Source organism: Salisediminibacterium halotolerans, from assembly GCF_003814815.1.
In the GTDB taxonomy this organism is placed as follows: Bacteria; Bacillota; Bacilli; order Bacillales; family Salisediminibacteriaceae; genus Salisediminibacterium; species Salisediminibacterium halotolerans.
In genome coordinates this window covers 344883-549417 of sequence record NZ_RKQQ01000002.1, presented here as the reverse complement: position 1 = coordinate 549417, position 204535 = coordinate 344883, and the positions used below count along the sequence as shown (strand labels likewise).

The following is a 204535-nucleotide window of genomic DNA, read 5'->3' as shown; positions in this document are numbered from 1 at the left end:
GAGACGAAGATCCGGATTCGGCGGTCTCGGGCCGCCGAATACTAGCTGAGTCCTTGCCCGGGGCAAGCGGAGGGTAGTGGATTCATGGCTGACATAAAAATATAGTTTGTCTACAGTCTGAGGCCGGTACTTTTATGTACCGGCCCTTTTCGTTGTGATCGCTTAATCGTTAAAATAAATAAGTGATTAAAATGTAGAGACCTGCCAGGCCCCATAGCCACATGCCCGGTCAAACAGGCGGAACGAAACGCTTTTTGTTTGAGCCGGATGATGGTTGTTTAACACTTCATTGTCCTTCTGTTTGGCAAGACTTGTTTTGCTGATTCATTGTATTCCCTCCTGTAACGCCCATTATACCCATTGAGGTATTCAGGTGCAAGCGAATGCTTATTCAGCAATCTGAAAAAATTCCCTCTTTATCCCGGAGTTTTTCATATAATTCGCGCAGTGTACCGCGGTCATCAGCATAGTATCCGCCCTCACCGCGATCAATCTCATGACCGGTGACAAAAAAGGTTTTCATTCCCGCTGTGGAAGCTGCCAGATCTTCTTGGGCATCGTTGCCCGCCATGATGCACTCAACGGGGGCAAGATTAAGCGAGGAACTGACATCTTGATAATATTCAACATGCGGTTTTGTAAAATAACTGTTCTCGTAATATGTTATAAAATCAAAAGGTATGTCATCAATCCCCGCCCATGCCATTCGATGTTCGATTGCTCGTTTAGGAAAAAGCGGGTTTGTCGCAACGGCAATTTTATAACCTTGGTTTTTCGCTTCAAGCACGAGATCACGCGCCGAACGATCGGGTTTTGTGAGATACGAAAGTTTCGGAAATTCTTCTTCATAATACGCGTTTAAAGCCGGCCAAACCGTTTCTTTTTCCACTCCCGCAGCCGGAATAAATGTATCAATAAATACATCTTCATTCTTTTTTCGAGGATTTTTATTTTCAATCATCGCGTTTGTCCCCGCCCAAAGCGATTTAACAAAAACATCGGGATGAATGTACTTTGCCATACTTTTTGCGAGACTTTTCACATAAGTTTCCGCAAACTTCTCAGTATCCATCGGCAAAAGCGTGCCGTCCAAATCAAATAAAATTGCTTTGTTCATCTTCATAACGTCTCCTTTGCACGAGATTATAATATTTTTTTTCCGCTGATTGAACGGGCAACGTGAACACCTGAACTTGCAGCCCCGATCGTGCCTGCTCCCGGGTAAACCGTGTCTCCGCAAAGCCAGAGGCCGCTGCCGATCTCCCTGTGGCTGACTGCATTCCAAAGGGCATTTTCTCTCGTTTGCGGCAACCCGCCTACTGTTCCTGATTTTCTTAACACAAACCGTTCCCAAGCAACCGGCCCGCCGCTTTCGAAATGAACGGCTGCCTGATTGAATCCTGGGAATAACGTCTCCAGTTCTCTTTTTACCGCGGCAATAAATTTTGCCTTTTTATCGTCATAAGCGTATTGACTTTGCCAATTCTCAATTCGGATATGGCTGGAGACAGTAATTGTACGAAACCCCTCGGGTGCACGTTTCAAATCTTTATGTGCAGAAAGTGAAACAAAGAAGTGGTTTCCCTCTTCAGCAGGCTGTGCAGGATCGACAAGAACCTGGTAAAAAAGAGCCGAGTCCGGCGGGATGACGTTTTCTTTGACAGCCGCGTACATCGTCGCTGCCCCCCATTGCTTCTCAGGAACAGAATGGCGGATAAATTTTTTCGACAGCTTGTCACGGTGCGCAGACGGCAATAAATCAGCCGCATTATTTATACCGGTATTGAAAACGACGTTGTCTGCTTCCCAGTGTCGTCCCCGATGATCTTTAACGCTCCAGCGACGTTCTTTTCCGCGGGCAACCGCAACAACACGGCTTGGTTTTTTCACCGTCCCCCCGTTTATTTTAATGCTTTCTACGAGCTCTTCAGCCAAACGGTAAAGACCCCCTTCTACGTAATAAGCACCTTCGTGATACACGTTGAGCGCCGTCGCTCCTAAAAGCAAATGAACGTGTTCGTAAGTGGTTTGCATACTGTCTAAGAGCGTGCCGTTAATAAAATGGATGAATGAATCTGTATCAGCCAAACCGTGTTTATCGACCAATGTTTTCATCGTTTTATTAATATAAGGCGCAAGTTTCAGCGAACGGATGTTAAAACCGTTAAACAATGCCTGCCATTCATAAGCCGCACGCGGAAAAAGGACAGCATAATGACTCATGTATTTTCTAAGCGCCGATGCTATTTGCCATGCTTCATCAAAAAAAGCAGCAATACGCTGGAAAGTTTCCGGTTCCTTTTCGGCCCACATCGCTAAAAACTGTTCCCGGTTTGTAAAATAAGGAAAATCTTCGCCGCCGATCCGAACAGTCATTGCCTGTTTTAACGAGATAACCGAGAGATCTGCGCCTAAGTAATTTAATACACGCCGATGAATGCCGTTATCTTCAAAGCCGATCCCGAGTGTTGCGCCGACAGGAAAACGAAATTTTCCGCGCTGAAATTTCCCGGCACATCCTCCCCACTCGGCAGCAGCCTCTAATAACGTAACCTGGACTCCTTCTGTTTGCAGTAAAGCACCGGCATGTAATCCGGCCATTCCTGAACCAATAATTATCGTTTGATTTGTTGGCAACGTTGTCCACTTCCTTTTTTAATGAACCTGTAATCATCTGCATCCGGCCAATCCGTGCAAAAAGTGCACTTGCGTTAACGGCAAGTGCACTGAAGTCGCTATCCTTCCAATAATAAAGCTTCTGGGTTTTCGATCAGTTCTTTTACTTTCACTAAGAATCCGACAGCATCCTTCCCGTCAATAATCCGGTGATCGTACGATAAAGCAATATACATCATCGGACGGTTTTCAAAATTTTCATTGTCAATCGCAACTGGACGCATTTGTGTTTTATGCATGCCTAATATTCCGACCTGCGGGGCATTTAAAATCGGTGTGGACCATAGAGAACCGAATACTCCGCCGTTTGTAATTGTAAAGGAACCGCCCTGCAACTCTTCGATCGCTAATTTTTTATCATGTGCTTTTTGCGCCAAGCGGTTGACTTCATTCTCAATCCCCGCAAAATCAAGGCGATCTGCATCACGAACAACCGGTACGACAAGGCCGTCTTCTGTTGAAACAGCGATACTGACATCGTAGTATTTCTTCAAGATAATTTCATCTCCGTCAATCTCCGCATTGACATAAGGGTATTTTTTCAATGCGCCGACGACAGCCTTAGTAAAGAAAGACATAAAGCCGAGTTTTACGCCGTGATCTTCTTGGAATTTTTCTTTCCAGCGATTTCTTAAAGCCATTAAATTTGTCATATCAACTTCATTAAACGTCGTCAGCATGGCAGCTGTTTGCTGGGCATCAACGAGCCGATTCGCAATCGTTTTCCGCCGCCGCGACATACGAATGCGCTCAACCGGTTTAGCCGGATCGTCTCTGTCTTCTTCTTCCTCAGCTGCCGGCTTTTTCGCCGTCGCTTTCGCTGCACGCTCATCGATATCCTCTTTACGGATACGGCCTAACGGATCACGCGGTTCAATCTCGCTTAGAGCAATGCCTTTTTCCCGCGCATATTTACGTGCTGCCGGTGAAGCAACGCTTCGGTCCGCGGGGCTGTCTTTATCAGCTTGAGAGACAGGTGTTTCTTCTTGCTCAGGTGCTTTTTCAACTGATTGAGCTGGAGCATCTGCCGGTTCTTTATCGCGAGCTGCTTCTGTTTCACTGTCAGCGGCTTCTGGTCCGCTGCTTTCTTGAGCCGTTTCATCGAGCGAAGCAATGACATCGCCGACTTTTACTGTATCTCCCGGATGAAAGTGTTGCGTTTTTAAGACGCCGGATGATTCTGCCGGAACTTCCACATTCACTTTATCGGTTTCCAGCTCAACGAGGTCTTCCCCTTTTTCAACATAATCACCCGGCTGTTTCAACCATTCTGCGACGGTTCCTTCTGTAACGGATTCTGCCAATTCTGGTACTTTAATATCGATCATGTTTGACTTGCTCCCTTCGTCTTTATTCGTTTATCGCTTCACGCAGAATGCGGGCCTGATCTTTTTTATGGACTTTCGGATCACCTTCAGCGGGACTTGAACGGCGCCTGCGTCCGATAAACCTTAGCGGACGTTCTCCGGCAAGCCCTTCTAAATACGGGTAAATATAATTCCACGGCCCCATATTTTGCGGTTCTTCCTGGAGCCAGACAATTTCCGAAACATTTGGATACCGCTCCAAGATCGACTGGAGCTGTTTTTCTGGAAAAGGATACAGTTCTTCGATTTTAACGAGCTGGAGCCATTCCTTGTTTTCAGGCTGTTCAGAAATCTCAGCGTCCAATTCGACACCGATTTTTCCGGATAAAAGAACGAGGCGCTTAACCTTTTCCGGTTCTTTCCCGAGTTCAGCATTCGTCAAAACCGGTTCAAACGTGCCTTCAGCCAACTCGTTTGCTGAAGAGGCGACTTGTTCATTTCGCAGCAAACTCTTTGGAGCCATTACAACGAGCGGGCGCACCTCATCTGTGTTTAACGATTTTGCCTGTCTTCTGAGCAAATGAAAGTATTGGCTTGCTTTAGTTAAATTAGCGACGTGCCAATTGTTTTCGGCAGCCAGTGTTAAAAATCTTTCCAGCCGTGCACTTGAATGCTCCGGTCCTTGGCCTTCGTAACCGTGAGGCAACAGCAGCACCAACCCGGATTTTTGCCCCCATTTAGCTCGCCCGCTTGATATAAATTGATCAAGAATGACTTGTGCGCCATTGGCAAAATCTCCGTATTGGGCTTCCCATATCGTTAATGTTTCAGGCGCCTGTACGTTGTACCCATATTCAAAACCGAGACAGGCTGCTTCTGACAGCGGACTGTTATGAATCGCAAACGAGGCTTTGCCTGATTGAATCCCGTGTAAAGGTGAATATTTTTTATTCGTTTCATAATCATGAAGCACAAGATGCCTTTGTGAAAAAGTTCCGCGTTCGGAATCCTGTCCTGTTAATCGAATCGGTATCCCGTCAGAAAGAATGGTGGCAAACGCTAATGTTTCCGCCAAGCCCCAATCGATTGATCCATGTTCATCCAATGCATCTATTCGGCGGTTAAGGATTTTTTCTAATTTCGGGAAAATATAAAAACTATTCGGGAAATCCAGAAGCTCTTTGTTGATCTGTTTTAATTTGTTCAGCTCAACGGATGTTTCAATCCCTTCCAGACGGCTTTGAACCGGCTCAGGTGGAGCCATTTTTTCATCGATATAGTCACGTTTGCGTGATTTAATTTTTTCAAACTGACGGTCTAATTTGGCCAACAGCTCGGATCGCATTGTTTCAATACGTTCTTCTGTGATGATGCCTTTTTTCAGCAGTTTATCCGCGTACAGCTGAAAGACAGTCGGATGGTTCTGGACAATTTGATACATCGTCGGCTGCGTCGCCAGCGGTTCGTCCATTTCATTGTGACCGTAACGGCGATAACCGATCACATCGATGACGATATCTTTCGAAAACTTTTTGCGGTACAAATAGGCTAAATGTATCGCTCCGAGACAGGCCTCCGGATCATCAGCATTCACGTGAATAATCGGGATTTCATATCCTTTTGCTAAATCGCTGGCATAATTTGTCGACCTCGAGTCGTCACTGACTGTTGTAAAGCCGATCATGTTATTTGCGATGACGTGAATCGAACCGCCCGTCCGATATCCTTTGAGCTGACTCAGATTGAGCGTCTCAGCTACAACCCCTTGTCCCGGGAACGCTGCATCCCCGTGAATTAAAATCGGGACAGCTTTTTCATCTGACTGTTCCGGGTAGCCAAGCGACTCTCTGTCATCTTGTGAAGCGCGGGTGAGCCCTTCAACCACCGGGTTCACAAACTCTAAATGACTCGGATTATTCGCTAATGTAATTGTCGCATCGGTATGACTTTCTTTTATCTCTCGGTCAGCACCGAGGTGATATTTTACATCACCAGTCCAGCCGTAGTTTATGCCGACAGATCCTTCGGAAGGAACTAATTCTTTATTTGGCGCATCGTGAAATTCAGAAAAAATCAGTTCGTACGGTTTGCCGAGAACATGAGCGAGCACGTTCAGCCGGCCGCGGTGGGCCATGCCGATAAATAAATTTTCCGCTCCGTCTTCAACAGATTCACGGACAAGTTCATCAAGCATCGGGACAATGGCATCCAACCCTTCAATCGAAAAACGTTTTTGACCTTTAAAGGTTTTATGGATAAAATGTTCGAAACCTTCCGCCCGGTTTAATCGTTCAAGAATATCCGTTTGAATAGATTCTGTGATTTCTGGCATATATGCGCCGGATTCTACTTGTTGAAAAAGCCATTTCCTTTCTTCGATATCGTGGACTTGATTAAATTCAAATGCGAGCCGCTGGGTATATGTTCGCTTTAAATGATTGATCGCTTCCAGCCCGTCTTTAAGCCCGTCATGATAATAAGGGGAAAGTTCTTTCGGAGGAATCCTTCTGAGCTGATCTTCTGACAGCCGGAATTTTTCCAGTGTAAACAGATCATCTTGCTGTTGATCCATTTGAAACGGGGTAATATCAGCGAGCAAGTGTCCGTTGCGCCGGATTGATTCAGCCAATCTGAGCGCATTCATAGCTGATTCTACTGAAGTCAAAAGTGTTTCATCCGCCGGCGCAGATGCACTTTGCGGCTGGGATGCGCCGTCTTCATAATGACCCCAGCGGTCAAAAAATTCTTGCAGTTCCGGTTCTACGCTCTCCCGGTTTTCCGCAAAGAGCTCGTATTGTTCGAGCATGTAACCGAGGTTTGGACCGTGAAATTGCGACCATCCTTTAGATAATTTCAACTGCTTTTTAGCCATGTCTAGTTACCTCCATTGCCTTCTTTGCATTATCGATATGTTTTTTACTACTTATGTAGTGTAAAGCGCTTCCATGTGTATTTTATCACTATAGCTTACATTCTTAAAGAGAAGGTTTTTATAGCAGCGCAAAAAATCTTTCTGTGCATCACATTCCCGTGCATCAAAAAATCAATCATCTTTTTCAACATTCATCAAATAAGCACTGAACACAGCGCTATGTATCCAGTGCTTGCCAAAATCTTTCTAACCTGTTCATTGCCTCGACAAGTTCGTCCATGTGGTAAGCGTAGGACAAGCGGATGAATCCTTCACCGTATGACGAGAATGCATCGCCGGGCACGACAGCGAGTTCTTCTTCTTCTAAAAGCTTGACGGCAAAATCGTAAGAGGTCATTTCAGCTTTGCTGATATCCGGAAAAACATAAAAGGCTCCGTCAGGACGCACAGCTGGAATCCCGATTTCCTCAAGCCGCTTCAATACAAAATCGCGCCGTTTTTTATACTCTGTTTTCATCACCACCGGATCTTCACGGCCGTTTTTCAGCGCTTCTACCCCGGCCGACTGGGTAATTGAACTTGCACAGCTGACATTGTATTGGTGAACTTTCAAAATATGACCAGCCAGTTCGCGAGGCGCAAACAAAAAGCCTAACCGCCAGCCTGTCATTGAGTGCGATTTGCTTAACCCGTTAATTACAATCGTTTTTTCCCGCATACCCGGATGCGACGCAATCGACTGATGGGTTTGGCCGTAATTCAATTCTGAATAGATTTCATCGGCAACGACAAAAATCGGCTTATCAGTCAAGAAGCGCGCGAGGGCAGACTGCTGATCGTCTGTTAAGACGACTCCGGTCGGATTTGATGGATAAGGCAAAATAACAGCTTTTGTTGCATCAGTCATCTTTTGTTCAACCAGCTCCGGACTAAGTACAAAATCGTTGCCGCTCGTGTCAATTAAAACCGGCACCGCGCCGCACATCCGGATGATCGGCTCATAAGCCGGATAAACCGGCGCAGGAATAATCACTTCATCAAGCGGATTCAATATCGATCTGAGGGCAACGTCAAGGGCTTGTGATGCTCCGACGGTTGTAATGATTTCATCCTCTGCGTCGTATTCAAGCCCGTACCGCTCAAAAACAAATCGTGATGCTTCAGACCGCAATTCAAGTGTACCGGCGTTAGGCGTATACCTCGTCTCATTTTGTTCGATCGCCCTTACCGCTGCTTCTTTCACATGATCCGGTGTTGGAAAATCCGGCTGTCCCAATGTCAATTGAACAGCTTGCGGATATGCGGAAACACGGTTAAAAAATTGACGTATACCAGAAATTTGTAAATTAACTGCTTGTTGATTCATATATTTGCTCATATTTTCCGACATTATTGATACTCCTTTGCTAGTGAATCGATCAGTCTGTTAATTCCCAGGTGTAAAAAGGGCTAACCCTCCGGCCATCACGATCAAATGAATGAAATAAAGCAGGAGCGCTCCAGCAGCGACGCGCCATAAATGACGTTTCAACTGAAAATTCACACCGAGCGTTCTTTTAATAGGGGAAAGTGAAAAAAACACAATTACTGTTACAAAGAAAAAAATATAAATCGCTTCTACAGCTATTTGGTCGGCGGCAATTTCCCGGCTCAGCCCGGCCGGCTGGATCATCCAGACGTTAACGGCAAGACTGATGATTTTCGCGAAAATAAATTGCAAAAAAAGGGTGATTAGAAGCCACCAGCTCCAAGATTTTAACAGCAAAAGACCTGCACCAATAATATACAGTATAAAGAATAACGCATCAGAAATAAACAGCAGAACAAGACGGTCCGCCGCTCCCCAATAAATGGACAAATAAATAAAATATCCGAAATAGACGGTTGGAAATAAGATAAATAAAACGCCGGCGGCCTTAAGCAGCCACGGATAGGTAGATTGCGGCAATGGAACCATCCTTTCCTGGAAAAATCCCCATTATTCACTGAACAAATCGGTGCTGCTTCGGCCGAGAAGATAAGCTGCTATTGCAAAGGCTTCGGTTTGTTCCCGTACACGGTTCATTCCTTGCGGAGGCTGGCGCACTTGTAAATGGTAACCTTCTTTTAATTGTAATTGTCCGCTGTTGGCCCGGTTTAAAAACGATGAAAGTTCTTGCATGCCGGCTCGCCCGCTTTGCATGACTTCGTAAAAGGAAATAAAGCCGTGCATGACCCCTCGGTATCGCGTCGTTTGCACTGAATTTTCATAATCTGCCAGTCTTTTGGCATATGCTTCGCCCTCGTCTCGCAACGGATCAAATTCAGCCGTAATAACAAGCGCCGGCGGTAAATCGTATAATTCATCCGCGTTTAACGGAGATGTATAGGGGCTTGACCACATTGATTCATTCGGCGTATAAACGTCTCTCGCCCGGTACATGACGGAACGGGAAAGAAGAAAATATCCGCTGTCATAAGTTTCTCTTGATTCAAAAGTCATATCTAAAAAAGTTGTTAACGGATACAGCAAGGCTTGAGCTTGAATAGGAGGTCCATCACGGTCCCGTGACATCAATGCCATGATGGCAGCGATATTCCCCCCGGCGCTGTCTCCGGCAACTGAAAGCCGGTTTGAATCACCATTAAAACTTTCTGCATGATCATAGGCCCAATTTAACGCTGCGTAACTGTCTTCAACAGCAACAGGGTATTCATAATCAGGGGCTAACCGATAACTTGGCGCCAAAACGATGCTGTTCGTTCTTGAAGCTATTGAGCGGATAATATTGTCATGCGTATCGACATTTCCATACCCTTCCATAAATGCTCCGCCGTGGTAATACATGATAATCGGATACGGCCCCTCTCCTTGAGGGCGGTACATGCGCATCGGAATTTGCGCCTCTCCCTGAACAGGGACATAGATTTCTTCACGAAGCAGCGAAGGTCCGCTGCTTGAGCCTCCAGTAACAATGCGCGGCGGGGTGATATTTGTATCGAGCGGAACGAGATCATTATTTATCGCATGTAACACGACGGCTGTTTTCGCAGGAAGACGCCCTTCTTCGGTTGTTTGCCAAATAAAAATTGCGGCAGCAACAGCTATAATAAATATACCGGTCACTAAGGAGCCGACAAAAATAATTTGACGCATAAATGTTTTCATCCTTTTCACGGTCACAGCCCCCCGAGATACTTCTGTTACTTTTATTTTACCACGAAAAAAAAGATTGCGTTAAGCAATCCTTGATCGTCTAAAAACCGTAATAACCGGTGGCCACAAACCGATCTAATAGTGTTTTGATAAATCCTGACTCGCTTTGCGCCGATTCATCCGGAGACGGGCGGTTAAGCGAAGAAACGGTGTTGATCGGGGTATAAGACTTCAGCGGATAGCTGGTAATATGACCCTGTTCTTCGCCGTATACGAGCAATTCGCTATCTGAATTAATTTCCCAATCAAGATCTTCATTTTCTTTTTTTGCCACGACAAGCTCATCCGGGTCTTCGTAGCCTAAAATCGGCTGCTCGTCTGAAAAGTCAAGTACTGAAATGTCAAACATGTTATAACCGTATCGGAACAAATTTTTCGTATCTTCTTGAGCGATATCACCCGATGGCGCATTCAGGGTGACAGTAAGCAGCTCCCGATTATCATGCTCGGCAAATGTTGCCAGCGTTGCTCCGGATTTTCGCGTATAACCGTTTTTAACTCCTTTGATTTCATCATACTCCCTTACGAGATCATGATGATTGAACAAGTTCGTGTCCCACTCTTCACTTTCCCATTCAACCATTTCTGTCTCAGCAAGTTCACGAAAGGCATCATTTTCCATCGCATACTCACTGATTTTTGCCATATCTGCTGCTGTCGTATAATGATCTTCATCATAAAGCCCATGCGGATTTGTCATATGTGTATTTTCAACACCGACGTCTTCTTCTAAGTAACGGTTCATTTTGTCAGCGAATTGTTCCACTGAACCCGAGATATGCTCTGCTAATGCAATCGCTGTATCGTTGCCGGATGCAATCATAAGGCCTTCAATGAGCTGCCCCGCAGACATTTCTTCATCCTCAAGCAAATACACGCGGGAACCGTTGATGTTCGCAGCTTTATGACTGACTTCAACCGTTTCGTCGCTATCTGTATGTTCGATTGCCGCCAATGCGGTAACAATTTTTGTGATGCTCGCCGGATACATCTTTTCATCACTGTTATGTTCATGCAAGACTTGTTCAGCGTTGATATCATAAAGGATATGCGCTTCACTGTCTATATTCGGGATGCTCTCATCTTGATTTTTTTCTGCTTCGAATCCAGATAGAAGCGGACTGACAAACAAGATGCTTAAAGAGCCCCAAATGGAAAACTTAGGTACTAGTTCTTTCATCCCTTCTCCCTCCCGCCAGTATTGTACACTGTTTATATTTTAACCCGCAAGGGAAACCGGTTTACAATCTGGTTACAAAGCATGCGCTGAAAATTGACAAGACACCTGCCGCTTGGCACAATCTATAGGCAGAATGATTGGAAGAAAAGGAGGAGCTGAATTCAATGCAGCAATTAGCTGATATGTTAAACAAAATGGACGGAAAATCGTATAAATCGCTGAAATCGATTCAGGGGCACTACGACAACGAACTTCTCCGTCTCTCGGTTGATTATGTGCAAGGGGACCCGTTTGCCGCGCCTTCAAAATTGCGCGTTTTTATCCCGTTACACCGGACCGATTTTCATCTTGAACAATTTCAATCTCCTGAACGGCGCCGGGCATTTAAGCATTTTTTTGCCAAAACGTTTCATCAGGTGACGCATAAAACGGATAATCCGGTCAGCGGCACAGGAAAGAGCGGGATGATTTATATCGATGCGCCTGGTCAGGAAGTCCTTGACCGCACAGCAGTCAACATCAGTTCGGCAGGGATTGAATTTCGGCTGTCTTGCGGATTGCCGGCAAAAGGACGTTCTGTGCTCGGGAAAGGAGCAGCAAAGCTGTTAACGGAAATCATCCCTGATGTTGCAAAAAAAACAATCGTGACTTACAGCCGGGAAGCATTAAAACAAGCCTTGCTGCTAGCTGATGATCAAACGTTTATCCGCCGCGAAATAAAGGACCGATCGCTGATTTCATTTATCGCCGACGGTGCAGTTTTGCCGCGAGAAAGCGGCATCAGCAACAAACCTTTGCCCGAAAAAAACGTTGTGCCTTTTAAAAGTCCGGACAGTTACCGCACAACTCTGCAGCTGCCTTCCGGAAAGACGCTCAGCGGCATGGGCATCCCTAAAGGCATTTCACTCGTAATCGGCGGCGGATATCACGGAAAAAGCACATTGCTTCACGCGATTGAGCGGGGAGTTTATAATCATGAACCTGGCGACGGCCGTGAATTTGTTTTAAGTGACGAGTCGGCAGTAAAGATTCGTTCCGAAGACGGCAGAAGCGTCACAGATGTTAATATCTCTCCGTTTATAAACGACTTGCCCTTCGGTAAAGATACACTGGCCTTCTCTTCAGAGGATGCAAGCGGCAGCACTTCGCAAGCGGCAAATATTGTTGAGGCGATTGAAATGCGGACCCGCATGCTGTTAATTGACGAAGATACGAGTGCAACAAACTTTATGATCAGAGATGCCCGGATGCAAAAACTTGTCAAAAAAGACAAAGAGCCGATCACACCGTTTATCGACCGCGTTCGCGGCTTGTATGACACGCACGGCATATCCACTGTTCTTGTTTTAGGCGGTTCCGGTGATTATTTTGAAGCGGCTGATCATGTCATTATGATGGATGAATACGAGCCGGAAGATAAAACCGCGGAAGCAAAAGCGCTCACCAAACAATTTGCGACACAGCGTGTCTTTGAAGCGGACGGCGCCTTTACTGTTACCGAGCCGCGCGCCTTTTCAAAACAGCGAATAAAGAAATGGTTCGATCAAAAAGAAAAAGTTGAATCGAAAGGCCGGCAGTCGATCCGGATCGGCAAAACGAATATCTCTCTTTCGCATGTTGAACAGCTTGTTGATCCGAGTCAAACAGAGGCGATCGCCCGTATGATCAAACTTCTTGCTAAAAACAACAACACCCCGAAGACAATGATCAACGCGATTGATGACCTTTATGAACAAGTTGAAGAAAACGGACTGGACAGCCTCGGTGTATTCACAAATCAACACCCTGGCGACTTAGCTCTGCCGCGCAAATATGAACTGGCTGCTGCATTAAACCGGCTTCGCCCGTAATGAAAAAACACCTCAAGGCGTTCTTGAGGTGTTTTTTATTTATGACGTTAGATTTTTTCAAGCCATTTACCGTAGCCTTCTTGTTCCATCTCTTCTTTCGGAATAAATCGAATCGCCGCTGAATTAATACAATATCTAAGGCCTGTCGGTTTAGGTCCGTCCGGAAACACATGACCTAAGTGGGAATCGGCTTGTTTACTGCGAACTTCTGTCCTTCGCATTCCCATTGTCCGATCCGTTTTCTCCGTAACCGCATCGTCCGAAATTGTCCGCATAAAACTCGGCCAGCCGCAATCAGAATGAAATTTGTCTTTCGAGCTGAACAGCGCTTCGCCGGAGACGATATCAACATACAACCCGTCCTCAAAAAAGTCCCAAAGCGGATTTTCAAACGGCGGCTCGGTTCCGTCTTCTTGCGTTACTTTGTATTGCATCGGCGTCAAAATATTCTTCAGTTCTTTTTTGTTATTCACTGTTACCCCCCCAATAACGTTCAATAAAATCTTTTCGGCCGCTTCCTTTTTGATACATTTTATAATGAAACGGATTTTTTTTGTAATAGTCTTGATGATAAGTCTCCGCCGGATAAAAGACGGACGCCTCTCTGATTGGCGTTACAATCGGCTTGGAAAACTTGCCGCTTTCTTCAAGTTCATGCTTTGATTTTTCCGCCGCTTGGCGCTGGTCGTCATCATGGACAAAAATTGCTGTTGTATAAGATTCACCGCGGTCATGAAATTGACCGCCGGGGTCTGTCGGATCGATCTGCTGCCAAAAAAGCGTCAGCAGTTTTTCATACGGAAAAATCTCAGGATCATAGGTGATTTCAACAGCTTCCAAATGACCGGTGGTTTCTGAACAGACTTCTTTGTACGTCGGATTTTTCGTGTGTCCGCCAGTGTATCCTGAGACGACTTCATGTATGCCCGGCTGTTCATCAAACGGTTTGACCATACACCAAAAACAGCCGCCGGCAAAAGTAGCTTTTTTCAATTGTTTTTCCGACATTTGATCCACCTCTTTTACATGTTAACTTTTTACTGTTGTCATGATTATAACACAGCTAAAAGATTGGAAAGAAATAAACAGCTTGCATGTCAGCCGATATAGTGCTTTAGAATACGATCGACGCTTTTCCCGTACACTTCGCCGAACATATTTAAATGAACGAGCAAATAAAACAGCTGGTAAAGCGGTTCCCTTTCTTTCCAGTTGTATGCGAGCGGGAAATCAGCTTGATACGCGCTGTAAAATTCGGCAGAAAATCCGCCGAAAAGTTTTGAAAAAGCGATATCAAGTTCTCTGTCGCCGTATAAAACGGACGGATCAATAAAATACGGCTGTCCGCCGGGGCCGGCGAGCCAATTTCCGCCCCATAAATCACCATGCAAAAGCGACGGGTGCGGTTCAGCCGGAATCCAGCGGTCCATTTGCTCGCGAAGTTTCGTTAACCTTTCCGCTCGTTTAACCGGAAGGAGCCCCCGGTGTTTTGCAAGTTCTGCTTGCTTGCCGATCCTTCTGTCGCGGTAATACTCGAGCCAGGAAGAAAAAGCGCCGTTCGGCTGCGGCAGTTCGCCGATATACGTGTCAGACGTATAGCCGTAATAACTCGCCCCTGTTCGATGCAGTTTGGCGGTCTCATAACCAAGATCAGCCTGTCGCGCCGGTGTCTTATCTGTCTCTATCCATTCCAAAAGCAAACCGGCATACCCGGATGAATCCGAACGATACAGCCCGAGCGGTTTTGGCGCGTGTACACCGGCTTGATTGATTAATGCGTCTAAGCCTTGTTTTTCTGCTTCGAAAAAAGCTTCCGGCGCTTTTTTCTTCAACTTCAGAAAATAGCTGCACTCAGATGTATTTAACCGGTAGGCTTCGTTAATATCTCCGCCTCCTAACCGTTCATACGTTTCGAATTCTTCATCAATACCTATTTGCGCAAGCGCTTCTTCGATTATACGCATGATATCTCCTCCTTTTTGCTCGTCACAACGCGGGCGATTTGTTATACTGTCGGCGAAAAAGTATTTTGGAAAGGACGAATGATCATGACTCAAAAAATCTGTCCGGATTGCGGCGGCACACTTGTTTTGGATGCTTGGGAACAAGTTCACACGGAAATGAACGGCACGTACGAAATCGAGTCGAAACTGATCCGCAAATGTCTATTAAAATGCGGATATTACGAAGATGCTGAAGACGGAGAATCAAATTAACTTTACTGTTTCTCCGTTTTTTTGTGCGGTAAAAGCGAGCGGACATTAGCATCGGCAAATTTCGCAATTTTTTCATCGCTGTATCGTTTACGCAAGCCTTCAACCAGCTTTGGAAAACATCCCGGGTGTTCAAGTCCGAAAACATGCGATGAAATCCCGTCAAAATCAGAACCGAATGCGATATGATCTTCGCCTCCGCGCGCATAAATGTGATCGATATGCGCGATGACATCGTTTATTTCTGCCGCACGATTTTCTTCCGTTACAAACGGCGGGTTGAATACAATCCCGATCCATCCGCCTTTTTTTATCAGCGCATCAATCTGAAAATCATCGAGGTTGCGGCGGTGTCCGCAGACAGCGTAAGCATTCGAATGGGTCGCAACCGGGTAATCCGCCAGCTCTATTACATCCCAAAAAGCTTGATACGACAAATGGGAAACGTCCGTCAATACACGGTTTGCATTGTTAAGCTTTACGGCTTCTTTGCCGAGCCCCGTTAACCCGCCGCCCCGCGCCTCGCCTATTCCATCAGCGCAAAAATTGGCCTCGTTCCACGTTAACCCGACAGACATCACACCGAGCCGAAACAGCGTGCGCAGTTTCATTAAATCATTGCCGAAAGCTTCTGCTCCTTCAAGCGTTAAAACAGCGCCGATTTCATCATCTTTCAACGCGTCGATTTGCTCCCATGCGGTAATATGGACGATTCGTTCGTCAGCTTTGACGATTTTTTCATGAAACAAGTCTGCTTGTTCAAGCGCATATTGAAACATCATATCGGACGGCCAGTCCGGTTCGAGAAAGATCGCAAAAAATTGGACACGGACGTTTCCGGAAAAAAGACGCTGGAGCGTGACATCCAGCGCCTGATCGGCGTGAAACGAGCGTGACCGATCGTCTTGCAATTTCATTAACACATCGCAATGTAAATCAATCACGTTCATAAAGTACCTCTCCTGTCAAAATGTTATTCGGTCGGGCGGACCATCTTTTCTAAATCAACGTACTCGTCAAATTGTTCTTCGGTTAAATAACCGAGTTCAACAGCGGTTTCTTTCAGTGTTGAGTTGTTTTGAAAAGCTGTTTTAGCAATGTCGGCAGCTTTTTCATAGCCGATATACGGATTTAACGCCGTCACAAGCATGAGCGAATTTTTTACATGCTTTGCAATAATCTCTTCGTTCACTTCGATGCCGACCGCGCAATTATCGTTAAAGGAGTTCATCGCATCGCCGAGAAGACGGGTGGACTGCAAGAAATTGTATGCAATGACCGGCTTGAACACGTTTAATTCAAAATTGCCTTGACTCGCCGCAAAACCTACGGCTGCATCATTGCCCATAACTTGCGCGGCTACCATCGTTAATGCTTCGGATTGTGTCGGATTCACTTTGCCCGGCATAATCGAACTTCCCGGTTCGTTTGCCGGGATTGTTATTTCGCCGATTCCAGAGCGCGGACCGCTCGCAAGCCAGCGAACATCATTGGCAATTTTCATTAAGTCTGCAGCTAATGCTTTCATCGCTCCGTGAACATAGACCGTGTCATCATGACTTGTTAACGCATGGTATTTATTTTCCGAAGAATAAAATTCAATTCCTGTTATGCGGGAAATTTCTTCACAGCAAATTTGACCAAACGACGGATGAGCGTTAATCCCGGTGCCGACCGCAGTCCCGCCAATCGCCAGCTGGCGCAGCTGTTCGCTTGATTGTTCAATCATCTGCTCCGACTTTTTCAGCATGTGTTCCCATCCGCTGATTTCTTGCCCCAGTGTAATCGGCGTGGCATCTTGCAAGTGCGTGCGGCCGATTTTAATGACATCTTCGAAAGCCTCGGATTTGGCTCCGATGACATCCTTTAAACGTTTCAGCGCCGGGAGCAAGAGGTTTTGTACTTCTTTGAAAGAAGCAATATGCATCGCAGTCGGATACGTATCATTGGAGCTTTGCGAACGGTTAACGTCATCGTTCGGATGAATTCTTGTGTCCATTCCTTCAGCTTCAAAATGCTGATTGGCTCGGTGAGCGACGACCTCGTTCATATTCATATTTGATTGCGTTCCGCTTCCGGTTTGCCAGACAACTAACGGGAAATGTTCGTATGTATCGCCTTCCCGAATTTCTTGACAAACCCGCTGGATCATCGCGCCTTTTACTTCATCCAGATTATTTAACCGGACGTTAGCTGCTGCGGCTGCTTCTTTTAAAATCGCAAAAGCTTCAACAATTTCTTGCGGCATTTTTTCCGTGCCGATTTCAAAATTTTGCAGACTGCGCTGCGTTTGCGCCCCCCACCATTTTTCTTCCGGAACTTGAATGTTCCCGAGCGTATCTTTTTCTGTTCTAAAACCCATCTGATAACCTCCTAAGAAAAATTGTGCAACCCTTTACAATATTACCGTATGAACGGTAACAAAGGAAGGGCATATCCGGCGATAGCTTCGTTGATGACATAGATTATTAAGAGAATTAACCCGACAGTTATCGCCAGCTTGAAAATAACCCCGACAAATCTGAGCAAAACGAGCCCGATCGCGATAAATATTAATACAGCGAGAATACTTTCCACGTGACTTCATTCCTTTCCAAAACGATTAACTACACTGTATTTAAGTTCCCGTATACGATCTATTAAAAACCTCACACAAGTGTTTGAAATTTCCGAATTTTGCGTATATCATGAAAGCAAGGTTTAAATCACAGCAATATTAGAAACTATGGAGGTGTTGTACGTGTCAGAAATTTTACAACCGCAGCAATCCGATGCCCAGCTGAAAAATTACGATCAATTGAAGGAAACATTTCATTGGGATGATATTCACAGTGTGTTTTCTTGGTACGAAACAGGTAATGTTAACATGGCTTATGAATGTATCGACCGGCATGTTGATGACGGGCGCGGAGATCACCCCGCTTTGCGTTATGCAGATTCGTCCCGCGAGGAGACTTACACATTTGCCGATTTGAAAGGAGCAACCAATCAAGCTGCTCATATGTTTCGACGGCTCGAGGTAGCCAAAGGCGATCGTGTCTTTATTTTTATGCCCCGATCACCCGAACTGTATATTTCACTGTTAGGAGCGATTAAAGCCGGTGCTGTCGCCGGACCGCTTTTTGAAGCATTTATGAACGAAGCTGTTCGCAGCCGTTTGGAAGACAGTGAAGCTTCAACAATTGTAACAACGCCGGAACTGCTCGAGCGAATTCCGTATACCGATCTCCCGCACTTGAACAAAATTATTTTAGTCGGTGATCAAGTTCCGCAAGATGGACCTTTTTATTCGTATTTTAACGAAATGAAAGCGTCTCCAACGACTGGTGACGCAATTGAATGGGTCTCTTTGGAGGACGGCATGATTTTGCATTATACGTCCGGTTCAACCGGCAAACCAAAAGGTGTCTACCATGTCCATCATGCGATGATTCAACATTATCAAACCGCGAAATGGGTGCTTGACTTGGACGAAGACGATGTTTTTTGGTGTACCGCTGACCCCGGCTGGGTTACCGGCACATCTTACGGCATTTTCGGACCGTGGCTAAACGGCGTTACCAACATTGTCCGCGGCGGAAGATTTTCTCCGGACGATTGGTATCATACGATCGAAAAACAGCATGTAACCGTTTGGTATTCCGCCCCGACAGCTTTTCGCATGCTGATGGCAGCTCCTAAAGAAATTATCGAAAAATACGATCTCAGTTCGCTCCGGCATATTTTAAGCGTCGGTGAACCGTTAAATCCCGAAGTTGTCCGCTGGGGCTGGGAGGTATTCGGATTGCGCATTCACGACACGTGGTGGATGACCGAAACGGGAGCGATGCTTATTTGCAATTATCCCAGCGAGCCGATTAAACCGGGGTCGATGGGCAAACCGATTCCAGGCGTGCACGCTGCGATCATCGACGACCAGGGAAAGGAATTGCCTCCGAATGAGATGGGCAATCTTGCTGTACAAACCGGCTGGCCGGCACAAATGCGGAAAATTTGGAAGAACGAAACGAAGTTCAACGAATATTTCTCCATTCCCGGCTGGTATATTTCCGGCGACACCGCATTTCGGGATGAAGACGGGTACTTTTGGTTCCAAGGACGCAACGATGACGTGATCGTCACCGCCGGCGAGCGGGTCGGTCCGTTTGAAATTGAAAGCAAGCTTGTAGAACATCCGTCCGTTGCTGAAGCCGGCGTAATTGGGAAACCGGATGAAATGCGCGGCCACATCATCAAAGCATTTATTGCGGTGCGCGATGGCTACGAACATTCTGATGAATTAAAAGAGGAGATCCGCTCATATATTAAAAATGAGCTTTCAGCGCATTCCGTTCCGCGTGAAATTGAATTTAAAGAAACCTTGCCGAAAACGCGGAGCGGAAAAATTATGCGCCGGGTGCTTAAAGCTTGGGAGCTTGATGAGCCGGCCGGCGACTTATCGACAATGGACGACAACTGATCGTTCGCAAATTTACGTAAGGAAGATTCTTTCATGGAATCTTCCTTATTGTTTTATGCCTGAATCGATATTAATTTTCGTTCGGTCATTTCATCGATCGCATATTTCACCCCTTCACGTCCGTTGCCGCTGTCTTTCACTCCGCCGTAAGGTATATGATCAAGCCGGAACGAAGGTATTTCGTTAATTAACACGGATCCGGATTCGATCGACCTTGCTGCTTGCAAAGCTTCGTCAAGCCGGTTTGTAAAGACACCGGTCTGCAAACCATACTTCGAATCATTTACGAGGCTGACAGCCTCTTCCCACGTTTCAAATGTTTCAATGACAGCCACCGGTCCAAACACTTCTTCACAGCGGACATTCATACTCCTTTCGGTTTCTCTCAACAGTGTCAGCTGCAGGATACCGTCTTCAACTTCACCGCCTGTGATCAGTTTCGCCCCCTCTTTTACCGCTTGGTCAATCCATGCTTTAACCCGGTTTGTTTCTTGCGGGCTGATCAATTTGGAGAAATCAGCCGCTTCATCCAAAGGCGATCCGGGCGTGTAAGTTTCAACATTTTTTTTCATCGCCCGCTGCAGTTCGCGGGACTTCGATTTATGGACAAATATACGCTGAACGGAGATGCATAATTGACCTTGGTAAGCAAACGCTCCTGCTGTCAGTTTTTCCGCTGCCTGTTCGATATCGGCATCTTCGCCGATCACTGCTGCCGCATTTGAACCGAGTTCAAGCGTAACATTTTTCAACCCGGCTCTTGAACGGATATCGAGCCCGGTCTGTTTACTCCCGGTGAATGTAATCATGTTAACGCGTTCATCTTCCACCATTTTTCTTCCGACGATTTTTCCGTCTCCTGTAATGACGTTTAATATCCCTTCCGGCGCCCCGGCTTTGCTGAATAATTCAGCAATAAAAAATGCCGATAACGGCGTCTGTTCAGCCGGTTTTAAAACAACACAGTTGCCGGAAGCAATCGCAGGTCCGACTTTATGCGCAACGAGATTCATCGGAAAATTAAACGGCGTAATCGCGCCGACCGTGCCGACCGGTTCTCTTAATACAAACCCCGTTTTGTCTTCACCGCCGGGAGCGGCATCCATATTTATAAATTCCGTCGGCATTCTGCGCGCTTCTTCAGAGGAAAATCGGTAGGTCATAATTGTTCGGGCAACTTCTTTTCGCGCCGTTTTAATCGGCTTCGCTGCTTCCAAAGCGATCAGACGTGCACATGTTTCGCGATTTTCTTCAATCAAATTTGCGACCTTCAGCAATATGTCGGCCCGTTCATGAGCCGGTATGGAAGCGGCTGTTTTTTCCGCTTGGCACGCCGCATCGACAGCAGCCGCTGTTTCTTCCTCATCGGCATCAGGCACATCAGCGATCCACTCACCGGAATAAGGCGAATAAAGCGGCTTTGAATGTTTCGGTTCTTGCCAGTTTCCCGCCAAAAACAAAGAATATTTCATAACTTCCCCTCCAAACTAGTTAGTCTTCATTCATCGTACTAAAAAAAGCAGGTTCAGAACAGGTTTCACCTGCCTGAACACTGCTTTTATAATCAGTGATCTAACGAAACGGATGATTTTCCCTCGATCCTGAACTGTTCGCCGTGAATCACAGCATCGACCGCGACATCAGATTCATTTGTAACATCAATGTGTTTTTGATCGATTTGAACACGAAGTCGCGCATGACGAAAAACAATTTTAAACGAATACGATGTCCAGTTTCCGGGAATGAACGGATTAAGAATCAGCTGATCGTTTTTGATTTTCATGCCGCCGAAACCTTCCACGACTGACATCCAAGTACCGGCCATACTCGTAATATGACAACCGTCTTCCGTATCGTTATTATAATTATCCAAGTCAAGCCGCGCTGTCCGCAAGTACATTTCGTACGCTTTCTCTTTATAACCGAGCTCACAAGCTAAAATCGCATGGACACACGGGGAAAGCGACGATTCATGGACGGTCATCGGCTCGTAAAAATCAAAGTTTCGCTTTTTCGTATCCATGTCAAATTCATTATTTAAGAAGTATAACCCTTGCAATACATCCGCTTGCTTTATAAAACAGGAACGGAGAATTCGATCCCATGACCAGTTTTGGTTAATCGGCAGATGACGGTCATCCAGCTCCGCAACAGGCATCAGTTCTTTATCCAAAAACAAATCCTGCTGCAAAAATACGCCGCGCTGTTCATCGTACGGATAATACATACGGTGAATAATGTCAGCCCATTTAGAGGTTTCTTCTTCTTTAATAGCCAGTTTAGCAACCCATTTTTTATAAAGGTCCGGATCAGAATCTTTTAAATAATCGAGAACATTCAAGGTATATTCCAATGTCCACGCTGCAATGCGATTTGTATACCAGTTGTTGTGTACGTTGTTTTCATATTCATTCGGCCCTGTAACACCGATCATAACGTACCCTTTATGTTCGACGTAATGAACCCTGTCTTCCCAAAATCTTGAAATTTCAGTTAAAACTTCGATCCCGTATTCCCCGAGATACGATTTGTCTCCCGTATAATTGACATAGTTGTATATCGCATACGCGATGGCGCCGTTACGATGAATCTCTTCAAACGTGATTTCCCACTCATTGTGTGATTCTTCGCCGTTCATCGTTACCATCGGATAAAGAGCGCCCTTGGAAAACCCGAGTTTTGCTGCGTTTTCTTTTGCCTTTTCCAAATGATTATACCGGTAAATCAGTAAATTTCGCGGGATTCTCTGTTCGGAAGTCGCTAAGTAAAATGGCAAGCAATAGGCTTCAGTGTCCCAATACGTGCTGCCGCCGTATTTTTCACCTGTAAAGCCTTTCGGACCGATATTTAACCGCTCATCTTCGCCTGTGTACGTTTGATTGAGCTGAAAAATATTAAAACGGATCCCTTGCTGCGCAGAAACATCGCCTTCGATGACAATATCGCTGTCAAGCCACTTCTTCTCCCACTGCTGAGATTGTTCGGTTTTTAACTGTGTGAATCCTTTTTGAACAGCTTGATCCAATGAAAGTGCCGCGGCTTTTTCCAACTCGGAAATGTCATGGTCCCTGTTTGTTACATTAGCCGCATATTTATATACCGTCATCGGCGTGTTTTCATTCAGCTCAAGTTCAAACGTTACATCGGAATACTTCTCTGTTTCGTTGTTCACAACCGAACCGGTCTGGCGCTCGTCCCCTTGATAAATGTGGGTTTCTTGCATCGCACAGTAGTAAAAATCAAGTTTTTTGGTTTTTACGGTCACTGAAGTTCGCTCATCCTCAGCACTTACGTGAACTGGATCCCAAAACTTTTCGTCATAGTTTGCATCTTCATTTTTAATATCACCGTCAAGATAAGAACAGACTTGCACCGTTGCGGAAAAATTCACCGGCGTCAGCTTGTATTCAATCGCGCCGATTTCCTTGTTGACGATACTGACAAATCTTGTTGCTTCAACTTCGACCACTTTCCCCGCAGAAAGTTCCGCTGTGAATTTCCGCGTTAAATAGCCTTCTTTCATGTTCAGTTCCCGGTAAAATGATTTCACATCTGCTTTATTTAAATCCAATTCTTCGCCGTCAATCTTAAAGGACAGACCGATCCAGTTTGTAGCATTTAACACTTTTGCAAAATATTCAGGATAACCGTTTTTCCACCAGCCGACCCGGGTTTTGTCCGGATAATAGACACCGGCCATATAACTGCCTTGTAAACTTTCTCCTGAATAAGTCTCTTCAAAATTGGCCCGCTGCCCCATATGACCGTTCCCGATACTGAAAATGCTTTCTGAAATTTGATGATAGTTTTTGTCAAAAGAGTCTTCGATAATCGACCAAGGATGTTCTTTCAAATAAGGTTTCATCGTATCCCTCCTCAAAATTTTGCACAATTTGCGCAACCGTTTGCATTATAAAAAATTTTTATATGACTTTTTTCAAGCGATCGAGTGTTACTTCTTCGAGCGAGCTTACGTAATCATCTGCCCCGGACAATACAGCGGCATCACCGACTGCAACCGCATACATGCCGGCGTTTTTGGCAGCTTCGATACCGGACTGTGCATCCTCGAACACCACACAATGCGACGGGTCGATGTTTAATCGTCGCGCTCCTGTCAAGAAGACTTCCGGATCCGGTTTAGCCTTATTAATAACATTTCCATCAACAACAGTGTCAAATGCATCTTTAAGACCGATGCGCTCCAAAATAATCGGTGTGTTTTTGCTGGCAGAACCTATCGCGATTGGGATACCCGCTTCTTTCAGCTCGGCTAAAAAAGCTTTAATCCCGGGAAGTATTTCATTTTCAGTCATTTGCGAAATTGCTTCAACATATTCGCTGTTTTTTTGTGCAGCTAATTCAAGTTTCTCCTGTTCAGTTTTGCTTATTCCGCCGATCTCAAGCAAAATATTTAGTGAATCCATCCTGCTTACACCTTTAAGACGTTCATTATCTTTTTCTGTAAATGAAAAACCTAATTGATCTGCCAGACGCTGCCACGCTTGAAAATGATGTACTGCTGTGTCGACAATAACGCCGTCGAGATCAAAGATAACGCCTTGTATGTCTCCCATGCATTCAGTCCCCCTCCTCTAATGATCTATCATTTATTTTATCTCATTGCGCAACAAAAAGAAAGCGTTTTTACAAAGGAGAATTAAAATGCATAGTACGGTGAGATGAGCATATAAACGAGTACACCGGTGATGCTGACATACAACCAAATCGGCATTGTCCAGCGCGACCATCTTTTATGTTTTTCTCTGAAATCGTTAATACCTGTAAAAAAACTCGTTAACGCGAGCGGGACGATCACAGCTGCCAAAATGATGTGCGTGATTAAAATGAAATAGTAAACAGCTGCCCACATACCCGTTCCGCCATAAGACGTTGACTCTGCCATGAAATGAAATGTCACATAAGAAACAAGAAAAAGTGCGGTCGTGCTGAAGGCGGCGTATATAAACCGGCGATGGACAACAACGTTTTTCTGTAAAATCGCCGCTAAGGCGCCTAATAAAAAGAGAAAAGTAAAACTGTTAAGTACAGCGTTTAATAACGGCAGCTGAGTGATCCAAAACGGCAGTTCTCCTTGATAACCGGGTAAAAACGATAGCACCGTAATTAAAGCAATGATTAAAAACGTGATTATTACGATTGTTTTGCCGTAATGATGGTTGATCCGATACCATAAATTCATGATGCTGTGCTCCTCCCTATGTAATGAATGAATCCTCATTATACTGATTTGAATATAAAAAATAAAGAAAAGCCGATTAAAAAGAGCAGTCGGCTTTTCTTATTCATTCATCTCAGGCCATCTTTTCGATTCTTTCTTCTTCTTCAGCAACTTTCTCAATATCTTTAATATTTTTCATCAGTCTCAGCGAGATAATGAACGCCGCAGCAATAAGAACGGCAAACAAATAAAAGATCGCATCGTAGCTTCCAGTCATGCTTCGTACAACCGAAACAGTCATAGGACCGACAACCCCTGCCATCGACCAAGACGTCAACAGCAATCCGTGTATTGCTCCGAGTTGTTTCGTACCAAATAAATCGCCGATAAATGCCGGAAGCGATGCAAAGCCTCCGCCGTATATAGAAATAACTGCAAAAATTAAGATTTGGAAGAGTAAAATATTCGTAATTGTCGGTAAAATCATAAAGGCTGCTAATTGTATGCCGAAAAATATCGCAAACGTTCGGCCCCGTCCAATATAATCAGAGGCAGATGCCCAGACGATTCTTCCGCCGCCGTTAAATATTCCCATGATTCCGACCATACTGGCAGCAGCAATCGCCGACATGCCGACTTTTTCCTGTGCGAGCGGCGATGCGACGGAAATGATCATAATCCCGACGGAAATATTGATAAACATCATCGTCCAAAGCATCCAAAACCTTTTTGTTTTGACCGCTTCTTTTGAAGTCATTTGAGCCAAATCCCGTTTGATCTTCTTCTTTTCGGTTCCTTCGCTGTCTTTCATTGATTCCGGAAGCCAACCTTCCGGAGGTCGGGCGATGTACAGCGCGCCGGAAAACATCAAAACAAAAAAGATCGCTGCCAGCACATAAAAGGTTGCCGCTATGCCTAAAGAATTGATCAAACTGGCCGCTGCCGGGCTTGCTACCAGCGCTCCGGCCCCGAACCCTAATACAGCCATACCTGTCGCCAAACCGCGCCGGTCCGGAAACCATTTAACAAGTGTAGAAACTGGCGAAATATATCCCAGGCCAAGCCCCATGCCGCCGATCACACCGTAGCCAAGTAAAAATAACAGCAGTGAGTTAACTGACACCGCTAAACCTGAAATCACTAAACCGCTGGTAAATAAAACGGCTGCGGTCATCGCTGAGATCCGCGGGCCTTTTTTCTCTACGAACGGACCGAAAAATGCTGCCGAGATGCCGAGAAAGAAAATTGCGATTGTAAAAGCGAGAGAAACTTGTGTTTGTTCCCAACCTAACGTTTCATTCAATGGATTTTGAAATACACTGTAAGCATATGCAGAGCCAATAGACATATGAATAGCAATTGCCGAAAGTGCAATAAACCATCTGTTTTTAACGGCCATAATTTCCAACCACCTTCATTTTTTAATCTTATATTAAGTTTAGCTGAACATCCCGTTAAAAAAAACATTTTTGTGTATTCGTTCACAAAATAATCCAAAATCCGTTACGGTTTTGTGAATGAAGGTATAAAGCCGTTGATTATTCCGAATTACAGTTTGTCCGGAGCTGTTTCATTCATGTTTTCATTCCGTAAATTCTGTTCCAATTTATCGATCAATGCTTCAACGTCATCAACATTGTTTTTGGCAAAAAACTTTTTACGCCGTTCCTTTTTCAGCAGACAAAGCATCAGTTTCTTTTCTTTGATTGTTAATACCAATGTAATCGCTCCTTATCCATGCATAATCAGTGATGCAACAGTAAGTCTTTGCGTTTTTTTACACGCCTGTTCTTCACCAGAATAATATAAAGAGCAATGGCAGCGCCAAAAAACAGCATTGATGATACGTAAAAAACAGCTGTTATCCCAAAGCTTCCGGCAATCACTCCGCCCACCGCCGGACCAAGAACATTGCCGAGAAAACGGAAACTTTGATTGTAGCCGAGAACTTCGCCCTGTTCTTTCACAGGCACTGCTTGACGTATATATGCCGTTACACACGGAATGATCCCGCCAATAGCCAAGCCAAATAAAAACCGCAGTATAATTAACGGAATAATAGCAGGCACGAATGCTTGCGGAAGAAAAAATGTTCCGGCAAGCAGTAAACAAATCAATAAAATCTTCTCATGACCGATTCGATCGCCTTGCGTTCCCCAAAACCTCGTCGCTGTTAAATTTCCGAGACCGGTTGCCGAAAAAGCCAAACCGGCAAGAAAAGCAACGTTTTCAGTCGTTAACAATTCACCGACGTATAAAGCCAGCTGCGGCTGAATGCTAAAATTGGCTGTTTGGACAATTAAGGAGATCACCATGACGGTGATTAATAGCGGGTCTCTTGTGATCATCAGCAGCACTTCAGCCATTGATTTCTTCTTTTCATTCGCTTGCTCGCCAGATTCCGCTGTGACTTCTTTTATGCCGAAAATCACTAAAAAGGTTGCCAGTGTAATAACGGAAGCGGTTGATACAAATGTATACGTAAAACCGACACTGTCAGCGAGAGCCCCTCCGATTAACGGGCCGAATAAACCGCCGGATACTGTGCCCATCTGTAATGTCCCAAGCACTTTGCCGGCAACTTTTTTATCTGTCTGAGCAGAGATTAAAGCCATTGAAGTCGGGATGAAACCGGTAACAACCCCCATCAGCATCCGCAAAAAAAACAATTCCCATACGCTGCTGACAAAACTCATCAGAAAAATCGATAAAGCAATGCCGAATCCGGTAATAATTAAGATTTTTTTCCGGCCGAATTTGTCGCCAAACCGTCCCCAAAGCGGCGAAACAAAAAAGGCGACCAAGAATGTGATCCCGAAGATAAAGCCGCTCCATCGCTGCACGAAAGCGTCAGAATAACTTCCAAACGTCTCAATATATATCGACAAAAAAGGAAGCACCATTGTTGCGCTCGCTGAAACGAAGAAATTTGCAAACCACATAATCATTAAATTTCGTTTTTCCATTTTCATCAGTGACACTGTCTCCTATTATTTCGATAATCTAAATACCATTATAGCGTATTTTCAAGCAAATGAAAAAGGCAGCTGCCGCTGCCTTAGAGTGTTGACAAAGTCATGACATCGATAGATGTCATATTAAACGGAACGGATGACGACACATCGTCCGGCTTCTTTCACCTGAAGGTATCACTGCGACATCGGCTCAAAAAGACTTCGCCGTGTCTTACTAGTCCGCGGGCGAACGCCGAGCCGCTTCGGGCTTATGCCCTGCAGGGTCTCGCCTGTCTCGCTATCCCGCAGGATTAAGCCGGGATGCTGGGTCATCCTCCTTTTTTGAATGGAGTGTATTCATAAAAAAAGAAGCCATGCATCCACTCCTCCGACGCCTCCGGGAAAGCAACAGACGAAGATCCGTATTCAGCGGCCTCCGGCCGCCGAATACTAGCTGAGTCCTTGCCCGGGGAAAGCGGAGGTTAGTGGCTGCGTGGCTTACTTCAAAATAATAATTTGTCTACAATCTGAGGCAGCTTCCGCTGCCTTTATTCAGATAAATATTGAAATATTATTTGGTAAAGTCCGTAAAATGAAGCAAAAATACCAAGGACAAAAAAAGTATACAGAGCAAACAAATCATCTGTCATTATCTCTGTCCGATGCAATAAATGTTCGTCAGAAAAGAGCCCTGCCCCGCCGTAAAAAGCCATCGCTATTCCTGTCAGCAAAAACAGCCATCCAATAATTGAGACATTTCCGGCGGTTTTTTTTACTTCTTTTGCGTCTTCCTGCGATTGATGTTTCCGCTCGTTCATCGCGGGTTTGCGCCGCTCTGAGGTATCTTTTGTGAGTAAAAATACGATCGCCGCCGCAACTGATATGGAAATACCCATATATATCAATGAACGCGACACAAGGCTAATAAAAACTAAGAATAACGAGATGATGAGAAGCTTGTAACCCTTAGGACGATTCAACATTGGACGCATTACCTTCAGAATCAGATAAAAATTGCTGCAGCTCAGTCATTTTGTTTTGGCTCAAGTTATAGCCGTGATCATAAAGAGATTCCAATCTGCTTCGTTTCCGTTCCATCCTTGTCACCCCGCGCAGGTCATCCGGACGGAAGACAAAGGCTCTGCCCTCACGCTCAAGCTGGTGAATATAATCGATTGTATCGTTATAAATGCGATAACGGTTTTGAACGACGTTAATAAGACCCGGATAATCTTTATATTTTCGCTCGAAATACCACATTCCTTTAGAAGCCGCTTTTTTCCTGTAACCTTCGCTTTGGGTCAACACGATAACATGTTTGTCGTTGCCCTCCTCGACTGATTTCTGAATCGGCACCGGATCACTGATGCCTCCATCCAATAAGTATCGCCCGTTATGCTTAATCGGCGGGGCCAGCATCGGCAGTGAGGATGATGCTCGTAAGATTTTATTAAAATTGCCGACAATCTCGTTTTTCTCAAAATAAACGGTTTGTCCTGTCACACAGTCCGTTGTACCGACATGAAACCTTGTCGGTGAATAATAAAACTTGTCATAATCAAACGGCCTTTCCACATTCGGTATCCGATCAAAAATTAAATCCATGTTAAACAGTTCTCCCCGTTTCAACAAACGTTTAATTGAAATATAATCCGGATGATTGGAATAGCCGATCGTCACATCTTTATTTCTCTTTTCCTGTTTGGAAATAAACGATGCAGCATTGCAAGCGCCCGCTGATACGCCGACAACATACGGAAATTCCAGATTTTCTTTAAGAAAATATTCAAGAACTCCTCCTGAGAAAACGCCGCGCATTGCTCCGCCTTCTAACACCAAACCGACTGAAGATGTCATTTTTTCACCCCTTACATTATCTAACATTATTCTATCGAATAATTTAGTTTGTTACAAATTTAACATTTAGCAAACCCGCAATTGTTTGATAACTTTCAAAAATTCTACACTTTTTATGAGAAAACGCTTCCAAAATGCTGATACAATGTAACTAAGTGAATGATGAAAGGGTGATTTGAATGACAGAACGTCACGAAACAGCTACTACATGCGCCTATTGCGGAACGGGCTGCGGGCTGATTATTGAAACAGAGAATGATCAAATCGTAAGGGTGCGCGGTGATAAGTCTGCCCCTGTCAATAAAGGCCAAACGTGCATTAAAGGAGCGTTAGGTTATCATTACATCCATTCCGAAGACCGGCTGACGGTTCCTTTAATAAAAAAAGCGGGTGAATTTACAGAAGCTAGCTGGGAAGAAGCCCTTTCCTTTATCGCTGATAAACTTACAGGGATCAAACAACAATTCGGCCCGGATGCGTTCAGCATGTTTGCTTGCGCGCGCACAACAAATGAAGCCAATTTTGCCACGCAAAAATTCACTCGTGCTGTGATGGGATCCAATAATATAGACGGATGTAACAGGACTTGACATGCTCCGTCCGTCGCCGGTCTGGCGACTGTTTTTGGAAACGGGTTCCCGACAAGCTCGATTGATGACATTGACCGCGCGGATGTTTTGCTGCTCATGGGGTCAAATACTGCCGAAGCTCATCCGATTATCGCGAACCGGATGAAAAAAGCTGTTAAAAACGGCATGAAAATCATTGTCGTCGATCCGAGGAAAATATCGATGACGAAAGCAGCGGATCAACACTTACAAATTGCCGTCGGTTCAGATATCGCATTAATGAACGGCATGATCAAAATTATTATTGAAAACGGCTGGTATGATGAACGTTTTCTTACCCGATCGGCAATCAATTTCAACGATCTGAAAGCTCAGACCGCCGAGTATCCTCTAGAAAAGGTTGCGAAAATTACAGGGTTAGAAGAGAAGGATATTTTCGCTGCTGCCGAAACATTTGCGAAAGCTGACCGGGCGATGATCGCTTATACACTCGGAATTACCGAGCATCACTGCGGTGTGAATAATGTCTTTGATATTGCCAATCTCAGCCTTTTAACCGGTCATATCGGACGCGAAGGAACGGGGATCATGCCGCTTCGGGGACAAAATAACGTTCAAGGTGCTGGCGACATGGGCTGTTTGCCGAATATGCTGACAGGTGCTGTGCCTGTTTCTGACGATGCCTACCGAAACAAGATTGAGTCTTTATGGAATGTCACGCTTAATCCGAATCCCGGACGGACACAAACATCCGTCCTTGAGCAAATGGAAAGCGGGGCGATGAAAAGTTTATACGTGATCGGCGAGAACCCGCTGGTAGCGGACGTTCATAAAAATCATACAACTGAGTTATTTAAAAACCTGGATTTTCTCGTCGTTCAAGATTTATTTTTAACCGAAACAGCTGAGATCGCTGACGTCGTCTTACCTGCGAAAGGATGGGCCGAATCAGACGGCACCTACACGAACACCGACCGCAGAATTCAGCGCGTTCGACCTGCCGTCCCAGCCCCAGGCAAAGCATTAGACGATTGGGAAATTCTTTGCCGCTTAAGCACGAAGATGGGCTATCCGATGCATTATGCAGATGCCGGCGCGATCTGGGAAGAAGTTCGCATGATTGCAGATCACCTTTACGGCGGAATCAGCCATGCCCGTCTCGACAATCAAGGGAGCATACAGTACCCGTGTCCTCATGAAGATCATCCCGGGACAACCTTATTGCATACAGAATTTCATGATTCCCGAGGAAAAACAGCACCATTTACTCCGGTAACCTATACGGCCCCGGTTGAACTTCCGGACAGTGAGTATCCGTTGACGTTAACAACTGGACGCCGATACGAACCATACAACACAAACACACAGACACGATACTATCCTGATACAGTCAAACGTAAACAAACGGAAGAAACCGCTGATATTCACCCGCTGACAGCGGAAGAATTAGGAATTGAGGACGGAGAATATGTCTCTGTCGCTTCAAGAAGGGGCGAAGTCACCGTAAAAGCCCGTTTGACAGAAGAAGTCCAGACTGACCTTGTGTTTATGAGCTTTCACTGGCGTGAAGTGCCGACGAATGTGTTGACAATCGATGAATTTGACCCGATCTCAGGAACTGCTGAATACAAGGCGTGTGCGATACGGATTGACAAACTGAGGCAATAACTAAAGAAAAGGAGCCTTTTAAGGCTCCTTTTGTTATTCGTTATTAATCGTTATCAAAATAATACATCAATGCTAGTGCACCCGGCCCTGTATGCGTACTGACAATCGGAGTTGTTTCGACAATTGAGATATCCTCAAAACCGGAAATATCTGCAATCGCCGACTTAAGCTGTTCAGCCAGCGGCTCCGCATCGACTTGAGCAATGCCGATCCCTTTCACTGTCTTTCCGGCAGCTTCTTCTTGAAATTTATTTTTCATGAATTTGATCATTTGCATATGCGTTCGAACTTTCGATGCTGGTGTGTATACACCATCGTCCAGGGAAGCAATCGGCTTGATTTTCATTAACGAACCGAGAAAAGCCCTTCCTCTCCCGATACGTCCGCCTTTCACTAAATAGTCAAGCGTGTCCACCATGATATAAAGCGATGTATTCTCTTTAATATGATTGAGCCTGGCAACAATATTTTCCCTGTTTTCTCCTGAGTTTGCCAGCTGAGCTGCTTCGCGGACTTGAAAACCGAGCGCAACAGAAATGAATCCTGAATCGATGACTTGCACATCGGTTTCTGTCAGTTCCGCCGCCTGCACTGCAGATGCATGCGTGCCGCTCATACCGCTGGACATATGAATCGACAGCACTTTACTCCCGTCTTGGCCGGCTTCGTCATACACCTCTAAAAACTGCCCGACAGAAGGCTGTGAGCTTTGCGGGATTTCTTCATTTTCATTTAAAAATGCTGAAAATTGTTTTGAGGTAATATCCACTCCGTCTAAATAAGACTGGCCTTGCATTGTGACGGTGAGAGGAACTACAGAAATATTTAGTTCATTAATTTCTTCGCCTGTAAGATCTAGTGTAGAGTCTGTAACAATTTTTACGTTTTGCCCCATGGTTTCTCCTCCCCTCTTTACTTATTTATCATACTATAGTCTTCTTTTGATGTTAAGCATCATAAAAGGAGAAGAATTTTATCTCACCGATCGAATAAGATATGATAAAATAATCAATGCTGTTTTTTGCGAATTTAAGCTGAAAGGAGGCCAAATGAATGGAAAACGTCAATGATTCGCCTTTTATCGCCGTGGAAGGTCCGATCGGGGTCGGAAAAACTTCTCTTGCGACAAAATTGGCTGACTATTATCAATATCATTTATTAAAAGAAATTGTTGATGAAAACCCTTTTTTATCCAAATTTTATGAAGACATTGATGAATGGAGTTTTCAAACGGAAATGTTTTTTCTTTGCAATCGTTTTAAACAGCTCGAAGATACTTACGAACGATTTTTAACGAAAGGACATCCTGTCGTCAGTGATTATCATATATTTAAAAACCATTTGTTTGCGAAACAAACGTTGCAACAGCATCATTTTGATAAATACGACCGGATATACAACATCCTCACTGACGGCCTTCCTACGCCTAATGTCATTATATATTTGCATGCGAGTCTTGATACATTGATGAGCCGAATCAAAATGCGCGGCCGAGCAATGGAACAGTCGATCGACCCTGACTATTTACAGCGGCTGGCAAACGATTACCATCAATTTATGAAAGACCACCAAAGGGTCTATCCTAACGTACCAATCATTACAATAAACGGCGATGAACTCGATTTTATCCAGCGTGAAGAAGATTTCACCCGTATTGCTGACCAAATAGACGGTATATTAAATCAAAAACAAACCTTATTTTAATGGAATGTGGAGGCTTTTTAATGGAAGCTGTTAAACATGAACTCAGAACGGACTCTCTTTTCACTTTAGCCGGGACAGTCGGCGTAGGAAAATCGAGTTTAACCAACCGATTGGCTGAAGCGCTGGAAATGAAACCGGCCTTTGAAAAAGTAGAAGGCAACCCTTATTTGGAAGATTATTATGATGATTTCAAAAAATGGTCTTTCCATTTACAAATGTATTTTCTTGCGGAACGTTTCAAGCAGCAAAAGCATATGCACGAGCAAGGCATGGGATACGTTCAAGACCGAAGTATATACGAAGACGTCGGTATTTTCGCCCAGCTGCAATACGATCAAGGCAATATGACCGAACGCGATTTCAATACGTACCACTCATTGTTTGAGGCGATGGTCATGAATCCCTACTTTCCCAAACCGGATGTATTGATTTATATTGACGGGTCGTTCGAAAGTATTATGCGTCGCATTGAAGAACGCGGCCGGGAAATGGAAATACAGACGCCGAGGGATTTTTGGCTTGATCTTCACCAGCGTTATCAAATATGGATTAATCAATTTAATGAGTGTCCTGTGCTTCATCTTGATATTGATTACTATGATTGTTTTGATCCGGATTCAATCAAATCGATTGTCCGCGCTTTAGAAAAACTGCAGCATGACCCATCGCAACGACGGCTATATCTTTCATAACTTTATATTGAACAAAAGACCGCCGGTGATGCCGGCGGTCTTTTGTTCAGAACCGGGTTATTCAGCGGACGAATAAAACCGGACAGATTTCACATGATCATATTGATCATCCCCTACATATAAAGCATGAAGGAGAATAATCGCCTGAAGATACAAAGTCAGCGTCAAATGAATAAAAACCGGAAAACGGAATCCGCCAGACCAGCCGCCGTAAAAGATCAGCCAATGAACTGCGACGATTAAAAACAGCGGAAAGCCGAGCCAAAAAAGCAAAGAATTTTTCGTGCCGTTCCAACATGCAATCACCGGCAACGTGACTACCAATACGACAACTGCATGAAGCAGCATCGCAACAACAGGTGACATTTCGAAGGCGGCATTGCTGTACAGAATGATGTTTTCGTTATAATGCGGCTCTATAAAGGGGAAAAATAACACGCTCATTAAATAATAAGCCGAAAACATTAAAAGAAAAGCAACGAACATACGAATACTTAATGTTAATTTGTTTACAGACGCAGCATATTGTTTCAGTTTGTCTATCACATCGTTTTGCTGCGAAAACCCGGTCTTGAAGAAGAAAAAAATCAGCAGAGCTTTTACTCCTGACAAAACAAAGGTGTAATAAAACAAAAGCAATTGGTTCATGCCGGTCTGGAATACAACATGTCCGAGACTGTTAACCGCCCATAACAATAAAAACACGTATAAAAACAAGCTAACGGCTGTTTGAATCCGTTTGAGCGAAAGAAGTTCGAACAGTTTACTGATAAAATATACGGTCAATATAAAAGACAGAAAGATTCCTGCGGTTGGGACAGCGCTTTGACTAATGACCGGTTGGGGACCGCTGTAGAAAAAAGTAAAAACCAGATGAACTGATATACATACGGCGGCTGCGATTACGCTTTTTATCAGTCGCTCCTTCTCAATTAAGGGTCTGGTCAGCACTTTGCATCCTCCTTTTACAACTGTTTCCTCTTTTATTCTGAACGACATGCCTCAATGTTTGGCGGGATTATATTGAAAATATTGTGTCTTTTGTTCAAATGTCAAAAAATAGTCATAAAAAATGCCTCCGTATTTTAATACAGAGGCATTGTGCAGACGGAAATCGGTACGTTTATCATCCGGAAAGTTCTTTGTCCCGCTCTTTTTCGCGCTTCAGCTTTCTTCTGTAGACGAGGTATGACATATTGATACTAATTTCATATAAAAGCAGCAACGGCACGATCACGAGAATATCTGATACAAAATCCGGCGGTGAAATCAACACGCTGACAACAATTAAGACGAAGTACGCGTATTTCCGGTTTTGCTTCATCCCCTTTGGCGTGATGACCCCGATACTGGTTAAAAACATCACAACTAACGGCATTTCGAATAGTATGCTGAAAGGAATCGTCATTCTAAGTAAAAATTGAAAGTACTTATCCGCTGTAAACATCGTTTCAAACGTTCCCGCACCTAAATCGATGAGAAAGTTGAGTACGATCGGCATGACGATAAAATAACCGAATGCCAATCCGCCCACAAATAAGACAAAGGAAGCCGGTATATAAATAATCGTCGCTTTTCGTTCTTTATCTGTTAAAGCAGGACTGACAAACAGCCAAATTTGCAGAATCAATATCGGCACTGTCAACGCAAGAGCTAATACAGCAGCCAATGTAAAATAAATAATTATAATATCCAAAGGACCGAGAACAGCCAGGGTCATATCAAGATCTTGGGTAAACCAGTCATAAATATCTTGAACAAAAATGAATACTGCAATAAAAAACACTAAAAAACTTCCGGCTACAATCATCAGCCGTTTACGTAATTCATCTAAATGATCTAATAGGTTCATGCTTTCATCAGACATGTCTTTCGCTCCTTAAACACGAAAAAGATGCAAAGCGACGGTCACCTCACATCCTTTTACCGGTCGTATCAATTGCTGCAATCAGTCGGTTGATTTTTTATCTTCGGCCTTTTGTTCTTCAGATGACTGTTTTGAGTTGTCTTTATCATGTTCATCTTCCGTTAATTCTTTTGTCGAATTTTTAAATTCTTTTAACGTTTGCCCGACAGCTTTACCGATTTCTGGAAGCTTTTTCGGCCCGAAAATAATCAGCGCAATGACTAAGATTAAAATTAAGCCGGGGATCCCAATATTTGAAAACATAGTCTAACCTCCTCTGTCTGGTGCCTATTGCTATTATAAACGTTTACACAACCCCTGACTATAATAAGCGGGGATTCTCATACAAAGTTCATAATTTAATTGGTTTAATCTGCATCAGCAAGCAGGACCTCAATCGAAACACCGTCACCATAACCGATCGCATCCCCTGGCTCAACTTCATTATCCTGAGCGCGACCTTCGTCGGATCGCGATTCCTCACCGGCGCTTCGCTCTTCATCGGCAATGCTGCTTTGATTTTTTAAAACGAAATCCGTTTCTCTATCCGCAGAATTAAAATCCCGCGCCGGTTGAGATGAAACATTCAACGTTGAATCGTCCGTAACGAAAATATAGATGAAACTCCCCCAAACAGATACTGTTAAAACAAAGGCTGCTGTTAAAAGTACCGCTTTCATGTGTTCCTCCCCCCAACCCGTGCATTTCAATAATGATTAAAAGAAACTATCGTACCGTGAAATTATACCTAATTAGTGGCTGCCTGTCCAGATATCCCTTTCTCAATCATTGGAAAGTCATAGCCGACTTGTTTGAACAGCGGATAATAAGTCCGTTCAATAAATGTTATGCGTCCAAATTGATCGAGTAAAATGATACTTGAACACCTCGTTCCGTAGCGGTCGCCGGTGATATACGCCGGAGAAAGCATTTTTTCAAGCGAATAACCCACTCCGGTATTCGGGAGTTCATCATCAGCTGCCGGCTGACGGTTGCCGAGCGAATTAAATGCATACTCAATCAAACGCGGTCCCTTCAATGCGAATGAGTGTTTTATACGATCTTCCAAAAAAGCCGTTTTCGGCCACTGGTCAGTCAGAGCGCCGTTGCTGAAAGCAAATACGCCTGAGTGTATCGTTTTACCAGCTTCCGATTGATTCGTTATCAACGACATTTCACCGTCAACAGATCCGTATATTAAGTTGAACCCGTTAAATTGATCTTTTTCGTTATAAATATCTTGCACAGCTTTTTCTCTTTTTAATAAGGAGGGAATGATTTCTCCCCGTGTCCGCGCGTTCGGATTATGCACCATGCCGCGGACGTTTGTCACTGCAGCGATTTCGCCGTCCGGACGTATACCAAGCCACGTTCCCCCTGCTTCTAAGTCCTTGCCTGCAAGCATAAATGTTTCATTTAACGGCTGTTTATGCAGTTCTTTCGCCGGGCGGTGATAAAATTCATCGCGATTTGCCCAAAGCATAAAAGGATAGTCAGGATGAGCATCTTTAGCGATTCCAATTAAACACATACATTGCTCTCCTCTCAAAATCATTAACAGCCTAATCATAACAAACAGAATCGTATGCAAGAAATCTTACGCCTTAACTTGAGAAGAATGGAGGTTTGATTGTGATAAGATTCATGTCCTTGTATAATAGAAATTGACAGACACTGTTTCTCGAACTCGCACTGATGTTTATCAAATAGGAGGGATCCGCATGGCTAATCAAATAAATGATAGTGATCCGATTAAACAAGCAGAAGATTTATTATCTGAGGATGAATTACAGCGCGCAGCAGAAAAAGCGGAACAATTAAAAAGCGACAATAATATTGAGGAGATCATTGCCTCGATTGGTGAACTGGGAACAAAAGAGCAGGAAAAGGCCGGTGAAACCCTGGAAGCTTTAAAGAGACCGGTCAGTGATATGATGACTGACCAAAACGGGGAACTTCCCGAACAACTCGGCCGACTGAAAGAAGTCGTCTCTGATTTAGAACCGAACTATTTACAAGAAGGAAAGTTCAAACAGTTTCTTGCTAAATTAACACGAAAAAGTCCGATGGAAAAATATATCCGTAAATATGAAACAATCGAAACTGAAGTTGAAACAATTATCAATGCCCTGCTCCACGGAAAAGACCGGCTTCAAGAAGATACCGTTATGCTCTATCAGCTAAAAGATATTGCCCGCGAACGAATCAGCGGTCTGAACGAACAGATCGGCGTCGGCAAGCATTTAAATGAACTGCTAGAAAACGAAGTAAAAAAAGACGAGTGGCAGGATGATCCGAGTGAAATTCAAAAAGCTCAACAAAAAGTCCTCTCGCGAATAAAAAATATGCAGCAAGCCGTTCTTGTCCTGCAGCAATCACTTGCCTCCGTAGATATCATTGTTGAGAACAATGAAAAACTCGAAGAAGCGATTTTTAATGCAATTACGATGACGAAAAATATCATTACTGTAACCGCGTCGATTCAATTATCGCTCAGCAATCAGAAGAAAGTGATTGATGCCGTTCAAAACGTCAATCAAACAACGGAATCGATGCTTTTAAACAACGCAGAAATGCTGAAAACGAACACAGAAGAAACATTGCGGACACTTGAAGAACCCGCTGTTGCGATGGAATCTTTCCGCAAAGCCTACGAAGACGTTTATGCGGCGATTGAGATGACGGAAGCTTCAAATACCCGAATCATCGAATCAAGCAAAAAATTTATCAGTGAAATGGAGCAGCTCAATGAGCAGATGGACCAAAAACTGATTGGTTCGTCCGACAAGCGAGGTGAGTAACATGAGTTGGCGCGAGCGGCTTTGGGAACAAAAATGGCTTCACCCGCTGCTCCCGAGCTATTTAAAACCCCTTGATGAACCGGCAATAATGAACGAATTCACAAAAGAATTTGTTTACGAAGCTGAAGAGTTCATCTCAGATTTGGCTGCTCTTACCGAACTGCCGAGAATGAACAAAACGTTCAAACGCAGCTTACAGGGTTACTCTTATAAGATTAAAATCAAACCGAAGAAAATTCACGTGGAGATGTTTGATACAAATAAATCATCATCTTCCGTGAAAAAAAGAGTTTTTTTAACGACGTATCGAAAAACCGTAAAATCCGAACACGGTTCCGGAAAGATATTGGAATCAGTGATTTATTATCAGCTCAACAATAAGACGCACGTGCGCAATGTAAGAAAACATCCTTATTTTCAGTCGCTATTTCATCATATTCACAGGCTCGATGCTTCCTTAAACGGAGAGCACGTTCCCGAATTAACACAAAGCGCTTCATCGGCAGACGCCGCAAATAACGAACGGCAGCTGAACCCGTCAGAAAGCGAATCAAACCAAGCTGAATCGATTTTGGCATCAGCCAAACACACGTATAATAATTTCGCTCATCTCAGTGAGACGGCAGAAATTATCCTGACCGGCATCATGCACGAACTCGAGCGCTGTCTCGAGGAATTCGCGCTTTTAGACATTGAAGAAAAGCATCATATCAAACGGATGATTCAGCATGATTTGCCGAACTTGCTCCACACTTACCGGACGTTGTCTCCGGAGCAGAAACAGAAAACGTATGATAATATGATCCGCAACATGAGCAATATGCGCGGCTTTTTAAAACAGCAAGCTGATGATCTGCAAGGAACTCGCATCGACCGGATGAATCAGCTGATTCAGCTGAACGATTTACGTTACAGTGAGCCCCGTCGGGATCCCAAAAAACAATTGTTTGATTCACATGAAGTCTAATCCGGCTGACAAGCTCCCGTCTTGTTGGCCGGATTAGTTGTCAGTGCTTCATAAAAGCAGCGATTCATCACCTATTTTAAAGACGTTTGTTACAGCTGATTTTAAACTTAAGCTAATGAAGCGGCACTGCCTTGTTTCGCCTCGTTAAAACCTTCGACGGTTAAATCTGTCTGCCGTTTGACGTATTCTTTTAAATAAACGTAGTTTTCCTGCAATACGAGCACGAGTGCGATTAAATATTTTCGGTTTCGTTCAATCGTTTTTCGGCTCATAGAAATGTACGCCATTAATTTGTTGATCGGCAGTCTTTTTTTTGTGAACAATTCACCTTTAAGCTGGTCATCTTTAACGATTATTTCTGCAATATAAAGCATATTTTCCCGCGCATCAAAATGCTTCGGACATTCAGAGATGACATCATCGGCTTGAATGCCAAATCGTTTCAGCTTAGCAATAAAATGAACGAACTCTTCATGTCTGTTTAAATGATCTTCTTGTTCCTTAAACTGGGAACAGCAGGCATAAGCTTCAATTTGATTTTCTAAATGTTCCATATCATCTCGTTTGTAATCCAAGGACAGCGACATCTTCCTTCGCTGTTCAAAACGGATAAAATCAATCACCCGCCGGCGCATGACGATCCGGGCGAACGTCAAAAAACGTCCTCCTTTATGTGAATCATATTGATAGATCGCTTCGGAAAACCCGATAAGCGCTACACTGAACTCATCGTCTTTTCCTGCTTCTACATTTCGTTTGCATAATTGCGAGACACTCGTGCGGATAAAAGAAAGGTGTTCTTTAATAAATCGGTTTTCAGTTTCTTCACAAGCATTATTTTGAATGAATTCCACAATGGATTCGGTTGAACTGTTAAAAAGGTGCTCTTTCATAGTGTATTTTCCTCCGTGAAAATCGTATGGTTTTATTGTGATCACAAGTTTCTACCTTGATCATAACGTTTTTAGGCATACATTAAAGGGACTTTGTTCCCGCCGTCCGTTAACAATTTGATTGTATCGACTTTACAATCCGATGACGCTTTCATAAAATAAAGTTACAAAGCGTATAATCCAGGAGGGGGAAAACCAATGGAAACTGCGGTATATCAGCTTGACAGCCACACCTTTTTAATTGACGGCTATGATTTAAACATGGCGAAAAGAACAGGGTCTTACGTCCTGACCGACCCGGACAGCGACCGGTTTACAATCATCGAAACAGGACCATCTTTATCTGTTCCTTATATTGAATCCGGCTTAAAACAGCTTGGCTTGCATACCGATCAGCTTGATGCGCTTATTGTTACGCACGTCCACCTTGATCATGCCGGCGGTGCTGGATTGTTTGTCAAAGATAAGCCGCACGTCAATGTCGGCGTTCATCCGAAAGGCTTAAAACACCTTGATAATCCGGACAAACTTGTTAAAGGCGCAAGAGCTGTATACGGCGAAGAATTCGACCGGCTTTTTGAACCGGTGGTACCGATTGACAACAGCCAGCTGTTTGAAGCAGCTGACGGAAATTCAATCAGCGTTGGATCAAACCGCAAACTGACAGTTATTGAAACGCCTGGACATGCAGCGCACCATATCGCTCTCTTTGATTCACTGACACTGACGATGTTTACAGGCGACACACTCGGCATCCGTTATCCCGAACTTGAAGAGCAAGACGCACCTTGTTTCTTGCCGTCCACATCACCAAATCAATTTGATCCCGAACAAATGAAAGCTTCGCTCGCAAAAATAAAGACGTACCATCCAGAACGAATCGCCTTTGGCCATTTCGGTGTAACAGACCACTTGCAACGTGTTGAAGAAGAATTGACAAGGTGGTTGAAAATTTACACATCTTTAGGTAAAAACTGTTATCAAAACGGGATGACGCTGGAGAAGTTTACAGAAGAGCTTCAAGAGACCGTCATGGCTGAATTGGCAGGTTATCAAGTCAGCGGAAACACGAAACGCATGATTGCATTAGATATTCAAATCAGTGCGATGGGCGTATACGACTGGATTCGTAAAACAGCGGAATAATTCGATCTTGATGCATGAAGATTTAAAAACTTTTTGATAACTAGTATACTAAACGTTAAAATCAGTCATCTCTTTTACGAAAGAAGACATAAAGCGAGGTATCACTATGAACAGAGACAAAGCCAAAGCGCTCATCGGCTCAGATGTTAAATTTCATCAAACGGACGACGGAGCTTATGCAGCTGTGCTGGAAGATATCATTGCCGAACCGAACACACCATGGCGCGGCATTTTAACCGTAAAAGGGGTCATTTCTTATCCTGAATTAACCGGTTACGATGACTTCCCAAAATTGTCTTACAGCGAAAATGACCAGGTTGAAATTTCAGGAAAATGGATTGAACCTCTTGGCGAATTATTTACAATGTCTTTTGCCGAATCACATGCCCGTGCTTTAAAAGAACGGTGGGAACAGTATCGCGAAGCGAACGACGAACTCGATAAAACTCTCTTGTTTATTCAGCAAGAACTGAGAAAGTTAGCTTACGAAGATTTGATTTTTGAGGATTCTTACGTTTATTATCAACTCGTGAAAAAAGGACGAAAACTGTTTATTTATGATGAACTTAAACGTGAATCGCTCTCATTGGACGGCTGCCCTTTTGAATTTGAAGTTGATTACCAAGGTGAATGGCGGTCTGCTTTTTATTCGGAAGGATTTACATTTATTACGCATCACGGAGAAAAACTGCATCTGACGCATGGAGACACGTTAAGGTTAAATAAAGCGCAGTTTGATCCTTACCGAATATTAAAAAATGAGTTGACCGAACCTTCGCTTCAAGCTTTAGAACGGGGTCTTTCTAAGATGGGGATTGGTCATGAACATGCTGTCTACTGTCACAATTCACTTTTGCTGACGCTTCTTCAAGGAAAAAATACAAGCGAAATGTCGGGCGTCAATTTCATTTCCTATGCCGTTGATGACCGGCAGTTTGTTGTGCAGCATCATTACGAAAGGCAATCGGACGGACAAATCCCGGAAAAAGCTTACGACCGCTTTGAGTTCACAGCCGATGACGGTCATCGCATGATCACCACTTATGCAACCGCCTTATCAAACGATTAAACAAAACCGAAAAAAGTGCCGGCACGATCACTTTCATGTGATCGTGCCGGCATTTTTTATTCTTCTTTTTCGACTTCATGCGACGCATCCGGGTTCTCAAAGGAAAACCAGGCAAACGCAGCTGAGCGCTGCATTTTGGAAATATGCCGCAAATGAAATTGTTTACCCATGATACTGCTCAAAACGGAAACTTCCAATGTGTACAGGTCATTTAATTTCTGTAACAAGTTTTGTGTAGATTCAATCGTTTGCATACGACGGCGCGGAATCATCACTTCTGTTTTGGAAATGACGCGCGAACGTAAACAAAGCTGATGCGTTTCAACTGCGATGCCTGCAGATTTATATTGAATATACCCGGTTAATGCAGCTAAAGCAGGCAGGAGAAATGCGATCCACCCGTAGGTGAAGGACCAAGTTAAAACTCCTGCGACAATAAGAGCAGGAACAATTAATTTAATCATATACCTGCGCAAGCTTTCTTTCGGCAGGCGCTGATAACTCGGGGTATACGCATATTGCGGCAATGTTGCCGCCAGTATATCGTTTACTTCATGCCGCTTGCAAAGCGGTACTAATATCGTCGAGAATTCTTCTTCTTGCGTGCCTCCGCCGGCACTTTCCACATATACCGATACATAGTTAAAGAGCTGTCTCAATGGAGACTGTACAACTCTTACAGCTGTTATCCGGTTTGACTTGAGCGTCAGCTGCCTTTTTTCTAAAATCCCTCTTGAAATATGAATCTCATTTGTCCATTTACGCAACGTAAACTGCCCGTATTTTAGTGAAGTTGTTAATAGCGTAAACAGCCAAGCGATTACTAATACAGTAACAAGTAAAGAAGCGACGACCATAATGCTTGAACGGATAAACCATCCGACAATCCAATCGAGCATAAATACTGGGAGAACTTGCGGCGCTTGGGAAATAATCGCAGCTACAAACGTGGCAGCAATGCCGACACCGCTTGATGTCAACGCCATAATGATTAAACGTTTTAGCGTCAGTTTCCATTCATATTCCGGTTCAATTTGCTCCTCTTTCATATCGTCCCATGACAATATGCTTTCCGACTCCCCGCCGCGTGCCCAATCCGGGACATCTGCATCCACATCAGCGGAGTGTTTCTGGAACGCGTCACTTGTTTGCTGCGAGTTTTGCTCCTTGCCCTGCTGCATTGGCGGCGGCCAATGCAATAAGGCCTTATCTGTATCAGCTTGAGCCGATTTTGTTTCGGACCTGCGCAATTCCCGCTTAATTGTCACCGCGTTTTCACGTCGAAGAGCAATAATGCGAAATTCCGGCTCATTCCCTCCGCCGGCGGTTTCAATTTTCACTTCGACTAAACCGAACAAACGCTGAATCAGCTTTGCATTGATATCGATGCTTTGTACGCGTTCTTTACGAATATAGCGTTGCTTTTTAAACAAGAGGCCTTGGTGGACTTGCAGTTCATCCGGCAAGACAATGTATTCAAATTTCCACCAATTAATAAAACCATTCAATAATGTGAATAATAGTATGATAACAATAATCGCTGACACTAATTCAATATTCATACCGTCAGCTGTTGTGCCGAAAACAAAAATGATCACAAAAGATACAATCAATTGCCGCAGACTGTTCAAAAAATGAATAAATATCGCTATGGGATGCTGCCGTTTCCATTCATTCATCTGGATCAGCTTCCCTGGCCAACTGGGCGATTTGATCACGTAAACGGTCTGCATTTTCGATTTCTAATCCCGGAATTTCATGCGTTGTCGCAGCTGTCGAAATCGTAACACTCGCAAGCCCGTAGTAACGCAGAATCGGCCCCTGCCTTGTATCAACATGCTGCACGCGGACCATCGGTATAATGACACGGCGGACAACGAAAACACCGTGCATCAGCTCCACTTCATTCTCATACACTTTATAGCGCCAACGCTGCCATTGCAGTTTTTGAATGAGCAAAAAATCGAGCACACGGTATAACACAATTGCGCCAACCAGATTATACAAGCCCCATTCCGGCAATTCAGGCAGTACAAACATTAATGCCCAATAGGCTAGCGGAAGCAGCATAAAAAATAATGTTTCTATTAATGAACCTATTCGCCACACATTTAAAGTTTTTGCGGCTAAAGGGTGATCAGGGGTCGGTCTCATGTCGGACAGCTCCTTTACGACTCTTCGTCTACATATTCCAGTTCGACTCCTTGTTGTTTTAAATAGTCAAGGACGGCCTTATTCAATTCTTCATCTCGCAGCAATCCCAGTGAGGGAACGAGCTCTAATACAGTTAAATCGCCGTTTTCCGCGTCTTCAATCAGTTCCAATGCTTCCGTCAGTGATCTGTCTTCTAACGCAGCAATAAGTTTTTCCCGTGTCATCATAAACCCTCCTGTCTTTTTAATGAATCACCATTCTCATTTTAACTAATAATAAATCACCTGACCAGTTCTGTAAAAAAGAACCGGGCTTTCACCCGGTTTTTTCGGACTTACTTTTTATCAAACGCTTCCGTCATTTGTTTCCATACAGAACCTTTGGCTTCTTCGCCTTCTTGAATGCGCGCCAATGCCAATTTGGCTTGCAAAGCGACTTCAAATTCAGGATCCTCCGCTGTTTTTTCCAGCTCTTTAACAGCACTGTCATCCCCGAGTTCATAAAGAAACATCGCTGCACGCCAACGCACGAGTTTGTTTTTATCACTCAGCGCATCAATCATCGCCGGGATCCCTTTTTCACTGCCGATATCCGAAAAAGCATCGCCCGCTGTCCGCCGGACTGTTACCGATTTATCCTTCATCGCCTTTTCTAGATAAGGCAAAATCTGCTCATCTTCGATCATGCCAAAATAGACAACGGCCAAACGTCGTATCGATGCTTTTTCATCTTCGAGCGCCTTCTCCAATACGGGCAAATCTTCTAAGGTCGGATTTAAACGTTCTAAAAGCGAAAACCGCTCCCGCCAATCCTCTGCATCGAGCATCTCCGGGGTTACTTGAATCCACCGATCTTCTTGTGCTGTCTTTTCGCTTTCAGCCGTATGAGCTCTTTGAGCAAGACGTTCCAACCGCTCATCACTGTAACTTGCTTCCAATTCGGCGGCAACTTCTTCAGCAACTTCTTGCAAATCACCGTAGCGCGGACGCTGTTCAGACCATTTTCTCATCATCACGATATTATCATCAGGAAGGGCAGCTTGATTAACAGCAAGGGTAAAGGCCTCTCTTAACCCTTTGCGCACCTCTTCCGTTCCGTCGGTCACTTTCACTTGCATCGGGATATCTTTAAATACTTGAACTTGAACTTGTATTTCCCCGAAATGTTCATCAATCGTTTCTTCGGCGTGTTCGTCCGTTCGGTTTTCCTCACCGAATACTGCGCGTACTTTCGGCAAAATCACTTTCCAGTCAGCTTTTGGGTGGCGTTCAACCGCTAAAAAGTCGGCCACGTGATAAACCCCGGTGACACCTTCTATAGCAAAAATTTCTTGAATGAATTGCGGCGCATTATGAATGGTCTCTTTATGATAATTGTTTGCCTTTCCTTCAGACAGGGATTCAGTCAAAATAACTTTCATCGTATTTGGACTCGGCGTCGGTTCTATTGTACGAATTTGCAAAGTTTTTACCTCCTTGAAACGTTTAGTCACGAACTTGTCACATTTTATCTTATCACAGCTCCAGAGCAAACCCAATGACCATGCGCACTATGCAATATTAGAGAATTTTTGATAAAGTTGCAGTAACAATACGTAAGGAGGGGCTTTCATGAAAATAGCTTTGTTATCCGATATACATGGAAATGATACGGCGTTGGAAGCTGTGTTAGAAGATATTTCAAAACAGGGTGTCACACATACAGCGGTACTCGGCGATATCGCTTACCGAGGGCCGGATCCGAAAAAGTGTATCGAATATGTCCGGGAACTGCACGGAAAAGTCATCAAGGGCAACGCAGATGAATGGATTGTCCGCGGCGTTCAAGCAGGTGAGGTGCCGGAGCACGCGCTCGCGTTGATGCAAAAAGAACGCTTGTGGGCCTACAATCAGTTGCATGATGACGACATTGAATATTTAAACAACTTGCCGATGACGCTGGAAATACCGATCGCTAACGATACACAGCTGTTTGGCTTTCATGCCGTGCCCGATAATTTATTTGAAAACATATCTAACGAAGCGGGCAATCAAGCATTCTCCCGATTTACCGATGCCAATCCGCGCGCTGATTATTTTGTTTACGGGCATATTCACTTGCCGTTTTACCGATCAGTTAACGGGCAATCGATCATCAATCTCGGCAGCGTAGGACTGCCGTTTAACGGGGATACACGGGCTTCTTATGTCATCATTGAACGCGATCAAGACAACGTACATGTCCAATTCCGCCGCGTTTCTTACGATATCGATAAGGCTTGCGCCAAGCTGGATCAATCAGATTATCCGGAAGAAGCGAAAACATTGATCAAATCAATTTACCGAAACGCAGAAAAACCATCTTAAATAAATGGTTCAGACGAATCTAAACGGGATGACCTCCTCTGAGGTCATCCCGTTTTAGAGTGCAGACAAAGTCATGACATCGATCGATGTCATATTAAAAGGGACGGATCGCTGCGCATCGTCCCTGTTTCAAACAGCTCAGTGTCAATATTGTTCTGCAAAGCAAGAAAGCCATACAGCCGCTTCCTCCGACGCCTCCTTGCCCGGGGCAAGCGGAGGTTAACGGCTGCGTGGCTTACGTCAAAATAATCGTTTTAAGTTCTGTAAACTTTGACAAGCTGGTTGAAAATAGCTGTTGTTTATATACGATCATGCTTGCAGGACTTTCCCCAAAAGTTTCAGAACATCCTGAAACCCGGCTTTATCATTTAAATTGCCGATGATCTCACCTTCGGCATCGATAACGAATGTCGTCGGCGCTGACATACAGCGGTATTTGTCGTACCATTCTGAACCATTATCCGAGGCGATCGGCAGTGTATATCCGTGTTCAGCAATATATTTTTCAGCTTCTGTCTCATCAGATTCACGTCCGGGGACATGAATCATTAACACATCTACATCCGCTGTGTTCATTGCCTCATACAGCTGCTGCTTATTATACAAATCCCTTCGGCAATCCGGACACCAAGAAACCCAAAACGTTAACAGCAATGCTTTCCCCTCGTAATCAGACAAAGAAACAGTTTCTTCAGATCCCCATTTTTTCACTGTGAATGCCGGTGCTTTCATTATTACTCACTCCTTGCATACGAATTCATCAAAAAATTATAGACATTGGTTACCGATTCAAATGCCTGGATACGGCTGACAGCTTCGCCGCCTTCAAAACGAACTAAACACGGTACACTTTCGATTTTATAGTCTGAAACTAACTGTTTCATTAAATTTATATCCATCTCATATACCTCAACTTTATCCGCTGCGGCAGTCTCGGCCATTTCAATAAATTGACGGGCTAAATCACACGTGCCGCACAGCGGCGTATAAAAATATACAAGAACGCTTGAGGAAAAATAAATGATATCAGTCAATTCGTTACGGTCTGACATTTGTTTCATCGCCAACTCCCCTTTTACTACTCATCAATTTATCATATCACTGCCAAAATTAAAAAGGAAAGAAATACGGGATGACAATCAACATGATAATAAATATAACGAGTTGCAAAGGAACACCGGCTTTTATAAAATCTGCAAAAGAATATCCGCCTGCCGTCATAACCATAGCGTTTGGAGGAGAGGCGATCGGTGTTGCAAAAGCCATGCTTGTAGCGACTGATACAGCAATGACGAGCGGATACGGGCTAATCCCTGTCTCCATCGCTGTCACGATCGCAATCGGTGCAAACAATACAGCTGTCGCCGTGTTGCTGATCACTTGACTGAAAATCATCGAGCTCACATAAAAGGCTGCTAATAACGCCAATGGGCCATAAACGCCTAAACCGTCGATCAGCCAGGCGGAAAAAACCTCGACACCGCCAGTTTTTTCTAACGCAGTAGCCATTGGGAGCATTGCGCCAATCAATATCACACTTTCCCAATTTATACGTGAATACGCTTCATCAATGTTTCGTAAACAGCCGGAAAAAAGCATCAATAACGCTGCAATCAAAACTGCTGTTACCGGCGCTGTAATTTCAAATGTCATCAATAACAGCATACTTGTCAAAATGACCAAGGCATGGACCGCTTTCCCGTTCGCCTGGGCAACAGCAGCTTCTTCCGAGGTGTTTCCGACAACGACGAAATCGCGGACGAATTTATTTAATCTGTCCAGCTCCGTCCATTCTCCTTGAACGAGCAGTGCGTCGCCGAATTTCAATTTAATATGGCCGCAATTTTTCGTTAAGTAACGGTCTTTACGATGGATCGCAGCAACATTTAATCGATAAGTTTCACGAAAATCCAGTTCTTGCACGGTCCGCCCGATAAAATCGGAATCCGGAGTCAAAAGCATTTCCGCAACCCCGGTATTTTTGTCTACTAACCGTTCTTCAAGGTCTTCTGCTGTCATTTCACAAATCATTAGCTGGTAATCTTGTGCAAAAGCCCGCACCGCTTTTTCATTTCCTTCGACATGCAAAAGATCCCCCGATTGTATAACGGTTTTCGCGCTGGCTGTTTCCGGTTCATAACGGTTTTTTAACCCGCTCGCACTTTTGCTGCGTTCTAGAAGCAAAACGGTGATTCCATAGCGGTTCGGCAAACGGAGATCTTTAAGCGCACAGTTTTTCATCCGTGAATCATTGAGTATTTTCAAAGTAAAAACGCTGGCTGATAATCCGTATGTTTTTAACAATTCTGAAGGGGCCTGTCCCCTCCCGGCCTCGGACACAAACGTCTCTTTAGACGGAATCAGCTTGTTCCAAAATGTCGCAATGATGATGATTCCCACACTTAAAGCAACAACTCCGACAGGTGTAAAAGCAAAAAATCCGAGGCGTTCGTAACCGTACTCGGTCAACGTATTGCTGACAATTAAATTCGGCGGCGTGCCGATTAATGTTAATACCCCGCCTAGACTGCTTGCATAAGCGACAGGCATTAAAAACCGCGAAGGGCTGATATTCATTTGCAGGGAAACGTTCATGATCACCGGCATTAAGACAGCTACCGTTCCTGTGTTGCTCATAAAAGCGCTTAAAAAAGCGACAAGCCCCATAAATAAAATCAACAGCACACGCGGTTTTCCTTTTCCAATCCGAACAACCTTTCGCCCTGCCATTTCGGCCAGTCCGGTTCGAAAAATCCCTGCACCTACCACAAAAAGCCCTGCGATCATAATGACTAATGTATTTGAAAAACCGCTGAGCGCTTCTTCGGGTGATAAAATACCGGACAATAACAGCGCCGTCATCGACAGAAGCGCAACAAAATCAGCACGGTACTTCCCCCATATAAACAAAACAACAGTCAGAAAAAGAATCGTAAGTGTCAGCATTAAATCGAGTGCCATAAAATCCCCCCTTCTGTGTCACTGTTTTCGAAACAGGCTCCTGCCTCTATTATACTCGATTACAAGAAATGGGAACGACATGATTTGTGCGCATTTATTGAAAAAAACCGCCTTTAAAAGGCGGTTTCAGCTTGTAGACATATTAATATTTTGACGTAAGCCACGCAGCCACTAACCTCCGCTTGCCGCGGGCAACGCCTCAGCCTCCTCAGAAGCGAAATCGCTTCTTGCGGGGTCTTCTGCTCCTGCGGTTACTCGTCGCAAATACATTGGCAGTTGCTTTTCCCGCAGGCGTCGAGTTTGCTCCGGGCTCATAAAATTTCTCGATTTATAAGGAAGAATAAATATGCAGGAATCCAATCGATCATCTACTTTTTCAGCAGCCTCCTTGCTTTCCCGGAGGCGTCGGAGGAGTGGATGCATGGCTTCCTTTATTATGAATACACTCGATTCAAAGAAGGAGGATGACCCAGCATCCCGGCTTTTTCCCGCGGGAAAGCGAGACAGACGAGACCCTGCAGGGCGTCTGCCCGAAGCGGCTCGGCGCTCGCCCGCAGGAAATAAGCCGGACGATGCGTCGTCATCCGTTCCTTTTAACATGACATCTAATGATGTCATGACTTTGTCAACACTCTGAAACCGCCTTTAAAAGGCGGTTTCAAGTTGAAATTCAGCTAGGTGTTTATTTTACCGCAACCCATTTTTCAACGACTTGAGCTCCGAGTGTATTAGCAAAATGATTTAACGCCCATTCATGACCGGTTTCATCAAAACTGGCAACGGCATCTTTGTGAACAACGATATCAAACCCTTTGTTATAAGCATCCACTGCCGTATGCAAGACACAAATATCCGTGCATACTCCGGTTAAATGAAGTTCAGTAATGCCCCTTTCACGCAACTTTAATTCTAAATCAGTCCCGGCAAAAGCACTGTATCTCGTTTTGTCCATCCAATAGTAAAAAGACTGTTGATCTTGATCCAACCTGTTTACGAATTGTCCGAATTCGCCGTAAAGTTCTCTGCCGGATGTGCCGGTAAGGTTGTGCGGAGGAAATAACAACCGTTCAGGATGATACCGATCGTCTTGCTCGTGTTTATCTGCTGCTAAGACGATGTAGTCTTCCGTATCAATAAAAAGAGCCATCAATTCAGCCAAACGACCGTCAATCGCTTGTCCGGGTTCACCGCAAGATAAAACCCCGTTATCTGCCACAAAATCATTCGTATAATCGATCACTATAAGTGCTTTCACAGTCCATTACCCCCTTAAAATGATAAGCCGCAATTTACATCTCATCTTCGCGTTCAATCGACGTTATCCTCAAGTCGTTTGAGCGTCTTTCTATTGTATACCTGCGAGCTTCAACGTCTTCAGTCTGCTCATTAGAACCGTCAACCGTTATTCTCTCGTCCGCGCGAAAACGATAAACATCATCTTCTGCCGTTTCAATTTCAATATTTTTAAATTCTTCAAGCTTTTCAACTTTTTTGTTGCTTATAAGATCTTGATGTCGGCGTCTTTCCATGTGATAGACTTGGCTGTTTGGAACGAAGTAATTTTCCATTACTGAATAATGCTGATCAATTAAACTGTCTTCCCATTCTTCTTTATAAGATTTCATAAAACTGTGCAATTCTTCTTCGATTTCTTTGTTTTCCGCCGGCCTGAAGTTTTCACCATCGTTGCAGGCTACAGTGATGACCGCCAGCAATAATACATTGAATAAACAAAAAACTTTGATCAGAGCTTGCTTCACTTAATCGTCCCCGCCTTCCGGTGAGACAATCGACAACGTATATTCGATCGATTTATACCGTTCAATGAAGCGTTTTTTCTTCGTATCTGACTGAAAACATGCTACGGCAGCAACTTCGAAGTTTTCCGTCAGCTGATCGATTTGTTCACGATGCAAATATTGTGGTTTTTCATGATCTATCCATTCCGTCACAATCGGAACCCACGCTTCAAGAGCTTCTTTCACCTCATCGGCAAACGGCTTCACTTCCTTATGAAAATCTGCTTCGCTATTTGATTGACTGTATTGATTGAAATATTCGTACGTCTTCTTGTTTAACCGTTTTAAGTTCTCGGTTTGTTCTTGTAATGTTCGTTGTTTGTCTGTCATTTAATTCACCTCTTATAAAATTGTACCAAATCATCAGCGAGAAACCTATTCCTTATCTTTTTTTCATTGCCAAGCAGCTCAAATATAATAAAACTGTGCGATTTTTCGTATTTGTCACCCGTTTAAGATATGATAAGATAGATCGGTGACACCCTGTCACAGCAAAGCAGAAAGGAGCTGCAAATGGCTATTCGTTATCCGAACGGAAAAAAATATACTCCAAAGCGAATCCTTTCAGAAAATAATAACGTCAAACATAAAGACGAACGTTTTAGCAACAGAGGAATGACGCTTGAAGAAGACATCAACGAAACGAACGAATATTATCGCAGCCGCAAGATCGCTAATATTCATAAAAAACCTTTACCGCTGCAAATCGTTAATGTTCATTACCCGAAAAGAAGCGCTGCCGTCGTTACGGAAGCGTATTTTAAAAAACCGTCTACAACTGACTACAATGGTGTGTATAAAGGGTTTTATCTTGATTTTGAAGCAAAAGAAACAAAAAATAAAACAAGCTTTCCGTTTAAAAATTTCCATCAGCATCAAATAGACCACATGAAAGATATTGTTTCTCACGGCGGATGCTCGTTTATTTTGATGCGCTTTGCCAAAACAGAAGAAGTGTTTTTAGTTAAGGCGGAAGACTTCATCCCCTACTATGAAGACAAAACATCAAAACGGAAATCTTTGCCGAAAACGATAATCGAAGAAATCAGCTACCCTATTGCGGTAGGATATCACCCCAGGGTTGATTACCTGCGTGTGATCGACCGCATACTCAGGTTAAATTAAGAAAGGAAGATGAACAGATGGCAGACGAAAATTACTCACGGCAAGCCCGAAGAAAAACAAAAAAATCGCCGGAAAACGATAAAAAAACAAACTTGAAAAAAGGCGGGAAAGGTAAAAAACTGCTGACCGCACTAGCCGTTTTTTTGCTCGTGCTGTTCATTGCCGGCGCTGTAACTGTGGCATCGATTATTAGCGGAGCCCCGGAAATTGACAGAGATGATCTCGTCATGAGCCAAAATCCGGAGATTATGGACATCGATGACGAACTCGTCACCTCACTAGATACCGGAGAAAACCGCCGCTACGCTGACATCGATGAAATTCCGGATCTCGTTCAAGATGCGTTTATCTCGATTGAAGATGAACGGTTCTACGATCACTTCGGGGTTGATGTCCGTCGAATCGGCGGCGCTGTTATCGCCAATATCACCGGCGGTTTCGGAAGCGAAGGCGCTAGTACAATTACACAGCAGCTCGTCAAAAATCTCTATTTCGATTTTGATAAAACGATTACCCGTAAATTGCAAGAGCAATATTTAGCCGTCCGGCTTGAACAGCAATATACGAAGGATCAAATTCTTGAAATGTATTTAAATGCGATTTATTTTTCCGGCAGCCGCTACGGTGTTGTTGAAGCATCCGACTATTTTTTCAGTAAATCGCTTGATGAACTGACAATTGAAGATGCAGCACTGATCGCCGGCATTCCGCAAAGACCATCTGCTCACAATCCGTTTAATAACCCGGAAGCTGCAGAGAATCGCCGTAATACAGTTATTGACCGGATGGAGCGAAATGATGTCATTTCGGCGGAAGAAGCTGAAGAAGCCAAAGCTGTCGCTGTAGAAGATCAGCTCAACCAAGGCGGAAACAGCGAAGGTGAAGAATATCAAGCCTATTTGGATCAAGTGCTTGAAGAAGTTGAAGCCATTGACGGGATTGAATGGAATGATATTTATTCAAGCGGCCTGAAAATTTATACGAACCTTGACCAAGACTTGCAATCGTACGTGAATGAAGTGATGAACGAAGAGGTTGTTGACTTTCCTGACGAGTACTTTCAAGCAGGAATCACATTAATGGACACGACAAACGGCCGCGTCCATGCGCTTGGCGGGCAGCGCGGTGAATCAGAGGGCGCCCGTCAGTTGAACTGGGCGACCAATTCACAAGCCGGACAAGCCGGATCGACAGCGAAACCGATCTTCGCTTACGGTCCGGGTATAGACAATATGCAATGGCCGACGGCAAAAATTTTCGATGACAGCGAACATTATTATTCCAACAGCGACCAGCAAGTGCGCAACTTTGACCGGCAGCACCTCGGCGATATGACAATGCGGGAAGCCTTAAAAGATTCACGCAACGTCCCGGCGGTGCAAGCGATCCAAGAAGCAGGTCTCGATCATGCAGAAGAGTTCGGTGAAAACCTGCATGTTCCGATGGGCGATATCGGGGAATCTTACGCCCTCGGAGCGAACTATATGTCTTCGCTTGATATGGCTGGCGCCTACGGAGCATTTGGCAACAACGGCGAATACAACGAGCCGTTCACCGTTCGCGGCGTCGAATTCCGCGACGGCCAAACGATTGACTTAGAACCGGAACCGGAAGAGGCGATGAACGATTATACCGCTTATATGATTACCGATATGCTTCGCGATGTGTTAACAGATGGTACAGGAACGTCAGCGCAAATACCTGGAATCGACATTGCCGGTAAAACTGGGTCGACAAACTACACCGATGATCAGGTTGAGCAATACAATATACCAGCGAACCACATTAAAGACAGCTGGTTTGCCGGTTATTCGACGGATTTGACTGCGGCAGTCTGGACCGGTTACCCGAGTGTCGGCGATGGACAAATCAATATGAATGAACAAGAAAACGCGATTGCGAGATCGATTTTTCGCGAAATTATGGAATACGCCCATGAAGACCGCGATCCTGGTGAATTCACCCAGCCTGATTCCGTTGTTGAACTCGAGGTGGAAGAATCAACTGGCCTTTTGCCGGGCCCATTGACACCTGATGACGAAATCATTACCGAATTATTTGTCCGCGGCCATGAACCGGAAGATGAATCCGATGAGTTTGCTGAACTGTCCGGAATTTCGAACTTGTCTGCTTCATACAACGAAGACGAGGATCGTATCGATGTTTCCTGGGATTATGAAGGCGATGAAGAGGTTGAATTTGAAGTAGAAGTACAGGAACCTGACGCGGATGACTATCAGTCATTTGAAACAACATCCGGAACAGAATATCAATTCACCGGCCCTGCTCCCGGGGAAACATACAGTATCAGGGTAACCGCAGTTGCAGTTGAAGATGATGATATTGAAAGCGATTCGGCCACGGTTGAAGTGACGATCCCGGATGACGATGAAGATGATGATGAGGAAAATAACGAGGAAAACAACAACGAAGACAACAATGAAGAAAATAATAACAATAATAACGAGGAAAATAACGAAGAAAACGAAAATGACAATAACAACAATAATGCCAACGAGAATAATGAAGATGACAACAATGAAATGAATAACGAGCCGGAAAACAATAATGAAAACAATACACCGGCTGAAAATAACAACAACGGCAACAATACAGAAAATAACAATAACAACACGAACAACGATGCCAACAATGCTAATGAAGCTGAGAATACTGGAAACGAGCCGGCTGAGGCGCAAGAAAACAATGCGAATAATGCCCCGGCAGAAAACAATAATCCGGATGAAGGCAATGAAGGCGATAATTAAGCAAAATAAGACCGAACGGATTTTTTCCGTTCGGTCTTTTAAAGTGTAGACAAAGCCATGACATCGATCGATGTCCTATTAAAAGGAAGGGATGACGACGCATCGTCCGGCTTCTTTCACCTGAAAGTATCACTGCGACATCGGCTCAATAAGACTTCGCCGTGTCTTACCAGTCCGCGGGCGAGCGCCGAGCCGCTTCGGGCTTAGCCCTGCAGGGTCTCACCTGTCTCGCTTTCCCGCAGAATCAAGCCGGGATGCTGGGTCATCCTCCTTATTTCAAACAGGCCAGTGTCAATTTTGTTCTGCAAAGTAAGAAAGCCACGCAGCCGCTTCCTCCGACGCCTCCGGGAAAGCAAGAGACGAAGATCCGGATTCGGCGGTCTAAGACCGCCGAATCCTAGCTGAGTCCTTGCCCGGGGCAAGCGGAGGTTAGCGGCTGCGTGGCTTACGTCAAAATAATCTTTTGTCTACAACCTGAAAGACCGAACGGAAAAATCCGTTCGGTCTTTTTCATCGCTGCAGCTGTCAAGTGCTTCTTTATCCGGTCTTCTTTTTCAGTCTTTTCTTCCCCTCACGGCACATATCATTCAGCGGGCATTTTTCACACTGAGGATTTTGTGATTTACAGTGGTACCGGCCGAAAAAAATCAGCTGATGATGTGTTTTCGACCAGCGGTTACGCGGAATTTTTTTCATTAACGTTTTTTCCACTTCCAACACGGAGTCTTTCCAACGGCATAGTCCGAGCCGTTTACTAACCCGTTCGACATGTGTATCTACTGCAATCGCCGGTTCAGCAAATGCAACGGACGCGACGACATTTGCCGTTTTTCGCCCTACGCCGGCAAGCTTGACTAATTCTTCTTGGCTTCTCGGCACTTCCCCGTTATATTGATCAATAAGCGAACGGCACAGCTTTTGTATGTTTTTAGCTTTGCTCCGGTACAATCCTATTTTCCGAATATCGTTTTCCAATTCCTCGACCGGGACAGCGACATAATCTTCCGGCGTTTGGTATTTAGCGAATAAGCCGGGCGTTACTTTATTTACTAGCGCATCAGTTGCTTGAGCGGAAAGTACAACGGCAATCGTCAATTCAAGCGGATTATTATGAGTCAATTCGCAATCAGCATCAGGAAACATCTGATCGAGTGTTTCCAAGATCCGATTGATCTCTGCTTTATTCAGCATAACGGTCAGTCGCCACCTTCCAGCCAATTGTATCCCGGGTATGCGGGCTTTTGTTCATCAGTTTTTTCACTGGCATTCGTCTTTTTCGGTTGTTTTTCTTTGTAGCCGCGAACTTTTTCCCCGTGAATCTTCGCCTGCTCAACGGTTTTTACACCGTTTTTCTTCCAATCGAATAAGATCCGGTCAATATAGCGGAAATTCATTCTTGATGAGACGACTGCTTCACGGAGCGCTGCCTCAATCAGCACCGGATCGTGCTGATCATCATCAAGCCACATCGAAATCATTTCCATCTCCATTGGTGAAAGCGGCCGGCCGAACTCCTCTTCAAATCGCTTGTACAATTCGCCTTCCCGCTCTTTTTGCTGTTTTTCTTCCTGTTTAGCCGACTGTTCAAAATAAAGCATTGCTAATTTTTCATAAAGCGGCTGTATCGATACGCGTTCATTCATTTTTCCGTCAGATGCAGCTAAATCAATAATTTCAATAAACCTTTTAGCGGATAATTCCTGCAGCTGTTTCGTGCACGCTTCTTTTGTTGATGTCATTCGTGATTCAATATCCTCAGGTGTAGGAAAATCATGACCTTCTTGATGAAAACGGCGAATATGCAAGAGAATCAAAAATTGTTCATCGGTTAAACCGAGCCGTGTGTAATATTGAAAGAGCAGCCCGTTAATTGTAAAAGGTTCTTCGCCGAGCACGTGTGTCAAATCTTCTGGGTTCATCTGTTTTCCTCCCCTCTTCATGTTAAAAGAAGCCTCTCATAAAGAGAGGCGTAATGAACAGATTTATGGGTAAAGACGGTTCAGTAAACGAGGAAAAGGAATCGTTTCGCGGACATGTTCAATGCCGCAAATCCAAGCAACTGTCCGTTCAAGCCCAAGGCCAAAACCGGAGTGAGGCACAGTCCCGTACTTTCTTAAATCCAAATACCATTGGTAAGCATCATAAGATAATTGATGCTCATCATAGCGCTGTTTTAAAAGCTCCTCATCATCGATCCGTTGACTGCCGCCGATGATTTCTCCGTATCCTTCAGGAGCAATTAAATCCGCGCAAAGAACAACGTCATCCCGTTCCGGATGGGGTTTCATGTAGAAGGCTTTGATATCTTTCGGGTAGTTTGTAATGAATACCGGCTTGTTGTATGATTCAGCAATCGCTGTTTCATGCGGTGCGCCAAAATCTTCGCCCCAATCAATTTCATAGCCTTCCTTTTGCAAAAACGTAATGGCGTCATCGTACGTTATTCGCGGAAACGGCGCTTTAATATTTTCCAGTACGGAAATATCGCGCTCCAATGCAGTCAGTTCCAGCTTGCAATTCGATAATACAGATTGAACGACATAGCTCACGTAATTTTCCTGGAGCTCTAAGCTTTCCTCATGATCCATAAAAGCCATTTCCGGTTCGATCATCCAAAATTCAATCAGATGACGGCGGGTTTTTGATTTTTCCGCCCGAAAGGTCGGTCCGAATGAAAACACTTTGTTTAAAGCCATCGCTGCTGCTTCCATATACAATTGTCCGCTTTGCGATAAATAAGCATCTTCATCAAAATATTTTGTATGAAACAAATTCGTCGTCCCTTCCGCAGAGCTTCCTGTCAAAATCGGCGGATCGACTTTCACAAACCCGTTATTGTTAAAAAATTCGTACGTAGAACGTATGATTTCATTACGGATTTTCATAATTGCATGCTGTTTCTTCGATCGGAGCCAAAGATGACGGTGATCCATTAAAAATTCAGTTCCGTGTTCTTTCGGAGTAATTGGGTAATCGTTGGCTTCTTGAATAACGTCAATCTCTTGAACCGCCAACTCGTATCCGGTAGGCGAACGCTCATCAACCGTAATTGTCCCCGTCACATACATCGATGATTCCTGCGGAAGCTCTTTGGCAAGCCGAAACGTTTTTTCGCTCACTTCCGCTTTCACAACAACGCCCTGGATGAACCCGGTGCCGTCGCGAAGCTGTAAAAAGGCAATTTTTCCGCTTGAACGTTTATTTGCGAGCCATGCTCCGATTGTGACCGTTTGATTGGTATGTTTTCCTGCTTCTGCTATTGTCGTTTTCACGTCAAGTCCCTCCAAGCTGTTTTATTCGCTGTGTTTTTCGGTGAAGCGGCGAATCCGCTCCAAGGCAGATTCAAATTGCTCCAGGCTTGTGGCATAAGATAAGCGGATATTGTCAGGCGCACCGAAACCGCTGCCCGGGACGACAGCGACTTTTTCTTCTTCAAGGAGCGCCTTGACCCACTCATCAGTTGTTGCGTAAGGGCTGTTGTTCACAGCTTCTTTTACGTTTGGAAAAAGATAAAAAGCGCCTTGCGGTTTCACACACGAAAAGCCGGGGATATCATTAAGCTTTTGATAAACTTTATTCAACCTGTCCTCAAATGCATTGCGCATTTTTTCAACCGAACCGTCATCTTCCTCGTAAGCAGCCAATGCGCCGAATTGAGAAGCGGCCGCCGGATTGGACGTCGTATGGCTCGCCAAGTTGCTCATATATTTAATAATTTCTTTATTGCCGGCGGTAAAACCGATGCGCCAGCCGGTCATCGAATGGGACTTCGAAACGCCGTTAACAATCATCGTCTGATTTTTCAGTTCCGGTGAAATTTCCGCAATCGACACATGTTCTTTTCCGCCGTAAATCAATTTTTCATATATTTCGTCGGAGACGATCAAAATATTATGTTTTAAACAAACTTCTCCTAAAGCCGCCAATTCATCCTTTTCATACATGACGCCGGTCGGGTTGCTCGGCGAGTTAATAATAACGGCTTTCGTTTTAGCGGTAATACTCTTTTCAAGCTGCGCCGCTGTCAGTTTAAACTGCGAAGATTCCTTGCCTTCGACAAAAACCGGAACACCTCCGGAAATTTTCACCTGTTCCGGATAACTTACCCAATAAGGTGTCGGGATAATGACTTCATCTCCGTCTTCTAAGATCGTTTGAAAAAGCGAAGATAGAGAGTGCTTGGCTCCGCAAGTAACGATAATTTCGTCGTTAGCATAATCCAACCCCTGATCTTCTTTCAGTTTCTTCGCAATCGCCGATTTCAACTGAGGCATGCCGGCTGCCGGCGTGTATTTCGTATGTCCTTCTTTCATTGAGCGGTAACTTGCTTCGATAATATAATCCGGTGTATTAAAATCAGGTTCTCCCGCCCCTAAACCGATTACATCATGTCCTTCGGCGCGAAGCTCTTTCGCTTTTGCTGTGATTGCCAGCGTTGATGACGGGGTAATTGAAGCAACTTTGTCAGAAAATTTCATCCTTTAACCGCTCCTTTAAAATTTGATAAATCTTTACGGTGAAAATTGATAGTGCCGGATGTAGGCAGCATCTTCAAATGTAACATAATAATACGATTGGCGGCCGGAAGCGTCGATATAATTCACTTCGTAAACCGGGGTTTCACCAATCATCCCTAAGCGAATCCCGTTCAACCGCAAAATATCCAGTTCAGACTGAACTTCTTCTCGCAAGGCATCTTTTGAAATGCCTTCGTCATGATAACGCTCCGCAACAAAGCGTTCGTCATCTGACTCTTGATTATTATCCGCTTCATTTTCATCACGTTCTTCTTCATCGCTGTCTTCTAATTCTACCCATACATACAGACGCTCACCGTCATCATCCGCTGCATCAAAAACATGAAACGCACGGGTGCCGTGATAATAATCCATATCGAGGATTTCTGCTGCTGATGAATGTTCCAATGCCAGCGCCTCCGTAACATCGCTGTCTTCCGTTAGCGATGACGAGGCGCTGGCATAAAGCATATACAGAGCAGAGAGAGAAAGCAGTAAAAAAATCAAAAGCGCAGCTAAAATCCACGTTCGCATGCTGACATCCCTCACGTTTCATAAATGGAAAAACGCATTTTCCCGTCTTCTTCTTTGTCCATCGACAGACCGAACATGAGGTTACGGTCTTTGAGCGACTTATTCAACAAATCGACGATTTTATATAATTCATCGTGCTCGTTTACCGTAACCGTACCGATTTTTTTTATGCCGTCTTCGGCCAAAACCGTCACTCCTTTACACCCATTGTCAATCAGACTCCGTCAATATTTTACCATAACCTCATTGATTGTAACGCATTTAATCGAATTTTTTAACCGATTGATTTGCTTCGTAACGAATTTTTTCTTCATCTAAACTTGTCAATTCACGGTTATTCATCAGCTGTCTGCCCTTCACCCATACGTCGGTTACATCTGAGCCTTTAACGGCATAAACGAGGTGTGAAATCGTTCGTTCAACCGAAGACGGTGTTAAATGCGGAGCGTCGGGGTCTATGAGAATCAAATCGGCCTCACAGCCGCTTTCAATTCGGCCGGTATTATTGAAGCCTAAAACTTCTGCTCCCGTCTGTCCTGCCATTTTCAGCAAATCATAGGCTTTCGTTTCTTGCGGATTTTCGTGCATTCCCTTATGAATAAGCGCGGCCGAGCGAAGCTCTTCAAACATATCAAGCGTATTATTGCTCGCAGCCGAATCCGTTCCCAGCGCCGTCTTGACACCGGCTTCGGTCAACTTTCTTAACGGCGCGACCCCGCTGCCGAGTTTTAAATTGCTGATCGGGTTATGCGATACTGCAACGTCTTTTTCTTTTAGCAGATTAATTTCCCGATCAGATAAATGGACGCCGTGCGCGACTAGAGCAGGCACATCGAATAACCCGAGTTCGGCCAAATGAGAAGCCGGGTGTTTTTGATATTTCGCTTTATATTCGTCAATCTCCGTTCTCGTTTCCGCCAAATGCGTATGTACCGAAATGTTGTTCCGCTTGGCGATGTCAGCCGTCCGCCGTAAAAAATCCGGCGGACACGTATACGGCGCATGCGGTGCGAGCATAACCCGCACACGCCCCTCAGCTGCATTATGGTAAGTTTTGAACAGCTGTACTGATTCGTCGAGTTTTGCCTTTTGCTCCGTTTCTGATGCGCCGATCCCGATCATCCCGCGAGCAATGACTGCGCGCATCCCGGATTCTGCCGCTTTTTCGGCCATCTCGTCCATAAATAAGTGATACATATCTAAATACGCCGTTGTGCCCGATCGGATCATTTCTGTCAAAGCGAGGTCAGCTGACACATGGGCCAGCTCACGGTTTAATTTGGCTTCATTCGGCCACATCACCGTTTTCAGCCATTGATCAAGAGGGAGATCTTCCCCCAGCCCGCGCAACAATGTTGCACCGAGATGGGCATGCGTATTAACCAAGCCCGGCATAAGCCATTTTCCTTTAGCGTCGACTTTAACTGCTGCCTTTACAGCAATTGATTGATCGCCTTTCCCGGAAAAGACGCTGTGTATCCGTTCATTGTCAAAAAGCACCCCGCCTGTAAAAACCGCTTGATCCTCTGCCATCGTTATAACTCTCGCATTATAAATCAGAGTTAAACTCATGTTTACTCACTCCTGTTTGCTTCGGATAAAACCAGTCGCCCACCTCTTGTTCAATCTCATCCATCGGTTTATCTTGCATCGGAATACCCGGAAGCGATCCGGCAAAAAAGTGCCCGTAACGGGTTACTTTAATCCTTCTGTCAAGCACAACGACAATGCCGCGGTCCGAAGAACGGCGGATCAGCCTGCCGAATCCTTGCTTAAACCGGAGCACAGCTTGCGGAAGAGCCAAATGCATAAACGGAGATTTTCCCGCTGCTTTCATCAAGTCCGAACGGGCTTGAAAAATCGGATCATTCGGCGGACTGAAAGGAAGTCTAGCCATCACAATCGCGCTTAAGTGATCACCGGGAATATCCACCCCTTCCCAAAAACTGCTCGTTCCAAGTAATAACGCTTGATCGTATTGTTGAAAGGTTTTCGTTAATTTTGAACGGCTTCCGCTGTGAATACCTTGTGCAATAACACGATAACTGTCATCAAAAAGTGTTTTTAAATGCTTATGCGTACGCTTAAGCATGTCGTACGATGTAAAAAGCACCAGCATACGGCCTTTTGTAACTTGCGCAAGCCGGTAAATATGAATCGCTGCCGCTTCTATATAATAGTCTTCGCCGGCGTCGCCGATCAGCGGCATATCTTCCGGTACATAAAACGACACTTGTTCCTGATAAGAAAAAGGCGATTCAAGCTGTTTTGTCTCAAGCGGAAAATCATCTAAACCGAGACGGTCAATCATATACGTAAACGAGCCCTTAACCGTCAATGTTGCCGACGTTAACAGCACACGTTTTTTCTTCGCAAACAGCCGGTCTGCAAGCTGTTCTGCGATCGTAACCGGCGCACCGTGAAAGACCGCCGATTGTTTCGGTCCTTTTAATTCGCTCTCAAGCCAATACACGGATTGCTTATCATGGGCAAAAAACAGTTGATAAAACGTTTCGTAAATTTTTTCGACCGCCTGCTTAAAATCATCCAGCCTGTCCAGCTCTCTGGACGCATTGGGCGGCGGATTGCCCTCGGCAAGCTCGTCCTCGATTTTTTCATGCGTTTTCCTGACATGCAAAAGCAAATGCCGGAATGTCTCGTCCACCCGAACGGCTCCCTCATGAATTTTGGCCCATCTCTGTTCTTGAAAATCAACGACTTTTGCCTGCTGGCCTGTTTCGCCGTGCTTCGCTGATGAACCGGTATAATCACTAAGCATAAGAAACAGTTCGTTCCATTCTTCATGCAGCGCTTCCGCCAGGACAGCTAATTGCCGAACCGGCTCCTGACTGTCGCCGTGCAAATAATTTAAAAGTTCATCAGAGACAATCGTTTCTTGTTCCCGGCCTGCCGCATCATTCATACGCTGGGCAAGTTGAATATAGTCAAGCCGCTGACTGAGCTGCCTCGTTGCGGTGTCTTCGATGTGATGCGCTTCATCAATGATCAGCGTGTCATAAGCCGGAATGATTTGATGCTCGGATTGGACATCTGAGAAGAGCAGCGCGTGATTTGTAATAATAATATCTGCTTCGCGAGCGCGTTTTTTTGCTCGTTGATAATAGCACCGGGAAAACCACGGACATTTTGGCGATACACAGGAGGAGCCGTCACTTGCCACCTCTTGCCATAATTTCGGCTGACCGGCAGAAAGCGATATTTCTTCCACATCGCCGGTGTCCGTCTTCAAAAGCCACGTCAACAATTGCGCTTTCGCTAAACTGCGGTCATAAGAATCTTGCGGATCGTACCGAAGAATATTTTCGAACTTTTGCAGACACAAATAATGCGAACGGCCCTTTAAAAGCGCATGTTTCACCGTAAACGGAAGCATTTTTTCTAACGTCGGCCATTCCTTATGCATCATTTGTTCTTGCAGCTGGATCGTTTCTGTACTGATGACAACCGTTTCGTTATTAAACTTCGCCTGCAGAGCAGCAGGAATTAAATAAGCAAGCGTTTTGCCGGTGCCGGTTCCCGCTTCGACACAGCCGAACTGGTCGTGTTGAAATTGTTCATGTACAAACCTCATCATATCCAACTGACTTTCGCGCATTTCATAGTCCGGGATGATCGATTGCATAAACGTTTGATCGGAAAAGCGGTCAAGGATCGCTTCCATAGACACGATCTCCTCATAGAAAGGTCCCGCCGCAGGATCAGGTTTTTTTAATGCGATACCGTGAAACACATCAATATCTTGATCCTTTATCTCATCGCCGAGAGTTAACAGCGTCCATTCATGCAAAAACGGCGATATATCGCTTTTCAGCATTGGCGAAATCCGATCCAGCTGCTCGAGGGTTTCTTTCGGGAACCCTTTAAATTCTGTAAAAATCCGCAAGAGAAGTGATACGGTTGCCGCCACATCACTGGACGCATCATGGGGATTGCCGTGATCAAATCCGAATATGTTCGAAATTTGTTCTAACCTGTACCCTTCTTCGCCCGGAAAAGCAATCCGGGCTAATTCAACTGTATCTAAGACCGGTCCCGTAAACGGCAGGTAGCCGGCGTGCTCTAATTCATTATTCATAAAATCCAAATCGAAGTCGACGTTATGAGCGACAAAGTAAGCGTTTTGCAAATCCTCCAATAATTCCGGGGCCACTGTGTCAAACTTCGGCGCTTCTGCCACTTGATCATTTGTTATCGATGTTAATTGTTCGATAAACGGCGGAATCTTCTTTTCGGGATTTAGGTACACAGATTTTTCTTTCCGCACACTGCCTTTTTCAATCACTGTGTAGGCAAGCTGAATAATCCGGTCCCCTTTTTGATAAGAAACTCCGGTCGTTTCTGCATCTAATACAACAAGTCGTTCCATATAAGCCTCGCTTTCAACATCATACTGCATCATGCCAATTATTCGTTCCTTTTGACAGTATAACAAAAGCGCCTCCGCCGGTCACGGCCAGCGGAGGCGCTGTTAACTTTAACGGACTGTTTGTGCAGGTTCAGTCGACATCATTTCAACGATATCATTATTTTCGTTCAAAATTGCAACACGCGGTTGATGTTTTCGGGCATCGTCCTCGTACATCCATTTATACGACATAATAATCACTTGATCTCCAGGCTGTACTAAGCGGGCAGCTGCCCCGTTCAGACAAATTGATTTCGACCCCCGCTCACCTGGGATAATATACGTTTCCAGCCGGGATCCGTTATTATTGTTGACGATTTGAACTTTTTCATTGGCAAACATATCGACGGTATCTAATAAATCCTCATCGATCGTAATGCTGCCGACATAATTTAAATTGGCCTCGGTGACTGTTGCGCGATGGAGCTTTCCGTTCATCATTTCGCGAAACATGAGATAACCCCTTTCTGTTTTCAGCTCTTCGTTATATTATCAATCAGCCGCGTGTTTTGATACTGTACGGCTGCTGCGATGATCCATTCAGCCTCGGCGCTTGCGGGAGGCTTAAGTTCAGGGAATGTCAGCATTTGCACATAATCAATCTCAGCCGATAAAGTCTGTTGCAATTGATTTATCACCCATTGTTCCGTTTCTTCGCCCGCTGTCAATTCTGAGATTTCAATCAACTTCTTTGCCTCGCCAAGTATACGGTATAATGCTGGAGCTTCGGCGCGTTCTGCGGGAGTAAGGTTGACGTTGCGCGAACTCAAAGCCAATCCGTCCGCTTCCCTGACGATCGGTGCCGGAACAATCTCCACATCAAGGTTAAAGTCTTCGACCATACGCTTTAAGATCGCTGTTTGTTGCGCATCCTTCATGCCGAAAACGGCAATATCAGGCTTTATAATTTCAAACAGTTTTAAGACGACGGTTGCAACACCGTCAAAATGGCCCGGACGGCTTTCGCCGCACAAGACATCCGTTCCTTCTATGACAGATACTTTCGTCCCAAGCGTTGACGGATACATTTCTGCAACCGGCGGGATAAACAGTGCTTCAGCACCGTGTTTTTCTGCGGTTTCAACATCTTTTGCTTCATCACGCGGATAAGAGCTGTAATCTTCATCCGGACCGAATTGTAACGGGTTTACAAACGAGCTTATGATTAAACAGTCGGCATGTTTTCTCGCTTCGTTCATTAATGAAACATGACCGTCGTGCAAATAACCCATCGTCGGTACAAAACCGATTGTTTTTTTATCTTCGTGCAGCTTTCGGCAATATATTTTCATCTCTTTAACAGTCCGGATAATTTTCATGAATGTTTTCCGTCCTCATTATCCTTTGGTTCGAGCGGCTGAAAGACGTGCTCTGCAGCGGGAAACGACCCGGTTTTAACATCGTCCGTAAAGGAGCAGACAGCTGTCTGGATCGTCTCGTTAAGATCCGCATAAACTTGAACAAATTTAGGAACATTCGCTGCACCGTAGCGCAATATATCATGATAAACAAGTACCTGTCCGTCCGTATAACGTCCGGCGCCGATCCCGATGACCGGGATCGTCAGCATATTCGCCAGCTCTTTTCCCAGAGATTCAGGGATTAATTCGACAACGAGCATCGAAGCGCCTGCTTTTTCAGCCCGCGCGGCATCGGTTAACAAAGCTTCCCGCTCTGCTTTGTCTTTGCCTTGAACTTTATATCCGCCCAGCACACCGACCGATTGCGGTGTCAACCCGAGGTGTGCTGCCACCGGGACTCCGCCGGAAACCAATCGTGCGATATGATCGATGACTTCCCCGCCGCCTTCAAGCTTCACAGCGTGCGCCGAAGCTTCTTGCATGAGACGCCGGGCATGGCTGATCGTTTCACTGATATCTCCGTGATAAGTCATAAACGGCATGTCTGTGATAACAAACGTTTCTTTTGCTCCGCGCCGGACAGCTTTTGTATGATGCACCATGTCATCCATCGTTACCGGAACGGTCGACTCGTAACCGAGCACGACCATGCCTAAAGAATCCCCGACAAGTATAACATCGGCTCCGCCGCCCTCAGCAGCGGCTGCCGACGGAGCATCATAGGCTGTCAACATGACGATCGGTTCTTTTTTTTCTTTCATTTGTTTAAACGTTGCAGTTGTTTTCACGCAAATAGCCTCCTTCTGTAAACGGTCTGAGTTAAGCAGAAGGCAAAAAACCTTCTTCCTTGAACGGAAGAAGGCAGAAAAAATCGGACATACAGAGAAATGACCTGAGTCAAAACATCGGCATGCTGATATCATTTATTCCTTCTGTCCCTGTCCCGGAAAGGATCAAAGCAGACCATAAGTTTTTTGCTTGCAATCGTTTGAGCGGTGCCGTTCGAATCGATACGGCCCGATATGTTCATTGTAACAAAACATTCACGATTTGTCGGGAATTTTTTCAATATCTGCTGAGAGAAGCCGTTCAATTTCTCCGTTTTCCTTTTCAATCAGCAAAACCCCGTCGTCATCAATCCCTCTGTTAATTCCTTCATAGACACGTTCTCGCGTCCGAGCCCGGATGTTAGCACCGGGACTTTCCGCTGAAGCCTCCCATATCGGTTTAATGACTGAAAAACCCTTTTCTTCATAGAGCGAAAACATCGTCTCCATCGAATGAATAAGCGCCGACAACAATTGCAGCCGGTCGAACCTCTCTCCTGTCTCCATCGACAATGATGTCGCTTTATCAAATAGCCACTCCGGGAAATCATTGTTGTTTACGTTTAGTCCGATCCCGACGATCATCGATTTGACCTGATCGGGATCGGACTGCACTTCTGTTAAAATCCCGCAGCATTTTTTTCCGTTTAAAAGTAAATCGTTCGGCCATTTAATCGTCAATTCAATTCCGGTTTGCTCGCGAACCGCCTTGCAAACGGCTGTTGCTGTAACGAGAGTCAGCTGCGGCATTTGATGAACAGGAATGTTCGGGCGCATGACGATACTGACCCAAATTCCTTCGCCTTTTTGCGAGGAAAATGAGCGCCCGAGCCGGCCTTTTCCGTTTGTCTGTTCATCTGCTATCACAATGCCGCGCTCAGCTGTCATTGTTTCAAGCAAGCGATGCGCGAGCGTTTGCGTTGATGACGCCGACGAATAAAATTCGACAGCTGCATCCGGCCAAACAGCGCGTATTTGACCGATAACGGCATCTTCTGTGAACGCATCGGAAAATACTTTTAACCGGTAACCTTTATTTCGTACTGCCTCGATTTCATAACCGCGATCCAACAGGGTTTGAATATGTTTCCAAACGGCGGTTCTTGAGCAGCCGAGCTGACTGCTTAGCCATTCACCTGACAAAAACTCGTTTTGGTTCTCGCGAAGAAGCTGCAATATCGATGTTCTCATTTTATCCGGCTCCTTATCCAATCAGCGAGAGCTGTCTCTTCATTTAAGACGCTTCCTTGAACGATTTTCATTTCCGCTTCATTTAACAATACACCTACTTGCTGACCGGTTAAAAAGGGATGTTCCCGTAAAATTTTTTTGCCGTCAGTCTGCATTTCTTTCCGTTGTTTAATTGGCAGCCTTTCATACATTTGCCGCCACTCCTCGCCGACTGCAGCATCCTCGTACAGACACTCATACAAAAAAGAGGCGGTGATCAATCGTTTTTCTCCGAGATGATATAAATCAACAGCCGTCGGCGGAGCAGCTGCCAAAAACGCTGCGATCGCCGCAGTATCTTTTTTTAATTGATTCGAACGGCGATAATACGATAATACAGCAGCCGGGCTGACTGCATCCGCCGTATACGAAGCAGCTGTCCACCAGTGAAGCAAAGCGTCTCCCTCAGCTGGCAGCGACCGCTTTTGCAGCGATTGCACGAGCGATTCTTCCCGGAATATCAGCGGAAAATGCGGAAAGATCGGTGCGAAAAAGAACAGTTCCCAGTCTGAAGGGCCCGGTCGGCAAAGGGCGATTTTGTCAAACTCGGCAGCAAGCCGTTCCGCGGCCGGTTCGCTTATCAGCGCTTTACGAGCTTGAATCTGTGCCAAAGCAGCATCGTCTATCTTAAAAGCCAGTTCCATCGCCAACCGATAAGCGCGGAGCATTCTTAAAGGATCCCGGTCAAAATTGCTTCCGTCGGCTGTACAAGATCGAATCGTTTTTAAGGTAAGATCGGCCAAACCGTTAAATGGATCGACAATACTGCCGTCGTGTTTTTCTGCCATCGCATTGATAGTAAAATCACGCGCGGCCAAGTCTTCTTCAACGGTTTCGGTTTGCATCACCGTCACTTCCACAGCTGTTTTTTCAATAACGACCAACAAAGTGCCGTGTTTTGCACCGACAGCATGGACATTTTCAAACAACTGTTCAATATCCTCACGAGATGCTGCGGTTAAAAGATCAACATCGCGAACGTTTCGCTGTAAATATTTATCCCTGACTGCGCCGCCGACGATCCATGTATCAAAACCCGCGGAAGTTAAACGGGTCATGACTTTATAACCGATCCGTAAACTTTCCGATTGCTTGTTCACTGCCCGTTCAGCGCCTTTCGGTACACGGCTTCGTAATCAGAGACAATTCGGTCTTGGTGAAAATAATTGAACACCCTTTTTTTCGCGGCTTCAGCCATTCGGTTTCGTAAAGCGTCATCTTTTAGCAGACCGTCAACTGCAGCGGCGATCGCATCAATATCTCCCAGCGGCCTAACGTAGCCGGAAACACCGTCTTCGATCACCTCTGGTATGCCGCCGATATTCGAGCCTACTGCCGGAACCCCGCAAGCCATCGCTTCTAGAAGAACCAAACCGAAGCTTTCTTTTTCAGAAAGCAATAGTTTCACATCACTGATCGACAAAAGCTCGGCGACTTGTTTTTGGTTGCCTAAAAAACGCACATGATCTGTTACTCCCAGGTCATTGACTAATTTTTCAATAACCGGCATTTCCGGTCCTTCACCGATCAATAACAGCACCGCATCGTTCGTACGGCGAATACGGTGAAAAACTTTCACGACATCTTCGACACGTTTAACTTTGCGAAAGTTTGATACGTGAACGAGGATTTTTGCAGATTCGCTTATACGCAAATCAGCACGGATTTTTGCTGATTTTTTCGGATGGTATACAGCATGATCAATAAAATTGTAAACGGTAGCAATGTGATCATCAATATTTAACAGCGTTTTTGTCTGCCGGACAAGATCATCGGAGACGGCCGTTACACAATCCGACTTTTGGATGCCAAACCTCACCATATCTGAAAGCGAAGGATCATAACCGAGCACCGTAATATCTGTGCCGTGCAGTGTCGTGACAATTTTTACATCATGCGCGACCATTTCTTTCGCTAAAAAGGCGCTGATTGCGTGCGGTACAGCGTAATGCACGTGGAGAATGTCCAACTTTTCCCGCTTAATGACTTCCGCCATCTTATTTGCCAATGCTAAATCATAAGGCGGGTATTGAAAGACGGAATATTGATTCACTTCTACTTGATGAAACGCAATATTCGCTGTGAAATCATCTAATCTGTACGGCAGCGCTGAACTGATAAAATGAATATCGTGTCCTTTTTCTGCAAGTGCTTTCCCGAGTTCCGCTGCAACAACGCCCGAACCGCCGACAGTCGGATAACAGGTAATGCCAATCTTTAAACTCATCGTGATTCTCCTAACAGCTGATGTATCATCAGCGGTCTTTCTGTGAAGAAGCCTTCCGCATACTCTGTGCCGGCTTCTCGGCCGTATCTCTTTTCCCGGGATTTTAACTGCTCCAAGTAACCGTTGTTTAACGGTGTAGCGCTGCGTTCCTCGTTCATTTCGAACTGCGTTTTATAACAGTGCAGTGCTGCGAATTTTTTTTCAATCACATTGGTGACATCGATTAAAAAATCAGGCGACTGATTGCCGTTAATTTGATAATACATATGCGCGTCCGGTCGGTACGCCGGTGCCGGATCGCTCTGTCCTGTTTGATACTTTTTTATCCCCGCAGAAAAAAAAGCCTCTTTTACCAATTCACTGCAATCGCCGTGATCGGGATGGCGGTCGTTTCTATGCGGGGAGAAGACAAGCTCCGGACGATGCGCACGAATCACTTCTGTTAATTGATCAATGATTCGACGCCGATAATCAAGCAGTTTCCTGTCCGGCCACTGGCAGATTTTTAAGTCTGCAGCTCCGAGGACATCTGCGGCTTGCTGCGCTTCTTCCAGGCGCGTGTCAACTGTTCCGTTTGAAGACAGCTCAGCTTCGGTTAAAATAAAAAACCCTACTTTTTTTCCTTGCTCCGCTAACTTAGCCGCTGTCGCGCCCATCCCGATCTCAATATCGTCCGGGTGAGCGCCGACTGCTAAAATATCAAGCACCATGAGTTCCTGTCTCCTCTTCTTCATCCTTTTTCAACAATTCGCGAAAAGCAAATTCGCCCCTTTTCAATCCAGAGAGCAATATTTCTGCTGTCGCCATATTTGTTGCAAGCGGAATACTGTAAACGTCACACAGGCGAATGAGTGCGTTAATATCAGGTTCATGAGGCTGGGCGGTAAGCGGATCTTTGAAAAAAATAACAAGATCCATTTTATTTTCTGCAACCAGCGCGCCGATTTGCTGATCGCCTCCGAGCGGACCGGATTGAAACCGGTGAACGGTAAGAGACGTTTCTGCTGTCATACGCTTGCCGGTTGTTCCGGTCGAATAAAGTGTATGCTTTTGCAGCACCGGTTCGTAAGCAAGTGCAAAGGTAACAAGATCATCTTTCTTTTTATCATGCGCAATAAAAGCGATATTCATAAGTTTCTCCCTTCTATATATCAAGAAGCTGTTCGAGACCGTATACGAGTGAACTCATCGTCATAACATGTTGACAGGCCAATTTAATCCCCGGCATAAACGAGGTGCGGTTTAAAGAATCATGCCGGACGGTAAGCGTCTGCCCCTCACCGCCAAAGATTACTTCTTGGTGCGCAACCAACCCGGGGAGACGTACGCTGTGAATGTGCATGCCCTCGTGCTCTCCGCCGCGGACTCCGCTCAGCTGTTCTTCTTCGTCCGGGTGTCCTTGCGGGCGTTCGTCGCGTACTTCCGATATCATTTGCGCGGTTTTTACCGCTGTTCCCGACGGTGCATCGAGTTTTTTATCGTGGTGCTGTTCAATAATTTCCACATCCGGCATGTACTTGGCCGCCAGCTGTGAAAATTTCATTAACAGCACGGCACCGATGGCAAAATTCGGGGCAATGACCGCGCCGATTTGCTTTTCTGCTGCTAACTGAGACAGTTCCTCAACATCCTCTTCCGAAAACCCGGTCGTCCCGACAACAGGGCGTACGCCGTTTTCAATCGCAATCTGCATATGTTTTTTGCCGACCCCGGGAGAAGTCAAATCGATCAGTACATCTGCTTTCACTTCGTCAAGGCATGCTTGCATATCTGTATAGACCGGAACGTCGAGCGGCTCCATGCCGTCGATATCTTTCATCTTTTTCCCGGCTCCCTCAAGATCGACCGCAGCTGCGAGCGAAAAGTCCTTTTCGGCTTGCACCATTCTTACTGCTTCCGCGCCCATCTTCCCTTTCGCTCCTGCCACAACTATATTGATCATTTATTTTTCCTCCTCTTTTTTCGTCCATCTGTTTTCATCGCGCGTTTCAAATTTATTTATTACAGTATTGAAGGCTTCCTCTAAATCAATCTCCAGGGAATTAGCCAGACACACAATCACAAACAGCAAATCGCCGAGCTCTTCTGCAATCGTATTATCATCTTCCGATGTTTTTTTCGGTTTTTCGCCGTAGTAGTGATTGATTTCCCGCGCCAATTCTCCCAGTTCTTCCGTGAGTCTTGCATTCATCGCAAGCGGCGAAAAATACCCTTCTTTAAATTGGGAAATGTATGTATCCACTTCTGTTTGGATCTCGCTGATTGTTCGTTTCTCGTTCAAGTTATCCGTCCTCTCTTGCTGAAGTGTATGCTCCCTTCGATAATCGTAATGGAATCAGCGCTTTTTGACAAATGTTTTATTTGGATTGCCAGTAAAAGCAGCTTGCATTATAATTGAGCGGGTTCATTAACGGAAAAGGAGGAAACTGATTGACAAAACTATACATTAAACACAGTGCAATGATCTTGCTCGGAACCGCGATTATGTCGTTTGGACTTGTGTATTTCACGATCGAAAACAACTTAGCCGACGGAGGATTAACCGGGATTACTTTAATATTATACTACGCTGTTCAGTTTGATCCGGCTTATTCAAACATTTTGCTGAATATCCCGCTCTTTTTCATCGGGTATAAAGTTTTAGGCAGGACTGCATTTATTTACACCGTTTTCGGAACCGCTTCGCTGTCGTTTTTTCTCTGGCTTTTTCAAGCGTTTCCGCTCATCCATATTCCCTTGCACGACGATTTAACGCTCGCCGCTTTATTTGCCGGCGCTTTTATCGGTGCAGGGCTCGGGATTACTTTTCGCGCCGGCGGAACGACCGGCGGTGTTGATATCATCGCGAAGCTCGTGTATAAATATTTCGGCTGGAGCATGGGAAAAACGATGTTTATGATCGACGCGCTTGTCATATCTGCATCGTTGCTGTACTTAAACTACCGGGAAGCGATGTACACGCTCGTAGCTGTGTTTATTGCTGCGAAAGTGATTGATTTAATTCAGCAGGGCGCTTACTCCGGCAAAGCAGCGATGATCATTTCAAACCGAAGCAAAGAAATATCGGAGACGATTCTCGCCGAGATGGACCGCGGCGCAACGATTTTAAAAGGACAGGGAACGTTTACAGATGAAAAACGCGATGTGTTATACTGCGTTGTCGGCCGCAATGAAATGATTCGGCTGAAACACTTAATTCACAGCGTCGACCCCCATGCTTTTGTCACGCTTACAGATGTGCAAGATATTATGGGCGAGGGATTTACGCTCGATGAAAATAAACGGCCGCTGGAATTATAAAAAATACGCCTTATGCCGGTTCGGCACAAGGCGTATTTTTTTACAGTTTTCAAGCAATCAGTCGTCCATCGCTAAAAACATCATCACAAACCGCATCAATTCCATCAGCGCGACGAGCGCAGAAGCAACGTACGTTAAAGCGGCGGCGTTAAGAACTTTTTTCGTTTGCCGCTCTTCGTTATTTGCAATCACGCCGGCAGATACAACTTGTTCCATCGCCCGGTTCGAAGCATTGAGTTCAACCGGCAGCGTAACGAGCTGGAACAAGACGGCAAACGACATCAGCACGATGCCGGCGGCTACCAGTCCGCTCGCGCTCATGAGAATACCGCCGATAATCAAAAAGATCGATGCATTCGAGCCAAAGCTCGCTACCGGGACGAGGGAATGGCGAAAGCGGAGAAACGCGTATTCTTCCGCGTCCTGCATTGCATGACCGACTTCGTGCGCTGCCACTGCAGCGCCGGCAATCGAATTGCCGTAAAAGTTGTGCTCAGACAGGCGCACGGTTTTTGACCGCGGATCGTAATGGTCGGTAAGCGTACCCTTTACCGGTTCGACCGTAACATCCATCAAGCCGTTCTCATCCAGTATTTTCCGCGCAACCTGGTAGCCGGGCATACCTGACGATGAAGCGACTTGCGAATATTTTTTATACGTGTTTTTCACCTTTGAACTTGCCCACAAAGGCAAAAGCATTAAAATGGCAAAATAAATGAGAAATCCGCCCATTGTTTCAAACATGATATGCGACCTCCTTTTCTTTTCTGTTCATTATTTTAGTCAAATTACGTCAAACCGTCAAATAAAATGACACTATACTTTACGGATCAGCTGTCATTTTGTTTCACTTTCTGTTTGGAAGTTCCCGCTTCTCGCTCGTATGGTGAAGGTAATACACAATCAAAAGCGAAGCGATGCTAAGCCAAAATGTAAAGTACGCAATTTCTTCGATGTTCGGCATAATAGTCGACTTCACCCACGGATGCATTCCGTAAACATAATCAATCACATCGTTATGCAATGTCCAGACCGCCACGATTATAAGATGCCAAGGCTTTATTTTATAAAACGGCGCATATAATAGACCTTGTACCGCCATACCTAAATGACTGAAGATCAGCATGAAATCCAGCAGTGTTATGACACTTCCGGCTGCACCGGCCCAAAGAATCATCACCACCGCCCATACTCCGTATTTCAAAAGCGTTACCGCTGCCAAAGCTTCAACGAGCGGCATGTTACGTCCGAATAAAAACGCCGCTAACACGATACAAAAAAACAAGCTTGCTGTCGGACTGTTTGGAACTAATGGTAAAAAATACCAAGGGGTCTCTTGGAGCTGGGGCCCGTACCAGATGAACCCATAAATTGTCCCAAATATATTAATGAGCAACAAACTCAGGATAAACCACCGCTGTCCGATGAGGGTCATAAAATATGTAAACATCTTACATCCTCTCTTGTTCATTTTCAATCGCTCTCTCTAATAAAAACATGCCGGCTGCATTAAATGCAACCGGCATGGCTTATGCTATAGAAAAACTTTACTCATCGTTGTTTCCATTGCCGTCATCGCCGCCGTTGCCGTTTTCTTGTCCGTCATTGGCAATAAACTCAGCAAGTGTTTCCAGTTCTTCATCAGAACCTTCGAATTGACCGCCGGGCATTTCGCCGATGCCGTCTTCGATGATTTCAATGACTTGCTCTGTGTCGTAATCACTTTCAAAAATGTTCGGCCCGGCAGCGCCGCCGAGCATATCTCCGCCATGGCAGCCGATACATGAGTCTTGACTTTGATAGATTTCATAGCCCTCAGCGGACTCATCTACGTCAATGTCTTCAACAATTTCACCTTGCTGTTCGGCCGCTTCCCAATCGTGTTCGTCGACAGATTCCCAAGTAAGATAAATGATTGAAACAACGGCCAGAAGCATTAAGCTTGTCCCAATCGGCCTTTTTTGCGGCCGCCTTTCTTTACCGGGGTCTATCCACGGCGCTAACAGCAGAGCTCCAAATGCAATTCCCGGGATGACGACGGCGCCGATAACCGTGTAATCACCGGCTGCAAATTCATATTTTAAAAGTTGATATAAAAATAAGAAATACCAATCCGGTAACGGTATGTAACCGGAATCCATTGGATCTGCGACTCGTTCAAGCGGTGCTGGATGCGCAACAGTCAAAATAAGAAACCCGATTAAAAAGACTGAGCCGACCATCCATTCACGAAGCAGAAAGTTCGGCCAAAATGCTTCTGTTTTACCCGGATATTCTGAATAGTCCTTAGGGATATTTTGCTTTTTACGATCCACAAGACGGGAGTCTCCAACAAACTTTAACCCTTTACCGCGTTGCATAATTTACCCTCCTTGTCTTATGTCCTGCCGCTTAGAGCGGCCCTGAAATACCTTGCTTACGAATCATATAAAAATGGGCTCCCAACAAGCCGAGCAAAGCGCCCGGGAGGAAAAACACATGAATCGCAAAAAAGCGAGCTAAAGTTTGTGCCCCGATAATTTCTCCGCCGGCAAGCAATGTGCTGGCAAACCCGCCGATGATTGGCGCGCTTTCGGCAATTTCAAGCCCGACAACTGTGGCAAAGTATGCTTTCATGTCCCAAGGAAGCAAATATCCGGTAAAACCGAGCCCTAAAACGACAAAGAATAAAAGGACGCCGACAACCCAATTCAACTCTCGCGGTTTTTTATACGATCCGGTAAAAAACACGCGGAGCGTATGTAAAAACATCATCACAATGACTAAACTGGCTCCCCAATGGTGCATGCCGCGCACGATCATCCCGTGCGTCACTTCATTTTGCAAATAATAAACCGATTCATAAGCATGAACAATATCCGGGACGTAATACATTGTTAAAAACATTCCGGAAAGAATCTGAATGACGACGACAAAAAATGTGAGGCCGCCGAAACAATAGACAAATGCTGAAAAATGATGCGCCGGATTAACGTGTTCCGGAACTTCATGATCGGCAATGTCCCGCCACATCGGCGTAATATCGAGCCGTGTGTCCAACCAATCATAAATTTTTTGTAACATTACATAAGCCCCCTTTTACCCTCGCTCTCGGATGTTACCGAGATGAACCATACCGTCGCGCACTTCCACTTCATAAACATCAAGCGGGCGTGTCGGCGGAGTTCCTTGGATGTTTGTGCCGTCCGGTTCAAACCGGCCGTGATGACACGGACAATAAAACTGATCAGGGTAGTCTTGATTGCCTTCCCAACCTACGGTACATCCCAAATGGGTACAGATCGGGGACAAGGCAAGAATTTCACCGTCCTGACGAAAAACATAAGCGGATTGCGTCTGTTCAGATGTATACCAGCCGTCTTCGATTTCGACATCGAAATTAACCAATTGCGGCTCCTCTGTAACATCATCCTCGCTTAAACCGATGGAAATAAAATCTGAATCGTCTGTATCTTCTAAAGCCGGATCCAATGCCATACGCACCATAGGACTTAACATTCCAGCCGCCATGAAACCGCCTACACCGGTTAATGTATAAGTCAGAAATTGGCGCCGCGATACCCGATGTTTTCTTTCTTCACTCACGGTCTTCCCTCCTCGCTTCCGTTTGTTCACAAAAACTTCACACAACGTAAATAAATTAAGACAATCTCATGATAGACCAAAAAAAGCGGTAATGTCAATTGATTCACAAGAATTGTTTTAGGAAGATAATAATTATTTGTTAATCCGTTTACCACCGGCCTGTGATCAACGGAACTATTTGATCGATTTGCTGTGAAATAACAGACTTCACTTGTTTCATCTCCATCGAAGAGAGTGAAATCGGCGGCATCCAAATCACTTCCGCTTCTTCCGCCGGGGAAAGCGAACGCCAAGCAGGGTCTCCCGTGATATAAAAGCGGTGTGCAAACCCCGCCTCCAGTAAGTGATCGTCCCACTGTTTTAACGCTTCGCACTGCGATTTTAGAGAATCCGTTTGCAAATATGTATAAGGCGGTGTGAGCATAATTCTCCCGGCAAACTGCTTTTCAATCCCTTCAGATAAAAGCTGGACGTACTCGCCTTGTTCGGCAGCCGATTGGGTTTTTTCTTGAAAATTAAACGGAACCAACGGGATAAGAGCTGTATCGACATATTCTTTTGCTTCAGCATAGTAATTAAGCGATTCCGCATTCCAGCGCATCGCGTTCCCCTCCTTGCCACTGTATTAACAATGTTAAGTATTTATATAAAAGCCCTTCTATTCTTGAAGGGCTTTAAGTGCCGCATATTGTCTTGCCAAGTTATGAAACGAGTCTTTATCCCGCGATTGCAGCGCTTCATTAATCTCTGCACGGAGCCGCTCCAATTCCTTTAAACGGATGGATTCATCGAGCACCATCTCGGCCAGAACCGCATTGAGGTTTTCTTCTTCAGCATTTACCGGCAGATAAGGGTTCTCTTCCATGACCGCCATATATTGATGGGACGTTTGTTTATTTTCAAAGTTTAGCTGGATATAAATATCTTCATTGCGGTTTAAACGGATATCGTGAAAAGCTTTTTCCGCATCCATCGTAATATGATGATTTTTATGAAAGGAAAAGGGAATCTCTTCTACATCGTTCGTTGAAATGATTAATGCTTTCGGACAGTGATCGGCTTCTTCGACGAAATGAACTTTTTCCATCAAAATATCATCACTCATCAAAAAATTGAGCAGCCACGCACATTCTCTTCGCTTTAGCTGATGCTGATCGAGGAACCACTTTAAAAAATCTCTTTTTTCCATTGCCGGAACAGAGCTGTGCATTTTTATCCCTCCCATCTTTTCGATCACCAAGGGAATACGGCCAAAACACCATCTGCCTCTTATACTGTACAATTCTTGATGGGACGAGAAATTTCCTGCTGCTTTATTAAAATAATTCCCGTTTGAAGATATTTTTAACCGGTTATTTAACCCGTTTATTCAGTTCTTCGATTCGTTCTGCCAAATCTTCACGTTCCGGATAAAGCTCAAACAGCTGCTTTAAAATCGGCAAAGCTTTGTCATAGTTTCCGGCAGCGAGATAGATTTCAGATGCGTCTTCAAGAAAGCGTTCATCATCCGTTTCTGAAGTTAACACACGGTCGAGCGCTTCCGCCGCTTCTGTTGTTTCGTTTTCTTCAAACAGAGCCCTGGCCCGGTATCTTTCGTAGAGCGGATCAAATTCACGGTAATCATCTAAAAAGGCCATTAATTCCAAAACGCTCTCATAATCTTCGTTTTCGTCAAAGTAATTCAACAATTCTTTCACAGCGGAAACGTTGGACGGATTTAATGCGATGACTTTTTCAAGGAACGTTTTCCCTTCCTCGCCTTCGCCTCGTGACATTTGCAGCTTGGCTAATTCCAGGTAAAGCTCTTCATTAAATTCGTCGCGCTTAATGCCGTCCTGTAAAATTTGCATAGCGTTGTCATATTGCTTTAAAGCGACGTTAGCTCGGGCAAGAATCGGATACGCTGTCGTGAAATCAGGATCCATTTCCAATAGCCTTGTCAATGTTTTAACAGCTGTGTCATACTCTTCCACCTGCATCGCTGTATAACCGTAACCGAACAATGCATCCGGCGTTTCATTTTCTTCAATTCCTTCACGGAAATAGACAAGCGCTTCCTCAAACTGACCGGTGGCACTGAATGCTTCAGCAAGTTTAACTTTCGGTTCAATCGGTAAATCGTTTGGGAGCTGCCCTTGATGCACCACTTTTTTGTAATAAGATATCGCTTTTTGATAATCTCCGCGGTTTAAGTAAAATTCGCCGAGACCGAATTGTAAAACGGGGTGATCCGGTTCATTTTCCAAGGCTTCGAGCAATTTATTTTCGGCAACTTCCTCGAGGCCGTCCGCTTCGTAGAGATCTGCCAGCAACAGGCGCGCTTGCACATAGGCAGGGTCGTCTTTTGACACTTCATTCAGCATATCAATCGCTTCGTCTTCTTTCCCGAGTTCGCCGTAACATTCTGCTGCAAATGCAAACAGCTCGCCATGATCCGGGTATCGAAACATCAGTTCTTGAAGAAGATTTAACGATTGATCGACTAGACCGAGTTCAAAATAAAGTTCGGCAATTGTCCGCTTCGTTTCATCATCTGCTTCCGGAATAAGACTTTCAACATTTTTCAAACCTTGTTCGTGCTCACCGGATTCAATCAGCGAGATCGCCTCTGCGAGTTTTTCATTCATCGTTTATCGGCTCCTTTATTATCGGTTGCGCAAATGTTTAAGATCGTCAAAAAAGCCGGGATACGATACCGCAATCGCATCGGTATCTTCTACCGTCACCGGGGAAGTGCTGATCAGACCGCACAAGGCCATCGCCATGCCGACTCTGTGGTCACCGAAACTTTTCACCGTTCCTCCGCTCAGGCGTGTCGGTCCTTGAATAATCATACCGTCCGGCGTCGCTTCAATATTCGCGCCGAGCTGTTTTAACTGCGAAACAACCGTATCAATGCGATTCGTTTCTTTTACCTTCAGTTCAGCTGCATCTTTAATCACCGTTGTGCCTGCTGCTTGCGTTGCCAAAACAGCAATAACCGGGATTTCATCAATAAGACGCGGGATCAACCCGCCGGCAATTGTCGTTGCTTTTAAAGACGAAGTTTGCACATGCAAATCAGCGACAGGCTCCCCGGCTGTTGTTTTTTCATCTGTTAATTCAACATTTGCTCCCATCGCTTCTAACACATCAAGAATACCTGTTCGTGTCGGATTAACGCCGACAAAAGGCAATTTAACACAGCTGTCCGGCACCATCAACCCTGCTGCCAGTATAAAGGCAGCAGATGAAATGTCGCCGGGCACATCAACATCCGCAGCATTTAAGTGCTGATCGCCTTCGACGGTAACTTGTGTCCCGTTAACAGCAACGTCTACACCGAAGCTTTTAAGCATACGTTCAGTATGATCTCTCGATTTGCTCGGTTCATCAACCGTTGTTTTTCCTGAAGCGTTCAATCCCGCTAACAGCAGCGCCGATTTCACCTGTGCACTTGCGACGGGGCTGACGTAGTGAATACCTCGAAGCCGTCCTCCGCGGAGGTGAATTGGCGTGAATTCTCCGAATAACCGGCCGTCAATCGAAGCGTTCATCATTTTCAGCGGTCCGGTAACGCGCGACATCGGGCGCTTGGCAATTGATTTATCGCCGACTAAAACGACAGATTTGGGGAGCCCTGCGAGCAGCCCGGATAACAGGCGAATCGTTGTACCGGAATTTCCGACATCAAGCGCCTCCTCCGGTTCTTTAAACGAATCGGTTCCTTTGCCGTAAATGATCATTTCATCATCTTCTTCAACGATGTTTACGCCGAGCTGCTTCATGCATTCAATCGTGCTGTAACAATCTTCTCCTTTTAAAAACCCACGGATCGTGGTAATCCCTTCAGCCATAGAACCGAATAAAACCGCTCGGTGGCTGATTGATTTATCCCCCGGCGTTTTTACCATTCCTTGCAACCCGCCGCTTTCTATCGGCGTCATTTCGATTTCTGACATGGTATCCTCCTTTATTATGGAGCATCATACGTTTCATAGAAATGCTCACGCAATTTATCCTTTGCCATTTGCAAATCCTCAGCAGAACGAAAACTGAGCCTGAGAACGCCCATGATATCTTCTCTGGCCTCAATAATCCGGATGTTTGTAATACTGATTCCCGCATCCGCAAGGATCGCCGTCACATCCGAAATCACGCCGGGATGGTCCGGAACATCAACAAATAAATCGTAAAACGGGAGCATCGCCCCCTTTTTCCGTGAAGGAAGCTGATCCCTGGCTGTTTTAGCCTGCTGAAAAAACGTAAAGATCGCTTCCTCATCCGCCTCGTCAATCATTTTTTCAACACCGGTAAGCTGACTTTGCCATTCTTTTAATAAATCAAGAAGAACTTCCCGATTTTGCAGTAAAATGTCCCGCCACATTTCCGGAGAGGCAGAAGCAATCCGGGTTAAATCCCGAAAACCGCCGGCTGCTAATTGCGTGATCAGCGGATCTTGCACTTCTTTTTCCGCTACTTGGTTGACGAGACTCGATGCGAGAATATGAGGCAGATGGCTGATCAATCCGGCAAAACGGTCGTGATCAGCAGGATTTAATTCAAGAAACTTTGCCCTTGTTCCTTTTAAAATATTTTGCAGCCGAATCCGTTCAGAAGAAGGAACACCTTCAACTGGCGAAAAAATATAAAATGCGTTCTCAAACAACCGGTCATTGGATGCTTCTATGCCGGTTTTGTGTGAACCCGCCATCGGATGTCCGCCGATAAAGGAAACACCTTGACGGCTTAATTCCTTTCCTTTATCGACGACACTTTTCTTTGTGCTGCCGACATCGGTAATGATCGCGCCTTCTTTTAACGGAAGACCAATCAAACGTTCGAGAATAGCCAGTCCGCCTGTAACGGGCGTCGCAATAATAATCACATCACTAGAGATGGCGGCATCTTCAATCGATGCCGCCGGTTCATCAATAATTTGTAAGCTTTTAGCTAAACTCATTGCATCCTGATCGGAATCATAGCCGACCACGGTCGCTTGAGGGTGGCCGTTTTTAATACTTAAAGCCAGCGAACCGCCGATTAAACCTAGTCCGATCACAAAAATTCGCATCTGCACAGCGTGTTTCCTCCCTTTAACGAAGCCAGTCTTTCAGTTCCGCGATGATACGGTCGTTTTGTTCCGGGTTTCCCAGCGTAATCCTGACGGATGTCGGATAGCCTAACGCTTCGCCGTTACGCGTTATAAAACCCCGTTCCAGCAAATATTGAAAAATTTCGCTCCCCGGTTTCTGCAAGTCCATTAAAATAAAATTCGTCTCCGAAGGGAAGTAATCTAACCCGAATTCATCGCAAAATTGCTCATACTTTTTCATTTCGCGGCGGTTTTGCTCAAAACAGGAACGGATAAAAGACTGGTCATTTAAGGCAGCAGAAGCTGCCAATTGACCGGCCGTACTCGTATTGAACGGTTCGCGTGCAGGATCGATCGCTTGAATCAAATCCTTTGATGCTGCTCCGAACCCGACGCGCAATGATGCAATCCCGTAGGCTTTTGAGAACGTGCGTAAGAGCATTAAATTGTTATACTCGTTTAAATAAGGGACCGTATCCGGGAAATCTTCCGCACTGACGTATTCATAATAAGCTTCATCACTGACGACGAGGACATCTTCCGGCACTTTCTGCATAAACGACCGAAACGCTTCTTCCGAGATATATGTGCCCGTCGGATTATTCGGGTTGCAGACAAAAACGATCTTCGTTTTTTCATCAATCGCCTGAAGCATTCCATCTAAATCATGCGTTCCGTCGATCAGAGGGACTTCCTTAACTTCCGATCCTTCAATGACAGCATTATGTTTATATTGCGGAAATGTCGGCGCGGCTGTCACGATATTGTCATCTCCAGTCAGCATCGCCCGGCAAAGTATTAAAATTACTTCGTCCGAACCGTTGCCAAAAATCAGCTGCTCTTCCGCCACGTTTAAATGCTGAGCAACGTCTTCGCGCAACTGTTTGGCATATCCGTCCGGATAAATGTGGACGGCATCGTAAGCCTTTATTAACGCATCTTTTACCGCCGGAGAAGCCCCGTAAGGATTCTCGTTTGAAGCGAGTTTAATGACTTCCTCCAACTGGAGCTCCCGCTTTACTTCTTCAATCGGTTTTCCGGGTTTATAAGGCGTCAACCCGTTCATTGTTGATTTTATCCTCACTGCAATTCCCTCCGCATTCATGCCAATCTCAATCGTATGTCTTCTATCTTAGTATGAAATGAGCGCTTCGACAAATGATTTAATTCGTTTAACGGCATCTGCTCTCGTTCGGCTATCAAGAAGCGCCTCTTCTTCTTTCCCGATCTCTTTTACGATTGCCGATCCGACAATTGCTCCGTCAGCGATCGATTGGAAGTGACGGACGTGTTCGTTCGTCGTAATGCCAAAACCCGCTAAAACTGGAACTTCCGTAAAGTTTTGGATCGCGGCAATATCATCTGCAATCTTTTCTGAAAATGATGTCCGTTCCCCGGTTACGCCTAAACTTGTCACGTAATACAAAAATCCGTCAGCTGATTTACTGATTTTCTCTGTCCGGTTTTGCGAACTCGGGGCAATCAGCGGAACGAGTGAAAGACCGTTTTCGAGAAATTTTTCTCTCCAGTCAGTACTTTCCTCATACGGCAAGTCAGGTATCAATATGCCGTCGAAACCCGACTCTTTCATGTCATGGATTAACGCCTCGACGCCGTAAGTCAGCACAGGATTCACGTACGTAAAAAGAACCGCCGGAATATGCAGGCCTTTTTTTCGCGCTTCTTTCATCCCGGCTAAAGCTTGCGGTAAATTCCCGCCGGTTTTCTGCGCGCGCTTACCGGCTTCTTGAATGACCGGACCGTCAGCTAACGGATCGCTAAACGGCACGCCCCATTCCAATGCATCGGCACCGGCTTCCTGCAGCGCTACAGCAATATCTGTCGATGCGTCCATCGTCGGATCTCCGCTCATCATGTAAGGGACAAACAAGGCGTCTTTAGTTTGAAAACCCGGCTGTGTCAGTCGGTTCATTTATCTGCACCCCCAAGCACTTGCTGAATCGTATGCACATCTTTGTCTCCGCGCCCGGACAAGCAAACGAGCAGCGCATCATCTTCTGAATAAGATTTGGCGGCTCGTTTTACATAAGCAAGCGCATGCGCCGTTTCAATCGCAGGCAAAATCCCTTCGAGCCGGCATAAATCTTCTAATGCATCCATCGCTTCATCATCGGTTACAGCTTCATAATTAACTATCCCGCTGTCACGCAAATGCGCATGCTCTGGTCCGATACCGGGATAATCGAGGCCGGCCGAAATGGAATAAGGTTCAAAAACATTGCCGTGATCATCTTGAATGAGGTAAGATAACGCGCCGTGCAGCACGCCTTTTCTTCCCTTGCTTAACGTCGCCGCATGATCCGGCGTGTCCATCCCTTTGCCGGCAGCTTCAATCCCGGTTAAGCGGACACCGCTATTAATATACGGGTAAAACATTCCCATGGCATTGCTTCCGCCTCCGACACATGCAACAGCTTCCGCCGGCTGTTTGCCGCAAATTTCCTCCATTTGCCGGATACTTTCATCCCCGATCACCCGCTGGAAATTTCGAACAATCATCGGATACGGATGTGGGCCGACGACACTGCCGATCAGATAAAACGTTGTATCCACGTTCGCCACCCAGTGACGGATCGCCTCATTCGTAGCATCTTTTAACGTTTTTCCGCCTGATTGAACTTCAAGTACTTCAGCGCCCAAAAGCCGCATGCGAAAGACGTTAAGCTCTTGTCTTTTCATATCTTCAGCGCCCATAAACACCTTGCATGATAAACCGAACCGCGCGGCCATTGTCGCTGTTGCGACACCGTGCTGTCCTGCTCCGGTTTCAGCAATAATTTCCGTTTTGCCCATTTTTTTAGCTAAGAGACCTTGTGCTAAAGCGTTATTGATTTTATGTGCGCCGGTATGAAGCAAATCTTCCCGTTTTAAATAGATTTGCGCTCCGCCGTATGCCTCTGTTAAAGATCCGGCATACGTAATTTCCGTCGGCCTTCCGGCATAACGCTTTAATTCTTGCTGAAGTTCAGCTTTAAATGATTCTTCCGCTGTAATCGTATGATAAGCTTCTTCCAGCTGTGTCAGGGCGTACATTAACGTTTCCGGCACATATTTCCCGCCGAAATCACCGAAGCGGCCTAACTCATCTGGAAACGCGTATACATTCGCCGTCTTTTTCATTATCGTCACCATCTTTCGGTAGTCTTTTTCGTCGCCGGTTTCAATACCGCTGGAAATATCTAAGCCCCACGGGTGATACTTCAGCAGCTCGTCTGCATTTCCCGCTGTGATACCGCCGGCAATAAAAATCGGCACACCCTGCCGTTTCGCTTCCTCACTGTATTCCGGAACAGCGTCCCAATCAAATGCCGTGCCGGTTCCGCCCATACTGTGTTCGGTTTTGGTATCGACTAAAAAACCGTCTGCAGCATTTTCGAACTCTTTCATCCGCAAGAGAGCTCCGGATTCATGATGAATCGTTTTAAAAACCTGTACGCCCGACAGAGCTGTTTTCATCGCATGGACGTCGACTGAAGTTTCGTTGCCGTGACATTGGATGATGTCGAGGCCTGCTGTTTTTGCTGTTTGAATAATGGTTGTCTCTTCTTCATCGACAAAAACACCCGTCAATAAAGCTCTGTTATTTTGCGGCAACTCCGCTGTCCATTCACAGACGTCTTCCGGCCGCACCCGGCGCTTGGACGGGGCGAAAATAAACCCGAGATAATCTGCGCCGGCTGAGCACGCATTTACAACATCTTTTTTTGAACGCATGCCGCAAAATTTGATTTGAGGCCGCATCAACTTTCACCCCCGTCAAACAGCTGATTCAAAAACAGCTGCGGGGACTCGGCGAGCATAAACCCTTCACCGATCAGCATGCCGCCTGCTCCGGCTTTTTTAAGACGGCGAATATGTCCGGCATTATGGATACCGCTTTCGCTGATAACGAAGCTGCCGTCCGGAACGAGCGGAGCGAGCGATTCCGTGATGGACATATCGGTTGAAAACGTATGAAGATCGCGATTGTTGATCCCGACCAGCTCGGGAAACACGTGCTTATACACTTGCTCCAGCTCTTTTTCATTGTGTACTTCCGTTAACACTTCCAGTCCTAATTCACGCGCGTATTCATAATACTCGGCAAATTGACGTTCTTCTAAAATTGCCGCGATTAATAAAACAGCATCTGCTCCGATCTTATCGGATTCGGTGATCATTTTTTCATCACAGATAAAGTCTTTTCGCAGCACCGGCGTATCGACTGCCTCTTTAACAGCTGTTAAATCAGCGTTCTTCCCTTGAAAATACGCAAAGTCAGTCAAAACAGAAATGCCCGATACGTGTACACTTTCATAACGTTTGGCAATCGCCTCAGGAGAAAAATCATTTGTAAATACACCTTTTGAAGGGCTCGCTTTTTTCACTTCAGCAATGACCCCTAAAGGGTATTCCGCCTGTTTCAAAGAGGAGATAAGCGGTCTTTTAGGCTTATCTGTTGCCGGTAAAGCTCGGATATTAACGTTGCGCAGGTTTTCTTTTTTGGTTTTAACAATTTCATTTAGGATAGTCATTGTTTGACAGACACCTCTTCTTTACTCTGCAGGCGTTTCAAATGTTTCATAACCGGTTCGCCAAGATATGCCCGGCACTTGTCAACACCCTGCGCAATTGTTTCAGCATTACCGTTGACGTATAAAGCAGCCCCGGCGTTTAATAATAGCAATCCGGTCGCAGCATCGGTCCTGTTGCCTTCGAACGTGTCGACGATCATTCGGGCGCTCATTTCCGCATTATCAGCTTTTGCCGCTGAAGCATCCATCGTTGTCAGCCCGGCATCTTCAGGGCGAAAGGCGAACTTATCAATTCGGTTGCCGCGAACTTCAACCATGTTCGTCACGCCTTGAACGGTGACTTCATCCATGCCGTCTTCTCCGGTTACAAAAAGAGCGCGTTCAATCCCGAGGTTCAAGGCGGCCGCGGCCATTTTTTCCGCTGCATCATTGCTGTATACACCGATGATCCGCCGTTCTGCTCCGCCGGGGTTGGTTAACGGCCCGAGCAGATTAAAGATCGTTTTATGCTGTAATTTTTGCCGCACAGGAGCAACGTGTTTCATCGCCTGATGATACACAGGAGCGAAAAAGAACGACAAATGATAATCTCTTAAGCGCTGCAGCGTTTCTTCTTCGGTCGCTTGAAACGGAATCCCGAGGTGATCGAGCACATCGGCACTTCCGGTTTTTGATGAGACACTCCGGTTCCCGTGTTTGGCTACCGCAATCCCCATCGAACTTAACAAAATCGCCGATGCCGTTGAGATGTTGTATGTCCCGCTCCCGTCTCCGCCTGTGCCGCACGTATCGAGCACAGGGTAAGGAATTGTCATTGTCGCAGCTTTATTGATCATTCCTCTGGCAAACCCTGTCACTTCTTCAGCTGTTTCGCCCCGGTGCTGCATAATCGCTAATAAGGCTGCCATTCGTTCATTATCCAACTTCCCTTCCATCATGTCTGTGACGGCTGCTTCTGCGTCAGCAGCAGTTAACGGTTCACCGTTCAATATTTGTTCATACGCTCTGCTCATCTCTTTAATACCTCCTCGCTAAAACTTTCCTCTGCTGTTTTTATCGCATAAATCAATGCGCTTGCTTTGTTTCTCGTTTCGCGCCATTCGCTTTCAGGATCGGAATCCTGCACGACACCGGCTCCAGCTTGTATATAAGCTGTTTTATTTTTCAGAATGATCGTTCGAATTGCAATACACGAATCGACCGCATCGTTAAACCCGCAATAAGCAATTGCGCCTGAATACACTCCGCGCCGTGTTTTTTCCAATTCCTGAATAATCTCTACTGCTCTCACTTTCGGCGCACCTGAAACCGTTCCGGCGGGATGCGCGGCAAACAAAGCTTCAAACGGATGTTTCTCTATACTCAATTTGCCGGTAACTTTAGAAATGATGTGCATAACATAGGAAAAGTACGATATTTTCATAAAAGATGATACGTTTACCGAGCCGTACTCGCTGACGCGTCCGACATCATTTCTGGCTAAATCGACGAGCATTAAGTGCTCGGCGCGTTCTTTCTCATCGGCAAGGAGCTCTTTTGCGAGCATTTGATCTTCCTCTTCGGTACTTCCGCGTTTTCTCGTTCCGGCAATCGGATGAACTTCGAGCGACCGATCAGCATCAACCTTGATCAGCCGCTCCGGAGAGCTCCCGATCACTTCTTGATCGTGAAAGCGAATGTAATATAAATAAGGGGATGGATTCACTTTTCGAAGAACACGGTAGAGCGTCAGTCCGTCTGATTGCACAGGCAGCTCAAACCTTTGCGATAACACCGTTTGAAATACATCGCCTTGAGCAATGTAAGTTTTTACTTTTTCTACCGCTTCCATAAACGCGGTTTTTGTAAAGTTTGAATGCACACCGTCAAATAACGTATCCTGTTCCGGTGATGCTACAGGGACCAGCGAAGGCGGTCTCGCCTGTTCTGATTGAATCGTTTTAATGACTTCCTCAACTTTGGCTGTGCTTTGTGCGTAAGCTTCTTCTGCACTCAGCTGCGATGTATCCTGCCAATGAATAACAGTCAGCTCTTCTTTACTGTGGTGATAAGCGAGAATCGTCTCGCAAAAGATCATCGCGACATCGTGCTCTTCTCCCGCCTCAACACGGGTAGCCGGCTCTTCATAATGATAGCCTTCAAAACTGACATAACCGACAGCCCCGCCCGGAAAAGGGATATCCGGTCCATTCGGCGAAACGGATAAATAATTCAGCGCCGATTTCCAAGCTTTTTCAAACGTTTCATCATCCGTCAACACGTTGCCGGCGCGGTCTTTAAATTGAAAGCGGCCATGTTGATCGGTAATCGCGTAGTCTGGCGACAGTCCGATAAATGAATAATTCGACCATGGCGATGCCGGATCTTTACTTTCCAAAATGAACGAGGCATCGTCGTCGAACATATGAAACAATTGAATCGGTGTTTTTGTGTCCGCGATGACACTCGCGGAAACCGGAACTTTTTGATATTTTTCCGCTTCTTTTCGAAATGCTTCTATTGTCATGTTATACAAGGGGATCACCTCTTTTGTAAGCGAGGTAAAACGCGCGGGAAAACAGGCAGGAAGGTACAATAAAAACGCCTGCAACAAAACAGACGTTCGGGCAGATGATTATTCTTCCCTCGCCTCCGCTATGCTCTGCTAATCTCGCTCATCTCAGCTCAATCTTACATAATTTGTATAGCTTAGCTCGCTCGCTCTCTCATCTCTAATCTCTAATCTCTAATCTTTGTGTTATCCTACCTTGATTTCTCTTGATTTGTCAAGCTTAAGTCCGGCCGCAAACTGACGGCGCGGTTTAAGTAAACATGTTGAATATCCCGCTGCGCTAAGCCGGTCTCCGCGGTAACCATGACACGGATGCACCGTTCGATTCCGTCCGGGACGTCGATTTCCCGGGCGCACATGACGGGGACAAACTGATATCCGTCCAATTGCCGAAGAGATTTCGCAGGGAAAGCCGCATTCAAATCGTTTGTGACGGTAAACCATACATGAGAAATGTCTTCCGCTTTTAAATTGTTCCTCGCGATAATTGCCTCAACCATTTCATAAGAAGCGCTCACAATTGACTCCGCTTCATTTACCTCAACGGTTGTCGCACCTCTGAATCCGCGAATCATATCGTCATCTCCTCTTTTAATAAGTCAAGGATCGTATCGTCTTCAACCGGACGAACTAAAGGAACCCCAGCTTCTTGAAGAAGAACAAACCGCACTTTCTGTTCGGCCGCTTTTTTGTCACGTTTCATATGGGCCAACAACGTTTCAGGTTCGCATGAAGCAGGTATCGTTAAATCGTAACCTAAGCGGATCATTTCTTCATTGTACGCTTCGCTGTCGAGTGAAGACCCGAGAACTTTGCCGCTTAATTTCATGGCAAAATCCATTCCGATCGCAACAGCTTCGCCGTGGGTCAACGTTCCGTAGCCGGCTTCTGCTTCAATTGCATGTCCGAGCGTATGGCCAAAATTTAAGAAGGCGCGAATGCCGGCCTCCCGTTCATCAAGCTGAACAATTTCAGCTTTGACTTGGATAGATTGACGAATCGTATCATTCAAAACATCGACAGGAACCGCGGATAGATCGAGCCATTGATCTTTAATAACTTTAAGAAGCGCAGGGTCTTGAATCCAGCCGTGTTTAATCACTTCTGCTAAGCCTGAACGCCACTCCTTCTCCGGCAGTGTATAAAGCGTTTCTGTATCATAGATGACAGCTGCGGGGGGATGGAACGCGCCGATTAAATTTTTCCCGAGCGGATGATTAAGCCCGGTTTTCCCGCCGACACTGCTGTCATGTGCTAACAGTGTCGTCGGCATTTGCACATAATCGATTCCCCGCATATAAGTTGCCGCAGCAAACCCGGCAGCATCGCCGACGACACCGCCGCCAAGCGCAACGATCACCGAATTTCTGTCTAAGTGGCAATTCAGCGCAAACGTCATTAACTCATAGTACGTTTCCATCGATTTCGACTGTTCGCCTGCAGCAAGCGTGTAGATATACAAAGGCTGTTCGTCAGCAAAGGATGCAGCCACCTCTTCCGCATACAGCGGTCCGACTGTTTCGTCGGTCACGATCAAAACAGCCGAAAACTTTGATTTGCCCAAATCTTTTAAAATATCAGCGGTTTGATGTCGCAGCCCTGCGGCGATATAGATTGGGTACGTATGACTTTCAGAACGTATTTCAAGCGATCGTTCCGCCATTAAAATGACCTCACTTCATCTAAATACATCTCATAATGCTTCTTAATATCCGGCAATGTATCGGCGCCGAACTTCTCGAGAAACTCGTTCGCGATTTCCCAAGCTACAGCAGCCTCACAGACGACCGCTGCTGCAGGCACTGCGCAGCTGTCCGAACGCTCAATGCTTGCTGAGAAAGGTTCTTTTGTTTCAATATCAACGCTTTGCAGCGGTTTATAAAGTGTCGGTATCGGCTTCATCGCTCCGTGAACAACAACAGGCATACCTGTTGTCATTCCTCCTTCAAAACCGCCAAGCCGGTTGCTTTTACGATAGTATCCGGCCGCTTCATCATAAGCAATCTCATCGTGAACCCGGCTGCCGTTAAGACGCGCCGCTTCAAAACCAATCCCGATTTCAACACCTTTGAAGGCGTTAATGCTTAACACAGCTTGAGCAATCTTCGCGTCGAGTTTTCGGTCATAATGAACATGACTGCCAAGGCCGGGCGGAACATGGTCTGCAAGCACCTCTATGACCCCGCCGATCGAATCGCCGTCTTTTTTCGCATCATCAATCGCTTGCTTCATTTTTTCTTCCGCGTCTGTATCCAGGCAGCGAACTTCCGACTGTTCCGTTTTTTCCTTGATCGATGCAGCGCTGTCGGAACTTTCAACGGAACTTTTAATATTGCCGATTTCAAGCACATGCCCGGCTACTTCAATGCCAAATTGGCGCAAGATCACTTGTGCGACAGCACCGACAGCTACTCGCGCTGTCGTTTCCCGGGCTGAAGATCTCTCAAGCACATTTCGCATATCGCGGTGTCGGTACTTCAATGCTCCGTTTAAATCAGCATGTCCCGGGCGCGGACGGGCAATTTGCCGTTTCACATCCTTTTCTTCTTCTTCGCTGATCGGTTCTGGTCCCATAACTTTTTGCCAATGTTTCCAATCTTTATTTTCAATGTGAAGCGTAATCGGCGCCCCTGTTGTTTTTCCGTGGCGAACTCCGCTTGTAATCGTGACTTGATCGGTTTCGATCTGCATTCGCCGGCCGCGGCCGTAACCTTTTTGTCTTCTCGCTAAATGCTCGTTTATATCTTCTTTCGTTAACGGAATTTGACTCGGAACGCCTTCAATGATCGCTGTCAATTCCGGACCGTGTGACTCACCTGCTGTTAAAAATCTCATCTGTATCATCTCCATACGTCTTTATCACTTTTATGCGTTAAATAATCGATGTTACTATTGTTTATGATTGTAACGAATTTTTCAAGCAAAATAAATCGTTTTTCGTAATTTACATCAAAAGAGGAAAATCAGATGATTCTCCTCGCAGCTTAAACATGTTCAATTTTGCGGTAAAAAAATGTTTCTTCAGAAATTAATCCGTAGCGCTGCGGGTTGAAAATTTGCTCGGTACTTCCGACAAATAAAACCCCGCCTATTTTTAACGCCCGGCTAAAACGCAAATAAATATCGTCTTTCGCTTCTTCCGTAAAGTAGATCATCACGTTTCGGCAGACAATCAAATCTTTGCCCGTCTCAAACCGGTCCGCCAAAAGGTTATGCTTTTTAAACCGGACCGAGCTTTTCACCTTATCCCGAACACGGTAGCCGACGGAATCGCTGTGAAAATAATTTTCCAGCTTATCACTGCTTACATTTTCAACCGAACGCTCAGGATAAAATCCTTTTTTCGCGCGGTTCAATATCGATTCATCCAAGTCTGTCGCCAAAATTTCATAGCGGCTGTTCCCCGCTTGTTCTTGCAGCAGTATCGCGAGCGAATACGGCTCTTCCCCCGTTGAACAGGCGGCACTCCAAACGTTTAATGTGCCTTGTTTATTTTTCAATAATGCAGGCATAATTTGTGTTTCTAAGACAGTCCAGCGTTGCGGGTTGCGAAAAAACTCAGAAACGTTAATTGTCATCCGATCGAGAAATTCTTCAAACAGATCCTGATTTGTTGTTAACGCGTGATAATAATCGTGAAAATTTACAAATGACCGCTTGTCGCGAAGCGATGTCAACCGCCGTTTCATTTGAGCTTCTTTATAAAGAGAAAGGTCGATGCCGGTTTTGCGTTTAATATTGTCTGTAAACTGTTTGTACTCATCCATATGTTCTTGATCCTCTTTTCTGCAACGATACAAGTCTGATCCATTTATACCATAAACCAGCTGGAGGATAAAGTTAAAAAGCGCCTTCTGCCGAAGGCGCTTTAGAGTATAGACAAAGTCATGACATCGTTAGATGTCCTATTAAAAGGAACGGATGACGACGCATCGTCCGGCTTCTTTCCGCGGGCGAGCGCCGAGCCGCTTCGGGCTGACGCCCTGCAGGGTCTCGCCTGTCTCGCTATCCCGCAGGAGAAAGCCGGGATGCTGGGTCATCCTCTTTTTTGAAGCGAGTGTATTCATAAAAAAGAAGCCGTGCATCCACTCCTCCGACGCCTCCGGGAAAGCAAGCGACGAAGATCCGGATTCGGCGGCCTAAGGCCGCCGAATCCTAGCTGAGTCCTTGCCCGGGGCAAGCGGAGGGTAGTGTGGATTCATGGCTGACATCAAAATATAGTTTGTCTACAGTCTGAAGCGCCTTCTGCCGAAGGCGCTTCAGTGTGTGTTCATGCTGTTTTAGATCACGGATACTACACCCATTTTGATACCGTTTTGCTGTAATTCAAAATCTCCGCATCATTAAAGAAAAGGCTGATTTCACGTTCCGCACTCTCTGCTGAGTCAGATCCGTGCACAAGATTTTTCGATACGCTAAGGCCGAAATCCCCGCGGATCGTTCCCGGCGCAGCTTCAGCCGGATTTGTTTTCCCCATCATTTTTCTTGCTTCGCTTATACAGTTTTCTCCTTCAAGCACGACAGCAAATACTGGACCTGAAGTAATAAAATCAACCAGGCCTTCATAAAATGGCTTGCCTTTATGTTCCCCGTAATGGGTTCCGGCGAGCTCTTCCGTTATCATCATCATTTTTGCTGCAGCAATTGTGAAACCTTTCTTTTCAAAACGGGTTAATATTTCACCGGTCAACCCGCGCTGCACCCCGTCCGGCTTCACCATCACAAACGTTTGTTCCATCATTGCACCTCCAGCGAACGAAATTATGTAAACCCTTACATATCATAGCAGGGTTTTGGCTTCATCACAAGTACGCAGCCAACGCTCAAATTAAAATTTCCGCTCCCCGATATATTCGGCAATCTCTGTTAACGCCCGTTTCGCCCGGTTTGATTTGAGCGGCGCTAACGCATCATGAGCTTTTTCTAAATAACGGTCTGCCAGTTTTTTTGAAAAGTCTATTCCGCCAGAAGCACGGATCCGACGAATAACCCCGGGCATATCCATCAATTTGTCGCCGCCGGATTGCAAATAAGCTGAAATGTCTTCATAGAGCTGCTCGTCTTGATGCATCGCATACAACGCCGGAAGGGTCAGGTTCCCTTGTTGCAAATCGCTCCCGGCCGGTTTACCTAATTCTTTTTCAGTGCCGACAAAATCGAGAATATCATCAGTTATTTGAAAAGCCATGCCTGTATAATAACCGTATCTTTTTAAATTTTCGCGATCTTGCTCGGATGCTTCTGCAACGAGCGCTCCGAGCTCACAGCTCACGGCAATAAGAAGCGCTGTTTTGCGGCGGATTCTTCGTAAATACATCCGCATATTCTGATTCCAGTTGTATTGATCTTTAATCTGTTCCACTTCGCCAATTGCCATCTCAACCATCGCTTCTGACAGCGTTTGATGCAATGCAATGTTTGTTTCTGCAGCTGCAATTTCAATCGCTTTAGCAAAAATATAGTCGCCGGTATACATTGCTATACGATTGTCCCACTTAGCTTTAATCGTTTCTTCGCCTCTTCTGACAGAAGCGTCATCAATTACGTCGTCATGAACGAGCGACCCCATATGAATTAATTCAAGCGGCACAGCAACATGCTTAATCCTTTCGATATCATACGTCCCAAACTGGGCAGACAACAGCACAAATACCGGGCGGATTCTTTTTCCGCCCGCTTTTAACAAATGAGATGAAGCTTCTTGCAATATAGCATGATCAGCATCGATTGTTTTTTCAATTTCTTTTTCAATTTTTGAAATATCCTGTTTTAAGTACCAATAAATATCCGAGAGTTTCATTCCGATCCACCTAACGAAAAAATGTGCTCTGAAGCCGGGCGTTGCCAAACAGCGATATCGCGGACAGGCTCTTGAAGCAGTCCGTATTTATAAGCGAGCTCAAAATAATACAGCAGCCCAGCAAGATGTTGGTCTGATAAATCGTAATTCAATCCTTGAAAATAATGATGCCAAAAAGTTTCTGAACCGCTGTATGTTTGCTTGACAGAAGCAATCATACTTTGAAAACCGTCCGAGCGGCAAATTTCTTTGCTTTTTGTGATTTGCTCGGTCAGTTCGAGCATCGCATCAGGGTATGAGCGAAGAATTTCATTTCGAACGGCAATCACAGCGTATGTCATTGGATATCCTGTCCACTTGTGCCATTCTTCACCGAGATCGTAAATGTACGAGTGGTTTTGTTTATACATATGCGCCATAATCGCATCATCCCCGATTAACAAACATGCATCGTATTCGGACATCATCGTATCGTAGTCAGGCGGAACCGTTGTATATACCGCGTCAGCCCCGTAAAATTCCTGCAGGATAATCATCAGCAAATGTACTGAAGTTGCCGATGAGGATGTTAAAGCAATCCGTTTTCCAGACAATTGATTGATCGGCGCATGCGAAAATAAAAATATCGAACCGACGGCGCGAGGGGATGAGACTGATAAGTTCGGCAATAGCGTATACTCGTCAGCATGCTCTGCATACGAAAACGAAGAAATGCCGCCTACATGTATGTGCCCTTCGCTCATTTCTTGATTTAATTGCGACGGAATTGCCGGCTCAAACGTGAAGCCGATCTCCTGTAAGCGGTCTCTGTTTAAATAATAAAACAGCGGCAAAATATTCGTATAGGATATTTCTCCGATCACTAAATTCATTATGACTCCCCCCAGCGTCTAAAGAGATTATGGGACGCCCCGAGCTGATCAAGAACTTTTCCGACGACAAAATTGACTAAGTCATCGTAATTCGACGGTTGATGGTAAAAACCAGGCATAGCTGGAACGATTTGCGCCCCGGTATCACTGAGGCGCTTCATATTCTCCAAGTGAATCGAATTTAACGGCGTCTCTCTCGGTACAATAATCAGTTTACGCCGTTCTTTTAACGCAACGTCCGCAGCCCGCTCAAGCAAGTTTGACGATGTACCGTGGGCAATTTTCGCGAGCGTCCCCATTGAACAAGGCACAATTACCATACCGTCATTTTGTGCTGATCCGCTTGCAATCGGAGCTGAAAACTCTTGATCGGTATGATAAAAAAGCCGTTCATGACTGCCAAATAATTCATAAAGGCAGCGCTCCCGATCGCTAGTATCCATCCCGAGCTCATAATACAGCACTTGCCAGGCGGCGCCGGTTAATAAGAAATGCACCGTGTGGCCTGACTTAAGCAGTTCTTGCACGATCCGGACGCCGTAAACAGCTCCGCTTGCTCCTGTTAAAGCAACAGTCAATGTTTTTTTCTCATTTGTGCTCATATGATCAAATCTCCCAACGTAAAGACGAGCAACACGATACTGATGATGCCGTTCATCTTAAAAAATGCGACATCTACTTTGGATAAATCTTTCGGAGAAACAAGCGAATGTTCATAAACCATGATCGCTCCGACGATCACAATTCCGAACGCATATATCCAGCTGAGCGGAGCGACAAAAAACAGCAGTATCATTGCCGAAAAACTGACGACATGAAAACCGCGTGCAATCTTAAGCGCTTTAGCAATCCCGAATTTACTCGGAATTGAGTGCAGATTGACTTCCTGGTCATAATCGGCGTCTTGTGTCGCATAAATAACATCAAATCCCGCTGTCCAGAAGGCGACGGCGATAAAAAGAATAAACGCCTCCCATGTCAAAACGCCGGTTGCGCCGACCCAGCCCCCAAGCGGAGCAATTCCGATCGTCACACCGAGAAAAACATGACAAAGCCAAGTAAATCGTTTCGTATACGAATAGAATACAAGAAAAAACACCGCAACCGGCAGCAAGTATACAGCAAGCATGTTTAATTGAAAGGCAGCAACAAAGAGCACAGCAAACGAAACGGCGATAAATCCAGCCGTTTCAGCTTTTGACAAAAGGCCTGCTGGAATCGCGCGATCTGCTGTCCGCGGATTCGCTTTATCGATTTGAGCATCGATCAGACGGTTTAACGACATCGCCGCACTGCGGGCGCCGACCATCGCCAATGTAATCCAAATCCACTGCGCTATCGTAGGCCAGCCCCCCGTGACTAGCAAACTTCCCAAAGCAGCGCCGAGAAAAGCAAACGGCAGAGCAAAAACAGTATGTTCAAACTTGATCATTTCCAAAATAACTTTTAATTTCTTCATCTGGAATTTACCCCTTAACCATTTATGATTGATCTTTTTTGGCAAAATGCGAGGCTGCTGCGCCGCCGGCGTAAGATTGAACATCGACTTTCGAGAAACCAGCTTCATGGAACAAGCGTTTCAGCTCGCTTTTTCCCGGAAAAGATTGGCTTGACTCCTGAAGCCAAGAATATTCTTCGTAACTCTGCGCAAAAAATTTACCGAACATCGGCATCACTTTTTGAAAGTAAAACCAATAAAACTGTTTAAAAACCGGTGCAGTCGGCTGCGACGTTTCTAAACAGACAACCATCCCGCCGGGTTTTGCAACACGATACATTTCCTTTAATACTTGTAAATAATCCGGCACATTCCGAAGCCCGAATCCGATCGTTACATAATCAAATTGATCGTCAGCAAAAGGAAGGCTCATCGCATTTCCTTGAATTAAAGAGACATTCGCCATATTTTTATCGGCAAGCTTTTCTTTTCCGACGGCCAACATATTCTCACTAAAATCAATCCCTGTAACCGTACCGTTTTTCCCGGCAGCTTCCGCTAAATGCGCAGTCCAATCTGCCGTGCCGCAACATACATCCAGCGCTGAAGAACCCGGCGGAACAGCCATCTTTTTCATTGTATCTTTGCGCCATGCGATATGACGTCTGAAGCTGATAATTCCGTTCATTTTATCGTACTGTGAAGAGATTGATTGAAAGACATCATGGACCCGTTTTTCCTTGCTTGTTGTCATTGGTTATCCTTCCTCTGCTGCACACGTTTTTTTATACACATCACTCATTGAAGTTCCCGGATAAAACAGCGGCGGGAATGTCCCTTCTTCGATGCCGTTTTGCGCTGTAATCATTTCAAAATGACAGTATTCTTCTGCAACCGCCTCGCTGATGGCATGAGCAATCGTTCGCGAGCCGTTGTGCACGGAGTGCGGAACTTTATTTTTATAATTGAGCGCAGCCAAACCGAAAGTGCCGCTGTATTCGAGCTGGTTATAATCAGCCTGCAGTCCTTGAATAAGGAAATAGCTTCGCAAAGGTTCAACCCATGCATTCAGCTCAAACACTTCCGCCAGTCGAACGGCCAGGGCGGAATAGAGCGTGGCCAACTCTGTTAATCCAGGCGCCGGCTGTTTAGCCGAAGGGTGATAGATAGACATTTTCGCTTCGTTAATGTCTTGAATGCCTTTTGCAAGGGCTCGGATCACAGATGCATCACCGGAACGCGAAAGTATATAGTAATATAAGCTGCTGTAAAAATCGCCGCCGAGCACCGTAAGCTGCTGTTCTGTTTTTATATCCGGTGTGCCGAGACCGTGCTTAATAACCTTCTCATGCGTATCAAGTGCCGATTGAACGAGCAGTGTTGTCAAAATCAGCTGATGAATCTCTTGATCACTTTTGCCTGTATGTTTTAACATCCTGAATAAAACAAGAATATGATCTTCATTAACAGGAGGCTTTCCGATATAATATTCTAAATATCTATGGCTGACACTCTCCCCAAAGCTGTGAACCACGTTATGAACGAAGCTGTTCTCATGATGATTTACGGTCATTCTTAATCCCCCAGCGCAAATAGTCATTGCCTTCTGTTATACCTCGAAAGTATGCGTCAAGTATATCACAAAAATGTTTCCGGTTATAATCATTGCCACGAGAAAATCCTTACCAACAGGAAATCTTGCGCAAAAAAAAGCAGGCGACGATCACCTGCTTTAATCCTCAGTTTTCATTTCCCCGTGTGACGTTTGCAGCGTGGCCTTGCCGCGAATTTTTATTGCCGAGGTATGTTCAGTAAACTGTGCGATCATCATCTCATTTTTATCTAGTTTTTCAGAATGATGAAACCGCGTATCGGTTCCGCGCGTTAATCCAATGACATTTACTCCGTCTTCATCTGCTTTGATTACAATATATTCTCCTGTATCAGCCAATTTAATCCCTCCAAACTACTCCTTAATTAATGAGAGAACTTCCGACCTTGCAGCCTCGCTGTTCTCAAATGCACCCCGGACAGCTGATGTCACTGTTTTTGAACCGGGTTTATTCACCCCGCGCATCGTCATGCACATATGCTCAGCCTCCACAACAACGATGACACCGCGAGGATTGAGGGTCTCGACCATCGAATCTGCTACAGTTGAAGTGATCCGCTCCTGCAATTGCGGCCTGCTGGCTACGGATTCCAAGGCGCGGGCAATTTTGCTTAAGCCGGTCACTTTCCCTCCTTGAGGCAAATAACCTATATGCGCTTTGCCGAAAAACGGCACGAGGTGATGTTCACACATCGAATAAAACGGAATATCTTTCACGAGAACAAGCTCTTCATGATCCTCGCCAAAAACAGTTTTTAAGTGTTCTTTCGGATCTTGAAACATCCCGGCGAACACTTCTGAATACATCTTCGCAACTCTTTTCGGTGTATCTTGGATCCCTTCTCTTTCCGGATCGTCGCCAATCGCTTCTAAAATCATTTTTACGGCTTCTTGAATTTTATCTTGATCGATCTGTTCCATTGGTTTGACCTCCTGCGATTTCAAGTAGTCATTTCCTATTACTCTCATATCGTAGCACAGCCGTATATTAATCACAAAACAATAACTCTAAAAAGAAACCCGGCGGATGAATAACATCCGCCGGGTTGTCTTTCAGACACATATAAAACCCTATATGTACCTTATTTTACAGCATCCTTAAGGGCTTTACCTGGTTTGAACGCAGGTACATTGCTTGCCGGGATTTCAATTTCATCTCCGGTTTGTGGGTTACGGCCTTTACGCGCCGCACGTTCACGTACTTCGAAGTTGCCAAAGCCGATCAGTTGAACCTTTTCGCCTTTTTGAAGAGATCCTGTGATGACATCGAACACAGCATCAACAGCACTTGTCGCATCTTTTTTAGAAAGATCTGTTTGTTCAGCTACTGCGTTGATCAGTTCTGTTTTGTTCATTCCATTCACCTCCTCTCAGGATATATGGATGAAGAATCGTATTTACTGCTTCAACCTTGTTAATCCCCGTAAGAAGGGGATAACAAGGCTTATGTTAAACGATACAGCGCAAGAATTCAATAATATTTCCGTAATTCATGGGATTTTTATCGCTTTTCTTCCGAAATTGACAAAATAAGGTATTTTTTAAACCCTTTCATGACGGGCTTCACCCTCTTTGATAGAATTATATTCCTTTTATGGTGCTGCGAATTTCACTTCTCCATCGATAACGGTTTGCTCGACAGAGTAATCCGGAACAAACATCGCATTCTCGACCAATAGCTGTCTGTAATCATCGCCCGCAGAATATTCAGAAGTGTCATATTCATCTTTGTACGATTGAATATCCAGCGAATAATCGACAATCAATTCACCGCTTGTCTTCATGTAAACAGGTAAACGATGGTTCGGTTCAAACGGACTCGGAACAGTAGGAGGTTCGTCGTAATTTAACGCTTCATAATCCAGTTCGACAATTTCACCGTCAACGACTTCCTTGACCGGAGCGTAACTATATTCGGATCTGTATTGATGAATTTTCCGCTCCAATTCTTGAATAATATTCGCAGCACGCAAGTCAATTAAGCGCACTTCTGCACTCTCTTCCGGATCGACAATAACATATTGAAAAATTCCGCCTCGTTCAAAACTGTTTCCCGGGATTTCTGACAAATAACCTGCCGTCAGACGCTGAAAATCTATAGGATACCGCCTGAACTCCGGAGTCTCCGCATCTCTTGTTTGAATAGGCAGTACTTCTGTTTCCTCACGGTACTGCTCTACGGCTGATTCGACTCTGTTCAATTCATCTTCAGAAGGAACGGCTTCACTTCCGTTGCTTCCCCCTTCAGCTAAACAGCCGCTCATTAATATTAATCCTGCGAGAGCCGCTGTTAAAATTCCGGGCAATTTCATCCTGTATCTCTCCTTCTTCATTATTCAGGAACAGGGCCGGTAAATACGACGAGAAAAATAATTAATCCGGATGCCATAATCATAATAAAACTGACCGACAGAAAAAAGTAACGAAAAAGACCGCGCAGTTTCTCTTTAGAAAATATCGTCAGTATCACCGACAAAAACATCAATCCCATGGCAATAAACGAGACCCACATTTTCATCATCGGATCTTCAAACATATTGGTCACTCCTTCAGTCATTGCTCACTGCTTTACACTATTTATACAAAGCAAATGTTGAATGGTGCATTATTATAATAGCATACGACTTCCTTGTATGTATAAACATTGAACATAAAAAAAACTGAAGACAGTTGTGTCTTCAGTTCGTTTCAGCTAAACAAGCTGCGGAAAACGAGCGGATTTTTTACGGTTCGAAATAATTGAGCGGATCTTTATCGTTAAGCTTTAAATCTTCAACTTCGTGTTTTTTCACCCGGCCCATCAGCTCGGCAACAGCTTCTTTCGGCGGTTTGTCATCAAATAAAACATGAAACAGTTCAGAAGTGATCGGCATGTCCACATTAACTTTTTCCGCCAACTGATGAGCAGCTTTCGTTGTCCGAATGCCTTCAACAACCATGCCCATTTCATCTTCAACTTGCTTTGCGCTTATCCCTTCACCGAGACGTTTTCCGGCCCGCCAATTACGGCTGTGTTCACTTGTGCAGGTAACAATCAAATCACCAAGGCCGCTTAACCCGGCAAATGTCATTGGATTAGCGCCAAGCTTCATACCGAGACGCGCTATTTCTGCGAGTCCCCGCGTCATCAGTGCAGCCCGTGCATTATCTCCGAATCCGAGACCGTTCGTCATTCCTGCGCCGATTGCGATGATATTTTTCAGCGCTCCGCCCATTTCCACACCGATAATATCTATATTTGTATAGACGCGAAACGATTGATTCATAAATAAGTCCTGCACCGATTTAGCAGCCTCCTCATCCTCTGAGGAACAAGTCACTGTCGTCGGCTGCCGATAACAAACTTCTTCAGCATGAGAAGGACCTGATAAAGCTGCAATCGGATGATTGTGACCTTCCGGCAGTTCTTCATGAATCATTTCCGAGATACGAAGATGCGTTTCCGGTTCAATTCCTTTACTGGCATGAACAATGAGAGCTCCGCTATTTAAATGCGGGAGCGCAGACTGGATAACATCGCGTACCGCTTTTGTCGGCACGACAATGACGACGTAATCGGCATCAGCGAGAATCGTCCGGATATCTGTTGACGCCTGAATGCCGTCGGGAAGTTCAACATCTTTAATATAACGTGAATTTTTGCGCTTTTCATTAATTGAGGTGACTTGCTCTTCGGATCGTCCCCATAAATGAACACTGTGCCCGTTGTCTGCCAGGACAATCGATAATGCCGTGCCCCAGCTGCCCGAACCTAGAACCGCAACTTTTCTTGTCATCGTACCGCCTCCTTGTTAAGTTTTCGCATCTGATTTTCCGCCAATTTTACTTTCCGTGCCCGATTTAAGCCTTGAAATATTATCCCGGTGCTTCCAAAAAGAAAGTGCAGTAATGATGACGAGAAATGCAGTATAGTAACCCGGATATTGCAGCCAAGGTGTAAACACAGCCGTGAGTAAAGTTGTCCCGGAAATAAACAGCAATGATCCAAGCGACACATAACGAGTAAAAGCAATCGTAATAATTGCAACCACACCCGCAGTCAATGCAGCTGCAAAAACGAGTGTTGCTAAGACACCGATCGTCGTAGCTACTCCCTTGCCGCCGCGGAAGTTAAAATAAATCGGCCAGTTATGACCTAAGATCGCCGCAAGGCCGCAAATTCCAGCAGCAATGCCGGCTTCGACCGGAATTCCGGTCAATTGATACCCGATCACAACAGCAGCAATACCTTTAGCGCAATCTAATAATAATACAATAATGGCAGGTGTCCATCCCATTACGCGGAGCGTATTTGTCGCTCCGGCATTCCCGCTGCCGTGTTCACGAATGTCTAATTTTCGAAGCAATTTTCCAATCAAATAACTGAAACTGATCGAACCAATCAAATATGAAATTATGATTGCTCCGACCAATTGGAGCCAATCCATCTCACCCCTCCCTTCTTAACGAACAATCAGTCTCGTTTTTTTCTTGCTAAAATATGAATTGGTGTTCCGGCAAATCCAAACGCATCGCGAATACGGTTTTCCAAATATCTGCGATATGAAAAGTGCAGTAAATCCGGATCGTTGACAAACAAAATAAACGTCGGCGGCGCGACTGACACTTGCGTTGTGTAATTAATCCGGAGCCTTCTCCCGCCTGCACTCGTCGGTGTAGGGTTCATCGTTACCGCGTCAACGATCACGTCGTTAAGAACATTTGTCGGCACCCGCAAGTTATGCGATTCACTGACTTGATTAACGACCGGCAATAAATGCTGAACGCGTTTTTTCGTTTTGGCTGATAAAAAGACAATCGGAGCATAGTCAAGGTAAGCAAACTCATCGCGAATCTTGTTTTCAAATTCACGCATCGTTTTGTCATCTTTTTCGACTGCATCCCATTTGTTCACGACAATCACAACAGCCCGCCCTGCTTCATGGGCATAACCGGCAATTTTTTTATCTTGTTCAATAATGCCTTCTTCCCCGTCAATCAGTACAAGCACGACGTTCGAACGTTCAATGGCTTTTAAAGCCCGCAATACACTGTATTTCTCGGTCGACTCATACACTTTTCCGCGCTTTCTCATACCTGCTGTATCAATGACAACGTAATCCTGCTCGTCTTTTTTAAATGCTGTATCAACCGCATCGCGTGTTGTGCCGGGTATATCACTGACGATAACCCGTTCTTCTCCTAAGATCGCATTCACTAGCGATGATTTCCCGACATTCGGGCGGCCGATTAAGCTTAAGCGAATCGTTTCATCATCGTATTCCGGCGGCTTATCAGCCGGAAAGTATTCTTTTGCCGCATCAAGCATATCGCCGAATCCGCGGCCGTGTGAACCGGATACCGGATGAGGCTCGCCCAAGCCCAAGCTGTAAAATTCGTACAGCTTTTCATGAAGCGACGGATCGTCCATTTTGTTAACGGCTAAAATGACCGGTTTTTTTGAGCGGTGCAAAAGCTGCGCGATTTCTTCATCTGCCGCTGTGATACCTTCGCGTCCGTTCACAACAAAGCAAATCACATCTGCTTCATCGATCGCTAATTCTGCTTGATGACGCATCTTTTCAATTAACGGTTCATCCCCCATATCAATTCCGCCTGTATCAATGACAAAAAAGTCTTGATTGAGCCATTCAGCAGAATGATATATCCGATCCCTTGTTATCCCGGGTTTATCTTCAACTATTGATACACGTTCTCCGACGATTCTGTTAAATATCGTCGATTTCCCGACATTCGGGCGTCCTACGATTGCAAAAACTGGTTTAACCAACGTATGTTCCTCACTTTCAAACGATTTTCATGCATGTTTATTATACTTGCTATTAAGCCAGAAAGAAACATCCGATCATACAAAAAGATTCCACTAAGCAATATGTGGAATCTTCAATAAATCATCCGCGCCGAGCAAACTTCTCGGTATCTATCCCTCGTTCATTCAGCCACGCTTTCGTATTACCGCTAATGATAAGCGGGGACTGCTGCAATTCTTTAATGGATCCTGCGCCTGTTGCTGCCATAATCATCTTCAGTTCGTCAAAAACACGTTCCAAATGGCTGATTGTTTGTTCAAAACCGTCATTTTGCATCCAATACAAGACGCGGCCTGCCATGCCTGCTGCATTTGCGCCTAACGCAATAACTTTAGCTGCATCAAAGGCAGTCTGGATGCCGCCTGTTGCAAGGATTTCACGTTTCTCCGGGACACTCGCTGCTTCAATCACAGACACCGTTGTCGGGATGCCCCAATCATTAAAAAAAGTCATCGGATCATCGCGGCGGGCGTTTTCAATCTTGGCAAAATTTGTCCCTCCGTAACCGCCGATATCAACTATTTCGACACCCGCGGAGTAAAGTTTGCTGACCGTTTCCCGGCTCATGCCGAATCCGACTTCCTTAACTATGACCGGAACGTTGACAGACGACACGATTGCTTCTATTCGTTCAAGTGCTCCTCGAAAATCTCTGTCGCCTTCCGGCATAACCAGCTCTTGGATGACATTAAGGTGAATCTGCAAAGCGTCCGCTTCCAGCAAATCGACACAATAACGGGCTTCATCAACAGATGCCTCGCTCCCGACGTTAGCAAATATCAGTCCGCACGGGTGGTATTGACGGACCACTTTGTAAGTATGGGCTTCTGAAGAGTCTTTTATCGCTGACATTTGCGAACCGACAGCAATCGGAATATGAAAAACATTCGCCAGCTGAGCTAGCTGGCGGTTAATCGTTTCCGTATTGCGTCCTCCGCCTCCTGTCATCGCGTTGATAAAAATCGGCGAACTTAAATGCAGTCCGCCGATTTCAGAAAGTAAAGAAATATTTTCTACAGCCGTTCCCGGCAACGTGTTATGAACAAATGTGACATCATCCAGCCCGGACTGACGCGATTGGCCTGTGCTCAAAGCGTTTTTAACATGATCCATTTTACGTTCTGAACGACTCACAAAACCACCTGCTGTCTGATTTTTAATTAATCATCGCGATATTTTTTCAGCTGATCGCCGATCACATCACCTAAGCTGAAACCAGATTGATCGTCTTCTTTCTCATATTCGTCTTTTTGCGCCTTTTCTTCTTGCGCCGCGCTCTCTTCTTCTAAAGCCCGGATGCTGAGGGATATTCTTTTCTCGGCTAAATTAACGTCAAGCACTTTAGCTTGGACCGTATCGCCTTCTTCTAATACTTCGCCCGGTTTTCCGATATGGCGGTTTGCAATTTGCGAAATGTGCACGAGCCCTTCAACACCGGGAGCAACTTCAACGAAAGCTCCAAAATTCACAAGCCGCTTCACATTGCCCTCAACGACATCTCCTTGATGGACCTTGCCTTCAACCATTTCCCAAGGTCCGGGCTGCGTATCCTTAATCGAGAGTGAAATACGCTCATTATCAGGGTCGACTGATAAAACTTTGACGTTAACTTTATCGCCTTCACTGACGACTTCAGAAGGGTTTTCCACGTGATGGTGAGCGATTTGCGAAATATGCACTAAACCGTCAACACCGCCAACATCAATAAATGCGCCGAAGTCTGTAATACGTTGAACGGTTCCTTCGAGCTCATCGCCTTCTTTCATCGCTTCTAACGTTTCTTTCTTTCGTTCCGTCGCTTCCTGATCTAACACTGCACGCTGTGAAAGAATAAGCTTGTTACGCTCACGGTCCATCTCGACAACTTTTAGCCGCAGTGTTTTTCCTTGATAATCTGCAAAATCTTCAACGTAATGACGTTCAACTAAAGAAGCGGGAATAAAACCGCGGACACCCACGTCGACGACAAGTCCGCCTTTAACAACATCGGCGACCGTTGCTTCGAACGCTTCCCCTGTTTCAAGCCTTTTCTCCATTTCATCCCAAGCCTTTTCAGCTTGAACGGCCCGTTTGGATAGAATAAGCTCATCCTCTGACAGTTTAATGACTTTAAACTCATGCTCATCGCCTTCACTCAAAACATCACTGACATTTTCGACGTGCAGGCTTGATAATTCACTGATCGGTACGACCCCGTCCATTTTATAACCGACATTAATAAAAGCTTGTCTCTCTTCGACTTTGGAGACAGTGCCTTTCGTTACATCTCCTTCAGATAAAGAATTAAAATCTGCCATTTCGTTGTTCATTTCTTCTGACATTGCCGATAACCTCCTAAGTAACCTTGTTTTGCCTTGGCCTATCCAAGGCTTGCTGCACTTGATTTATGATTATCTTTCACGGCTGTGAAAGGAACATCAGCGGAAACTTCACGATGTCTTATGTTCATCCAACAGAGCTTGAATGCCGCTCATGATCGCCTTTGTCGATTGTTCCGGCGACGCTTTATTCTCTCGCAACGGCTGCATGTTTAACGGCTCGCCGTAAATGAGTTTAATCCGGCTGAACGGTTTATAAGAACCGATTACCGCACATGGGATAACATCAGCTTCGGATCGCAATGCAAAGAATCCGACACCGCTTAATCCGTCTCCGAGCCGGCCTGTTTTACTGCGGGTTCCTTCTGGAAAAACACCGACCAGTTCTCTTTCTTTTAACAGGCCGAGCCCTGTTCGCATAGCTTGCCGATCACTCGTTCCGCGCCTGATCGGAAATGCGCCCAATTTTGGGAGGAGCTTTTTCAACACCGGCGCTTCAAACAGTTCTGCTTTTGCCATAAAGCGGGTTTCCCGCTTTAAGAAGGCTCCGACAAGCGGCGGATCTAAGTTGTTGATGTGATTGCTGCACATTAACACGCCCCGGTCGGATGGAATATTTTCTTTACCTATTATCTCTACCCGATAAAACAGCCGAAAAAACATTCGGCAAACGAATTGCCCGGCATGATACAACCTTTTATTCATCTGCATCGACCCGCTTTTCAGCAATCAGGCAAATTTTATTAACGGCTTCATCAACAGTCAACTCTGTCGTATCAAGTTCAACCGCATCAGAGGCTTTTTTTAACGGCGCTTCCGTCCGCTCAGAATCAATTTTATCGCGTTCCGCAATCTCTTTTTTCAGCTTTTCAAAATCGGAATCCATGCCTTTGGCAATTTCTTCTTCGTATCTTCTTTTGGCCCGTTCATCTGTCGATGCCGTCAAAAAAATTTTTACTTCGGCATTCGGGAGCACGGCCGTACCAATATCACGGCCGTCCATAACAGTCCCTCCTTCAGCAGCCAAAAGCTGCTGTTTTCTGAGCATCTCTTTACGGATAGCCGCATGCTGCGCTGTATAAGAAACATTATTTGTAACTTGCGGCTCTCTGATCGCCTTTGATACGTTCGTCCCGTTTACGTAAATCCCCTCTTCTCCCTCCGGACCGCGCAAACGGATATCACTCTCTTTTAAAAGATGATGCATTTCAGCTTCATCGTGAATATTTACGTCTTTATTTAAAGCCAGCCATGTCAGAGCACGATACATCGCGCCCGTATCGATATAAACCATCGATAATTGGTCGGCTACACGTTTAGCCACAGTACTTTTCCCTGCACCTGCAGGCCCATCAATTGCTAAGTTCCACTTTGTCATGAGTCAGAAATCCTTTCAACAGAAGATTACGCCTTTCTATCGCATATATTATCATATTTAACAGAATTAGGTCTATTTTTTTCCGGTCTTTTATAATCTCAGACAGGTCAGACATTTAAACGTTCTTTTCGTTTCGCTTCTAACTGCCTCTCAAAACAGTAACGCACGATCGCTTGTCTGTCATGGTCGCTGATATCAGTGAACTTGAAAGAAGCCTTAAGAGGTCTTCGGTCATCGATCACTCGTACTGTTTCTGCATACGTGTGAATGTAGTTCATTTCGCCGGAGCGGAAAGGCAAAATCATCCATAAATCTGCCGTTTTGTTTTTTTCAATGCCATGGTTTTCCGGAAGAATTAAAGCGATACCGCCGCCGCTGATGTCAGCTGTGACAGATGTAAAGGGCGAAAAGCTTTTATCAACCGAATAGACAGCGCAATCCACTGCGGTTTCAACCCGGACATACTCTCGGCGCTGAACTCGGAGATACCGGTCACTTCCCGGATCTTTTAATTTCAGCATCGGCACTTCCTCGGCTGATTTGCCGAGAACTTCCGTCTCAAATAAATAAACAGCTTCATCATTGCCGACAAACCAAAGCCGAAATTGTGTTCCCTGCAAAAAATAATTCGGTTTTCCGGAATTTTCGCTCACAGGATAGTCAATAAACAGCACCTCTTCGCTGCTGTCGAGCACTTTCGAACGGTATCGAAGGCGCTCTCCCGTTTCGCCAGCTTCCAATTCCATCTGCACCGTTGTTCCGACTTTGATCATAGCATCCTCCTGCTTTAACGAATTATCTAATTATCTCTATGACGTGTATTCGACACTTCATAGAAAAATCCTGCGTCTATTAGAAACAATTTTGATATAAAAAAGTGCGGACAATCTGCCGCACTTTTCCTGGTTTATTCTTCTAGCGATACATCTTCGTCGAAATTTGCTTCGTTGCCGCATACACAGCGTTTAAACCCGGTATCCAGCCCGCCATCTTCATTGTAACGGCCGCGAAGAATGTATTTCTCTCCGCAGTTTTTACACCGTATAATGACTTTGTATCGTTGCTTAGCCTGTGGCAAATACACTCACTCCTTTGCACGTTAATCGTTTCGATCCTTTTTTACAGAACTCTTTCTCCAACTATACAATGAAGCCCGGTTCACTTCAAATTATTCGACAGCGCCGGCTTCTAAATGACGAATCTCCAAATCATTAGCCTTCTTCACTTTTCTCATCGCAAACATCCATAAGAATATCATAAAGGGGATTAGTGCGTACACCCATTCAGAAAGCTGAATTAATATGAATTGGTACAGACCGTGCAATATAATCGGGATCAAAAGAGCCATTCCTAAAAACGGCCGCATCCGGCTGTGATGAAATTTCGCTCTGGCAAAATAGTAGCCCATGACAACTCCGAGCAGCGCATGAACAGAAACAGGAAAAAGCGCCCGGTAAAATGCAATATCCAAACCGATAAACTGAATGTATAATAAATTTTCGAGCGAGGCAAACCCGAGCGCAACAGCACTTGCATAAATGATACCGTCATATTGACGCTGAAAACCGTTATGCAGAAACACAAACAAATACACCGCCGACCACTTCACCATTTCTTCAATAAAACCCGTTTGAATGAATGCAGCACCGGCCGGGTGGTCAAAAAAATCCGACACTTCTGAACTGACAAATTGAAAATACGTTACCGGGATAACTAAAAGCATACCGATAATAAAACTTTTGAATACAGCTGTTAAAGGTTCATACTCTAATTCGTCTTTAAAATATAAGAACATTAATAAAGCAATGCCGGGCGCAAAAGAAGCTGTCAGTACTATCAACATCATGAGGAAATCCTTCTTCCGATCGGTTTATACACGGAATGCCTCTGCCGGGTTTATTCCCGCTTTTAAACTTGCAACGAGTTTTATCCGTGCTTTTTTGCTGTCATAATCGCTGCCTAAAATGGCCCCGCGTCTGTAAAGGTCATATGTACTCCCGGTATACTCATAAGTCGGATAAACCGCGCCTTCTTCCGAAGCTGTTGTAATGACAACATATATTCCTTGATCCAACGCATCCTGGACCGCTTCCACCATGTTCGGTTCAACTTGTCCCCGTCCGAAACCTTCCAACACAATGCCGTCTGCGCCGATAGCTGCTGAGGCTCGAATCAAATGTCCTCCGGCGTTCATATACGTTTTGACGATATCTACATGAACCTCTTTTTCCGACACATCATACTGTTCATGTTTCACCGGCTTTTGGTACAAGTACAATTCATCATTATCAATGATCCCGAGATAACCGAATCCAAATGAATTAAAGCCTTGAATATTCGAGGCGTGTTCTTTTTTAACATAGCGGGCCGCAAAAATCCGTTCATTAAACACGACAGTGACGCCTACCCCCGATATTTGCGGGTCAGCAGCGGTATAAACGGCATGACGGAGGTTAATATACGCATCGCTGCCAAGGTCATCCGGCGAACGCTGTGACCCGGTAAATACAACCGGGATATGGGTATCTGAAATTAAGTCCATATAGTAAGCCGACTCTTCTAACGTATCTGTCCCGTGAGTAATAACTGCCCCGTCAAATTGTTCACGCAGCGATTCAATTAAAAGGCGAATATTATTCAAGTCGGCAAATGTTATATGCGAACTCGGCTTTTGGAATACAGAAAATATTTCAACTTGAATATTCGCCGGCAAACCGAGTTTTTCTGCCATTTCTTCGCCGCTGTACACGCCTGCTTCTAATTTCCCTCGTTCGTTTTGTTTGCTCGCAATCGTTCCGCCTGTTGTTAGCACAGCGACTTTTTTCATCGTATCAGCTCCATTTTTCTGCCAAATTCTCAGCAATATAGCTGCCGTGATGCCGTCCGTTTTCGATGAAGATTTCGTTCGCGTTATTCCCGGCAGCAATAACACCGGCAATATAAACCCCGTGAATATTCGTTTCCATTGTTTCCGGGTCAAACATCGGCCGTCCCGTCGTTTCATCAACACTGACCCCTATTGACCGGATAAACGAATGATCTGGATGGTATCCTGTCATCGCAAAGACAAAATCCGCTTTATGTTTTTCGCGGTCCTCCCCGTTGACAACAATATCAATCGCATCTTGATGAATCTCTGTCACTTCCGTGTTAAAGTACATACTGATTTTCCCGTTTTTAATTAACGACGTGAATTCAGGGAGGATCCACGGCTTAATACTTTCCGAATAATCATTTCCCCGATAATAAACCGTCACTTCGGCGCCTGCTTTCTCAAGCTCAAGCGCGGCATCTACCGCTGAATTTTTCCCGCCGATGACAGCAACTTTTTGGTCAAAAAACGGATGCGCTTCATGGAAATAATGATAAACATGGGGATACTCTTCACCCGGCACGTTCATGCGATTCGGCGAGTTGTAATACCCGATGGCGATCACGAGTGCTTTCGCACGGTAGTGTCGGATGTTTCCGGTTTTTTCTTTCGTCTGCAGCTGAAAAGAACCATCTTGTTGTTTGTATGCCTGCGTTACTTTTTCATAAGATCGAATGCGCAGCTGTTTTTGATGCACTACTTCACGATAGTAAACCAATGCTTCGTTTCGCTTCGGCTTTCTTTCTGTACTGAAAAAAGGAATTCCTCCTATCGCCAGCTTATCGCTCGTACTGAAAAACTGTTGATGAGTCGGATAATGAAAAAGAGAATGGACGATATTTCCCTGCTCTATTATAAGCGGTGAGAACCCTTTGTTTTGCAGTTCAATCGCGGCTGACAATCCGCACGGCCCGCCGCCGATAACAATGATTTCTTCTTCTTGATTCACAAATGTCACCTCAATTAATCGATATAATATCAAAAAGAATCCCCTTTTCGACATTGAAAGGAATTCTTTTGGTACACGAGTTTTTAACTGCCGTTAAATCCAGCCTCTGAATCGGCTCGCTTCCGCCATTCTTCTGACCCCGACCATGTATGCCGCCAATCGCATATCCGTATTTCGCATATTCGCTACACGGTACACATTATCGAATGCGGCACAAATTAATTTTTCCAGTTTCTCGGCCACTTCTTCTTCGCCCCAGTAATAACCTTGATTATTTTGCACCCATTCAAAATATGACACCGTCACTCCGCCTGCACTCGCAAGCACATCCGGAATTAACAGCACACCGCGATTGTGCAGCTTTTTCGTGGCACCGATCGTCGTCGGCCCGTTAGCCGCCTCGACAATAATCGACGCTTGAATCTTATCAGCGTTGTTCTCTGTGATTTGATTCTCGATTGCAGCCGGAACGAGAATATCACAATCAACTTCTAATAATTCTTCGTTTGTCAACGTGTCAGAAAACAAATTCGTCACGGTTCCGAAACTGTCACGCCGGTCTAATAAATAATCAATATCAAGGCCTTCCGGGTCGTAAAGGGCACCGTATACATCCGAAACAGCGACGACTTTCGCGCCTTCATCAAACATAAATTTAGCGAGGAAACTGCCGGCATTGCCGAACCCTTGAATCGCAACCCGGGCCCCGTCCATTGAAATCCCCTTTTTCTTTGCCGCTTCGCGGATGCAAATCGTCACACCTTTAGCCGTAGCTGACTCACGTCCATGAGAACCGCCTAATACTAAAGGTTTACCGGTAATAAATCCTGATGAATCAAATTCCCGCATACGGCTGTACTCATCCATCATCCAAGCCATAATCTGTGAATTCGTTAAAACGTCCGGCGCGGGAATATCTTTGGTCGGTCCGACGATCTGGCTGATCGACCGAACATAGCCTCGGCTTAAGCGTTCCACTTCTAAAAAAGACATCTCCCGCGGGTCGCAGACAATGCCCCCTTTGCCGCCGCCATAAGGCAAATCAACGATCCCCGCTTTTAAACTCATCCAGATGGACAAGGCTTTCACTTCGGTCTCAGACACTTCCGGATGGAAGCGGACGCCTCCTTTCGTCGGTCCAACAGCGTCATTATGCTGAGCGCGGTAGCCTGTGAAAATTTTGACTGAACCGTCATCCATGCGCACCGGAATCCGCACTGTCATCATTCGCACCGGTTCTTTCAAAAGCTGGAACACTTCCTCTTGGTACCCCAGTTTATCCAACGCCTGTTTTATAATCGTTTGTGTAGACTCCAGCACATTTTTTTCTTCAGTATGATCGTTTACTGATTGTTTTTCTGTACCGTTATCTCCCATATTTTCACCCCTGGTAAGATTCTGATGCATACACCGCTTTAAACGGTTTTCTGACTCTATCATATAGAACTGCAGACGATTTTTCTATACCCGGGCATTAAAAAATACATCCATTTCATTTAATGATTGTCAGTTCGCCGGCATTATCCTTTGCGCAATTTCCTTTTATTAAGCCAATTCAGCCATGAGTTTTCCGATGAACCGACTAAAAATTCAGCGTAGGCTGCTTTTTCGTCTTCACTTAACCGCTCAACAGCTGCTCCGCCTAATCCAATCGTTAAACGAGGCAGTGATTCGTGTAAATAATCGACTAACATGAGTGTACGATTTAAGTGATCGTCATGGGTACAAGAAATAACGGTATATTCAGCTTCGACTTCTTTCGTAACTTGTAAAACATCTTCTTCGGGAATCCCCGCTCCAAGGTAGATCGTTTCATAACCGCGGCGGCGGAGGAAAAACGTGAAAATCAACAGGCCGATTTCGTGCTGTTCGCCCGGACCGCAAACACAAACCACTTTCGGAAGCATCCCGTTGATAGGGAGGTTTTGAAAAACCATGCCGATTTTTGTCCGGATATACTGCGTAACAAAATGTTCATGGGCCGTAGTGATTTCACCGCGTTCCCACATATCTCCTATATCTAACATAGTACTGCCTAAGATTGTAATGACGACACGTTCAGTCGAAAAAACATTAAACGCATAATCAAGGTGGCTGTTTGCTCCGTTCTCATTAAAATTTAAAAGCGCATGTTTTATTTCCTGTTTCGTTAATTGCATTTGATCTTGGGCAAACATTTCCGTTTCATCGTTTCTTAAAAGTTCGTCTTTATTCAAGAGATCAACCGCCTGGCCGACGGTAAATCCTTTTTCCACTTGTGAAATGATCCATTGCAATATTTTTACGTGCTCGTCTGTATAAAGACGATGACCTGCATCATTTCTGACCGGTTGAATCACCTGATAACGCCGCTCCCAAGCGCGCAATGTGCCGGGATGAATATTGAGCATGTTCGAAACAGCTTTGATGTTGTACTTCCCGTCAAAATCTTTCATATCTGGACACCTTCTTCACGCTTTTTTATGAATTTACATGGCATTTCGCCGCTAAGCTGTTTCAAACAATTTTGCCATGAATATTTATGTAGTTGATTTTATTGCAGCTCGATTTTAAAAATCATGTTAGTACACACTATTCCTTCGATAACAGTATATAGCAGAAACGCTTATACAACAAATAAATACAAAAAAGCGGACGTTTCGCCCGCTTTCATAACAAATCATGCCTTAGAGGAGACGTTAAAACCCCGCTTTTTTAAAACAACCCGACTGTTTTTCCGTTTTCATCAACGTCCATGTTCATTGCCGCCGGGCGTTTTGGCAGTCCCGGCATCGTCATGATATTTCCTGTCAGTGCAACGAGAAACCCGGCGCCGAGTGAAGGACGAAGTTCACGGATATGAATAGTGAACCCTTCAGGCCGCCCGATTTTACCGGGGTCATCTGAAAGTGAATATTGCGTTTTAGCCATACAGACGGGTAAATCCGTCCAGCCGTTTTCAGCAAAAAAATCCAGCTGTTTTTCCGCTTCTGCAGAAAACGTAGCACCGTTTGCGCCGTAAACGGTCCGGGCAATTTTATTGATCTTCTCTTTGACCGGCTCTTGCAATGTATACAGCGGTTTAAAGCTGTGCTTGCTGTTTTCAATTTCAGATACGACCTTAGAAGCAAGGTCTTTGCCGCCTTCTCCTCCTTGCGCCCATACATCAGCAAGCTCAACGTTGATACCTTGATCTTCACACCATTGCTTCAATGTCTGTATTTCTTCGTCAGTGTCGTGAACAAACTTATTGATTGCGACGACGTGCGGAAGATTGTAAGCCTCGATCGTTTCAACATGTTTTTTTAGGTTCGCTAATCCTTTTTTCAACGCTTCAACATTCTCAGCCTTAAGATGATCTTTTGCGACACCGCCGTGCATTTTCAATGCGCGTACGGTCGCGACAATGACAACAAGACTCGGATCGATCTCTCCGGCCCGCGTTTTTATGTTTAAAAATTTCTCCGCGCCTAAATCGGCGCCAAATCCTGCTTCTGTAATAACATAGTCCCCCAGCTTGCGGGCCATATTTGTAGCGGTGACGCTGTTGCATCCGTGTGCGATATTCGCAAACGGCCCCCCGTGAATAAGCGCCGGGGTGTTTTCCAATGTCTGCACTAAATTAGGTTTAATTGCTTCTTTAAGCAAAACTGTCAAGGCGCCTTCTGCTTCAAGGTCGTGCACCGTAATCGCTGCCTGATCAGCTGTATAACCGATAACGATCGCCGCTAACCGTTTTTTTAAATCCGACAGACTGCTTGCCAAACAGAGAACTGCCATAATTTCTGAAGCTACAGTGATATCAAAACCATCCTCACGGGGCATTCCGTGGAGCGGACCGCCCATGCCGACTGTAACGTTGCGAAGAGCTCGGTCATTTAAATCAACGACTCTCTTCCAGGTTATACGGCGGACATCAATACGAAGTTCATTTCCGCGGTGGATATGATTGTCGATGAGCGCCGATAACGCATTGTGCGCGGTAGTTATCGCATGAATATCTCCTGTAAAGTGCAGGTTTATATCTTCCATCGGCACAACTTGAGAGCGGCCGCCCCCGGCTGCCCCGCCTTTGACCCCCATTGTCGGACCTAGTGACGGTTCGCGCAGAGCTATCACGGTATTTTTGCCGATTTTATTCATCGCTTGGCCGAGACCGACCGTAACCGTTGATTTGCCTTCGCCTGCCGGTGTCGGATTAATCGCCGTCACTAAAACTGTGTGTCCGTTCGGCTGATCCTTCATGCGATCCATAAAAGAATACGAGATTTTGCCTTTATAATGACCGTAAGGTTCCAGTTCATCTTCTTTGATTCCAAGCCTGCTTGCAAACTCTTGAATCTTGATCATATCAGCCTCTTGAGCGATTTCAATATCTGATTTCACTTCGTTTACCATTTACAACATCCTTTCCGGTTAAATAATCGGGAATGTAAAATTAATTTCAGCCGCACGTTCCCCGGCTTGCAAGGCTGCTTCATTCATGGCGAGTAAATGCTGTTTTTCACCGCCGAACACATCTGCCAAACCTTTAGTTAAATCTTCACGGCTGATCAAACTTGTCATTTGCACAAGCGCGCCGAGCAGCACGATGCCGCTGACCCGTTCATTGCCGATTGCAGCTGCAATCGATGAAGCCCCGATCTCAGCAATATAAAGATCCTTTCGCTCCACCTCTGATGTAATACAGTCGCTGTTTATCAGCAAAACCCCGTTTGTACTTATTTTCGGAAGAAATTTCTCTAAGGAAGGGTCATTAAGAATCACGGCGTATGAAGGGACAGAAACAATCGGTGAATCAACGGCATCATCGGAGATTACAACAGAAACGTGAGCGGTTCCCCCGCGTTGTTCCGGTCCGTATGACGGCATCCAAGAAACCTGTTTGCCGGCATGCATGCCGGCATAGGCCAGCACCTGCCCGATTGACATAACCCCTTGCCCTCCGAAGCCTGCAATAATGATCTCTGCTTTCATTCACTGCACCTCTCGATCTAATGTGTTTTTATAAACACCCGGCGGATAAGCAGCTGATAAATGCAAACTGAGCCAATTGAGTGAATCTTGCGGACTGAGCCCCCAATTCGTCGGACACGTTGAGAGCAGTTCAACAAACGTAAAACCTGCTAAATCTTTTTGAGCTTTAAACGCGCGTTTTAATGCTTTTTTCGCTTGCAGCATATGTTTTTGATCGTGTACAGACACCCTTTCAATATATCGCGGTCCATCGAGTGTCGCAAGCATTTCTGCCACACGAATCGGTGAACCCTCCGATTCCGGGCTCCGCCCTTCTGGTGTCGTCGCTGTTTTTTGCCCGCTTAACGTCGTGGGCGCCATTTGTCCCCCGGTCATTCCGTATATCGCATTATTAACAAAAATAACGGTAATATTTTCGTTTCTCGCCGCAGCATGAATAATCTCGCCTATTCCAATCGATGCCAAATCTCCGTCCCCTTGGTACGTAAAAACGATTTTATCATCTGACAGAGCTCGTTTAAGTCCTGTTGCTACGGCTGGAGCCCGGCCGTGGGCCGCTTGTGTCATGTCACAATTGAAATAGTCATACGCTAAGACGGAACAGCCGACAGAAGCAACGCCGACTGTCTGTCCAATGAGAGATAGTTCTTCCAGCACTTCCGCTGTCAGGCGGTGAATAACGCCGTGAGTGCATCCGGGACAATAGTGAGTAGGTTTATCCGTTAATCCGGCGGTCTTTGTAAAAACTGGTTTCATTTTTTCGGCACTCCTTTCGCATTTTCGATAATGACATCAAAAATCTCCTCCGGATCCGGTACCGCCCCGCCCATTCTGCCGTAAAAGACGACTTCGACACTTGAATTGACAGACAGCTTAACATCGTCAATCATTTGGCCCGCGCTCATTTCAACAACTAAAATTTGATCTGTCTTTTCACATAAAGCACTGTACGTCTCGGTTGGAAAAGGCCATAACGAAACAGGGCGGATAAGACCTACATTCACACCTTCTGATCGGGCATGTTTCACCGCACTCAACGCCGTTCGGGCAACCGATCCGTAAGCTGTAACAAACCAGTCGGCATCTTCAGCAAAATAAACATCAGCCTGCTGCTCTGATTGATTAATCAGCTGATATTTTTCTTGCAGTTTGAGATTGCGTTTTTCCAGCCCTGAAGCATTTAATTCAAGCGAAGTTACCGACCGCGGCGCTCTGATACCGCCGGTCCCCTGCAAAGCCCAATCATTATGTGATTCAGTTTGCACCGGCGTGCTGCTCTGTTGAAAAACAACCGGCTCCATCATTTGCCCTAAAAGTCCGTCTGTCAGTAAGACGACCGGTGTTCGGTAAACATCAGCAAGCCTGAAGGCTTCGGCAGTCAGCTCGATCGTTTCTTGTAACGTGAACGGCGCCAAAACAGGTGTATAATAATCACCGTGACCGCCCCCTCTTGTCGCCTGAAAATAATCCGATTGAGCCGGCTGAATATTACCCAGCCCTGGACCGCCGCGGGCGACATTGACAATCACAGCCGGCAGTTCAGCGCCCGCAAGATAACTGATCCCCTCTTGCTTTAAGCTGAAACCAGGACTGGATGATGACGTCATCGCCCTGACACCTGCCGATGCCGCCCCGTAAACCATATTGATCGCTGCAACTTCGCTTTCTGCCTGTACAAACGTCCCGCCTTCCTCCGGCAAACGTTTCGCCATATATGCAACTAGCTCACTTTGCGGCGTGATCGGATAGCCGAAAAAATGATAACACCCTGCTTGAATCGCAGCTTCACCGATCACTTCATTGCCCTTCATAAGTAATTTTGTCATATTTCCCACTCCTCAGTCTGGTTGCTTAAGATAAACCCGATAAGCTATTGCGGACGGTACACGCTCAACGCCGTGTCAGGACAAATTCGTGCACAGGCTGCGCAGCTCGTGCACCGGCTTTCGTCTGTCATCTTTGGAGGGTAGTATCCTTTTGCATTTGCTTTAGCAGAAAACTGCAGAAGTGAAAACGCGCAGGCATGCAAACAAAGCCCGCACCCTTTGCACCTCTCTCTGTTCACAACGACTTTTTCCATCGCCACCCGCTCCTTGCCAAAATCTTATTTAAGCTAAATATAGTCCGTGTATTGTTAGTATACTACGTTTTTGAAAACGCTTTCAATAAAAGGTAAATTCTTTCATCAAAATGTAAAAAATAACAAAAGAATTCGTTTATTCAACGAATTCTTAGAGTGTTGACAAAGTCATGACATCGATCGATGTCCTATTAAAAGGAACGGATGACGACGCATCGTTCGGCTTCTTTCACCTGAAGGTATCACTGCGACATCAGCTCAATAAGACTTCGCCGTGTCTTACTAGTCCGCGGGCGAGCGCCGAGCCGCTTCGGGCTGATGCCCTGCAGGGTCTCGCTATCCCGCACGAGAAAGCCGGAATGCTGGGTTATCCTCTTTTTTGAAGCGAGTGTATTCATAAAAAAGAAACCATGCATCCACTCCTCCGACGCCTCCGGGAAAGCAAGAGACGAAGATCCGTATTCGGCGGTCTCAGGCCGCCGAATACTAGCTGAGTCCTTGCCCGGGGCAAGCGGAGGGTAGTGGTTGCGCGGCTTACGTCAAAATAATAATTTGTCTACATTCTGAGAATTCTTTTATTCAACGAATTCTCAGATTTCACTCCAGACCGGGTACGACAGAACGACACCTATAATAAACAGAAAAAGAATCAGCCATATTCGGACAAGCGGAAGCCGAGACGTTCCGCCTCTGAACTCGCTCTCTTCAGATTGTCCGCCAGCAGCTTGCTCCTCGTTTGACTGCTTTTTTTTATGCCGGTGCCGTTCTGTTCTCGAAGGAAGTTCAGCTGCGCTCCATTCATGATCATAAACGTCTTTCGCTTCGTTTTGACGGCTTTCAAAGTCCGTTGGCATCCCATTTCTCCTTTCGTCCGTGTAAGGACTTGTGCTTGCTTTTAATATAAAAACCGAGCAGCATATCGATGAAAATATGCGCTGTAATAACCGTCAATAAATTCCCTGTGTAAATATATAGTAGTCCGAGGGAAAAACTGAGCACGACAACCGTCGTAAATAAGACCGGTTTTGCTAAATAGCGGATGTGAATCAGTGCGAAAGCTGCCGATGCCAAAACAAGGCCGAATTGTTCTTGCAGCACTGCACGAAAAAGAACTTCCTCGCTAAAGCCGACGATTACTGAAAGCCAAACAATATGAGCCGGATGACGGCGGGCAAACATCCGCATATTGATGCCTCCGTCATCCAGCCATGATGACGGCAAGAGCTGATACATCGCAAGTTGAAGACATACCACTATTAAAGCAAAGAAGATTCCGGCGGTCAAATCGGCCCTGCTCCATTCGATAAGGTTGATGAAATGAAGGACATCGCCGAAAAACCATCTGCTTAAAACAGCTGCCGCTGTCAATATAATAAGCTGTGATACGTATAAATTTAACAGCAATTCTTTATCGGTCATTCGCTGAACAAGTTCTGCCTGTTTGTTCATGAGCTGTCAAGTCTCCTCGCTTTGCCGTAAGATCGTCTGCAGCATATTGCGCCAAGATCCGGACCCGTTTACCGGGGCACTATCGGTTTGAAATGAGCCGGCGTTCATTTTCGCATCAACCTGACTATTCGGATGACAAACATTACAGCATAAAGACAATTGACTCTCTGGTTCTTCATTAAAATAATCTCGGATCAACGCACGGATACAAGTATCTTTGTTTAAAAATTCCTGCATTTTCTTGTATTGACGCTCCTTTTCAAACCGGCGCCGCCGGAATCGTTCGAGCAAACGCTCTTTTATTTCTTCCGTCTGAACAGTATAATCCCATTTCCCCTCCTTAAGGGCGCCGGCTTGCTCCAAATAAAAATGTAGCATGCGATGATAAATATCTTCTAAACCGGCCAATTCTGCCGTTTCATTCCAGAAGGGACGATGATACAGTCCGCCTGGAAAAATACTTGCAATGATTCGGCTGTCGGGCAAATCCCTTTGCAGCATTCTCAATGATAAGCGGACATCATCTCCAGCAACAATCATTTTTGCCGCGCTTTGTCCGCCGTCACGTCCTGCGCGCCCCGTTTCCTGAAGATACTGTTCAACCGATTGCGGCAAATATAAATGAATAATCGTTCGGATGTCAGATTTATCAATGCCCATTCCAAACGCATTTGTCGCACATATCATGTCCAGTTCATCATTTAAAAACTGTTGCTGAATCATGATCCGATCTTCTTTTGACACTCCGCCGTGATAGTAAGCAGTTCGCAAACCGCCCGTCTTTGCTGCAAGGTGCGCATAGTCTTCAGCGTCTTGTCTTGTACCTGCATAACAAATCGCAGGTTGGGCGAATCCTTGCAAATATTTAACAAATTCACGCTGTTTTTCGTACTCATTTTCGCACGTGTGCACTTGCAAAAAGATATTTCCCCGATTGACAGGGGCCCGAAAGCGCTCGGGACGGACCATATGCATTTTTGACACGATATCTTCCTCAACTTCTTGTGTAGCGGTTGCAGTCAGCGCTAAACATACCGGCTGTCCTAAAGATTTCCTCACATCAGCAAGCCGAAGGTAATCGGTGCGGAATTCATGACCCCACTGCGAGATACAATGGGCCTCGTCTACGACGAAAAGCGATACTTTCCTTGCGGCAAGCTTTTTCACAAGCCACTGCTGAGAGAGCATCTCTGGTGATACAAACAAAAGGGACCATCTATTTAAATGTTTCAAAACAAAGCGCCGCTCCTCGTTTGATAAGAGACTGCTGAGATGGGCGGCATTTTTTTCGCCTTTTGACCTCAGCTGAATAACTTGATCTTCCATCAAAGAAACAAGCGGTGAGACAACAATCGTGAGTCCCGTCATTAACTTGGCAGGAAGTTGGTAACACAAGCTTTTCCCCATCCCAGTTGGTAAAAAAGCGATCGTATCGCTTTCAGCTAATACACTTTCAACCACTTCTTTTTGATAAGGACGAAAGGAGCGGTAGCCGAAATGCCGCCTAAGTTCGTTTTCCAAATCACTCATCCGTTCAGGCCTCCTGTTCGATCACGTCAACTTCTTCCCGATTTTATCGCCAGTGCCAGCCTGATCTGAAAATAGGTTATTCCGTCAGGCAGGTTTTCCTTAATCGTTTTGAGCCTGGAAGTCCCGAGGTCGGCTGCTTTGTTTGCAGCCATAGTTATGACCTCGTTTGTTATATAATCGGCCGGATCAAATGCGTCGTCGTGAAGGGCAATTTCAACAACATGATCTTCAATCGTCGATAATTTCAGACCTCTAGTTGCAGCAATCTCCCTTAACATCTTGCCGGCTTTTATGTACTCATGTGTTTTAGCCGCTGTCTCCGTTACAGACGTCTGGTTCGGAATAGCCGGAACAAGTCTTTTTAATAAAGGAAATGACTCGCTCTCCTTGGCACTGAGCTGAATCATTTCATGAATGATTCCCCTGTGTAAAAAATGAATATAAAGCTCATCTTTCCCCTTCTCTGCTGCCAGCTGCGTGTATGTCTTTCCCGCCGAAAATGCTGATGTTAATCGGCGGACAAATATTTCTGCTTCTTGATCGGAAAACCTTGTCAGCACTGATTCAACCTCTTGATACAATTGCCTGCTCTGTTGATCTTTGCTGTAAGAACTGTGATTCAATACGGTTTTGACATCGCGCTGAACAGTATAATCATAACTGACAGGCTGAAAAAAACGGATATCGTATTGAAGATTGCCCAACGTTTGAATGAGCAGCCGAAGCCGCTGCCAGAAACCGTTCGCTGCCGAATGCCACTCGTACGGCATCCCGTGGTAAGTCGCCGGAAAAGGCACATCATCCTCGAGTTCTTGGAAATAACGGACTCCTTCAGCAGTAAGATGATGGGTATCTGCCGGCCCGCTTCGAATACAGCCGCGCTCTTTTAAAGCTGAGACAATACTTTCAATGTTAACTTCAGGCGCATCTTTTAACGAAGCCGTTATGCGCTCGCATTGAAAAAAGCGGACATCTTGAATTGTCTGCGCAGACCGTTTGCCTTTTAATATATGCTTCACGCCATTTAGCGATCTTTCAGCACCGGCTGATTGAATCGCCGCAAGCAATAATCGTTCAGCACTTTTCAATCCTTCTCGCCCCTCTCTGCAAACTAAAGTTTACTACACTGACTGCAAGATTGCCAAACGTCCGCAAAGCCCGATGTGATAAGGGTTCTCAATTACTATTTTCTATTGAAAAGTACTGTGATAACCTTTACAATAAAAACAGATAGAACATACTTCATCTTACGAAGCTGTTCTAGAAAAAACCCCTGATACAGAGAGAAAAGGGTCGGAATATTAAATTATGGGAGGTTATATGTATGGCAAAGTACACTATTGTCGACAAAGACACATGCATTGCATGCGGTGCGTGCGGAGCAGCGGCACCGGACATTTATGATTATGATGATGACGGGATCGCTTGGGTTATCCTCGATGATAACACTGGAACGAAACCTGTACCGGAAGAGCTTTATGAAGACATGGAAGATGCTCTTGACGGGTGCCCGACAGATTCAATTAAAATTGCTGAAGAGCCGTTTGACGGCGACGCTCTGAAATTCGAATAGATTTCATTCAAAAACCACCGGCTGATTGACGGTGGTTTTTTCTTTACATTACGGTTGAAACTTTTCTTCATCGATAATTTCAACACAATCTTTTCGAACCTCAAGCCAGCCGGCGCGCTCCCACTTTTTCAACTGCCGGCTGACCGTCTCTCTCGTCGCCCCGATTATATTGCCGATTTCTTGATGCGTTAAATCAATTCTTTTTCCTTGGACGTCATATAAATGACTGAAAGCCGAGTGCAGACGGGAAGAGACGTCTAAAGAGAGCACTTCATTTAACTTTTTTTGCAAGTAATGCAATTTATGATTTAATACCTGGATCATTCGGATCGCCATTTCCGGACGGTTATAAATCAGCTCTTCCAAGCCCTGAACAGGAATCGCCAACACGCGAACCTGCTTTTTCGCCTGTGCAGTGCCGGGATAAGGCGTTTTATCAAACAAACCTGCATGCGGGAACACTTCCCCTTTTCCAAGAACATTGATTAAACTCTCATCGCCGTCTTCGGTAAGTTTGCTGATAAGCATCGTTCCTTCACCGATCGCATAGAAGCTGTGTTTTTCATCTCCTTCATGAAAAAGAATTTCTTTATCTTTTAAGCGGACCTCTCTGCTCATTTCGATAACGGAACGAACATCCTCTTCCTGCAGACTTTCAAACATTGCTGTATTTAACAGTTCTTTTTCCCACATTTATCGTCTCCTATTCTCTCTCCTCTTTAAGAAAAATCTCCTTTTCCACGCCGGCTAGATGCGTGTACATCGCTTCATAAGCTGCGGAACTGTCTTGAGCTTTAATCGCCTCGAATATTTGTACATGTTCATTGTACAATTGTTTCATCTTTTCTTCGTCGGTATACAAAAAAAGCTGACGGGCTTCTTTCATCGATTCTTTCACCGTTTCTGATATGGTTTCCATTAACCTTTCCAGCATCGGGTTTTTTGCTGCAGCTACAATCGCCATGTGAAAGCGAATATCAGCTTGTTCACCGAGTACGCCGTCGCCCTCATTTAATTTCATTTCATCCAGTATAGTCTGTAAATTGGTCAAATCGTCTTCATCGCGGTTGCTTGCAGCCAAAGCGGCCGCGCCTGTCTCATTTAATTTGCGCACTTCAAAAAGCTGAATAAGATCGTTTCGCTCCATCACATTCGGAATCATCTCTTTCGAAACATCGACGATGTGATGTTTTACAAACGTGCCTTCACCTTGGCGAATTTCTATCAGCCCCATCGCCTTCAAGGCGCTTAACGCCTCTCTGATCGCCGAGCGCCCGACATCAAAGTCTTCAGACAGTTTTTGAACAGAGCCTAAGCGTTCGCCGGGTTCATAATCTCCATTAACGATCATTTCCGTTAATTGTTCGGCGACAATTTCATATATTTTTTTTGTTTTCACTTGTTTAATCATATGCGTTACCCCTTCCAAAATCGTGCTCAGACTTTGACTCGACAGCTCTTTTACGTAAATTGTATCTTGAATGCGCCGCCGTTGCAATTCACAAAACAATCACTTCCTGAATTCACCATCTAACATCCTTCATCAAAGGCTCGAGAAGCAAACGCTTACATAATATTGTGAAAATTTTTAACACGTTACGGTAGTAAATTATCAGAATTCCGTGTTAATATTAACAAATCAGAATATTATGATTGGGAGATGAGCAGAGTGGAAGTTAAAGAAGCTGTTAAAAGTGAAAATCAATTATTTACCGTATTAGTATCTGACCAAATGAGTGAAAAGGGTTTGCAGCCTGTGATGGAAAGTGATGTTGTCGAAGTCGTTCGTGAAAATATTCACAGCACTGCAACGCCGCTTGCAGAAGTCGATGCACTTTTAATCCGCAGTGCCACGACTGTCACTAAAGAGCTGATTGAACAAATGCCGAACTTAAAAATCATCGGCCGGGCCGGTGTCGGCGTCGATAATGTCGATTTAGACGCTGCAACAGAAAACGGTGTCGTCGTCGTAAATGCGCCGGACGGCAACACGATTTCGACGGCAGAGCACACGTTCGCCATGCTTGCGTCGCTCGTCCGCAATATTCCGCAGGCAAATCAATCGATGAAAGAAGGCAAATGGGATCGCAAATCTTACCAAGGAACAGAACTGTACGGAAAAACACTCGGCGTCATCGGCTTTGGCCGAATCGGCGCAGAACTTGCTGCCCGCGCTCGAGCGTTCCGCATGAACGTGATCGCTTATGATCCGTTTTTAACTCAGTCGCGCGCCGAAAAAAATCGCGTAACACCTGTCGAACTGGATGAACTGCTTGCATCGAGCGATTTCATCAGCCTCCATACACCGCTGACGAAGGAAACGAAAGGCATGATAAACGCTGAACGTATTAATCAAATGAAAAACGGCGTTTACATTTTAAACTGTGCCCGCGGCGGGATTATCGATGAGGATGACCTGTATAATGCAATTGAAAACGGTCCTGTCCAAGGTGCAGCCGTTGATGTTTACGAAGACGAACCGGCTGATAATCACCCGTTAACGAAATTGCCGCAAGTGATTACAACCCCGCACATTGCCGCTTCCACAACAGAAGCGCAAACAAACGTAGCTGAACAAGTGGCGATTGAGGTGCTCGGTTATTTAAACGGTAAGCCTGCACCGCACGCGTTAAATCTCCCTTACTTGGATGCTGACGTCTTTGAAAAGCTGTCGCCGATCACTAAATTAACCCGCATGCTCGGTGATATGTCATCACAGCTCTTCCGTGAACCGGTGAAAGCGATAAAGATCAGTTACGCCGGCGAACTGTCGCATCAAGATACCGGATTATTTAACCGCAGCTTTTTGGCTGGTTTTTTCCGCCACCGAATCGATGCATACGTCAATGAAGTCAATGCATCCCACGTCGCTAAAGATCGGGAAATCAATGTCTCTGAAACGCACGAGACAGAATCGAGCGGATACTCAAACTTCATTGAAATTGAAATCAGCGGAGAAAAACGGACGCTGAAGATTTCCGGAACATACAGCAATGAATTTGGTCCGCGCGTCATCAAAATCAATGAATTTGCCCTGGACTTTCAGCCGTCGCACCATACGCTCTATGTCCAGCACAACGACCGTCCCGGAGTGATCGGCAAAGTCGGACAGCTCCTAGGAAAACATGACGTTAACATTGCTGCGATGCAAGTCGGACGAAGCTTTGAAGGCGGCAACGCGATCATGCTGTTAGGTACTGATAAAGAATGTGATCAAGAGGTTTTAAAAGCATTTGCCGAGTTTGAAGAAATTGTTTCTGTCTCAAGCATCGAACTTTAAGATATCGCCTGCACTCGCCGGTTAATTCCGGCGGGTGCAGAATTTTTTCTCCATATTTTTATAGAATTTAAAAATTGAATTGATCTGTTACGTTATGGTATGGTGAGATTTAATGCAAGTTATTTAGTAGTCAAGAAAGGTTGATGTTGAGGATGAAGAGAATGAAAAGCACTGCGTTGTTTGCACTCCCGTTATCTGCAATGGTAGTTATGACTGCTTGCGGTGACAATGGTGAAGATACAGCTGATGAAGGAAACGGCAACAATGAAGATAACGCGAATCTTCTAAATGAGAATGATGAACAAGAAAATGAAACAAATGAGAACAATGAAGCAAACGAACTGAATGAAGAAAACATTGAAGATGAACTGGAAGAAGGTATGGGCGAAGAAGACATGCCGGAAATGGATGAGTTTGAACTCGACATGGACCCAGACGAACCGGTTGCGACTGTAGACGGTGAAGAAATTACAGCAGCAGAACTTGAAGAAACAATGCAAATGCAAGTCATGCAAGCGCAAATGCAAGGGCATCAGTTAAGTGATGATGAGCTGGATGAAATGCAAGAAGATGTTGTCAATTTTATGGTTGATAACGAACTGATGGAACGCGCGACTGAAGAGCTCGAGCTCAGTGACGATGAGCGCGAAGAAGCGATCGAAGAATTAGAAAATTTCATTGGTGAAGATATCAATGCCATGCTTGAAGAACAAGGCATACCGGAAGAAGAACAAGATGAAATCATCGAGCAAGAAGCAAAAATGTTCCATCTTGTTGGAAACGTCGAACTGGATGATGACGATGTACAAGAATACTATGAAGAAATGACAGGCGGCCAAGAAGGCCAGGAAGATTTCGATGAGCTTGAAGACGAGATGCTTGAACAAATTGAATTTCAATTAAAACAAGAACATTTGGCTGACGAGCTGCGTGAAGAAGCAGACGTGGAGATCCTCGTATAATTATCCTTTCAATAGTAAGAACCTCGGAAACGATTGTTTCCGGGGTTCTTTTTGATTTATTTAAAAACGTTCTTTCCGCGCTCATAATAAATGTCTTCTTGCTCCCGTCGGACATTTACAGCTCTTGCTGCGGCAAAGAAAAAGTCTGACAGCCGGTTTAAATAGCGGATCGCCTGCGGCGGAACTTCTTCTGTTTCAGCGACATGCACAACGGCACGTTCCGCTCTTCTTGCAACCGTTCTGCAAATATGAAGATGAGCTGAAGCCTCTTCACCTCCGGGGAGAATAAAACGCTCAATCGGCGGTGCTTCATCCCAATAAACGTCAATTCTCCGTTCAAGATTTAACACAGCTTCTTCCTGTAAACTCCAGTCTGCTTTCCCCGTCACATTTGCCAAATCGCCGCCAAGATCAAACAGTTCATGCTGAATACGCAAGCCGTCCCGGTACATATCCGCAAATTCTTCGTTTTTTATAGCTGTCAGCGCTAAACCGAGCTGACTGTTTAATTCATCGACAGTGCCATATGCTTCAACCCGGTCGTTCGATTTTTTAACCCGGCGGCCAATCAGCTGCGTATCTCCCTGATCGCCGCTTTTCGTGTAAATTTTCATCGTTGTCATCATCCCTTCTTAAACCTCACTCGTTTGATTATCATAACATAGAAAAGCGCTTTGCTCTATTTGTCACGAACTGTGAAGAAAGATAAAATAAACGTTACGACAGTATATAAACGGAGGTTTTATCATGAGTGTGCATGAACATAAAACAGAAGCTCAACAATCGGTCGCTTGTATGATTTTAACTGTATCAGATACGAGAACAATCGCTACGGACAAAAGCGGTTCGATTATTCAAGAAAAGCTGGAAGAAAGCGGCCACCAAATATTAAGGCGTGAAATTGTGCAGGATGAGTACAGCAGTATACAGCACTGGATTCGTTACGCCGATCAAAAAGAAGAAATTGAAGCGCTGATCATCAACGGCGGAACCGGTATTACATTTCGCGACACAACGTTTGAAGCTGTTTCGGCCATGCTCGATAAAGAACTCCCCGGTTTCGGAGAACTCTTCCGCTATTTGAGTTTTGCAAAAGACATCGGTCCAGCAGCTATGCTATCAAGAGCAGTTGCCGGGGTACGAGGCAAGACAGCTGTTTTCTCAACCCCCGGTTCAAGCGGCGCTGTCAAATTAGCGATGAATGAGCTGATTATCCCTGAGATCAGTCATTTTATGCGGGAAATTTACAAAGACGCCAGCCCGTGAAAATAATCGTTTGTCTGCAACCAGGGATCCAGTGAATATCACTGGATCCCTGCAGTCTGTTTTTTAATTAATTGAGATCTTCATTATCCGGAATCCAGACAGAGAACGTCGTCCCCTCACCCACCTTACTGTGAGCAGAGACTTTCCCGCCATGAGCCTGAACAATATTTTTAACAATCGCAAGGCCGAGGCCGGTTCCTGTATTTCCGCGCGTGCGTGCTTTATCAGCTTTGTAGAAACGCTCGAATACAAACGGAAGATCTTCTTCATTTATTCCTGCTCCCGTATCTTCAATATCTATTCGCACTCCGGCATTTTCCGGCAGGACACGAAGTGTGACTGAACCGTTTTCTGATGTATGCCGAATCGCATTATCAGTCAAATTCGTTAAAACTTGTTCCATCCGGTCTGAGTCTGCGTTCAGCTTATATTCACTCGGCTGAATATCGCCGATTAATTCAACATCATGTTCTTTTGCCACACCTTGAAACTTTCGCAAAATCCGTTCTGCAAATTCGGTCATATCCAACTCTTCATAGTTAAGCTGAATATGCCCCGCTTCCATCCTCGCAATATCTAACAGCTCATTGACGAGCCTGCCGATTCTTAACGATTCATCATGGATAATTTGCGCCAACTCTCTTTTTTCTTCATCGCTTTCAACGACATCATCGACAATCGCTTCACTGTAACCTTGGAGCATTGAAATCGGCGTGCGCAATTCATGAGAAACATTGGCGAGAAAATCTTTACGCAGCTTATCATGAAGTCTTTCTTCAGTCATATCCCGCAGAACAGCAACAGCGCCGCGGATATGTTCTTGATCATGCAGAGGCGACATCAGCATCGCCCATGTGCGGCCTTGGACATCTACTTCACCCATTTGCTCTTTTTCTTCAGAAACAACTTGTTGAAATAAATATTGCAATTCCGCCGGCAGCTGGCCGGATTCTTCAGCGTCATATCCTTGTTCATACAGCCAAGCCGATATAAATTCGTTCGCCGGGGGATTTGTCACCATCACACCGCCTTCACGGTCAAGTGTGATCACACCGTCGGCCATTGAACTTAATATTCGTGAGAGCTGTTCCTTTTCTTGGTTTAAAGCCGTTAAATTTGTGTTCAGCGCCCGCGCCATGCGATTAAACGCGATTGCCAGCAAACCGATTTCGTCATTCGTCAAAATCGGTACTTTCGTATCAAAATTACCTTTCGCAACTTGCAATGATGCATGGCGCATTTTCCTTAACGGAGCCGTAACACGGCTGGTTAAGAAGAAAGCGAAAACTGTTGTCAAAACAATCGCTATCCCGGCTGATAAAAGGATAATATTCGTTGTCTGATCAGCTGCTTCATCAACAACATCTAACGATTGATATAAATATAACGAGCCTTCTTGATTATCGGAGAACGTAAACGGCTGACCGACAATCATTGCTTCGTTATCAGCGTTGTCTTCCGTATAATCGCCGACGGTTACAACAGGATCTCGATCATTAATAACCGCTGACAGTTCTTCATCTTCAAAGAAAACACTCTCCGGTAAAAATAGACCGCCTTCATCTGATAAATACCACGAATCATCTTCATCTGCAATGATCAGCGCGTTCGTCCCGTAAGTTTCTGAAATCGTTTGACTCATGGCCCTGCCCATATCTTCTGTTTCTTCGTTTTCCAATACGGACACGATTAACGATGCATGATTCATTAATTCCTCTTCCGCCTGATCTGTATGAAAGCGGTCAAAGTATTGCAGGAGAAGAATCGTAAGTGTAATGAGTACAACGGAAACTAACAGCAGTATGGTAAACCATAACTTTCCTACAACACTTCGCCAAAAAAGCATTACTCTTCCACAGCCTCAAACTTATATCCGACACCCCATACAGTTGAAATCATATTGGCCGCCTCTGGGGAAACATTATTTAATTTTTCGCGCAGCCGCTTAACGTGGGTGTCGACAGTGCGTAAGTCGCCGAAAAAGTCATAATTCCAAACATCTTTTAACAGCTGTTCACGAGCAAAAACTTTATCCGGCGCTTGAGCCATATAATGAAGCAGTTCATACTCTTTCGGCGTCAAGCTGATATGATTGCCATCCGCTGTTACCCGGTGTGCGTCATTATCTATCGTTAAATGCGGAAAAACAAGCACGTCTTTCGTCGTTGTTTCGGTTTGCAAAAACTTCGTCGAAGACGCTCTTCTTAACAACGCTTTTACACGCAGAACCACTTCACGCGGACTGAAAGGTTTAACAATGTAATCGTCCGTGCCTGCTTCAAAACCATCGACTCGATTCGCTTCTTCTCCTTTTGCCGTGAGCATTACGACAGGTGTCGCTTTATGTTTTCTCAGCTCTTGGCACACTTCAAGCCCGTCCATTCCCGGCATCATTAAATCAAGAACAATTAGATCGTAATCGATATCAAGTGCTTTATCGAGCGCTTTCTCACCGTTCTCTGCATCATCAACCTGATAATTTTCTCTCTCTAAATACATTTTTAGAAGCCTGCGGATCCGTTCTTCATCATCTACTACTAAAATTCTTGCTTCTTCTGCCATTGTTGTATTCCTCCCTTAGTTCAATCACGGATTTCTTCAAAAATTCACCAAATGTTCTTATCTTGTTCACATTTTTTATTGTAACACGACAATTCCCCTTCGTGTACACATACGGATGCAGCAAAAATACAAAACAGGTCTCCGCAACAATGGCGAAAAACCTGTTTTGCTTCTTATGCATACGAATGCAACCCTGCGATAACTAAGTTAACAAATATCAGGTTGAACATGATTAATGCAAAGCCGATAATCAAAAGCCACGCACTCTTCTCGCCGTGCCAGCCTCGCGACAAGCGCAAATGCAGGTACGCCGCGTAAAATAAAAACGTGATCAGAGCCCATACTTCTTTCGGATCCCATCCCCAAAAACGGGTCCAGGCAATTTGCGCCCAGATCATCGCAAAAATTAATCCCCCGAGGGTGAAAATCGGAAATCCGATCGCAACAGCCCGGTAGCTGATTTCATCCACTGTCGTGAGATTCACATTTTTTACAAGCGGTTGAATCATCGCTCCTACAGGTCTGCGGAAACTCAGCCGCAACAGCCCGTATAGAAATAAACCGCCCATGACCGACCAGATCACGGTGTTTGCATCATTGCTGCGTACATTTGCCGGCATCTCAACCAAAGGCTCAAACCCTTGCTCAGTTATGAGTTCTCCTTCATTCGGGCCGAGTATTGGCGGGTAAAAATAGCTCAGTTCTGCTTCAACATTATTTTCATTGACATAAGAGAATTCAGCTTCATAACCGGCTGCACCGAACCCAAAGCCCAGTACAATATATGCAACAGCTGCAATCAAAGTAAATAGAATGAATTCCATGCTTTTGACTTTTTTCGTTTTTTTCGTAAAATCTATCATCGCTAACAAATAAATAAGACCGGCAACAAAACTGATTGCAAGAATGCCTTGACCGATCACCGTCGTAATGACGTGGATCGTCAGCCAATCCGATTGCAGCGCCGGGATGAGCGGTTCCACTTCGCGCGGAAACATTGAGGCGTACGCAATGATCAGCATGACGACGGGCATCGTAAACAACCCTAAATAATTGTTTTTATACAGCGGGTATATAATCACAAAAGCAAGAGCAATTGCGATCCCCAGTGCGGCAGTGTATTCAAACATATTACTGACCGGTGCAAACCCGGCGGCGATCCAACGGGCTGCAAAATACCCGAGCGATGTTAAAACAGCAAAAATGGCCGTAATATAACCAAGCAGAGCTGCACGGTTTTTCTCCGTCCCCGCCCGATCTTTAAATTTCCGGCCGGTAATAGATACTGCATAGAATACAGTCGATAGTAAATACAGAAAAAATGCTGCGTACAATAAATTACTGCTTAGTTGAGCCATTTTCGCTGCTGCCTCCTTCTTCTTCGTTTAGTTCTGCCTGGTCATCCGGATAAGGAAGTCCCGCTTGTTCGTGCGCATATTGAAAATCTTTCTTCAACGCATACCAATTTTTATTCGCATGTCCGGCGACAATGATTTTACCGTTGCTGTGCTGCGCCCAGATACGGCGGTGATGCCAATACGAACCTTGGATCAGCCCGATCATAAAGATTGCTCCCCCTGCGATTAAAAACGGCAGTGTACGGTCACGGCGCACGGTCAGCCCGGTGACATCAACCAAGTCTGCATCTGTTAAACGGATCGCATATTCATTGTCTTCGGTTAACGCTTCATTTAACTGCACACCTAAAAAGCTGATTTCGCCCGTTGTATCAGGGTCATCGGGATCAAGGTCCGGCGGAAAAACTTCAAATATTATTCGCGGATTGTCAGGGACCCGATTGATCGTCGTCGGTTCATTGTTCTCATCCATCTCAAAATTAGGGAAATATTCCATAATTTCCACGGTATAACCGTCAGCCAAATCATACGACATCGCAGGATCATTTAAATCGACTGTAAACTCCGTGCCGGCTATTTCTTCGTCATCAAGTTCAAGTGCAAATGTAAATTTCGAAAATTCATTCAGCTTGTAATCGACTTGATATAATGAGTACCCGTCGTATGTGAGCGGGTCATTCACGCGAATGTCATGGTCTTTAATTTTTTCTAGGTCGGTCTCGCTTCCGATCGTCCCGCCCGCTTCAGGTTTGAGGAGTGTTGCCTGTGTTTCGTACGTCTCGACAACGGGATCCTGCTGATTTTCTAAAGCTTCCTGGAACTGATCGTCTCTTTCATCATCATAATACTCGACAATAAATTCATTATTGTGTATATAGTACTCTCCGTCTGTCCCCTGAACTATTTCCGTTTCACCTTCACGGACCCAGACGCTTTCATCAACATACATTTCCGGGAAGAACCGAAGCATACCGCCGATTAAAAATATAATCAGACCGACGTGATTGACATAAGGACCCCAGCGGGCAAAACGGTTTTTCTCTGCCAAGAGATGGCCGTTTTCTCTGCGCACATTATACCGCTTCTTTTTTAATGCTTCCGCTGCCTCATCCAATTTTTGCACCGGATCCGCGTAGGTCTCTTCTGATACCGCATAAAGACGCTGACGCTCAAGAAATTTGCTGTGACGGGTCACCCGCTGTTTTCGCAAAGCGCGATAAAGCGGGACAACCCGGTCAAGACTGGCTATAACAAGCGAAATACCGAGAGCCGCTAAAATCAGAATATACCACCAAGAACCGTACAGATTATGAAAACCGAGCTGATAATAAAGCTGGCCGAGCGTGCCGTATTCCTGGTAGTAATACACTGATGGATCTGCAGCCGGAGGTATGTACATTTCCTGCGGAAAAACCGTCCCGAGCGAGGAAGCAATTAACAAAATGATGATGATCCAAATGCCGACTTTAACGGATGAGAAAAAGTTCCAAATTTTATCCACGACGTTTTTGCGGTATGTCTGTGAACGTCTTGCCGTTCCTTCATAGCGCATATTCGCCAGTTTACCTTCTTCTTCTTTTAACGGCTTCCCGCACGATTCACATAAATATGTTCCGTAAGGGTTCTCGTGGCCGCATTCACATTTTACTTTTTCCATTTTGATCCCCCGTTGTTATGATCCCGGTATTAAGCGGTCCAACGATGACAGCACCTGTTGTTCCGTTTGTGCCCCGACATGGCGTTCAATCACTTCGCCGTTTTCATCTATTAAATACGCTGCCGGAAGCGAGTGGACACCGTATTCATTGCTCACCAGCATGCCGCGGTCAATATACATATCAAAATCATAGCCAAACCGTTCTTTATGACGCTCTACTTGCAGAGTTGTTTCATCGACATTGACATGAAGCACTTTGACTCCTTCTTCTTCGTAGTCTTCATAATGGTCTTGCAAGTAACCCATTTTATCCCTGCAATACGTGCAATAGGTCGCCCAAAAATTGATATAAACACCGTCGCCGCGGTAGTCTGCCAATTCAATTTCGTCATCTGTCAAATTTTTCACAGCGAAGTTCGGCGCTTCATCACCTGCATCGACAAGCCCGCGTTCTTCAGAAAAATTAATGTACAACGTATACCCTACAGCCGCAATCATGACAGCTAAAATTGACAGCCGCATCATAAACCGGCGATTTTTCATTAGTTTACCTCCTAAATACACAACTATCATATCTGAAAACATTACACTGCTATATTAACACTATTTTAAAAATGTTAACAGTAAACAATCTGAACTGTTTTAATCTTAATTGAGCGCTTGATTTCGAAGCGCATCCACTTCTTGCTGCTCTAATTCCCGCCACTCGCCGGCATTCATCCCCTTCACATCAACCGGTCCTAAATGAATCCGTTTTAATTCCAAAACGGAGTATCCGAGAGCGTCAAACATGCGGCGAACTTGACGGTTTCGGCCTTCGTGAATCGTGATTTCAATTACAGCCGTCTTTTCTCCATAGTCCTTTTTCTTAAGGGATGCCGTCGCAGGAGCCGTCATGCCGTCTGCGAGATCAATTCCGGCTGCTAACTTTTCTAACGCTTCTTGAGCAGGAATTCCGTTTATTTTAGCAATATATGTTTTGGAGACGTGATAGGAAGGGTGCATCATCATATTCGCGAATTCACCGTCATTTGTAAGCAGTAAAACACCGGATGTGTCATAATCGAGACGGCCGACCGGAAACACACGCACATCGTTCGGCACATAATCTGTGACAGTTTTCCGGCCGCGGTCATCTGTAACGGCTGAAATGACGCCGACCGGCTTATAAAGCAACAGATATACCTTTTCTTCCTTATTTATTCTCACACCGTCGACTTTTATTTCATCTTTATCCGGGTCTACCTTCGTTCCGAGATCGGTGATTTGGTTACCGTTAACATAAACACGTCCATCTGATATTAAATTCTCCGCTTTTCTTCTGGAAGTAATCCCGGCTTGAGCTATTGCCTTTTGCAAGCGTTCCATTTTTTCACTCCATCTCAACCGAATGCCGTTCGATATTTGTTGAATTCAAACTAAAATTTTATCTTTTTTTTGACCGTATTACAAATAAAACACCTGTAGCAAGACAGGTGTTTTCAATCATCGTTACGATGTTTTCTTATTTTGATTTTTCTTCATTTCTTCGTACCATAAACTGTGGCGCTCTTCGACATACTCTTTATCAACTTTCCCCGTAAACATTCCCGGAAGCATGTGGCGGTTTGCTTTAAAAATAAACGCTGCTAAATGACCGATGATCGCCATAATAATCATAACGGTAGCAATATTATGGCCTGCCGCCATGACAACGAAAAACCAATTGGATGGCTGGACTCCGGCGATATTTTGATAAACTTTTGCTATTCCGGTCACAACGACAAGGAGCAAAGATACTGCAAAAAACGCATAAGCAAGACGCTGTTCCGGCAAATATTTTTCACTCGGCGGTTCTTCTTTTTTTAAGATCATTGCTTTCATGAGATGATAGGATGCTTTAACGTCTCCTTTTCTCGGAACAATGTCAAATTCTTTTCGCAATGCATGAAAAATAATATGATAGATCAAAATAAAAATTAGTACTGTTGCAAAAAGGTAATGAAGCCATAAAGTCACTTCATAATCTTGCAGCCATGCAAGAAGAGCGGGCGGATTCGGACCTAAATAACGTCCGTATAATGGCATTTGCCCTAAACCGGTAATAATAAGCATAAATATCGAAATTGCCGCAGTCCAATGAACAAAGCGGTTGGATAAGGGTTGACGAATCACTTTACTCCTTTTCTGATTCATCAATAATCACCTCCTTATTTTTGTCGCCTTTCATTGTCTTATACGCGGTAATCCCTGCTGCTGCTGCTCCGGCAAACGGTGCGATCGCCATCGCGAGTGTAAACCCGTGTGCTGTATCCAGCAAGTTATCAAATTCCGGTTCCATGTGCGGCCGGCCGGGCATGTTCTCCGGCTGTGCAGCTTTTTCTTTTTTAATCGCTTCATCAATTTTTTCGTAAGGGACTTCTGAAACATAAAATGTGTGTGTGCCGCCGTTTTCCATATCACCGTACACGTGGCCGTTCATTTGTTCAGCTCTTTGTCTCGCTTCTTGTCTGATGCTTTCTAACGGTCCGAAAGTGATTGCATCTTGCGGACAGCTCGTTTCACATGCCGGTCTCTCACCTATTGCCAACAAATCATCGCACATGTCGCATTTATACATAACACCGCCGCCGGCGAGCTGCGGAAGCAAATCTTTATAGATCCCGACACCAGCTTGGCGCTGCGGAATATCCCAAGGACATGAAGAACGGCACTTTGCACCGCCCATGCAAAAATCTTCATCAATTTCAACGGCACCCCGTTCACTCTTATAAATCACACCAAACGGACAAAGCTTTTGACACGTTGCATCATCGCAATGCATACATCGCCTTGGAACGTGGACTTTCTTTGACTCTCCGTTATGTTCAACGCTGACAGTATCAACAAACGTCCAATTGTATGGTGTTAATTGATCTGTTCGGTCTTGTTCGTTCGACCAGTCCTCATGATGATCCCGCGGCCAATAATCCATAATTTCGCCGGCGGGCTGTGGAAAGCGGTCAGCATTTTTCGTCTTGCATGCCGCGACACAAAGCGGCGTATCTTTATGCTCGCATCCGTCGCATTTGGTTAAATCAATGATTGAGCCAATTTGTTTGTTGCTTTCTCCCCCAGAAGCAACGGCCCACTTTGATTGCGTCGTAACGACTGCGGCTGCCGCGGTTGCTGCCGACGCCCGTTTTAAAAAGTTTCTCCGATCCATATTGGAATTCCCCCTCTGCTTTATACCCCTACCAGTATAGTATCGGTCGACCTGCTTTGATTCAATATATTTATAATGACAGTTTTGTGAACAATGGATTTTCAAAGAATCTTCCCTTAAACGATCGAACTGATTTAAAAATTGTATTAGAATGGAGCATACAGAACTCACCGATTAGTATTGTAAAAATTTTTAGGGAGAGGGAGAAATTATGACCATCGTATATTGGGGAACAGCGATTGGCGTTATGATCATACATATTGCTGTATTGACCTTATCTTTGCTCATCTATCGCCGGGTTCAGTCGCTCAGATTAAACACAGAAACCAAACCGTTAACCCCTGCGCAACAAACCCGTCCTGTTCAAGAAGAATTCCTTTCTAATGAAGCGCTCGATGCAGAGTGGAGAGAAGAAGTAAAACGTACTGTCGAATACCAATGTCTAAACATACGAAATGCAGTGTTTAAGCAAACGGTTGATATTCATCAACGTGAAATCGAACTAGCGCCTAAACATTTTTTGATAGACCGCGATGTTCTCGTTGACGTTTATTCCCGTAACGAACTGGCGATCATCGATGATTTCCTCCGCAGTTTTCACCGTTATCTGGAAGAGCATTGGTATACAACTGACCGTCAGCTAAAAAGTGTTTTCCCGGGAAGTATTTCAAACACACAGTCTGAAGCCGGAAAAGTTGTTTACCGCTCAAAACAGCTGACAGCTGAATTTGATCAGCTTCTCGCACAATTACGATTCACACTGCCGTCATGAAAAAACGCTCCATAAGGAGCGTTTTAGAGTGTTGACAAAGTCATGACATCGATCGATGTCATGTTAAAAGGAACGGATGACGACGCATCGTCCGGCTTCTTTCACCTAAAGGTATCACTGCGACATCGGCTCAAAAAGACTTCGCCGTGTCTTACTAGTCCGCGGGCGAGCGCCGAGCCGCTTCGGGCTGACGCCCTGCAGGGTCTCGCCTGTATCGCTATCCCGCAGGAGAAAGCCGGGATGCTGGGTCATCCTCTTTTTTGAAGCGAGTGTATTCATAAAAAAGAAGCCATGCATCCACTCCTCCGACGCCTCCGGGAAAGCAAGAGACGAAGATCCGGATTCGGCGGTCTCGGGCCGCCGAATACTAGCTGAGTCCTTGCCCGGGGCAAGCGGAGGGTAGTGGATTCATGGCTGACATCAAAATATAGTTTGTCTACAGTCTGAAACGCTTCATAAGGAGCGTTTTTTTAATTCTCATCATGCTGCTGTGATACGTCTTGTTGAAAGCGCTGAAAAAACAAATCCGCTTCCTCTTCAATCGTTTCGTCATTTGCCGTATCTGGAAGCGGCGGGAGTTCATTAAGTGAGCTCAAACCGAACTGATCGAGAAAATCTTTCGTTGTCCCAAATAAAATTGCCCGCCCGGTTCCTTCTGCACGTCCGACTTCTTTAATTAAATTTTTCGCCGCGAGCGTTCGTAAAGGCCGTTCAGACTTCACACCGCGAATTTCCTCAATTTCGATTCGCTGTATCGGCTGTTTGTAGGCAACAACAGCGAGGCATTCAAGCGCAGCTTGTGAGAGCGTCGTGGAAGACGGCGATTGTACCAGTCTTTTATAATAATCAGCGTGAATTTGTTTCGTCGTCAGCTGATAAGAACCTGCGGTTTCGACTAATTGAATACCGCGGTGAGATGATTCGTATAATGATTTCAACTCGGCTATATAAAATTTCAATGATTTTCGGTCGATTTGGAGCACGTCCATTAACTGCTTTTCATCTATACCTTCTTCTCCGCTGACAAAAAGCATGCCTTCAATCACCGCTTTAATTTCATGACTTTGCAAGCATCGGCACCTCCTGTTTAAATACCCATATATCCTGAAAATTCCCAACTTGCTTGCATATTACAGCATGCGATTTCATAAGTTCTAAAAGCGCTAAAAACGAGACAACACTTTCGTGCGGGGATGTCTCCCCGATTAACTGCGAAAAAGTGCTTTTGCCTTGAGATTTTTCCAAACGGAGCATAATTTGCGTCATTTGCTGATCAATCGGAATCGATTCCCGTTCAATCGTGGTAACATTCGGCGCTTTTTTTTCCGTTCTGACGTTCATTTTTTTATACGCTTGTAACAAATCAAACAGCGAAGCTTTCACCGATGGAGCAGCTACATTATGTTCATTGTCATCCAAAAGCGGTGTTAAATCTGTTATCGGTTTTGAATAAAGATTGCTCCGTTCTTTTTCCCGCTGTTTAAAATCTTCCGCCGCTTCTTTATATCTTTTGTATTCAATCAATTTCTCCATTAAATCTTGCCGCGGATCTTCTTCATACCAAGTCTCTTCATCGTCAAACGGTTCTTCCTCGACCGGGAGCAACAGCTGACTCTTCATATGCAGAAGCGTGGAAGCCATAACGAGGTATTCACTCGCGATATCTAAATGAAGCACTTGCATTGCATGAATATATGTCATATATTGCTCGGTAATTTCCCTTACAGGGATATCATATAGATCAAGATCGTTCTGATTGATTAAGTGCAGCAATAAATCGAGCGGGCCCTCAAAACTGTGGAGTTTGACACTGTATTGCATGCGTATCCCCCTTTTCTCTTTTCGTATTATATCACACTGAAACAGCTGGAAAAGGCCCGGTATATTCTTTTTCGACCATATTTTTTCATATTTTATTTTTCTGTCGACCGTCAAGAAATACCATGTTACAACGGAAGAAGTTATGGTAACTATACATTCATTGCAGGAGGTTCAATTATGTTTCAAACAACAAGCATCGGTATTGATCTTGGTACAGCAAATATTTTAGTATATACAAAAAACAAAGGTATGATCATTAACGAACCATCAGTCGTCGCGCTGGACGTAAATACAAATGACGTTTTGGCCGTCGGTGAAGAAGCTAAATCGATGGTCGGAAAAACACCTGGAAATATTGTTGTCGTCCGGCCGTTAAAAGATGGTGTGATTGCTGATTATGATGTAACAAAAAGCATGTTAAAGCATATTATGCAAAAAGCTTCAAAAGTGATCGGCGGATCGATTCGCAAACCGAATGTCGTTGTCTGTGCACCGACAGGAGCTACTTCAGTCGAAAGACGGACGATTGAAGACGCGATTTCTTCATACGGGGCTAAAAATGTCCATTTAATCGAAGAACCCGTTGCGGCAGCAATAGGTTCTGATCTTCCGGTCGCCGAACCGATCGCGAACGTTATTTTAGATATTGGCGGAGGCACGTCAGAAGTAGCGATTATTTCTTTCGGCGGCGTCGTTTCAAGTCAATCCGTTCGTGTTGCCGGCGATCAATTAGACGAAGATATTATGCAGTTTATCCGCAAGCGAGAAAATGTTGCGATCGGTTATCATACGGCTGAACAAATCAAAAAAGAAATTGCATACGCCTCGATTAATCATCCAGAACAAACCTTTGAAGCGCGCGGAAGAGATCTTGTCAGCGGTTTGCCAAAAACGATTCAGCTCTCATCTCATGAGATACACTATGCCATCCAAGACTCATTAAATATCATTTTAGAAGCTCTGAAAGAAACGCTGGAAAACTGTCCTCCTGAGCTAAGCGGCGACATCGTCGATCGGGGGGTAATGATTACAGGCGGCGGATCGTTTATTAACGGCATCGAAGATTGGCTTTCCGGTGAAATTGATGTACCTGTTCATATTGCCCCGGCTCCGCTTGAATCCGTTGCGATCGGAACATACCGTTCATTAGAAATGATCAAATCGATCTCGAGATAATCCCCGTGCTGAGTTTCTTCACAATCGGCCGCTTATCATTTATGATAGGGTCAGATAAGAAATGGAGGACTGGTTGATGGCGCATTATGAAGAAGCTTATCTTGACTATTTAGTGCATTTTCACAGCACCCGTGATTATTTTGAGTGTCATGAGATCATGGAAGACCACTGGCTGGAAAGCGGCAAAGATGTGCGCTGGCTGGCGTTGATTCAGCTCGCTGTAGCCGTTTATCATGAACGGCAAAAGAACTGGAACGGGAGTTACCGGCTCTATGAACGCACTCGGCAGCATATATTGGCTAACTCGCAAATGCTCGAAAGCTTGGCAATTGATGAAAACAAACTCCTCATGATGTTGGAAGAACGGCTAGAACGAATCCACTTGCGGGGAGAATATGAACCGTTCAACTTGCCGCTGCAAGATGGGGAACTGATTGAATCGGCTCGGTTGCGTGCAGAAGAAAAAGGCTTGCATTGGCAGTCTGACGATTCCGACGATCCATCTTTAAACCCGATGGTCAGCAGACACAAAATACGCGACCGCTCTGAGGTTGTTGAAGCCCGTGAGAAAGCGTTGGCTGAAAAACAAAAGAAACGGGAAGGACAATAATGTCCTTCCCGTTTTATGCTTACATCAGCGATTGGTTTAATGTTGCCATTTCAATCGCACTGACCGCGGCTTCAGCTCCTTTGTTGCCGGCTTTTGTACCTGCACGTTCAATTGCCTGCTCGATTGTATCCGTCGTGACAACACCGAAAATAACCGGTACGCCGGAGTTCATCGACGTTGATGCCACACCTTTGGACACTTCGCTGCAGACGTAGTCAAAATGGGGGGTTGAACCGCGAATAACCGTTCCGAGCGTAATCACCGCATCATATTTGCCTGATTCCGCCATTTTTTTTGCAATCATCGGTATTTCAAACGCTCCGGGCACCCAAGCCGTATCAATGCGATTTTCATGAACCCCGTGCCGGCGAAGCGTGTCTTCAGCGCCAGCCAATAGCTTGCTCGTAATAAAATCATTAAAACGGCCTGTCACAATTCCGATTGTTAAATCTGTTCCTACTAAATGTCCTTCAAATGTCTGTCCCATCCTCATCATCCTCCAATATTGTTAAAAGTGCAGCATATGACCGAGTTTCTCTTTTTTCGTGCGCAAATATTTTTCATTTTGAGCAGAGTGCGGCATTTGCAGCATCACCCGGTCAACGATTTCAAGATCATAACCGTCAAGCCCTTTAATTTTACGCGGATTATTGGTCAATAGACGCATCTTGCTGATCCCCAAATCACGGAGTATTTGGGCGCCAATTCCGTAATCGCGCAAATCAGGAGCAAAACCTAGCTTCTCATTCGCTTCGACAGTATCATAACCTTCTTCTTGCAGTTTATATGCTTTCATCTTATTCAGCAACCCGATTCCGCGACCTTCTTGGCGCATATACAAAAGTACTCCGGAACCGTTTTCTTCAATTTGTGCCATCGCAGCTTCAAGCTGCGGACCGCAATCGCAGCGTTTCGACCCGAATACGTCACCGGTCAAACATTCCGAGTGCACGCGAACTAATGTCGGTTTTTCTCCGCCAACTTCGCCTTTTACTAACGCAATGTGCTCTTTGCCATCGACTACATTTGAATAACCGATCGCGCGAAACTCGCCCAGTTCCACCGGCAGGTCAATTTCAATTTCGCGCTGAATCAATTTATCTTTACGGTTGCGGTATTTAATCAAATCTTTAATTGTAACCATTTTCAGATCATGTTCATCGGCGGTCGCCCGCAAATCAGGCACCCGAGCCATCGTGCCGTCTTCTTTGATCACTTCACAAATGACGCCGGCCGGTTTTGCACCGCTCATCCGTGCCAAATCGACCGCAGCCTCCGTATGACCCGCGCGGCGCAAAACACCGCCTTCTTTAGCAACGAGCGGAAAAACGTGGCCGGGGCGCTGAAAATCGGCAGCGACGGCTTGATCATCAATCAGTGCTTTTAATGTCATCGAGCGTTCCGGTGCAGAGATTCCCGTGCTTGTATGCTTATGATCCACGCTGACGGTAAAAGCCGTTCCGTGCGGATCGCTGTTGCGGTCAACCATAGGAAACAAGTCGAGTTTTTTCGCTCGGTCTTCGGTAATCGGCGCACATACTAAACCGCGGCCGTGCTTTATCATAAAATTGACAACCTCAGGAGTGGCTTTTTCGGCTAATGCAACGAAATCTCCTTCGTTCTCACGGTCTTCATCGTCACAAACGATAATGACTTCGCCTTGCGCCAATGCATAAATCGCTTCTTCAATCGGATCAAAGTTCCCCATGTTATTTCCCCCTTAAGATTTAAAACCGTGCTCGTTCAAAAATTCTTCAGACAGTTTTTCTGACGGCGCTTCTTCCGCTTCAAACCTGCGGACAAGCAGTTCCTCCATATATTTTGACAGCATATCGCATTCGATATTTACAACGTCGCCCGGTCCTTTTGAGCCGATCACTGTTTCTTCCAACGTATGCGGGATGATGGAAATCGTAAACGTATTATCGCTCAGACCAAAGATTGTTAAACTTGTGCCGTCTACCGCAACGCTGCCCTTCATCATCATATATTTTCTTAATCGCGGGTCGATCTCGATGTCAAAGTAAACAGCATTATACTCCGGTCGTTTCGCACGGATCGTTCCCAGACCATCAACATGGCCACTGACAAAATGGCCGCCAAAGCGTCCGTTTGCTGCCATGGCACGCTCAAGGTTCACTTCAGAACCGGCTGCCAGCCCGCGAAGACTCGTATTCCGAACCGTTTCCGGCATCAAATCCACTGTAAAGCTGTCATCTGAAAATGACGTCACCGTCAAACAAACCCCGTTCACTGAGATGCTGTCCCCCGTGTGAATATCATCTAGCACTTTTTTACCTGCAATCGCCATGACGATTGCATCCCCGGACGGCTGCATCCTTCTGATTTTTCCTTTTTCCTCAACGATCCCGGTAAACATTTGACATCCCTCTTTTGTAAATAAATTTTATATCAGAACCGAGCATGTATTGTTTAGTTAATGTTAATTTTTCCGCATTCGGAAGATGATGAATGCCTTCGCCGGAAAAGGATGACTTTGCGTCTTTTCCTCCAAGAAGAATCGGAGCTAAATAGTGCACGACTTGATTAAATAAACCGGCGCGCAAAAAACTGTCATTGATCATACCGCCGCCTTCTACTAATAAAGAAGTGACATCTTTTTCTGCAAGCCGTTCTAAAACCTCTGCAACGTCAGTTGGATCAAGCGAAAGGATTTTTGCTCCCTTTTCTTTTAGCAGCAAAGCGCCGGCACTGTCTGCAGCCATTGAGGTGACAATCCAAGTCGGAGCTTTCTCATCATTGAGCACTTTCGCGTTTAACGGTGTCCGCAAGTGACGGTCGAGAATAATCCGCACCGGATGTTTCCCGCCACCGGGGAGCCTTGTCGTCAGCGAAGGATCATCGGCAATAACAGTATTTACACCGACGAGAATAGCATCGTGCTCTTTTCTGAGGCGATGTCCGTCCTCACGCGCCTCTTCTCCGGTGATCCATTGCGATTCACCGCTGGTCGTTGCGATTTTGCCATCAATACTCGAAGCCAATTTCATCGTCACGTAAGGCTTTTTGGTTTTTATATAATGAAAAAAAATCTCGTTTAACGTATCCGCTTCTTCTTTTAAACAGCCGCGTTCAACTTCGATACCAGCATCATATAAACGGTCATAACCGCGGCCGGAGACTTTCGGATTCGGATCATCTGAAGCAATTACCACCCGTTTGATCCCCGAATCGATTAAGGCATCAGCACACGGCGGTGTTCTGCCGTGATGCGCACACGGTTCTAATGTTACGTACGCATCAGCTCCGTAAGCTTTATCGCCGGCCATTTGCAATGCGAGCCGCTCTGCGTGCAGTTCGCCTGCCTTTAAATGAGCAGCCATTCCGACTATATCACCATTGTTAACGATGACGCAGCCGACGAGCGGATTTGGCGAGGTTTGCCCTTTTGTCTTTCTTGCCAGCTCGATCGCAAGCTTCATATATTCTTCGTCCATGTCTATCCCTCTTCTGCAGCAATATAAAACACCCGGAAGATATCCTCCCGGGTGTTTAAAAATATGGTCAATGTAAACGGCGGATAACCGTACACCTCTAAAGGCATACAAGCAGAATTTCAGCAGAAAGGGTACACTTCTCCCGCTGTCAAATATCCGTCCGTTCCTTCTCCCATCCAGACTTTACTGTCGGCTTTGGAGTTCCACCAAATCCACCTTCTCTTTCAATCATGAAAGATCCGGGTCACGGACTGAGAAGCTTGCGCCTCATCACCGCCGGTTGGGATTTTCACCCGACCCCGAAGGAACATCATTTAACTGTGATTGTGTTGCATCAGCGTGCACAGTCAATCTTTTTGAGAAAGACTGAACAATCTGTTATGTATATAATATATCACTTGGTAATAAAAGCTTCAATCTATTTGTTTAAACAGTTTGAAATTATTTCACTTCTTTTTCAGTAATGATTATGACAAATCATTAAAAAAACATCCGCATAGGCGGATGTTTTAGAGTGTTGACAAAGGCGTGACATTGATTGATGTCATAATAAAAGGAACGGATGACTACGCATTGTCCGGCTTCTTTGAATCGAGTGTATTCATATAAAGGAAGCCACGCATCCACTCCTCCGACGCCTCCGGGAAAGCAAGAGACGAAGATCCGGATTCGGCGGTCTCAGGCCGCCGAATACTAGCTGAGTCCTTGCCCGGGGCAAGCGGAGGGTAAGTGGCTGCGTGGCTTACGTCAAAATAATAATTTGTCTACAATCTGAAACATCTGCATAGGCGGATGTTTTAGACTGTTAGTCGTCATACACTTCGACTGTTTTCATAATATCACCTTGGTTGATCCGGTCGACAGTTTCCATCCCGTCAATCACTTTGCCAAACACCGTGTGAACACCGTCAAGGTGAGGCTGCGGAGCAAAAGCAATGAAAAACTGGCTCCCGCCTGTATCTTTTCCGGCATGTGCCATCGAGAGACTTCCGCGGTCGTGTTTATGCGGATTGCCCTCAGTTTCACATTTAATCGTATAACCCGGGCCGCCGTTGCCTATTCCGTTCGGACAGCCGCCTTGTGCGACAAAACCCGGTATAACGCGGTGAAAATTCAACCCGTTATAAAACCCTTCGTTTGCGAGTTTTTCAAAATTTTCCACTGTTCCCGGCGCTTCACTAGGGTAGAACTCAATAACAATCTCTTCTCCGTTTTCAAACGAAATTTTTCCTTTTTTCATCTTTTTCCCTCCACAGCTGCTTGAAAATGTTTACAATATCAGTGTAGTATAAATCAACAGAAAATGAAACGTTTATTTCGCTTCTGTCACACCTGCCTTTGGAGCTGTTTTCGAATAGCGGTGTTCGTTGCGCAATAAATCGGTGTACGATTCCCGTTCAATTACACACTCATGTTCTCCGTTCTCCACAAAAACAACAGCAGGGCGAAGCATCCGGTTGTAATTGCTGGCCATCGCATAGCCATAAGCTCCTGTAGAAGCTACCGCGAGGAGGTCTCCTGTTTCGCTTTTAGGAAGCTGTAAATCCCAAATCAGCATATCACCGCTCTCACAGCAGCGGCCCGCGATTGAAACGAGTTCGTCACAGGCGCGGTCCGCCTTGTTCGCTAGAACGGCTTCGTATTCAGCTTGATATAGAGCCGGCCGAATATTATCAGTCATACCGCCGTCGACAGATAAGTACGTTCTTAAATGCGGTATGTCTTTTCTCGAACCGATTGTATAAATCGTTGTACCCGCCTCGCCGACGAGCGCGCGTCCCGGCTCAATCCATATTTCCGGCACGTTTTCACCGATTTTGGCTGCTTCTTCACGCGCCGCTGTAACCATCGGTTCAATATACGACTCGAGCGGGAGCGGCTCATCGTGCTTATTGTAACGAATGCCAAACCCGCCGCCAACATTAAGCACTTCAGGATAGTAACCTAATTCGTCTTTCCAAACAGCCAGCGAACGGTAAATTTCTTTAACAGCTTGTTCAAAACCTTCCGATCTGAAAATTTGCGAACCAATGTGTGAATGAACACCTTGCAGATGAATATAATCATGATTCAATGTTAATTCAATCGCTTTTTTCGCCTGGCCGCTATTTAAATCAAAACCGAATTTCGAATCTTCCTGGCCTGTCGAAATATACTCGTGCGTATGCGCTTCAACTCCGGGCGTTATTCGGAGCAAAACGTTAACGATTTTCTTTTCTGCTTCGGCAATGCCCATAAGCCAAGTCAGTTCAGTGAAATTATCCGCAACTATGCAGCCGATACCGGCTCTGACAGCCATCTCCAGCTCGTCCGGTGTTTTGTTATTCCCGTGAAAATGAATACGCTCGACCGGGAACTCGGCTTCAAGAGCTGTATACAACTCTCCGCCGGAACAAACATCCAAACTGAGCCCCAGTTCATCGGCAAGCTGAAACATCGCCAGGCAGCTGAAAGCTTTACTGGCATAAGCAACTTGATAATCAACGCTTTCTGCATCAAAGGCTTTTTTAAACGCCTCAGCCCGGTTTCGTATATCTTTTACGTCGTAGACATACAGCGGCGTCCCATACGTTTGCGCCAGTTCAGATGTGTCCACTCCGCCAATCTCTAACCGGCCTTGTTCATTAATCTTGCTCGTTCCATATAATCCCACGGGGGTCACCCCTTTCTTTTATTGCACGAAAAAAGAATGAATGCATATCACACTCATTCCGGTCATCAATATGCGCGGTCAGTGCTTCACTGCATGGCATGCGTGCAGTGACAGTGCTGCCTTTATTAAAGACAGCCCCAGCTGTTTCGAACGTTAGTTTTAAACAGCTTCGGCAACTTTGCCTTCCAGACACGTTCGTCTATTGACGAAAACATCTTACTCATCGCAGCTGCGCCTCTGCCTATTCAGCTTTTCAGTGCAACTACCTTAGCACAAACAATCACCAATTTCAAGTTTAAACCCGCAACTTTGCCAAATAAAACAGCAGTGAAGAAGCACTTCACTGCTGGTAGATTTCGCGATTTTACTTGCGAGATTACGTAATCACATCATAAATTAACGTCGGTTTTTCAGTCTTTTCTGCTGAAATAGTGTATGATTCAAGCACTTTTGCTCGCGCATCTTCTACACCTTGACCGTTCGTGTACAAAGTGACTAACGGCTCATCTTTTTTCACTTGATCGCCAATCTTTTTGTGCATTTCGATCCCGACCGCCAAGTCGATTTCAGAAGTTTTTGTTGCCCGTCCGGCTCCCAATAACATCGCCGCTGTTCCGATTTCATCCGCTTCAATTTCAGAGACATACCCGTCTCTTGGTGCGGCGACGGTCACATGCTCTGCCGCTTGGGGAAGTTTTCCCGGCTCGTCTACGACCGTTTCGTCTCCGCCTTGCGCGGAAACAAATATTTTAAATTGCTTCAGCGCTTTGCCGGTTTTTATTGCCTCTTCCAGCTGTTGGCGGGCATCGTCAAAATCAGCAGCTTTCCCGGCAAGGACAGCCATATGGCTTCCCAGTGTGAGACAAAGTTCGGTTAAGTCATCCGGGCCGTTGCCTTTCAGTGTGTCAATCGCTTCTTGTACTTCCAGCGCATTACCGATCATATTGCCGAGCGGCTGATTCATATCTGAAATCACGGCTGAGGTGTTGCGGCCGAGGTTTTTCCCGATTTCAACCATCGCCCGCGCTAATTCCTGCGATTCTTCCAGTTTCTTCATAAATGCCCCGGCTCCGGTTTTTACATCTAAAACAATCGCATCTGCACCGGAGGCGAGTTTTTTACTCATGATTGAACTGGCAATAAGCGGAATGGAGTTTACGGTTGCCGTGACATCGCGAAGACCGTATAACTGTTTGTCTGCAGGAGTTAAATCTGCCGTTTGTCCGATCACAGCAGCTTTGTTCTCATTAACTAAACGGATAAATTCATCATTAGATATTTCAACGCTGAATCCTTTCAGCGATTCAAGCTTATCAATCGTTCCGCCGGTATGACCGAGACCGCGTCCGCTCATTTTCGCTACCGGCACGCCGATACTTGCGACCAGCGGAGCCAGTACGAGAGTTGTTGTATCTCCTACCCCGCCAGTAGAATGTTTATCAACTTTAATACCTTCTATTGCAGACAGATCAATGGTATCGCCGGACTGGACGATTTCCTCAGTCAGCCATGCCCGTTCATCCGGATTCATGTCTTGAAAATAAACCGCCATTGCCCAAGCACTGATTTGATACTCCGGGATTTCCCCGCTCGTATAACCAGATATGATAAAACGAATTTCCTCTTTTGTATGCGGCTTGCCGTCCCGTTTCTTTTCGATCAGATCAACCATTCTCATCATTTCCGCCTCCTTCGATTGTCCAAATATCCTTTTCGCTGTCTTGCAGGATTCCGCGGACTAAATTTTTAAATCGGGGCTTCGCTTTTTCCGCTACTGCCATGACTTCTTCATGAGTTATGCCCTCAATCGTCTCGCCAATCGCCATGTCAGTAATACAGGAAATCCCAAGAATATTCATGTTCATATGCCGGGCAACGGTCGCTTCAGGGACAGTTGACATCCCTACCGTATCTCCGCCTAATTTTCTAAGCATAATCAATTCAGCAGCCGACATATACGTCGGACCGCTGACAGCTGCATAAACGCCCGACTGCAGTGAATCACCGAGTTTATCCGCCGTTTTGAATGCTAACTGCCGCAAATCTTCAGTATACGTTTGGCTCATATCCGGAAAACGCGGGCCGTAATCGCTTAAGTTTTCCCCAATCAGCGGATTCGTTCCCGTAAAATTTATATGGTCGTCGATAATCATCAAGTCGCCTGCTTGAAACTGTTCGTTCATTCCGCCGCAGGCGTTCGTTACAATCAGACTCTCGCAGCCGAGTTCACGCATAACCCGGACAGGAAAGGTGATTTCCTGCATTGAGTAACCTTCGTAAAAATGGAACCTTCCCTGCATGGCAGCGACAGTTTTCCCCTCCAACTGACCGATGACGAGCTGACCTTTGTGACCGGCAACGGTAGAAGTCGGGAAATAAGGAATATCTTTGTACGGGAGGGCGGTTTTATTTTCAATTTCCTCGGCAAGTTCTCCCAGTCCGGAACCTAATATCATACCGATTACCGGTTTGTCCGCCGCACGTTCACGAATCCACTCTGCTGATTGCTGAATCATTTCGTTCGTGATCATGATCTTTTCACCTCGGGTCAGTTGATTTTTTGTATGATCGCTTTAATAAACCGTAAAAAATCTGCTTTGACTTGTTCTGTCGTTTCAATAACTTCATCATGGGTCAATGGCTGATCCAAAATACCGGCAGCCATGTTTGAAATACAAGATACTCCCAGTACATCAAGCTCTGCATGACGGGCCGCAATCACTTCAGGAACCGTCGACATTCCAACAGCATCCCCGCCGATAATGCGCATCATCCGAACTTCCGCCGGTGTTTCATACGCAGGTCCGGTATTGCCGACATAGACACCGTTTTGTGTCCGGATATCCAGCTCTTCCGCGGTCTGTTGGGCGATAGCGATCAGTTCAGGGCTATACGCTTTGCTCATATCCGGAAATCTTACTCCGCCTGCGTTAGGGCCGATCAACGGATTGGTGCCGAACCAGTTTATATGATCATTAATGATCATTAAATCACCCGGCTGATACGCTTCATTGACACCTCCGGCAGCGTTTGTCACGATCAGTTTTTCAACGCCGATCGCTTGCATAACACGTACAGGCAGCACAATTGTGCTCATATCATGGCCTTCATAGTAATGGAAGCGGCCCTGCATAGCTACAACTGTTTTGCCTTCCAATTCCCCGATGATAAGTCTTCCTTCATGTCCGGCAACTGTCGATTCAGGAAAACCGGGAATATCCGCATAATCCAGCTTAACCGGATCTGTAATTTCATTTGCAAGCACGCCAAGCCCTGAGCCGAGAATTAAGCCGATAGACGGAGATGATTTCAGGTGTTTTTCGATCCAAGCTTTAGCCTGTAATACGCGTTCATCCATTTTTCATCCCTCCTGCAAATCGTTTAAAAAACTGTTGCCGTGACCTGTTCCCTTAACGCCGAAGTTTTCGGCAACGGTAGCGCCGACATCAGCAAATGTTTTTCGGGTGCCGAGATCTTTAACATTTTGATGGGAAGGGCTGTAAGCGATTAGCGGGACGTATTCCCGAGTGTGGTCCGTGCCGTGATGCACCGGATCGTTTCCGTGATCAGCTGTGATCAGCAGCAAATCATCTTCTTTCAGCTGCTGCAGCACCTCCGGCAAGCGCGCATCATACTCTTCCAGCGCCTTCCCGTAGCCGATCGGATCGCGTCTGTGACCGTACTTCGCATCAAAATCAACGAGATTTAAAAAGCTTAAACCACGGAAGTCCATTTTTAATGTTTCGTTCAATTTATCCATTCCATCCATATTATCTTCTGTTCTAAGCGATAGTGTGACGCCTTCACCGTCATAAATATCGGAAATTTTACCGATCGCAATCGAATCGTAGCCGGCATCAGCAAGTTCGTTCATGACTGTACGGCCAAACGGCTTTAATGCATAATCATGTCGGTTTGAAGTCCGCTCCCACTTACCGTCTTTCCCGACAAACGGACGGGCGATCACACGGCCGACCATGTACTTCTCATCTTTAGTCAGTTCGCGGCACATTTCACAAATTTCCCACAGCTCTTCAGGCGGAATGACTTCCTCGTGCGCAGCAATTTGCAGTACGGAATCAGCTGATGTGTAAACGATCAAAGCACCGGTCTCTACGTGTTCCTGGCCGTAATCATTCAATACTTCGGTGCCGGAATAAGGCAAGTTGCACAACACCTTCCGTCCTGTGCGTTCCTCAATCTCTGCAATTAATTCATCAGGAAAACCGTTCGGAAATGTCCGGAACGGAGCGTCAATATGAAGGCCCATAATTTCCCAATGACCAGTCATTGTATCTTTTCCGACCGATGATTCTTCCATAACACCGTAACTTCCAATCGGTTTTTCAACGTCTGTCATCCCTTGATAACTTTTCACTTTCGTTAAACCGAGACGGTCCATATTCGGCATAGTCAATCCGTTCATTTCCTCAGCAATATGCCCGAGTGTGTCAGCGCCTTCATCATTAAAATCTTTAGCATCCGGTGCTTCGCCGATCCCGACAGAATCCATTACAATTAAAAAAATACGGTTAAATTTGCTGTTGCTCATATAAAAATCCTCCTTCATTAATCTGTATTGCTTTTCATCACTAATTACAGGTGCGTTTACCTTTGCCCCTGTTTTCAAGCATCTTGGACATTTTTCGGCTGTTTCGATGTCTGAGGTCAGACAACTTGTTCGCTATTCAGTATTTTTAGACTTACGCGCGCGGATGGTATTTCGAATAGACTTCTTTCATCCGAAGCTTTGTTACATGCGTGTAAATCTGCGTCGTTGAAATATCTGCGTGACCGAGCATTTCTTGAACAGAACGAAGGTCTGCACCATTCTCAAGTAAATGTGTCGCAAATGAATGCCTTAACGTATGAGGTGTCAGTTCTTTTTTTATGCCTGTTTCGTCCGCAATTTTTTTTACTATTTTCCAAAAACCTTGCCGGCTTAGCGGACGTCCGTGATGGTTAACAAACACACGGCCCGCGTCTTCTGCGTTGTTAACTAACCGGCTGCGTCCAGATTCAATATAATCTGTTAACGATAATGAAGCCTTTTCACCAAGCGGAACCATTCGTTCCTTGTTTCCTTTTCCGATCACGCGAATAAAGCCCATGTGAAGATGGATATCAGCCATGCCGACACCGATCAGTTCACTCACGCGCATCCCTGTTGCATACAAAAGTTCAAGCATCGCTTTATTTCTTAAATTAAGCGGAGTTCTCTGCTGACAACATTGCAGCAGGCAGTCAACTTCTTCATTGGAGAGAACATTAGGCAATGATTGCGCTTTTTTGGCCCGATCAATTTGCTCGGTAGGATCATGGCGGACTTGTTTTTCTCGCAACAAAAATTGGTGGAACGATCGAATCGATGATAGCGCCCTGGAAACAGTAGCATCTGCAAAGCCTTTGTCATTTAAAAAATAAAGATAGTGCAAGACGGATTCTTTCGTCACAGCAGAAACTTCAGTGATGTTTTTTTGATCGTTTAAAAATTGAATATACGCTGTTAAATCCCGCTCGTATGCTTCCGAGGAATTTGATGCCAATCCGCGTTCAATTACGAGGTAATCAATGAATGTCTTTAATTCGTTGTGCAACAGCTACGCCCCACTTTTCATGCCATAATGCCCATACCTAGAATACCATAAATGAAAGGATCTGTGCACCCGCGCCCCCAAAAAATGATGGCGTTTTCAAAAAAATTAAAATCCGGTCAGTTCCGGATTTATTTACAGCGATGACAAATCCCGTGAAATGTTAGCCGGTGATCCTTAATGGCAAAATTCCAGCGTTTTTCAACAACTTTTTCCACTTCTTCAAGCAGATCTTCTTGAATCTCATCCACCGAACCGCATTCAATACAAACGAGATGGTGGTGAAAGTGATCCGCTCCTTCTTGACGCAAGTCGTAACGGGATACACCGTCGCCGAAGTTGATCTTATCTACAATTTTTAGTTCAGTTAAAAGTTCCAGCGTCCGATAGACCGTTGCTAAGCCGATTTCGGGATATTTTTCTTTCACAAGCATATAAACATCCTCGGCACTTAAATGATCATCTTCATTTTCAAGCAGCACTCTAACAGTCGCTTCCCGCTGAGGGGTTAATTTATAACTTTGTGAATGGAGCTGTTTTTTGATCCGTTCTATCCGCTGTTCCATAACTTCCTCCTGTCGCATTGCATCCAATAACAGCTTATAGGGTACCTTTCGCATTGCATTATACCTAATTGAGAAAAGGAGTGTCAAATGAGAATAATTATCGCTATTTAATTATAATTATTATTACTTGATAATGAGGCTGTGAGTACGGTCTTACGACGGGTTGCCGTTTCTTTGCTTATTTCGACCGCGTTTGTAAAAGTTCCCAATATTGCACGGCGTATGCGGTTTTCGCATCATGAATTTCGCCATTTTCAATCATTCTTTTTGCTTCTTCAAACGTAACATCTACCCGCTCGACAAATTCATCATCATCCGTCCCGCTGTCTCCGGCCGTTAAGCTGTCTGCCAGAAAAAGGTGAACAATTTCATCTGCAAAACCCGGACTTGTATAAAATGAGAGAAGTTTCGTCATTGATGCAGCGCGCAACCCTGTTTCTTCCTCCAGTTCACGAATTGCGCATTTTTCCGGACTTTCTTTATTCTCTAATTTTCCGGCGGGAATTTCAGCAATTGCTTTTTGCAGCGCTTTTCGGTATTGCTTTACAAGAATCAGTTTCCCCTCTTCGGTGAACGCAATTACGGCGACTGCTCCCGGATGATAAACGAGTTCGCGCCTGCTTGTGTTCCCGTCAGGTAAATAAACCTCCTGCACTTCAACATCAATCAAACTTCCGTTAAAAATTATTTCTCTGCTTTTTGTTTCTTCTCGATTCGATTTCATTGTATCCCTCTTCTCCCGTTTAAATCTCCTTCCCTAGGATATCAAAATGTACTCATTCATACCACTTCGAAAAAATCAAAAGCATAAACATTCAATATCACGGGTACGGGACGATTGAGGTGATCTAATCATGAAAAAAAACCAGCTTGGAACATCCAATTTACATGTTTCAGAACTCGGATTCGGCTGCATGTCGCTTACAGGCAACACATCAGAAGATGAAAAAATCATTCATCAAGCGATTGACAGCGGCATCAATTTTTTCGACACAGCCGATTTATACCAATTCGGCATGAATGAAAAAAGTGTCGGCAATGCGCTTAAACATAAGCGGCGCGATATTATTCTCGCTTCTAAAGGCGGAAATGCTTGGGAAGACGGAAAAGAAGGCTGGACGTGGAAACCGGAAAAAAATTATTTAAAATCCGCTGTTAAACATTCACTGCATCGGTTAGGGACCGATTATTTAGACCTTTATCAATTGCACGGCGGAACAATTGATGATCCGCATGACGAAATTATTGAAGCGTTCGAAGATATGAAAAACGAAGGGTTAATCCGTTATTACGGCATTTCGTCAATTCGCCCCAATGTGATTCAAACGTTTGCGGAAAAATCGAATATTGTCAGCGTTATGATGCAATACAGCTTGCTTGATCGCCGTCCGGAAGAATGGTTCCCTGAATTAGATAAAAAAGGGATATCTGTTATCGCCCGCGGGCCTGTGGCTAAAGGACTGCTCTCAGAATCCTACAGCGAGAAAATCAACGAAAACGGCTTTCTTGATTACAGCCAAGAAGAATTAAATGATATGCTGCCGCAGCTTCATGACCTCGCGCAGGAAAAAAATATGACACTTGAACAGCTCGCACTCCGTTATGTCATGGATCAGCCGCAAGTTGCCTCAGCCCTTGCAGGTTCAAGCCGGCAAGCACAAGTTAAAAACAATATTGAAAGTACCGCGAAACCGGCATTAACAACCGAAACCCTCCGCGGCCTGCGAGCTATGACGAAATCGAATACGTATCAAAACCATAGATAAAAAAATCCCCGAGAGCGTTGCAACGCTCTCGGGGAAAGTTTTTATGATGATTCATACGTTTCTTTCGCTTCTTCATAAAAGGATTCAAGCATCTCGTAATCCAAAAATCCGCGCCGTTCGTAAGCGATTTTGCCATCCGGGTCAATAATGTACGTTGTCGGCATCACATGCACATTGTAATCCTCTTCGATTTGTCCATCCTCATCAAGCACTGTATAAAAAGGGATTTGAAAATCATCGGCAAATTGCCGCACAGGATCTAAACTTTGTTCAGACGTAGTCATATTAATCCCGACAACATCGACGCCCTCAGCTTTATAATTCTCATAAAAATCAATAAAATCAGGCATTTCATCCCTGCAAGGCGGACACCACGACGCCCACATATTCACAACAACAAAATCCCCTTGTTTGTCCGACAAGGACAGTGTATCTGTATCATCAAGCAGCGGCAAATCAAACGGCGGAGCTTCTGCCCCAATTTCGATACCTTCGGCTTCAGTAGGCTCAGTACTGTATTCTTCCCGTTCTATACCGTCAGCTTCTAAGTATTCTTCGAGACTGTCTTCAGATGATTCGCGCTGGTCATCATAAATCAGGTAAGATGCCGTTCCGACCGCTGCAAGCAATGCTAAGATTGAGAAATATTTATTTCGCGACTTTTTCATGCAATTCCCTCCGGACTGGCCGATCGTTTATAATTGCATTATAAACGGACAGTTCGTCGCCGTAAATGCGGATGCTCAAAAAACCGCTCTTTACAGAGCGGTTTTCAGCGAGATTATTGTTTTACAGTTACATCAAGAACTGTTGTTTCGCCGCCAACGGCATTTTGTCCTTCATGTTTCTCCATTTGCTCAACAATATCGCCGTTGGTAATAACCATCGGTGTTATCGTACTTTCCGCCTTCTCATTTACAAGGTCCATGTCGAACTCAATCAATTTATCCCCTTTGGCAACTTTGTCGCCTTCTTGAACAAATGCTTTGAATCCTTCTCCTTGCATATTAACGGTTTCAATACCAATATGAATCAGCACTTCGAGACCGTTTACGGTTTTAATGCCGACTGCATGTTTCGTTGGAAACAGCTGCATAATTTCACCGTGAACCGGCGCCGAAATAATCCCTTCGGAAGGTTTAACAGCCAAACCGTCTCCCATCATTTTTTCGGAAAAAGTCGGATCAGGAACCTCTGTGATTGATACAACCTCGCCCGTCGCCGGACTGGCAAGCGAATCTTTCCCGTCTGCTTGCGGCATCTCAACTTCTTCTTTTTTGTCTAAACCGAATAACTTCTTTAACATTTTCATCAACCTTTCGTCATCATGTTTAGTTAGCAGGAAATTCTGTGAAAATTGTAACGAACTCTGTTACAAATGTAAACGTCCTTTCTAGAAGTCTAGATACCCGGGAAGCTGGATTTTAAACGTTGATTCAATCTATTTTAGGCGCGGACGATGTTTGTAAGAACATTTTCGATCACCGATGCTACCCCGTCTTCTGTATTGGCAAGCGTAACAAAATCACTGATTTCCTGAATTGCCGGCAGCGCATTCGCAACGGCGACTGCCGTCCCTGCCGTCTCCATCATTGAACGGTCGTTCTCGTTATCTCCGATTACAACCGCATCCGCTGGATTCAAATTAAATTTGTCCGCCATTTGTTTCACACCGCGTCCTTTTGATGCGCACGGATGCATGATTTCAATGTTATCGTCGCCCGAAGACGTTAAGGTGACATTTACTTTCTCAAGCTCTTCGATCACTTTCTTTCGTTTTACAGCATCTTTTGAAAAAGCAAGCACTTTAAATAAGTCAATACCTTCCGTTGTTAAAAGCGTTGAGTAACTGCCTGTCTCTTTAAGCATCCCTTCTGTAAATCGCAGCTCGGCAAATTCTCTCGCTTTTTCCGGCGAGGCGAAATGACCGGTGGATAAAAGCATATCTGCCACAAGGGCAAAGCCCTTTTCTTTATTATTGGTAAATGAACCTGACGTTGTAAAAATTTCAAAATACATATCGAATTTATTCAATGTTGTCTCAATTTGAGAAAATACGGCATGATCCAATGTTTGACGATGCAACACAGCGTGGTTGTTATCGCGAAGTTCTGAACCGTTTCCGCAAATAATCGGCAATTGAAGGCCAGCTTCAACTAAGGGAGCATTTGCTTCGAAGTAATCCCTGCCCGTTGCAATAACAACTTGAATGTCTGCTTCTAAAGCTTTATTTATCGCATCAACGTTTTTCGCCGAAATCGACCGTCCATCGTTTAATAAAGTGCCGTCCATATCCGTAACAATCCATGGTCTGCTTTTCATGATCAACTGTCTCCTTTTAGTCTTGTTAAGCGGTTTAAGCTGTTCAATAAAACTCAAAGTACATTATACATCACAGCGCACATTAATGCTCGTAGATCATTTTCTTTGTCATCCCTCCATCAATAACGATATTCTCTCCATTAATAAAATCATTATCTTTTTGAGACAGAAACAAGCAAGCCCGCGCAACGTCTTGAGGTTTACCGACGCGGCCGGACAAATGCTGCGCATGATCAATCTGCCGCAGTTCTTCTTCACTCCCTGTATGAATCCAGCCCGGACTGACAGCGTTCACGCGGATATTTTTCTCGGCCAGACTGTTCGCCGCAGCGTGAGTGAGCGCCAATAGCGCTCCCTTTGACGCTGCATACGCTTCATTGCCGGCTTCACTCATCAGCCCGCGCGTTGAAGCAATGTTTACGATCGAACTTCCGGAAGGCATAATTTTAGCAGCTTGCTGTATACAAATAAATGCTCCGCGCACATTCGTATTCATAATACGGTCCCAATCATCGACAGAAGTTGCTTCCAACGGGGAAAATGATGAGAGTCCGGCGTTATTAATGAGCACATCTACTTGTTCTTCTTGATCAGCCAAATGATGAAAATATTGCTGCACTGCCCCGGGATCAGCAATATCAACTTGCTGAAATCCACAAAGACCGGAGCCGCGGTCGATCCGTTCAGCTGCAGAACGCCCGGCATTGGAGATATCAAGAATCGTAACTCTATCACCGGCGGACGCAAAAGCTTCTGCAACAGCGGCGCCAATACCATGGGCGCCTCCGGTAACAACTGTATGACGCTGTGTTAATGACAATATGATCATTCCCTTCTTACCAGAAATCAACCTGAACTTGTACAATATTTGTTCCTCAGCTATAATTTAACTATACATTACAGGAGGTGCCGGACATGGAAACGAATTTCGACCGACGTATTTTTCAGTTTTTTACAATATGGTATGTCATCGGCGTTTTCCTACTCTCTTTCAGCCTTGTTCCGCCGTGGCTTGAATGGGCAAACGTTGTGTTTTTAATTACTTCTGGGGTTGTTTCCATGTTGTTTTTTTACAGAAGCAGCTCGAAATTGTCCGGAATCTTTGCTATCGCTGTCATTTTCATTCTTTCAATGGCAATCGAAAGCTTCGGTGTGCACACTGGTCTGTTCTTCGGAGAATATACATACTTAGGCGATTTCGGTCCTAAAGTTGCCGGTGTACCGATTACAATCGGCTTTGCCTGGGTGATGGTTATGGCTGTGTCTCACGTTATGGCCTCAGGAATCATATCTATCGTACCGAAATTGCCCGGACTCGTCTATGCCTTATACGGAGCGATTATTGCTGTATCACTCGATTTAATTATCGATCCGGTCGCCTATGAAGTCAAACAGTATTGGGTATGGCATGAGAGCGGTTTGTATTACGGCATACCTTTTTCGAACTTTCTCGGTTGGTTTATACTTTCCTTTATTCTTCACTTAGTGCTTTATGCCCTTTTTTCGCGGGGAACGTCTTGGACGAACCGACGCTCACGTCCGTGGAAAAACCGAATGATCTGGCTTTTCGGAATGATGAACGGCATGTTTATTATTGTCGCATTCGCACACGGTCTCATGTTAGCACCTGTCTTATCCCTTTCGTTAACAGCTGTTTACTACGGCATTTATTATATCATGAAAGGCGGACGTAAATGATAAAGGCAGCGCCTAACCCGTATTTTGAGAAGCTGTTTTGCTTTTACACAAAATTTTTGTTGCAAAAGCATTTTCGCCGCATTGCTATTACAACCGACAGTTATCGCCCCCCTCCGGATATTCCGGCGATTTACATTATCAATCATTCATCTTGGTGGGATGCGATTATTCTTTTCTATTTAAATCAAAACGTTCTTCAACTTAACGGCAGAGCCATGATGAGTGAAGACGGTCTTCAGCGCTTCCCTTTCTTTCGTAAACTCGGAGCGTTTTCGATTGATTCATCCTCGCCGAAAAAAATAGTTGCTTCGCTTCAATATGCTGCAGAAGAATTGCAGACGGGTAAACACGTCTTTATTTTTCCTCAAGGCGATGAAACACCGCTTGAGCAGCGGCCTGTTCATTTTTATGACGGCACCTCTTATCTCTTAGACAAGCTGCCTGCCACACCCGTTATTCCAATCGGATTTTATCACGGTCTTTTCCATCATCAAAAGCCGGATTGGTTTATTCATATCGATGATCCGATCGTCTTTCATGAAAAGCTGAAACTTAAGGAAAAGACAGCCGTGTTAGAAAGCGGACTCGAAAAAACGGTTGATACATTGAGAGAACGTATTTTAAGCGGCCCGAATGATCCGTTATTTGAACCGGTACTGAGCGGACGGGCAGGAGTTGCCGAGCGATTCGAAAAAATGAAAAAGATGCTGAGCCGGGGGGGAGTGCAATGACTCTGTTTGTTTCTGTACAGCTTATACTGTTATTATGGATCATTATTAACGGCCTGCTCCTCCCCCGCCTTGACCGGCCTGTTTTGGCAATCGAAGAAACCCCCGCCGTTTCGGTCTTGATTCCCATGCGCAATGAAGCACAGAATGTTGCGGGGTGCATCGCTTCTTGCAAAGCACTCACATACCCGAATGTTGAATGCATCATTCTAGATGACCATTCGACAGATCGAACAAATGAATTGCTCTTCGAAACGATTGACAGCGATCGACGGTTCACAGTTATCAACGGTGCTGATTTACCTGACGGCTGGGTAGGAAAAGTGCATGCGTGCAAGCAATTAAGCGAGCACGCAAAGGGCGAGTTTTTTCTCTTTTTGGATGCCGACGTTCGTTTTACGCCGGATCTGATTGAACAAGCGCTGTCTCATATGAAGAAAACTGCCGGTCTTATCAGCGGCTTTCCTCATTATCCGTTGAAAGGAATACTCGCACACTTTATCGTCCCGCTGCAGCACATGATTATTTTCATGCATTTGCCGATCCCGTTCGCCAACTGGACAAAATGGCCGGCCGCTTCAGCTTCTCACGGCGCTTTTATGATGTTTCGTGCTGAAGCTTATCGGGCGGCGGGAGGCCATGAAGCTGTTAAACACTCGTTAGTCGAAGATGTTCATTTGACGCGGAACATCAAAAAAGCCGGCTGGTATTCACGGCTTACGAATCCGACTAAAACAGTCGATTGCTACATGTACGATAATGACCGGGATGTATGGAACGGATTTTCGAAAAACAGCTTTCCCGGCATCGGCAGGCGAATGACGCTTGGAGCAGCACTCGTTATTTTTTACTTTCTTTTCTTCGTCTTTCCGATCTTGCTCTTGCCCGTCAGCCTCGTTTCCGGACAAGCGATTTACGCCGCACCATTCGTTTTGAGCGTGCTGATGAAATTTTCTGTCGATCTTATAACCGGACAAAAAAAATGGCTTGCTCTGTTCACACCTGTTTCATTTGCACTATTAATCGCACTGTTATTCTATTCTGCTTATTTAGACCGTTCAAAACGCGGGTTCAGCTGGAAGGGGCGTTCATATCAATGAATCAGATTAAAAAAGTTGTCATTATCGGTGCCGGTCTCGGGGGACTTGCTGCAGCTATACGTTTGCAATCTCAAGGGATCGAGACGACCGTGCTGGAAAAGCGGCCGACAGCCGGGGGAAAACTGCATGAGCGAAAGCTCGGAACGCATTCATTTGATTTTGGTCCGAATACGATTACGATGCCGCACGTTTTTAAATCGGTTTTATCTGAGGCGGGTTTAAATCCCGACCGTTATTTTACAATGATCAAACTGACACGGCATACCAAAAATCAATTCTCTGACGGTTCAACGCTTATGATGTCTTCCGATCCAGACGAAATGACAGAAAATCTCCGGCAGATTGACGAAAAGTCTGCTCAACGTTATCCGGCGTATTTAAAAGACGTTCAGTCACTTTACGAATTGGCCGACAAGCACTTTTTTCACCGCACTTTTTCATCGTGGCGGGATTATCTGAACCCGCCGCTCGGATTTGCGATGATGCGTGCACGTCCCTTTGAATCTTTAGACCGTTTTCACCGTAAATATTTCAAAGATGAACGTATTATTCGCGCTTTCAACCGCTATGCCACTTATATCGGTTCATCTCCTTTCCATGCTCCGGCAACATTTGGTCTGATCGGTCACCTTGAAATGAATGACGGCGTTTATTATACATTAGGCGGCAACAGGAAAATTGCCGAGGGATTTTACCAGGCCGCAATCGATTTAGGGGCAACGGTATATACAGACACGGAAGCAGAAAAAATTGAGACTCACAACCAAACGGCAACGCACGTCGTCACTTCATCAGGCGCTAGTTATCCGGCAGATGCTGTGTTATTAAACGGCGATCTGATTACACAAGTGCCGAGATTGCTTAAAGACCTGCGCGCTCCGTCTAAAAAAAAGCTTCCTGAACCTTCCGTATCAGCTTTCGTTACCATGGCTGCACTGAACCGCCGTCTTGATCTGCATCATCATCACGTCTTTTTCAGTGACCGTTCTAAAGAAGAATTTGCAGATATTTTTGAACGCGGCAAATACGGCAAAGATCCGACGGTCTACATCTGCACGTCCAGCAAAACAGAAACTGAGCGATCTCCCGATGGCGATAATTTATTCATCCTTGTCAATGCCCCGCCGCTGTCTCATGACGGCAAATCTGCCCTAGAGGCCGATAAAGTCCAGGAGCAGCTGTTCAATCAGCTGGAGGCGAAAGGTCTGCCGATTCGCCAAAACCTGATTGAATCGCAAACAGTCGATCCGAAAACCATCGCGGCATCATTTCACGCTTACCGGGGAGCTTTATACGGAGGGGCATCAAATAAACGCAAAGATACGTTTCTCCGACCGTTCAACCGATCACAAGAAGTCGGCAATTTATTTTTTGCCGGCGGCAGTACACACCCTGGCGGAGGATCACCGATGGTCGTGATCAGCGGCCTAAACGCAGCCGATCAAATGATCAATTTAGCAAAAAAGAACCTCTGATTATTCAGAGGTTCTCAGGCTGTAGACAAACTATATTTTTATGTCAGCCATGAATCCACTACCCTCCGCTTGCCCCGGGCAAGGACTCAGCTAGCATTCGGCGGTCTTAGACCGCCGAATCCGGATCTTCGTCTCTTGCTTTCCCGGAGGCGTCGGAGGAGTGGATGCATGGCTTCTTTTTTATCAATAAACTCGCTTCAAAAAAGAGGATGACCCAGCATCCCGGCTTTCTCCTGCGGGATAGCGAGATAGACGAGACCCTGCAGGGCGTCAGCCCGAAGCGGCTCGGCGCTCGCCCGCAGGGAATAAGCCGGACGATGCGTCGTCATCCGATCTTTAAACAAGCTAACATCTATCGATGTCGTGACTTTTTTAAACAGTCTGAGCCTTATGTTTCGATAAGTGAATGGAATAATTGCTGTTTTTCTTCCACAGAAACGAATACGCGCCGTTGAAACACATTGTAGTTTTCTTTGCGTACCACCTGTAATATTTCGCGGTAAAAGAGCGCTGCCGCTTTTACCGGTATTCGCGCATTTCGCGGATAGTTTTCAATATAAGCGAGTCCCTTTTCATACTCTTGTTCCGCTTCTCGTGCCATTTCTTCCCATAGATTGATAAATGACTGATTTACTAAGCCTTGCTGAAGCTGTTCTTCGGAATAGCCATGTTTACTCATGCGCTCTTCCGGTATGTAAATTCTGCCTCGCCCGGCGTCCTCGCCGATATCTCTCAAAATGTTTGTGATCTGCATCGCATAGCCAAGGTGAACAGCGCTGTTATAGAGTTCTTTTTCTCGCCCGGGTGCCAAGATCGGTAAAAGCATTAAACCGACGGTGCCCGCCACATGGTAAGAATAATAAAATACCTCTTCGATTGTGTGATACCGCGTCTTCGTTAAGTCCATGTGCTGTCCGTCGAGCATGTCAAAGAAGGGTTGGAATGAGAAATCGAATCTGGTAAATGTATCTTCCAAAGCGATCCACAGCGCCGTGTTTGCTGGGCGTTCTCCTTTTTTAAAGCGCGTTAACTGCTCGCGGAAAAAAGCCAGTTCTTCTTCAGCATTTTCGCCTTCATCAACTATATCATCTGCCGTTCGGCAAAAAGCATAAACAGCCCAAACTCCCCTGCGTTTCATTTGAGGCAAATGTTGAAAAGCACGCGAAAAAGTTTTTGAATGATGATCAATAATTTCTTTACACTGGGCGTAAGCTTCGTTTATGTTCATAATTTCACCTCATTTTTCTGCCCAACACCTGTATTGTATTTTTCTTCTTCGTTAATCCACTCGGCTAAAAGTTTTGCGCCGTGCATAACAATCGGAATTCCGCCCCCCGGATGAACAGATGCCCCGACTGCATAAATATTTTCATATTCATAGGGCTTTACTTGCGGACGAAATACTCCTGATTGCAGCAGTGTCGGCGCCAAACCGAAACTTCCTCCGGCAAACATCCCCTCGTTTTCAGCTTCAAGCGGGGTGCGTGTTTCCTGCCAAACAATTTTTTCCCGAAATTCGGGGTCGACACGTTCGGTCACTTCTCCGATAATTTTTTCCGCTAATTGCAAGTATTCACTGCGCGAAATGTTATAGCAGGCTGCAGGAACCGGCACTAAAATATACACAGAAGATTGACCTTTCGGAGCTAACGTATCATCAATTAATGATGGATTAAACACATAAAACGAAGGGTCTTTAGGCAGAACACGGCGGTGAAAAATATCGTTCATTTGCTCTTGCAGTTCATCGCCCATAAAAAATTGATGAACATGATCTGTCGGAAGTACTCCATTCAAACCAAAAAACATCAGCAAACAGCCGCTTGACGGCTCATAAGACCTCGACGGCTTTTCTTTGACAAGCTTTTCTGCAACAGGAAAATCGCCGTTTAATACGAAACGGTCAAACACTTCTCTGCCGCGATCTGTGACCAATGATTTCGCCCGCTTTAATTGCTCATCCATTTCGATATTTTGAACTTTTGTCTCGAGCTGAATAGTAATATTTCGGTACGTTAACGTTTCAGCGAGAAGCTCAGCTAACCGCCCGTACCCCCCGTGAATATACCAAATCCCGTGCTGATGTTCGCTGAAGGGCACCAATGAGTACATTGCAGGTGTCGATGCAGGCGAGCCCCCGATATAAAGAGTCTGCAACGAAAAAGCTTCTTGAAGCTTTTGTTCGTCGAAGTATTTTTTCGCCTGCTGTTCAACAGTGCGGTAAGCCCGCAGTTTATATAAAGTACGGAGGTTATTTTTAGTCCAAAAGGCGCGTTTTCTCACAAAGGATTTATCGAGAAACGCTTTCTTGCCCTCAGTGAATCGTTCATTCATATCTTCCATATATTTCGTAAAATTTTTCCCTTCCCCGGGAAAAAGCCTCTCTATTTCTTCTTTCTGTTTATTCGGCTCGCTCCATTTTGTTATTGTCGTTCCATCCCGAAAATGGAGCGGGTAAACCGGATCAATTCTTTCCATTTTGAGTTTGCCAGGGTCGATCCCGACATCATTTAACACTGTTTCAATCATATCTGGCAACAGCACGATCGTCGGGCCGATATCGATTTTAAAATTTTCGTGTTCAGCGAAGCCGAGCCTTCCGCCTAAGCGGCTTTTGTCGTCATATATCGTCACATCGTCTCCTCGCTGCTCTAAGTAAAGCGCGGTAATCATTCCCCCGATGCCGCCGCCGATAACAGCCGTCTTCATTATGCCTCCTCCTTGCGCGCCGTCTTCTTATAACTGTCTGTCAGCAAATTCGCCGTTATCCGGCCTGATTCGAAAATAGTCGGCAAACCGCTCCCCGGGTGTGTCCCGCCGCCGACAAGCCAGAGGCCGTCGACATCTTCATATTGATTATGAGGGCGGAAATACATCATTTGACGAAGATTGTGCGCAAGATTAAATGTCGCACCTTGAAAAACGTGTTTTTGCTGTTGCCAATCGGCCGGTGTCAAAACCGTTTCCGTTTCAATCAGTTCTTCAATCTTATCAATGCCGGCTTTTGCTGCAACTTGTTTCCAGATTAATTGACGAAACGTTTCTTTTTCACGTTCCCAATCAATCCCGCTGAAGTTGTTCGGGACCGGGGCGAGGATATATAAAGCTGACTTCCCTTCCGGTGCTACCGACTCATCTGTCGCTGAAGCGTGCTGAACATAGATAGACGGGTCATCAGATAGAATAAGGTGATCTGAAATCTCTTCAACATTTTTTTTATAGTCTTCCGCAAACAAAATCGTATGATGATCAAGCGGAATCCGTTCACTCAGTCCGGCGTAAATCATAAAGGTGGAACAGGAGTATTTCTTTTTCGCCAAATCGGCATCGCGGTATTTTTTTCTCGCAGCGTCGGGGATCATTTTACTTATGCCATCTGCAAAATCTGCATTCATAATGACATGCTCCGTATCGACCGTTTCTCCGCTGTCCAGTTCAATCCCTTTTACACGCCGTTTTTCATCAAGGAGAAATTGCTTAACTCCCGTATTTAAATGAATCGTCCCGCCATATTCTTCAACGACAGCGGCCATCGCTTTCGTTAATTGATTCAATCCTCCGGCAGGGTGATAAATTCCCCACTCATGTTCCATAAATGAAAGAATGCTGAAAGCACCCGGGCATTCCCACGGCGACATTCCTAAATATTTCGATTGGAACGTAAAAGAAAGTTTCAGCCGGTCATCGTCGAAATAATTCGATAAAACATCATACAGCGTTTTGCCGAGTTCAAGCTCAGGAAGCACCCGCAGCGTTCGCGGACGCATATAATCGAGCAAAGATGGAAACGGGGTCTGTAAAATTGGCGTCAACGCTCTCATTTTTCGTCTCGTATCGCTCATAAACCGGTCGTAGTTATGTTCGTTTCCGGGAAATAACCGGGCAATTTCTGCTTTCATCTTTTCCGGTTCCCGTGAAGCTTGAATTGTCATATCATCAAACTTCAATGTGTACATCGGCGCGATTTCATGAAGGGTAACATAATCGTGCAAGTTTCTCCCGGCAGAATCAAAGATTTCTTCTAATATATAAGGCATACTGAAAAACGTCGGACCGAGATCAAAAGTAAATCCTTTATCTGTAAATGAGGAAGTGCGCCCGCCGACATACGGCTGTTTTTCATAAATTGTTACATCCATTCCTCTTGCTGCTAATATCATTGCAGCTGCAAGCCCGCCCGGCCCTGCACCAATAATTGCGATCCGTCCGTTTTTCATCATCCTTCATCCCCTAACAATTGACTGATTCTCTCAAAAACTATTTACCCTTACTGTATAATACATAAACAAATATTGTACAGCCAATCATTCGCTCACGTGTTGATCCTTCTTACTTTTACTGTATGTCATATGATTGCGCTCCTTGGAAAATACAAGCATAATAGACTAAAGGATGGTGATTTTCTTGAAAACAATGAAAGTTTTCGCAAATTTCCGCGATATATGCGGCGGCAAAACTGTCAACGTTGCTTATGAAGAAAACGAGACAATTGGAGTTATTTTAGAAGATTTAATTGCCCGTTTCCCGGAAATGGAGGAAGAATTATTCGAAAATGGCCGGACAATTAGACAGCACGTTCATGTGTTTGTAAACGGCAAGAACGTTATCCATCTGGACGGGCTTGATACCGTCGTTTATCCTCAAGATGAACTGGCGCTGTTCCCGCCTGTAGCCGGAGGCTGAGATGAATTATTCCCATACTAAAACCATGGAAATCCGCGGGATTCGTTTAGATGAAATCATAACTTACTTTGAACAGATCAGCGGCAGCAAATCGGTATCGGCTCACGGCCGGTCATCAGTTGAAAGTAAACATTGGTATGTTGATCTCTTGCCGGAAGAATCGTTTACCTTTATGCATTCAGATATTCCTGTTGTCCATTTTACGATTTTCGCTAACGATCAAGCTGTGCTTGATGACGTGATTAAAGCGATTCGTCTGAAAACATTTCGCGCTGGCGGATAGCGTTAAGATAGGAATATAAATAAGATTCCAGTTATCCTTGGCGATAACCGGAATCTCTTTCGTTAATTTAACTTTTTACGCTTGATTTTTACAGCAAAGTCAGATTTGCATTTGTTTTAATTTTTCTTCAGTGACGACGCCGTCTTTCCATCCCCGCGCATTGTAGTATTCATTGAGCATTTCCTCTAAGTGCGAGACAGATCCTTCAGAATTGCCTGTAGCGCCCTCTTTAAGGAACCGGTCCGGAAGCTGGTCATCTTTCACATCAAAACCGGCTTTGTTGTTAAAGTAACGTTCCAAGTTATAAACGCGTTCGCCGATTTCCATGATGTCATCACCGGTCAGCCTGATCCCGACGACCGATGTATATTGCTCTGCATATAAGTCCGCGCTTTCAGAGAACGCCGAGAATTTGCAGAGATCTAACGAATCAGAAAAAGCATGTAAATCTTGAAACACTTTTAGCAGCTCCCCTTTGCCTTTCACTTCCAGGCGGTCGACCGGTTCTGGAATTCCGGCAATTTCAGCCGACACGGTATAACCCCGCAAATGACAGGCGCCGCGGTTGCTTGTCGCATAGCCGAGCCCGATCCCTTGAATCCCCCGGGGATCGTACGCTGGAATACCCTGGTTTTTCACGACCATCGCAATCCCTTCATTACCGAATTTCGCTGCCGCTCGCCCGGGTCCGTCCGCAAGTACGTCGCCTAATCCTTGACGAAAAGCGACTTTTTCAATCCATTCGATCATCGTGTCGACGTCTCCCCACGGAATGCCTTCATCAATCATCCCTTTTTCATACGCTTCCATCGTGACACTGAACGTATGGCCTAATTCAATCGTATCGATGCCGAAATCATTACAGCGATCAATCATGTAAGCAACCGCTTCTTTGTTGCCTGTTCCGCAATTTGGACCGAGCGCCCAAGCAGATTCAAATTCAAAGCTTTCCATTTTGACTTTATACTTGCCTTCAGATACTTCAACTTCTTTTTTACAGGCGACAGGGCAGGCATGGCATGTCGGTTCGCTGACGAGAATTTCTTCGCGCACGGTTTCCCCGCTGACAGCTTCGGCATGTTCAGAAAACGTCGATGAGGAATTGTTTGTCGGCAACGCGCCCGACTCATTGATAATATTCATCAGCACGTTCGTCCCGTAAACAGACAGCCCGCCTTTATTCGGCGCCGTTAATGCTCCTTCGTTAATCGCTTTCAATCCGGCTTTCACAGCTGTTTTATATTCATCCGGCAACGCGGGTTCCGGCATGTTGCCGCGCTGAGCTCCTTTGATCACTATCGCTTTTAAGTTTTTCGATCCGGCTACTGCCCCGGTTCCGCCTCTGCCTGAAGCGCGGTCATCTTCGTTCATCCAGCCGGCAAAATTAACTTTATTTTCGCCGCCTTGACCGATTGTCATAATACTTGTGTCTTTTGAGCCGTATGTTTCTTCTAGGTGGCGAATCGTATCCTTTACGCCTTTCCCCCAAAGATGCGAGGCGTCTTTAAGTTCCGCTCTGCCATCTTCGACGTAAAGGTATACCGGTTTGTCGCTTTTTCCGGTGAAAATCAAATTGTCAAACCCGGCCCATTTCAACCTTGCCGCTGTCCATCCCCCCATGTGAGAATCCGTAACCGTGTTCGTTAACGGCGAGCGTGTTACCGTACATAGTCGTCCGCTCATGTGAATCCGCGTACCGGTCAGCGGCCCGGTCATCACTGCCAGCATATTCTCCGGTGAGTAAGGATCGACATCATATATTCCGTGATCAACCATATACTTCACACCAAGTCCCCGAGCACCTACGTACTTACGCAGATCATCCTCATTCAATTCACGGTACTCAACTTTTGCGGCGGACAAATCAACCCATGCTTCATGGTTTTTGTAGCCTCCCAAGTTCATGAAAATACCTCCCCGTATTTTAAATTTACTTCAATATACAATTTTCGCCATTGTAACCGCTTTCTCCTGCAACATAATAAAAAATTCTATTTTATTTGGTCAGGGTGATTAAATACCAACCCCCTTCACGAATCAGCGGTTCGATTTGCTTCACTTTCAAACCTGCTTCTTTCGCGTCTTTGATCAATTCCGATTGCACAGGAATAGGGTAAAGGTTAGTGTGAGCTGTCATAAATGCGTTAAAAGCTGTCGTGAAGGTTTGACCGGCCGCTGCGCCCATCAGCGGAGTTATAATCGTCACGACCCCTTTTTTCTCCAGAACACGATGAAATTCTTTGAGCAAGTGTGTGCGTTCCGAAGGCGGATAATAATAAAGAATATTATGAGCCATCACCATGCTGTATGTTTGCTTTGTTTGTTCCATAAATTGAGAAATACTGCCGACAAATATTTCCGCCCTGCCATTTAGACGTCGGGCTGCTTTTTTCGCTACCGCTTCATTAATTTCTACGCCTTGCAGCTTTACGCCGGATGTCTCTTCATAAATATGACTTAAGTAACCTCCGCTTCCGCAGCCGAGATCTAAAACAGATTCCGGTTTATGTTTTTTTACACATTTTAGCACCGCTGGAACCGCCGCTTTTTCTAACAGGGAAGACGTTTCTGCCACGACTTCGCCAAACGCATCGCCGGCGTAAGTCCGATAGACCCCGGATTTCATCCGTTCCGGGTATTCAAGCAGCGTCGGAATATGAAGCTCCATCATTTCCCGAAGCAAGATGCCTACAGATTCAGGGCTCGATGCAGAGGCATATTTCAACATGCTTTTAACAGCGCGGATTTTTCCGTCGCGCTTACCTTTTAAATGACCGATCTCCAACCCGACATCCACCCAGCACTGCAGCAACTCTTCGTCTAAAAAATACGTTGCAGCTGCATCCCTGACTGTCCGCTTGGACTTAAAAGCATCGAAAAGGTGCATCGTATAACCTACATGGGCATGCCACGTAACTAAAAAGTTCTCATTGCTTTTCATCCACTGCCGCGCTTGCATAAAACGCGCTAAATCGCTCATCACCTGATGCACCTCCACGAAGTTATCTCAACTTTCCATTCCCTTCCATCATCAAGCTTAAACGCAATGCAGGTTTATCATAACCAACATACTAAAATTATTTATTTCTAAAATTAAGTTTTTTAAAGACTTAAAAAATTTACACGTGCTTAAAGGGAGATTTTGATGATTTATAACAAAAAAGCTCGGCTGTTAACCAGCCGAACCTTGTCAAATACGTTCCTTCTCTTTTATATATGTCAGCAATCCGTTCGCAGCATCGGCAATCATGTCATAAACTTCATCAAAATTCCCCGTAAAAAACGGATCAGGAACATCGCCCTGATGCTTTGAAGCAAAATCGAGCAATTGATATAATGCTGCCGATTGTTCCGCTCCTTGTAAATTTTGCAGATGTGAAGCATTTTTTCCGTCCATCGAAATAATGTAATCGAATGTTGTTAAATCTTCTCGGCTGACTTGTCTTCCCCGCAGATGTCCCGGATCAATTTGATATTTTTTTAATACCTTAATCGTTCCTTCATGCGGAGGTTTATTTACATGCCAGCTGCCTGTTCCTGCTGAATCGACAAAAATCTTGTCCTCAAGTCCCTCTTCTTTTAATTTATCCCGAAAAATCGCTTCCGCCATCGGCGATCGGCAAATATTACCGAGACAAACGAACAGTACTTTAACCATTAAATTCGCTCCTTTGCTTTTTCTATTATTATAGATGTTCAGCCGGAGAATAAAAACCTCTCGGTCATTAACCGAGAGGTGCAGGCTGTTGCATATATTGTGCATAATTAGAACGAATATCTTTTTCGATCTCTTCAATGGTCGAAAAATCATCGCCAAGGCGGTACGTCTGGACACTTGTCAGTGAATCACACGCTGTTGAATCGCACTGTAAAATCTGTATTTGCTCTTCCGGATCGCATTCGAGTTTTTCTACCATATTCCCTTTATAACGGCAATCTGTATTTTCAAAACGCTCGTACACTACAAAAATACCTTCATTCGTCTCTTCCGCCAAAAGTTCTTTCGTTTCCACTAAATCTTTAACGATCATTTTAATCGCCTCTCCTTAAACTCTATTTGTGAAGATGATCACACATATCGTCTGCAATTCTTATCATACTAAATAAATGAGGTTGATGCACACGTATTTTTTGAACGTTATGTTACATTTTAATCGATTCGTAAAAAGCTTTCAAGCCCGTCACGTCAACTTTTTAATGAAAACGCTTCCTGTTGGTTCACTCGCAAGCCGGTTCGGTCTATGTTACTTTTTCATAAACAGCCGGCCGGCAATTTTTTCAGTTAACCCGGGGAACAGCTGATAAATCTTCGCCCCGGCGCTCATCGATTTAGGAAAATTCAATTCCCTTTTTGGTTTGGCAATTAATTTAACTGCTTTTTCGGCTACGTATGAAGCATCTAACAGGAACTTTTCGACATTCTTTTTATACTCTCCGCTTTGATCAGCTATATTAAAGAAGTTTGTTTCAACTGGGCCCGGGTTAATCGTGCTGATATGCACCGGATCGTCAGCGGTTTCCATCCTCACAGCGTTAGCAAAACCGATTAACGCATGTTTGGATGCCGAGTAAATACTTGCTTTCGGCGTTGAAATCTTTCCCGCTAAAGAGGCAACAAAAATGATCCGTCCGTACCGCTGTTTCCTCATTCGCGGAAGCACAGCTTGTGTACATGCCGCAGCTCCGAGTACATTAACACGCATCATATCTTCCGCATCTTTCATTGACGCATCTTCGATATAGTCAAAAACAGCAAATCCTGCATTGTTGATCAACGTCGTAACCGGTCCTTCTTCCGCCGCGATTTTAGCAAACACTTGGTCAACCTCGTCCGGTTTACTGACATCCAAAGTGTAATAAGGCGCCCTTTTGCCGGTCGTTTCTGCAATCGTTGCAGACAATGCGGCTAATTTGTCTTCCGAACGGGCAAGAAGCACAGGTGTACCGCCTTTTCGGGCGATCTCTAAAGCAATTTCAGCCCCGATACCGCTCGATGCGCCAGTAATAGCTGCCCGTTCGCCTGTCATTGTCATTGCCATATGTAACACTTCCTTTATTTAAATTCAGATATCCCGTATTATACGCTACTAAGAAACCGTTCGTCCAAGGTTTCGCCGTTGACATAAGCGATACAAACGTTCATACTTAAGAATAATTTTACAGATAACGCAGTTTAAAAAGGTGGCGATGTTATGGAAAAACAACTGACGGTATTAGGTGCCGGTTCAATGGCAGAAGCGCTGATTGCCGGTTGGACAAATACGAACGACCTTGCGCCTGAACAAATCATGGTCAGTAATCGTCAAAACGATGCACGGCTTGAACAGCTCGAAAAAGACTATGGTGTGCGGACATCCCGCTCAGCAAGAGAACTTTGCGGACACGGGGAGATTATTATACTAGCCTGTAAGCCAAAGGACTGGCTAAGCGCGCTCGAACCGGTCGTGGACAGTATCGGTCCGCAGCATACACTTGTGTCTGTTATGGCTGGCATTACAACCGAGCAAATGGAAAACCAGTTCTCTTTTCGAATACCGGTTATTCGAGCGATCCCGAATACATCCGCTGTCGTTAATGAAGCGATGACACCGTTTGCGAGCGGCAGATATATCGATGAGCCAGCAAAAAAAGCGGTTACCGACTGGTTTAAACTTGTCGGCCAAACCGAAGAAGTAGAGGAATATTTGATGGATGCAATGACTGCGATCACGGGAACCGGACCGGCATATATTTACTATTTAATGGAATCAATGGAGCTCGCCGCTGAGAAAGTCGGTATTGACAGGGACACTGCCCGCAAACTTGTTGCCCAGACGCTGTTAGGTGCCGGCATACGAGTCCAATCCAATGAGACGCCGCCCCGTATTCTTTACGAACAAATTATGAGTCCGCAAGGTACAACAGAAGCCGGGTTTACTGTTTTACACGAAGCTGATGTTCAACAAACAATGATAAAATGTATTGAACGCGCATCTGAACGGTCAAAAGAACTTGGCGGAATTGTATCATCTGGCGTCGGGCCGAATAATAAATAATGTACTGAAGCGCTCTTTGCACCGATCCTTGCAAGAGCGCTTTTAAATTTGCTCTGTTTCCTTCCCATATGTCTTGACGTAAATTATAATAGTTAAGGATTCAAACGCAGGGACACCGAAGAAATGTCGCCTGTTTAGGAGGTTTACACCATGAAGACGAGCGATTATGATATTGTCGTGGTCGGCGGAGGCCTTGCCGGTCTCGCATCCGCAGCCCTCTTAGCCCATCACGGAAAAAAAGTAGCCTTGCTTGAGCGCGGAAAGCTGGGCGGACGAGCAATGACGATTCATATGAAAGGGTTCCATTTCAATTTCGGCGCTCATGCTATTTATGGACGCGATAAATCTTACTTATCAGTGATCGAAAAAGAACTCGGTTTGAATGTGCACTGGGAAGATTTTAAACAGCTGAATGCAAAATATGATATGGGCGAGGAATCGGTGGTCATTCCTTCCAGTATGGGCGGCCTTTTACAAACGAAGCTCTTGAAAGGGAAAAACAAATTCCGCTTCGCTTATCACATTTTATTTACTACGCTTGGATTTGAAAAAGGTGATCCGAATTTATCGATCCAAGAATGGATTGAGCTTCATAATCTCAGTCCTGCCGTAAGAGAGATGATGCTTAATTTGGCAGCGACAAATTTCTTTTCCGGCGATCCCGACACGATTCCGTCAGATATCTTCTTTGATTATTACCGCCGTTTATTTAAAACGAACATTCCAGTCAGCTTTATTCAAGGCGGATGGGAAGTGTTAATTAATGAATTCAAACGTGTCATCACCGAAAATGGCGGTGATATCTTAGAAAAAACAAAAATCACTCATTTACAGACTGATGAAACCCGCGTTCTCAGTGCTGAAACGAAGAGACACCGTTTCACAGCTGATCAGTTTGTTTTTGCGGTCCCTCCTGAACAGCTGCAGGCTCTGTTTATCAACACTTCACTAAAAACTGAACTGAAGCGTTACACTGATTACGAACCGACGTATGTGATGTTTTACGATGTCGGCTTAAAAAAACAGATCAATAACGATTTTACGTATATTTTTGATAAGAACAGAGAAATGTTCATTACTGACATTTCTTATTATGATATGGAAGCGGCGCCGCCAGGCGGTCAGTTGTTGCAAGCAGTCGCCTATTTGCGCGATGAGCAAGTCAATGACCCGGAAGCTCACCAGGAAATTAAACAGAATCTCGAAGCATTTTATGATAAACATTATCCGGGATGGCGTGATCACCTCGCCATTCCGCGCGCATCAAAAAAACCGGTGTTACAGGCTGTGCGGTGGGCGATGAATCAGCGCGGCCTTCCCACCCATTTTTCACAAATCGAAAACGCTCATTTCGCCGGCGATTGGTGTGATGTGCATGGTCAGTTATCAGAGCGCTCTTTTGCCAGTGCTTATATCGTCGCCGATGCAGCCTTAAACGTTAATAAACCGGACAATACTTCTGCATCGCATTAATCGAGAAGGTTTGCGAGGAAGCGCCTGGAGAGTGAACGATTTGAATAAAAAAACTATCAGCCACTGGAAAATAAAATGCGCAGCGCTAGTGAGTCACTCTGCTTTCACTTATACAATTCTCGGCTTTATTATGATTAATGCCGTGATTGTCGGTTTAGAAACTTATCCTGAACTTTACACGAGTTACCAAAATTTCTTTTGGAATGCAGACCGCATTTTATTATGGATATTCACAATCGAAATATTATTGCGGCTTTTTGCCGCTGATAACCTTGGCTCATTTTTTCGCGGGAAATGGAACTGGTTTGACTTTTTAATTGTCAGTGCCGGCCACCTTTTTGCCGGAGCTCATTTTGTCACTGTATTACGAATTTTACGAGTACTGCGTGTATTTCGGGCTGTATCGGTCATACCGTCCCTTCGAAGACTTGTCGATGCTCTTTTAATGACGATTCCTTCACTGGGAAATATTTTACTGTTAATGAGCATTATCTTTTACATTTTCGGCGTAATCGGCGCTATGCTCTTTCAAAATATCGCTCCGGAGTATTTCGGAACGCTCGAACGTTCGATACTCACGTTGTTTCAAGTTGTCACCCTTGAATCATGGGCAAGCAATGTAATGCGGCCGATTATGGCTGTTGAACCGCTGTCATGGATCTATTTCGTCTCCTTTGTTTTGGTCGGTACATTTGTGATCTTTAACTTATTTATCGGCGTGATCGTCAGCAACGTCGAAAAAACCGAACCAAAAAAAGACGAAGTCGGCGATTCAAGCGAAGAAATCCGCGCATTGCGAAAAGAAATCCGCGAATTAAAAACAATGATTCATAACCAATCATCAAAAATAAATTGATCAGTGTCAGATTACCTTACAAATTTCGAGCCTGACTTTCATATCCATGGTATAGTATAAAAAAGTCTTGGAGAAAGTGAGGGGTCGTTCGTGACGCTCGATTATAAAGACAAGAAGGTCATCGGTATCGGAATTATCAGCGAACTAACCGGATTAACAGAGCGGCAAATTCGCTACTATGAAGAGCGCAAGCTTATTTTCCCAGAGCGAAGCAACGGCGGTACACGCAAATATTCGTTTGCCGATGTTGAACGCCTCGCAGATATAGCCGAGAAAATGGAAGACGGAATGCAGACGTTTGAAATTCGCAAAGAAGAAATGAAGCGTTCAGATGTACGCGATAAGATGCTGAAAGGACAGTTAAACGCTGCTTTTCGGATGAGAAAGTAGACAAAGTCATGGCATCGATCGATGTCATGTTAAAAGGAACGGATGACGACGCATCGTCCGGCTTCTTTCCGCGGGCGAGCGCCGAGCCGCTTCGGGCTGATGCCCTGCAGGGTCTCGCCTGTCTCGCTATCCCGCAGGAGAAAGCCGGGATGCTGGGTCATCCTCTTTTTTGAAGCGGGTGTATTCATAAAAAAGAAGCCATGCATCCACTCCTCCGACGCCTCCGGGAAAGCAAGAGACGAAGATCCGTATTCGGCGGTCTGAGACCGCCGAATACTAGCTGAGTCCTTGCCCGGGGCAAGCGGAGGGTAGTGGATTCATGGCTGACATAAAAATATAGTTTGTCTACAGTCTGAGGGGCACCCGTATACGGGTGTCCCTTTAAACTGTGTTTTTATTTTACTGTCCAGCTGTCTTCCATCTTAACATCTGCCGCTTTCATCATCGTATAAACCGGGCAGCGCGCCTCTACTTTCTCTTGCAATTCTTTGACCCGTTCTTCTGATTCGCTCGTTTTTACTGTCGCATTAACCCGGACAGTTTGAAAGTACGGCCGCACACTCGGATCTCCCATGAAACCTTTCGGATCAAATTCCCCTTCGATTTCAAAATCGATGCTTTGCAGATCAAAACCCATTTCTTTAGCAGCCATATTAGCTGTCACCGTTTCGCATGAGGCCAATGCTGCTAATGAAGTTTGAAGCGGATTCGGACCTGAATCTTTTCCGCCCATTTGACTTCCTTCGTCGAGAACCATTTCATGATTTCCTGCTGTTGCTTTTAGTGCTAAACCTTCTGATACACCGTTAACTTGAAATTTCATCATTAAAAATCACCTTTCTCTTTCCGTAATTAATTATTTATTATATTAACAGGGTAATAAAGGCCCCTGCGGGCTCCTTAATTCATATACCACATTGGGTATATATTTAAACTGATTTTGCTTGCATTCTTTCATCGGCTTCTGCCGGTTTAAACCAGCGCTTGCCAGCAAATTTTGCATAATACGTGATGCTTTGATATTGAACCATAAACGCCAACGTGACGAGCAAAGCTGCTTCACCTTGAAACGACGTTGCCGCAATTCCGATCGCGATCGATAAATTTCGCAGAACTGTACCATTTACAAGAGCAATCCCGTCATTTCTTGAAAACACTTTTCTTGCTATAAACGTCGCGAACGTATAATTAATAATGTAAAACAGGACAATCGATACGGCAGCGACGACGATCAATTCGCCATTTTGCAAAATCATTTCCGACCGCGCACTCGTACTGACAAAAACGACATACAGCAAGCCCCAGACACTTAAAGGGGACAAATTCGGTTTGATCTTCTTTTGAAAGTATTCTCTCGAGTAACGCTTTAACAGCACTCTGGTCGTAATTTGCGCCAATATAAGCGGAATGAAAACAACTATGAAAATAGTTTGGAACGTATTCCAAATATCAACCGGAACATATTGGCCAACCATGATTAACAAATACCACGGGGTCAATACTGAACCGATAATTAACCCAAAAACCGTCAATTTTACTGCAGCAGGTATATTGCCTTTTTGAATACCTGTCCATGCAATCGTCATGCCGCTTGTCGGCAATAAAGACACTAACGCTAAGCCGGCAAACAATTGCGGATGATCGCTTAAAAGGGTCAATCCAAACAGCATCGCAACGAGAGGGATCCAAATAAAGTTCACTAAAAAGGATACCCCAATCAGTTTTGATTCGCTTTTTAATTTAGTTAATTCATCAACCCGCAAACCTACCATCGTGGCATAAATCATCACGATCGTTGCGGCCAAAATTGTGTTTGACAGCGCCGATGTATCAGTATTTAAACCAACGATAAAACTGAAAATAAGTACAGCCGGGACAACAAAAATCAAATATTTTTGCGGGAAATGATACACTTTCATCATAAACGAACAACACCTTTGTATATTGTTATACCCCGTTGGGTATATGTGTAATATACGTGATATCTTTCTTTTTGTCAATCATCAATTCATTATTTTCTAATCGTTATCCAAACAGCACGGTTCACATCAAGCATAATTCTTTTTATACCAACTAAATGAAAGCGCTTGCGAACAAATTTGACTTTTTCCTTTCAAGCCGCTAATATATTAAATGGGAGTCAATGCCAAATCTAAGGAAAGAAAGTGTGTAAAGAATGCCTTATACTGAATACGAGCATCTGCTCAACCAATCGATTGCTGAATATGTGATCCCGTCAGAGCACGTCGCACATGTTCAACCGGATAATACATTGGAACATGCTCTGCTTGTACTTGTTAAATCAGGTTATACTGCCATTCCTGTTTTAAATACATCTTTTGAACTTTACGGGATTATTTCAAAAGCGAAAATCCTTGATGCGACCTTGGGAATGGAAAGAATTGAACCTGAAAGGCTGGATCAGTTTCAAGTCAAAGATACAATGACAACTGATTTTGCCGTAATTCATGACAGTGATACGTTTGAACGGGCAATCTCTTTGTCGATTGATCACCCGTTTATTTGTGTTAAAGACAGTAAAAATGCTTTCAGCGGAATTGTCCCGCGCAGCAAAATTTTAGCGCGTATGAACGGCTATCTGCATGAACAGCGCCGTCTAAGCTCTGATTTTTAACAAGCCAAACCGTCCCTCTAAAGAAGAGGGACGGTCAGACTGTAGACAAAGTCTCGATTACCCCGAGACAAGTCTACAGTCTTTTTTTATAATAGAGATAAAATGAACCTCGAAGAGGTTCCGTCGAGTCAATGTCCGGATAGAGAAAACAATGGGCGTGATCGGCTGCTGGTCGACAACCATCGCTCGCGTCCTGCGGAAGGACCGCCTGCCTCCTCGAGCTATCGCTCTGCGGGGTCAGGCCTGGCCCTTTTTTTCCGCGGGAGTCTCGCGGGTTTTTCGCCAGCAGCCTTCCGAAGTCATCATCTATGAATTCAGGGGTGAAAGGAATGCTCTCGAAGAACTTAGCTGATAAACGCATGAATATGGAAATGGTTTGGATGGACGACTTGGTCCCATCCGATCACTTGGTCCGAAAACTCGATGCGGCGATTGATTTTGATTTTATTTATCCAATGGTCGAAGACCTTTATGCATCGAATAACGGACGTCCAAGTGTGGACCCTGTTGTGTTCATGAAACTTGTATTTCTGCAATATACCTTCGGTATTTCTTCCATGCGGCAAACAATTCGAGAAGTGGAAACAAACATCGCTTATCGTTGGTTTCTTGGGATTGGGTTTCAAGATCCCGTTCCGCATTTCTCAACATTCGGCAAAAATTATATCCGGCGCTTTGAAGGAACGGACCTGTTTGAACAAATTTTTTATCATATTCTTAAAGAAGCCATGGCGGCCGGCTTTGTCGATCCGGACGTAGCATTTATTGATTCCACGCATGTGAAAGCCCATGCCAATAAAAAGAAAGTGCTGAAAAAGACCGTTCGAAAGGAATCGGTCGCTTACCAAGCCAAATTAGAAGAAGAGATCAATATTGACCGGGAGGATCAAGGAAAAAAGCCGCTGCCTCCTTCATCGAAACCGGAGATGAAGGAGGTTAAGCAAAGCCCGACGGACCCTGAATCAGGCTATTTTGTCAAAAACGAACGCGAACGGCTTTTTGCTTATACCTATCATGCCGGCTGTGACCGAAACGGTTTTATTTTAGGTGCAGCTGTGAAACCTGCTAATGTCCATGACAATCAAGTCTTTTTTGAGGTATATGAGAACATTAAGAAACATGTGCGAAAGCCGCTCACCGTCGCTGTCGATGCCGGGTATAAGACCCCGACGATTGCCAAATTTCTAGCTGAGGAATCGGTCCGCCCTGTTATGCCTTACAAGCGTCCGCAAACCCCAAAGGGGTACCTTAAGAAGCACGATTTTGTTTATGATGACTATTATGACTGTTATATTTGTCCGCAATTACATATCCTTCGTTATCAAACAACGAATCGCGAAGGAAAGCGGGTGTATATCTCTGATCCGGACGTTTGCCGTGATTGTCCGCTCCTTGCCGTATGCACAAAGAGTGCCAACCTGCAAAAAGTCGTGGAACGGCATATTTGGCAAGCGTACTTGGATGAAGCCGAACATCTACGACACACCGATTACAACAAGGCTGTATATCAACGCCGGAGCGAAACGATTGAGCGAGCTTTTGGCGACTTGAAAGAAAAGCATGGTCTGCGCTGGACCCGTTTAAAGGGAATTGCCCGAAACGAGGCGCAGGCGATGCTCGTCTTTGCGGCTATGAACTTAAAAAAGATGGCGAAATGGAAGTGGAAACACCGCCATCCGTCGGGTGGCATCACCGTTGTTATACAATTTTCCAAAAAAATAGACAAACCCCGTCTTCAAGTCGCAGCTTGAGACAAGGTTTGTCGACACTCTGACCGTCCCTCTAAAGAAGAGGGACGGTTTTCTTTATCGTGCCGAAAATAATTTGTTTAGTTGCCTCTTGCGGTCGAAAAACATTCCGCTAAGCATCAATTTAATAAGCGGAGCCGGCAGGAAAGATTCAAACGTGACCCGGTCAATCATTTTTGTCGTCGATTCATCTACCGCTTTAAACGCGTGAACATGGCGCCAAGATTTAAACGGGAAAGGAATGTCTTCTCCCTCATCGATGAAATAACGCTCCGCTGACAACTCGGTGATACGTCCGTGCCAGTTCAAGCTGATGAATCCAAAATGAAGTTTAAGTTTCACCTCTGCGTCTTGTTCCACAAGGTGATCACCGAAGACCTTTACTTTCGGAAAACCGGTGATTGCTGCGAGATTTTCGTTTTTCTGAAAAAAATCCCAAGTATCGTTAAGCGGTCTGGGAATCAATGTCGCATAGTAAAATGTACCCTTAAACATAAACTCACCCTTTCGATTCAGATAGAACTATCATAAACTATAAGGAAAGAAATTACAAAAGAAGGAGGTCTGCTGTCATGAGTTTACGTTTTCGCAAACGTGTGAAAGTTGCACCCGGAGTCAGGCTCAATTTTAGCAAAAGAGGGATCAGCGCTTCGGCAGGTCCGCGCGGCGCTTCGGTAACTGCAGGCAAACGCGGACTCTACGGAAATGCAGGAATACCTGGAACAGGTCTTTCATACCGATCGAAGCTGAACAGTGCTCCTTCGGGCACTAAACGATCTTCTGTTCAACAAAATTCCCAAACCGGTAAAGGAAGCCGCCCTGTCCAAGTGGAATGGAACGACAACACCAGAGATGTAGAATTTAAGCAAGCAGACGGCACCCCGTTGAATGATGAAGAAATTCGAAGTGTCCGAAAAGCTTATAAAAAACAGCTGACAGCGATATACCAAGAAAAAGCGACTGAAATTAATGAGCGGACAAACCGGCTGACCCGTCTTCACCATGAACTTTTTGACAATCAAACCGACTTGGATGCAAAAGCAAACGAACCGTTAGAAAACATGCCTGAGGAACCGGTCTATGCAACGATTTTCAAAGAAACAGCTGATGATGAAAAGAGACAGCTTCCGCTCTGGAAAAAAGCGCTATTGTTTCTCCCCGGACCGAAAAAAGAATTGAAAAACTTAGTTGAACAGAAGGCGGAGAAAAAATGGCAGGAAAACTTGCAGACCTATAATGAAGAAACGGATTTGTTAAACGAAGAGCATTCCCACCGGGAAGAATTGTTGCAGCAAGTGCTTAACGGAAACGCCGAGGCAATGGAAGAGTGGACAGCGATCTTCTTTGATGAACTCGATTTCCCGCTGGAAACAAATGTTGATTACGATATCTTATCTGCCGAACATGCCGCTGCAGATATTGACTTGCCAAATTTAGACGATATTCCAAATGAAGAAGCAGAAGTATTAAAATCAGGAAAGCTGAAAATTTCCGAAAAAACTCAGCGCAGCCGAAGAGAAGATTATGCCTTCCTCGTCGGCGGAAGCGCTTTGTACATAGCGAGTTTTTTCTTCGCCCACTTGCCGACATTAAAAACCATCACGATATCGGGGTACAATCAGCGGCTTGATCAATCAACCGGACACCACGTTGATCATTATATTTACAGTTTGATCATTGACCGGGAAATGCTGTATTCTTTTCATGCTTCGCAAATTCACCCGATTGAAGCCTTTACACATTTTAACCCCAGACTTAATGCGACGAAAACGTATATTTTTAAAGAGATTGAACCTTACGAAATATAAAAAAGCGCAACGGGAAGGACGACCCGTTGCGCTTTTTTATTAAGCATACATATTGACTAAAAGACCGCGTATCTCGCCGATCGTATTTAAGATGTCCAATGACTTTTTTTGTTCGTTCAGTACTTTATCGGTCAAATCAATCAGTTTATCATCCACTTCTTTGACGATTTTATAAACTTTCGTTTTTCCGCGCCGGTTAAAACCTTTGCGTTCCTCTAATTCCAAACCGAGCTTCACTGCTTCATCGATAAATTCTTTAACATTAGCCTTGTATTTCCGTAATTCATCAACCGTTCTTGAATCGGCCAGCACTTTTCCTTGATCATCAACTTTTTGCAGCAAAGCTCCGAGCCGGTCGTATTTTCCTTGCTCCCGCCCCCGCTGCATAATCTCTTGAAACGATACTTTCGCTTCTGTTCCGCTCTGATTCGCGGAAGTTGACCGGTTCAGTCCTGTCTTTCCGACTTTGTTGATATCCACGCAACCGACTCCTTTTAAGATGATTACTTTATTGTAATTATACCGTTTTTTCTTTCGCGAGGGAATAATTGAACAGACTGCTCATACAAGCAGTCTGTTTAAGCGGATGTTATTGAAGCAATTCTAATACGCCTTGCGGCAATTGATTAGCTTGGGCGAGCATCGCCGTTGCTGACTGATTCAAAATATTATTTTTCGTAAACTCGGTCATTTCTTCAGCCATGTCTGTGTCGCGGATACGCGATTCAGCACTGGACAAGTTCTCCTGAGTCACCTGCAAATTGTTGATCGTATGTTCCATCCGGTTCTGCACAGCTCCCATTTCAGAGCGGGCATCCGAGACATCGGCAATAGCAGCATCAAAAGACACAATTGCATTGTTGGCCGACTCATTATCCGTGACATCAACATTACCGAGTCCGAGCCGTTCACTGTTCATTATAGGGATATCAACATCGACGGTTTGATCGGCATTCGGGCCGATTTGAAACATTAACGCCAGAGCATTATCTTCAATGTCTGTCTCTTCATCGGCATCTTGATCTCCTGCCAAGAGCTGCTTCGTATTAAACTCTGTCTTATCAGAAATTTCATCAATTTCATCGGTCAGCTGATTAATCTCTTCTTGAATTTGCTCCCGGTCTTCGCCTTCGTAAGAATCATTGGCCGCTTGAACGGAAAGTTCGCGCATACGCTGCAGCATATCATGAACTTCCGTAAGCGCCCCTTCTGCCGTTTGAATCATTGATATACCGTCCATCGCGTTGCGTTCGGCCATATCTAATCCGCGAATTTGCGATCTCATCTTCTCCGAAATCGCCAAACCGGCAGCATCATCGGCTGCTCTGTTGATCCGCATACCCGATGACAGTTTTTCCAAGTTTTTCGATGTCGCTTCTTGGTTTTGATATAAATTACGGTAGGCATTCATGGCTTGAATATTATTGTTAATTTGCATAAAACAGCGTCACTCCTTTTTATTTGAATACAGATTGCTTTTCATACGCTTGGTGTTTCATTACCGCCGGCTTTGAAAATGATTCGGGCTTTTGTCTGACTGTCTTTTGCCACGCTTGGATGACCGGTGTCAAAAGTCCAATCACTTCATCGATTTTTGCGATATTTTTTTCGATATTCGCTTCGATTAACCGATTTGCTGCATAGTTGTAAAGCGCATCAAGCTGCTCAGCAATAATTCCTGCTTCATAATTTAACCCTGCGCCGAGCCGGTATAAAATATCGTTGCTTTGCTGCAATTTCCGGTTTGCATCCATCATATTGTTCATTTTAATCTCGTCTTTTGCTTCTTCCAGCTGGGTTAAAATCGCTTCGTACAACAATGCCGTTATCTCTTGCGGCGTTTTTTTATGCAGCGCTTCATAAGATATCATGATTCTCACCTCTTTTTTATTCCCGCTGTTCGCTTATTCCTTCTATCGGCGAAATACGTGTCTTAGTTAAATTTCTCGTTCGATTTCTTCAATCATCAGCAAAATTTCAGCAATAACAGCGTATAACTGCGGAGGGATATTTTCGCCGAGATCCATATCGATTAAATTTTCTAACAGGAGCGCGTCCTCTTCCATATGGATATTATTTTCTGCTGCCAGTTCCTTAATCCGCTCGGCAATGTAGCCTTTGCCTGATGCTACAATTTTCGGGTCTTCGCCGTTTTTCTCATCATATTTGACGACGGCGGCTGACGGGCCGTTCATTTTACGGCGGTTAACTTGATTAAACGATTGTGAAATAATCATATTTTGAAATCAAACCCTTCGTCTGTCATATGCGGGATCGGCTGCAGACGGCTGTTATCATCGCCGTCAGGTTCTTCTGTCAGCTTAGCGGTTTGTTGCTCTTCTTCGTTTATCGTCATCGGCTGAACCCGGATATTTTTCGGCTCAAAACCGATTTCTTCAAGCTGTGACATGTATTTTTCAGTCAGCGGCTCAGCATGCTCAGCAAATCCGGCGGTATCATTTTTTAAAGTCACATTCAATGAGCGGTCAACAGCTTGCAGCGAAATGCCGAGCGAACCGAGATTTTTCGTTTCAATGTGAAAATATAAGTGACAATTTTCCCAATCGACGGTTTCACCGTCTTCGCGGCCGTTCACATAAACTTGTAAATTTTCTTCTTCCCCTTTTACGGTGACAGGTATATGAAACATATGCATATTGTTTTGCTGGGAATCGTTGCGGTTTAATAACTGTTGACCGTTTACTTGCTGCAACGATTGCTGCGCCTGCTGCTGCGATGAACGACCGCGTTCGTCTTCACCGTTGGCCAGCTGCATTAATATCGATTTTATATTTCTCTGTTGTGCTTCATTCGGCATTTCACGCCCTTGTACTAGCGCTTGCGAGATTTCCGCTTCCCGCGTCAAACCGATGCCTCTCATCCCCTCAAAAATTTGTCTGCCTGAACCTTCATTTTGCATAAATGATCTTGAATTTTGTTCCATCTGTTGGGAAAGCCGGTGAACGGGCGGTTTCGTCTCCTGCCATTGCTGTTCTTGACTTACAATATGCTGCACGCGCTGTTGAGCAGGACGGAAGTTCATTTGCTCCATCGTTTGCTGAACTTGACGGACGATTTGTCTCGCTTCATTCACGTTTCCTTGTTTCAGCATTTTTTTGGCATCCGCCAATTGGCTGCTTACGCCAAGCAGCTTTCTCTCCGTCTTCATATCTGTAAACATCATCCAATCACTGCGCATAATTTGCCGATCGATTTGTTTAATGACGCTTTCCAATGAAGGCTGCGCTGTTGATTGCGGCTGATTTCGAATCATCGTGTCAATTCGGTTCAATTGCTTCACAGCATCGCGCTGAAACGTCTTAAATTCATCAGTAGCCTGGGCGAGCCTTTCGGTTACTTCCGTAATCAACAGACTTTTCGATGATTTTGCGCTTGCCGGGACGAACTCATTTTGCATATACTGCCGTGCTTCAACGCGCGATTCTTCCATTTGCAGCGGCTGAGGAACCGCTGTCGAAGCAGTCATGACTTGCTGGATCGTTGCTGTTAAAACTTGACGTGCTTGCAACTCTCTTCCCTGATCATTGCTTTTTTCTGCTGATCTTGCTCCTTCGTTCAATTGCTGTCTGACCGATTCAGACTGGTTAGAATCCGTTGCTGCACGCTGAACAGCCTCAATCGCCCGGGTAATATCCGGTTCATCTGCTACAGCTGTCTTTAACGCCGACAGGCTTGTGTTGCCTGCAGATGACGAGTCTGAAAACTGCCGGATAAGCTGATCCATTCGAGACACAGCTGCTTTGCGTCCCGATAAAGCTTGCGCAGAAATCATTTCGCGGAGCGCGCTGTTTACAGCTTGATTGACAGAGGTATTCTCCGAACGTTGCGCTGTTTGCTGCAGCTGCTCGATCGCTTGACGCAAACCTTGTCCGTTTGACAGGGCAGCCCGGACATTTTGGATGTCATTAAGCAGAGCGCTGTGCGGGTTCGTTTGTGAGGAGCTTTCTCGCACCGGCTGTGATTGTAAGGACTGGTTAAATAACCGTCCGTTATCAGCTGCCTCCCCGTGGTGAGAAACTGCAGATCGCGGAGCATCCCCTGTCATATGACTGATTTGCCTTGACAAACTTTGCCCGTGAAGCGCTTCATGTACGGCGCGAATTTGATTGGCCGTCGGTTCAATCCGCTTGTTTGCCATTGTATTTAAGGTTTGTTCTCGCTGTGCTGATGTTCCTTGATTTGATTGTATGTATTGATTCATATTTTGCACCGTTTCCCTTGTTAACGGGACTCCTCGATCGAGCATCCGCTGGGCTGTACGTCGAAGCTCCGGACTCGTATCGCGGTGGCCGAGATTTCTAAGTGCTTGTTCGACCGTTTGACCGCCAGCAGATCCTCCGCTGCGGCTGTTTCCGCCGCCAATGCTTCGCATCTGTACAATCCCGTCTTCTGAACGCCCGCGAACTTCGACATTAACCCGCTCACGGTCCGGAACTTTCCCCTCGAATTTTGCTTTTACTTCCTGTCCGCGCACCGAGACGACGGCTTCTCTGTCTGAAACACGTTTTTCGATTTTAGCACGGTATACTTCGCCTTCACGCATATTCAGCGAACGGTCATTTCCTTTACCGTTCAGACTGAGCTGCTGCCCCGATATTTCCATAACAGCGTCTCCTCTCTTATGCTGCACTTTACGTAATTTATATCGGCGGGAAATAAAAAAAGTTGAGCTCTTCAGCGATTTTACTCGGCTGAGCTCAACATTTATTCTTCGGTCTGATTATTATTAAAAATATCTTCGCGCAAAAAATCTTTTTCAAGACTTGTTCCGCGTTTTTTCTTATCTCGAATCTGGTCGCTTCGGTCTCTTTCGCTCATCTGTCTGCCGCGCAAAAGAGATTCTTCCCCGTATTTATTGCGCAATTGATCGACAACACCGCTTAAACGTTCATCTTTTAAATCGCGCTTGTAATCAAATAAATCGAGCTGTTTTACCGCTTTTCCTTCTTCTACTAAATCGAGTCCTGTAATGCCGAGAAGCCGAATAGGCGTCTGATTCCAGTAGGTTTCCCAAAGAAACCAAGCGGCTTGAAAAATGTCATCTTGATTATTTACCGGATGAGGAAGCTGCCGCGAGCGGGTAATCGTTTTTCTGTCATGATAGCGAATCGTCAATTGAACATTTCCGGCATACACATGTTTGCGCCGCAGGCGTCGGCCGACGGAATCAGCCAAGTTCATCAATACTTTTCTCACCGTTGCTTGATTAACGGTATCTTCAGGGAGGGTCGTCGAATTGCCGATGCTTTTAAAATCATGCACAGCATCAGGGTCTACCGGACGTTCATCGATCCCGTGCGCTTTTTCATACATTCTCCGTCCCGCTACGCCAAAATATTGTTCTAAATAGTGCGGCTCTTGATGAGCGATATCACCGATCGTTAAAATGCCGAGCCTCGTCAATTTTTCACCGGTTTTACTGCCGATCCCGTGCATTTTCACTGCATCCATCGGCCATAGAACATCCGGAACTTGCCGCTTTCTTAACACAGTAATGCCAAACGGTTTTTTCATGTCGCTCGCCATTTTTGCTAAAAATTTATTCGGAGCAATGCCGATGCTTGAAGGAAGCTGAAGCTCATTGTTTAACCGGGCTTGAATATGACCTGCTAAATCGACCGGGTGAGTTCCTCTTTCTATAGCTGTTACATCCATATACCCTTCATCAATTGATACCGGCTGTACAAGCGGCGTGTATTCATACAGCAATTGAAACATTTGTTGCGACAAATCGCGGTACCTGTCAAAATTCGGTTCTCGCACTAACAAACCCGGGCAGGCTTTCTCAGCTTCCCAAAGCGGCATCGGGGGTTTCACCCCTTTTGCTCTCGCTTCGTAACTGGCTGTTACAACAATTCCCCGGCGCTCTCGCGCATTGCCGGCAATCGCCAAAGGTTTTCCTTTCAACGACGGATCGAACGCTGCTTCGACAGACGCATAAAAACTGTTCATATCAACATGAAAGATAACCCTGTGCTGTGGCATTTTCTCATTCCTTTAATTTCGTCTTATCGTCAATTTTATCTCGTTTCGCTTCATTCGTAAACGAACGAACGTTCTGATTTGTCCCGGCGCTTCCCGGATTGTGTATGGAAGGATTAATAATTCGTCGATGAAATTTACACAATTTACTATTTTGTTTACTACATTGTTTCCAAAAAATATGGTATTATAAACAGTACAAAGGTGAAAGGTGGGATCACTTTTATGGATACAGGCACACAGTTTTCTTGCAGATACACTGAGGTTTTGCACCGCATTGTGGATATCGTAACCGATTATGCGTATAATGACCGGCCTTCACCTACGATTAAACAACTGTCTGTAAAAACCGGCTACTCAGAAGAGGTCATCTTAGAATCTATGGAATACGGAAATTATAACGACTGGATGTTTCTGCATTAGAAACATCCAGTCGTTTTGTTTATTCGTTTTCAGCACCTGTGCGAATCAACGCTACAACCAGTTCGGCCGCTTTGACCAGTTCCTCTTCCGGAATCACTTCAGCTGTCGTATGAATCTCTTCGTAACCGACGCCGAGGTTCATCGTAGGAATCCCCAGTCCGGCGATCACATTGGCATCGCTTCCGCCGCCGCTGTGTTTGATTTCCGCGGACCGGCCGATTGCTGTGACTGCTTTCTTGGCTAAGTTAACAATCTCGTCTTCCGGAGCGTGTTTAAAACCCGGGTAGACGTAAGTCGTTTCAATATCCGCTGTTACACCGTATTTATCGGCGGATGTGTTCAAGGCATCCGTCATTAGACGCAGTTGCTCGGTTAATTTGTTTTTTTCAAGCGACCGGGCTTCTGCATGAATATCAACACGGTCACAAACGACATTCGTAGCTCCGCCCCCTTCAATCCGGCCGATATTTGCAGTTGTATCTGCATCAATCCGCCCAAGCGGCATCGCTGCAATCGCTTCGGAGGCCACTTTAATTGCAGATACGCCCCGCTCGGGCGCAACACCCGCATGCGCCTTTTTACCGTTCATGACAACATTTAATTTTGCTTGATTCGGCGCAGCCGTAATTAACGTGCCGACTTTGCCGTCGCTGTCGAGAGCATAGCCGTAAGAAGCTTGAATATCGGATTTTTTTAATGCTCTTGCACCGACTAAACCGGACTCTTCACCGACCGTAATAACAAATTGAACAGTACCGTGAACGTCTCCTTCTTCTTGCAGCACTTTAACCGCTTCGAGCATCGCAGCCAAGCCTGCTTTATCATCTGCCCCGAGCACCGTCGTCCCGTCTGAACGGATCATCCCGTTCTCTCTCACCGGCACCACCCCTTTTCCGGGAACAACCGTATCCATATGGGAAGTGAAGTACATCGGTTCTGCATCAGCAGCGCCTTCCAACGTGCAGATCAGGTTTCCTGCCCCGTGCCCGGTCATCTCGGCAGCCCCGTCTTCATAAACGGACAGCCCCAACGAGCGGAACTTCTCGGTTAACACATCGGCGATCCGCCGCTCATATTTTGTTTCGGAATCAATTTGCACCAGTTCTAAAAACTCATTAATTAAACGTTCTGTATTCATCATTTTTCCTCCATCCATTGTGTACATTGACCTGTTAGCTATTTTAGCAAAAAAACGCGCCGGGAAGAATCATCCCGGCTCGTTTTATAAAGGAATATTTCCGTGTTTTTTTGTCGGCCGTGCTTCAGTTTTATTTCGAAGCATTCGAAGATGTTTCATAACGATGGCTCTCGTCTCGCGCGGGTCAATGACATCGTCAACCATCCCGTTTGCAGCAGCGATGTACGGATTCGCAAATTTTTCGCGATATAGATTTATTTTTTCGTTGCGGACCTTTTCAGGGTCGTCTGCTTCTTTTATTTCTTTCGCAAAAATTACACTCGCTGCACCGTGGGGACCCATAACGGCGATTTCTGCGTTCGGCCAAGCAAGGACAATATCCGCGCCGATTGATTTACTGTTCAACGCGACATATGCACCGCCGTAAGCTTTACGGGTAATCACAGTGATCTTCGGCACTGTCGCTTCCGAATAAGCGTATAAAATTTTCGCTCCGTGACGGATGATTCCGCCGTGTTCTTGCTGCACCCCCGGGAGAAACCCTGTCACATCTTCAAAGGTTAAGAGCGGAATTTGAAAACTGTCGCAAAAACGGATGAACCGGCTGATTTTATCCGAAGAATCAATGTCCAAACCTCCCGCCATTACTTTAGGCTGATTGGCAATGATCCCTATTGTCATGCCGCCGATTCTCGCAAAGCCTACGACCGCGTTTTTGGCAAAAGCCCGATGAACTTCCATAAAGCTGTCAGCGTCTGCAGTTTGCTGAATCACACGGCGGACATCATAAGGACGGGAAGGATCAATCGGCACTTCTTCGAGCAGATCATATAAAAATTCATCGCCTGACTCATAAGGATTCGCCGGCGGTTTTTCTTCGCAGCTTTGCGGTAAATACTGCAACAAAGCGCGCACCTGCAATAAAACCTCTTCTTCTGTTTCCCCGCTGAAATGAGCGTTTCCGCTTTTCGTACTGTGAACTTCCGCCCCGCCTAAAGCTTCGCTCGAGATCGATTCGCCTGTTACACTTTCGATCACTTTTGGCCCGGTTATAAACATTTTGCTCGTCTTTTCGACCATAAATACAAAGTCTGTAATCGCTGGGGAGTAAACGGCTCCGCCGGCACATGGACCCATGACTGCGGATATTTGCGGAATGACACCTGAATAGACCGCATTTCGGTAAAACACCTGCCCGTATCCGTCAAGTGAGAGCACACCTTCTTGTATCCGGGCGCCTCCGGAATCATTTAAGCCGATAAACGGCACTTTATTTTTAACTGCAAGGTCCATCGCGTGCGCGATCTTTTTCGCGTGCATCTCGCCGAGGGCTCCGCCGTAAACGGTAAAATCTTGAGCAAACAAATACACCGGCCGGCCGTGAATTTCACCGAATCCCGTCACAACACCCTCTCCCGGTGCTCCGCCTTTCTCTAATCCTTCTTCGTCGAAACGGTGCTCTATAAACGGGCTCAGTTCAGTGAATGTTCCTTCATCAAGCAGTACGTCAATTCGTTCGCGTGCGGTCCATTTCCCTTTTTCATGCTGCGTATTGATGCGCTCATCGCCGCCGCCTTGTTCGACACGGCGCCGTTTATCGTATAATTCATTGATTTTTTCGTACATATCCATCAGCGCGCTCCCCCGTTTCTGCCGCAGGTTCTTCGTCGTCAACCAATTCGATCAGTGTACCGAATGCAGCGGCCGGATGTAAAAAAGCAATTTCGTCTCCCTCAGCCCCTCGCCGCGGCTTTTCGTCAATCAAGCGAACCCCTTCTTTTTGCAGCTGCAGAAGCCGGGCTTCGATGCCGCTGACAGCTAAGGCGACATGATGGAGACCTTCGCCGCGCTTTTCGATAAACCGATGGATCGAACTCTGTTCATCCAAGGGTTCAATCAGTTCTAAACGAGCGTTTCCCAGCGGTATAAAGGCTACGTTCACACCCTGTTCAGGCACGGAGAACGTTTCACCTGCTGTTACGTGAAAATGACGCTGATAAAAATCGGCGGCCTCCTCGATTGATTTGACTGCCAACCCGATGTGATCAATGCCGGCAGGCGGCGTTAGTACATCCGCTTCACCGCTGTCACGCTTTTGCCTCACCGCCCGCTCAATAAAGGCCGATATAACCGACGTCGGCGTCCCGGGCGTAAATATTTTGTCGACGCCCTTGTCCTCTAAAACAGCAATATCCTCTTTCGGGATTACCCCGCCGCCAAAAACAAGAATATCCTCGGCTCCGGCAGTGTGCAGGTTATCAAGCACTTGCGGAAATAAGACATTGTGCGCTCCTGACAGACTTGAAAGCCCGATGACATCGACATCTTCCTGCACAGCCGCTTGCACGATCTGCTGCGGCGATTGGCGCAAACCGGTATATATCACCTCCATCCCCGCATCTCTAAGTGCCTGGCTGATGACTAATGCACCGCGGTCGTGACCATCAAGCCCCGGCTTTGCAATCAGTACGCGAATTTTCTTCATCTGAACGCCTCCTCATAGGCCTAATATTCGCCAAAGACATCTCTTAATTCATTGGCTATTTCACCGACAGTTGCATAGACTTTCACAGCTTCCTTGATCGGATACATGAGATTTTCATTTGACCGGGCAGCCTCGTTGACCGCCTTTAACGCGTGTTTCACTTCAAGAGCATTGCGTGATTGCTTCAATTCACGCAGACGCTCGTGCTGCGCACTGACAAACGATTCATCGATTTGTAAAAGATCAGGGGCAGGCTCATCATTTTGTTGAAATGCATTGACACCGACGACGATTTCTTCCCCGCTTTCAATTTTTTTCTGGGTATGATAGGCCGCCCGCTGAATTTCCCGCTGCATATACATTTGTTCGACTGCCTGCACAGCACCGCCTAGTTCTTCAATCTTGTCGAGATACTCGTAAGCCTTCTCTTCAAGTTCATCTGTCAAAGATTCAATAAAGTACGAGCCCCCGAGCGGGTCAACCGTATCCGCCGCGCCGGTTTCGTAAGCCAAAATTTGCTGGGTCCGTAAAGCAATCCGCGCTGAACGCTCGGTCGGTAAAGACAATGCTTCATCCATCGCATTCGTGTGAAGACTTTGCGTTCCGCCAAGCACAGCAGCCATCGCCTGTAAAGCAACTCTGACAACGTTGTTTTCCGGCTGCTGAGCTGTTAAAGTAGATCCGGCAACTTGGGTATGGAATCGAAGCTGTTGGCTTTTCGGATTAACCGCTCCGAACTCATCGCGCATCATTTTCGCCCACATCCGCCGGGCAGCACGGAATTTAGCTGCTTCTTCGAAAAAATTGTTATGGCCGTTAAAGAAAAAAGCTACTCGGGGCGCAAATTCATCAACGTTAAGTCCGGCATCCACAGCAGATTGTATGTACGCCCGGGCGTTAGCCAATGTAAACGCCAATTCTTGAACAGCAGTCGAACCGGCTTCCCGAATATGATAACCGCTGATGCTGATCGTATTGAAGGACGGCGCTTCGTCCGCACAGTAAGAAAAAATGTCGGTAATCAAACGCATCGACGGCTTCGGCGGATAAATGTACGTGCCTCTGGCAATATATTCTTTTAAAATATCGTTTTGTATCGTCCCGCGCACACGCTCAAGCGATGCTCCCTGCTTTTCTGCTACTGTTAAATACATCGCCAGCAAAACAGCCGCCGGCGCATTGATCGTCATTGATGTGCTGACTTGATCAAGTTCGATTTCGTCAAATAACAGTTCCATATCCGCGAGCGAATCAATTGCGACGCCGACTTTGCCGACTTCGCCTAAAGCCATCGGATCATCCGAATCGTACCCGATTTGCGTAGGGAGATCGAACGCGACTGACAGCCCGGTTTGCCCTTCTGCTAACAAATATTGAAATCGTTGATTTGTTTCTGCCGCGGAACCGAAACCGGCGTATTGCCGCATCGTCCACAATTGTCCGCGATACATCGTCGGACGAATTCCGCGGGTAAATGGATATTCGCCCGGGAATCCGAGCTTCTCCATGTAAGCGCTGTCAAAATTTTTCGGCACATACAGACGGTTAATCTCAATCTCTGATGATGCAGCGAACTGTTCTTTTCGTTCCGGCTTTTTTTTCATTTCTTCTCTGACCCGTTCCTGCCATTTTTCATAATGAGCAGTAAAGTTGTCCATTCATGATCCTCCCTAGGCTAACATTTTTTGTCTGCTTCTTTATAATTAAAGATAACACGTTCTTGCCTGAGGTTGAAGAATTTCAGCTAATTTACTGACATTTCATTGAACACGGCTTGAAAAATGCTGAAAAGATGATTAAAATTAAAGTAGCATTCAAACAGGAGGGGAAAAAATGCCTCGCAGATTTCGTAAGTTAATTGTTTATATGATGATTATTGTGATGTTTTTTGGAACGGTGTTAGCCGGAGTTTCGATGTATTAATAAATAATAATGAGCAGGCAGTCTATTGACTGCCTGCTCTTTTATTCAAATGCTTTATATTCTTTTTTCGTCCGAAACTGCCGTTTGATTTCTAAATACTGTTCCAGTTCGCGCACAAGCTGCACGAGTGAGGAACGGGCTTCGAACTCTTCTCTCGTCTTTGGCAGGGGCATTTCCCGAAACGTTTCTTTTAAATCATTCAGCTTGTTGATATAAACATACGCTGTATTTTTTGAATGAACCCCTTCAGCTAACTCATCCATAAAATCCGCGAGCATATCAGCTTGTTCGACATGCTTATTAATCGAGGTTAGTAAAGGCATCATTTGTTCGATAATATCGAGTTGCTTTTCGCGCATTTTAAAGTAATGATAATAAAGATCCTCATACCGAAGCAGATGGTCTTCTAAATTTTGAATCGCTGTATTTTTTGCTTTTTTTAAAAGTTCTTCTGCTTGCGTGATTTCTTGGCCGTCCCAACTCGTATCACCGTGGCGGACGTACTTGGCGAATTCTTGAAATATCCGGCGGTAAACATGCTCCAAATCATCCTGCATCCGGTGCAACGCTTTCTCTTTTCCCGGCATATATAAATTCATGACAAAAGCGGTTCCGATACCGATCGTAATCAGTGCCAGTTCGTTTACGATCACTTCCAGGTTAACAAAGCCGAGCGTATAAATATGGAATATAATAACGGCACTCGTCACAATGCCGGATTGAATATTTAAGATTAACGTCGTCGGGATAAATAACAGGATCAAAAGCATGATCGAGAACGGTTGGTAACCGATCAGTTCAAAAAGAACGATTGAATAAGCAATCCCGACAATACAGGCGAAAAACCGTTCACCGGAATTTGAGATCGTTTTTTTGCGCGTCTTTTGAATACAAAGAATCGTTAAAATCCCTGCTGAAGCAAAAAACTCCAGCTCGAGCATTTGCGCGATCGCAACGGCAATGCCGGCACCGATGGCCGTTTTCAACGTACGGTACCCGATTCGAAACACTTCATTCACCTCCCTAAAATGCCGTTTATGTTGAAAAAAGCCTCCAGCATAGCGGCTGGAGGCTTGGTCGTATGTTTAAAATGGCGCGCCCGCCAGGATTCGAACCCGGAACGCGAGAGCCGAAATCTCGTATGATATCCATTTCACCACGGGCGCAAAGAGTGCGGATCATCATCTGCACTATTGCAGTATAACAATCCGCCAAGTAAAAATCAAGCAGAAATTTTCTTTTCGTTTAATGAACTTCTTCTTCAAACATGCTTTCAAAACGTTCGTTCATTTGGTCTTTCGTATACCCTTTTTGTGCTAAGCGGATCGCGAAATTTTCCGCCCAAAGCTTCAAGCGTTTGTGCATTTTTTGATACTTCTTCTTCTCTTTCGGACCTTTCGCTTCCTTGCGCCGCCCGTCCGCGTTCGACATGACGTTTTCAGCAATAAACAGCGCCCGCCAAATATCTTCTTCCTCAAATTCATCAGCATGCTCATTGTAATGCTCAATCACACGTTTATAAAAGTCATCAAACGTTTCAAAGCCGATTTCTTCGTCCATATTTAAATATGTATGAATTTCTTTATAAAGTTCGTACATCCTGCCCACTCCTTCTAGAGGTATCCTGTAAAAAACGGCAACCGAAAGAAATTATAGCATAAAAAAGAAGAGGCTTCCACCTCTTCTTTTACGATTTTTACGATTTAAAAAATTGATCAAATCCCCGCTCAAGTTTTTGCACGACTTCAATCGGTTCATGACCTTCAATTTCATGCCGCTCAATCATCATCTTCAATTCACCGTCTTTAAGTAAGGCGAAGGACGGGGAAGACGGCGGATAATCGGTAAAGTAGCTGCGGGCTTGCGCGGTTGCTTCTTTATCTTGGCCGGCAAATACCGTGACAAATTTATCCGCCTGCACTTCGTAATTCTTCATGTAAGCAGCTGACGGACGCGCTATTCCTCCGGCACAGCCGCAAACAGAATTAACCAGGACGAGCGCTGTCCCCTTTTCTTGCAATACTTCATCGACTTCAGCAGCTGTTGTCAGCTGTTGATAGCCTGCTTCTTCCATATCATTTCGTGCCGATTGAACGACATCATTCATAAACATTTGAAATTCCACAGACAGACATCCTTTCTTCGTAGAGTTAAACCCATTTTACACTGTTTTGAGCTTGGATACCAACCCTAACGCAGAAATCGCTGTTTGCAGACGATGAATTTTTTTACTGTTTATTCAAAAGCTGTTTCAAGTGTCTCGATATTTTCGCGCATGAGGCTGAAATAATCTTCGTTATTCTCCGCATCTTCTTCCGTCAAAGTTTCAAGATTATGGAGCCAGAGTTCTTCAGCATCCGTCTCATCCATAACGGTTTCGGCTACTTCCGTAGGAATGTTTTGCTCAAACATAACATGATTAATATCATGGTCTTCCATGTAGTCAATTGTTTCTTCCAATTGCTGTATTGAAGGTTCATTCGTCGGCGACAGGCCGGCAATACCGAGTTGATCAATTCCGTACCGATCTTCCCAATATCCGTAACCGGCATGCGATACGACAATTGTTCCGCCCCCGGTTTCATCAATTAATTGTTTAAATTCACTATCAAGATCCTCGAGTTCTTCCTGAAGAGCTGAGAAATTTTCTTCGAACGTTTCTTCTTCTTCCGGCATTAAGTCGACCAATTCATCTTTAATTTTTTCGGCATAATCAATTGAACGGATCGGGTCAAGCCACACGTGCGGATCATGTTCGCCGTGGCTGTGATCGTCGTCGTGATTATGTTCGTCATCATGATCATGGTCGTGATTGTTCTCATCGTCATGGTCATGGTTGTGATTGTTCTCGTCGTCATGATCATGGTTGTGATTGTTCTCGTCGTCATGATCATGGTTGTGATTGTTCTCGTCGTCATGGTCATGGTCGTGACCGTCTCCCGTTTCAATACCGTGACTGAAATCGATCAAATCCACGGCAGCTGTCGCCTCTATTGCGCGAACGTCCTCACCTCTGACAGCATCTTCTATGCTGTCCGCATATCCTTCAAATTCAGCGCCGTTGTAGACAAACAAATCAGCTTCGGCCACCTCGATCATTTGATTGGCTGTCGGTTCAAACGTATGAGCGTCGGCACCGAGCGGCACAAGGTTTTCGACCTGAACATGCTCTCCGCCGATTTTTTCAGTAAAGAATTCAGCTGCATAAAGCGTTGTTTTCACTTTCAGCTCATCTTCTGCTGCCTCGTTCTGTTGATTTTGTTCATTTTGTTCATTACCGGTTTCTTCATTTTCTGAACCGTTATCAGTACCGCAAGCTGCCAGCATTGTTGCTGTACTTAGCAAAATTGCGGTGGACATTTTTGTGCGTTTCATGTTTAAAGCCCCTTTCATGATGATGTCTATGAGTACATGAAGGATTATATCGTAACCGTTTCGATTTGTAAACCGTAATTATTACGAAAAAACATACCGAATTTCTTTCGGCATGTGCAGAGTGTTGACAAAGTCATGATATCATTAGATGTCCTATTAAAAGGAACGGATGACGACGCATTGTCCGGCTTCTTTCACATGAAGGTATCACTGCGACATCGGCTCAAAAAGACTTCGCCGTGGCTTACGTCTAAATGATAGTTTCTCGACGAGGCTGGGACAAAAGGTTTCTTGTAGAAGATAAAAAAATGGCTCTCACATCAGTGAGGGCCATTCTAAATTACTGGGTTTTGTCCCAGCCTCGTTTTGAACTCTTATAGAGAAAGTGTATCATCGTTCATATTTTCTAACGTTTGTTTAATGTGATTCATAAATTTACCGCTGATCAAACCGTCCAGTACGCGATGGTCTAACGACATACAAAGATTGACCATGTGCCTAACAGCGATCGCATCCTCGTCCATCACAACCGGCCGTTTTACAATTGATTCCACCGACAAGATCGCTGCTTGCGGCGTGTTAATGATCGGCTGCGACTGAACAGACCCGAATGATCCGGTGTTGTTCAGTGTAAACGTGCCGCCTTGCATATCCTCTTGTTTTAAGCGGTTATGCTGCACATCCGCTGTTAAACGGTTCATCGACCGAGCCAACCCGCGCACGCTTTTCTCTTCGGCGTTTTTAATCACCGGAACAAAGAGCTCGTTCTCGGTCGCAACGGCCATCGATAAATGAACATCTTTATACCGATAAATGCGGTCTCCGCCCCATCGGGCGTTGACTTCCGGATAAGCTTTTAACGCCTCGACAACTGCTTTCATGAAAAAAGGCAGAAACGTCAGTTTAATTCCCTCTTTTTCAAAGAAGTCAGCCTTCATTTTTTCACGGTAGCGCACGAGATCGGTCACATCCGCTTCGATCATCATCCAAGCGTGCGGGGCGTCATGTTTTGCTTGCACCATGTTATCAGCGATTGCTTTGCGCACACCGGAGACCGGGATTTCTTCATAGCGGCCGCTGTCTGAAGACACGGATGTTTCAGCCGGTTCGGCCGCAAAAGCGTGCTCATTATTGACAGCGGCGCTTTTTTGTTTTGTTTCCGCGCCAGAGGACTTGTGTCCGCCGGCAATGACGGACTGAACGTCTTTTCTCGTGATGCGGCCTCCGCGGCCGGAACCGCTTATATCAGCCAAGTTTAAACTGTGCTCTTGAGCAAGCTTTAATACAGCCGGTGAATAACGTGTTTTTTCACTTTGCGTATCCGCAGGTTCTCCTCCTGTTTCTCCGCCTGTTTGACCGCCTGTTTTCTCAGCTTGATCAGGCGGTACAGTCTGATCTTCTTCAGCCTCTGACCCTTCGCTTTCAAGGATCATCGTCATAATAATGTCGCCGACGGCAACCGTATCATCTTCTTCCGCTTTTAACGCTTCAACCGTGCCGGCATACGATGAAGGGACTTCTGCATTCACTTTATCGGTCATGACTTCTGCGATCGGATCGTATTTATTTACGTAATCACCGGGCTTAACAAGCCATCTCGTAATCGTTCCCTCGGTTACGCTCTCACCGAGCTGAGGCATCGTTATCTCTGTTGCCATTTGAAGACCTCCTCCGTTTTACAATCGCTCTTAAAATTCCGCTAAGTCGCGCATCGCCTCTGTAACTTTTTCCGTATTCATCATAAACGCTTTTTCAAGCGGCGGTGCATACGGCATCGACGGCGCATCAGGACCGGCAAGGCGGCGTATCGGAGCATCCATCTCGAACAAGCAGTGCTCAGAGATGATCGCACTGACTTCGCTCATAATACTTCCCTCTTTATTGTCTTCCGTAAAAAGAAGCACCTTGCCTGTTTTCTGTGCCGCTTCAATAATCGCCTGTTGATCGAGCGGATATACCGTTCGAAGGTCCAAAATATGCGCGCTGTGCCCTTCTTTTTCAAGCTGATCTGCTGCTTGTTCTGCGAAATGAGTGCACAGACCGTAAGTAATAACAGTAATGTCGTCGCCTTCGCGTTTTACTGCCGCTTCGCCGATCGGAATTGTATACTCCGGGTCTTCCGGAACATCTGTTTTCAAAAGCCGATACGCTTTTTTATGTTCAAAAAATAATACCGGATCATTCGAGCGGATCGCTGATTTTAACAAACCTTTTGCTTCATGAGGCGTTGACGGAATCACGATTTTAAGTCCCGGCGTACCGGCAAACAGTGATTCGACAGATTGAGAATGATAAAGGGCTCCATGAACCCCGCCGCCGAAAGGTGCTCGAATCGTTATCGGACAGTGCCAATCGTTGTTTGAGCGGTAGCGGATTTTCGCCGCTTCAGAGACGATTTGATTCACCGCAGGCATAATAAAATCGGCAAATTGCATCTCAGCTACTGGGCGTTTGCCGTACATCGCCGCTCCGATCGCGACACCGGCAATCGCCGACTCAGCAAGCGGGGTGTCAATCACTCGATCTTCGCCGTATGCTTCGTACAATCCATTGGTCGCACGGAAAACACCGCCGCGTTTTCCGACATCTTCACCTAACACGAAAACTTGCGGATCGCGGGCCATTTCTTCATTCATGGCTAAAGTGATCGCATCAATATAAGACATGATCATTGCGCCGATTCCTCCTTTTCGTAGACGTAGTCCAATATCGTTCCAGGATCAGCATACGGCGCTTTCTCCGCTTCTTCGGTCGCTGCATCAATGACACGGCGAATTTTACTGCGCATCGTTTCTTCTTTCTCATCTGTCAAAATACCGTTTTCGCGCAAGTAGGCGCCAAACGTATGAATAGAATCGATTTTTTTCGCAGCTTCTACTTCCTCTTTCGAGCGGTATGTGCTGTCATCATCATCGCTGGAGTGCGGCGTCAGCCGATAGGATACTGTTTCAATTAACGAAGGACCGCCGCCGTTGAGCGCACGGGTGCGCGCATTCGCAACCGCTTCATAAACAGCTACCGGGTCGTTCCCGTCAACTGTTTCTCCGTGAATGCCGTATGCTTTTGCCCGCTCCGATACATGCTCCACATTCAACTGCTTTTCCTGCGGGACAGATATAGCATACTTGTTGTTTTCGACCATAAATATTACTGGAAGGCTGTGCACACTGGCAAAATTGATGCCTTCATGAAAATCCCCTTGGTTCGATGAGCCTTCACCGAAGGTCGTGAATGCGACCAATTCTTCGCCGTCCATTTGTGCTCCGAGAGCGATCCCGGCAGCATGCGGGACCTGGGTCGTTACCGGCGAGGAGCCGGTAACGATTCGGTTTTTCTTCTTCCCGAAATGCCCGGGCATTTGCCGACCGCCTGAGTTTGGATCGTTTTCCCGTGCAAATGCGCTCATCATTAAATCTTCGGCAGTCATCCCGAAGTGCAAAACGATTCCTAAGTCGCGGTAATAAGGAAGCGCGTAATCTTTCGTAACGTCCAAAGCCATCGACGCTCCTACTTGAGACGCCTCTTGGCCTTGACACGAGATAACAAAAGGAATTTTCCCCGCCCGGTTTAACAGCCACATGCGTTCGTCGATCATTCGCGCCTCGAGCATTGTTTCATACATTTGCAAAACACCTTCATCTGATAAACCCGCTTCATGATGATAATTTTTCGACATTACAGATACCTCGCTTTCCTGGTTAACTTTATCCGCCATGAACAGCTTTCCCGTCGACAGCTAATGCAGCTTCACCGATCGCTTCTGAGAGGCTCGGATGCGGATGGACCGTTTCTGCCACTTCCCAATCTGCTGCATCTAAAAGTTTCGCTAATGCAGCTTCAGAGATCATATCCGTCACATGCGGTCCGATCATATGGACACCGAGCAAATCTCTCGTTTCTTCATCGGAGACGAATTTAACAAACCCGGACGTGTCGCCCAATACCAGCGCCTTTCCAATCGCCTTAAATGAAAAGGTCCCGGTTTTAACTTGATAGCCGGCATTGACGGCAGCTTTTTCCGTTAAACCGACACTCGCCGCTTCCGGCGAAGAGTATACACATTTGGCAATCATTTCTTCTTTGATTGGCCGGGGATTCAATCCGGCCATATGTTCAACAGCCGTGATACCTTCATGCGAAGCAGCGTGCGCC

General features: G+C 45.2%; 217 protein-coding genes, 1 tRNA gene and 2 riboswitches (1 of these 220 running past the window's edge). Of the genes, 44 read left to right on the top strand and 174 right to left on the bottom strand.

Translation table 11 applies throughout. The features are described 5' to 3' along the window. Nucleotides 1-391: 391 nt before the first annotated feature. From EDD67_RS05685 to EDD67_RS05650, 8 genes are all read right to left on the bottom strand, one after another. Nucleotides 392-1117 carry an HAD family hydrolase gene (locus tag EDD67_RS05685; protein ID WP_121438764.1) on the bottom strand — a complete coding sequence of 242 codons (726 nt, stop codon included), beginning with the start codon at nt 1115-1117 and terminating at the stop codon, nt 392-394. A gap of 26 nt (nt 1118-1143) precedes the next feature. Continuing rightward, nucleotides 1144-2637, bottom strand: coding sequence for a phytoene desaturase family protein (locus EDD67_RS05680; RefSeq protein ID WP_121438765.1), 1494 nt, complete (start codon nt 2635-2637; stop codon nt 1144-1146). A gap of 98 nt (nt 2638-2735) precedes the next feature. Continuing rightward, on the bottom strand, nt 2736-4004 hold the full coding sequence (odhB, locus tag EDD67_RS05675; protein ID WP_121438766.1) for a 2-oxoglutarate dehydrogenase complex dihydrolipoyllysine-residue succinyltransferase: 1269 nt from the start codon (nt 4002-4004) through the stop codon (nt 2736-2738). A gap of 22 nt (nt 4005-4026) precedes the next feature. After that, the gene (locus tag EDD67_RS05670; RefSeq protein WP_121438767.1) at nt 4027-6855 is read right to left on the bottom strand and encodes a 2-oxoglutarate dehydrogenase E1 component; all 2829 of its coding nucleotides are present in this window, start codon (nt 6853-6855) and stop codon (nt 4027-4029) included. Nucleotides 6856-7072: 217 nt separating this feature from the next. Next, nucleotides 7073-8233: an aminotransferase A gene (locus EDD67_RS05665; RefSeq protein ID WP_177169772.1), complete on the bottom strand. Its 1161-nt coding sequence runs from the start codon at nt 8231-8233 to the stop codon at nt 7073-7075. 48 nt (nt 8234-8281) lie between these two features. Beyond that, nucleotides 8282-8803: a hypothetical protein gene (locus EDD67_RS05660; RefSeq protein ID WP_121438768.1), complete on the bottom strand. Its 522-nt coding sequence runs from the start codon at nt 8801-8803 to the stop codon at nt 8282-8284. Nucleotides 8804-8833: 30 nt separating this feature from the next. After that, nucleotides 8834-9991 carry an alpha/beta hydrolase gene (locus EDD67_RS05655; RefSeq protein ID WP_242005910.1) on the bottom strand — a complete coding sequence of 386 codons (1158 nt, stop codon included), beginning with the start codon at nt 9989-9991 and terminating at the stop codon, nt 8834-8836. 100 nt (nt 9992-10091) lie between these two features. After that, a complete protein-coding gene (locus EDD67_RS05650) occupies nt 10092-11231 on the bottom strand; it encodes a D-alanyl-D-alanine carboxypeptidase family protein (RefSeq protein ID WP_121438769.1) in 1140 nt (379 codons plus the stop codon). Between the two features lie 164 nt (nt 11232-11395). Between EDD67_RS05650 and EDD67_RS05645 the strand changes: the two genes are divergently transcribed. Beyond that, a complete protein-coding gene (locus EDD67_RS05645) occupies nt 11396-13081 on the top strand; it encodes an ABC-ATPase domain-containing protein (protein ID WP_121438770.1) in 1686 nt (561 codons plus the stop codon). 47 nt (nt 13082-13128) lie between these two features. Here EDD67_RS05645 and msrB read toward each other — a convergent pair whose 3' ends face one another. The 3 genes from msrB to EDD67_RS05630 all read right to left on the bottom strand — a co-directional run bounded on the left by msrB (nt 13129) and on the right by EDD67_RS05630 (nt 15045). Next, a complete protein-coding gene (msrB, locus tag EDD67_RS05640; protein WP_186805969.1) occupies nt 13129-13515 on the bottom strand; it encodes a peptide-methionine (R)-S-oxide reductase MsrB in 387 nt (128 codons plus the stop codon). Nucleotides 13516-13546: 31 nt separating this feature from the next. Further along, nucleotides 13547-14089: a peptide-methionine (S)-S-oxide reductase MsrA gene (gene msrA, locus EDD67_RS05635; RefSeq protein WP_121438772.1), complete on the bottom strand. Its 543-nt coding sequence runs from the start codon at nt 14087-14089 to the stop codon at nt 13547-13549. An 89-nt stretch (nt 14090-14178) separates the two neighbouring features. Further along, nucleotides 14179-15045, bottom strand: a complete 867-nt coding sequence (locus EDD67_RS05630; protein WP_242005911.1) for a fructosamine kinase family protein — start codon at nt 15043-15045, stop codon at nt 14179-14181. 84 nt (nt 15046-15129) lie between these two features. Here EDD67_RS05630 and EDD67_RS13860 point away from each other — a divergent pair, with 84 nt between their 5' ends. Then, complete coding sequence (locus EDD67_RS13860) at nt 15130-15297, top strand: hypothetical protein (protein ID WP_154718733.1); 168 nt, start codon at nt 15130-15132, stop codon at nt 15295-15297. 2 nt (nt 15298-15299) lie between these two features. Here the strand turns inward: EDD67_RS13860 and EDD67_RS05625 are convergent, their stop codons facing one another. Together EDD67_RS05625 and fumC are read right to left on the bottom strand one after the other, a co-directional pair. After that, nucleotides 15300-16244 carry a dipeptidase gene (locus EDD67_RS05625; RefSeq protein WP_121438773.1) on the bottom strand — a complete coding sequence of 315 codons (945 nt, stop codon included), beginning with the start codon at nt 16242-16244 and terminating at the stop codon, nt 15300-15302. A gap of 23 nt (nt 16245-16267) precedes the next feature. Continuing rightward, on the bottom strand, nt 16268-17656 hold the full coding sequence (gene fumC / locus EDD67_RS05620) for a class II fumarate hydratase (RefSeq protein ID WP_121438774.1): 1389 nt from the start codon (nt 17654-17656) through the stop codon (nt 16268-16270). A 378-nt stretch (nt 17657-18034) separates the two neighbouring features. On the opposite strand from fumC, the gene acsA reads away from it, so the two are divergent. Beyond that, on the top strand, nt 18035-19753 hold the full coding sequence (gene acsA / locus EDD67_RS05615) for an acetate--CoA ligase (RefSeq protein WP_242005912.1): 1719 nt from the start codon (nt 18035-18037) through the stop codon (nt 19751-19753). A gap of 53 nt (nt 19754-19806) precedes the next feature. On the opposite strand, the gene EDD67_RS05610 is transcribed toward acsA, so the two are convergent. From EDD67_RS05610 to EDD67_RS05585, 7 genes are all read right to left on the bottom strand, one after another. After that, a complete protein-coding gene (locus tag EDD67_RS05610; RefSeq protein ID WP_121438776.1) occupies nt 19807-21225 on the bottom strand; it encodes an aldehyde dehydrogenase family protein in 1419 nt (472 codons plus the stop codon). Between the two features lie 92 nt (nt 21226-21317). Next, entirely contained in the window at nt 21318-23618 is a 2301-nt protein-coding gene (locus tag EDD67_RS05605; RefSeq protein WP_121438777.1) for a glycoside hydrolase family 65 protein, read from the bottom strand. Nucleotides 23619-23676: 58 nt separating this feature from the next. Continuing rightward, nucleotides 23677-24330, bottom strand: a complete 654-nt coding sequence (gene pgmB / locus EDD67_RS05600; RefSeq protein ID WP_093074750.1) for a beta-phosphoglucomutase — start codon at nt 24328-24330, stop codon at nt 23677-23679. Nucleotides 24331-24413: 83 nt separating this feature from the next. Next, entirely contained in the window at nt 24414-24956 is a 543-nt protein-coding gene (locus EDD67_RS05595; protein ID WP_093074747.1) for a DUF420 domain-containing protein, read from the bottom strand. A 112-nt stretch (nt 24957-25068) separates the two neighbouring features. Next, nucleotides 25069-26334, bottom strand: coding sequence for an L-lactate MFS transporter (locus EDD67_RS05590; RefSeq protein WP_121438778.1), 1266 nt, complete (start codon nt 26332-26334; stop codon nt 25069-25071). A 149-nt stretch (nt 26335-26483) separates the two neighbouring features. After that, nucleotides 26484-26654 carry a hypothetical protein gene (locus EDD67_RS13855; RefSeq protein WP_162843783.1) on the bottom strand — a complete coding sequence of 57 codons (171 nt, stop codon included), beginning with the start codon at nt 26652-26654 and terminating at the stop codon, nt 26484-26486. A 26-nt stretch (nt 26655-26680) separates the two neighbouring features. After that, the gene (locus tag EDD67_RS05585) at nt 26681-27907 is read right to left on the bottom strand and encodes an MFS transporter (protein WP_093074742.1); all 1227 of its coding nucleotides are present in this window, start codon (nt 27905-27907) and stop codon (nt 26681-26683) included. A 105-nt stretch (nt 27908-28012) separates the two neighbouring features. Between EDD67_RS05585 and EDD67_RS05580 the strand changes: the two genes are divergently transcribed. Continuing rightward, nucleotides 28013-28204 carry a hypothetical protein gene (locus EDD67_RS05580; protein ID WP_123875808.1) on the top strand — a complete coding sequence of 64 codons (192 nt, stop codon included), beginning with the start codon at nt 28013-28015 and terminating at the stop codon, nt 28202-28204. 233 nt (nt 28205-28437) lie between these two features. Here the strand turns inward: EDD67_RS05580 and EDD67_RS05575 are convergent, their stop codons facing one another. Then, complete coding sequence (locus EDD67_RS05575) at nt 28438-28707, bottom strand: hypothetical protein (protein ID WP_123875807.1); 270 nt, start codon at nt 28705-28707, stop codon at nt 28438-28440. Between the two features lie 148 nt (nt 28708-28855). After that, nucleotides 28856-29746 (bottom strand): patatin-like phospholipase family protein, encoded by an 891-nt coding sequence (locus tag EDD67_RS05570; RefSeq protein ID WP_121438780.1) that lies wholly within the window; start codon nt 29744-29746, stop codon nt 28856-28858. Nucleotides 29747-29925: 179 nt separating this feature from the next. Here EDD67_RS05570 and fdhF point away from each other — a divergent pair, with 179 nt between their 5' ends. Continuing rightward, complete coding sequence (fdhF, locus tag EDD67_RS05560; protein WP_244922837.1) at nt 29926-31983, top strand: formate dehydrogenase subunit alpha; 2058 nt, start codon at nt 29926-29928, stop codon at nt 31981-31983. Between the two features lie 43 nt (nt 31984-32026). Here fdhF and EDD67_RS05555 read toward each other — a convergent pair whose 3' ends face one another. After that, on the bottom strand, nt 32027-32878 hold the full coding sequence (locus EDD67_RS05555) for a DegV family protein (RefSeq protein ID WP_121438783.1): 852 nt from the start codon (nt 32876-32878) through the stop codon (nt 32027-32029). A 158-nt stretch (nt 32879-33036) separates the two neighbouring features. Between EDD67_RS05555 and EDD67_RS05550 the strand changes: the two genes are divergently transcribed. Together EDD67_RS05550 and EDD67_RS05545 are read left to right on the top strand one after the other, a co-directional pair. After that, nucleotides 33037-33687 (top strand): deoxynucleoside kinase, encoded by a 651-nt coding sequence (locus EDD67_RS05550; RefSeq protein ID WP_093071479.1) that lies wholly within the window; start codon nt 33037-33039, stop codon nt 33685-33687. 20 nt (nt 33688-33707) lie between these two features. Then, complete coding sequence (locus EDD67_RS05545) at nt 33708-34379, top strand: deoxynucleoside kinase (RefSeq protein WP_093071480.1); 672 nt, start codon at nt 33708-33710, stop codon at nt 34377-34379. A 57-nt stretch (nt 34380-34436) separates the two neighbouring features. Here EDD67_RS05545 and EDD67_RS05540 read toward each other — a convergent pair whose 3' ends face one another. The 5 genes from EDD67_RS05540 to EDD67_RS05520 all read right to left on the bottom strand — a co-directional run bounded on the left by EDD67_RS05540 (nt 34437) and on the right by EDD67_RS05520 (nt 37816). Next, nucleotides 34437-35084: a hypothetical protein gene (locus EDD67_RS05540; protein ID WP_123875806.1), complete on the bottom strand. Its 648-nt coding sequence runs from the start codon at nt 35082-35084 to the stop codon at nt 34437-34439. Between the two features lie 421 nt (nt 35085-35505). Beyond that, nucleotides 35506-36246, bottom strand: a complete 741-nt coding sequence (gene tatC / locus EDD67_RS05535) for a twin-arginine translocase subunit TatC (protein WP_093071482.1) — start codon at nt 36244-36246, stop codon at nt 35506-35508. Between the two features lie 81 nt (nt 36247-36327). Then, on the bottom strand, nt 36328-36549 hold the full coding sequence (tatA, locus tag EDD67_RS05530; protein ID WP_121438785.1) for a twin-arginine translocase TatA/TatE family subunit: 222 nt from the start codon (nt 36547-36549) through the stop codon (nt 36328-36330). Nucleotides 36550-36653: 104 nt separating this feature from the next. After that, nucleotides 36654-36965 carry a hypothetical protein gene (locus EDD67_RS05525; RefSeq protein ID WP_121438786.1) on the bottom strand — a complete coding sequence of 104 codons (312 nt, stop codon included), beginning with the start codon at nt 36963-36965 and terminating at the stop codon, nt 36654-36656. Nucleotides 36966-37033: 68 nt separating this feature from the next. Beyond that, the gene (locus EDD67_RS05520) at nt 37034-37816 is read right to left on the bottom strand and encodes an NRDE family protein (RefSeq protein WP_158638133.1); all 783 of its coding nucleotides are present in this window, start codon (nt 37814-37816) and stop codon (nt 37034-37036) included. A 190-nt stretch (nt 37817-38006) separates the two neighbouring features. Between EDD67_RS05520 and EDD67_RS05515 the strand changes: the two genes are divergently transcribed. Beyond that, nucleotides 38007-39086, top strand: a complete 1080-nt coding sequence (locus EDD67_RS05515) for a toxic anion resistance protein (RefSeq protein ID WP_121438788.1) — start codon at nt 38007-38009, stop codon at nt 39084-39086. 1 nt (nt 39087) lies between these two features. Then, nucleotides 39088-40053, top strand: a complete 966-nt coding sequence (locus EDD67_RS05510) for a hypothetical protein (RefSeq protein ID WP_121438789.1) — start codon at nt 39088-39090, stop codon at nt 40051-40053. A gap of 107 nt (nt 40054-40160) precedes the next feature. Here the strand turns inward: EDD67_RS05510 and sigI are convergent, their stop codons facing one another. Next, nucleotides 40161-40946: an RNA polymerase sigma-I factor gene (gene sigI, locus EDD67_RS05505; RefSeq protein WP_121438790.1), complete on the bottom strand. Its 786-nt coding sequence runs from the start codon at nt 40944-40946 to the stop codon at nt 40161-40163. A gap of 198 nt (nt 40947-41144) precedes the next feature. Here sigI and EDD67_RS05500 point away from each other — a divergent pair, with 198 nt between their 5' ends. Beyond that, the gene (locus EDD67_RS05500) at nt 41145-42092 is read left to right on the top strand and encodes an MBL fold metallo-hydrolase (protein ID WP_093071489.1); all 948 of its coding nucleotides are present in this window, start codon (nt 41145-41147) and stop codon (nt 42090-42092) included. A gap of 106 nt (nt 42093-42198) precedes the next feature. Further along, on the top strand, nt 42199-43161 hold the full coding sequence (locus tag EDD67_RS05495) for a DUF2777 family protein (protein ID WP_121438791.1): 963 nt from the start codon (nt 42199-42201) through the stop codon (nt 43159-43161). 56 nt (nt 43162-43217) lie between these two features. On the opposite strand, the gene EDD67_RS05490 is transcribed toward EDD67_RS05495, so the two are convergent. The 4 genes from EDD67_RS05490 to EDD67_RS05475 all read right to left on the bottom strand — a co-directional run bounded on the left by EDD67_RS05490 (nt 43218) and on the right by EDD67_RS05475 (nt 46777). Further along, on the bottom strand, nt 43218-44840 hold the full coding sequence (locus EDD67_RS05490) for a PH domain-containing protein (protein WP_158638134.1): 1623 nt from the start codon (nt 44838-44840) through the stop codon (nt 43218-43220). Continuing rightward, nucleotides 44833-45315, bottom strand: a complete 483-nt coding sequence (locus tag EDD67_RS05485) for a PH domain-containing protein (protein WP_121438793.1) — start codon at nt 45313-45315, stop codon at nt 44833-44835. The genes EDD67_RS05490 and EDD67_RS05485 overlap by 8 nt, the downstream gene beginning before the upstream one ends. A 14-nt stretch (nt 45316-45329) precedes the next feature. Then, nucleotides 45330-45539: a hypothetical protein gene (locus EDD67_RS05480; protein WP_121438794.1), complete on the bottom strand. Its 210-nt coding sequence runs from the start codon at nt 45537-45539 to the stop codon at nt 45330-45332. Between the two features lie 110 nt (nt 45540-45649). Beyond that, the gene (locus EDD67_RS05475; protein ID WP_121438795.1) at nt 45650-46777 is read right to left on the bottom strand and encodes a conserved virulence factor C family protein; all 1128 of its coding nucleotides are present in this window, start codon (nt 46775-46777) and stop codon (nt 45650-45652) included. Nucleotides 46778-46925: 148 nt separating this feature from the next. Between EDD67_RS05475 and EDD67_RS05470 the strand changes: the two genes are divergently transcribed. Then, a complete protein-coding gene (locus EDD67_RS05470) occupies nt 46926-47660 on the top strand; it encodes a metallophosphoesterase family protein (protein WP_121438796.1) in 735 nt (244 codons plus the stop codon). 309 nt (nt 47661-47969) lie between these two features. Here the strand turns inward: EDD67_RS05470 and EDD67_RS05465 are convergent, their stop codons facing one another. From EDD67_RS05465 to EDD67_RS05440, 7 genes are all read right to left on the bottom strand, one after another. Continuing rightward, nucleotides 47970-48392, bottom strand: coding sequence for a TlpA family protein disulfide reductase (locus EDD67_RS05465; protein WP_121438797.1), 423 nt, complete (start codon nt 48390-48392; stop codon nt 47970-47972). A gap of 2 nt (nt 48393-48394) precedes the next feature. After that, nucleotides 48395-48721, bottom strand: a complete 327-nt coding sequence (locus EDD67_RS05460) for a thioredoxin family protein (protein ID WP_093071496.1) — start codon at nt 48719-48721, stop codon at nt 48395-48397. A 49-nt stretch (nt 48722-48770) separates the two neighbouring features. Further along, nucleotides 48771-50621: an SLC13 family permease gene (locus EDD67_RS05455; protein WP_121438798.1), complete on the bottom strand. Its 1851-nt coding sequence runs from the start codon at nt 50619-50621 to the stop codon at nt 48771-48773. Nucleotides 50622-51055: 434 nt separating this feature from the next. Then, complete coding sequence (locus EDD67_RS13850; RefSeq protein WP_154718734.1) at nt 51056-51205, bottom strand: hypothetical protein; 150 nt, start codon at nt 51203-51205, stop codon at nt 51056-51058. Nucleotides 51206-51303: 98 nt separating this feature from the next. Then, nucleotides 51304-51876: a cysteine hydrolase family protein gene (locus EDD67_RS05450; RefSeq protein WP_121438801.1), complete on the bottom strand. Its 573-nt coding sequence runs from the start codon at nt 51874-51876 to the stop codon at nt 51304-51306. A gap of 34 nt (nt 51877-51910) precedes the next feature. Continuing rightward, nucleotides 51911-52381 carry a TcaA NTF2-like domain-containing protein gene (locus EDD67_RS05445; protein ID WP_121438802.1) on the bottom strand — a complete coding sequence of 157 codons (471 nt, stop codon included), beginning with the start codon at nt 52379-52381 and terminating at the stop codon, nt 51911-51913. Beyond that, nucleotides 52382-52750, bottom strand: a complete 369-nt coding sequence (locus tag EDD67_RS05440) for a YppE family protein (RefSeq protein ID WP_093071500.1) — start codon at nt 52748-52750, stop codon at nt 52382-52384. It abuts the gene before it with no gap. 183 nt (nt 52751-52933) lie between these two features. Between EDD67_RS05440 and recU the strand changes: the two genes are divergently transcribed. Genes recU through EDD67_RS13845 form a run of 3 tightly spaced genes read left to right on the top strand, consistent with a single transcriptional unit; the run spans nt 52934 to nt 56520 of the window. Continuing rightward, the gene (recU, locus tag EDD67_RS05435) at nt 52934-53545 is read left to right on the top strand and encodes a Holliday junction resolvase RecU (protein WP_121438803.1); all 612 of its coding nucleotides are present in this window, start codon (nt 52934-52936) and stop codon (nt 53543-53545) included. 17 nt (nt 53546-53562) lie between these two features. Then, entirely contained in the window at nt 53563-56313 is a 2751-nt protein-coding gene (locus EDD67_RS05430; protein ID WP_121438804.1) for a transglycosylase domain-containing protein, read from the top strand. A gap of 57 nt (nt 56314-56370) precedes the next feature. Further along, nucleotides 56371-56520 (top strand): hypothetical protein, encoded by a 150-nt coding sequence (locus EDD67_RS13845; RefSeq protein ID WP_154718735.1) that lies wholly within the window; start codon nt 56371-56373, stop codon nt 56518-56520. A gap of 330 nt (nt 56521-56850) precedes the next feature. On the opposite strand, the gene nth is transcribed toward EDD67_RS13845, so the two are convergent. The 18 genes from nth to EDD67_RS05340 all read right to left on the bottom strand — a co-directional run bounded on the left by nth (nt 56851) and on the right by EDD67_RS05340 (nt 73716). Beyond that, nucleotides 56851-57504, bottom strand: coding sequence for an endonuclease III (nth, locus tag EDD67_RS05425; RefSeq protein WP_121438805.1), 654 nt, complete (start codon nt 57502-57504; stop codon nt 56851-56853). Nucleotides 57505-57509: 5 nt separating this feature from the next. Then, nucleotides 57510-58232: a DnaD domain-containing protein gene (locus EDD67_RS05420; protein WP_158638137.1), complete on the bottom strand. Its 723-nt coding sequence runs from the start codon at nt 58230-58232 to the stop codon at nt 57510-57512. A 63-nt stretch (nt 58233-58295) separates the two neighbouring features. Next, complete coding sequence (gene asnS, locus EDD67_RS05415; RefSeq protein WP_121438806.1) at nt 58296-59585, bottom strand: asparagine--tRNA ligase; 1290 nt, start codon at nt 59583-59585, stop codon at nt 58296-58298. 21 nt (nt 59586-59606) lie between these two features. Next, nucleotides 59607-60791 (bottom strand): pyridoxal phosphate-dependent aminotransferase, encoded by a 1185-nt coding sequence (locus tag EDD67_RS05410; protein WP_121438807.1) that lies wholly within the window; start codon nt 60789-60791, stop codon nt 59607-59609. Between the two features lie 33 nt (nt 60792-60824). Then, nucleotides 60825-61364, bottom strand: coding sequence for a DUF5590 domain-containing protein (locus EDD67_RS05405; protein ID WP_093071507.1), 540 nt, complete (start codon nt 61362-61364; stop codon nt 60825-60827). A gap of 11 nt (nt 61365-61375) precedes the next feature. Next, nucleotides 61376-61549, bottom strand: a complete 174-nt coding sequence (locus tag EDD67_RS05400; protein ID WP_244922836.1) for a YpmA family protein — start codon at nt 61547-61549, stop codon at nt 61376-61378. A gap of 76 nt (nt 61550-61625) precedes the next feature. Next, on the bottom strand, nt 61626-62936 hold the full coding sequence (locus EDD67_RS05395) for an amidohydrolase (protein ID WP_121438808.1): 1311 nt from the start codon (nt 62934-62936) through the stop codon (nt 61626-61628). Continuing rightward, nucleotides 62914-65784, bottom strand: coding sequence for an ATP-dependent DNA helicase DinG (gene dinG / locus EDD67_RS05390; protein ID WP_121438809.1), 2871 nt, complete (start codon nt 65782-65784; stop codon nt 62914-62916). Before dinG ends, EDD67_RS05395 begins: the two co-directional genes overlap by 23 nt. 75 nt (nt 65785-65859) lie before the next feature. Beyond that, nucleotides 65860-66243, bottom strand: a complete 384-nt coding sequence (panD, locus tag EDD67_RS05385) for an aspartate 1-decarboxylase (protein WP_121438810.1) — start codon at nt 66241-66243, stop codon at nt 65860-65862. Nucleotides 66244-66263: 20 nt separating this feature from the next. Beyond that, nucleotides 66264-67109 (bottom strand): pantoate--beta-alanine ligase, encoded by an 846-nt coding sequence (gene panC, locus EDD67_RS05380; protein WP_121438811.1) that lies wholly within the window; start codon nt 67107-67109, stop codon nt 66264-66266. Then, the gene (gene panB / locus EDD67_RS05375) at nt 67106-67939 is read right to left on the bottom strand and encodes a 3-methyl-2-oxobutanoate hydroxymethyltransferase (RefSeq protein ID WP_242005914.1); all 834 of its coding nucleotides are present in this window, start codon (nt 67937-67939) and stop codon (nt 67106-67108) included. The genes panC and panB overlap by 4 nt, the downstream gene beginning before the upstream one ends. 255 nt (nt 67940-68194) lie before the next feature. Continuing rightward, nucleotides 68195-69169: a biotin--[acetyl-CoA-carboxylase] ligase gene (locus EDD67_RS05370; RefSeq protein WP_121438813.1), complete on the bottom strand. Its 975-nt coding sequence runs from the start codon at nt 69167-69169 to the stop codon at nt 68195-68197. Next, nucleotides 69166-70308 (bottom strand): hypothetical protein, encoded by a 1143-nt coding sequence (locus EDD67_RS05365; protein WP_121438814.1) that lies wholly within the window; start codon nt 70306-70308, stop codon nt 69166-69168. Before EDD67_RS05365 ends, EDD67_RS05370 begins: the two co-directional genes overlap by 4 nt. Next, complete coding sequence (bshA, locus tag EDD67_RS05360) at nt 70305-71435, bottom strand: N-acetyl-alpha-D-glucosaminyl L-malate synthase BshA (protein ID WP_121438815.1); 1131 nt, start codon at nt 71433-71435, stop codon at nt 70305-70307. Before bshA ends, EDD67_RS05365 begins: the two co-directional genes overlap by 4 nt. Then, entirely contained in the window at nt 71432-72145 is a 714-nt protein-coding gene (bshB1, locus tag EDD67_RS05355; protein ID WP_121438816.1) for a bacillithiol biosynthesis deacetylase BshB1, read from the bottom strand. The genes bshA and bshB1 overlap by 4 nt, the downstream gene beginning before the upstream one ends. Then, on the bottom strand, nt 72135-72566 hold the full coding sequence (gene mgsA / locus EDD67_RS05350; RefSeq protein WP_121438817.1) for a methylglyoxal synthase: 432 nt from the start codon (nt 72564-72566) through the stop codon (nt 72135-72137). Before mgsA ends, bshB1 begins: the two co-directional genes overlap by 11 nt. 13 nt (nt 72567-72579) lie before the next feature. After that, nucleotides 72580-73377: a 4-hydroxy-tetrahydrodipicolinate reductase gene (gene dapB / locus EDD67_RS05345; RefSeq protein ID WP_123875805.1), complete on the bottom strand. Its 798-nt coding sequence runs from the start codon at nt 73375-73377 to the stop codon at nt 72580-72582. Then, nucleotides 73378-73716 carry a nucleotide pyrophosphohydrolase gene (locus EDD67_RS05340; RefSeq protein ID WP_242005915.1) on the bottom strand — a complete coding sequence of 113 codons (339 nt, stop codon included), beginning with the start codon at nt 73714-73716 and terminating at the stop codon, nt 73378-73380. A 179-nt stretch (nt 73717-73895) separates the two neighbouring features. Here EDD67_RS05340 and EDD67_RS05335 point away from each other — a divergent pair, with 179 nt between their 5' ends. After that, nucleotides 73896-74735 carry a YitT family protein gene (locus EDD67_RS05335; RefSeq protein WP_093071670.1) on the top strand — a complete coding sequence of 280 codons (840 nt, stop codon included), beginning with the start codon at nt 73896-73898 and terminating at the stop codon, nt 74733-74735. A 57-nt stretch (nt 74736-74792) separates the two neighbouring features. Here EDD67_RS05335 and EDD67_RS05330 read toward each other — a convergent pair whose 3' ends face one another. From EDD67_RS05330 to EDD67_RS05235, 20 genes are all read right to left on the bottom strand, one after another. Further along, nucleotides 74793-75479 (bottom strand): zinc metallopeptidase, encoded by a 687-nt coding sequence (locus EDD67_RS05330; protein WP_121438818.1) that lies wholly within the window; start codon nt 75477-75479, stop codon nt 74793-74795. Between the two features lie 103 nt (nt 75480-75582). Next, on the bottom strand, nt 75583-76185 hold the full coding sequence (locus EDD67_RS05325) for a DUF1405 domain-containing protein (protein WP_121438819.1): 603 nt from the start codon (nt 76183-76185) through the stop codon (nt 75583-75585). Between the two features lie 97 nt (nt 76186-76282). Continuing rightward, complete coding sequence (locus tag EDD67_RS05320; RefSeq protein ID WP_121438820.1) at nt 76283-77095, bottom strand: menaquinol-cytochrome c reductase cytochrome b/c subunit; 813 nt, start codon at nt 77093-77095, stop codon at nt 76283-76285. A gap of 31 nt (nt 77096-77126) precedes the next feature. Next, nucleotides 77127-77798 (bottom strand): menaquinol-cytochrome c reductase cytochrome b subunit, encoded by a 672-nt coding sequence (qcrB, locus tag EDD67_RS05315; protein WP_093071521.1) that lies wholly within the window; start codon nt 77796-77798, stop codon nt 77127-77129. Nucleotides 77799-77813: 15 nt separating this feature from the next. Then, complete coding sequence (locus tag EDD67_RS05310) at nt 77814-78320, bottom strand: QcrA and Rieske domain-containing protein (protein WP_242005916.1); 507 nt, start codon at nt 78318-78320, stop codon at nt 77814-77816. Nucleotides 78321-78468: 148 nt separating this feature from the next. Next, complete coding sequence (locus EDD67_RS05305) at nt 78469-78921, bottom strand: YpiF family protein (protein WP_121438821.1); 453 nt, start codon at nt 78919-78921, stop codon at nt 78469-78471. 57 nt (nt 78922-78978) lie between these two features. Next, on the bottom strand, nt 78979-79530 hold the full coding sequence (locus tag EDD67_RS05300) for a ReoY family proteolytic degradation factor (protein ID WP_121438822.1): 552 nt from the start codon (nt 79528-79530) through the stop codon (nt 78979-78981). Between the two features lie 142 nt (nt 79531-79672). After that, nucleotides 79673-80947, bottom strand: a complete 1275-nt coding sequence (locus EDD67_RS05295; RefSeq protein WP_093071524.1) for a tetratricopeptide repeat protein — start codon at nt 80945-80947, stop codon at nt 79673-79675. A gap of 18 nt (nt 80948-80965) precedes the next feature. Further along, nucleotides 80966-82261, bottom strand: a complete 1296-nt coding sequence (gene aroA / locus EDD67_RS05290; RefSeq protein WP_121438823.1) for a 3-phosphoshikimate 1-carboxyvinyltransferase — start codon at nt 82259-82261, stop codon at nt 80966-80968. Between the two features lie 14 nt (nt 82262-82275). Then, complete coding sequence (locus tag EDD67_RS05285; RefSeq protein WP_093071526.1) at nt 82276-83379, bottom strand: prephenate dehydrogenase; 1104 nt, start codon at nt 83377-83379, stop codon at nt 82276-82278. 16 nt (nt 83380-83395) lie between these two features. After that, on the bottom strand, nt 83396-84478 hold the full coding sequence (gene hisC, locus EDD67_RS05280) for a histidinol-phosphate transaminase (RefSeq protein WP_121438824.1): 1083 nt from the start codon (nt 84476-84478) through the stop codon (nt 83396-83398). Nucleotides 84479-84526: 48 nt separating this feature from the next. After that, nucleotides 84527-85327, bottom strand: coding sequence for a tryptophan synthase subunit alpha (trpA, locus tag EDD67_RS05275; protein WP_121438825.1), 801 nt, complete (start codon nt 85325-85327; stop codon nt 84527-84529). After that, the gene (gene trpB / locus EDD67_RS05270) at nt 85324-87156 is read right to left on the bottom strand and encodes a tryptophan synthase subunit beta (RefSeq protein WP_121438826.1); all 1833 of its coding nucleotides are present in this window, start codon (nt 87154-87156) and stop codon (nt 85324-85326) included. The genes trpA and trpB overlap by 4 nt, the downstream gene beginning before the upstream one ends. Next, the gene (gene trpC, locus EDD67_RS05265) at nt 87156-87929 is read right to left on the bottom strand and encodes an indole-3-glycerol phosphate synthase TrpC (protein ID WP_121438827.1); all 774 of its coding nucleotides are present in this window, start codon (nt 87927-87929) and stop codon (nt 87156-87158) included. Before trpC ends, trpB begins: the two co-directional genes overlap by 1 nt. Continuing rightward, nucleotides 87926-88942, bottom strand: a complete 1017-nt coding sequence (gene trpD, locus EDD67_RS05260; protein ID WP_121438828.1) for an anthranilate phosphoribosyltransferase — start codon at nt 88940-88942, stop codon at nt 87926-87928. The genes trpC and trpD overlap by 4 nt, the downstream gene beginning before the upstream one ends. Next, nucleotides 88939-90435 (bottom strand): anthranilate synthase component I, encoded by a 1497-nt coding sequence (trpE, locus tag EDD67_RS05255; RefSeq protein WP_121439162.1) that lies wholly within the window; start codon nt 90433-90435, stop codon nt 88939-88941. Before trpE ends, trpD begins: the two co-directional genes overlap by 4 nt. A 236-nt stretch (nt 90436-90671) precedes the next feature. Continuing rightward, a complete protein-coding gene (gene aroH, locus EDD67_RS05250) occupies nt 90672-91055 on the bottom strand; it encodes a chorismate mutase (RefSeq protein WP_121438829.1) in 384 nt (127 codons plus the stop codon). Then, a complete protein-coding gene (gene aroB, locus EDD67_RS05245) occupies nt 91052-92143 on the bottom strand; it encodes a 3-dehydroquinate synthase (RefSeq protein WP_121438830.1) in 1092 nt (363 codons plus the stop codon). Before aroB ends, aroH begins: the two co-directional genes overlap by 4 nt. Next, a complete protein-coding gene (gene aroC, locus EDD67_RS05240) occupies nt 92143-93315 on the bottom strand; it encodes a chorismate synthase (RefSeq protein ID WP_121438831.1) in 1173 nt (390 codons plus the stop codon). Before aroC ends, aroB begins: the two co-directional genes overlap by 1 nt. Before the next feature lie 149 nt (nt 93316-93464). Beyond that, complete coding sequence (locus EDD67_RS05235) at nt 93465-94247, bottom strand: CheR family methyltransferase (protein WP_121438832.1); 783 nt, start codon at nt 94245-94247, stop codon at nt 93465-93467. A gap of 120 nt (nt 94248-94367) precedes the next feature. Here EDD67_RS05235 and EDD67_RS13840 point away from each other — a divergent pair, with 120 nt between their 5' ends. Next, on the top strand, nt 94368-94532 hold the full coding sequence (locus EDD67_RS13840) for a hypothetical protein (protein ID WP_154718736.1): 165 nt from the start codon (nt 94368-94370) through the stop codon (nt 94530-94532). Between the two features lie 242 nt (nt 94533-94774). Here EDD67_RS13840 and ndk read toward each other — a convergent pair whose 3' ends face one another. The 31 genes from ndk to EDD67_RS14215 form a co-directional block, all read right to left on the bottom strand. Beyond that, a complete protein-coding gene (ndk, locus tag EDD67_RS05230; protein ID WP_121438833.1) occupies nt 94775-95218 on the bottom strand; it encodes a nucleoside-diphosphate kinase in 444 nt (147 codons plus the stop codon). A 90-nt stretch (nt 95219-95308) separates the two neighbouring features. Then, the gene (hepT, locus tag EDD67_RS05225; protein ID WP_121438834.1) at nt 95309-96280 is read right to left on the bottom strand and encodes a heptaprenyl diphosphate synthase component II; all 972 of its coding nucleotides are present in this window, start codon (nt 96278-96280) and stop codon (nt 95309-95311) included. Next, nucleotides 96277-97152, bottom strand: coding sequence for a menaquinone biosynthesis protein (locus tag EDD67_RS05220; RefSeq protein ID WP_121438835.1), 876 nt, complete (start codon nt 97150-97152; stop codon nt 96277-96279). The genes hepT and EDD67_RS05220 overlap by 4 nt, the downstream gene beginning before the upstream one ends. Continuing rightward, a complete protein-coding gene (locus EDD67_RS05215; protein ID WP_121438836.1) occupies nt 97152-97754 on the bottom strand; it encodes a UbiX family flavin prenyltransferase in 603 nt (200 codons plus the stop codon). The genes EDD67_RS05220 and EDD67_RS05215 overlap by 1 nt, the downstream gene beginning before the upstream one ends. Beyond that, nucleotides 97751-98611, bottom strand: a complete 861-nt coding sequence (locus EDD67_RS05210; RefSeq protein WP_121438837.1) for a UbiA-like polyprenyltransferase — start codon at nt 98609-98611, stop codon at nt 97751-97753. Before EDD67_RS05210 ends, EDD67_RS05215 begins: the two co-directional genes overlap by 4 nt. 22 nt (nt 98612-98633) lie before the next feature. Continuing rightward, nucleotides 98634-99344, bottom strand: coding sequence for a demethylmenaquinone methyltransferase (locus EDD67_RS05205; RefSeq protein ID WP_121438838.1), 711 nt, complete (start codon nt 99342-99344; stop codon nt 98634-98636). Nucleotides 99345-99347: 3 nt separating this feature from the next. Further along, nucleotides 99348-100163: a heptaprenyl diphosphate synthase component 1 gene (locus tag EDD67_RS05200; RefSeq protein ID WP_158638138.1), complete on the bottom strand. Its 816-nt coding sequence runs from the start codon at nt 100161-100163 to the stop codon at nt 99348-99350. 159 nt (nt 100164-100322) lie between these two features. Further along, on the bottom strand, nt 100323-100541 hold the full coding sequence (gene mtrB, locus EDD67_RS05195; protein ID WP_093071544.1) for a trp RNA-binding attenuation protein MtrB: 219 nt from the start codon (nt 100539-100541) through the stop codon (nt 100323-100325). Nucleotides 100542-100556: 15 nt separating this feature from the next. Further along, nucleotides 100557-101123, bottom strand: coding sequence for a GTP cyclohydrolase I FolE (gene folE, locus EDD67_RS05190; protein ID WP_093071545.1), 567 nt, complete (start codon nt 101121-101123; stop codon nt 100557-100559). A 161-nt stretch (nt 101124-101284) separates the two neighbouring features. Continuing rightward, nucleotides 101285-101557: an HU family DNA-binding protein gene (locus EDD67_RS05185; protein ID WP_093071546.1), complete on the bottom strand. Its 273-nt coding sequence runs from the start codon at nt 101555-101557 to the stop codon at nt 101285-101287. Nucleotides 101558-101794: 237 nt separating this feature from the next. After that, nucleotides 101795-102514, bottom strand: coding sequence for a hypothetical protein (locus EDD67_RS05180; protein WP_121438841.1), 720 nt, complete (start codon nt 102512-102514; stop codon nt 101795-101797). A 20-nt stretch (nt 102515-102534) separates the two neighbouring features. Continuing rightward, nucleotides 102535-102738, bottom strand: coding sequence for a DUF2768 domain-containing protein (locus EDD67_RS05175; RefSeq protein ID WP_093071548.1), 204 nt, complete (start codon nt 102736-102738; stop codon nt 102535-102537). A gap of 187 nt (nt 102739-102925) precedes the next feature. Beyond that, nucleotides 102926-103978, bottom strand: coding sequence for an NAD(P)H-dependent glycerol-3-phosphate dehydrogenase (locus EDD67_RS05170; RefSeq protein WP_121438842.1), 1053 nt, complete (start codon nt 103976-103978; stop codon nt 102926-102928). A 15-nt stretch (nt 103979-103993) separates the two neighbouring features. Continuing rightward, entirely contained in the window at nt 103994-104629 is a 636-nt protein-coding gene (gene plsY, locus EDD67_RS05165) for a glycerol-3-phosphate 1-O-acyltransferase PlsY (RefSeq protein ID WP_121438843.1), read from the bottom strand. Between the two features lie 26 nt (nt 104630-104655). Further along, nucleotides 104656-105972, bottom strand: a complete 1317-nt coding sequence (gene der / locus EDD67_RS05160) for a ribosome biogenesis GTPase Der (RefSeq protein WP_121438844.1) — start codon at nt 105970-105972, stop codon at nt 104656-104658. A 121-nt stretch (nt 105973-106093) separates the two neighbouring features. Next, nucleotides 106094-107146, bottom strand: coding sequence for a type 2 isopentenyl-diphosphate Delta-isomerase (gene fni, locus EDD67_RS05155; protein ID WP_121438845.1), 1053 nt, complete (start codon nt 107144-107146; stop codon nt 106094-106096). Between the two features lie 26 nt (nt 107147-107172). Beyond that, entirely contained in the window at nt 107173-108333 is a 1161-nt protein-coding gene (gene rpsA, locus EDD67_RS05150) for a 30S ribosomal protein S1 (RefSeq protein ID WP_121438846.1), read from the bottom strand. Nucleotides 108334-108441: 108 nt separating this feature from the next. Further along, nucleotides 108442-109035, bottom strand: a complete 594-nt coding sequence (locus tag EDD67_RS05145; protein ID WP_177169594.1) for a lysophospholipid acyltransferase family protein — start codon at nt 109033-109035, stop codon at nt 108442-108444. After that, nucleotides 109028-109708 carry a (d)CMP kinase gene (gene cmk / locus EDD67_RS05140; protein WP_093071554.1) on the bottom strand — a complete coding sequence of 227 codons (681 nt, stop codon included), beginning with the start codon at nt 109706-109708 and terminating at the stop codon, nt 109028-109030. Before cmk ends, EDD67_RS05145 begins: the two co-directional genes overlap by 8 nt. A 107-nt stretch (nt 109709-109815) precedes the next feature. Beyond that, nucleotides 109816-110481, bottom strand: coding sequence for a flagellar brake protein (locus EDD67_RS05135; RefSeq protein WP_093071555.1), 666 nt, complete (start codon nt 110479-110481; stop codon nt 109816-109818). A 134-nt stretch (nt 110482-110615) separates the two neighbouring features. Next, nucleotides 110616-110786 (bottom strand): hypothetical protein, encoded by a 171-nt coding sequence (locus EDD67_RS13835; protein ID WP_162843782.1) that lies wholly within the window; start codon nt 110784-110786, stop codon nt 110616-110618. Between the two features lie 90 nt (nt 110787-110876). Beyond that, entirely contained in the window at nt 110877-111554 is a 678-nt protein-coding gene (prsW, locus tag EDD67_RS05130; RefSeq protein ID WP_242005918.1) for a glutamic-type intramembrane protease PrsW, read from the bottom strand. Nucleotides 111555-111578: 24 nt separating this feature from the next. Further along, a complete protein-coding gene (locus tag EDD67_RS05125; RefSeq protein WP_121438847.1) occupies nt 111579-112535 on the bottom strand; it encodes an asparaginase in 957 nt (318 codons plus the stop codon). A 4-nt stretch (nt 112536-112539) separates the two neighbouring features. Then, nucleotides 112540-113562 carry a YpdA family putative bacillithiol disulfide reductase gene (locus EDD67_RS05120; RefSeq protein ID WP_242005919.1) on the bottom strand — a complete coding sequence of 341 codons (1023 nt, stop codon included), beginning with the start codon at nt 113560-113562 and terminating at the stop codon, nt 112540-112542. Nucleotides 113563-113622: 60 nt separating this feature from the next. Next, the gene (locus tag EDD67_RS05115; RefSeq protein WP_121438849.1) at nt 113623-114906 is read right to left on the bottom strand and encodes a Glu/Leu/Phe/Val family dehydrogenase; all 1284 of its coding nucleotides are present in this window, start codon (nt 114904-114906) and stop codon (nt 113623-113625) included. Nucleotides 114907-115049: 143 nt separating this feature from the next. Beyond that, a complete protein-coding gene (locus EDD67_RS05110) occupies nt 115050-115964 on the bottom strand; it encodes a MerR family transcriptional regulator (RefSeq protein WP_121438850.1) in 915 nt (304 codons plus the stop codon). Nucleotides 115965-116223: 259 nt separating this feature from the next. Beyond that, the gene (locus tag EDD67_RS05105) at nt 116224-117906 is read right to left on the bottom strand and encodes a formate--tetrahydrofolate ligase (RefSeq protein ID WP_121438851.1); all 1683 of its coding nucleotides are present in this window, start codon (nt 117904-117906) and stop codon (nt 116224-116226) included. Nucleotides 117907-117924: 18 nt separating this feature from the next. Further along, entirely contained in the window at nt 117925-118485 is a 561-nt protein-coding gene (locus EDD67_RS05100; protein ID WP_121438852.1) for a 2-oxoacid:ferredoxin oxidoreductase subunit gamma family protein, read from the bottom strand. Beyond that, nucleotides 118486-119241 (bottom strand): thiamine pyrophosphate-dependent enzyme, encoded by a 756-nt coding sequence (locus tag EDD67_RS05095; protein WP_121438853.1) that lies wholly within the window; start codon nt 119239-119241, stop codon nt 118486-118488. Further along, nucleotides 119238-120311 (bottom strand): 3-methyl-2-oxobutanoate dehydrogenase subunit VorB, encoded by a 1074-nt coding sequence (locus EDD67_RS05090; protein ID WP_121438854.1) that lies wholly within the window; start codon nt 120309-120311, stop codon nt 119238-119240. Before EDD67_RS05090 ends, EDD67_RS05095 begins: the two co-directional genes overlap by 4 nt. 44 nt (nt 120312-120355) lie before the next feature. After that, entirely contained in the window at nt 120356-120565 is a 210-nt protein-coding gene (locus EDD67_RS14215) for an ATP-binding protein (protein ID WP_121438855.1), read from the bottom strand. A gap of 170 nt (nt 120566-120735) precedes the next feature. On the opposite strand from EDD67_RS14215, the gene EDD67_RS05080 reads away from it, so the two are divergent. After that, a complete protein-coding gene (locus EDD67_RS05080; RefSeq protein WP_123875804.1) occupies nt 120736-120948 on the top strand; it encodes a hypothetical protein in 213 nt (70 codons plus the stop codon). A 207-nt stretch (nt 120949-121155) separates the two neighbouring features. Here the strand turns inward: EDD67_RS05080 and EDD67_RS05075 are convergent, their stop codons facing one another. From EDD67_RS05075 to EDD67_RS05060, 4 genes are read right to left on the bottom strand one after another with little or no spacing between them, the layout of a single operon-like run. Continuing rightward, a complete protein-coding gene (locus EDD67_RS05075; protein WP_093071566.1) occupies nt 121156-121419 on the bottom strand; it encodes a hypothetical protein in 264 nt (87 codons plus the stop codon). Then, nucleotides 121403-122014, bottom strand: coding sequence for a CPBP family intramembrane glutamic endopeptidase (locus EDD67_RS05070; RefSeq protein WP_121438856.1), 612 nt, complete (start codon nt 122012-122014; stop codon nt 121403-121405). The genes EDD67_RS05075 and EDD67_RS05070 overlap by 17 nt, the downstream gene beginning before the upstream one ends. Nucleotides 122015-122020: 6 nt before the next feature. Next, nucleotides 122021-123544 carry a RecQ family ATP-dependent DNA helicase gene (locus EDD67_RS05065; RefSeq protein WP_121438857.1) on the bottom strand — a complete coding sequence of 508 codons (1524 nt, stop codon included), beginning with the start codon at nt 123542-123544 and terminating at the stop codon, nt 122021-122023. A gap of 26 nt (nt 123545-123570) precedes the next feature. Then, nucleotides 123571-124632 carry a YpbB family protein gene (locus tag EDD67_RS05060; protein WP_121438858.1) on the bottom strand — a complete coding sequence of 354 codons (1062 nt, stop codon included), beginning with the start codon at nt 124630-124632 and terminating at the stop codon, nt 123571-123573. Between the two features lie 236 nt (nt 124633-124868). Here EDD67_RS05060 and EDD67_RS05055 point away from each other — a divergent pair, with 236 nt between their 5' ends. Continuing rightward, a complete protein-coding gene (locus EDD67_RS05055; RefSeq protein WP_093071571.1) occupies nt 124869-125117 on the top strand; it encodes a ferredoxin in 249 nt (82 codons plus the stop codon). A gap of 48 nt (nt 125118-125165) precedes the next feature. Here EDD67_RS05055 and EDD67_RS05050 read toward each other — a convergent pair whose 3' ends face one another. Together EDD67_RS05050 and EDD67_RS05045 are read right to left on the bottom strand one after the other, a co-directional pair. Next, nucleotides 125166-125810, bottom strand: a complete 645-nt coding sequence (locus EDD67_RS05050) for a Crp/Fnr family transcriptional regulator (protein WP_093071572.1) — start codon at nt 125808-125810, stop codon at nt 125166-125168. A gap of 10 nt (nt 125811-125820) precedes the next feature. Beyond that, a complete protein-coding gene (locus EDD67_RS05045; RefSeq protein ID WP_093071674.1) occupies nt 125821-126528 on the bottom strand; it encodes a FadR/GntR family transcriptional regulator in 708 nt (235 codons plus the stop codon). 249 nt (nt 126529-126777) lie between these two features. On the opposite strand from EDD67_RS05045, the gene serA reads away from it, so the two are divergent. Both serA and EDD67_RS05035 read left to right on the top strand, forming a co-directional pair. Next, the gene (gene serA / locus EDD67_RS05040) at nt 126778-128397 is read left to right on the top strand and encodes a phosphoglycerate dehydrogenase (RefSeq protein WP_121438859.1); all 1620 of its coding nucleotides are present in this window, start codon (nt 126778-126780) and stop codon (nt 128395-128397) included. Nucleotides 128398-128558: 161 nt separating this feature from the next. After that, nucleotides 128559-129359 (top strand): SurA N-terminal domain-containing protein, encoded by an 801-nt coding sequence (locus tag EDD67_RS05035; protein ID WP_158638139.1) that lies wholly within the window; start codon nt 128559-128561, stop codon nt 129357-129359. A gap of 56 nt (nt 129360-129415) precedes the next feature. Here EDD67_RS05035 and EDD67_RS05030 read toward each other — a convergent pair whose 3' ends face one another. Continuing rightward, complete coding sequence (locus EDD67_RS05030; protein WP_121439164.1) at nt 129416-129973, bottom strand: cob(I)yrinic acid a,c-diamide adenosyltransferase; 558 nt, start codon at nt 129971-129973, stop codon at nt 129416-129418. A 133-nt stretch (nt 129974-130106) separates the two neighbouring features. On the opposite strand from EDD67_RS05030, the gene EDD67_RS05025 reads away from it, so the two are divergent. Continuing rightward, nucleotides 130107-130625, top strand: coding sequence for a MogA/MoaB family molybdenum cofactor biosynthesis protein (locus EDD67_RS05025; RefSeq protein WP_121438861.1), 519 nt, complete (start codon nt 130107-130109; stop codon nt 130623-130625). A 67-nt stretch (nt 130626-130692) separates the two neighbouring features. On the opposite strand, the gene EDD67_RS05020 is transcribed toward EDD67_RS05025, so the two are convergent. The 8 genes from EDD67_RS05020 to EDD67_RS04985 all read right to left on the bottom strand — a co-directional run bounded on the left by EDD67_RS05020 (nt 130693) and on the right by EDD67_RS04985 (nt 139386). After that, nucleotides 130693-132471, bottom strand: coding sequence for an ATP-binding protein (locus EDD67_RS05020; protein ID WP_121438862.1), 1779 nt, complete (start codon nt 132469-132471; stop codon nt 130693-130695). Then, nucleotides 132471-133187, bottom strand: coding sequence for a response regulator transcription factor (locus EDD67_RS05015; protein ID WP_093071576.1), 717 nt, complete (start codon nt 133185-133187; stop codon nt 132471-132473). Before EDD67_RS05015 ends, EDD67_RS05020 begins: the two co-directional genes overlap by 1 nt. 173 nt (nt 133188-133360) lie before the next feature. Continuing rightward, on the bottom strand, nt 133361-134545 hold the full coding sequence (ccsB, locus tag EDD67_RS05010) for a c-type cytochrome biogenesis protein CcsB (RefSeq protein ID WP_121438863.1): 1185 nt from the start codon (nt 134543-134545) through the stop codon (nt 133361-133363). Next, a complete protein-coding gene (gene resB / locus EDD67_RS05005) occupies nt 134526-136202 on the bottom strand; it encodes a cytochrome c biogenesis protein ResB (protein WP_121438864.1) in 1677 nt (558 codons plus the stop codon). Before resB ends, ccsB begins: the two co-directional genes overlap by 20 nt. 15 nt (nt 136203-136217) lie before the next feature. Beyond that, nucleotides 136218-136745: a thiol-disulfide oxidoreductase ResA gene (resA, locus tag EDD67_RS05000; protein WP_093071579.1), complete on the bottom strand. Its 528-nt coding sequence runs from the start codon at nt 136743-136745 to the stop codon at nt 136218-136220. A gap of 105 nt (nt 136746-136850) precedes the next feature. Next, a complete protein-coding gene (locus EDD67_RS04995; RefSeq protein ID WP_121438865.1) occupies nt 136851-137570 on the bottom strand; it encodes a pseudouridine synthase in 720 nt (239 codons plus the stop codon). Nucleotides 137571-137693: 123 nt separating this feature from the next. After that, on the bottom strand, nt 137694-138377 hold the full coding sequence (locus tag EDD67_RS04990) for a formate dehydrogenase subunit gamma (protein WP_121438866.1): 684 nt from the start codon (nt 138375-138377) through the stop codon (nt 137694-137696). Next, on the bottom strand, nt 138358-139386 hold the full coding sequence (locus tag EDD67_RS04985) for a 4Fe-4S dicluster domain-containing protein (protein WP_121438867.1): 1029 nt from the start codon (nt 139384-139386) through the stop codon (nt 138358-138360). Before EDD67_RS04985 ends, EDD67_RS04990 begins: the two co-directional genes overlap by 20 nt. Nucleotides 139387-139597: 211 nt before the next feature. Between EDD67_RS04985 and EDD67_RS04980 the strand changes: the two genes are divergently transcribed. Then, nucleotides 139598-140158 carry a hypothetical protein gene (locus EDD67_RS04980; RefSeq protein ID WP_121438868.1) on the top strand — a complete coding sequence of 187 codons (561 nt, stop codon included), beginning with the start codon at nt 139598-139600 and terminating at the stop codon, nt 140156-140158. 42 nt (nt 140159-140200) lie between these two features. Continuing rightward, nucleotides 140201-140422 carry a hypothetical protein gene (locus EDD67_RS04975; RefSeq protein WP_123875803.1) on the top strand — a complete coding sequence of 74 codons (222 nt, stop codon included), beginning with the start codon at nt 140201-140203 and terminating at the stop codon, nt 140420-140422. Nucleotides 140423-140628: 206 nt separating this feature from the next. Here EDD67_RS04975 and scpB read toward each other — a convergent pair whose 3' ends face one another. After that, nucleotides 140629-141228, bottom strand: coding sequence for an SMC-Scp complex subunit ScpB (scpB, locus tag EDD67_RS04970; protein ID WP_121438870.1), 600 nt, complete (start codon nt 141226-141228; stop codon nt 140629-140631). After that, nucleotides 141215-141979: a segregation/condensation protein A gene (locus EDD67_RS04965; RefSeq protein WP_121438871.1), complete on the bottom strand. Its 765-nt coding sequence runs from the start codon at nt 141977-141979 to the stop codon at nt 141215-141217. The genes scpB and EDD67_RS04965 overlap by 14 nt, the downstream gene beginning before the upstream one ends. Before the next feature lie 177 nt (nt 141980-142156). On the opposite strand from EDD67_RS04965, the gene mreBH reads away from it, so the two are divergent. After that, nucleotides 142157-143155, top strand: a complete 999-nt coding sequence (mreBH, locus tag EDD67_RS04960) for a rod-share determining protein MreBH (protein ID WP_121438872.1) — start codon at nt 142157-142159, stop codon at nt 143153-143155. Between the two features lie 76 nt (nt 143156-143231). Further along, nucleotides 143232-143765 (top strand): DUF309 domain-containing protein, encoded by a 534-nt coding sequence (locus tag EDD67_RS04955; protein WP_158638140.1) that lies wholly within the window; start codon nt 143232-143234, stop codon nt 143763-143765. Nucleotides 143766-143784: 19 nt separating this feature from the next. Here the strand turns inward: EDD67_RS04955 and ribH are convergent, their stop codons facing one another. The 13 genes from ribH to EDD67_RS04890 all read right to left on the bottom strand — a co-directional run bounded on the left by ribH (nt 143785) and on the right by EDD67_RS04890 (nt 156760). Continuing rightward, nucleotides 143785-144252, bottom strand: coding sequence for a 6,7-dimethyl-8-ribityllumazine synthase (gene ribH, locus EDD67_RS04950; protein ID WP_093071588.1), 468 nt, complete (start codon nt 144250-144252; stop codon nt 143785-143787). A 21-nt stretch (nt 144253-144273) separates the two neighbouring features. Beyond that, nucleotides 144274-145473: a bifunctional 3,4-dihydroxy-2-butanone-4-phosphate synthase/GTP cyclohydrolase II gene (locus tag EDD67_RS04945; protein ID WP_121438874.1), complete on the bottom strand. Its 1200-nt coding sequence runs from the start codon at nt 145471-145473 to the stop codon at nt 144274-144276. A 12-nt stretch (nt 145474-145485) separates the two neighbouring features. Then, complete coding sequence (gene ribE, locus EDD67_RS04940) at nt 145486-146145, bottom strand: riboflavin synthase (RefSeq protein WP_121438875.1); 660 nt, start codon at nt 146143-146145, stop codon at nt 145486-145488. Continuing rightward, on the bottom strand, nt 146126-147223 hold the full coding sequence (ribD, locus tag EDD67_RS04935) for a bifunctional diaminohydroxyphosphoribosylaminopyrimidine deaminase/5-amino-6-(5-phosphoribosylamino)uracil reductase RibD (RefSeq protein WP_121438876.1): 1098 nt from the start codon (nt 147221-147223) through the stop codon (nt 146126-146128). Before ribD ends, ribE begins: the two co-directional genes overlap by 20 nt. Nucleotides 147224-147383: 160 nt before the next feature. Then, a riboswitch (FMN riboswitch) is annotated at nt 147384-147534 on the bottom strand. A 494-nt stretch (nt 147535-148028) separates the two neighbouring features. Next, nucleotides 148029-148463, bottom strand: a complete 435-nt coding sequence (locus EDD67_RS04930; RefSeq protein ID WP_121438877.1) for a peptidylprolyl isomerase — start codon at nt 148461-148463, stop codon at nt 148029-148031. 72 nt (nt 148464-148535) lie between these two features. Beyond that, nucleotides 148536-149876: a diaminopimelate decarboxylase gene (lysA, locus tag EDD67_RS04925; protein ID WP_121438878.1), complete on the bottom strand. Its 1341-nt coding sequence runs from the start codon at nt 149874-149876 to the stop codon at nt 148536-148538. Between the two features lie 71 nt (nt 149877-149947). Further along, a riboswitch (Lysine riboswitch) is annotated at nt 149948-150124 on the bottom strand. Between the two features lie 128 nt (nt 150125-150252). Continuing rightward, nucleotides 150253-151554, bottom strand: coding sequence for a pyrimidine-nucleoside phosphorylase (locus EDD67_RS04920; RefSeq protein WP_121438879.1), 1302 nt, complete (start codon nt 151552-151554; stop codon nt 150253-150255). After that, complete coding sequence (locus EDD67_RS04915) at nt 151541-152407, bottom strand: purine-nucleoside phosphorylase (protein WP_121438880.1); 867 nt, start codon at nt 152405-152407, stop codon at nt 151541-151543. Before EDD67_RS04915 ends, EDD67_RS04920 begins: the two co-directional genes overlap by 14 nt. A 17-nt stretch (nt 152408-152424) precedes the next feature. Next, nucleotides 152425-153234 carry a purine-nucleoside phosphorylase gene (locus EDD67_RS04910; RefSeq protein ID WP_121438881.1) on the bottom strand — a complete coding sequence of 270 codons (810 nt, stop codon included), beginning with the start codon at nt 153232-153234 and terminating at the stop codon, nt 152425-152427. A gap of 3 nt (nt 153235-153237) precedes the next feature. Continuing rightward, a complete protein-coding gene (deoB, locus tag EDD67_RS04905; RefSeq protein WP_121438882.1) occupies nt 153238-154428 on the bottom strand; it encodes a phosphopentomutase in 1191 nt (396 codons plus the stop codon). Between the two features lie 151 nt (nt 154429-154579). Next, entirely contained in the window at nt 154580-155473 is an 894-nt protein-coding gene (gene xerD, locus EDD67_RS04900) for a site-specific tyrosine recombinase XerD (protein ID WP_121438883.1), read from the bottom strand. A 128-nt stretch (nt 155474-155601) separates the two neighbouring features. Continuing rightward, complete coding sequence (fur, locus tag EDD67_RS04895; RefSeq protein ID WP_093071598.1) at nt 155602-156036, bottom strand: ferric iron uptake transcriptional regulator; 435 nt, start codon at nt 156034-156036, stop codon at nt 155602-155604. 178 nt (nt 156037-156214) lie between these two features. After that, nucleotides 156215-156760 (bottom strand): NUDIX hydrolase, encoded by a 546-nt coding sequence (locus tag EDD67_RS04890; RefSeq protein ID WP_121438884.1) that lies wholly within the window; start codon nt 156758-156760, stop codon nt 156215-156217. Between the two features lie 130 nt (nt 156761-156890). On the opposite strand from EDD67_RS04890, the gene EDD67_RS04885 reads away from it, so the two are divergent. Further along, nucleotides 156891-157802 (top strand): aldo/keto reductase, encoded by a 912-nt coding sequence (locus EDD67_RS04885; RefSeq protein ID WP_121438885.1) that lies wholly within the window; start codon nt 156891-156893, stop codon nt 157800-157802. Between the two features lie 41 nt (nt 157803-157843). Here EDD67_RS04885 and EDD67_RS04880 read toward each other — a convergent pair whose 3' ends face one another. From EDD67_RS04880 to EDD67_RS04865, 4 genes are all read right to left on the bottom strand, one after another. Further along, the gene (locus EDD67_RS04880) at nt 157844-158470 is read right to left on the bottom strand and encodes a TlpA family protein disulfide reductase (protein ID WP_121438886.1); all 627 of its coding nucleotides are present in this window, start codon (nt 158468-158470) and stop codon (nt 157844-157846) included. Nucleotides 158471-158583: 113 nt separating this feature from the next. Further along, nucleotides 158584-159108, bottom strand: coding sequence for a PTS sugar transporter subunit IIA (locus EDD67_RS04875; protein ID WP_121438887.1), 525 nt, complete (start codon nt 159106-159108; stop codon nt 158584-158586). Between the two features lie 140 nt (nt 159109-159248). After that, nucleotides 159249-160124, bottom strand: coding sequence for a Cof-type HAD-IIB family hydrolase (locus EDD67_RS04870; RefSeq protein ID WP_121438888.1), 876 nt, complete (start codon nt 160122-160124; stop codon nt 159249-159251). Between the two features lie 82 nt (nt 160125-160206). Continuing rightward, entirely contained in the window at nt 160207-160953 is a 747-nt protein-coding gene (locus EDD67_RS04865) for an SDR family NAD(P)-dependent oxidoreductase (RefSeq protein ID WP_121438889.1), read from the bottom strand. A gap of 86 nt (nt 160954-161039) precedes the next feature. Here EDD67_RS04865 and EDD67_RS04860 point away from each other — a divergent pair, with 86 nt between their 5' ends. From EDD67_RS04860 to EDD67_RS04845, 4 genes are read left to right on the top strand one after another with little or no spacing between them, the layout of a single operon-like run. Beyond that, on the top strand, nt 161040-161822 hold the full coding sequence (locus EDD67_RS04860; RefSeq protein ID WP_121438890.1) for a carotenoid biosynthesis protein: 783 nt from the start codon (nt 161040-161042) through the stop codon (nt 161820-161822). Then, on the top strand, nt 161819-162553 hold the full coding sequence (locus EDD67_RS04855; protein ID WP_121438891.1) for a lysophospholipid acyltransferase family protein: 735 nt from the start codon (nt 161819-161821) through the stop codon (nt 162551-162553). Before EDD67_RS04860 ends, EDD67_RS04855 begins: the two co-directional genes overlap by 4 nt. After that, nucleotides 162550-163650 (top strand): glycosyltransferase family 2 protein, encoded by a 1101-nt coding sequence (locus EDD67_RS04850; protein WP_121438892.1) that lies wholly within the window; start codon nt 162550-162552, stop codon nt 163648-163650. Before EDD67_RS04855 ends, EDD67_RS04850 begins: the two co-directional genes overlap by 4 nt. Continuing rightward, complete coding sequence (locus EDD67_RS04845; protein ID WP_121438893.1) at nt 163647-165125, top strand: phytoene desaturase family protein; 1479 nt, start codon at nt 163647-163649, stop codon at nt 165123-165125. Before EDD67_RS04850 ends, EDD67_RS04845 begins: the two co-directional genes overlap by 4 nt. 197 nt (nt 165126-165322) lie before the next feature. Here the strand turns inward: EDD67_RS04845 and EDD67_RS13830 are convergent, their stop codons facing one another. From EDD67_RS13830 to EDD67_RS04830, 4 genes are read right to left on the bottom strand one after another with little or no spacing between them, the layout of a single operon-like run. After that, nucleotides 165323-165469, bottom strand: coding sequence for a hypothetical protein (locus EDD67_RS13830; RefSeq protein ID WP_154718737.1), 147 nt, complete (start codon nt 165467-165469; stop codon nt 165323-165325). A gap of 44 nt (nt 165470-165513) precedes the next feature. Beyond that, nucleotides 165514-166353: a phytoene/squalene synthase family protein gene (locus tag EDD67_RS04840; protein ID WP_307723719.1), complete on the bottom strand. Its 840-nt coding sequence runs from the start codon at nt 166351-166353 to the stop codon at nt 165514-165516. Continuing rightward, entirely contained in the window at nt 166350-167834 is a 1485-nt protein-coding gene (locus tag EDD67_RS04835; RefSeq protein WP_121438895.1) for a phytoene desaturase family protein, read from the bottom strand. Before EDD67_RS04835 ends, EDD67_RS04840 begins: the two co-directional genes overlap by 4 nt. Further along, nucleotides 167834-169345, bottom strand: a complete 1512-nt coding sequence (locus EDD67_RS04830; RefSeq protein ID WP_342353451.1) for a phytoene desaturase family protein — start codon at nt 169343-169345, stop codon at nt 167834-167836. The genes EDD67_RS04835 and EDD67_RS04830 overlap by 1 nt, the downstream gene beginning before the upstream one ends. A 193-nt stretch (nt 169346-169538) precedes the next feature. Here EDD67_RS04830 and EDD67_RS04825 point away from each other — a divergent pair, with 193 nt between their 5' ends. Then, entirely contained in the window at nt 169539-169808 is a 270-nt protein-coding gene (locus tag EDD67_RS04825) for a ubiquitin-like small modifier protein 1 (protein WP_242005936.1), read from the top strand. A gap of 1 nt (nt 169809) precedes the next feature. Next, nucleotides 169810-170091, top strand: coding sequence for a MoaD-like domain-containing protein (locus EDD67_RS04820; RefSeq protein ID WP_121438896.1), 282 nt, complete (start codon nt 169810-169812; stop codon nt 170089-170091). Nucleotides 170092-170190: 99 nt separating this feature from the next. Here the strand turns inward: EDD67_RS04820 and EDD67_RS04815 are convergent, their stop codons facing one another. From EDD67_RS04815 to EDD67_RS04795, 5 genes are all read right to left on the bottom strand, one after another. After that, on the bottom strand, nt 170191-171996 hold the full coding sequence (locus EDD67_RS04815; protein ID WP_121438897.1) for an aldehyde ferredoxin oxidoreductase family protein: 1806 nt from the start codon (nt 171994-171996) through the stop codon (nt 170191-170193). Nucleotides 171997-172087: 91 nt separating this feature from the next. Continuing rightward, nucleotides 172088-173071, bottom strand: coding sequence for a class I SAM-dependent methyltransferase (locus EDD67_RS04810; protein ID WP_123875802.1), 984 nt, complete (start codon nt 173069-173071; stop codon nt 172088-172090). A gap of 210 nt (nt 173072-173281) precedes the next feature. Beyond that, a complete protein-coding gene (locus tag EDD67_RS04805) occupies nt 173282-173749 on the bottom strand; it encodes a low molecular weight protein-tyrosine-phosphatase (RefSeq protein ID WP_121438899.1) in 468 nt (155 codons plus the stop codon). Nucleotides 173750-173816: 67 nt separating this feature from the next. Continuing rightward, the gene (locus EDD67_RS04800) at nt 173817-174122 is read right to left on the bottom strand and encodes a hypothetical protein (RefSeq protein WP_121438900.1); all 306 of its coding nucleotides are present in this window, start codon (nt 174120-174122) and stop codon (nt 173817-173819) included. A gap of 213 nt (nt 174123-174335) precedes the next feature. Beyond that, nucleotides 174336-175130 (bottom strand): SDR family NAD(P)-dependent oxidoreductase, encoded by a 795-nt coding sequence (locus EDD67_RS04795; RefSeq protein ID WP_280524547.1) that lies wholly within the window; start codon nt 175128-175130, stop codon nt 174336-174338. A 153-nt stretch (nt 175131-175283) separates the two neighbouring features. Between EDD67_RS04795 and proC the strand changes: the two genes are divergently transcribed. The 5 genes from proC (at nt 175284) to EDD67_RS13825 (ending at nt 179018) form a co-directional block, all read left to right on the top strand. Next, nucleotides 175284-176126 carry a pyrroline-5-carboxylate reductase gene (gene proC / locus EDD67_RS04790; protein WP_121438901.1) on the top strand — a complete coding sequence of 281 codons (843 nt, stop codon included), beginning with the start codon at nt 175284-175286 and terminating at the stop codon, nt 176124-176126. A gap of 150 nt (nt 176127-176276) precedes the next feature. Next, nucleotides 176277-177599 carry an FAD-dependent oxidoreductase gene (locus tag EDD67_RS04785; protein ID WP_121438902.1) on the top strand — a complete coding sequence of 441 codons (1323 nt, stop codon included), beginning with the start codon at nt 176277-176279 and terminating at the stop codon, nt 177597-177599. Nucleotides 177600-177639: 40 nt separating this feature from the next. Next, nucleotides 177640-178455, top strand: coding sequence for an ion transporter (locus EDD67_RS04780; RefSeq protein ID WP_242005920.1), 816 nt, complete (start codon nt 177640-177642; stop codon nt 178453-178455). Between the two features lie 90 nt (nt 178456-178545). Further along, on the top strand, nt 178546-178845 hold the full coding sequence (locus EDD67_RS04775) for a MerR family transcriptional regulator (RefSeq protein WP_093071620.1): 300 nt from the start codon (nt 178546-178548) through the stop codon (nt 178843-178845). Nucleotides 178846-178853: 8 nt separating this feature from the next. Then, nucleotides 178854-179018 (top strand): hypothetical protein, encoded by a 165-nt coding sequence (locus EDD67_RS13825; RefSeq protein WP_154718738.1) that lies wholly within the window; start codon nt 178854-178856, stop codon nt 179016-179018. Between the two features lie 221 nt (nt 179019-179239). Here the strand turns inward: EDD67_RS13825 and EDD67_RS04770 are convergent, their stop codons facing one another. Together EDD67_RS04770 and EDD67_RS04765 are read right to left on the bottom strand one after the other, a co-directional pair. Continuing rightward, a complete protein-coding gene (locus EDD67_RS04770) occupies nt 179240-179671 on the bottom strand; it encodes an OsmC family protein (protein ID WP_093071621.1) in 432 nt (143 codons plus the stop codon). Nucleotides 179672-179774: 103 nt separating this feature from the next. Further along, nucleotides 179775-180767, bottom strand: coding sequence for an arsenic resistance protein (locus EDD67_RS04765; RefSeq protein WP_093071622.1), 993 nt, complete (start codon nt 180765-180767; stop codon nt 179775-179777). Nucleotides 180768-181021: 254 nt separating this feature from the next. Here EDD67_RS04765 and cbpB point away from each other — a divergent pair, with 254 nt between their 5' ends. Then, the gene (cbpB, locus tag EDD67_RS04760) at nt 181022-181480 is read left to right on the top strand and encodes a cyclic-di-AMP-binding protein CbpB (RefSeq protein WP_093071623.1); all 459 of its coding nucleotides are present in this window, start codon (nt 181022-181024) and stop codon (nt 181478-181480) included. Nucleotides 181481-181809: 329 nt separating this feature from the next. After that, nucleotides 181810-183231: an IS1182 family transposase gene (locus tag EDD67_RS04755; protein ID WP_121438903.1), complete on the top strand. Its 1422-nt coding sequence runs from the start codon at nt 181810-181812 to the stop codon at nt 183229-183231. A gap of 54 nt (nt 183232-183285) precedes the next feature. On the opposite strand, the gene EDD67_RS04750 is transcribed toward EDD67_RS04755, so the two are convergent. Further along, nucleotides 183286-183723, bottom strand: coding sequence for an SRPBCC family protein (locus EDD67_RS04750; protein WP_093071624.1), 438 nt, complete (start codon nt 183721-183723; stop codon nt 183286-183288). Between the two features lie 77 nt (nt 183724-183800). Between EDD67_RS04750 and EDD67_RS04745 the strand changes: the two genes are divergently transcribed. After that, a complete protein-coding gene (locus tag EDD67_RS04745) occupies nt 183801-185036 on the top strand; it encodes a DUF4236 domain-containing protein (RefSeq protein ID WP_121438904.1) in 1236 nt (411 codons plus the stop codon). Nucleotides 185037-185075: 39 nt separating this feature from the next. On the opposite strand, the gene EDD67_RS04740 is transcribed toward EDD67_RS04745, so the two are convergent. The 6 genes from EDD67_RS04740 to EDD67_RS04715 all read right to left on the bottom strand — a co-directional run bounded on the left by EDD67_RS04740 (nt 185076) and on the right by EDD67_RS04715 (nt 191042). Beyond that, nucleotides 185076-185516, bottom strand: a complete 441-nt coding sequence (locus tag EDD67_RS04740; RefSeq protein ID WP_121438905.1) for a YaaR family protein — start codon at nt 185514-185516, stop codon at nt 185076-185078. Nucleotides 185517-185625: 109 nt separating this feature from the next. Further along, entirely contained in the window at nt 185626-186474 is an 849-nt protein-coding gene (locus EDD67_RS04735) for a flagellin N-terminal helical domain-containing protein (protein WP_093071627.1), read from the bottom strand. Between the two features lie 19 nt (nt 186475-186493). Next, complete coding sequence (gene fliS, locus EDD67_RS04730; RefSeq protein ID WP_093071628.1) at nt 186494-186907, bottom strand: flagellar export chaperone FliS; 414 nt, start codon at nt 186905-186907, stop codon at nt 186494-186496. 66 nt (nt 186908-186973) lie between these two features. Further along, the gene (locus EDD67_RS04725) at nt 186974-187273 is read right to left on the bottom strand and encodes an EscU/YscU/HrcU family type III secretion system export apparatus switch protein (RefSeq protein ID WP_093071629.1); all 300 of its coding nucleotides are present in this window, start codon (nt 187271-187273) and stop codon (nt 186974-186976) included. Beyond that, nucleotides 187270-189660, bottom strand: a complete 2391-nt coding sequence (locus EDD67_RS04720; RefSeq protein WP_121438906.1) for a hypothetical protein — start codon at nt 189658-189660, stop codon at nt 187270-187272. The genes EDD67_RS04725 and EDD67_RS04720 overlap by 4 nt, the downstream gene beginning before the upstream one ends. A 101-nt stretch (nt 189661-189761) precedes the next feature. Further along, nucleotides 189762-191042, bottom strand: coding sequence for a DNA polymerase IV (locus EDD67_RS04715; protein ID WP_121438907.1), 1281 nt, complete (start codon nt 191040-191042; stop codon nt 189762-189764). Between the two features lie 222 nt (nt 191043-191264). On the opposite strand from EDD67_RS04715, the gene EDD67_RS04710 reads away from it, so the two are divergent. Then, on the top strand, nt 191265-191462 hold the full coding sequence (locus EDD67_RS04710; RefSeq protein ID WP_121438908.1) for a hypothetical protein: 198 nt from the start codon (nt 191265-191267) through the stop codon (nt 191460-191462). Nucleotides 191463-191481: 19 nt separating this feature from the next. On the opposite strand, the gene EDD67_RS04705 is transcribed toward EDD67_RS04710, so the two are convergent. The 4 genes from EDD67_RS04705 to EDD67_RS04690 all read right to left on the bottom strand — a co-directional run bounded on the left by EDD67_RS04705 (nt 191482) and on the right by EDD67_RS04690 (nt 196743). Further along, nucleotides 191482-192603, bottom strand: coding sequence for a M20/M25/M40 family metallo-hydrolase (locus tag EDD67_RS04705; RefSeq protein ID WP_121438909.1), 1122 nt, complete (start codon nt 192601-192603; stop codon nt 191482-191484). An 81-nt stretch (nt 192604-192684) separates the two neighbouring features. Further along, entirely contained in the window at nt 192685-194232 is a 1548-nt protein-coding gene (locus EDD67_RS04700; protein WP_121438910.1) for an acyl-CoA carboxylase subunit beta, read from the bottom strand. Continuing rightward, nucleotides 194207-195085 carry a methylmalonyl-CoA epimerase gene (mce, locus tag EDD67_RS04695; RefSeq protein WP_121438911.1) on the bottom strand — a complete coding sequence of 293 codons (879 nt, stop codon included), beginning with the start codon at nt 195083-195085 and terminating at the stop codon, nt 194207-194209. Before mce ends, EDD67_RS04700 begins: the two co-directional genes overlap by 26 nt. A 20-nt stretch (nt 195086-195105) precedes the next feature. After that, nucleotides 195106-196743, bottom strand: a complete 1638-nt coding sequence (locus EDD67_RS04690; protein ID WP_121438912.1) for an acyl-CoA mutase large subunit family protein — start codon at nt 196741-196743, stop codon at nt 195106-195108. Nucleotides 196744-196918: 175 nt separating this feature from the next. Here EDD67_RS04690 and prli42 point away from each other — a divergent pair, with 175 nt between their 5' ends. Further along, on the top strand, nt 196919-197008 hold the full coding sequence (prli42, locus tag EDD67_RS13820; RefSeq protein WP_154718739.1) for a stressosome-associated protein Prli42: 90 nt from the start codon (nt 196919-196921) through the stop codon (nt 197006-197008). Between the two features lie 41 nt (nt 197009-197049). Here prli42 and EDD67_RS04685 read toward each other — a convergent pair whose 3' ends face one another. The 5 genes from EDD67_RS04685 to EDD67_RS04665 all read right to left on the bottom strand — a co-directional run bounded on the left by EDD67_RS04685 (nt 197050) and on the right by EDD67_RS04665 (nt 200383). After that, a complete protein-coding gene (locus EDD67_RS04685; protein WP_121438913.1) occupies nt 197050-198018 on the bottom strand; it encodes an aromatic acid exporter family protein in 969 nt (322 codons plus the stop codon). 81 nt (nt 198019-198099) lie between these two features. Next, nucleotides 198100-198174 (bottom strand) — tRNA-Arg (locus tag EDD67_RS04680). 79 nt (nt 198175-198253) lie between these two features. Then, nucleotides 198254-198607: a hypothetical protein gene (locus EDD67_RS04675; protein ID WP_093071638.1), complete on the bottom strand. Its 354-nt coding sequence runs from the start codon at nt 198605-198607 to the stop codon at nt 198254-198256. 97 nt (nt 198608-198704) lie between these two features. Further along, a complete protein-coding gene (locus tag EDD67_RS04670; RefSeq protein ID WP_093071681.1) occupies nt 198705-199121 on the bottom strand; it encodes a BrxA/BrxB family bacilliredoxin in 417 nt (138 codons plus the stop codon). Between the two features lie 122 nt (nt 199122-199243). Continuing rightward, nucleotides 199244-200383 (bottom strand): metal ABC transporter solute-binding protein, Zn/Mn family, encoded by a 1140-nt coding sequence (locus EDD67_RS04665; protein ID WP_121438914.1) that lies wholly within the window; start codon nt 200381-200383, stop codon nt 199244-199246. 135 nt (nt 200384-200518) lie between these two features. Between EDD67_RS04665 and EDD67_RS14150 the strand changes: the two genes are divergently transcribed. Continuing rightward, nucleotides 200519-200641 (top strand): hypothetical protein, encoded by a 123-nt coding sequence (locus tag EDD67_RS14150; RefSeq protein WP_277872107.1) that lies wholly within the window; start codon nt 200519-200521, stop codon nt 200639-200641. A gap of 116 nt (nt 200642-200757) precedes the next feature. Here EDD67_RS14150 and EDD67_RS04660 read toward each other — a convergent pair whose 3' ends face one another. The 4 genes in view from EDD67_RS04660 to lpdA are tightly spaced (at most 30 nt apart) and all read right to left on the bottom strand, a layout consistent with a single transcriptional unit that may run on beyond the window. After that, nucleotides 200758-202041 (bottom strand): dihydrolipoamide acetyltransferase family protein, encoded by a 1284-nt coding sequence (locus tag EDD67_RS04660; RefSeq protein ID WP_121438915.1) that lies wholly within the window; start codon nt 202039-202041, stop codon nt 200758-200760. A 30-nt stretch (nt 202042-202071) separates the two neighbouring features. After that, a complete protein-coding gene (locus tag EDD67_RS04655; protein ID WP_093071641.1) occupies nt 202072-203055 on the bottom strand; it encodes an alpha-ketoacid dehydrogenase subunit beta in 984 nt (327 codons plus the stop codon). Then, complete coding sequence (locus EDD67_RS04650) at nt 203052-204059, bottom strand: thiamine pyrophosphate-dependent dehydrogenase E1 component subunit alpha (protein ID WP_121439168.1); 1008 nt, start codon at nt 204057-204059, stop codon at nt 203052-203054. The genes EDD67_RS04655 and EDD67_RS04650 overlap by 4 nt, the downstream gene beginning before the upstream one ends. A gap of 28 nt (nt 204060-204087) precedes the next feature. Beyond that, nucleotides 204088-204535: the final stretch of a dihydrolipoyl dehydrogenase gene (gene lpdA / locus EDD67_RS04645; protein ID WP_121438916.1), read on the bottom strand. It continues 983 nt past the right edge of the window; the window shows 448 of its 1431 coding nt (coding positions 984-1431); its start codon lies beyond the right edge, outside the window — the gene reads right to left on this strand; the stop codon is at nt 204088-204090.

Bases quoted from the DNA above. Each gene is read 5' to 3' on its own strand.
- EDD67_RS05440 (WP_093071500.1), bottom strand. From the start codon at position 52,750: ATGACAGACAAACAACGAACATTACAAGAACAAACCGAGAACTTAAAA.
- EDD67_RS13850 (WP_154718734.1), bottom strand. From the start codon at position 51,205: ATGACGACGCATCGTCCGGCTTATTTCCTGCGGGCGAGCGCCGAGCCG.
- ribH (WP_093071588.1), bottom strand. From the start codon at position 144,252: ATGGGACAGACATTTGAAGGACATTTAGTAGGAACAGATTTAACAATC.
- trpD (WP_121438828.1), bottom strand. From the start codon at position 88,942: ATGAGCAGAGCGTATGAACAAATATTGAACGGTGAACCGTTAACTGCT.
- qcrB (WP_093071521.1), bottom strand. From the start codon at position 77,798: ATGTTACAAAAAATTTATGATTGGTTGGACACACGGCTCGATATTACG.
- EDD67_RS13860 (WP_154718733.1), top strand. From the start codon at position 15,130: ATGACTCAAAAAATCTGTCCGGATTGCGGCGGCACACTTGTTTTGGAT.
- EDD67_RS05405 (WP_093071507.1), bottom strand. From the start codon at position 61,364: ATGCGAACGTGGATTTTAGCTGCGCTTTTGATTTTTTTACTGCTTTCT.
- EDD67_RS05090 (WP_121438854.1), bottom strand. From the start codon at position 120,311: ATGACAAAATTACTTATGAAGGGCAATGAAGTGATCGGTGAAGCTGCG.
- EDD67_RS04805 (WP_121438899.1), bottom strand. From the start codon at position 173,749: ATGGTTAAAGTACTGTTCGTTTGTCTCGGTAATATTTGCCGATCGCCG.
- EDD67_RS04885 (WP_121438885.1), top strand. From the start codon at position 156,891: ATGAAAAAAAACCAGCTTGGAACATCCAATTTACATGTTTCAGAACTC.
- EDD67_RS04690 (WP_121438912.1), bottom strand. From the start codon at position 196,743: ATGGACAACTTTACTGCTCATTATGAAAAATGGCAGGAACGGGTCAGA.
- EDD67_RS04985 (WP_121438867.1), bottom strand. From the start codon at position 139,386: ATGGATCGGAGAAACTTTTTAAAACGGGCGTCGGCAGCAACCGCGGCA.
- EDD67_RS05335 (WP_093071670.1), top strand. From the start codon at position 73,896: ATGATCTTGCTCGGAACCGCGATTATGTCGTTTGGACTTGTGTATTTC.
- EDD67_RS04980 (WP_121438868.1), top strand. From the start codon at position 139,598: ATGACCATCGTATATTGGGGAACAGCGATTGGCGTTATGATCATACAT.
- mreBH (WP_121438872.1), top strand. From the start codon at position 142,157: ATGTTTCAAACAACAAGCATCGGTATTGATCTTGGTACAGCAAATATT.
- EDD67_RS04770 (WP_093071621.1), bottom strand. From the start codon at position 179,671: ATGATGAAATTTCAAGTTAACGGTGTATCAGAAGGTTTAGCACTAAAA.
- resB (WP_121438864.1), bottom strand. From the start codon at position 136,202: ATGGAAAAAGTAAAATGTGAATGCGGCCACGAGAACCCTTACGGAACA.
- ndk (WP_121438833.1), bottom strand. From the start codon at position 95,218: ATGGAACAAACGTTTGTGATGGTGAAGCCGGACGGGGTGCAGCGCGGG.
- rpsA (WP_121438846.1), bottom strand. From the start codon at position 108,333: ATGTCAGAAGAAATGAACAACGAAATGGCAGATTTTAATTCTTTATCT.
- aroA (WP_121438823.1), bottom strand. From the start codon at position 82,261: ATGTCAGAAATCGAAATGACGCCGATAGAAAGCGGCGGGTTGCAAGGA.
- EDD67_RS04825 (WP_242005936.1), top strand. From the start codon at position 169,539: ATGAAAGTTTTCGCAAATTTCCGCGATATATGCGGCGGCAAAACTGTC.
- EDD67_RS13845 (WP_154718735.1), top strand. From the start codon at position 56,371: ATGACATCGATCGATGTCCTATTAAAAGGAAGGGATGACGACGCATCG.
- EDD67_RS05050 (WP_093071572.1), bottom strand. From the start codon at position 125,810: ATGTGGGAAAAAGAACTGTTAAATACAGCAATGTTTGAAAGTCTGCAG.
- EDD67_RS05545 (WP_093071480.1), top strand. From the start codon at position 33,708: ATGGAAGCTGTTAAACATGAACTCAGAACGGACTCTCTTTTCACTTTA.
- EDD67_RS05575 (WP_123875807.1), bottom strand. From the start codon at position 28,707: ATGAACGAGCGGAAACATCAATCGCAGGAAGACGCAAAAGAAGTAAAA.
- EDD67_RS05655 (WP_242005910.1), bottom strand. From the start codon at position 9,991: ATGCGTCAAATTATTTTTGTCGGCTCCTTAGTGACCGGTATATTTATT.
- trpA (WP_121438825.1), bottom strand. From the start codon at position 85,327: ATGAACCGACTGACACAGCCGGGTTTTCAAACTAAAGACGCCTTGTTT.
- EDD67_RS05110 (WP_121438850.1), bottom strand. From the start codon at position 115,964: ATGAAAGATTTTGACGGGAAGTACAACATCAAAGCTGTTTCGAACATG.
- EDD67_RS05665 (WP_177169772.1), bottom strand. From the start codon at position 8,233: ATGAGCAAATATATGAATCAACAAGCAGTTAATTTACAAATTTCTGGT.
- EDD67_RS05300 (WP_121438822.1), bottom strand. From the start codon at position 79,530: ATGCACAGCTCTGTTCCGGCAATGGAAAAAAGAGATTTTTTAAAGTGG.
- EDD67_RS05330 (WP_121438818.1), bottom strand. From the start codon at position 75,479: ATGTTTGAAACAATGGGCGGATTTCTCATTTATTTTGCCATTTTAATG.
- EDD67_RS04670 (WP_093071681.1), bottom strand. From the start codon at position 199,121: ATGTTTATGAATGATGTCGTTCAATCGGCACGAAATGATATGGAAGAA.
- EDD67_RS05075 (WP_093071566.1), bottom strand. From the start codon at position 121,419: ATGCCAACGGACTTTGAAAGCCGTCAAAACGAAGCGAAAGACGTTTAT.
- fliS (WP_093071628.1), bottom strand. From the start codon at position 186,907: ATGATATCTTATGAAGCGCTGCATAAAAAAACGCCGCAAGAGATAACG.
- EDD67_RS04860 (WP_121438890.1), top strand. From the start codon at position 161,040: ATGGAAACGAATTTCGACCGACGTATTTTTCAGTTTTTTACAATATGG.
- EDD67_RS04765 (WP_093071622.1), bottom strand. From the start codon at position 180,767: ATGATGAAAGTGTATCATTTCCCGCAAAAATATTTGATTTTTGTTGTC.
- serA (WP_121438859.1), top strand. From the start codon at position 126,778: ATGAGCAGAGTGGAAGTTAAAGAAGCTGTTAAAAGTGAAAATCAATTA.
- recU (WP_121438803.1), top strand. From the start codon at position 52,934: ATGGCTATTCGTTATCCGAACGGAAAAAAATATACTCCAAAGCGAATC.
- EDD67_RS04865 (WP_121438889.1), bottom strand. From the start codon at position 160,953: ATGATCATATTGTCATTAACACAGCGTCATACAGTTGTTACCGGAGGC.
- EDD67_RS13840 (WP_154718736.1), top strand. From the start codon at position 94,368: ATGACATCGTTAGATGTCCTATTAAAAGGAACGGATGACGACGCATCG.
- EDD67_RS04975 (WP_123875803.1), top strand. From the start codon at position 140,201: ATGACATCGATCGATGTCATGTTAAAAGGAACGGATGACGACGCATCG.
- EDD67_RS05395 (WP_121438808.1), bottom strand. From the start codon at position 62,936: ATGAGTTTAACTCTGATTTATAATGCGAGAGTTATAACGATGGCAGAG.
- msrA (WP_121438772.1), bottom strand. From the start codon at position 14,089: ATGTCGGAAAAACAATTGAAAAAAGCTACTTTTGCCGGCGGCTGTTTT.
- dapB (WP_123875805.1), bottom strand. From the start codon at position 73,377: ATGATCAATATAGTTGTGGCAGGAGCGAAAGGGAAGATGGGCGCGGAA.
- EDD67_RS04945 (WP_121438874.1), bottom strand. From the start codon at position 145,473: ATGGGGAACTTTGATCCGATTGAAGAAGCGATTTATGCATTGGCGCAA.
- EDD67_RS04820 (WP_121438896.1), top strand. From the start codon at position 169,810: ATGAATTATTCCCATACTAAAACCATGGAAATCCGCGGGATTCGTTTA.
- EDD67_RS04845 (WP_121438893.1), top strand. From the start codon at position 163,647: ATGAATCAGATTAAAAAAGTTGTCATTATCGGTGCCGGTCTCGGGGGA.
- deoB (WP_121438882.1), bottom strand. From the start codon at position 154,428: ATGAGCAACAGCAAATTTAACCGTATTTTTTTAATTGTAATGGATTCT.
- EDD67_RS04795 (WP_280524547.1), bottom strand. From the start codon at position 175,130: ATGGCAATGACAATGACAGGCGAACGGGCAGCTATTACTGGCGCATCG.
- cbpB (WP_093071623.1), top strand. From the start codon at position 181,022: ATGCCTTATACTGAATACGAGCATCTGCTCAACCAATCGATTGCTGAA.
- EDD67_RS04880 (WP_121438886.1), bottom strand. From the start codon at position 158,470: ATGAAAAAGTCGCGAAATAAATATTTCTCAATCTTAGCATTGCTTGCA.
- EDD67_RS04755 (WP_121438903.1), top strand. From the start codon at position 181,810: ATGCTCTCGAAGAACTTAGCTGATAAACGCATGAATATGGAAATGGTT.
- EDD67_RS05175 (WP_093071548.1), bottom strand. From the start codon at position 102,738: ATGTTTGAAGATCCGATGATGAAAATGTGGGTCTCGTTTATTGCCATG.
- EDD67_RS05205 (WP_121438838.1), bottom strand. From the start codon at position 99,344: ATGACAACAAGCAAGGAAAAACGGGTCCATGATGTCTTTCAATCAATC.
- EDD67_RS05650 (WP_121438769.1), bottom strand. From the start codon at position 11,231: ATGAAAGAACTAGTACCTAAGTTTTCCATTTGGGGCTCTTTAAGCATC.
- EDD67_RS04735 (WP_093071627.1), bottom strand. From the start codon at position 186,474: ATGCAAATTAACAATAATATTCAAGCCATGAATGCCTACCGTAATTTA.
- folE (WP_093071545.1), bottom strand. From the start codon at position 101,123: ATGGAACAGATCGATCAAGATAAAATTCAAGAAGCCGTAAAAATGATT.
- EDD67_RS05035 (WP_158638139.1), top strand. From the start codon at position 128,559: ATGAAAAGCACTGCGTTGTTTGCACTCCCGTTATCTGCAATGGTAGTT.
- EDD67_RS05235 (WP_121438832.1), bottom strand. From the start codon at position 94,247: ATGGATGAGTACAAACAGTTTACAGACAATATTAAACGCAAAACCGGC.
- EDD67_RS05170 (WP_121438842.1), bottom strand. From the start codon at position 103,978: ATGACAAGAAAAGTTGCGGTTCTAGGTTCGGGCAGCTGGGGCACGGCA.
- EDD67_RS04915 (WP_121438880.1), bottom strand. From the start codon at position 152,407: ATGATCACGAACGAAATGATTCAGCAATCAGCAGAGTGGATTCGTGAA.
- trpE (WP_121439162.1), bottom strand. From the start codon at position 90,435: ATGACAATAGAAGCATTTCGAAAAGAAGCGGAAAAATATCAAAAAGTT.
- EDD67_RS05570 (WP_121438780.1), bottom strand. From the start codon at position 29,746: ATGACATCTTCAGTCGGTTTGGTGTTAGAAGGCGGAGCAATGCGCGGC.
- EDD67_RS05320 (WP_121438820.1), bottom strand. From the start codon at position 77,095: ATGCAACGCGGTAAAGGGTTAAAGTTTGTTGGAGACTCCCGTCTTGTG.
- EDD67_RS05115 (WP_121438849.1), bottom strand. From the start codon at position 114,906: ATGGGAGATAACGGTACAGAAAAACAATCAGTAAACGATCATACTGAA.
- EDD67_RS05325 (WP_121438819.1), bottom strand. From the start codon at position 76,185: ATGTTTACATATTTTATGACCCTCATCGGACAGCGGTGGTTTATCCTG.
- mce (WP_121438911.1), bottom strand. From the start codon at position 195,085: ATGAAGAAAATTCGCGTACTGATTGCAAAGCCGGGGCTTGATGGTCAC.
- EDD67_RS04710 (WP_121438908.1), top strand. From the start codon at position 191,265: ATGGATACAGGCACACAGTTTTCTTGCAGATACACTGAGGTTTTGCAC.
- EDD67_RS04850 (WP_121438892.1), top strand. From the start codon at position 162,550: ATGACTCTGTTTGTTTCTGTACAGCTTATACTGTTATTATGGATCATT.
- EDD67_RS05420 (WP_158638137.1), bottom strand. From the start codon at position 58,232: ATGAACCCAGAAGATTTGACACACGTGCTCGGCGAAGAACCTTTTACA.
- EDD67_RS04660 (WP_121438915.1), bottom strand. From the start codon at position 202,041: ATGGCAACAGAGATAACGATGCCTCAGCTCGGTGAGAGCGTAACCGAG.
- EDD67_RS05065 (WP_121438857.1), bottom strand. From the start codon at position 123,544: ATGAGTGATTTGGAAAACGAACTTAGGCGGCATTTCGGCTACCGCTCC.
- tatA (WP_121438785.1), bottom strand. From the start codon at position 36,549: ATGTTTTCAAATATTGGGATCCCCGGCTTAATTTTAATCTTAGTCATT.
- EDD67_RS05610 (WP_121438776.1), bottom strand. From the start codon at position 21,225: ATGAAATATTCTTTGTTTTTGGCGGGAAACTGGCAAGAACCGAAACAT.
- EDD67_RS04835 (WP_121438895.1), bottom strand. From the start codon at position 167,834: ATGAAGACGGCTGTTATCGGCGGCGGCATCGGGGGAATGATTACCGCG.
- EDD67_RS04750 (WP_093071624.1), bottom strand. From the start codon at position 183,723: ATGTTTAAGGGTACATTTTACTATGCGACATTGATTCCCAGACCGCTT.
- fumC (WP_121438774.1), bottom strand. From the start codon at position 17,656: ATGGGTTTTAGAACAGAAAAAGATACGCTCGGGAACATTCAAGTTCCG.
- EDD67_RS05070 (WP_121438856.1), bottom strand. From the start codon at position 122,014: ATGAACAAACAGGCAGAACTTGTTCAGCGAATGACCGATAAAGAATTG.
- EDD67_RS04715 (WP_121438907.1), bottom strand. From the start codon at position 191,042: ATGCCACAGCACAGGGTTATCTTTCATGTTGATATGAACAGTTTTTAT.
- EDD67_RS05055 (WP_093071571.1), top strand. From the start codon at position 124,869: ATGGCAAAGTACACTATTGTCGACAAAGACACATGCATTGCATGCGGT.
- EDD67_RS05080 (WP_123875804.1), top strand. From the start codon at position 120,736: ATGACATCGATCGATGTCCTATTAAAAGGAACGGATGACGACGCATCG.
- dinG (WP_121438809.1), bottom strand. From the start codon at position 65,784: ATGATGCAGTATGATGTTGAAAGCGAGGCTTATATGGAACGACTTGTT.
- EDD67_RS04870 (WP_121438888.1), bottom strand. From the start codon at position 160,124: ATGAAAAGCAGACCATGGATTGTTACGGATATGGACGGCACTTTATTA.
- odhB (WP_121438766.1), bottom strand. From the start codon at position 4,004: ATGATCGATATTAAAGTACCAGAATTGGCAGAATCCGTTACAGAAGGA.
- fur (WP_093071598.1), bottom strand. From the start codon at position 156,036: ATGGAACAGCGGATAGAACGGATCAAAAAACAGCTCCATTCACAAAGT.
- bshA (WP_121438815.1), bottom strand. From the start codon at position 71,435: ATGAGTTTAAAGATTGGCATTACCTGTTATCCGACTGTCGGCGGTTCG.
- EDD67_RS05100 (WP_121438852.1), bottom strand. From the start codon at position 118,485: ATGAAAGCAGAGATCATTATTGCAGGCTTCGGAGGGCAAGGGGTTATG.
- EDD67_RS05685 (WP_121438764.1), bottom strand. From the start codon at position 1,117: ATGAACAAAGCAATTTTATTTGATTTGGACGGCACGCTTTTGCCGATG.
- EDD67_RS05295 (WP_093071524.1), bottom strand. From the start codon at position 80,947: ATGAATGAAAAACTCGCAGAGGCGATCTCGCTGATTGAATCCGGTGAG.
- EDD67_RS04910 (WP_121438881.1), bottom strand. From the start codon at position 153,234: ATGGATGAACGCGTATTACAGGCTAAAGCTTGGATCGAAAAACACCTG.
- aroB (WP_121438830.1), bottom strand. From the start codon at position 92,143: ATGGCGGAACGATCGCTTGAAATACGTTCTGAAAGTCATACGTACCCA.
- EDD67_RS04875 (WP_121438887.1), bottom strand. From the start codon at position 159,108: ATGTTAAAGAAGTTATTCGGTTTAGACAAAAAAGAAGAAGTTGAGATG.
- EDD67_RS05145 (WP_177169594.1), bottom strand. From the start codon at position 109,035: ATGAATAAAAGGTTGTATCATGCCGGGCAATTCGTTTGCCGAATGTTT.
- EDD67_RS05670 (WP_121438767.1), bottom strand. From the start codon at position 6,855: ATGGCTAAAAAGCAGTTGAAATTATCTAAAGGATGGTCGCAATTTCAC.
- pgmB (WP_093074750.1), bottom strand. From the start codon at position 24,330: ATGGGAGACATACAAGGCGTTATCTTTGATCTCGACGGCGTTATTGTC.
- EDD67_RS04700 (WP_121438910.1), bottom strand. From the start codon at position 194,232: ATGGATATGTACGAAAAAATCAATGAATTATACGATAAACGGCGCCGT.
- EDD67_RS05020 (WP_121438862.1), bottom strand. From the start codon at position 132,471: ATGCTTTTTTGGCGAAGTGTTGTAGGAAAGTTATGGTTTACCATACTG.
- hepT (WP_121438834.1), bottom strand. From the start codon at position 96,280: ATGAAACTCTCGGATATTTATTGGTACTTAAAACAGGATATTTCAAAA.
- EDD67_RS05510 (WP_121438789.1), top strand. From the start codon at position 39,088: ATGAGTTGGCGCGAGCGGCTTTGGGAACAAAAATGGCTTCACCCGCTG.
- EDD67_RS05030 (WP_121439164.1), bottom strand. From the start codon at position 129,973: ATGAAAATTTACACGAAAAGCGGCGATCAGGGAGATACGCAGCTGATT.
- EDD67_RS05630 (WP_242005911.1), bottom strand. From the start codon at position 15,045: ATGCGTATAATCGAAGAAGCGCTTGCGCAAATAGGTATTGATGAAGAA.
- EDD67_RS04650 (WP_121439168.1), bottom strand. From the start codon at position 204,059: ATGTCGAAAAATTATCATCATGAAGCGGGTTTATCAGATGAAGGTGTT.
- EDD67_RS04675 (WP_093071638.1), bottom strand. From the start codon at position 198,607: ATGTACGAACTTTATAAAGAAATTCATACATATTTAAATATGGACGAA.
- EDD67_RS05370 (WP_121438813.1), bottom strand. From the start codon at position 69,169: ATGAGAACATCGATATTGCAGCTTCTTCGCGAGAACCAAAACGAGTTT.
- EDD67_RS05645 (WP_121438770.1), top strand. From the start codon at position 11,396: ATGCAGCAATTAGCTGATATGTTAAACAAAATGGACGGAAAATCGTAT.
- resA (WP_093071579.1), bottom strand. From the start codon at position 136,745: ATGAAAAATCGCCGGTTTATGATGCGGCTGTCAATTTTAGCTGTCATG.
- EDD67_RS04920 (WP_121438879.1), bottom strand. From the start codon at position 151,554: ATGAGAATGGTTGATCTGATCGAAAAGAAACGGGACGGCAAGCCGCAT.
- EDD67_RS04720 (WP_121438906.1), bottom strand. From the start codon at position 189,660: ATGGAAATATCGGGGCAGCAGCTCAGTCTGAACGGTAAAGGAAATGAC.
- EDD67_RS05430 (WP_121438804.1), top strand. From the start codon at position 53,563: ATGGCAGACGAAAATTACTCACGGCAAGCCCGAAGAAAAACAAAAAAA.
- EDD67_RS05025 (WP_121438861.1), top strand. From the start codon at position 130,107: ATGAGTGTGCATGAACATAAAACAGAAGCTCAACAATCGGTCGCTTGT.
- bshB1 (WP_121438816.1), bottom strand. From the start codon at position 72,145: ATGGTGCTTGATATTTTAGCAGTCGGCGCTCACCCGGACGATATTGAG.
- EDD67_RS05125 (WP_121438847.1), bottom strand. From the start codon at position 112,535: ATGAAAAAAGTCGCTGTGCTAACAACAGGCGGAACGATTGCGAGCAAA.
- panD (WP_121438810.1), bottom strand. From the start codon at position 66,243: ATGTTTCGCGAAATGATGAACGGAAAGCTCCATCGCGCAACAGTCACC.
- EDD67_RS05625 (WP_121438773.1), bottom strand. From the start codon at position 16,244: ATGAACGTGATTGATTTACATTGCGATGTGTTAATGAAATTGCAAGAC.
- EDD67_RS05470 (WP_121438796.1), top strand. From the start codon at position 46,926: ATGAAAATAGCTTTGTTATCCGATATACATGGAAATGATACGGCGTTG.
- trpC (WP_121438827.1), bottom strand. From the start codon at position 87,929: ATGACTATCCTAAATGAAATTGTTAAAACCAAAAAAGAAAACCTGCGC.
- msrB (WP_186805969.1), bottom strand. From the start codon at position 13,515: ATGCAATACAAAGTAACGCAAGAAGACGGAACCGAGCCGCCGTTTGAA.
- EDD67_RS04665 (WP_121438914.1), bottom strand. From the start codon at position 200,383: ATGAAACGCACAAAAATGTCCACCGCAATTTTGCTAAGTACAGCAACA.
- EDD67_RS04815 (WP_121438897.1), bottom strand. From the start codon at position 171,996: ATGAACTTGGGAGGCTACAAAAACCATGAAGCATGGGTTGATTTGTCC.
- EDD67_RS05015 (WP_093071576.1), bottom strand. From the start codon at position 133,187: ATGGCAGAAGAAGCAAGAATTTTAGTAGTAGATGATGAAGAACGGATC.
- EDD67_RS14215 (WP_121438855.1), bottom strand. From the start codon at position 120,565: ATGGAAAAAGTCGTTGTGAACAGAGAGAGGTGCAAAGGGTGCGGGCTT.
- EDD67_RS05480 (WP_121438794.1), bottom strand. From the start codon at position 45,539: ATGACACGGGAAAAACTTATTGCTGCGTTAGAAGACAGATCACTGACG.
- EDD67_RS05105 (WP_121438851.1), bottom strand. From the start codon at position 117,906: ATGGTAAACGAAGTGAAATCAGATATTGAAATCGCTCAAGAGGCTGAT.
- EDD67_RS04810 (WP_123875802.1), bottom strand. From the start codon at position 173,071: ATGAGCGATTTAGCGCGTTTTATGCAAGCGCGGCAGTGGATGAAAAGC.
- cmk (WP_093071554.1), bottom strand. From the start codon at position 109,708: ATGACAAAGTGGAACTTAGCAATTGATGGGCCTGCAGGTGCAGGGAAA.
- prli42 (WP_154718739.1), top strand. From the start codon at position 196,919: ATGCCTCGCAGATTTCGTAAGTTAATTGTTTATATGATGATTATTGTG.
- ribE (WP_121438875.1), bottom strand. From the start codon at position 146,145: ATGTTTACCGGGATCGTTGAGGAAAAAGGAAAAATCAGAAGGATGCAG.
- EDD67_RS05185 (WP_093071546.1), bottom strand. From the start codon at position 101,557: ATGAACAAAACAGAACTGATCAACGCAGTAGCTGAACAAACAGATCTT.
- EDD67_RS05515 (WP_121438788.1), top strand. From the start codon at position 38,007: ATGGCTAATCAAATAAATGATAGTGATCCGATTAAACAAGCAGAAGAT.
- EDD67_RS05210 (WP_121438837.1), bottom strand. From the start codon at position 98,611: ATGAAGAAATTAAAAGTTATTTTGGAAATGATCAAGTTTGAACATACT.
- aroH (WP_121438829.1), bottom strand. From the start codon at position 91,055: ATGATTCGCGGATTCAGAGGTGCGACAACCGTTGAGGTAAATGAAGCG.
- EDD67_RS05220 (WP_121438835.1), bottom strand. From the start codon at position 97,152: ATGAATTTAGTGATCGGAGAAATATCCTATACGAATATTTTGCCGCTG.
- EDD67_RS05460 (WP_093071496.1), bottom strand. From the start codon at position 48,721: ATGAAACAAATGTCAGACCGTAACGAATTGACTGATATCATTTATTTT.
- EDD67_RS04930 (WP_121438877.1), bottom strand. From the start codon at position 148,463: ATGAAAAAAGGAAAAATTTCGTTTGAAAACGGAGAAGAGATTGTTATT.
- EDD67_RS05095 (WP_121438853.1), bottom strand. From the start codon at position 119,241: ATGAAACCAGTTTTTACAAAGACCGCCGGATTAACGGATAAACCTACT.
- EDD67_RS05135 (WP_093071555.1), bottom strand. From the start codon at position 110,481: ATGATCAAAGTCGGAACAACGGTGCAGATGGAATTGGAAGCTGGCGAA.
- EDD67_RS05215 (WP_121438836.1), bottom strand. From the start codon at position 97,754: ATGAGCACAAATGAGAAAAAAACATTGACTGTTGCTTTAACAGGAGCA.
- EDD67_RS04725 (WP_093071629.1), bottom strand. From the start codon at position 187,273: ATGATTATTTCACAATCGTTTAATCAAGTTAACCGCCGTAAAATGAAC.
- EDD67_RS04955 (WP_158638140.1), top strand. From the start codon at position 143,232: ATGGCGCATTATGAAGAAGCTTATCTTGACTATTTAGTGCATTTTCAC.
- prsW (WP_242005918.1), bottom strand. From the start codon at position 111,554: ATGATGTTGATAGTACTGACAGCTTCTTTTGCGCCCGGCATTGCTTTA.
- panC (WP_121438811.1), bottom strand. From the start codon at position 67,109: ATGAAAATTATCCGGACTGTTAAAGAGATGAAAATATATTGCCGAAAG.
- EDD67_RS05200 (WP_158638138.1), bottom strand. From the start codon at position 100,163: ATGACCGTAAATCATCATGAGAACAGCTTCGTTCATAACGTGGTTCAC.
- EDD67_RS04705 (WP_121438909.1), bottom strand. From the start codon at position 192,603: ATGATGAATACAGAACGTTTAATTAATGAGTTTTTAGAACTGGTGCAA.
- EDD67_RS05485 (WP_121438793.1), bottom strand. From the start codon at position 45,315: ATGAGACCGACCCCTGATCACCCTTTAGCCGCAAAAACTTTAAATGTG.
- trpB (WP_121438826.1), bottom strand. From the start codon at position 87,156: ATGCGGCCTCAAATCAAATTTTGCGGCATGCGTTCAAAAAAAGATGTT.
- ribD (WP_121438876.1), bottom strand. From the start codon at position 147,223: ATGGACGAAGAATATATGAAGCTTGCGATCGAGCTGGCAAGAAAGACA.
- EDD67_RS04785 (WP_121438902.1), top strand. From the start codon at position 176,277: ATGAAGACGAGCGATTATGATATTGTCGTGGTCGGCGGAGGCCTTGCC.
- EDD67_RS04965 (WP_121438871.1), bottom strand. From the start codon at position 141,979: ATGCAATACAGTGTCAAACTCCACAGTTTTGAGGGCCCGCTCGATTTA.
- EDD67_RS05585 (WP_093074742.1), bottom strand. From the start codon at position 27,907: ATGAAAATGGAAAAACGAAATTTAATGATTATGTGGTTTGCAAATTTC.
- EDD67_RS05305 (WP_121438821.1), bottom strand. From the start codon at position 78,921: ATGCGCTGGAATGCGGAATCGCTTAATTACTATGCTGAAGCAAAAGAA.
- proC (WP_121438901.1), top strand. From the start codon at position 175,284: ATGGAAAAACAACTGACGGTATTAGGTGCCGGTTCAATGGCAGAAGCG.
- EDD67_RS13825 (WP_154718738.1), top strand. From the start codon at position 178,854: ATGGCATCGATCGATGTCATGTTAAAAGGAACGGATGACGACGCATCG.
- EDD67_RS04830 (WP_342353451.1), bottom strand. From the start codon at position 169,345: ATGATGAAAAACGGACGGATCGCAATTATTGGTGCAGGGCCGGGCGGG.
- EDD67_RS04890 (WP_121438884.1), bottom strand. From the start codon at position 156,760: ATGAAATCGAATCGAGAAGAAACAAAAAGCAGAGAAATAATTTTTAAC.
- EDD67_RS05410 (WP_121438807.1), bottom strand. From the start codon at position 60,791: ATGAAATTTTCTGACAAAGTTGCTTCAATTACCCCGTCATCAACGCTG.
- nth (WP_121438805.1), bottom strand. From the start codon at position 57,504: ATGCTGAATAAAGCAGAGATCAATCGGATCTTGGAAACACTCGATCAG.
- EDD67_RS05605 (WP_121438777.1), bottom strand. From the start codon at position 23,618: ATGAAACCTTATTTGAAAGAACATCCTTGGTCGATTATCGAAGACTCT.
- EDD67_RS05580 (WP_123875808.1), top strand. From the start codon at position 28,013: ATGACATCGATAGATGTCATATTAAACGGAACGGATGACGACACATCG.
- EDD67_RS05590 (WP_121438778.1), bottom strand. From the start codon at position 26,334: ATGGCCGTTAAAAACAGATGGTTTATTGCACTTTCGGCAATTGCTATT.
- mgsA (WP_121438817.1), bottom strand. From the start codon at position 72,566: ATGAATATCGCTTTTATTGCGCATGATAAAAAGAAAGATGATCTTGTT.
- EDD67_RS05550 (WP_093071479.1), top strand. From the start codon at position 33,037: ATGGAAAACGTCAATGATTCGCCTTTTATCGCCGTGGAAGGTCCGATC.
- aroC (WP_121438831.1), bottom strand. From the start codon at position 93,315: ATGAGATTTTTAACAGCAGGTGAGTCACACGGTCCGGAATTGACAGCG.
- EDD67_RS04840 (WP_307723719.1), bottom strand. From the start codon at position 166,353: ATGAACATAAACGAAGCTTACGCCCAGTGTAAAGAAATTATTGATCAT.
- EDD67_RS05525 (WP_121438786.1), bottom strand. From the start codon at position 36,965: ATGAAAGCGGTACTTTTAACAGCAGCCTTTGTTTTAACAGTATCTGTT.
- EDD67_RS05465 (WP_121438797.1), bottom strand. From the start codon at position 48,392: ATGAAAGCACCGGCATTCACAGTGAAAAAATGGGGATCTGAAGAAACT.
- EDD67_RS04655 (WP_093071641.1), bottom strand. From the start codon at position 203,055: ATGATCATGTCTTATATTGATGCGATCACTTTAGCCATGAATGAAGAA.
- sigI (WP_121438790.1), bottom strand. From the start codon at position 40,946: ATGAAAGAGCACCTTTTTAACAGTTCAACCGAATCCATTGTGGAATTC.
- EDD67_RS05500 (WP_093071489.1), top strand. From the start codon at position 41,145: ATGGAAACTGCGGTATATCAGCTTGACAGCCACACCTTTTTAATTGAC.
- EDD67_RS05555 (WP_121438783.1), bottom strand. From the start codon at position 32,878: ATGGGGCAAAACGTAAAAATTGTTACAGACTCTACACTAGATCTTACA.
- EDD67_RS04995 (WP_121438865.1), bottom strand. From the start codon at position 137,570: ATGGAACGCTTGCAAAAGGCAATAGCTCAAGCCGGGATTACTTCCAGA.
- EDD67_RS04990 (WP_121438866.1), bottom strand. From the start codon at position 138,377: ATGAATCAGAAAAGGAGTAAAGTGATTCGTCAACCCTTATCCAACCGC.
- EDD67_RS05490 (WP_158638134.1), bottom strand. From the start codon at position 44,840: ATGAATGAATGGAAACGGCAGCATCCCATAGCGATATTTATTCATTTT.
- EDD67_RS05520 (WP_158638133.1), bottom strand. From the start codon at position 37,816: ATGTGTTTAATTGGAATCGCTAAAGATGCTCATCCTGACTATCCTTTT.
- EDD67_RS05595 (WP_093074747.1), bottom strand. From the start codon at position 24,956: ATGAATTTATGGTATCGGATCAACCATCATTACGGCAAAACAATCGTA.
- plsY (WP_121438843.1), bottom strand. From the start codon at position 104,629: ATGGATTGGCTCCAATTGGTCGGAGCAATCATAATTTCATATTTGATT.
- EDD67_RS05455 (WP_121438798.1), bottom strand. From the start codon at position 50,621: ATGGCACTCGATTTAATGCTGACACTTACGATTCTTTTTCTGACTGTT.
- tatC (WP_093071482.1), bottom strand. From the start codon at position 36,246: ATGTCTGATGAAAGCATGAACCTATTAGATCATTTAGATGAATTACGT.
- EDD67_RS05495 (WP_121438791.1), top strand. From the start codon at position 42,199: ATGAACAGAGACAAAGCCAAAGCGCTCATCGGCTCAGATGTTAAATTT.
- EDD67_RS14150 (WP_277872107.1), top strand. From the start codon at position 200,519: ATGATATCATTAGATGTCCTATTAAAAGGAACGGATGACGACGCATTG.
- EDD67_RS04745 (WP_121438904.1), top strand. From the start codon at position 183,801: ATGAGTTTACGTTTTCGCAAACGTGTGAAAGTTGCACCCGGAGTCAGG.
- EDD67_RS04855 (WP_121438891.1), top strand. From the start codon at position 161,819: ATGATAAAGGCAGCGCCTAACCCGTATTTTGAGAAGCTGTTTTGCTTT.
- ccsB (WP_121438863.1), bottom strand. From the start codon at position 134,545: ATGGCTCAACTAAGCAGTAATTTATTGTACGCAGCATTTTTTCTGTAT.
- EDD67_RS04800 (WP_121438900.1), bottom strand. From the start codon at position 174,122: ATGATCGTTAAAGATTTAGTGGAAACGAAAGAACTTTTGGCGGAAGAG.
- EDD67_RS05045 (WP_093071674.1), bottom strand. From the start codon at position 126,528: ATGATTAAACAAGTGAAAACAAAAAAAATATATGAAATTGTCGCCGAA.
- EDD67_RS05180 (WP_121438841.1), bottom strand. From the start codon at position 102,514: ATGAAATTGCCCGGAATTTTAACAGCGGCTCTCGCAGGATTAATATTA.